This is a genomic window from Providencia sp. PROV061 (assembly GCF_011045655.1).
GTDB classification, from domain to species: domain Bacteria; phylum Pseudomonadota; class Gammaproteobacteria; order Enterobacterales; family Enterobacteriaceae; genus Providencia; species Providencia hangzhouensis.
Map to the genome: position 1 here is coordinate 1,268,774 of NZ_CP042861.1, position 230,686 is coordinate 1,499,459.

Annotated in this window: 206 protein-coding genes, 1 tRNA gene, 1 pseudogene and 1 riboswitch; of the genes and pseudogenes, 122 read left to right on the plus strand and 86 right to left on the minus strand. The window is 40.3% G+C overall.

Going from position 1 to position 230,686, the window contains the following annotated elements:
* The first annotated feature begins 125 nt into the window (after positions 1–125).
* The 4 genes from FVA72_RS05625 to FVA72_RS05640 all read left to right on the plus strand — a co-directional run bounded on the left by FVA72_RS05625 (position 126) and on the right by FVA72_RS05640 (position 4,025).
* On the plus strand, positions 126–1,526 hold the full coding sequence (locus FVA72_RS05625) for an NAD(P)/FAD-dependent oxidoreductase (protein WP_004260367.1): 1,401 nt from the start codon (positions 126–128) through the stop codon (positions 1,524–1,526).
* On the plus strand, positions 1,523–2,752 hold the full coding sequence (locus FVA72_RS05630; protein ID WP_110592245.1) for an NAD(P)/FAD-dependent oxidoreductase: 1,230 nt from the start codon (positions 1,523–1,525) through the stop codon (positions 2,750–2,752). Before FVA72_RS05625 ends, FVA72_RS05630 begins: the two co-directional genes overlap by 4 nt.
* 35 nt (positions 2,753–2,787) lie before the next feature.
* Positions 2,788–3,564, plus strand: coding sequence for a DeoR/GlpR family DNA-binding transcription regulator (locus tag FVA72_RS05635; RefSeq protein ID WP_004260363.1), 777 nt, complete (start codon positions 2,788–2,790; stop codon positions 3,562–3,564).
* Between the two features lie 110 nt (positions 3,565–3,674).
* Positions 3,675–4,025: a DUF1937 family protein gene (locus FVA72_RS05640; RefSeq protein WP_036958284.1), complete on the plus strand. Its 351-nt coding sequence runs from the start codon at positions 3,675–3,677 to the stop codon at positions 4,023–4,025.
* 66 nt (positions 4,026–4,091) lie between these two features.
* On the opposite strand, the gene FVA72_RS05645 is transcribed toward FVA72_RS05640, so the two are convergent.
* The 3 genes from FVA72_RS05645 to FVA72_RS05655 all read right to left on the minus strand — a co-directional run bounded on the left by FVA72_RS05645 (position 4,092) and on the right by FVA72_RS05655 (position 8,255).
* On the minus strand, positions 4,092–4,883 hold the full coding sequence (locus FVA72_RS05645) for an RHS repeat domain-containing protein (protein ID WP_110592244.1): 792 nt from the start codon (positions 4,881–4,883) through the stop codon (positions 4,092–4,094).
* Positions 4,884–4,996: 113 nt separating this feature from the next.
* Positions 4,997–6,745 carry a YbaL family putative K(+) efflux transporter gene (gene ybaL / locus FVA72_RS05650; RefSeq protein WP_094960970.1) on the minus strand — a complete coding sequence of 583 codons (1,749 nt, stop codon included), beginning with the start codon at positions 6,743–6,745 and terminating at the stop codon, positions 4,997–4,999.
* A gap of 286 nt (positions 6,746–7,031) precedes the next feature.
* Positions 7,032–8,255 carry an MFS transporter gene (locus FVA72_RS05655; RefSeq protein ID WP_004260347.1) on the minus strand — a complete coding sequence of 408 codons (1,224 nt, stop codon included), beginning with the start codon at positions 8,253–8,255 and terminating at the stop codon, positions 7,032–7,034.
* A gap of 258 nt (positions 8,256–8,513) precedes the next feature.
* Between FVA72_RS05655 and ushA the strand changes: the two genes are divergently transcribed.
* Entirely contained in the window at positions 8,514–10,178 is a 1,665-nt protein-coding gene (ushA, locus tag FVA72_RS05660) for a bifunctional UDP-sugar hydrolase/5'-nucleotidase UshA (RefSeq protein ID WP_096863262.1), read from the plus strand.
* Positions 10,179–10,275: 97 nt separating this feature from the next.
* On the opposite strand, the gene ybaK is transcribed toward ushA, so the two are convergent.
* The 4 genes from ybaK to copA all read right to left on the minus strand — a co-directional run bounded on the left by ybaK (position 10,276) and on the right by copA (position 15,417).
* On the minus strand, positions 10,276–10,749 hold the full coding sequence (ybaK, locus tag FVA72_RS05665) for a Cys-tRNA(Pro)/Cys-tRNA(Cys) deacylase YbaK (RefSeq protein WP_004260336.1): 474 nt from the start codon (positions 10,747–10,749) through the stop codon (positions 10,276–10,278).
* A gap of 21 nt (positions 10,750–10,770) precedes the next feature.
* Positions 10,771–11,571, minus strand: a complete 801-nt coding sequence (locus tag FVA72_RS05670) for a TraB/GumN family protein (protein ID WP_110592243.1) — start codon at positions 11,569–11,571, stop codon at positions 10,771–10,773.
* Positions 11,572–11,718: 147 nt separating this feature from the next.
* Positions 11,719–12,300: an HdeD family acid-resistance protein gene (locus tag FVA72_RS05675; RefSeq protein WP_004260329.1), complete on the minus strand. Its 582-nt coding sequence runs from the start codon at positions 12,298–12,300 to the stop codon at positions 11,719–11,721.
* 183 nt (positions 12,301–12,483) lie between these two features.
* Positions 12,484–15,417 (minus strand): copper-exporting P-type ATPase CopA, encoded by a 2,934-nt coding sequence (gene copA / locus FVA72_RS05680; protein WP_110592242.1) that lies wholly within the window; start codon positions 15,415–15,417, stop codon positions 12,484–12,486.
* A 119-nt stretch (positions 15,418–15,536) separates the two neighbouring features.
* On the opposite strand from copA, the gene cueR reads away from it, so the two are divergent.
* On the plus strand, positions 15,537–15,947 hold the full coding sequence (gene cueR / locus FVA72_RS05685; RefSeq protein ID WP_096863259.1) for a Cu(I)-responsive transcriptional regulator: 411 nt from the start codon (positions 15,537–15,539) through the stop codon (positions 15,945–15,947).
* On the opposite strand, the gene FVA72_RS05690 is transcribed toward cueR, so the two are convergent.
* From FVA72_RS05690 to tesA, 5 genes are all read right to left on the minus strand, one after another.
* Positions 15,901–16,380 carry an NfeD family protein gene (locus FVA72_RS05690; protein ID WP_110592241.1) on the minus strand — a complete coding sequence of 160 codons (480 nt, stop codon included), beginning with the start codon at positions 16,378–16,380 and terminating at the stop codon, positions 15,901–15,903. The genes cueR and FVA72_RS05690 overlap by 47 nt on opposite strands.
* The gene (locus FVA72_RS05695; RefSeq protein WP_094960977.1) at positions 16,377–17,321 is read right to left on the minus strand and encodes an SPFH domain-containing protein; all 945 of its coding nucleotides are present in this window, start codon (positions 17,319–17,321) and stop codon (positions 16,377–16,379) included. Before FVA72_RS05695 ends, FVA72_RS05690 begins: the two co-directional genes overlap by 4 nt.
* Positions 17,322–17,334: 13 nt before the next feature.
* On the minus strand, positions 17,335–18,192 hold the full coding sequence (locus tag FVA72_RS05700) for a co-chaperone YbbN (protein WP_094960978.1): 858 nt from the start codon (positions 18,190–18,192) through the stop codon (positions 17,335–17,337).
* A 75-nt stretch (positions 18,193–18,267) separates the two neighbouring features.
* Positions 18,268–19,071 carry an SDR family oxidoreductase gene (locus FVA72_RS05705; RefSeq protein WP_004260306.1) on the minus strand — a complete coding sequence of 268 codons (804 nt, stop codon included), beginning with the start codon at positions 19,069–19,071 and terminating at the stop codon, positions 18,268–18,270.
* A 78-nt stretch (positions 19,072–19,149) separates the two neighbouring features.
* Positions 19,150–19,791, minus strand: a complete 642-nt coding sequence (gene tesA / locus FVA72_RS05710; RefSeq protein WP_036958279.1) for a multifunctional acyl-CoA thioesterase I/protease I/lysophospholipase L1 — start codon at positions 19,789–19,791, stop codon at positions 19,150–19,152.
* On the opposite strand from tesA, the gene ybbA reads away from it, so the two are divergent.
* From ybbA to FVA72_RS05725, 3 genes are all read left to right on the plus strand, one after another.
* Complete coding sequence (ybbA, locus tag FVA72_RS05715) at positions 19,759–20,445, plus strand: putative ABC transporter ATP-binding protein YbbA (RefSeq protein ID WP_004260298.1); 687 nt, start codon at positions 19,759–19,761, stop codon at positions 20,443–20,445. The two genes, tesA and ybbA, sit on opposite strands and share 33 nt — an antisense overlap.
* Complete coding sequence (ybbP, locus tag FVA72_RS05720; protein WP_110592240.1) at positions 20,442–22,889, plus strand: putative ABC transporter permease subunit YbbP; 2,448 nt, start codon at positions 20,442–20,444, stop codon at positions 22,887–22,889. The genes ybbA and ybbP overlap by 4 nt, the downstream gene beginning before the upstream one ends.
* Positions 22,890–23,134: 245 nt before the next feature.
* Entirely contained in the window at positions 23,135–24,505 is a 1,371-nt protein-coding gene (locus FVA72_RS05725; protein WP_004260278.1) for an esterase-like activity of phytase family protein, read from the plus strand.
* Between the two features lie 126 nt (positions 24,506–24,631).
* Here the strand turns inward: FVA72_RS05725 and FVA72_RS05730 are convergent, their stop codons facing one another.
* From FVA72_RS05730 to ppiB, 5 genes are all read right to left on the minus strand, one after another.
* Complete coding sequence (locus FVA72_RS05730; protein WP_094960983.1) at positions 24,632–25,870, minus strand: MFS transporter; 1,239 nt, start codon at positions 25,868–25,870, stop codon at positions 24,632–24,634.
* A gap of 116 nt (positions 25,871–25,986) precedes the next feature.
* Positions 25,987–27,069, minus strand: a complete 1,083-nt coding sequence (gene purK / locus FVA72_RS05735) for a 5-(carboxyamino)imidazole ribonucleotide synthase (RefSeq protein ID WP_004260270.1) — start codon at positions 27,067–27,069, stop codon at positions 25,987–25,989.
* Positions 27,069–27,584 carry a 5-(carboxyamino)imidazole ribonucleotide mutase gene (purE, locus tag FVA72_RS05740; protein WP_094960984.1) on the minus strand — a complete coding sequence of 172 codons (516 nt, stop codon included), beginning with the start codon at positions 27,582–27,584 and terminating at the stop codon, positions 27,069–27,071. The genes purK and purE overlap by 1 nt, the downstream gene beginning before the upstream one ends.
* A gap of 155 nt (positions 27,585–27,739) precedes the next feature.
* Positions 27,740–28,465 (minus strand): UDP-2,3-diacylglucosamine diphosphatase, encoded by a 726-nt coding sequence (gene lpxH, locus FVA72_RS05745; protein ID WP_004260263.1) that lies wholly within the window; start codon positions 28,463–28,465, stop codon positions 27,740–27,742.
* Between the two features lie 10 nt (positions 28,466–28,475).
* Entirely contained in the window at positions 28,476–28,970 is a 495-nt protein-coding gene (ppiB, locus tag FVA72_RS05750; RefSeq protein WP_004260260.1) for a peptidylprolyl isomerase B, read from the minus strand.
* Positions 28,971–29,236: 266 nt separating this feature from the next.
* On the opposite strand from ppiB, the gene cysS reads away from it, so the two are divergent.
* Entirely contained in the window at positions 29,237–30,625 is a 1,389-nt protein-coding gene (gene cysS / locus FVA72_RS05755) for a cysteine--tRNA ligase (protein ID WP_110592239.1), read from the plus strand.
* Positions 30,626–30,814: 189 nt separating this feature from the next.
* Positions 30,815–32,008, plus strand: a complete 1,194-nt coding sequence (locus FVA72_RS05760; RefSeq protein WP_110592238.1) for a protein-tyrosine phosphatase family protein — start codon at positions 30,815–30,817, stop codon at positions 32,006–32,008.
* A gap of 54 nt (positions 32,009–32,062) precedes the next feature.
* On the opposite strand, the gene fruA is transcribed toward FVA72_RS05760, so the two are convergent.
* The 5 genes from fruA to folD form a co-directional block, all read right to left on the minus strand.
* Positions 32,063–33,757 (minus strand): PTS fructose transporter subunit IIBC, encoded by a 1,695-nt coding sequence (fruA, locus tag FVA72_RS05765; RefSeq protein ID WP_110592237.1) that lies wholly within the window; start codon positions 33,755–33,757, stop codon positions 32,063–32,065.
* 11 nt (positions 33,758–33,768) lie between these two features.
* Positions 33,769–34,713: a 1-phosphofructokinase gene (gene fruK / locus FVA72_RS05770; protein ID WP_004260245.1), complete on the minus strand. Its 945-nt coding sequence runs from the start codon at positions 34,711–34,713 to the stop codon at positions 33,769–33,771.
* Entirely contained in the window at positions 34,710–35,870 is a 1,161-nt protein-coding gene (gene fruB / locus FVA72_RS05775) for a fused PTS fructose transporter subunit IIA/HPr protein (protein WP_110592236.1), read from the minus strand. The genes fruK and fruB overlap by 4 nt, the downstream gene beginning before the upstream one ends.
* Before the next feature lie 446 nt (positions 35,871–36,316).
* Entirely contained in the window at positions 36,317–36,529 is a 213-nt protein-coding gene (ybcJ, locus tag FVA72_RS05780; protein WP_094960990.1) for a ribosome-associated protein YbcJ, read from the minus strand.
* 18 nt (positions 36,530–36,547) lie between these two features.
* Entirely contained in the window at positions 36,548–37,405 is an 858-nt protein-coding gene (gene folD, locus FVA72_RS05785; RefSeq protein ID WP_096863250.1) for a bifunctional methylenetetrahydrofolate dehydrogenase/methenyltetrahydrofolate cyclohydrolase FolD, read from the minus strand.
* A gap of 187 nt (positions 37,406–37,592) precedes the next feature.
* Here folD and FVA72_RS05790 point away from each other — a divergent pair.
* The 6 genes from FVA72_RS05790 (at position 37,593) to FVA72_RS05815 (ending at position 41,823) form a co-directional block, all read left to right on the plus strand.
* Positions 37,593–37,669: transfer RNA gene (locus tag FVA72_RS05790), tRNA-Arg, on the plus strand.
* Positions 37,670–37,834: 165 nt separating this feature from the next.
* Positions 37,835–39,046, plus strand: coding sequence for a tyrosine-type recombinase/integrase (locus tag FVA72_RS05795; RefSeq protein ID WP_110592235.1), 1,212 nt, complete (start codon positions 37,835–37,837; stop codon positions 39,044–39,046).
* A 214-nt stretch (positions 39,047–39,260) separates the two neighbouring features.
* Positions 39,261–39,986, plus strand: coding sequence for a hypothetical protein (locus FVA72_RS05800; protein ID WP_110592234.1), 726 nt, complete (start codon positions 39,261–39,263; stop codon positions 39,984–39,986).
* A gap of 120 nt (positions 39,987–40,106) precedes the next feature.
* The gene (locus tag FVA72_RS05805; protein WP_110592233.1) at positions 40,107–40,325 is read left to right on the plus strand and encodes a helix-turn-helix transcriptional regulator; all 219 of its coding nucleotides are present in this window, start codon (positions 40,107–40,109) and stop codon (positions 40,323–40,325) included.
* Complete coding sequence (locus FVA72_RS05810; RefSeq protein WP_110592232.1) at positions 40,325–40,717, plus strand: hypothetical protein; 393 nt, start codon at positions 40,325–40,327, stop codon at positions 40,715–40,717. The genes FVA72_RS05805 and FVA72_RS05810 overlap by 1 nt, the downstream gene beginning before the upstream one ends.
* Before the next feature lie 311 nt (positions 40,718–41,028).
* Positions 41,029–41,823 (plus strand): antA/AntB antirepressor family protein, encoded by a 795-nt coding sequence (locus FVA72_RS05815; protein ID WP_110592230.1) that lies wholly within the window; start codon positions 41,029–41,031, stop codon positions 41,821–41,823.
* A 100-nt stretch (positions 41,824–41,923) separates the two neighbouring features.
* On the opposite strand, the gene FVA72_RS05820 is transcribed toward FVA72_RS05815, so the two are convergent.
* Entirely contained in the window at positions 41,924–42,115 is a 192-nt protein-coding gene (locus FVA72_RS05820; RefSeq protein ID WP_110592229.1) for a hypothetical protein, read from the minus strand.
* Here FVA72_RS05820 and FVA72_RS21965 point away from each other — a divergent pair.
* From FVA72_RS21965 to FVA72_RS05870, 10 genes are all read left to right on the plus strand, one after another.
* On the plus strand, positions 42,114–42,461 hold the full coding sequence (locus tag FVA72_RS21965) for a host cell division inhibitor Icd-like protein (protein ID WP_137018915.1): 348 nt from the start codon (positions 42,114–42,116) through the stop codon (positions 42,459–42,461). The two genes, FVA72_RS05820 and FVA72_RS21965, sit on opposite strands and share 2 nt — an antisense overlap.
* Positions 42,454–42,648 carry a hypothetical protein gene (locus FVA72_RS05830; protein WP_110592227.1) on the plus strand — a complete coding sequence of 65 codons (195 nt, stop codon included), beginning with the start codon at positions 42,454–42,456 and terminating at the stop codon, positions 42,646–42,648. Before FVA72_RS21965 ends, FVA72_RS05830 begins: the two co-directional genes overlap by 8 nt.
* The gene (locus FVA72_RS05835) at positions 42,641–42,847 is read left to right on the plus strand and encodes a hypothetical protein (RefSeq protein ID WP_110592226.1); all 207 of its coding nucleotides are present in this window, start codon (positions 42,641–42,643) and stop codon (positions 42,845–42,847) included. Before FVA72_RS05830 ends, FVA72_RS05835 begins: the two co-directional genes overlap by 8 nt.
* Positions 42,840–43,037 (plus strand): hypothetical protein, encoded by a 198-nt coding sequence (locus tag FVA72_RS05840; protein ID WP_110592225.1) that lies wholly within the window; start codon positions 42,840–42,842, stop codon positions 43,035–43,037. The genes FVA72_RS05835 and FVA72_RS05840 overlap by 8 nt, the downstream gene beginning before the upstream one ends.
* Complete coding sequence (locus tag FVA72_RS05845; protein WP_110592224.1) at positions 43,025–43,333, plus strand: hypothetical protein; 309 nt, start codon at positions 43,025–43,027, stop codon at positions 43,331–43,333. The genes FVA72_RS05840 and FVA72_RS05845 overlap by 13 nt, the downstream gene beginning before the upstream one ends.
* On the plus strand, positions 43,333–43,875 hold the full coding sequence (locus FVA72_RS05850; RefSeq protein WP_110592223.1) for a hypothetical protein: 543 nt from the start codon (positions 43,333–43,335) through the stop codon (positions 43,873–43,875). The genes FVA72_RS05845 and FVA72_RS05850 overlap by 1 nt, the downstream gene beginning before the upstream one ends.
* 95 nt (positions 43,876–43,970) lie before the next feature.
* Positions 43,971–46,688 (plus strand): DUF927 domain-containing protein, encoded by a 2,718-nt coding sequence (locus FVA72_RS05855; RefSeq protein WP_110592222.1) that lies wholly within the window; start codon positions 43,971–43,973, stop codon positions 46,686–46,688.
* A gap of 465 nt (positions 46,689–47,153) precedes the next feature.
* Positions 47,154–47,825, plus strand: coding sequence for a hypothetical protein (locus FVA72_RS05860; protein WP_110592221.1), 672 nt, complete (start codon positions 47,154–47,156; stop codon positions 47,823–47,825).
* A 1,043-nt stretch (positions 47,826–48,868) separates the two neighbouring features.
* Complete coding sequence (locus tag FVA72_RS21970; RefSeq protein ID WP_110592220.1) at positions 48,869–49,075, plus strand: hypothetical protein; 207 nt, start codon at positions 48,869–48,871, stop codon at positions 49,073–49,075.
* A gap of 93 nt (positions 49,076–49,168) precedes the next feature.
* Entirely contained in the window at positions 49,169–49,990 is an 822-nt protein-coding gene (locus tag FVA72_RS05870) for a GIY-YIG nuclease family protein (protein ID WP_110592219.1), read from the plus strand.
* 370 nt (positions 49,991–50,360) lie between these two features.
* On the opposite strand, the pseudogene FVA72_RS05875 reads toward FVA72_RS05870, so the two are convergent.
* Positions 50,361–50,638, minus strand: a pseudogene (locus tag FVA72_RS05875) (site-specific integrase); the annotation flags it as partial.
* A 379-nt stretch (positions 50,639–51,017) separates the two neighbouring features.
* Here FVA72_RS05875 and FVA72_RS05880 point away from each other — a divergent pair.
* Positions 51,018–51,356: a hypothetical protein gene (locus FVA72_RS05880; protein WP_004262443.1), complete on the plus strand. Its 339-nt coding sequence runs from the start codon at positions 51,018–51,020 to the stop codon at positions 51,354–51,356.
* A 212-nt stretch (positions 51,357–51,568) separates the two neighbouring features.
* Here the strand turns inward: FVA72_RS05880 and FVA72_RS05885 are convergent, their stop codons facing one another.
* On the minus strand, positions 51,569–52,057 hold the full coding sequence (locus FVA72_RS05885; RefSeq protein ID WP_004262441.1) for an isochorismatase family protein: 489 nt from the start codon (positions 52,055–52,057) through the stop codon (positions 51,569–51,571).
* A 319-nt stretch (positions 52,058–52,376) separates the two neighbouring features.
* Entirely contained in the window at positions 52,377–52,655 is a 279-nt protein-coding gene (locus FVA72_RS05890; RefSeq protein WP_110592218.1) for a nitrogen fixation protein NifS, read from the minus strand.
* 435 nt (positions 52,656–53,090) lie between these two features.
* Between FVA72_RS05890 and FVA72_RS05895 the strand changes: the two genes are divergently transcribed.
* The 4 genes from FVA72_RS05895 (at position 53,091) to arsC (ending at position 56,306) form a co-directional block, all read left to right on the plus strand.
* A complete protein-coding gene (locus FVA72_RS05895) occupies positions 53,091–53,621 on the plus strand; it encodes a GNAT family N-acetyltransferase (RefSeq protein WP_096863249.1) in 531 nt (176 codons plus the stop codon).
* A gap of 485 nt (positions 53,622–54,106) precedes the next feature.
* The gene (locus FVA72_RS05900) at positions 54,107–54,439 is read left to right on the plus strand and encodes a metalloregulator ArsR/SmtB family transcription factor (protein ID WP_004262433.1); all 333 of its coding nucleotides are present in this window, start codon (positions 54,107–54,109) and stop codon (positions 54,437–54,439) included.
* 129 nt (positions 54,440–54,568) lie between these two features.
* The gene (locus tag FVA72_RS05905; RefSeq protein WP_110592217.1) at positions 54,569–55,858 is read left to right on the plus strand and encodes an arsenic transporter; all 1,290 of its coding nucleotides are present in this window, start codon (positions 54,569–54,571) and stop codon (positions 55,856–55,858) included.
* A gap of 10 nt (positions 55,859–55,868) precedes the next feature.
* Positions 55,869–56,306 carry a glutaredoxin-dependent arsenate reductase gene (arsC, locus tag FVA72_RS05910; RefSeq protein WP_110592216.1) on the plus strand — a complete coding sequence of 146 codons (438 nt, stop codon included), beginning with the start codon at positions 55,869–55,871 and terminating at the stop codon, positions 56,304–56,306.
* Positions 56,307–56,443: 137 nt separating this feature from the next.
* On the opposite strand, the gene FVA72_RS05915 is transcribed toward arsC, so the two are convergent.
* A complete protein-coding gene (locus FVA72_RS05915; protein ID WP_110592215.1) occupies positions 56,444–60,061 on the minus strand; it encodes a response regulator in 3,618 nt (1,205 codons plus the stop codon).
* Positions 60,062–60,068: 7 nt separating this feature from the next.
* Complete coding sequence (locus FVA72_RS05920; RefSeq protein ID WP_004262426.1) at positions 60,069–60,695, minus strand: response regulator; 627 nt, start codon at positions 60,693–60,695, stop codon at positions 60,069–60,071.
* A 578-nt stretch (positions 60,696–61,273) separates the two neighbouring features.
* On the opposite strand from FVA72_RS05920, the gene FVA72_RS05925 reads away from it, so the two are divergent.
* From FVA72_RS05925 to FVA72_RS05970, 10 genes are all read left to right on the plus strand, one after another.
* Positions 61,274–61,792, plus strand: coding sequence for a fimbrial protein (locus FVA72_RS05925; protein ID WP_094961292.1), 519 nt, complete (start codon positions 61,274–61,276; stop codon positions 61,790–61,792).
* A gap of 59 nt (positions 61,793–61,851) precedes the next feature.
* Complete coding sequence (locus FVA72_RS05930) at positions 61,852–62,556, plus strand: fimbrial biogenesis chaperone (RefSeq protein WP_137018917.1); 705 nt, start codon at positions 61,852–61,854, stop codon at positions 62,554–62,556.
* Positions 62,557–62,657: 101 nt separating this feature from the next.
* Entirely contained in the window at positions 62,658–65,237 is a 2,580-nt protein-coding gene (locus FVA72_RS05935; protein WP_110592213.1) for a fimbria/pilus outer membrane usher protein, read from the plus strand.
* Positions 65,238–65,250: 13 nt separating this feature from the next.
* Positions 65,251–66,363 carry a fimbrial protein gene (locus FVA72_RS05940; protein ID WP_110592212.1) on the plus strand — a complete coding sequence of 371 codons (1,113 nt, stop codon included), beginning with the start codon at positions 65,251–65,253 and terminating at the stop codon, positions 66,361–66,363.
* A 20-nt stretch (positions 66,364–66,383) separates the two neighbouring features.
* Entirely contained in the window at positions 66,384–66,947 is a 564-nt protein-coding gene (locus FVA72_RS05945; protein WP_165119663.1) for a fimbrial protein, read from the plus strand.
* A 58-nt stretch (positions 66,948–67,005) separates the two neighbouring features.
* On the plus strand, positions 67,006–67,548 hold the full coding sequence (locus tag FVA72_RS05950; protein ID WP_110592210.1) for a fimbrial protein: 543 nt from the start codon (positions 67,006–67,008) through the stop codon (positions 67,546–67,548).
* 211 nt (positions 67,549–67,759) lie between these two features.
* Positions 67,760–68,290 (plus strand): fimbrial protein, encoded by a 531-nt coding sequence (locus FVA72_RS05955; RefSeq protein WP_110592209.1) that lies wholly within the window; start codon positions 67,760–67,762, stop codon positions 68,288–68,290.
* A gap of 30 nt (positions 68,291–68,320) precedes the next feature.
* Entirely contained in the window at positions 68,321–68,851 is a 531-nt protein-coding gene (locus FVA72_RS05960; RefSeq protein ID WP_110592208.1) for a fimbrial protein, read from the plus strand.
* Positions 68,852–69,066: 215 nt separating this feature from the next.
* A complete protein-coding gene (locus tag FVA72_RS05965; RefSeq protein WP_110592207.1) occupies positions 69,067–69,315 on the plus strand; it encodes a helix-turn-helix domain-containing protein in 249 nt (82 codons plus the stop codon).
* Between the two features lie 389 nt (positions 69,316–69,704).
* On the plus strand, positions 69,705–70,682 hold the full coding sequence (locus FVA72_RS05970) for a LysR substrate-binding domain-containing protein (RefSeq protein WP_004262401.1): 978 nt from the start codon (positions 69,705–69,707) through the stop codon (positions 70,680–70,682).
* Between the two features lie 106 nt (positions 70,683–70,788).
* On the opposite strand, the gene FVA72_RS05975 is transcribed toward FVA72_RS05970, so the two are convergent.
* From FVA72_RS05975 to FVA72_RS05990, 4 genes are all read right to left on the minus strand, one after another.
* Entirely contained in the window at positions 70,789–71,967 is a 1,179-nt protein-coding gene (locus FVA72_RS05975; protein WP_110592206.1) for a M20 metallopeptidase family protein, read from the minus strand.
* 580 nt (positions 71,968–72,547) lie between these two features.
* Entirely contained in the window at positions 72,548–73,873 is a 1,326-nt protein-coding gene (locus tag FVA72_RS05980; protein WP_110592205.1) for an amidohydrolase, read from the minus strand.
* An 18-nt stretch (positions 73,874–73,891) separates the two neighbouring features.
* Positions 73,892–74,368 carry a hypothetical protein gene (locus FVA72_RS05985; RefSeq protein WP_094961301.1) on the minus strand — a complete coding sequence of 159 codons (477 nt, stop codon included), beginning with the start codon at positions 74,366–74,368 and terminating at the stop codon, positions 73,892–73,894.
* 12 nt (positions 74,369–74,380) lie between these two features.
* Entirely contained in the window at positions 74,381–75,169 is a 789-nt protein-coding gene (locus FVA72_RS05990) for a DUF3100 domain-containing protein (RefSeq protein ID WP_036958500.1), read from the minus strand.
* A gap of 810 nt (positions 75,170–75,979) precedes the next feature.
* Between FVA72_RS05990 and FVA72_RS05995 the strand changes: the two genes are divergently transcribed.
* A complete protein-coding gene (locus FVA72_RS05995; protein ID WP_004262388.1) occupies positions 75,980–76,426 on the plus strand; it encodes a GNAT family N-acetyltransferase in 447 nt (148 codons plus the stop codon).
* 77 nt (positions 76,427–76,503) lie between these two features.
* On the opposite strand, the gene FVA72_RS06000 is transcribed toward FVA72_RS05995, so the two are convergent.
* The 3 genes from FVA72_RS06000 to FVA72_RS06010 all read right to left on the minus strand — a co-directional run bounded on the left by FVA72_RS06000 (position 76,504) and on the right by FVA72_RS06010 (position 81,772).
* Complete coding sequence (locus FVA72_RS06000; protein ID WP_110592204.1) at positions 76,504–79,467, minus strand: TonB-dependent receptor plug domain-containing protein; 2,964 nt, start codon at positions 79,465–79,467, stop codon at positions 76,504–76,506.
* A gap of 24 nt (positions 79,468–79,491) precedes the next feature.
* On the minus strand, positions 79,492–80,946 hold the full coding sequence (locus tag FVA72_RS06005) for a porin family protein (protein ID WP_036958532.1): 1,455 nt from the start codon (positions 80,944–80,946) through the stop codon (positions 79,492–79,494).
* Between the two features lie 79 nt (positions 80,947–81,025).
* On the minus strand, positions 81,026–81,772 hold the full coding sequence (locus tag FVA72_RS06010; RefSeq protein ID WP_004262381.1) for a Slam-dependent surface lipoprotein: 747 nt from the start codon (positions 81,770–81,772) through the stop codon (positions 81,026–81,028).
* Positions 81,773–82,254: 482 nt separating this feature from the next.
* Between FVA72_RS06010 and FVA72_RS06015 the strand changes: the two genes are divergently transcribed.
* Positions 82,255–82,878 carry an SDR family oxidoreductase gene (locus FVA72_RS06015; protein ID WP_036958498.1) on the plus strand — a complete coding sequence of 208 codons (624 nt, stop codon included), beginning with the start codon at positions 82,255–82,257 and terminating at the stop codon, positions 82,876–82,878.
* 140 nt (positions 82,879–83,018) lie between these two features.
* Positions 83,019–83,225: a hypothetical protein gene (locus FVA72_RS21635; protein WP_227528911.1), complete on the plus strand. Its 207-nt coding sequence runs from the start codon at positions 83,019–83,021 to the stop codon at positions 83,223–83,225.
* Between the two features lie 99 nt (positions 83,226–83,324).
* On the opposite strand, the gene torD is transcribed toward FVA72_RS21635, so the two are convergent.
* Genes torD through torC form a run of 3 tightly spaced genes read right to left on the minus strand, consistent with a single transcriptional unit; the run spans position 83,325 to position 87,650 of the window.
* A complete protein-coding gene (gene torD, locus FVA72_RS06025) occupies positions 83,325–83,939 on the minus strand; it encodes a molecular chaperone TorD (protein ID WP_004262368.1) in 615 nt (204 codons plus the stop codon).
* A complete protein-coding gene (gene torA / locus FVA72_RS06030; RefSeq protein ID WP_110592202.1) occupies positions 83,936–86,482 on the minus strand; it encodes a trimethylamine-N-oxide reductase TorA in 2,547 nt (848 codons plus the stop codon). Before torA ends, torD begins: the two co-directional genes overlap by 4 nt.
* Complete coding sequence (torC, locus tag FVA72_RS06035; RefSeq protein ID WP_110592201.1) at positions 86,472–87,650, minus strand: pentaheme c-type cytochrome TorC; 1,179 nt, start codon at positions 87,648–87,650, stop codon at positions 86,472–86,474. The genes torA and torC overlap by 11 nt, the downstream gene beginning before the upstream one ends.
* Positions 87,651–87,786: 136 nt before the next feature.
* On the opposite strand from torC, the gene torR reads away from it, so the two are divergent.
* Positions 87,787–88,488 carry a two-component system response regulator TorR gene (torR, locus tag FVA72_RS06040; RefSeq protein WP_004262356.1) on the plus strand — a complete coding sequence of 234 codons (702 nt, stop codon included), beginning with the start codon at positions 87,787–87,789 and terminating at the stop codon, positions 88,486–88,488.
* On the opposite strand, the gene torT is transcribed toward torR, so the two are convergent.
* Positions 88,461–89,492: a TMAO reductase system periplasmic protein TorT gene (gene torT, locus FVA72_RS06045; RefSeq protein ID WP_110592200.1), complete on the minus strand. Its 1,032-nt coding sequence runs from the start codon at positions 89,490–89,492 to the stop codon at positions 88,461–88,463. The two genes, torR and torT, sit on opposite strands and share 28 nt — an antisense overlap.
* Positions 89,493–89,576: 84 nt before the next feature.
* Between torT and torS the strand changes: the two genes are divergently transcribed.
* Positions 89,577–92,330, plus strand: a complete 2,754-nt coding sequence (gene torS, locus FVA72_RS06050) for a TMAO reductase system sensor histidine kinase/response regulator TorS (RefSeq protein WP_110592199.1) — start codon at positions 89,577–89,579, stop codon at positions 92,328–92,330.
* Between the two features lie 51 nt (positions 92,331–92,381).
* On the opposite strand, the gene cfa is transcribed toward torS, so the two are convergent.
* From cfa to FVA72_RS06070, 4 genes are all read right to left on the minus strand, one after another.
* Positions 92,382–93,545 (minus strand): cyclopropane fatty acyl phospholipid synthase, encoded by a 1,164-nt coding sequence (cfa, locus tag FVA72_RS06055; RefSeq protein WP_110592198.1) that lies wholly within the window; start codon positions 93,543–93,545, stop codon positions 92,382–92,384.
* Between the two features lie 471 nt (positions 93,546–94,016).
* Positions 94,017–95,309, minus strand: a complete 1,293-nt coding sequence (locus tag FVA72_RS06060; protein ID WP_110592197.1) for a cytosine deaminase — start codon at positions 95,307–95,309, stop codon at positions 94,017–94,019.
* Complete coding sequence (codB, locus tag FVA72_RS06065) at positions 95,302–96,549, minus strand: cytosine permease (RefSeq protein ID WP_004262339.1); 1,248 nt, start codon at positions 96,547–96,549, stop codon at positions 95,302–95,304. Before codB ends, FVA72_RS06060 begins: the two co-directional genes overlap by 8 nt.
* 161 nt (positions 96,550–96,710) lie before the next feature.
* Positions 96,711–97,595: a LysR family transcriptional regulator gene (locus FVA72_RS06070; RefSeq protein ID WP_110592196.1), complete on the minus strand. Its 885-nt coding sequence runs from the start codon at positions 97,593–97,595 to the stop codon at positions 96,711–96,713.
* A gap of 101 nt (positions 97,596–97,696) precedes the next feature.
* On the opposite strand from FVA72_RS06070, the gene FVA72_RS06075 reads away from it, so the two are divergent.
* Positions 97,697–98,140 (plus strand): PACE efflux transporter, encoded by a 444-nt coding sequence (locus FVA72_RS06075; protein WP_004262335.1) that lies wholly within the window; start codon positions 97,697–97,699, stop codon positions 98,138–98,140.
* Between the two features lie 69 nt (positions 98,141–98,209).
* Here the strand turns inward: FVA72_RS06075 and dbpA are convergent, their stop codons facing one another.
* The 3 genes from dbpA to FVA72_RS06090 form a co-directional block, all read right to left on the minus strand.
* The gene (gene dbpA / locus FVA72_RS06080; RefSeq protein WP_110592195.1) at positions 98,210–99,583 is read right to left on the minus strand and encodes an ATP-dependent RNA helicase DbpA; all 1,374 of its coding nucleotides are present in this window, start codon (positions 99,581–99,583) and stop codon (positions 98,210–98,212) included.
* A gap of 216 nt (positions 99,584–99,799) precedes the next feature.
* On the minus strand, positions 99,800–101,239 hold the full coding sequence (locus FVA72_RS06085; protein ID WP_243154739.1) for a YfcC family protein: 1,440 nt from the start codon (positions 101,237–101,239) through the stop codon (positions 99,800–99,802).
* A gap of 23 nt (positions 101,240–101,262) precedes the next feature.
* Positions 101,263–102,393, minus strand: a complete 1,131-nt coding sequence (locus tag FVA72_RS06090) for a M20 family metallopeptidase (RefSeq protein WP_110592194.1) — start codon at positions 102,391–102,393, stop codon at positions 101,263–101,265.
* Positions 102,394–103,620: 1,227 nt separating this feature from the next.
* Here FVA72_RS06090 and FVA72_RS06095 point away from each other — a divergent pair.
* From FVA72_RS06095 to FVA72_RS06105, 3 genes are all read left to right on the plus strand, one after another.
* Positions 103,621–104,766, plus strand: coding sequence for a trans-sulfuration enzyme family protein (locus FVA72_RS06095; protein WP_110592193.1), 1,146 nt, complete (start codon positions 103,621–103,623; stop codon positions 104,764–104,766).
* A 40-nt stretch (positions 104,767–104,806) separates the two neighbouring features.
* Positions 104,807–106,231, plus strand: a complete 1,425-nt coding sequence (locus tag FVA72_RS06100; RefSeq protein WP_110592192.1) for a Na+/H+ antiporter NhaC family protein — start codon at positions 104,807–104,809, stop codon at positions 106,229–106,231.
* Between the two features lie 210 nt (positions 106,232–106,441).
* Entirely contained in the window at positions 106,442–107,584 is a 1,143-nt protein-coding gene (locus tag FVA72_RS06105; protein ID WP_110592191.1) for a trans-sulfuration enzyme family protein, read from the plus strand.
* Between the two features lie 144 nt (positions 107,585–107,728).
* Here FVA72_RS06105 and dmsD read toward each other — a convergent pair whose 3' ends face one another.
* The 6 genes from dmsD to FVA72_RS06135 form a co-directional block, all read right to left on the minus strand.
* Positions 107,729–108,346 (minus strand): Tat proofreading chaperone DmsD, encoded by a 618-nt coding sequence (gene dmsD / locus FVA72_RS06110; protein ID WP_243154740.1) that lies wholly within the window; start codon positions 108,344–108,346, stop codon positions 107,729–107,731.
* A gap of 122 nt (positions 108,347–108,468) precedes the next feature.
* Positions 108,469–109,326 (minus strand): DmsC/YnfH family molybdoenzyme membrane anchor subunit, encoded by an 858-nt coding sequence (locus FVA72_RS06115; RefSeq protein ID WP_137018919.1) that lies wholly within the window; start codon positions 109,324–109,326, stop codon positions 108,469–108,471.
* Position 109,327: 1 nt separating this feature from the next.
* Positions 109,328–109,945: a DMSO/selenate family reductase complex B subunit gene (locus FVA72_RS06120; protein WP_096863216.1), complete on the minus strand. Its 618-nt coding sequence runs from the start codon at positions 109,943–109,945 to the stop codon at positions 109,328–109,330.
* Between the two features lie 10 nt (positions 109,946–109,955).
* Positions 109,956–112,382: a selenate/tellurate reductase subunit YnfF gene (gene ynfF / locus FVA72_RS06125; protein ID WP_175427113.1), complete on the minus strand. Its 2,427-nt coding sequence runs from the start codon at positions 112,380–112,382 to the stop codon at positions 109,956–109,958.
* 476 nt (positions 112,383–112,858) lie between these two features.
* The gene (locus tag FVA72_RS06130; protein ID WP_110592187.1) at positions 112,859–113,605 is read right to left on the minus strand and encodes an energy transducer TonB; all 747 of its coding nucleotides are present in this window, start codon (positions 113,603–113,605) and stop codon (positions 112,859–112,861) included.
* 399 nt (positions 113,606–114,004) lie between these two features.
* On the minus strand, positions 114,005–114,475 hold the full coding sequence (locus FVA72_RS06135) for a multidrug/biocide efflux PACE transporter (RefSeq protein ID WP_110592186.1): 471 nt from the start codon (positions 114,473–114,475) through the stop codon (positions 114,005–114,007).
* A gap of 109 nt (positions 114,476–114,584) precedes the next feature.
* Between FVA72_RS06135 and FVA72_RS06140 the strand changes: the two genes are divergently transcribed.
* Together FVA72_RS06140 and FVA72_RS06145 are read left to right on the plus strand one after the other, a co-directional pair.
* Positions 114,585–115,439: a LysR family transcriptional regulator gene (locus FVA72_RS06140; RefSeq protein ID WP_110592185.1), complete on the plus strand. Its 855-nt coding sequence runs from the start codon at positions 114,585–114,587 to the stop codon at positions 115,437–115,439.
* A gap of 185 nt (positions 115,440–115,624) precedes the next feature.
* Positions 115,625–116,104, plus strand: coding sequence for a DUF4822 domain-containing protein (locus FVA72_RS06145; RefSeq protein WP_004262272.1), 480 nt, complete (start codon positions 115,625–115,627; stop codon positions 116,102–116,104).
* A gap of 68 nt (positions 116,105–116,172) precedes the next feature.
* Here the strand turns inward: FVA72_RS06145 and yegD are convergent, their stop codons facing one another.
* The 8 genes from yegD to nrfA form a co-directional block, all read right to left on the minus strand.
* A complete protein-coding gene (yegD, locus tag FVA72_RS06150) occupies positions 116,173–117,525 on the minus strand; it encodes a molecular chaperone (RefSeq protein ID WP_004262271.1) in 1,353 nt (450 codons plus the stop codon).
* Positions 117,526–117,847: 322 nt separating this feature from the next.
* Positions 117,848–118,246: a hypothetical protein gene (locus FVA72_RS06155; RefSeq protein WP_004262270.1), complete on the minus strand. Its 399-nt coding sequence runs from the start codon at positions 118,244–118,246 to the stop codon at positions 117,848–117,850.
* A gap of 329 nt (positions 118,247–118,575) precedes the next feature.
* Positions 118,576–119,622 (minus strand): heme lyase NrfEFG subunit NrfF, encoded by a 1,047-nt coding sequence (nrfF, locus tag FVA72_RS06160; RefSeq protein WP_004262269.1) that lies wholly within the window; start codon positions 119,620–119,622, stop codon positions 118,576–118,578.
* Positions 119,615–121,489: a heme lyase CcmF/NrfE family subunit gene (locus tag FVA72_RS06165; RefSeq protein WP_110592183.1), complete on the minus strand. Its 1,875-nt coding sequence runs from the start codon at positions 121,487–121,489 to the stop codon at positions 119,615–119,617. The genes nrfF and FVA72_RS06165 overlap by 8 nt, the downstream gene beginning before the upstream one ends.
* Before the next feature lie 24 nt (positions 121,490–121,513).
* Positions 121,514–122,470: a cytochrome c nitrite reductase subunit NrfD gene (gene nrfD, locus FVA72_RS06170; protein WP_110592182.1), complete on the minus strand. Its 957-nt coding sequence runs from the start codon at positions 122,468–122,470 to the stop codon at positions 121,514–121,516.
* The gene (gene nrfC, locus FVA72_RS06175) at positions 122,467–123,138 is read right to left on the minus strand and encodes a cytochrome c nitrite reductase Fe-S protein (RefSeq protein WP_094961333.1); all 672 of its coding nucleotides are present in this window, start codon (positions 123,136–123,138) and stop codon (positions 122,467–122,469) included. Before nrfC ends, nrfD begins: the two co-directional genes overlap by 4 nt.
* Positions 123,135–123,704 (minus strand): cytochrome c nitrite reductase pentaheme subunit, encoded by a 570-nt coding sequence (nrfB, locus tag FVA72_RS06180; RefSeq protein WP_004262246.1) that lies wholly within the window; start codon positions 123,702–123,704, stop codon positions 123,135–123,137. The genes nrfC and nrfB overlap by 4 nt, the downstream gene beginning before the upstream one ends.
* A 47-nt stretch (positions 123,705–123,751) precedes the next feature.
* Positions 123,752–125,185 (minus strand): ammonia-forming nitrite reductase cytochrome c552 subunit, encoded by a 1,434-nt coding sequence (gene nrfA, locus FVA72_RS06185; RefSeq protein WP_004262239.1) that lies wholly within the window; start codon positions 125,183–125,185, stop codon positions 123,752–123,754.
* 806 nt (positions 125,186–125,991) lie between these two features.
* Between nrfA and napF the strand changes: the two genes are divergently transcribed.
* The 16 genes from napF (at position 125,992) to FVA72_RS06265 (ending at position 140,840) form a co-directional block, all read left to right on the plus strand.
* Complete coding sequence (gene napF, locus FVA72_RS06190) at positions 125,992–126,483, plus strand: ferredoxin-type protein NapF (protein WP_004262238.1); 492 nt, start codon at positions 125,992–125,994, stop codon at positions 126,481–126,483.
* On the plus strand, positions 126,473–126,751 hold the full coding sequence (gene napD / locus FVA72_RS06195; RefSeq protein ID WP_172974353.1) for a chaperone NapD: 279 nt from the start codon (positions 126,473–126,475) through the stop codon (positions 126,749–126,751). The genes napF and napD overlap by 11 nt, the downstream gene beginning before the upstream one ends.
* Positions 126,732–129,218: a nitrate reductase catalytic subunit NapA gene (napA, locus tag FVA72_RS06200; RefSeq protein WP_036958481.1), complete on the plus strand. Its 2,487-nt coding sequence runs from the start codon at positions 126,732–126,734 to the stop codon at positions 129,216–129,218. Before napD ends, napA begins: the two co-directional genes overlap by 20 nt.
* Positions 129,219–129,224: 6 nt before the next feature.
* On the plus strand, positions 129,225–129,935 hold the full coding sequence (napG, locus tag FVA72_RS06205) for a ferredoxin-type protein NapG (protein ID WP_004262231.1): 711 nt from the start codon (positions 129,225–129,227) through the stop codon (positions 129,933–129,935).
* Entirely contained in the window at positions 129,922–130,785 is an 864-nt protein-coding gene (napH, locus tag FVA72_RS06210; protein ID WP_004262229.1) for a quinol dehydrogenase ferredoxin subunit NapH, read from the plus strand. The genes napG and napH overlap by 14 nt, the downstream gene beginning before the upstream one ends.
* Positions 130,782–131,231, plus strand: coding sequence for a nitrate reductase cytochrome c-type subunit (gene napB, locus FVA72_RS06215; protein ID WP_094961335.1), 450 nt, complete (start codon positions 130,782–130,784; stop codon positions 131,229–131,231). The genes napH and napB overlap by 4 nt, the downstream gene beginning before the upstream one ends.
* A gap of 9 nt (positions 131,232–131,240) precedes the next feature.
* Positions 131,241–131,879 carry a cytochrome c-type protein NapC gene (napC, locus tag FVA72_RS06220; protein WP_094961336.1) on the plus strand — a complete coding sequence of 213 codons (639 nt, stop codon included), beginning with the start codon at positions 131,241–131,243 and terminating at the stop codon, positions 131,877–131,879.
* Between the two features lie 197 nt (positions 131,880–132,076).
* A complete protein-coding gene (locus tag FVA72_RS06225) occupies positions 132,077–132,817 on the plus strand; it encodes a heme ABC transporter permease (protein WP_004262222.1) in 741 nt (246 codons plus the stop codon).
* Complete coding sequence (gene ccmD, locus FVA72_RS06230) at positions 132,814–133,026, plus strand: heme exporter protein CcmD (RefSeq protein ID WP_004262214.1); 213 nt, start codon at positions 132,814–132,816, stop codon at positions 133,024–133,026. The genes FVA72_RS06225 and ccmD overlap by 4 nt, the downstream gene beginning before the upstream one ends.
* Positions 133,023–133,514 (plus strand): cytochrome c maturation protein CcmE, encoded by a 492-nt coding sequence (ccmE, locus tag FVA72_RS06235; protein ID WP_036958480.1) that lies wholly within the window; start codon positions 133,023–133,025, stop codon positions 133,512–133,514. The genes ccmD and ccmE overlap by 4 nt, the downstream gene beginning before the upstream one ends.
* Positions 133,511–135,442 carry a heme lyase CcmF/NrfE family subunit gene (locus tag FVA72_RS06240; RefSeq protein WP_094961337.1) on the plus strand — a complete coding sequence of 644 codons (1,932 nt, stop codon included), beginning with the start codon at positions 133,511–133,513 and terminating at the stop codon, positions 135,440–135,442. Before ccmE ends, FVA72_RS06240 begins: the two co-directional genes overlap by 4 nt.
* Positions 135,439–135,996, plus strand: a complete 558-nt coding sequence (dsbE, locus tag FVA72_RS06245; protein ID WP_004262204.1) for a thiol:disulfide interchange protein DsbE — start codon at positions 135,439–135,441, stop codon at positions 135,994–135,996. Before FVA72_RS06240 ends, dsbE begins: the two co-directional genes overlap by 4 nt.
* A complete protein-coding gene (locus tag FVA72_RS06250) occupies positions 135,993–137,063 on the plus strand; it encodes a cytochrome c-type biogenesis protein CcmH (protein ID WP_094961338.1) in 1,071 nt (356 codons plus the stop codon). Before dsbE ends, FVA72_RS06250 begins: the two co-directional genes overlap by 4 nt.
* A 154-nt stretch (positions 137,064–137,217) precedes the next feature.
* Positions 137,218–137,961, plus strand: coding sequence for a hypothetical protein (locus FVA72_RS06255; RefSeq protein ID WP_110592180.1), 744 nt, complete (start codon positions 137,218–137,220; stop codon positions 137,959–137,961).
* Positions 137,962–138,198: 237 nt separating this feature from the next.
* Positions 138,199–138,624 carry a DUF2946 domain-containing protein gene (locus tag FVA72_RS06260; protein ID WP_110592179.1) on the plus strand — a complete coding sequence of 142 codons (426 nt, stop codon included), beginning with the start codon at positions 138,199–138,201 and terminating at the stop codon, positions 138,622–138,624.
* 182 nt (positions 138,625–138,806) lie between these two features.
* Complete coding sequence (locus FVA72_RS06265) at positions 138,807–140,840, plus strand: TonB-dependent copper receptor (RefSeq protein ID WP_110592178.1); 2,034 nt, start codon at positions 138,807–138,809, stop codon at positions 140,838–140,840.
* 49 nt (positions 140,841–140,889) lie between these two features.
* Here FVA72_RS06265 and FVA72_RS06270 read toward each other — a convergent pair whose 3' ends face one another.
* On the minus strand, positions 140,890–141,774 hold the full coding sequence (locus tag FVA72_RS06270) for a helix-turn-helix domain-containing protein (RefSeq protein WP_137018922.1): 885 nt from the start codon (positions 141,772–141,774) through the stop codon (positions 140,890–140,892).
* Positions 141,775–142,672: 898 nt separating this feature from the next.
* On the opposite strand from FVA72_RS06270, the gene FVA72_RS06275 reads away from it, so the two are divergent.
* Complete coding sequence (locus tag FVA72_RS06275) at positions 142,673–142,927, plus strand: helix-turn-helix domain-containing protein (RefSeq protein WP_004262164.1); 255 nt, start codon at positions 142,673–142,675, stop codon at positions 142,925–142,927.
* A gap of 110 nt (positions 142,928–143,037) precedes the next feature.
* Here FVA72_RS06275 and FVA72_RS06280 read toward each other — a convergent pair whose 3' ends face one another.
* Together FVA72_RS06280 and FVA72_RS06285 are read right to left on the minus strand one after the other, a co-directional pair.
* On the minus strand, positions 143,038–144,033 hold the full coding sequence (locus tag FVA72_RS06280) for a hypothetical protein (protein WP_243154741.1): 996 nt from the start codon (positions 144,031–144,033) through the stop codon (positions 143,038–143,040).
* 234 nt (positions 144,034–144,267) lie between these two features.
* Complete coding sequence (locus FVA72_RS06285) at positions 144,268–145,104, minus strand: MurR/RpiR family transcriptional regulator (protein WP_036958475.1); 837 nt, start codon at positions 145,102–145,104, stop codon at positions 144,268–144,270.
* Positions 145,105–145,497: 393 nt separating this feature from the next.
* On the opposite strand from FVA72_RS06285, the gene FVA72_RS06290 reads away from it, so the two are divergent.
* The 9 genes from FVA72_RS06290 to iolB all read left to right on the plus strand — a co-directional run bounded on the left by FVA72_RS06290 (position 145,498) and on the right by iolB (position 158,085).
* Complete coding sequence (locus FVA72_RS06290) at positions 145,498–147,009, plus strand: CoA-acylating methylmalonate-semialdehyde dehydrogenase (RefSeq protein WP_004262148.1); 1,512 nt, start codon at positions 145,498–145,500, stop codon at positions 147,007–147,009.
* Between the two features lie 12 nt (positions 147,010–147,021).
* Complete coding sequence (gene iolD / locus FVA72_RS06295; protein WP_175427114.1) at positions 147,022–148,959, plus strand: 3D-(3,5/4)-trihydroxycyclohexane-1,2-dione acylhydrolase (decyclizing); 1,938 nt, start codon at positions 147,022–147,024, stop codon at positions 148,957–148,959.
* Positions 148,960–149,539: 580 nt separating this feature from the next.
* Complete coding sequence (gene iolG / locus FVA72_RS06300) at positions 149,540–150,526, plus strand: inositol 2-dehydrogenase (protein WP_004262138.1); 987 nt, start codon at positions 149,540–149,542, stop codon at positions 150,524–150,526.
* A 393-nt stretch (positions 150,527–150,919) separates the two neighbouring features.
* Positions 150,920–152,326 (plus strand): sugar porter family MFS transporter, encoded by a 1,407-nt coding sequence (locus tag FVA72_RS06305; RefSeq protein ID WP_004913304.1) that lies wholly within the window; start codon positions 150,920–150,922, stop codon positions 152,324–152,326.
* A 54-nt stretch (positions 152,327–152,380) separates the two neighbouring features.
* Positions 152,381–152,809, plus strand: coding sequence for a PTS sugar transporter subunit IIA (locus tag FVA72_RS06310; protein WP_004262128.1), 429 nt, complete (start codon positions 152,381–152,383; stop codon positions 152,807–152,809).
* A 314-nt stretch (positions 152,810–153,123) separates the two neighbouring features.
* The gene (locus tag FVA72_RS06315; RefSeq protein ID WP_110592176.1) at positions 153,124–154,257 is read left to right on the plus strand and encodes a Gfo/Idh/MocA family protein; all 1,134 of its coding nucleotides are present in this window, start codon (positions 153,124–153,126) and stop codon (positions 154,255–154,257) included.
* A gap of 25 nt (positions 154,258–154,282) precedes the next feature.
* The gene (locus tag FVA72_RS06320; protein ID WP_110592175.1) at positions 154,283–156,187 is read left to right on the plus strand and encodes a bifunctional 5-dehydro-2-deoxygluconokinase/5-dehydro-2-deoxyphosphogluconate aldolase; all 1,905 of its coding nucleotides are present in this window, start codon (positions 154,283–154,285) and stop codon (positions 156,185–156,187) included.
* A gap of 30 nt (positions 156,188–156,217) precedes the next feature.
* A complete protein-coding gene (gene iolE / locus FVA72_RS06325; RefSeq protein ID WP_004262122.1) occupies positions 156,218–157,111 on the plus strand; it encodes a myo-inosose-2 dehydratase in 894 nt (297 codons plus the stop codon).
* A 143-nt stretch (positions 157,112–157,254) separates the two neighbouring features.
* Entirely contained in the window at positions 157,255–158,085 is an 831-nt protein-coding gene (gene iolB, locus FVA72_RS06330; RefSeq protein WP_110592174.1) for a 5-deoxy-glucuronate isomerase, read from the plus strand.
* Positions 158,086–158,164: 79 nt separating this feature from the next.
* Here the strand turns inward: iolB and FVA72_RS06335 are convergent, their stop codons facing one another.
* Together FVA72_RS06335 and FVA72_RS06340 are read right to left on the minus strand one after the other, a co-directional pair.
* The gene (locus FVA72_RS06335) at positions 158,165–158,806 is read right to left on the minus strand and encodes an NAD(P)-dependent oxidoreductase (RefSeq protein WP_110592173.1); all 642 of its coding nucleotides are present in this window, start codon (positions 158,804–158,806) and stop codon (positions 158,165–158,167) included.
* A gap of 139 nt (positions 158,807–158,945) precedes the next feature.
* Positions 158,946–159,914: an FUSC family protein gene (locus FVA72_RS06340; protein WP_110592172.1), complete on the minus strand. Its 969-nt coding sequence runs from the start codon at positions 159,912–159,914 to the stop codon at positions 158,946–158,948.
* Between the two features lie 210 nt (positions 159,915–160,124).
* On the opposite strand from FVA72_RS06340, the gene FVA72_RS06345 reads away from it, so the two are divergent.
* A complete protein-coding gene (locus FVA72_RS06345) occupies positions 160,125–160,745 on the plus strand; it encodes a malonate decarboxylase holo-ACP synthase (RefSeq protein WP_110592171.1) in 621 nt (206 codons plus the stop codon).
* Positions 160,746–160,887: 142 nt separating this feature from the next.
* Here FVA72_RS06345 and FVA72_RS06350 read toward each other — a convergent pair whose 3' ends face one another.
* Entirely contained in the window at positions 160,888–161,517 is a 630-nt protein-coding gene (locus FVA72_RS06350; RefSeq protein ID WP_004262116.1) for a glutathione S-transferase family protein, read from the minus strand.
* Between the two features lie 381 nt (positions 161,518–161,898).
* Between FVA72_RS06350 and FVA72_RS06355 the strand changes: the two genes are divergently transcribed.
* The 5 genes from FVA72_RS06355 (at position 161,899) to tehB (ending at position 166,403) form a co-directional block, all read left to right on the plus strand.
* Complete coding sequence (locus FVA72_RS06355; RefSeq protein ID WP_094961347.1) at positions 161,899–162,456, plus strand: cytochrome b; 558 nt, start codon at positions 161,899–161,901, stop codon at positions 162,454–162,456.
* A gap of 13 nt (positions 162,457–162,469) precedes the next feature.
* Positions 162,470–163,048, plus strand: a complete 579-nt coding sequence (locus tag FVA72_RS06360; RefSeq protein WP_004262112.1) for a YceI family protein — start codon at positions 162,470–162,472, stop codon at positions 163,046–163,048.
* Positions 163,049–163,366: 318 nt separating this feature from the next.
* Complete coding sequence (locus FVA72_RS06365) at positions 163,367–164,140, plus strand: hypothetical protein (RefSeq protein ID WP_036958473.1); 774 nt, start codon at positions 163,367–163,369, stop codon at positions 164,138–164,140.
* Positions 164,141–164,314: 174 nt separating this feature from the next.
* Positions 164,315–165,394 (plus strand): linear amide C-N hydrolase, encoded by a 1,080-nt coding sequence (locus FVA72_RS06370; RefSeq protein ID WP_004262105.1) that lies wholly within the window; start codon positions 164,315–164,317, stop codon positions 165,392–165,394.
* Positions 165,395–165,515: 121 nt separating this feature from the next.
* Entirely contained in the window at positions 165,516–166,403 is an 888-nt protein-coding gene (gene tehB / locus FVA72_RS06375) for an SAM-dependent methyltransferase TehB (RefSeq protein ID WP_004262097.1), read from the plus strand.
* Positions 166,404–166,634: 231 nt separating this feature from the next.
* On the opposite strand, the gene clcA is transcribed toward tehB, so the two are convergent.
* Positions 166,635–168,032, minus strand: coding sequence for a H(+)/Cl(-) exchange transporter ClcA (clcA, locus tag FVA72_RS06380; RefSeq protein ID WP_110592170.1), 1,398 nt, complete (start codon positions 168,030–168,032; stop codon positions 166,635–166,637).
* A gap of 303 nt (positions 168,033–168,335) precedes the next feature.
* On the opposite strand from clcA, the gene hcp reads away from it, so the two are divergent.
* Together hcp and hcr are read left to right on the plus strand one after the other, a co-directional pair.
* Positions 168,336–169,988, plus strand: coding sequence for a hydroxylamine reductase (gene hcp, locus FVA72_RS06385; RefSeq protein ID WP_004262094.1), 1,653 nt, complete (start codon positions 168,336–168,338; stop codon positions 169,986–169,988).
* Positions 169,989–170,063: 75 nt separating this feature from the next.
* On the plus strand, positions 170,064–171,068 hold the full coding sequence (hcr, locus tag FVA72_RS06390; protein ID WP_036958472.1) for an NADH oxidoreductase: 1,005 nt from the start codon (positions 170,064–170,066) through the stop codon (positions 171,066–171,068).
* Between the two features lie 103 nt (positions 171,069–171,171).
* Here the strand turns inward: hcr and FVA72_RS06395 are convergent, their stop codons facing one another.
* Positions 171,172–171,408 carry a HEAT repeat domain-containing protein gene (locus tag FVA72_RS06395; protein ID WP_047756882.1) on the minus strand — a complete coding sequence of 79 codons (237 nt, stop codon included), beginning with the start codon at positions 171,406–171,408 and terminating at the stop codon, positions 171,172–171,174.
* Positions 171,409–171,994: 586 nt separating this feature from the next.
* Positions 171,995–172,166: riboswitch (M-box (ykoK) riboswitch) on the plus strand.
* 73 nt (positions 172,167–172,239) lie between these two features.
* On the opposite strand from FVA72_RS06395, the gene FVA72_RS06400 reads away from it, so the two are divergent.
* Positions 172,240–173,310: a magnesium transporter gene (locus tag FVA72_RS06400; RefSeq protein WP_004262087.1), complete on the plus strand. Its 1,071-nt coding sequence runs from the start codon at positions 172,240–172,242 to the stop codon at positions 173,308–173,310.
* 32 nt (positions 173,311–173,342) lie between these two features.
* Here the strand turns inward: FVA72_RS06400 and FVA72_RS06405 are convergent, their stop codons facing one another.
* A complete protein-coding gene (locus FVA72_RS06405) occupies positions 173,343–173,876 on the minus strand; it encodes a SprT family zinc-dependent metalloprotease (RefSeq protein ID WP_096863314.1) in 534 nt (177 codons plus the stop codon).
* Between the two features lie 106 nt (positions 173,877–173,982).
* Here FVA72_RS06405 and FVA72_RS06410 point away from each other — a divergent pair, with 106 nt between their 5' ends.
* Genes FVA72_RS06410 through FVA72_RS06420 form a run of 3 tightly spaced genes read left to right on the plus strand, consistent with a single transcriptional unit; the run spans position 173,983 to position 175,163 of the window.
* Positions 173,983–174,309, plus strand: coding sequence for an ArsR/SmtB family transcription factor (locus FVA72_RS06410; protein WP_004262083.1), 327 nt, complete (start codon positions 173,983–173,985; stop codon positions 174,307–174,309).
* A 1-nt stretch (position 174,310) separates the two neighbouring features.
* The gene (locus FVA72_RS06415) at positions 174,311–174,748 is read left to right on the plus strand and encodes a YeeE/YedE family protein (RefSeq protein WP_004262082.1); all 438 of its coding nucleotides are present in this window, start codon (positions 174,311–174,313) and stop codon (positions 174,746–174,748) included.
* Positions 174,749–174,752: 4 nt separating this feature from the next.
* Complete coding sequence (locus tag FVA72_RS06420; protein ID WP_004262080.1) at positions 174,753–175,163, plus strand: DUF6691 family protein; 411 nt, start codon at positions 174,753–174,755, stop codon at positions 175,161–175,163.
* 70 nt (positions 175,164–175,233) lie between these two features.
* On the opposite strand, the gene metK is transcribed toward FVA72_RS06420, so the two are convergent.
* A complete protein-coding gene (gene metK / locus FVA72_RS06425; protein WP_004262078.1) occupies positions 175,234–176,385 on the minus strand; it encodes a methionine adenosyltransferase in 1,152 nt (383 codons plus the stop codon).
* Positions 176,386–176,790: 405 nt separating this feature from the next.
* Between metK and FVA72_RS06430 the strand changes: the two genes are divergently transcribed.
* From FVA72_RS06430 to FVA72_RS06445, 4 genes are all read left to right on the plus strand, one after another.
* Positions 176,791–176,934: a hypothetical protein gene (locus FVA72_RS06430; protein ID WP_164455279.1), complete on the plus strand. Its 144-nt coding sequence runs from the start codon at positions 176,791–176,793 to the stop codon at positions 176,932–176,934.
* Between the two features lie 170 nt (positions 176,935–177,104).
* A complete protein-coding gene (gene speA, locus FVA72_RS06435; RefSeq protein ID WP_004262076.1) occupies positions 177,105–179,009 on the plus strand; it encodes a biosynthetic arginine decarboxylase in 1,905 nt (634 codons plus the stop codon).
* Between the two features lie 459 nt (positions 179,010–179,468).
* Positions 179,469–180,389, plus strand: a complete 921-nt coding sequence (gene speB, locus FVA72_RS06440; protein WP_110592169.1) for an agmatinase — start codon at positions 179,469–179,471, stop codon at positions 180,387–180,389.
* A gap of 336 nt (positions 180,390–180,725) precedes the next feature.
* Positions 180,726–181,505, plus strand: coding sequence for an acetoin reductase (locus FVA72_RS06445; protein ID WP_110592168.1), 780 nt, complete (start codon positions 180,726–180,728; stop codon positions 181,503–181,505).
* A 63-nt stretch (positions 181,506–181,568) separates the two neighbouring features.
* Here FVA72_RS06445 and FVA72_RS06450 read toward each other — a convergent pair whose 3' ends face one another.
* Entirely contained in the window at positions 181,569–182,444 is an 876-nt protein-coding gene (locus tag FVA72_RS06450; RefSeq protein WP_004262070.1) for an alpha/beta fold hydrolase, read from the minus strand.
* Between the two features lie 164 nt (positions 182,445–182,608).
* On the opposite strand from FVA72_RS06450, the gene FVA72_RS06455 reads away from it, so the two are divergent.
* On the plus strand, positions 182,609–182,857 hold the full coding sequence (locus FVA72_RS06455; RefSeq protein ID WP_004262067.1) for a hypothetical protein: 249 nt from the start codon (positions 182,609–182,611) through the stop codon (positions 182,855–182,857).
* On the opposite strand, the gene FVA72_RS06460 is transcribed toward FVA72_RS06455, so the two are convergent.
* The 7 genes from FVA72_RS06460 to leuA form a co-directional block, all read right to left on the minus strand.
* Positions 182,854–183,585: a TerC family protein gene (locus FVA72_RS06460; RefSeq protein WP_004262066.1), complete on the minus strand. Its 732-nt coding sequence runs from the start codon at positions 183,583–183,585 to the stop codon at positions 182,854–182,856. The genes FVA72_RS06455 and FVA72_RS06460 overlap by 4 nt on opposite strands.
* Before the next feature lie 76 nt (positions 183,586–183,661).
* Entirely contained in the window at positions 183,662–184,345 is a 684-nt protein-coding gene (gene mutH, locus FVA72_RS06465) for a DNA mismatch repair endonuclease MutH (protein WP_036958529.1), read from the minus strand.
* Between the two features lie 566 nt (positions 184,346–184,911).
* Complete coding sequence (gene sgrR, locus FVA72_RS06470) at positions 184,912–186,588, minus strand: HTH-type transcriptional regulator SgrR (protein WP_110592167.1); 1,677 nt, start codon at positions 186,586–186,588, stop codon at positions 184,912–184,914.
* A 480-nt stretch (positions 186,589–187,068) separates the two neighbouring features.
* Complete coding sequence (gene leuD / locus FVA72_RS06475; protein ID WP_071585891.1) at positions 187,069–187,674, minus strand: 3-isopropylmalate dehydratase small subunit; 606 nt, start codon at positions 187,672–187,674, stop codon at positions 187,069–187,071.
* A 7-nt stretch (positions 187,675–187,681) separates the two neighbouring features.
* On the minus strand, positions 187,682–189,085 hold the full coding sequence (gene leuC, locus FVA72_RS06480; RefSeq protein WP_004913219.1) for a 3-isopropylmalate dehydratase large subunit: 1,404 nt from the start codon (positions 189,083–189,085) through the stop codon (positions 187,682–187,684).
* 1 nt (position 189,086) lies between these two features.
* Complete coding sequence (gene leuB, locus FVA72_RS06485; RefSeq protein WP_110592166.1) at positions 189,087–190,175, minus strand: 3-isopropylmalate dehydrogenase; 1,089 nt, start codon at positions 190,173–190,175, stop codon at positions 189,087–189,089.
* 2 nt (positions 190,176–190,177) lie between these two features.
* Positions 190,178–191,755 (minus strand): 2-isopropylmalate synthase, encoded by a 1,578-nt coding sequence (gene leuA / locus FVA72_RS06490; protein WP_004262054.1) that lies wholly within the window; start codon positions 191,753–191,755, stop codon positions 190,178–190,180.
* Positions 191,756–192,647: 892 nt separating this feature from the next.
* On the opposite strand from leuA, the gene leuO reads away from it, so the two are divergent.
* From leuO to lpxC, 21 genes are all read left to right on the plus strand, one after another.
* Positions 192,648–193,616, plus strand: coding sequence for a transcriptional regulator LeuO (gene leuO, locus FVA72_RS06500; protein WP_110592165.1), 969 nt, complete (start codon positions 192,648–192,650; stop codon positions 193,614–193,616).
* Between the two features lie 373 nt (positions 193,617–193,989).
* Positions 193,990–195,801: an AMP-dependent synthetase/ligase gene (locus FVA72_RS06505; protein WP_110592164.1), complete on the plus strand. Its 1,812-nt coding sequence runs from the start codon at positions 193,990–193,992 to the stop codon at positions 195,799–195,801.
* A 371-nt stretch (positions 195,802–196,172) separates the two neighbouring features.
* A complete protein-coding gene (gene ilvI / locus FVA72_RS06510; protein WP_110592163.1) occupies positions 196,173–197,900 on the plus strand; it encodes an acetolactate synthase 3 large subunit in 1,728 nt (575 codons plus the stop codon).
* 2 nt (positions 197,901–197,902) lie between these two features.
* Positions 197,903–198,394: an acetolactate synthase small subunit gene (gene ilvN / locus FVA72_RS06515; RefSeq protein ID WP_004262045.1), complete on the plus strand. Its 492-nt coding sequence runs from the start codon at positions 197,903–197,905 to the stop codon at positions 198,392–198,394.
* Between the two features lie 84 nt (positions 198,395–198,478).
* Positions 198,479–199,489 (plus strand): catabolite repressor/activator, encoded by a 1,011-nt coding sequence (gene cra, locus FVA72_RS06520; RefSeq protein ID WP_094961381.1) that lies wholly within the window; start codon positions 198,479–198,481, stop codon positions 199,487–199,489.
* Between the two features lie 697 nt (positions 199,490–200,186).
* A complete protein-coding gene (gene mraZ / locus FVA72_RS06525; RefSeq protein ID WP_004262043.1) occupies positions 200,187–200,645 on the plus strand; it encodes a division/cell wall cluster transcriptional repressor MraZ in 459 nt (152 codons plus the stop codon).
* A gap of 2 nt (positions 200,646–200,647) precedes the next feature.
* On the plus strand, positions 200,648–201,601 hold the full coding sequence (rsmH, locus tag FVA72_RS06530; protein WP_110592162.1) for a 16S rRNA (cytosine(1402)-N(4))-methyltransferase RsmH: 954 nt from the start codon (positions 200,648–200,650) through the stop codon (positions 201,599–201,601).
* Entirely contained in the window at positions 201,601–201,921 is a 321-nt protein-coding gene (gene ftsL, locus FVA72_RS06535) for a cell division protein FtsL (protein WP_004262041.1), read from the plus strand. The genes rsmH and ftsL overlap by 1 nt, the downstream gene beginning before the upstream one ends.
* Positions 201,922–201,932: 11 nt before the next feature.
* On the plus strand, positions 201,933–203,699 hold the full coding sequence (gene ftsI / locus FVA72_RS06540) for a peptidoglycan glycosyltransferase FtsI (protein ID WP_137018924.1): 1,767 nt from the start codon (positions 201,933–201,935) through the stop codon (positions 203,697–203,699).
* Positions 203,686–205,173, plus strand: coding sequence for a UDP-N-acetylmuramoyl-L-alanyl-D-glutamate--2,6-diaminopimelate ligase (gene murE, locus FVA72_RS06545; RefSeq protein WP_110592161.1), 1,488 nt, complete (start codon positions 203,686–203,688; stop codon positions 205,171–205,173). The genes ftsI and murE overlap by 14 nt, the downstream gene beginning before the upstream one ends.
* Positions 205,170–206,534 (plus strand): UDP-N-acetylmuramoyl-tripeptide--D-alanyl-D-alanine ligase, encoded by a 1,365-nt coding sequence (murF, locus tag FVA72_RS06550; RefSeq protein WP_110592160.1) that lies wholly within the window; start codon positions 205,170–205,172, stop codon positions 206,532–206,534. Before murE ends, murF begins: the two co-directional genes overlap by 4 nt.
* Positions 206,528–207,610 carry a phospho-N-acetylmuramoyl-pentapeptide-transferase gene (gene mraY, locus FVA72_RS06555; protein ID WP_004262035.1) on the plus strand — a complete coding sequence of 361 codons (1,083 nt, stop codon included), beginning with the start codon at positions 206,528–206,530 and terminating at the stop codon, positions 207,608–207,610. The genes murF and mraY overlap by 7 nt, the downstream gene beginning before the upstream one ends.
* 1 nt (position 207,611) lies before the next feature.
* On the plus strand, positions 207,612–208,922 hold the full coding sequence (gene murD / locus FVA72_RS06560) for a UDP-N-acetylmuramoyl-L-alanine--D-glutamate ligase (RefSeq protein ID WP_110592159.1): 1,311 nt from the start codon (positions 207,612–207,614) through the stop codon (positions 208,920–208,922).
* The gene (gene ftsW, locus FVA72_RS06565) at positions 208,922–210,115 is read left to right on the plus strand and encodes a cell division protein FtsW (protein WP_004262031.1); all 1,194 of its coding nucleotides are present in this window, start codon (positions 208,922–208,924) and stop codon (positions 210,113–210,115) included. Before murD ends, ftsW begins: the two co-directional genes overlap by 1 nt.
* On the plus strand, positions 210,112–211,185 hold the full coding sequence (gene murG / locus FVA72_RS06570; protein WP_004262030.1) for an undecaprenyldiphospho-muramoylpentapeptide beta-N-acetylglucosaminyltransferase: 1,074 nt from the start codon (positions 210,112–210,114) through the stop codon (positions 211,183–211,185). The genes ftsW and murG overlap by 4 nt, the downstream gene beginning before the upstream one ends.
* A gap of 46 nt (positions 211,186–211,231) precedes the next feature.
* Complete coding sequence (gene murC, locus FVA72_RS06575; protein WP_094961366.1) at positions 211,232–212,695, plus strand: UDP-N-acetylmuramate--L-alanine ligase; 1,464 nt, start codon at positions 211,232–211,234, stop codon at positions 212,693–212,695.
* A gap of 2 nt (positions 212,696–212,697) precedes the next feature.
* Positions 212,698–213,618: a D-alanine--D-alanine ligase gene (locus FVA72_RS06580; RefSeq protein ID WP_110592158.1), complete on the plus strand. Its 921-nt coding sequence runs from the start codon at positions 212,698–212,700 to the stop codon at positions 213,616–213,618.
* Position 213,619: 1 nt separating this feature from the next.
* Positions 213,620–214,429 (plus strand): cell division protein FtsQ, encoded by an 810-nt coding sequence (gene ftsQ / locus FVA72_RS06585; protein WP_110592157.1) that lies wholly within the window; start codon positions 213,620–213,622, stop codon positions 214,427–214,429.
* A gap of 35 nt (positions 214,430–214,464) precedes the next feature.
* A complete protein-coding gene (gene ftsA, locus FVA72_RS06590; protein ID WP_137018927.1) occupies positions 214,465–215,721 on the plus strand; it encodes a cell division protein FtsA in 1,257 nt (418 codons plus the stop codon).
* Positions 215,722–215,781: 60 nt separating this feature from the next.
* Positions 215,782–216,939, plus strand: coding sequence for a cell division protein FtsZ (gene ftsZ, locus FVA72_RS06595; protein ID WP_004262022.1), 1,158 nt, complete (start codon positions 215,782–215,784; stop codon positions 216,937–216,939).
* A gap of 99 nt (positions 216,940–217,038) precedes the next feature.
* A complete protein-coding gene (lpxC, locus tag FVA72_RS06600; protein WP_004262020.1) occupies positions 217,039–217,956 on the plus strand; it encodes a UDP-3-O-acyl-N-acetylglucosamine deacetylase in 918 nt (305 codons plus the stop codon).
* Positions 217,957–217,994: 38 nt separating this feature from the next.
* Here the strand turns inward: lpxC and FVA72_RS06605 are convergent, their stop codons facing one another.
* Positions 217,995–218,516, minus strand: a complete 522-nt coding sequence (locus FVA72_RS06605; protein WP_004262017.1) for a DUF721 domain-containing protein — start codon at positions 218,514–218,516, stop codon at positions 217,995–217,997.
* 75 nt (positions 218,517–218,591) lie between these two features.
* On the opposite strand from FVA72_RS06605, the gene secM reads away from it, so the two are divergent.
* From secM to mutT, 3 genes are all read left to right on the plus strand, one after another.
* The gene (gene secM, locus FVA72_RS06610; protein ID WP_110592611.1) at positions 218,592–219,122 is read left to right on the plus strand and encodes a secA translation cis-regulator SecM; all 531 of its coding nucleotides are present in this window, start codon (positions 218,592–218,594) and stop codon (positions 219,120–219,122) included.
* A 96-nt stretch (positions 219,123–219,218) separates the two neighbouring features.
* The gene (secA, locus tag FVA72_RS06615; RefSeq protein WP_004262013.1) at positions 219,219–221,930 is read left to right on the plus strand and encodes a preprotein translocase subunit SecA; all 2,712 of its coding nucleotides are present in this window, start codon (positions 219,219–219,221) and stop codon (positions 221,928–221,930) included.
* 61 nt (positions 221,931–221,991) lie between these two features.
* The gene (mutT, locus tag FVA72_RS06620; protein ID WP_110592156.1) at positions 221,992–222,405 is read left to right on the plus strand and encodes an 8-oxo-dGTP diphosphatase MutT; all 414 of its coding nucleotides are present in this window, start codon (positions 221,992–221,994) and stop codon (positions 222,403–222,405) included.
* 69 nt (positions 222,406–222,474) lie between these two features.
* Here the strand turns inward: mutT and yacG are convergent, their stop codons facing one another.
* The 7 genes from yacG to ampD form a co-directional block, all read right to left on the minus strand.
* Positions 222,475–222,672: a DNA gyrase inhibitor YacG gene (gene yacG / locus FVA72_RS06625; protein WP_004262008.1), complete on the minus strand. Its 198-nt coding sequence runs from the start codon at positions 222,670–222,672 to the stop codon at positions 222,475–222,477.
* A gap of 16 nt (positions 222,673–222,688) precedes the next feature.
* Positions 222,689–223,447, minus strand: coding sequence for a cell division protein ZapD (gene zapD, locus FVA72_RS06630; RefSeq protein ID WP_110592155.1), 759 nt, complete (start codon positions 223,445–223,447; stop codon positions 222,689–222,691).
* Between the two features lie 8 nt (positions 223,448–223,455).
* Positions 223,456–224,061, minus strand: a complete 606-nt coding sequence (gene coaE / locus FVA72_RS06635; protein ID WP_094961370.1) for a dephospho-CoA kinase — start codon at positions 224,059–224,061, stop codon at positions 223,456–223,458.
* Between the two features lie 150 nt (positions 224,062–224,211).
* Complete coding sequence (locus FVA72_RS06640) at positions 224,212–225,399, minus strand: type II secretion system F family protein (protein ID WP_110592154.1); 1,188 nt, start codon at positions 225,397–225,399, stop codon at positions 224,212–224,214.
* 1 nt (position 225,400) lies between these two features.
* Positions 225,401–226,801, minus strand: a complete 1,401-nt coding sequence (locus tag FVA72_RS06645) for an ATPase, T2SS/T4P/T4SS family (protein WP_110592153.1) — start codon at positions 226,799–226,801, stop codon at positions 225,401–225,403.
* Positions 226,802–226,815: 14 nt separating this feature from the next.
* Positions 226,816–227,241 (minus strand): prepilin peptidase-dependent pilin, encoded by a 426-nt coding sequence (gene ppdD / locus FVA72_RS06650; protein ID WP_036958460.1) that lies wholly within the window; start codon positions 227,239–227,241, stop codon positions 226,816–226,818.
* Positions 227,242–227,507: 266 nt separating this feature from the next.
* Positions 227,508–228,053: a 1,6-anhydro-N-acetylmuramyl-L-alanine amidase AmpD gene (gene ampD / locus FVA72_RS06655; protein ID WP_036958527.1), complete on the minus strand. Its 546-nt coding sequence runs from the start codon at positions 228,051–228,053 to the stop codon at positions 227,508–227,510.
* A 105-nt stretch (positions 228,054–228,158) separates the two neighbouring features.
* Between ampD and nadC the strand changes: the two genes are divergently transcribed.
* Both nadC and pdhR read left to right on the plus strand, forming a co-directional pair.
* Entirely contained in the window at positions 228,159–229,061 is a 903-nt protein-coding gene (gene nadC, locus FVA72_RS06660; RefSeq protein WP_094961373.1) for a carboxylating nicotinate-nucleotide diphosphorylase, read from the plus strand.
* A 739-nt stretch (positions 229,062–229,800) separates the two neighbouring features.
* On the plus strand, positions 229,801–230,571 hold the full coding sequence (gene pdhR, locus FVA72_RS06665; RefSeq protein ID WP_004261987.1) for a pyruvate dehydrogenase complex transcriptional repressor PdhR: 771 nt from the start codon (positions 229,801–229,803) through the stop codon (positions 230,569–230,571).
* The last annotated feature ends 115 nt before the right edge of the window (positions 230,572–230,686 follow it).

Sequence of the window (230,686 nt, forward strand, 5' to 3'; positions counted from 1 at the left end):
ATCACAATAAAGTAACAATGTGAGTAATTTTTTGGTTGCTGTTGTGCTTTGTGTTGTTTTAATTATTGTGATTGTGGGAATTATGTGGTTTTATGTGTGCAAGTTTTAAGTTAAGGATCTCAGCCATGGATATTAATAATAAAAAAATTTGGGATGTCATTGTCATCGGCGGTGGTGTCATTGGCTGTGCTGTGACACGTAAATTCACACTGATGGGTGCCAACACGTTGTTACTTGAACGTGGAGGTGACATCCTTTCGGGAGCAAGTAAGGCAAATAGTGCGCTATTACACACAGGTTTTGACGCCACACCAGGGAGTCTAGAACTTGAGTGCATGCAAGAGGGGTATCGTGAATTCATTGAAATCAGAGAAAAAATGAATTTACCTCTTCTTGAAACAGGGGCATTAGTGGTTGCATGGAATGATGAGCAGCTCAGTAAATTGCCCGCGATAGTAGAGCAAGCACACACTAACAATGTATTAGATGTGGCAATTATTGATAAAGAAGAACTCTATCGCAGAGAACCTCATCTAGCACCGGGAGCACTCGCGGCTGTTTCTGTGCCAGGTGAAGCGGTTATTGACCCATGGAGTACACCACTTTCGTATTTAACCCAAGCGGTGAAACATGGGGCTGAATACCGTTTTCATTGTGAGGTAAGCGGTGGAGCACTCAATGATGGAATATGGCGATTAACCACATCAAAAGGTGAGTTTTCTGCCCGTTTAGTCATTAATTGTGCGGGAATTAATGGCGACATTGTTGAATCAATTTGCCACCCATCACCGTTCCAAATAAAGCCACGTAAAGGGCAGTTTCTCGTCTATGATAAAGCCGCAGCGGCGGATATCAATGCAATTATCCTACCTGTACCGACCGCTATCACAAAAGGCGTATTGTTATCAAAAACTATCTTCGGCAACCTTTTGCTTGGTCCAACAGCGGAAGAACAAGATGACCGCTGGAAAGCTGAGGTAAAACAGGAAGTCCTTGAGGACTTAATTGCCCAAGGTTCACGTATGCTACCTTCATTGCATAATTACAGTGTGACCGCAACCTATGCGGGGTTACGTCCTGCTACAGAAGAAAAATATTACCGCATTAATGATTACCCTGAAAAGCAGTGGATATGTGCGGGGGGAATTCGTTCAACAGGCTTAACTTCAGCTTTAGGGGTGGCTAGCTATCTTGGTAAATTGTATCAAGAAAACTTCACACCACTTTTTGAATTGTCACCGCCAGAAGCGCTAATTTGGCCAACCATGCCAATGATTTCTGAATATCACCAACGGGATTACCAATGCAAAAGCAATGGCGGTATTGTTTGCCATTGTGAATTAGTAACTCAGCGGGAGATTGAAGCCGCATTTGATTCGGATATTCCTCCTGAGTGTTTAGGCGCTTTACGCCGCAGAACACGAGTGATGATGGGGCGCTGTAATGGGTTTTATTGTAGTAGTCAGGTGGCTGAAATCATTAATGGTCGCTTTGACCACACACTGGCAGTGGAGGCCGTAAAATGAGTTTAAATTATGATGTGATTATCATTGGCTCTGGCCCTACTGGTGTTGCGGCAGCGCAGGCGTTACGCCATCGTGGTGTTCAAAATATCGCTATTATTGAACGTGAAGCACAGGCGGGAGGTGTTCCGCGTCACTGCCAGCACCCTACATTTGGCATATTAGCCTTTAAACGGCCGATGAAAGGCAATCAATTTGCAGAAAAAATTGTCAATCAACTGGGAAACACGCCAATTTTCACCCGTAGTACCGTGACTGCGTTACAACCTAATGGAAAATTAACCGTTTCAACGCCAGAAGGCCTTGTTGAAATGCAAGCTAAACGAGTATTGATAGCGACGGGGGTAAGAGAGACACCTCGACACCCGCGCTTAGTTTCAGGTTTGCGCCCTCAAGGGGTATTAACAGCCGGGGCATTACAGCAATTTGTTTATTTAAACGGTAAGAAGCCTTGCCGTAATCCAGTGATTGTAGGCAGTGAATTAGTGAGTTTTTCTGCGCTATGGACACTAAAAAACGCCGGTGTTAAAGCCCAAGCGATGATTGAAAGTGGCGAGCGGATTTTAGCGTTTAAACCCGCGACGTTATTTGCCAAAGTGATGGGAACCCCCATTCATCTAAACAGTAAAATTACTGAAATTGGTGGCTTAGATCGTGTGGAATATGTGGTTGTTGAAACTAACGGTAAAAGCCACAAAATTATGTGTGATTCGGTCATTTTTACGGGGCAATTTGTCGGTGAAAACACGTTAATCCGTAAAAGCCATTTGGAGTTTGATGCGGCGACAGGAAAACCGGTAACAGACCAATATGGGCGTTGTTCAGATGCCAGTTACTATGCTGCTGGTAATATGTTGCATCCAGCCGATATGGGCGACCAATGCTATCAAGAAGGATTGGTGACAGGAGAGCGGATTGCTGACGATTTATTAGCGAATCATCATCAGCAGCAATTAAAAGTGGCCCAATGTATTCCTGTGCAGTATGACCCGAAAATTTGTTTTAGTGTTCCAGCATGTATAGATATTGATGATTTATCGGTGCGACAGATTGATTTTAATATCAAAGTTACACAACCAGTAAGCGGAACCATCCGTGTTATGGCAGGGAATACTCTGTTATATGAAAAACGGCATCGCTGCTTACCAACCCGACGTATTTTACTGAAAAACATTGATTTAACAAAAATACAACGGGGAGCTACTGAAATTAGCATCACTGTTGTATAGTGCTGGAAAGTTAAATGGTTAAGAAGGATTAAACTATGTGTGAGGGACGTTCCTCAAAAGTACGTCATCAAACCATCATTGAGTTACTTTCTACTCAAGGGCAGGTTTACGTACAGGAGCTTGCTAAACATTTTAATGTTGCGCAAGAAACTATCCGTCGTGACCTTAGTAAACTTGAAACACAAAAGTTACTAAAAAAAGTCCATGGTGGAGCCGTAAACATTCAGTCAAAATTTGAACGTAATTTTACGGAAAGAGCCCAAGCCGCGGTTGATGAGAAAAAAGCGATTGCAGCGAAAGCCGCGGAGCTGATTAAACCCGGAGACACATTGTTTATCGATTTTGGCACGACGACCTTTGAATTTAGCCAAAGAATCAAGTTGATTGATAATTTAACGGTTATTACGAATTCGCCTTTATTGGCAAATACGTTACAAGAAAACGTAACTATCGAAACAATTTTGATTGGTGGGCAATTTAACGCCGCACAAAACGCATGCTTAGGTGCTATTGCGCTAAAAAATATTGCTGAGTTTTTTGCAGATTACGCAGTGATTGGGGCAGGGGCGATACATGCATTGCATGGTGTGATGGATCAGCACGTCGATGAAGCCGCAATTGCGCAAAAGATGATGGAAAACAGCGATAAATTAATGGTGTTAGCGGATGGCACAAAGGCTAATAAGCATGCGATTAATTTTGTGACGAGTTGGGACAATATTGATTATTTGGTGACAACCAGCAAAGAATTTAAATTACCTGAAAATAAAAAACATCCTAAAACGAAAATTATTGTTGCGGATGTTGAATAAGCTTTAATTTTTATCATTTAATTATAAACACTCCCTATGAAATATATTTAATTATTTCTCATAGGGTTACTTTACCCAAAATTTGATTAACGCCAATACTAGGAATGATTATGAGCCTCTATTTTATTGCTTGCCCTTATTCAGACCCCGATAGCAGTGTCGTAGAAATGCGCTTTGCTGAATGTACTAAATTTGCAGCAGAACTTGCGCTTAAAGGTATCGCTACTTATAGCCAAATCACGATGACCCATCCAATTAACCAATACTTGGCCTCACAGGGGCAAAAAGTCGCATGGTCTTCTATTGATATGGAATTTCTAAAGCGCTGTGATGGTTTAATTGTGCTGACATTGCCAGGCTGGGAAAAGAGCGGTGGTGTTGCAGCGGAAATTCAGTTTTTTAAAGACCAAGGGTTGCCGGTTTGGACAGGGGATGAGTTCAAAGTACAAATGGCAGAATAACGCTTATTTATAGTTTCTTGATGATCCATGACGTTTTATCGTCATGGATTTTTCATGGAATACAAATTAATAGTACTGGTACTGGTATTTAAACGTCTCAATTAAAGGGGTTGGCTGGCTACTATGTGAATTGGTTACTGTTTCAGTTAAGCAATTACCATATTTATCAGTTTCGAGACATTCAATGGTGGTAGTTATTTCATCAGTATCAATTTTAATTGCCCGTGTTTCTTTCTGAAAAAAGCCATCAGAGTCATAAGTAAATTGGCGAGTATCACGCCCTGAATTGCCATGAATAGCGGCTAACCTACCTTGGTCATCATAGGAATATTGGTAAAACACCTCTGTCCCTTCAAAAAAACCTTTTGTCGAATCTATTTTGTCATTTTTATACTTAGCTGTGACAGTATAGGCTTTGCCTGCTTGGTCTTGAGTTCTGATTTCTGATATTTTGCCTGATGGGTCTTGTTCAAAAGTGAACTTGCTTTCCATATTCTGCACGGGTTGGTCGAATGAAATCAGGTTCACCATTGTATAAACTGGTTTTTTCTGGATTGTTCTTTTCAGTGATGAGAAGAGCTCTCCATTTAAAAACCATTTTGATTCACTTTGATAGCTTTCCAGTTCACCACAAGGTAAAAATATCATTTCAATTGTTTTAGTGTCTAACGATGAGCCTTTAGGAACCGAGTTATAGTTTATAGATTTAATTGTTTTGACAGGGCCATAAACGATTTTTTGTATCATCAAATGCAAGTTGTCACGATGCATATTCCGTTGTTCATCACTACAGTTTTCAGCTGCATAAGCAGATGAAGCAAGCAAGGTTAATAGGGGAAATAAGAACGTTTTTTTCATTCGGTAAGTTCCTAGGTGATTTATATTTACGGAATACTACCTAATAGATGAGTAAAAAGTTTGCGTAAAAAAGCCGTAACCCAAAGGCTACGGCTTTAAAGATAGGGCGGTGTTTAGTGGCTAGGTTTTAGATATTCATCTAAGTTTTTGCCTTCAACTTTTTTATTGTCATTATCAATAAAATCATCGATTGAACAACCGAACTCTTCCACATCATTGCACATGAGAGTCGCCATGGATTTAGCAATCTCATGTTCACCAATAATGATATGGTCTGCTCCACGTTCTTTGATAAAGCTGACTTCATCATCATAATGGGCACGAACAATCACAGTGACATCTGGGTTCATTTCTTTTGCGGTTGCGACAATTTCACCAGCTTCATAACCATTAGGGATTGTTAAAAGCAATGTTTTGGCACATTCAATACGCGCAAGGCTAATGATATCTTTATTTGCGCCATTACCTAAAATTGCACTAAAGCCATTTTCAGCAAGTTCTTCAAACCGAGCGCGGGTATCTTCAACAACAACAACCGGAATTTCCCTTCTACGCAGTTTGTCTGCAAGCATACCACCTACTCGACCATAACCGACAATGATTGCGTGGCCGCAGATATCGACAGGAACTTGGGTTTCTTCTTCCAGAGTCTCTTCCAGCAGTTGTTCTTCGATTGTCTCGGTTTTCTCAAGGTACTTATCTAATAAGCTAAATAACACAGGATTTAGCATAATCGAGACAATTGCACCTGCTAACACTAGGTTTTGTGCATCTTTATCCATGACGCCTAGGGTTAAACCCATACCGGCTAAGATAAAGGCAAACTCACCAATTTGTGCAAGACTAACAGAAATGGTTAATGCAGTTCGTCGTGAATGACCAAACATCCTAACAAGTACTAAGGCGGCTGCGGATTTACCAATAATGATAATGGCGAGAACGGCTAAAATCCCTAGCGGTTGCTCAATTAATACCACTGGGTCGAACAGCATCCCAACTGAGACAAAGAACAGGACGGCAAAGGCATCGCGTAATGGCAGCGTGTCTTGTGCAGCACGGTGGCTGAGCTCAGACTCATTTAATACCATCCCTGCGAAGAACGCACCGAGGGCAAATGAGGCATCGAAAATAGCCACAGCGGCATAGGCAATACCCAATGCAAGTGCTAGTACGGCAAGAGTAAACAGTTCACGAGAACCTGTTGATGCGGTACGTGATAAAATCCATGGGATAACTTTACGCCCCACGACAATCATAATAAATATGAATAGAACAACTTTACCTATTGTCCATGCAAGGCCTAACGTGAGTTCACTGAAGCTAGCGTCATCGGTGTTCATGATAGCCGCAGCAGCAGGCAGAAGAACAAGTGTTAAGACCATGGCGAGGTCTTCAACAATCAGCCAGCCTATAGCAATTTGCCCACGCTGACTTTCAATCAGTTGGCGTTCTTCTAAAGCACGTAGTAATACGACGGTACTGGCGGTTGATAAACACAGGCCGAATACAACACCTGTAAATATTCCCCAGCCAAATAACATGGACAGGCCAAGACCCAGTAAGGTTGCCACTGCGATTTGTGCAATGGCTCCAGGAATGGCGATAGCTTTAACAGCAAGTAAATCTTTTAATGAAAAATGTAGGCCTACCCCAAACATCAGTAAGATAACACCGATTTCAGCAAGTTCAGGCGCCAATGCTGCATCAGCAACAAAGCCGGGGGTAAATGGGCCTGCGAGAACACCGGCCGCAAGATAGCCAACTAAAGGGGAAATTTTTAATCGCTGCGCGATCATACCTAACAAATATGCAAGGGCGAGACCACCAACAATGGTTGTGATTAAGGGCGTTGAATGCTCCATTTAGTCTCCTCTGGTGAATATAAAAATAGAAAGGTGGGTACATGCCGTTGACTTTTAAAATGAGGCCTTCATTTTAAAATGCAAATTGCATGTTTTTATATTCTAACTTTTTTTGAGATAAATTTCCTTAAAAAAATGAAATGTTTTTAAAAAAAAGACAGGTTAAAGGAGCTAAATCGTTACAAGCTGTGTGTTTGTGAGATTTTTATCTGAAATTAATCTGAATTATGGAAGGAAAGACCCATACTTATTTTTAGGTAAGTATGGGTAAAATAAGAAAATAAATCTATTTTTTGCCAATATTTGGCAGCAATACTGTAAAAATCCCAAGTAAGGGTAAGAAAGCACAATAATGATAAACTTGTTCAATACTGGTCTGGTCTGCGATATGGCCTAAAACGGCAGCGCCAACGCCCCCCATGCCGAATGCTAACCCAAAGAACAACCCTGATACCATGCCGGTTTTACCAGGGATCAGCTCTTGTGCGTAGACTAAAATAGCCGAAAATGCAGAGGCTAAAATCATACCAATAATTACGGTAAGCACCCCAGTCCAATAAAGAGATGCATAGGGTAAAATTAAGGTAAATGGCGCAACTCCAAGGATTGAGAACCAAATAACGTATTTACGTCCTATTTTGTCACCTATTGGCCCACCAATCATAGTACCTGCGGCAACGGCAAATAAGAAAACAAACAAATGAATCTGAGCATTTTGTACAGAAACACCGAACTTATCGATCAAATAAAAGGTGTAATAGCTACTGATACTTGCCAAATAGAAATATTTTGAAAAAATCAGAATTAACAGTACTGCCAAAGAGCCAATAATTGTTTTTCGTGGTAGGACTTTAACATTCCCTGCACTGATCGGCTTTTTACTTGCTGCGCGGTGTTGTTGTTTGTACCAGCTACTGACTTGCAACAAGATAACAATTGCAAGCAGAGCAGCGAGCGAGAACCAGCCAATATTGCCTTTTCCGTAGGGTTCAATAATTAGTGCTGCAAGTAGTGGCCCAAGGGAGGCGCCCAAGTTGCCTCCGACTTGGAAAAATGATTGTGCCAGACCATGACGACCCCCTGAAGCCATACGAGCAACACGAGAAGATTCAGGATGGAAGACAGAAGAACCAGTTCCAACCAATGCTGCTGCAAGTAATATGGTCGGGAAGGTTTCTGCCATCGCTAACAAGATTAACCCCGTTAGCGTGAAGCTCATTCCTATTGGCAAGGAATAAGGTTGTGGATGTTTGTCCGTATAGTAGCCAATAATCGGTTGCAACAGTGATGCGGTAATCTGATAAGTAAGGGTAATCATCCCGATTTGGGCAAAACTCAATGAGAAATCAGATTGTAATAAAGGATAAATGGCTAAGATCAGTGACTGGATCATGTCATTGAGTAAATGAGAAACACTGATCGCAGTTAGGATACTAAAGACCGTTTTCCCTGTTTTATTTAATGGCTTTGACGGGCTTGGGTTGTTGGGGGTTGTGGTTTGCTCACTCATGTCATTATCAACTTTTTGTGTTACATAATTGTTATTAATATAACTGAAATACAATTTATTTAAATGAATAAATAAATCACGTGAATAACTAGTGCTCGTTAATTATTTGATGGCGATCTCATTTTTATGAAACGAATTTCTTATTCTGCAATAGGTATCAAATCCTGCTCATATTTTTATGCTATAAGACAGCAGGTAGTGACAAACTATAATCTAATATGACTGTATAAAAATTCCTATACCAGCAGGGAGAAATGTATGAAGTTTGCATTTAAGGCATGCGCATTAACGGTATCGTTAGCGTTAATACCCGCAACTATGGCAAATGCGTGGGAAAAAGACAAAACATACAATATTACCATTTTGCATACCAATGACCATCATGGCCACTTTTGGCACAACGACCACGGTGAATATGGTTTAGCAGCGCAAAAAACGGTAGTTGATGAAATTCGTGACGAAGTTGCTAAGCAAGGTGGCAGTGTTTTACTGCTCTCTGGTGGCGATATTAATACCGGTGTACCAGAGTCTGATTTACAAGATGCAGAACCTGATTTTAAAGGAATGAACTTAGTCGGTTACGATGCAATGGCATTAGGAAACCACGAGTTTGATAACCCACTTGAAACGCTGCGTCAGCAAGAAAAATGGGCAACTTTTCCGTTTTTATCCGCCAATATTTATCAAACCAGTACAGGTAAACGCCTTTTCAAACCTTACCAAATCTTTGATAAACAAGGTGTAAAAATTGCGGTTATGGGTTTAACCACTGATGACACCGTGCGTATTGGTAACCCTGCCAACTTCCCTGATGTCGAATTCCGTGTGCCTGCGGACGAAGCCAAAAAAGTGGTTGAAGAGCTCCGTGCGACAGAAAAACCAGACATTATCATCGCCGCAACCCATATGGGGCATTATGATGATGGCAACCATGGTTCGAATGCCCCAGGCGATGTAGAAATGGCACGCAGTTTACCTGCTGGTTATTTAGATATGATAGTGGGTGGTCACTCACAAGACCCTGTTTGTATGTCTCAAGAAAAGAAAAACTACAAACAGGAAGACTATGTACCCGGTACACCGTGTGCGCCAGATAACCAAAATGGAACTTGGATTGTGCAAGCCCATGAATGGGGTAAATATGTTGGCCGTGCGGATTTTGAATTTAAAAACGGTAAGTTTACCCTGAAGCACTACCAGTTAATCCCAATTAACTTGAAGAAAAAAGTCACAAAAGAAGATGGGACTAGCGAGCGAGTTTACTATACGCAAGAAATTGCTCATAACCCTGACATGATGAAATTACTGACACCTTATCAAGAAAAAGGTGACAAGCAATTGAGTGTTAAAGTGGGCTCTGTTGAAGGTAAACTTGAAGGTGATCGCAGTAAAGTGCGTTTTGTGCAAACCAATATGGGGCATCTTCTGTTAGCTGCACAAAAAGAACGCGCAGGGGCTGATTTCGCGATTATGAGCGGTGGCGGTGTTCGTGATTCCATTGAAAGTGGCGATATCACTTATAAAGATGTGCTTAAGGTTCAACCGTTTGCCAATGAGTTAGTTTATGTGGACTTCAAAGGTGATGAGGTTATCCCATACCTGACTGCGGTTGCGAATATGAAACCAGATGCAGGCGCGTATGGTCAGTTCTACAATGTGAATTTAACCCTGAATAAAGATGGCACGATTAGTGATGTCAAAATTGATGGGAAGCCTGTTGACCCGGCCAAAACGTATCGTATGGCAACGTTGAATTTTAATGCAATTGGTGGGGACGGTTACCCGAAAATTGACAACCACCCTAATTACGTTAATACCGGCTTTGTCGATGCGGAAGTGCTCAAAGGGTATATTGAAAAACACTCCCCGCTGAAAGCGGCAGACTATGAGCCAAAAGGTGAAATTATTTATAATAATAAATAATTAAATCATTATTACCTTGAAAGCCTCACTTTATTTCACAGTGGGGCTTTTTAGTTTAATACTATCCAATAATCCTCAATGCCATCAAAGTGTAATGCTATTTTCGTATTTCAGCGAAGGTTGCATTCAGCACTTTGGCGAGATCGGTAGGAGCAAGTTCAATATCTAGCCCACGTTTCCCACCTGAAACAAACATAGTGGCATATTGCTGAGCTTGGTCGTCAATTACTGTTGGTAAGCGTTTTTTTTGACCTAATGGGCTAATTCCCCCAAGCAAATATCCCGTTGTTTTTTGAGCGATTTGTGGGTCCGCCATTTCAACTTTTTTGACCTTAAACACTTTGGCAACCTGTTTTAAATCTAATTGCCCTGAAACAGGTGTTACGGCCACGGCTAACGTTTTTTGATCGCCATTGAGTGCGACTAACAAGGTTTTAAACACTTGCTTGGCATCTAACCCAAGTTTTTGTACTGCTTCATCACCAAAGTTACTTTCATTTGGGTCGTGGTCATAAGGATGTAAAGTGAAGGAAATTTTTTGTTTTTCGAGTAATTTAACGGCTGGGGTCATTTTGAGCCTTCTATTTATGACTTAGTTTCGCAAATATTCTACCAGACTATTTTCACCAAACAGGTGCAACGCACCAACGGCAACCACATAGTTACCATCAGGAAGTGACCTAAGTTGTTCGCTCCAATTCGCGTTTCGTTGCTTCATCAATACTTGGTAAATATCTTCGCTAAAGGTATTGGGTAAAGCGGTACGATTATTGGGTTGGTAGTCTAGCCACCAGCCTATCATCGTTTGTAGCGAGCGCGCGTTTTCACGCCAGTGTTTCAATGAGTCTTGTAATAACGCTAACCCATTATTAGGCAAAGAAAGCAGCAATTCAACTTGAGAGGCGGTTCCTTCTAGTTCAATAATTGGTTTGAGTTGTGATTGCGCATTACGGATAAGTTGGTAGTCAATACCGTAGTGGCCTCTAAGCCCGAGTTCTTGGGCTTGGGTTGCTTGCAAAATCAGGGCGATTTGCCATGAGGGTAAGGCATCAAAGCGTTCGGGGGATTGGCGGAGCTCTAAGCAATATTGTTGAAAAAGGTGATATTCATCAAGAGTGAGTCGTTGTTCGACAGGGAGAAGTTCGGTGGTATCGCTAGGAAATGGGGAGTGAGTTTCAGTGATATCCGCCTCAACGATCAAGGCATCTGCGAGATTAAGTTTATCTAATAATGTGGCAGACAAAGGAAACATATTTTCTGTTCCCATATGGATGCTACCCACAACGTGCAATTTAAGATTTTTTGATAGCCGAATATCAATGGCAGGGTAAGGGTAAGCCGGAGCGGTTTGCGTATGAAGCCAATTTTTTAAATTTTCGAACAGTTTACCCACGATTTCGTCCCTGTGTTATCTCTCATTTTATTAGGTTAAACAATCTAGCCGCAATTTGCGAATACTCATCGCGAATTGCGCATTTTTTAGCAGGTTGATGACATCGTGGAGGTGAAAAAATGCCCCTGTTAAAGGGGCATGGTAGGGTTAATTATTTTTACTGATACCTTTAAATACACTGAGTAACGTGAACAAACTAAAGGAACTAAACACCATTTCGATACCAATTAGGGTTGTCAGTAAGGTAATTGATGTAATTGGGCCATTACCGATAAGCAAATAGGCAATAAAGAAATCTAACAGCCCAATGATGATTTGTAACCAGCCACCCGCTGAGCTAATTTGTTGGAAGCCGACATACAGCCGAATGACCCCACCCACGATAAATAAAGCCGCCACTAAAATAGCCAAAGCTACCAAACTTTGTAACGGGTCTTTAATAAACGAGTAGCCGACAATGATATAGATAAGGCCAATAACAAAACCAAATAACCGAGACCAACCGGTATAGATCACGGTACTTAGAATGCTTACAATCGCGCCAACGCCCCCAATAATCAGGAGCACCCCAAGTACGGTACTAACGGCAATGCCTGAAATCATTGGGTTGATAATGCAAAAAATTCCACCAGCCAACAGTAAAATGGATAAGATCACCAAAAAGGTACGTTGCTTTTTAAACTCTTCGCCTGCAAGTTTGGCGAGTTTTTCACGATCAATATTAAGCATTTTGTACTCCAAATATTAAGTAACTAACTATTTATAAGTATAGGCTTAGCTTGATATTAATGACATAAAAAATAATGCGATTTTTACTTAGTAAGAAAATGAAGTATTGTGGTGACAAGGTTTCGATATGAACAGCATTCATCATTAAAAAGGGAGGAACTCATGTTCCTCCCTTTTTGGGTATTATTTCTCAGGTTTAAAGCGTAATAAGCGGTTTGCGTTACTGACCACGGTAATGGATGATAAAGCCATTGCTGCGCCTGCAACGACAGGGTTAAGTAAAGTCCCGGTAATTGGGTATAAAATACCCGCGGCAATTGGGATACCTAAGGTATTGTAAACAAAGGCCCCAAATAAGTTTTGCTTCATATTACGCAGTGTTCCTTTCGAAATAGACACTGCATCGGCTACACCATGTAAGCTTTGGCGCATCAGGGTAATCGATGCCGTTTCAATAGCGATATCACTGCCGCCGCCCATCGCAATACCTACATCAGCTCGGGCTAGAGCAGGGGCATCATTGATACCATCACCCACCATCGCAACTTTGTGGCCTTTAGCTTGTAAGGCTTCAATCGCGGCGGATTTACCGTCTGGCATGACGCCTGCTATTACCTCATCAATACCCGCTTCTTTGGCTATCGCATTGGCAGTTACTGGGTTATCCCCGGTTAACATGACTAATCGGAAACCTTGTTTATGTAACCGCGCCAGTGCGCTTATGCTATCTTCACGCAATGGGTCACGGATAGATAACAGCGCGGCAACTTTACCATCAACAGCCAGTAAAACAGGCGTTACGCCTTGAGTGGCTTGCTGGTGTAATGTTTCTTCAACGTCACGGGTATCAACATTATTTTGCGCTAACAGTTTTTGGTTACCTAACAAAATAGTTTGGCCGTTAATTATTGCACTAATACCTAACCCAGCTAAGGTTCTAAACTGCTCATTAGCGGGTAGTGTTAAGCCTTTTGCGCGATTTAAAACAGCGCGGGCAAGTGGGTGATTAGAGCCATTTTCCAATGAAGCGGCAAATTGTAAGGCGGTGTCTTGTTCGAACCCATTAAACACGTGGATATCCGTAACTTGAGGCATGCCTTCAGTCAATGTGCCTGTTTTATCAAAGACAATGGTATCTAACTCACTGGCTTGCTGTAATGCATCCGCATCCCGTACTAACACGCCAAACTCAGCCGCTCGGCCCACGCCAGAAATAATCGACATTGGTGTTGCAAGGCCAAGCGCACAAGGGCACGCAATAATTAACACGGTTGTGGTGATAACGAGTGCGTAAGTAATCTGTGGTGCAGGCCCAACAAAGTACCAAATTGCACCTGAAATTAAGGCGATAGCTACTACAATCGGCACAAAGACGGCAGAAATACGGTCAGCAAGCTGGCCAATTTGTGGTTTACTACTTTGTGCTTGGCGAACAAGGTGAATAATTCGAGCTAAAGTCGTTTGGCTACCGACAGCCGCGGCACGAAATAGCACGGTACCATCCTGTACCACAGTACCTGCATGGACTTGATCCCCTTTGCTTTTTTGCTGTGGGATTGGCTCACCCGTTAGCATGGCTTCGTCTAACCAAACCTCGCCTTCGATAATTTCACCATCAACAGGGACACGGTCACCAGTTGCTAAGCGTAAAACCATCCCTTTTTTGACTTGCTCCAGTGGCATATCCACTTCGCCTTGCTCTGTGACAACACGGGCAGTTGGCGGTGTTAGGTCTAGCAAGCGTTCAAGGGCTTTTGATGAACGTTGGCGAGCTCGCTGTTCTAGGGCATGACCAAGGTTAATAAGACCGATGATCATAGCACTGGCTTCATAATAAAGGTGGCGAGCTTGGTCTGGGAATAACTCAGGCCAAATATTCACCACAATCGAATAAAGCCAAGCCGCTCCTGTTCCTAACGCAACTAAGGTATCCATAGTGGCGCTGCCATTTTTCAGGCTTTGCCATGCATTACGATAAAAGTGCCCCCCTGCAAATACCATTACCGCAAGGGTTAATGCACCAATGGTGAGCCAAATGGTATGGTTTTGCTCAGTCAGCACCATGTTATCGCCCATCATCCCCCATACCATCACAGGGATACCAAGGGCAAGAGCTAATGCAGATTGCCAGCGGAAGCGGCGCATATTGGCTTGCGCGACTTCTTGTTGGCGCTCACGGCGTTTGGCTTCATCTTGAATGATCTCCGCGCCATAGCCTGCTTTGACAACCGCGTCGATTAAATCATTTGGTTCAGCAGTTCCGGTGACTAAAGCACTGCGCTCAGCTAAGTTGACTCGTGCATTTTCAACGCCCGGTACACTATTTAAGGCTTTCTGGACTTTGTTGACACAACTGGCACAGGTCATGCCATCGAGCAGTAACTGTATGCTGTCATCCATTGGGCTAATTTCAGGCTGTTCACCTAAATCAGACTCTTGTGCCGGGATCTCACAGATTGCCGCTGAATCAGCTTCCGGCTGTTCAGTTGTGGTACTCAGCGGCTCAGTTTTTGGGTGAGATTCATTCTCAGTGGCTTGGTAGCCAGCGGCTTGAACCGCAGCAATTAAGGCGTCTACGGAGGCCGTACCACGAACAACAGCGGTTTGGGTATCGACAGTTGCGCTTTCAACACCATCAACCGCTTCTAGCGCCTGCTGTGTTTTAGCGGCACATTTCATGCAAGTTAGACCCGAAAGGGCTAAAGTGATCGCTTTTGTTTGAGCCAGTTCTGCATTGTAGCCAGCTTGTTGAACGGCAGCGATTAACGTTTGCGCATCCGCAGTGCCATATACCTTGGCGCTAGTCGTATCGACAACAGCAGTGGCGACACCGTCAACCTCTTCGAGTGCTTTTTGTGTTTTACCCGCACATTTCATACAATTGAGGCCAGAAAGTTGTAATTCGATATCTGGGGTTGTAGCCACTTCAGCTTCATAACCTGCGTCAACGATGGTTTTAATTAAATCAGCCACATTGGCATCACTTTCCATCACGGCATAATCGATAGTGACTTTTAAGTTAGTGACATCACCGCGCCCTTCGAGCGCTTTAGTGACTGAGCCGACACAGTGCATGCAGCTTAGCCCCTGTAATTTTAAAATAATCATGTTACTCATTTTGCAGCCTCCAAAACCCGTTCGATGTATTGGGTCTATAACTTTATCTACAATTAGGTCTATAATTCGACAATGAACAAAGGTTACACCTTCCAGCAAGGTTAAGGTCAAGAGGAATTATGAATATTAGTGAAATTGCCAAAAAAACGGGCCTAACTGCAAAAGCTATTCGTTTTTATGAAGACAAAGGGCTAATTACACCGCCTGAAAGAGGGGAAAATAGCTACCGTTATTATCAGGAGCGTCATTTAAACGAACTCGTATTGCTTAAACAGGCAAAAGATGTGGGTTTTACCTTGGATGAATGTGGCGAGCTATTAGGTTTATTTCGTGATCCAACCAGACATAGTGCTGATGTAAAGACGACAACGATAGCTAAGATAAATGAAATAGAGCAGACAATTGTTAAATTGTCTGCCATTAGAGATACATTACAAGAGCTCGTGGACGTATGCCCTGGGGATGATGGTGCAGATTGCCCAATTATTGACCACTTGGCACGTGGGTGTTGTCATCATGCGAAGGCTTAACCTGCAAGGTGATGCCGTCTACTGCGATGACCACCACTTCTGTATTGGCACTTAATGGCGTGTCGCTATAGACACGCCAACTGCCATCTGCAAGGCGTACACGGCTAAATCCTTCTTCAGTATCTGACAACAAACGGCTTTTAACACCGATGAGTTGATGGCTAATTTGGTTGACGTTATCTGCCTTATTTTTTTGCTTATTCCTCAACCAGTTGCGCCATAACACAGCAGAGACAACGGTAAAAATGGCAAATAAAATCCCTTGCCACTCCCAACCGATAAATGGCAGTGCCCAAGCGATAACCCCAACAAGCACCGCAGCAATACCCGACCATAAAAGATAGCCTGCGGTACCAAGAAGTTCACCAATCAGCAATAGCCCACCAAGGCACAGCCAAAACCATGCGGGTTGAGCACTGATAAGCTCTATCATTCTTTTACCTGCTTTTTCATGGCACTGGTTTTCTTGCTTTCGCCGATTAGCTCAGTAATCCCACCAATTGCGCCCATTAAATTACTGGCTTCTAATGGCATCATGATGACTTTGCTGTTTTCGGCAGAACCAATACTGGTCAGTGCATCGGTGTATTTTTGCGCCACAAAGTAATTAATAGCCTGCATATCACCAGCGGCGATAGCTTCAGATACCATTCGTGTCGCTTTTGCTTCCGCTTCCGCGGCTCTTTCACGCGCTTCGGCTTGTAAAAATGCCGACTGGCGTTCCCCTTCGGCTTTGAGAATTTGTGACTGTTTTTCACCTTCAGCTTTTAAAATTGCCGCTTGGCGGATCCCCTCGGCCTCAAGAATATCGGCACGTTTAGTACGTTCAGCCTTCATCTGCGCATTCATCGCACTAATCAATTCTTTTGGTGGCTTCACATCACGAATTTCGATACGGGTAATTTTGACCCCCCAAGGGTTGGTTGCTTCATCCACCACGTGCAACAAGCGGCTATTAATGGAATCACGTTGTGACAACATTTCGTCTAGTTCCATGGAACCTAATACGGTACGAATATTTGTCATGGTTAAATTCAATACCGAAAGCTCAAGGTTGCTAACCTCATAGGCTGCACGTACTGGGTCAACGACTTGGATAAAGCAGACAGCATCAATAGTGACGTTGGCATTATCGCGAGAAATAACTTCTTGAGATGGGATATCAAGGACTTGTTCCATCATATTGATGCGACGGCCAATTTTGTCCATAAATGGGACAATAATATGTAAGCCGGGTTGCAACGTACGGGTATAGCGACCGAAGCGCTCAACGGTCCATTGAAAGCCTTGCGGTACTGTTTTAACACAGGTAAAAACAATAACGACAGCGACAAAAATGATAATCGGTATTGCACCAAAGGCGAACAAGTCCATATTTAACCCTTAATTAGTAAAGTAATGAATATACTTGGCGACGGTATTTACTGGCAATTGCATCACCGGTTCCCATTGCCGACATAATATCCATCATGGTTTTTCTTACTGCGCCGTCACCCGCACCCAAGTCGGTACGTAAAAAGCCGAATAACATTTCCAGCGCTTCTTCGTTGCGGTTCACCTCATGCAGTTTTAGGGCTAATTGAACCGCTAACGTTGTATTTTGTGGATCTTGATTGAATTCATCTTGTAATTGCTGAATTTCAGGGGTGTCCGCAGCTTGCTTCAATAATTCAATTTGTGCGATTAAACCTTGGTAACGACTGTCTTTATCCTGTAATGGGACAGCTTCTAAAGTAGCTTGTGCGTCATCAACGAGATTTAAACCGATTTGTGTTTCTGCCAATAATAACGTGATGTCGCTATTTTTGGGGTTCAACTGATGCGCTTCTTTTAACAATGGCAGCGCTTCTTGTGTTTTACCTTCTGCAATTAATTCAGCAGCTTGTGCTGCTTTCATTTCTTCTGGGCTTGGCAGCACACGAGATAAAATTTCCAACACCACCTCTTCTGGTTGTGGTCCTTCAAAGCCATCAACAGGGCGGCCATTTTGTAATACATACACAGTAGGGATCGCTTTTAAGCCAAACTGGCTTGCGATCATTTGTTCTTCATCACAATTAACTTTAGCTAAAATAAATGACCCTGCGTAGTCGTTGGCAATTTTTTCCAACATGGTACCGAAATCTTGGCAATGAGGGCTACGCGGTGACCAAAAGTAAAACATGACAGGTAAGTTCATTGATTGTTCAATGACTTGGTGTAGGTTGGTTTCGTTAATATCAATTATCTGAGCGTTAGCAAACATAAGAAGTCTCTTTTGAATTTGTTATCAATAGAATTTGTGAGCAATAGTAATAAAATGGGGCTGATTTTGCTTTTTTCAAGCTTTTTTCCCCTGATTTGCCAGTATTTTATCCATTATTTTGTCAGGTAAAATACGTTTTAAGATACGCACTGCGACGGTTAATAACGTGACAGAATAGCGTACTTTTGGGCGCGAGCTTTCTAACGCATGGATCAGTTTTTCTACCACATGTTCTGGTGTTAAGGTGAAACGTGAAGCAATACCTGGGTTTTTAACGGGTTTATCTTTTTGTGTTTGTTCAACATTTTGAGTAAAAGCCGTATGAATCGGGCCCGGTTCAATCAAGCTCACTTTCACCCCTGTTCCTGCCAATTCTAAGCGTAGTGCATCGGACCATGCTTCCAGTGCGTATTTGCTGGCAGCATAAGCGCCACGTCCGGGAGTTGAAATAACGCCCATCACTGAACTAGTCTGGATAATTCGCCCTTCATGGTGCGCTAGCATTGCAGGTAATAGCAAAAAAGTTAACTGATGAACACCAAAAAAGTTAGTGGAAAACTGGGCTTCAAGTTGTTCGCGGCTGACGCTATTTAATGGGCCATACACCCCAAAACCAGCGTTGTTGAATAATCCGAAAAGGCGGTGATTACAGAGTGTTAACACCGTTTGAGCCGCGGTTTCTATGCTATCCTTATTATCGAGGTCAAGGGAGACAGTGTCATAACCTAGCTCTTTTAGGCGTAAAATATCGCTTTCTTTACGGCAGGCAACAATAACATGGTAGCCACGCTGCCGAAGTGTCTGTGCAGCACAAAAGCCAATACCGCTTGATGCTCCTGTGACCAGGACTGATTTTTTGTTTCGTGCCGATGTTTGCATAACTTTACCTTGGTTTCATGCAACTGAATCTATTTCGGGTATAAAAGAGCGTTTTAGTACCCTTGTTTAACGTCTGTTTTATTTGCTAGACGGTAAAATATGTTCGAAAAGCTGTTTTTCCATAAAATCAGCAATGGATGGCTGGGCTTCAACGGTAGGGTGAATACCATCTTGTTGTATCCATTCAGGCTTAGTTATCACGGTTTCCATATAAAACGGCAGTAATGGGATTTGATTACTTTGCGCCAATTTCGGATAGACTTTTTCGAAACTTGTCGTATAACGTTTTCCATAGTTAGGTGGAATGCGAATTTGCATTAAGAGCGGTTTCGCACCGGATTGCACGATTTGATCGATAATTTGCTGTAAATTAGCTTCGAGTTGTTCAACTGGGAGACCTTGTAAGCCATCATTTGCACCTAATTCGATCAATACCCAGTTAGGTTTGTTTTGTTCGAGTAAAACGGAAAGGCGTTCTAACCCCTGTGCAGAGGTATTCCCACTAATACTACCGTTAACAATAGCAACGGGTGGGGAAAGTTTCTGCCAACGTTCGGCAAGCAAGGAGGCCCAAGCCTGCTCAGCCGGTAAACGGTAGCCTGCACTTAGGCTATCACCTAAGATTAATAGCTTAGTTGACGCAAGTGCGTGCCCACTTGCAGTCAGTAACAGGAGAAATACCAATATATGTCGGCGAATAATATTCTTGAAGTTCATCATCTCATTAAACGTGTTGGTCAAGGTGAACATGAACTGACTATATTGCAAGGTGTTGAGCTAATTGTCGAGTCCGGGCAAACAATTGCTTTAATTGGGGAGTCAGGTTCGGGGAAATCAACCTTGCTAGGGATTATTGCGGGGTTGGATGACGGTTCCAGTGGAACGGTTAATTTATTAGGTCAAGACCTCACTAAAATGGACGAAGAGCAGCGGGCACGCTTACGGGCACAAAGTGTCGGTTTTGTGTTCCAATCCTTTATGTTGATCCCAACCTTAAATGCCATTGAAAATGTACAACTTCCTTCTTTGTTACGTGGCGAATCTGAGTCTGAAAGTTATCAACACGCGGCGAGTTTACTGACGGATTTAGGCTTAAAAGATCGCCTAAAACATATGCCACCACAGTTGTCAGGGGGTGAGCAACAGCGTGTTGCACTTGCTCGTGCCTTTAATGGCCGCCCACAGATTTTATTTGCTGATGAACCAACGGGAAATCTCGATCGCCACACAGGGGATAAAATTGCAGATTTACTGTTTGATATGAATAAACAGCACGGGACGACCCTTATTTTAGTGACTCACGATAACGAGCTGGCTGCGCGCTGCCAACGCCGTTTGCGCTTGGTCGATGGGCAGTTGAGGGAAGAAGCATGATTTGGCGTTGGTTTTGGCGTGAATGGAAAACCCCCTCGTTACTGATTGTTTGGCTTGCACTCACCCTTGCTGTTGCTTGTGTACTGGCTTTAGGGCGAATTAGCGATCGCATTGAAAATAGCATGAGTTACCAAAGCCGTGAGCTATTAGCGGGTGACTTAGTTTTACGATCTTCTCATCCAAGCGACCCAGCATGGTTACAAGAGGCCCAAAAAGAGGGTTTAACGTTAAGCCAACAAATATCATTTTCTACTATGGCTTATGCGACAGAAGATGAAGACGCTCGGCCACAACTGGTGTTAGTGAAAGCAGCGGATAAGGCATATCCATTATATGGCGAGCTCATCACAGAACCGGCTGGGTTAATCCCGACAAAAGGGGAGATACTAGTCGCACCACGGTTATTAGAATTATTGAACCTCAATGTAGGGGATAACATTGATATCGGAGATGCGACGCTAAAAGTTTCGGGTAAACTAATTCAAGAGCCTGACAGCGGTTTTAACCCGTTCCAGATTGCCCCAAGAGTATTGATAGCAATTGAAGATGCACCATTAACGGGAGCAATTCAATTAGGTAGCCGGTTAACTTATCGCGACATGTTTGCCGGCGATCGCCAGCTTATTGATGCATTTCAACAAAAATATGAGCAAGATCTGCGAAATGATCAACGTTGGTATACATTAAGCGAAGATAACGGCGCAGTAGGGAAAACGTTTCAACGTGCTCAACAATTTTTATTGTTGTCAGTTTTATTAACCCTGCTGCTAGCCATTGCTGCGGTCGTGGTTTCAATGACGCATTATTGCCGCAGCCGTCATCAACTAATCGCAGTATTAAAAACTCTAGGCGCAGGGCGTAGCGCATTACGTCAGTGGATTATTGGGCAGTGGTTAGTGATTTTAACCGCTGCGGCTTTACTCGGCTCATTATTAGGTTTGGCTTTTGAAGGCATTTTAATGCAAATCTTAGGGGCTATGTTGCCGAAGGAATTGCCGCCTGCGAGTTTGATGCCTTGGGTTTGGGCGATTGGTACATTATTTATTATTGCGATTATTGTTGGCAGCCGTCCCTATTACCAGCTGATGGCAACTCAGCCTTCTAGAGTATTACGTGAAGATGCCAAATCACCCGTTTGGCCGCTATATTACTATCTGCCGATTGTTATTTTAATTGTGGTTGGCGGCTTATTTGTGTTTGCTGGCGTTAACCCTCTGCTGTGGTCAATTTTGGCGGGTATTGTCGTGGTTGCCGTTCTACTTGCGCTGATTGGTTGGGTAGGCTTATGGGGGCTACGCCATATTAAGTTCCGTCAATTAAGCTTGCGTTTATCTGTTAGCCGTCTATTGCGCCAGCCGTTGCAAACCATCACACAAATGAGTGCTTTTTCGTTGTCATTTATGTTATTGGCGCTGCTGATTTTAGTGCGTGGTGATTTGCTTGACCGTTGGCAGCAGCAATTACCCGCAGATAGCCCGAATTATTTCTTGATTAATATGAACCAGTCACAGCTTGAGCCTGTTACCAAGCTATTAGCTGAGTTTGACGTGAAACCCACAGAGTTCAACCCTGTGGTGTTAGCGCGTTTAACCGATATTAATGACCAGTCAGCGATTGAGTGGGCGGATCAACGTGATCCAAATAATAATACGGTACGACGTGAATTGAGCTTAACTTGGCAATCTGATTTAGCGCCAGCCAATGTGGTTGATGAAGGGACATGGCCACCGAAAGCGGGAGAAGTCTCAATTGAACAAACGGTCGTTAAAGAACTCGGGTTGAAATTAGGCGATAAACTTACATTTAGCGCAGGGGCTCAGGTCTTTAGTGCAACAGTCAGTAGTATTCGTACGGTTGATTGGGAAAGCCTGCGACCGAACTTCTATTTTATTTTCTCTGAAGAAAGTCTGTCTCAAATGCCGGCTACTTGGCTGAGCAGCTTCCACTATGAAGGTGATGGGCAGCTATTAACGCAACTTAGCCGCCATTATCCAACCATTAATGTGCTCGATACTGGTGCAATTATCACCCAAATTCAGCAAATTCTTCAGCAAGTGAGCCAAGCCTTAGAAGTGATGGTGGTATTGGTTATTTTCTGTGGCTTGTTACTGCTGTTGGCACAAATTCAAGTGGGAATGAGCCAGCGAGAGCGGGAGCTTGTGGTATACCGAACGTTAGGCGCCAGCAAAAAGTTAATGCGTAGAACATTATGGAGCGAATTTGCATTACTTGGCTTAATGGCAGGGCTTGCGGCGGCATTTGGGGCAGAAATTGCATTATGGTTGTTGCAAAGTAAAGTGTTTGACTTCCCTTGGCAGCCAGAATGGCGTATGTGGGTATTATTGCCTTTGTGCGCGGCAATTCTATTGTCTATTTGTGGTAGTTGGTTAGGACTGCGTTTATTAGGGACGGGGAGTCAGCACCGTCGTTTACCTAATAGTTAAATGCTCGTCATACTTCGAGTTGCATGGTCATTGACTGCGCTTAGATAGGTTGATCTACATGCAACTCGAGTTATTTAGAATATGGTGGTATTAGGGAAATACCTTAATACCACTATTTATTGAATATTCTAAAAACAACCTGTTTTTCAGTAAAATAACTGTCTCCAATCCTTCATAAAAGCTTCATTCATCGACGTTATGATTCCGCCATCAATTATTGATAGCCTTAAAATGGAAACATAACAATGCAGAATAACCATTCGATTAAACGTAAACTGGGCTCGTTATCTTTATTGGCTGGTTTAATTTCATTTAGCATCACCGGGTTTGCACAACAAGAAGTGCCAGCAACGTTAGCGGGTCACTCCATTCTTCCTGTTAATTCAACGGTTTCTTCCCCCGAAGGTGCACCTTCAGACATGCAAGTGAGCGGTAAATTTACCACTGGCGTTCGTGTTGATAGTTTGGGGAAAGTGGAAGGTAAATCCGCAGATCGCCCAACAGGAATGTACATTCCAATCAAAGGCCAGCCACGTCAAGGGCACTCGGGTATTAAACGTATGGCGGATGGCACTTACTGGGTTTTAACTGATAATGGATTCGGCAACAAAGCCAATTCTCCTGATTCGATGTTGTATGTCACTCAATATGATATTGATTTTCAATCAGGTAATACAACGCCATTAAAAACGGTTTTCTTCCATGACCCCGATAAAATTATCCCTTTTCATATTACGAATGAGAGCACAAAAGAACGCTATTTAACAGGCAGTGATTTTGACCCTGAAAGTTTTCAATTTGCGGGTGGTGCTCTATGGGTTGGCGATGAGTTTGGCCCTTACCTAATCAAAATGGATTTGGATGGCAAAGTATTAGCTTTATTTGAGACACAAGTAGATGGAAAGAAAGTCGTTTCTCCTGATCACTACCAAATCACAACACCGGGTAAACCCGCAGATAAAGTGAATTTCCAAGTCAACCGTTCAAAAGGTTTTGAAGGTATGGCGTCATCGCCAGACGGTTCTAAGCTCTACCCAATGCTAGAAGGGGCGATTTGGCTTGATGACAAACAAGATTATGAACATGTTGATGGCAAACGCGCAGCACGTATTCTTGAGTTTGATGTGAAAAAACAAAATTGGACAGGCAGAAGCTGGTTGTATGTCTTTGAAGACAATCAGAATGCCATTGGTGACTTTAACTTAATTGATGATACCCACGGCCTAATCATTGAGCGTGATAATGGTGAAGGTACAGCAGATAAAGCCTGCACGGCGGGAAGCAGTAATACTGAAAATTGCTTTAGTAATTTAGCTAAATTCAAGCGTGTTTATCGTATTGAATTTTCAGATAACAATATAGGTAAACCAGTAGATAAGCAGGCTTATATTGATTTAATGAATATCAAAGACCCGAACAATATGGCAAGAAAACCGCTTAATGACGGAGTGTTTACTTTCCCATTCTTCACTATTGAAAACGTGGATGTGGTTGATAGTGAACACATTATTGTTGGTAATGATAATAATTATCCGTTTTCATCTAGCCGTGAGCCAAATAAAGCGGATGATAATGAGTTTATCTTATTAAACGTCCCTGAGTTGTTAAAACCGTAATTGATTTTGCGCCACCATTTAATTTTTTCGGTGGCGCAAATAAGCAGTATGTTTTGATCCAATATCTGGTCTTAAGCTTGTTTTCCCTTTGGTTTTAATTTTCCCGAGCTAATCACTCGGGATTTTTTATTTGTGATTGAGAGCAGGGGGCTTCATCATCAAAGTAAGGAATAAAATAACCACAACGGGAGCCGCGATAACCAAAAAAGCAGGGGTGAAACTTCCTGTGAAATCTTTTATTGCACCCGCAATAAAAGGCGCTAAGCAGGCAACCGTTGAAATTAAATTTACGACAGAGAATAGTTCTAAGTATGGGCCTCGGCCGAAATAATTTGACAGTAAAACACTGGATGCCAAAAAGGTCATGCCGTAGCCAATACCAACGCATAACACAAATAAAATAAGCCAAAGCCATGAGGTGGCAATACTGAGGAAAATGACACCTAATACCATGATAATTAGGCTACCGATTAATAGTTTCTTCGGTTCTAACCATTCGCCTGCGGCTCCACCAATAAACCTTGAGAATGCATTCACAAATGCCATTGTGCTTAATAACGAAACCGCCACTGTCATGCCAAAGCCGCGCTCTTCAATATGGGCGACAGCAAAACTGTTAACGGTGATACCACACCATAAAAACGAGGTATAAGTTGCAGCAATCAAGTAGAACTGCCATGTACGTAGTGCTCTGCCGACCGTCCATACTTCTGCAGTGCGATAAATAGGTTTACTTGCGTCACTAACTTGTTTTTGCATCACCTTTTTTGCGTGCTCTTGCTCTTTTTTACCTTCTCGTAGCATAAAAATTGTGATTAACGTGACAATGCTAAGATAAACGGCACATAGAACCCAATGCATACGCCATGAGCCTAATTGGTTTGATGCGTAAAAGTAAATCCAAGGGCCTGCAACACCCCCCAAGCCCCCGATGGTGAAATATAACCCAAAGGCAAGGGATTGTTTTTCAAATAGCCGCGAAAGTACATAAGTCCCCGGAACCGTGGCGAGTAAGGTGAAACCAATACCAATCAATGCAGTACCTAAAAAATAGGTGCTGATGGCTTGTGTGGAATAAAGGCTATAAAAGCCAGCAACAAAGACACTGGTGCCTAGCAATAAAGTGGCTCGTACACCCACTTTGCGGATTAACAGAGACGGGAGAAAACTCGCTAGCCCGCAAGTTAAACCCAGTAGCGTAAAACCAAAACCAGCCTCACTCCAGCTCCATTTGAGCTCACTAATCATCTCAGGTAAAACCACGCCAAGAGAGGTAAAGGTTGTCGCGGTGGCTAAAAAATAAACCAGCCCTAACAGAATAAGAATGCACCACTGATAAAACGGACTAAAAGTCTGCGAGGACATATTGACTCCAGTAATGCCGCACACCTTAAATCAGGATATTTGTTTTCTGGATGACGGCGAAAATAGCATAATGCCCGAAAATAGTTTCGGGCATCGAATCGGGCTATTTTCCCTATTTATTGATGAGAGTACCAGTCTAATTTTGCATTTGCCCACTCAATGCCACTTTTGTACTCATTTGGCAAAAGTGGGATCAAAGCCGCCAGTGTGGCAGATAATTGGTGGCAGTCACGATGGGAAAGGTTTAAATGACCCACTTTTCGGGCAGGGCGTACCTCTTTTTCATACCAGTGAAGGTGAACGAGGGGTAAGCTCAGCCAGTCTATATTTACATCAGTGCCGATTAAATTGACCATCACGGCAGGGCTATATACCTCTGGAGATGGCATTGGCAGGTTTAAAATAGCACGTAAATGTAACTCAAACTGGCTAATGGATGCGCCATTTTGTGTCCAATGGCCGCTATTATGTACTCGAGGAGCAATTTCGTTAATCAGCAAGTTATTGCCCACGACAAAGCATTCCATTGCCATCACACCGATATAACCAAGTTCATCCATCACTGCGCTGAGCATGGCTTGAGCTTGTTCTTGCTGCGGATTAGTTGACTTAGGGAAGGCCACACTGGTACGCAAAATGCCTTCTTGGTGTAAATTATGGGTGATCGGGTAAAAAACGGATTCCCCCGCTGCATTTCGGGCACCAATGACAGACACTTCCGCGTCAAAAGGGATACCTTGTTCAACGATGCATTCACCATAAATTTCAGCAGGCAGGTCTTTTTCATCACCAGGGCGAACACGCCATTGACCTCGCCCGTCATAGCCACCAGTTCTGCGTTTTACAATGAGAAACTCACCGAGTGTGGCAAACAGCTCAGGCCATTGTTCAGGGGATTCTAATAATGCCCAAGGTGCAGTAGAAAGTTGTAAGCTATCAAATAAGCTTTTTTGTGGAAACCTATCAGCTAAACGTGGAAAAATATCACGGTTAATAAAGGCATTATGGCGAGCTAATTCTTTTGTTAGCGGGGTTTCTGGCCAACGTTCAATTTCAGCGGTGATGACGCTTTGCTGATAAGGAACCGCTTCAGGTTCTGCATCAAGCCCTACAGGAAAAACAGCAATGCCTAATGGCTCACCCGCTTGACGCAGCATGCGGCCGAGTTGGCCATTACCAAGCACACAAACGGGTTTCATTATGCTTCCCTCGGGTCTGGGTTGTTTAGCACATCATTGGTTTGGGCTTCTCGCCACGCTGAGAGGCGGTTGAAAATAGCAGTATCACTTATTGCTAATACTTGAGCGGCTAAAAGTGCTGCATTTGCGGCACCTGCTTTGCCGATGGCTAGTGTGCCTACAGGGATACCTTTAGGCATTTGCACGATAGAATATAGGCTGTCAACACCACTTAATGCAGCGCTTTGTACAGGAACACCAAAAACAGGGACTAATGTTTTAGCGGCGATCATTCCTGGTAAGTGAGCAGCACCTCCAGCACCTGCAATAATCACATCAAACCCATTTTTTTTCGCATTTTCAGCAAAGGAAAATAATTTATCCGGGGTGCGATGTGCAGAGACGATTTCGACGTGAAAAGGGATTTGGAGTTCAGTTAATACATCAGCTGCGTGCTGCATTGTCGTCCAATCACTTTTCGAACCCATAACAATGGCGATTTTTGCCGCAGATTGAGCAGGAACTTGGGCAGTCATTTGGTGCTTTCCTGTATTGAAAAAAACATCACCCTGAGGTGGGAAATTGAATTGTCTCGATCATATCATGGTAAAGCAGCAAGGAAAACGTTTGCGTGATTAATAAGTGAGCAAACAGTTGTGGCGATATATTAAAAATGGTTCGTTAGGCAAAATTACTCGAAAGGAAAGAAAATCAGTTCAATACCTTGCTCGTTTATTACAAAGGCGGAACCTTCATAGTGCCAAGCACCTAATACACCCCGATAATGCAACTTGCCTCCAATATTTACTTCATGAATAGCAGGGCGGTGAGTATGACCATGGATCATCCATTGCGCTTGGTGCCTTTGTAATGCATCAATAACGGCTTGTGAATTGACGTCCATAATCGACTCGGCTTTCATGCTGCTTGCATACTGGCTATTTTGGCGCATTTTTTGCGCGATACGGCGACGCACAAAAAGAGGGAGTAACAAAAACAGCCGTTGAACCCAAGGGGTATGAACTTTTTTACGGTAATTTTGATAGGCAGCATCGTCAATACATAATGTATCACCATGCAGAATTAAAATGCGCTTGCCGTAAAGTTCGAGCAATGTTTCCTGCGGGAGAATGGTCATGCCACACTGTTTCGCATAGCGTTGACCGATTAAAAAATCCCGATTTCCATGAATGAAATAGCAGGGAATTCCACGGTCAGTGAGTTGTTTGAGTTCGTTGGCAACTTGTTGATGTAGCGGATTGTTATCATCATCGCCCACCCAATAATTAAAAAAATCACCGAGAATATATAGGCTTTCGGCATGGATGGCTTGCTGTTGAATAAAATTAATAAAACCGGCGGTGATCGCCGGTTCATCTTCACTCAAATGCAAATCTGCAATGATGTAAGTGGACATGCGTTCAGGTTTACTCGCTGACAGTCACTTTTTCAATGATGACGTCTTCGCGTGGAACGTCTTGGTGGAACCCGCTGCGGCCAGTTGAAACACCTTTGATTTTGTCAACAACATCCATGCCTTCAACGACTTCAGCAAATACACAGTAGCCCCAGCCATCTGGACGCTCTGAACGGAAGTTCAAGAAGTCGTTGTCAACAACGTTGATAAAGAATTGTGCTGTTGCTGAATGAGGGTCGTTAGTACGAGCCATTGCCAAAGTACCACGGGTATTTTTTAAACCGTTGTTTGCTTCGTTTTTAATAGGCGCTTTAGTGTTTTTTTGTTCCATTCCTGGCTCAAAACCACCGCCTTGGATCATGAAACCATTAATAACACGATGGAAAATGGTATTATTGTAAAAACCTTCACGGCAGTAAGTTAAAAAGTTTTCGACTGTAACGGGTGCTTTATCGTCAAACGTTTTGATAACAATGTCACCGTGATTGGTATGAAATGTAACCATAATAGCTATCCTGAATAATTGTTTTTTGTGCGCTAACTTGCGAAAGCGTTGAGATCAGCACGTTTATATCACAGATAAAACCTGACTTGAAGCGGAAGGAAGCGTAGTCGACCGTTTATAGCATAATAGATGTGTATTAAACCTAATCAATAAACTGAAAAGGAAGCGGGTAAACCCTTGCATTCTTAAGGTGATCGGGGTTCAATAACATGATATTTTATCGGTAGAAATCGATAATCATTTTTCAAATAAATGGAAAAGTTCAGATGCTACAAATTTTTAATACACTAAGTCGTCAAAAAGAAGAGTTTAAGCCCATCCACGCAGGGAAGATTGGGATGTATGTGTGTGGCATCACTATCTACGACTTGTGTCATATCGGCCACGGCCGTACATTTGTGGCATTTGATGCAATTAGCCGCTATTTACGTTATTTGGGTTACGACTTAAATTATGTACGCAACGTCACCGATATTGACGATAAAATCATCAAACGTGCAGCAGAAAATAATGAAAGCGTCGAAGCGCTAACAACGCGTATGTTGGCTGAAATGCACAAAGATTTTGATGCCTTAAATATTTTACGCCCTGATAGCGAACCACGAGCAACGCGTCATATTGGTGAAATTATTGAATTAACCCAAAGCTTGATAGAGCGTGGTCATGCTTATGTCGCTGCGAATGGCGATGTGATGTTTGAAGTTAAAACCGACCCAAATTATGGTCTGTTATCTCGCCAAGATTTAGAGCAGTTGCAAGCAGGTGCTCGCGTCGAGGTCGCTGATGTAAAACGTAATCCAATGGATTTCGTCTTGTGGAAAATGTCTAAAGAAGGCGAACCAAGTTGGGAATCCCCATGGGGTTTAGGCCGCCCAGGCTGGCACATTGAATGTTCGGCAATGAACAGCAAAACGTTAGGCAACCATTTTGATATTCACGGTGGCGGCTCTGATTTAATGTTCCCACACCATGAAAATGAAATTGCTCAGTCTACCTGTGCTCATGATGGCCCTTACGTGAACTACTGGATGCACTCCGGTATGGTTATGGTAGACAGAGAGAAAATGTCTAAATCTCTCAATAACTTCTTTACTATTCGTGACGTACTTGAGTATTACGATGCAGAAACAGTGCGTTATTTTCTGTTATCAGGCCATTACCGCAGCCAATTAAACTACACAGAAGAAAATTTGAAGCAGGCACGTTCAGCACTTGAGCGTATGTACACTGCATTACGTGGTACAGATAAGTCAGCCGTACCTGCTGGTGGTGATGAATTTAAAGCACGTTTCATTGAAGCGATGAATGATGACTTTAATACACCTGAAGCCTATTCGGTATTATTTGATATGGTTCGTGAAGTTAACCGCCTGAAATCAGAAGATATGTCAGCAGCAAATGGTATGGCTGCACAATTGCGTGAGTTAGCAAGCGTGCTGGGTTTACTAGAACAAGACCCAGAAGTCTTTTTAAAAGGCGGCGCACAAACTGAAGATGATGCGGAAGTGGCAAAAATCGAGGCATTAATTCAACAACGCCTAGATGCGCGGCAAAATAAAGATTGGGCGCAAGCGGATGCGGCTCGTGATGAACTTACTGCCATGGGGATTGTGCTTGAAGATAGCGCGCAAGGAACTATTTGGCGCCGTAAGTAAGTTTTACATTTAAAAATTAGCCCGTTAACAGTACTTAGCGCTGCCAGCACTAGGTAATGTTAGCGGGTTTTTTATTGGTGTTAGCTAAATTTGAAAGAACTCTCATAATGGGTCAGAAATAATCGGGTTACGTAATATGTAATTTAAACCGATTGATTAGACTGTTAATTGCTAACTAAGGAAAAACAAATGGAATCAAGCCGCAAGGACAATAATACACCACCAGCCGCCCCAATCCGAACAACGAGTCTTGAGCAAGTCGCTAATACTGAATGTAAATCTGCAAGGGCTAGAATATCGGATAGTATGAGTCACATTAAAAATACCACCGTACCTAAGCCTCAGAATACGCCATCTATCAGAGCGCGCATTATTAATACGATTATTTCTATTTGTGATCGGATTACTGGGATTTTCTCGAGGCAAATAGTCAGCATACAACAAGATGGAACTATAGCCCCCCGTTATGCTTTTAATTCTAGAACGGTTGATTCAAACCCAGCGGTTGAATTGGGTGCTGCTGCTTCAATACTAGCTACTCAATCAGTAAAAGATATTAATGAATTCAATAAACTAGAAGCATATACAAAGCTGCTAAATATATGCTCTTGCGACAAAGAGGAAGTTGTTGACGCTCGTTTTTCTGATATTAAAACGGCTAAAGAAACGCAAGTTTGTATCACGAATAGTGAAGGTATTCAGATTGGCTTACCGGCAAATAGGGTAAAAGTTGGTGATGATAATTTATTTATTCGGTCACAATACCCTAAAAATATAGAGAATCATTTACAGATGTTATATGAGAATAGAACCCCTATGCTATGTATTCTATCGTCTAATTCTGATATACGTGATTTAAAGTTACCGCCATATTTTCGGATGAATGGTACGTATGGCAGGATGGAAGTTAAGACAAAAGAAATTCAGCCGGGTGATGGTAAGCCAAGTAAAATTGGTAGTTTAAATGTAAAACACTACAGTATGAGGCTGACCTATGATAAGAAACCCATTAATATTCCAGTTGTTCATGTTGACAATTGGATTGACAGAACAAGCGCAGGTACGGAAGAATTAAAAGAATTAGCTAAGTATATGGCAGCTGGGATTGAGGAAAAAAGGCAATTTTATGAATTTGCTGGTAGCCGAGCGATCAATGATAAAGATAAATTGTTACCAGTCATTCACTGTGTCGCTGGTGTTGGTCGAACAGGGCAAGTTGCAGCAGCAATGCAGTTAATTAAACCTAATAATGAACTGAGCGTACCGGAGATTATTATGGATATGCGTAAAACGGGTTGCGGCAAGATGGTTCAAAAAAAGGAACAATTTAACGAATTGCTTAAACTTGAAACATTATTAAATGCTGAAAAATTAGCACAATAAAAGTTATTGAAATACCCCCCAATTAAGGGGGGAATGAAACTTAAATTGGTGTGATTAAGCGATACTCGCCATTTCTTGTTGAGCTTCTTTGGGCGTTGCTTTTTTGACAATGGCATAAAACACACCAGAGACTACCGTACCAGCCACTATCGCGAATAAATACATTAATACATGATTAATAGCCCCGGGTATTAACAGCACAAATAAACCGCCGTGAGGTGCCATTAGCTGAATACCAAAGTACATGGATAGCGCCCCTGTTATTGCGCCACCAATAATGCAAGTAGGAAGAACACGAATCGGATCTTTGGCGGCAAATGGGATTGCACCTTCTGAAATAAAACATAAACCGAGAACAAAAGAGGCTTTACCCGCTTCGCGTTCTGCAGGTACAAACTTATGTCGTGCTAGTAGTGTTGCAACGCCCATTGCCAGCGGTGGCACCATTCCCGCCGCCATAATTGCCGCCATTGGTGCATAGGTTTGTGAACTTAATAGACCGACACCAAAGGCATATGCCGCTTTATTGACAGGGCCTCCCATATCCGTACACATCATCGCCCCTAGAATTGCGCCTAAGATCACTGCATTAGTGGTCCCCATGGTATTTAGCCAGTTAGTTAGCCAATCCATTAACCACGCTACAGGGTGACCAATAACATAGATCATGGCTAAACCCGTAAATAAAGTGGAAATGAGTGGCACGATTAAAATTGGTTTTAACGCTTCCATAGTTTGTGGCAATTTTAATCGGGTGCTAATAAAGTGAGCACTATAACCGGCAAGGAAGCCAGAAATGATCCCGCCTAAGAAACCGGCGCCTAAAGTGGTTGCAAGTACCCCACCGACTAAACCTGGAGTTAAACCTGTTCTGTCGGCAATGGAATAGGCGATATAACCGGATAATACGGGGACCATTAAGGCAAGGGCAGTTTGCCCGCCAATGAGGCTAAGCGCCCAAGCCAGTGATCCTTCTATATTGGATGCATCTAAGCCAAATGCAAATGAAAGCGCAGTACATAATCCCCCAGCGACAACCATGGGGAGCATATATGATACCCCGGTAAGTAAGTGCTTATACACTCCACGTTTTTCTGTCGATCTACTCGCTTGCGATGATGTTTTTCCGCTTTGTGGCGTGAATATATTCGCTTCTTTTACTGCTCTATCCATTTCTTGTGCTGTTTTCTTCAATGCGGCACTGGTGGAGGTGCGGTACATGGGTTTCCCCGCAAATTTATCCACATTGACTTCGATATCAGCTGCGACAATGACTAAGTCAGCTTGTGCAATTTCTTCTGGCGTAATTTCATTCCCAACCCCGACAGAACCACGGGTTTCAACTTTGATATTCCAGCCGCGTTTTTTGGCTTCAGCTTCAAGTGCTTCTGCGGACATATAAGTGTGTGCAACCCCTGTAGGGCAAGCTGTAACGGCTAATACAGAGTACGATTTCGTGTGTTGTGGCTCACTGATGTGTTGCTCACAAAGTGCGGCTTCATTAATTGCTGATGTTAGGAATTCAGCAGGTTGCCTAACAGCGATATCGGGGTGACCGAAATAGATTTTTTTATCTGCACAATTAAAATTTTCAGGTAACTCGGTATCAAAACAAATCACAACATCTGCATCAGTAAGTTGTTCAGTGAAGGTGATATTTTGTGAGGCAGATACATTCTTTAAAGCATCGATGGCTAGCCAGCAAATAGCAGGGCCGTGCTGGTGGCTTGGAGCGATTAATATTTTCATGTTTTTTATCCTCATTCAGCCGTAAACGGTTGTAAGTCAACCTTTGTCATCATATGTGCAAGTTGCGCTCGGTCAGTGATACCGACATTGGGTTGAGAGACTGCGAGCGCGGAGATAGCGGTAGCTAAGCGTAGTGTGTGCTCACTTGTTTGCCTCATCATTAACCCATAAATTAATCCACCAACCATTGAATCCCCTGCGCCAACGGTACTAATAACGTCACATTCAGGTGGTTTAGCAAACCAAGCACCTGATGAATTGACCCACATAGCGCCTTTTTCGCCTAAAGAAACTACTACATGCGCAATACCTTGTTGGCGAAGCTGATTCGCAGCATCAACGATATCTTGATGAGTTGGGAGCGGTTTGCCTGCCCAAATTTCAAGTTCACGATGATTAGGTTTTACTAACCAAGGAGAAGCTTTGAGCCCAGCGACAAAGGCTTCGCGGCTACTATCAAAAATGACACACATGCACTGTTCTCTAAGGCGTAACATCCATTGTGTAAAGTCTTTTAAATCAACGCCTTGAGGTAAGCTCCCACTGACGCAAATCATATCAAACTGACCTGCCCAGCTAAGTGAGTCGGTGACGAAACGTTGCCAGTCCGCTTTAGTGACACTGAAGCCTGAGAAGTTAAAATCGGTAACTTCGCCTGTGTGCTCTGTCAGTTTCACATTGATACGGGTGCGCCCTTCAACAACTTGAAAGCGGTTAGCAATTCCTGTTTCGCTGAAAGCTTTTTGGAAACCATCTTGGTTTTCTTTGCCCAAAAAACCACCAACAGTGACATCAATTCCTAAATTTTTAAGTACTTTGGCCACATTTATGCCTTTTCCAGCGGCATGAAGCCCAGCCGTTTTGACTAAATTCACATCACCTCGATGAATATCGGGCAAAAGCCCAACCAAATCATAGGCGGGGTTTAAAGTGATAGTGGCGACTCTTCTGCTCATGCGATTTCTTCTCCAAGACCTGAATTAATTGCCTCACCGATGGTAACGATGGCTTCTTGTGCATCTATGCCTTCTGCGTGAATTCGTAAACGGTGCCCACATTTAGCGCCTAAACTAACAATTTTCATTAAGCTACGGCCATTTACGGGAGTTGCAGTACCATCAAGATTACTGACGGTAATCGTGCTTTCGAATTGCTTAATGGTGGTAACTAACTGGGTGCTAGGGCGCGTATGTAACCCATGTGGATTAAGAATGGTGAAGTCCTGAGTGATTCCAGATGTACTCGTATCCGATGATTCGTTTTCTGCGTGTGAGTTTTCACTGCGCAATAAACCAATTAGGCTGTTAACGTTACCATCATCGGAAATTAGATTTACTTCTTTATTTTTCAATAACTCATTAATTTTTATTAAAAAAGACTCTATTTGATAGTTGGCATAGGAAAGGGTGATTAGGGCGTTGACCGGGTTATCTTGAAAGTTAAATGGATTTTTTACGGTCGCTATTGCAATTGCATTCTGAATATTTCCAATAGGGCTATCACTTAACCAAATACCTTGACCTAAATATGAAGGTGTTTGAGTGAGAACTTGGGTAATGAAGTCGGTGCTAACAGCTTGGGCGTTTTGTAGGTTAATAATATTCTGTATTTTTAATGTGTTTATATTATCAACACTGGCATTAACGGTGACCATAGAGTCATCAAGTTTCACCGGTTGAGTTTGGCGTTCACCCATTAGAAGTTGTTTTAAGGCTTCGGGAGTGTTTGCTTTGGCCATTGCATCCGCTGTGTGTTCATCACTGATTATATGGGTTAATTGACGAAGTAATTCGAGATGTTCGTTTGATTGAGCGGCAATGCCAATAACAATATAAGCAGTTTGGTTATCACCCCAATCAATACCATCAGGGAATTGGAAAACAGCAAAACCTGTTTTCAACACTTGGTCTCGTGTCTCTGTTGTCCCGTGTGGGATAGCGATGCCATTTCCCAAAAAGGTAGGAGCTTGGGTTTCTCGGTTAAGCATCCCTTGCGCATAACCGCTTTTTGCATAGCCAGCATTTTCTAATGCCTTAGCGACTTGTTCTATTGCATTTTTTTTATCAGATGCAGCAGCTGCAAGGTGGATATCACTTATTGGTAAGTTAAACATAATTTCTCCTGATTATTATTCATAGACGGATCAGCCAGAAGACTTGCAAGCGGACCTGATTATTTGTTAATCATGTTATCGTTAACAAGATTAGCTGAATCGTTTAGTCTTGTCTATGCAGTTAAGATGTGAAATACAAAAAATGAGATCTAAGTTAAATTTTTTTAAGGGGTGATTTTCGCATTTTTTATCTGTTTTAAGTTAAAGCTGAAGTGGTTGCTGAAGGTTTTTATTTATATAAAACAATAAATTAGATTTTCAATATATTTGATTGCTTAAATGCTTAATACAGTAAAAATGATTTAAAGAAAAAATTCTTCTAGAACTTCAAAATGGCTTTGTCAGTCTTGTAATAAATCAGAATATTTTGAATCAAAGGGAGGGGGAGTGCATTGTTGATTCTAGAAAGGAGGTAAGCTGAAATTTTTCAGCTTACCTAATTGTATCTATTCTACAACTTTGATTTTTTCGCTGCCCATTGAAACGATTTTACCCGCTACAATTTTACAGCGCTTGCGTGTTTCGACCACGCCATCAACTTCAACTAAGCCATCTGCAATCATGGCTTTTGCCATTGCTCCGCTTTCAGCCCAGCCTTCAATTTTTAGCAAATCACACAGTTCGACGTGTGGATGGCCATCTAAATTGAATATATCCATGATAACTCCAAAATTACATTAAATATCGTGGTACTCTTCACATGCCTGAAGGGTATTTTGAATTAAAGTTGCAACAGTCATTGGGCCAACACCACCAGGAACAGGGGTTATCCAAGCGGCGTTTTTCGCGGCTTCGTCAAAATCGACATCCCCCGTGACTTTGCCGCTCTCTAAACGATTAATACCGACATCGACCACAATCGCTCCAGGTTTAATCCATTCACCAGGAATAAAATTGGGTTTCCCCACAGCGACGACAACTAAATCAGCATGGCGAACATGGTGTTCTAAATCTTTGGTAAAGCGATGCGTTACTGTTGTGGTGCAACCTGCTAGCAGAAGCTCTAGGCTCATTGGACGACCAACAATGTTGGATGCGCCAATAATGACGGCGTTTAAACCATAAGTGTTGATACCGCAACGCTCAAGTAGAGTAACAATCCCTTTGGGAGTGCATGGACGAAGGCGTGGTGCACGTTGGCACAAGCGACCAACATTATAGGGATGAAAACCATCAACGTCTTTGTCTGGATGAATGCGCTCAATGACTTTGACATTATCAATACCCGCAGGTAATGGTAATTGAACTAAAATTCCATCAATTTCAGCATCTTGGTTTAAATCATCAATTAGCTTGAGTAATTCAGCTTCTGTCGTTGTATCTGGTAAATCATAAGAACGTGAAATAAAACCGACTTCTTCACAAGCGCGGCGTTTGCTGCCGACATAGATTTGTGAAGCTGGGTTAGCGCCGACTAAAATAACGGCAAGACCGGGAGCACGTTTTCCCTGTTCTAAACGTAATTGTACTTTTTGGGCAACTTCCTGCCTAATTGTCTGCGCAATCGTTTTCCCATCAATAATTTTTGCTAACATCTGTAACTTAATCCATATATGAGACACGGTAATGGCTCTATTTTGTCAGAAGTTAGCGCCCTTGTCAGTTCAAACTGTTACATAAAATGAGCATATAGTTATTTTAGTAGCGAAAAGCCATTGACTCAGCGCTCAGCAACCGTATAATTCAACGCCATCAGCCAGATAGGCTGCCTGCATTATCAATGCGCCCTTAGCTCAGTTGGATAGAGCAACGGCCTTCTAAGCCGTAGGTCACAGGTTCGAATCCTGTAGGGCGTACCATTCTCAAGTATTTCAACGTCTACAACAGTCTATAAAACCCTTATAAAATCAGTGTTCACAAGAATCTATAGTATTCCAAGGTCTAGTCACGTCTATTGAAATCTACATATATGTGGGGGCATAATTGGGGGTATTACCCCGTTCAATGAAAATTGGTGCCCCCAAATGAAGCTAACAGCCAGACAAGTAGACACTTCCAAGCCCAAAGAGAAAGCGTATAAACTTTCTGACGGTGGGGGCATGTATTTAGAAATTGCGCCGAATGGCTCTAAGTATTGGCGCATGAAATATAGATATGCCGGTAAAGAGAAAAGGCTGGCTTTAGGTGTATATCCATCAATATCACTCGCACAAGCTAGGGCGAAAAGAGAAGAAGCCAAGCGCATATTGGCGTTAGGTGATGATCCATCGTTGGTAAAGAAAGCCGAAAAGCGAGAAAAAGAGTCTCAGGTAAATAATAGCTTTGAGAAAATCACACTTGAATGGCATGACTATAAAAAGCCGAATTGGTCGCAAGGCTACGCTGATGACTTATTAGAAGCCTTCCAGAAAGATATCTTCCCTTATATTGGTAAAGCTAGCATTACGGAAATTAAGCCGCTAGATATGCTAGAGGTGCTTAGAAAATTAGAAAAGCGTGGTGTGTTGGATAAGCTAAAGAAGATAAGACAGGCATGTAACCAAGTATTCCGTTATGCAATTGTGACGGGGCGGGCAGAGTATAATCCTGCATCAGAATTAGCTGGCGCACTGTCTACACCAAAAGCAAAACACTTTCCCCATTTAAACGTTAATGAGTTACCTGAGTTTTTACAGGCACTATCTGTATGTAGTGGAAGTAAGATCACTCAGATTGCGACAAAGCTATTAATGATAACAGGTGTTCGTACTATTGAGCTTAGGGCTGCTGAATGGCTAGAAATTGATTTTGATAAAGCTATTTGGGAAATTCCAAAAGAGCGTATGAAAATGCGTCGTCCTCACATGGTGCCACTCTCTACACAGGCGTTAGAATTATTCAGAGAAATACAAACTTTAACAGGGCGCTTTAAGTATATCTTTCATGGCAGGAATGATGCTTCTAAGCCAATGAGTGAAGCGGCAATAAATCAGGTCATAAAGCGTATTGGTTATGATGGCAGAGCCACAGGTCACGGATTCAGGCACACAATGAGTACCATCCTACACGAACAAGGCTATAACACGGCATGGATTGAGACACAGCTAGCACACGTTGATAAGAACTCTATTCGTGGAACGTATAACCATGCTCAGTACATTGATGGCCGTAGAGAAATGCTTCAATGGTACGCTGATTATATGGGAGCATTAGAGAACGGGGATAATGTTGTTCACGGTAACTTCAAGCGTGCTTAATCCACCTGCAGCCACATACATAACCAGACAATAAAAGTTCTGGTTTTTTTGTACCTAAAAATAATCACAACTGGACAAATAGACAGTGATTATAGACTGTAGTAGACTTGTGTAGACTATAAAGAATAAAGCTATGCCTAGGCTGATCCCCGAAAACTAGTACACCTCTACTAGCTGGCATAGCTCCTATCAAAAGAGGGCGTGAGGTGGCGTTTTGACTGCTAAAAAAGTAATTCCTTTTGAGTATTGTCCTTTGGAAAGAGCCGCAAAATTTTTTAATTGTGAAATTGATGATTTTTTTCACTGGTGGGAAACAGGGAAAATAGATCTATGTTTTAATTTTAATCAGTTGGATTCAGTAAAACTCCTTTCAATTGATGGGGATACTATTGAATATTCCTATGGAAAAACAGCTTACGAAGAATCTCAATCATCTAAATATCATATTAATGATGAAGAGTTTGCCGGTTTTTTATCTGATAATGTGAAAAAAAATGATAGGAGTGGAGCTTGGGATATTATTGGAGAAGCATGGGGATTATGGAAGCCTGCCCCGGTTGTGCTAGAACGCATTAAAGAAGGCTATGAGTTTAAAACTGGTTTTTGGGTACAGGCTTATGGTGTGGAATATGATCTAAGATTATTTATTGATGGTGAAGTTAAAGCCAATAGGGAATCGATTGTAATACCTAAGGTTGAATTAGAAAAAATTCAGTTGATTTTAACTGGCCAATTTGAAGATGAAGATCTACATGATAATCAAGAGCTGTTATTAGTTATCGCTTCAATGCTTAAATCAGTAGTATCCCCTAATGCTAAAAAATGGTCTCAAGGTGACATAGCAATAAGAATGAGTGAATTAGGAATAAAAGGGTTAAAAGAACGAAAAATTAATGATATTTTCGCTAAAGCAAATAAATTATATAAATCAATAAATTAATTTTGCACGGGAAACTATTTTTTTGCGTGCAATGCTTTTAGTCTAAGAATTATTTCTAATACCCCTGTAATCAATAAACGTCTACCAAGGCGTATTAAGAACTAGATAACAGGGGGCAATATGCCAGCAGTAACAATTTCAAAAGAAAACCTCATCCGCTTACCAGAAGTTCAGCGTCGAACTGGTTATGGTAAAGCGTGGATATACAGACTCATCAATGCAGGAAAATTCCCTCAATCGGTAAAAATTGGTACTCGTTCTATCGCTTTCATAGAATCAGAAGTAGATGAGTGGGTAGCAAGTAAAATAGCTGAGTCACGTTCTGGCGAGGTGGCTTAATGGAAAAGAAAAACCACCCGTCACAGGTGGCTTCTCAGGATAACGCGACAGCATCTATTCTATCAAAGAACCCACCAAAGAAAAATAAAGCATGGATTTGTTTTTTATATTCAGACCAGGGGATCACTGAAAATGATATTTTACGACAGTGCCAGTTATCCTCTGGCCGTAATTATTTAACTGAGCTTGAACGATTACTCAATATTAAATTAGAACGTACAGACGAACCGAACCCAGATGGAATAGGATCGCATTATCGTTACCGTATTCGTAACCAGAAAGATGCAAAGAGGATTATTGATCTTATCAATAGTCGAGCTTGTGCTGGTGGGTATAACGGTATTTCTATCCATCAATCAGATTTGATTTTATCGCTTTATCCAACCGAATAATTAGGAAATAGCAAGATGAAAAATAAAATGACCGTAATAGGTCAGGGCTTCTCTAACCCTAAAATCAGGGAAGAAAGTATTCTAAATGTTATTTCTAACCTTATTTATCCTATTGATATAAAGGTAAAATATGGCTCTTTTGAAAATGACTATTTAAGTTTAAAAGGACTATCACAGTATCTCTGCAAATTCACGCAAAATAATGTTTTTTATATTTATGTACGGTTTTGCGAGTATTTGCAGACAAATTTAGTCAAGCTACCCATGTTGTCGCGACAGCTCTTAATTAACTAAATAAAAGGGCAAAACTTATGAAAAATAAAAATATGACCATAGCTGGTCAGGGTTTCACTCAACCTGAAAACGAGCTAATGAACACATTTGATTATTTAATTCCTGTTATTAATAACTGTATTAATGGGAAAGAAATTCAATCAGTGAGTAGCCGGAAATTACATTTATTTTTAAAAGTTGGTCGTGACTATACGAGCTGGATTAAAGGACGAATTAAACAATATGGCTTTATTGAGAATATCGATTATATCGTTGTGGAAAATTTGAGCTCACCAAAACGGGGGAGCACAAAATTTAGGCAGCAATTCGAGCATGACTATATTGTTAGCCTAAGCATGGGAAAAGAGCTGTCTATGGTTGAACGTAATGACCAGGGCAAATTAGCACGCCAATATTTTATCGAATGTGAGGAGCGACTACGCAGAGCTGCGCCAGAAGAACATAAAGCCGCTATGCAAAACTGGCGCAAAAATCGTGTTGCTGCATGTGAAGATCATAAAAATATGGCCGAGGCGATGAAAGGCTATATTGAGCGCACAGGCGACAGCCAAAAAGGTTTTGCGTATAGCAATGAGTCCCGCTTTATCAATAAATTGGTACTTGGTATCAATCCTACTCAATGGGCTAAAAGCAGAGGTATTAAGTCTAAAGAAATCAGAGATAACATGAGTGCGGATCAATTGAAATTACTCGCTTATTTAGAAGCTCGTAATTGTGCTTTCCTTGATATAGATACGCCCTCAGTACAAAGAAAGGCTCAATTGACTGAACTGGCACAGCGTTGGTTAGCTCAACGTTTGGAGGCGAACTAATGAACGCCTACCAAGCAAATAATTTCTTACCGAGGGATGGTGGGCTTACTGAGTTTTCGGACTCCATAAAAAAGGGTTGCTATTTAGCGACTCAATTTAATCAGTTCTTTGGCTCAATCCCTAAGCGTTCAAGCTCATTACGGCCAAGCGTTTTAAGCCAGTTTCCTAGGCTCATTCCGGCATCTGATGCTGCGGATTCAAATTGTGCTTTGAGTTCTGGTGTGATTCTAATTTGGAAAGTAGGAGATAACCCTTTTCCTTTCTCAGTTTTGTCTCTTTTTGGCGTTGACATGTACGTACATAATCTCTTAGTATGTGGTTTGTTATGTACGTACATTAACATGAAGTATGTGCAAAATAAAACGCCCTTGAATGATATTACCAGTATCACTCAAGGGCTAACCACCAGCGATACCAAAACTATCGAGGTAGCTATGCAAGATCATATCACACCCTTAACTGGGCGGAATAGTCACACCCAAAATATTGTCTTTATATGGCGTTTTGCCGAGTGTCAGCAAAATAAAGCCACCTATCATTTAGTTATTGCTCATACCGAAAATGAAGCACGTTCTATGCTTCCTGACCTTTCATTGGTATTCACCGCCCGTATTCGCGTAGGGGTGACTCATGCTTAAAACTTTCCATCTTACAGGCTATACAACAAGTAAGGGCGGCTCAGTCGTTGGCTTCAACCTTAATATTCAGGCGATTGATGCGAAACAGGCTCATGCAGTGTTATTGAGTGCTTTTGCCGAGATAGGTTGTTCTCTCACTCATATTATAAAAGTCAATGAAACTGATAAAGGGGCTAGCCATGCTTAATTCAACCCAAATTAATCAAAATGCGGAAAAAGCCTTTCAAATCGAGATTATTGCTTCCCTGATCAAAGATTCTGATTTTGACCTCGAAATGAGCGAAACAGTCGCTATTTTCGCACTGATCAAAAGACTGGCGGGTGAAATTGGCGGAGCGTTATTTAGTTGTGTGAATGAAAATGTTAACGAGGTACCTCATGAGTAAACCACTGCCGTTAGATGCTGCTGCCTACAAAGCACAGCAAGCCAGTTCTTTATATAGTGTGATTTTAGAACAGGCGGATACAGAGTGCTCCAGTGAGTTATTAGACCTGATTTCAATTGCTTGTGATTTAAACGGTGAAATCTGGCAAGCGTTAAAAAGTCATGTGGAGGCGGGATCATGTGCGCAATAGATAATTTTCGAGACTCACTAAAAGCTCAAAATTTTTATAGTAAAACAACTGAGGAACTCCAGAGTATTAGTACGACTCAACGAGAAGCGGTAGATGCGTTATTAGGCGGGTTATCCGCTACGGCTAATTTGGCGTTTTTTGCAACAGATCACGAGGACTATAAAGAAAACGGTGATGCAAATAACGATTTAAAGAAATTGAGTTATTGCATGATGTTTACCGCTGAAATCTTGCATTGCCTTTTGCATAACTCTGAGCATGCTGAATTAGCACTGCGTCAACGGGGTAAATCATAATGAACTATAAAACGGTTGTTAATGGCAGTTATAGCCATGTATTTACACAAATAACACAGAATAAGCCCCTTGAAATAACACAAGTTTCACTGGCCAGTATTCCCAATCGAATTGATTTAGGTGAGTGGGATGCGTTACCTGAGTTAGGTTTGTTGCTCCTTAATGACTATTGGAATAGTGATAGAGATGGTCATACCCCGCCTGATTTAATTAAAACGTTTCGCTGGACGGTGGCAACGGTTTTTGTTGTTTACTGTACCCGTAAGAACGGAAACGCAATCTATACCTACCAAGGGCGTGAACTACCTTTATCGTTTGAGCGTGTTAGACGAGTACTTAAAGCGTGTGTTGATAAACCACTTTATCAACAATACCAGAACACAATCGCAGATGATCTCATTATTACTACTTATCGCAATATGTTGGATGACAGCAGTATTTTGGCCTTATCAGCGGATGGTCATGAAATAATGAATAGGCTTTATAGCCAGATCGTTAGCAAAGCTGGTTCTAAAAAATCTACATCGGCTTATTGGTGTTGAGGCTGCAATGAAAAAAACAACTCAATATTTAAAACGTCATTTAGTCGTTAATTTGCATTATGTGACATGTCACGCTGAATTATGGAGTGTTTGTTATGCGACATATTGATGTGATCCGTGACGTGAAGCTAAAAGCGAACGGGCAATGGCAAAACATATTATCTAACCTTGGAGCAGAGGTGCCCCTAAATACGCACACCGCTTGCCCTCATTGTGGGGGTAAAGACCGGTTTAGATTTGATAACAAAGACGGTAACGGTACGTTTATTTGTAATCTGTGCGGTTCTGGTGATGGATTAGATCTCGTTCAACGTGTGTTAGGTGTCAGTGTAACCGAAGCAGCAAAAGAGGTCGCTGGCATGATTGGTATTGATACCCGTTCAGATAATCCACCAGCTTACCGTAGCCATGAGGTAAAAGCGCAACAGGTCGCACTGAGGGCGCAGCAAGCAGAAAAACAAGCTAATGAACAGATAGAGAAGCATAAACGCTTTATTGAACGGTATAACCGTGCTATTGGCAATGTTCAGCTTGGGGAGTCTAACTATCTCAAGGCTAAGGGGCTACATGGTTTTGAAATGGATTTATTACTGGATGGCTCACTGATTATTCCGCTGGTGGATGCTCGAGGCAAAATTACAGGCGCACAGACCATTAAACCTAATGGTGAGAAACGGTTATTAGCCGATAGCATTAAATCAGGGAGTTACTACCAAATTAATGAGCCTGTAGCCGTTACTACGGTGATTATTGCTGAGGGGCTAGCAACCGCAATAACTTGTCATTTAATTCAGCCGGAAGCACTGACAGTGGCAGCCATAGACGCAGGTAATTTAATTCATGTTGCTAAGGCTATGAGAAGTCAATTCCCAACGGCCAATATTATTATTGCAGCGGATAATGACTCACAAAATGACATTAACACAGGAAAAGTTAAAGCGGAGGCAGCAGCGCAAAAAGTGAATGGTCATGTTTCCATTCCCCCTTGTGATGGTGATTGGAATGACTACCTACAATCTAATGGCGAGGAAGCCACAGTAAGCATTTTCAACGCAGGAATATACCAACCAGAGGGGATAGTTGACGTATCAGATAGCGAGGTTATATCGACTGTACCGGCTAAAAATGACCCGATGAAGATCCGTATCGAATCACGAGAAGATGGTGTATTTCTTGTTACCCCAAAAGCAGATAAAGAAACAGGGGAAATCATTCATCATGAACAATGGTTATCTAACCAGATCAAACGTATTACGAAAGGGGTTAATGATTTAGACCAGGAGTATTTAATTATTGAATGGGGTAAGTCTAATATTCAAGCGATCCCCATGGGGGATATTGGCGAGCGTGAGGGTTGGCGCTCTCTGAAAAATGCAGGGTTATTAGTCACCACCAAATCAGGGCTAAGGCAGTCTTTATCTGATTGGTTATTGCGTCAACCGTTTAAAGAGAATTGGAGTATTACCGCTAAATCAGGCTGGTATAAAGGAGCATATATCATGCCTGATGGTTCAGTAATTGGAGAGCCAGAACAGCCAATATTATTTAATGGCCAAAGCGCAGCCGTTACAGCTTACAAAACAAGTGGAACATTGGATAGCTGGCGGAATGATGTTGCACGATTGGCGAACAAAAACAGCTTTGTGATGTTTGCTATTGGGGCAGCATTAGCCGCACCGATGACCAGTATTACACAAGCGGATAGCTTTGGTATTCATCTTTACGCCCAATCCACAGCAGGGAAAAGCACCACCGCAGATATGGCCGTGAGTTTGTACGGTGACCCTGATTTACAGCGTTTAACGTGGTATGGCACTGAATACGGCATGACTAACGAAGCGGTAGCGCACAATGACGGGCTTTTATATCTTGATGAAGTTGGTCAAGGGGCTGACCCTAAACACGTCTATAAATCGGCGTACACGCTATTTAATGGCAAAGGTAAGATCCAAGGCGCAAAAGAGGGCGGTAATCGACAGGTTCAGAGCTGGCGAACGGTCGCCATTAGTACCGGCGAAAAAGACATTGAAACCTTTTTATTAAATTCTGGGGTAAAAGTGAATGCTGGCCAACTAGTGCGGTTACTCAATATTCCAATAGAGCGAGCTACTGAGTTACATGAGTGTGAAACAGGGAAAGAGCACGCTGACTTAATTAAGGTGAATTGTCGTGCTAACTACGGCACGGCAGGGCGCTATTGGATTGAGTACTTATCAAAACACAAAGAAGACGCGAAAGAAGCCTACCGAGCCGCACAGCAACGCTGGGGCAAATTAATTCCCAGTAGTTATGGGGAACAGGTACACCGTGCCAGTGATCGCTTTTCTGCTATAGAGTCAGCGTTATTAATGGGGCGAGTGATTACCGGTTGGGATGAGCAGGATTGTAGGGACGCAGTTCAAGCCGTGTTTAATGTCTGGTTGGCTGAATTTGGTACCGGCAATAAAGAAATTGAGCAGATCACAGAACAGGCTTTAGCGTTCTTAAATACCTATGGAATAAGCCGGTATGCCCCACTACCTTATGACGAACGTGATTTACCTATTCGTGATTTAGCCGGTTATCGAGAACGCAAAGGCAGTCATGATGATGCGCCAATTCTTTTTTATACATTACCGAATGTATTTAGGGCTGAGGTTGCTAAAGGGTTCAATGCCGAAACGTTCGCAGAAGTGTTAGCCACTATGGGAATACTGAAAAAGCCAGCCAAAGGGAAACGCCTACAAGGAAAAACGCCTCGCCTTAAGCATCTAGGGGGAACTCAGCAACGAGCCTACATCATGATGCTAGTTCAGGATGATGATGACGATTGATCGCTTGTTAGAACGATAAATAGTAGTGGTCTCAGTGGTCTCAATAAAGGATATATTTATTAGTAGTATGATATTAAAGAGTTTATTTTTAAATATTGAGACCACTCTGAGACCACTCAAGCCATTTTTGAGACCACTTGAGGCGTTTTTGAGACCACAGAATAAATTGACAGTTTATCTTGCTGGTAGGAATAAAGAACCTGAGACCACTAATATTTAAAAGTGAGACCACTAAAAATAATTCATTTAATCATTATTTATCAAATAGATATGGATTTCATCTGGTTGTAATTTGGAAATTGAGACCACTCTAAATCGGCCAGTGGTCTCAGTAAAAATAATTTAACTGTATAAATACAATTAGTTACGGGAATTGAGACCACTGAGACCACTGAGACCACCACTTTTGTGTATTTATATAAAAATTTTTTCGTGTGTTATTGGAAATCTGACAAGGGGCATAAAATGGAAGAAAAAAGCAGACTGGATAAGGTATTAGGTTGGTTAATGTGGGTTATGTTTGTACTTGGTGGAATTGCCTTACTTGGTTATTCCCACGATGTGGGAGCTATTACTTTTTTTGTTTTAGGTGGCTGGTTTCGGATATTGCAAGAAAGAGGTCTTTTAGTCCGTATTACAACTCACAAAATTTTTATCTGGTTTTTAGGTATATTATTTTCCTGTAGCTATTTTATTGCAGAAAAGTATTTAAATTCTCAATTTCAAATTGAAAGGGAGTATTTGAGTAACTCGCCATGGATAGGAGCTATATTTTTTAGTGTTTTATTAATATTTCTGACATTAGAAATCGTTGTAATAGTATTTTTTCTTTTATCTTTAATTAATAGTAAGTTAGAAATCAAATTTAAAGAAGAAAAGAAACAAGACGTTGGAAGTATTTTATTCACGTTAGTTTGTGCTTTATTTGGAGTAATTCCTTTAATAATAGGCATGTCAGTAATACAGAATAAGGTGTTTATGGTGAGTTTAAGGATTGATTCTTATACAGTCTCAGACTGCGGTTTAGTACAGCCTAGCGTGTCTTATTTAAGGAAAAATGACAGGCAGTGCTATAAGTTTGAACCTTGGTTTGGATTCAGTCAGCCTGTAGTAATTGAAAGTAAAAAAGGCAGTTAGTGTGAATTTTTTGTTCTCTTTCTTTCTGTTATAGGGTTAACCCTTTAAAGAGTCACTGGTACCTTAAAAAATCTATAAACCATTTTGCGCACGCATGTATCGGAATGTATCGGTATTCTGAGCACGAGCGGGAATTAGTGCGCAAAATGCGAATCACGCTAAAGGGAGGTATATCAAGGCTTCACGATGCTTTATGCGCAATTTTAGTGTATAGAAATGTCGAGGCGATAAGCTAATAAACTGCGAACTGCGCAGAGTGCGAATGCTCTCAAAGTCAGTTACGGCAAGGGTTAGAGTGATTCGTGCGCAATTTTGGATGTATAGAAATGCTAAGGTCAACTGCGCATTACCATGATAAACCACGCTTAAAATTGCGCATTGCTCAGAGTGCGAACCTTAATGAAATTCAGTTATAACAATTAGTTACAAGGATATTCTTGTATTTTGATATATAGATTTATTGAGGTGGATTGCGCATCGTGCGCAAAAAGACTGCGCATTGCGAACCAGTCTGCGCAGAGTGCGAACTTCTTAAAAGTCATCTAATACAATGCATTATCATAAATTGTGCGCAGTAACTTGCGCATTACAATGCTAAGATTTGCTAAGGTTTTTTTTAATGTGCGCAAAAAATTGCGCATGATCCCCAAGTTTTACGGGGGTAAATAATATTTTATGTACTGGATAAATCACCATAATAATAAAACAACATCCACTAGCTACGACTAATCGTGTGAAAAAGAAATCTAAAGCGCGGAGTATTTCTATTATTTACGGTGTGGTGATCAAAGCACCAATACAAGGCTAAATAGCTAGAGGTAAAACTATGGTCACAATGACGATTCATCAGGCTGAGAGTGACAAGCATAGTCCGTACCCACTAAAGATAGCGTTATTCGATATTAACGTGCCGGAGCTTATGACCTGCCAGAAAGGAAACAAAGTCACAGTAATATGAGGCTATGAATGGTTTAATGGTTATCAGTTAACAGGAGCGTAGATAGTTAATTATTAAGCTTGTATTGGTCACTTTAGGAGCAGATATGTTTCAAACTGGAGAGCTTAGAGGGAGCATTAAATCCCCTATAGTAAGAAAATCGGCGCGATTTCAGATATGGGAAAGGCTAGATAAAGGCGAGTCATTAGAAAGCATTAAAAAAAATCCCCCACTGATGAAAAATGGAGCAGCTACAAAAGACAGCAATATAGATATAGAGCATTATCAATGGGGCGCTTGGTCTAGATTATAGAGCAATACTAGATATTGCGTTTTATAAATATTAACAAATTGCTTTCTCGTACAATTAAGTCGCTAATTTTTTAGCTAGGCATAAGGATATAATATGCAATTATTTCAGTATGTAAAACTGCTATACCCTGAATTTGAAGTAAGTAAAACAAAGGTTCATTTGGCTAGATGGAATGGTGAAGATAACCCTCTAGATCAATATAGAGAATCTAAGTTTGATGAATGGCAGTCATACCAAGCGAGAAAAAATTTTGAACGTAAATTTGTTATATCCCTTATACAAGCGGGACGCTCAGGAAGGTGGCTTTTTGCTGGTTTGTATATTAGCGATGGATGTAATTCATATGAAAAGAATGGAAAAACAAAGTATAAATATAATTTGGTTAAAGTCAGCTCTACAAGTGAGTATGAAGGGCGCCTATATGTTCATTCGGCATACAAAGCAAGAAACTCTTATCCTGAAGCAAAAACATTATCAGATGATTTAACCATACATGAGATAACACCGCTAAAAATAGGATTCAAGAAATTTCAAAGTTATAAGACAATCGACCTATCGCGAAGCGAACTAGGTAAGATAATTGAAAATGACTTAAGTTCATGGAAATTAGCTTTAAAGTCTGTGAAAGGAATTTATGTTTTAACTGATACAAAAACAGGGCGCCTATATATTGGTAAAGCTGACGGACAAAGTGGGATTTGGGGGCGTTGGTGTCAATATTATGAAAATGGCCATGGCGGAAATAAAGGAATGAAGGAGGTGTTTAATGTTACCAACGAAAAAAGACTCAATGATATAAGATTCGCAATACTTGAAGTACTTGATATTAATTCAAGTGAAAAAGATGTACTTGAAAGAGAATCTTATTGGAAAAAAATATTAGCATCACGAATTACTGGTTATAACTTGAATTAGACTGCATGGAATGTCGACTTTACTTCCAGATAGCTAAACTGTCCCAACAGATTAAAAAGTTTAGTGGCCCCTTAAAAAAATTTTCGGTTGCTAGGATTCCATTTGAAACGGAGTCGTGAAAGACACGGGTAGGGTTATTTATGGTTGGTATTTCGTTATCTGCAATAAAATTTCCATTGATGATATTTTTGCAACGCTGGTAGCTTTGGGAAAATTGAAGCCTGAACCTTTTAATTTTTGAGTCACAAAATAAAAAGGGGGCATAATTGGGGGCATGATACAAAATTGAATGGAATTAAAATGTTTATAATCAATGTGGTATGGCTTTATATTGAATCCTGTAGGACCATTAATTTTCAATCAATTACTATCATTTAAAATTCTCCACTTTTGCTAACTGGGACGTATTTGGGACGCAAGTACCGAAAATCGTGTCTATTTGCTTCGCATGTTCAGTTAAATGATTAGGTGCTAAATGAGCATATCTTCTCACCATATCAACCGATTTCCAGCCGCCCATCTTTTGTAGAACTGAAAGCGGGACGCCAGACTGAATCAACCAATTCGCCCATGTATGCCGCAGATCATGAAATCTGAAATCTTCAATTCCAGCTTTTTTAATCCTGCATACCAAGCGTTATTATCATCAACTTGCTAGGGGTATTGCTGGTTATTGCCTGAAATCTGTATCTATCCTAGTATTTGTTTTCTATACAACTGGAGGGGGATATACGTAATTGGCTTGGGTACTTAATATATTTCTCTATTATATTCGCTATAGCAAAATGCACTATGACTATAACTCCAAATGCCAACATTCCAGGATGATGTTTTATCAATGAAAAATGGAGATTTTCAATGAAACCATGGAATCCTTGGGTTGGGATGACGGTGTTAGCCATAATCATATTTCTAATAACGCATTGCACTTTGACTATGTTCCCAGGCTATGTGCCTCCAACTAATTAACTTTAATTTGCACTTCCGCTAAGCTAACATGACTGAAACTAATTGACGGGATGGTGAGATGAAAGGATACATAGTTGCTAGCTTGTTAATGATTGCCTGCTCTGGTTTTTATGCACATTCTAGTAATGGTATTGACCCATTAGTAGCAGATGGAAAAAGGTCTAATTATGGTGATTGGGATTTTCTTTATGCTGAAAAAATGAACTATGATTTATGTAAGCTATCAGTAGAGGCTATTTATACATCTGGCGCAATCGATCATAAATTGACATCAATAACTCATTTTGAAAACGCGCACACATTAATAACACAGACACCAAAACATGTAGTTAGGATTGATTGCAACGGACATGGTGGAAATATAATGATATTGACCGCTGATTATATTGTTCAATAGTTAATCTAGCATTAAGAGACTCTGAAATTAGTGGCTCGTCACTGGCTGGCAATACTCTAATAATGCCCATGAGATAAAAGTAACCACAATGCAGATAAGTATTGCGATACCTGCAGGACAATTTGGTCCTCTGAATAAATATCAATAAGTTACAGCAAAGAAAATAGAAAGAAAGCTACGAGTACGTAGCTTTGGTGAGTATTTATAGTAATTTAAATAACATTCGTTATTCTAGATAAGCCCCTCAGTGCTACAGCATGAATTACAGGTGAGACGCTTGTACAGCAGTTACCTAATACTGATAATTTATATTTTTTTGCTTGTTCAGAAATAGCAGTAAATAGGACGCAATTTTGAGTCATCATCCCGCATAATTCGATATGGTTAATATTATGGGTTATAAGCAAGTCATTGAGATTTGTTTCATCAAAGGAATTACCATGCTTTTTAGTCACAATCAAATGGCCTGGAGATAAGCTAGTGAGTTTAGAGATAAGTTCACAACCATCTGTTGTTTCATCAAAAAAAACGGCTCCTTGTGGTGATAAGTGTTGAATAAAAATCACAATATCACCAGTTCTTTCATACTCTGAAATTTTATTGGATATATGCTCCAAAGTAGTATCAATATTCCATAAGGGAAACCGACCATCAGAAAGATAGTCATTTTGTGCGTCAATGACAATTAATGCCTTGTCCATAATGCCTCATTAATTTTAGTTAAGTTCTATTTGAATATGAAATAGGACGATAGAAATTACAATAATTTTTGAGTGTTAAATATCAATTATAATCGGCAAGATTACAGCAAGGGTTAAGCCAATAACGGTGAGGTTACGCTAAGGTTTAAAGAGATCACAGTGATCGTTAGTAATAAAAACAATGTGTTGCTGCCTATTGCCATTGGTCACTGAAACGATGACCAATTATCATTATTCTGGTTTTGTGACAAATTAAGCATTATCAATAGATTATATCTACATGCGGTATAATCCCGCATGTGGTCTACTGCAAACTATCTTATTGTGTTTTATCTATTTCATTAATTCTCTTTAAAGCACGAGAGATTACGTTATTAGCGTATTCCATTGAGCTAAGGTAGATAATATTATTTTTATCAAATCCCGTTCTGTTAAATTGAAACCTTAGACCTGGAGTGTAAATGAGCAGTTTTGCATTTTGAGAAATTAATTTTTCTATGTCTGACTCTGTATTATCAGGGTAAACTTCCCAATCTAAGTTAATTTTGTTTATCTTATTTTGTAGGGCTGAAACATAGTTATCAACTGTATAACCCATGGGAACGCTGTTCTTCCAAGTGTAGGGCTTCGGCTATAGATTAAATAAATTTTATTCTTTTCCATTTTGCTCCCTAAGATAAACCCCATATATGAAAATGATTATTATACTCATTAATGTAGGTGTCAATTTTATTGTTACCGTCACTTGTTTAGTTTTAGTTACTTAGATATAGCTACGAGCTTATGACCTGTCAGAAAGAAAACAATGTAATCGCTACAGGCACTATGGATGGTTTAATGGTTATCAGCTAACAGGAGCGCGGATAGCTACCTACCTTTAACTGACCCTCTTTAAGATGACCAGATCATTTGCTCCGAAGTTACCGAGGCAATTTCAAATATATCTATAAAATTTTAGTTACTTGTGTGCTCAATTAATTCATAGTTAATCTACTAACTTGTTGTGCAATGACACACTTATTGAGGCGCAAATATGATTATACGTTGCTATAGTGGCAAAATAAGCGATAACAAAATAGATGAGCTGACCAATTTATTGTATAGATGCGTCCTTGGTGGGGCTAGTGTTGGGTATACTGACGCAAAAGCTCAAATAGAGGATATGAGAAATTATTGGGTTGGTGTTAATCACTCTTTATCAACAAGTAATTTTAAGCTGATCTCAGTAGAGGTAGACAATAAAATTGTTGGTGTCGTTGGGCTTGAGCTATGTATAAAACCAAATGGTAAACATCGAGGGGAAATTTGTAAGTTATTGGTGTTACCTGATTACAGGCGCAAAGGGCTAGCAAGGAGACTAATGCTAGCGGCTGAGCAAATAGCATGGGAAACAGGATTGGCACTTTTAACATTAGATACAAATACTAAAGGAATAACTGTTAGCTTATATAGTTCTCTAGGATGGCAGGTTAGCGGTGAAATCCCTGAGTTTGCTCAATCAGTTAATGGTGACCTTGAATCAACTACCATCATGTTCAAGCTAAAGCCTGAAAATGAAGTTTAAATAAGATTGGTTAATCACTGCCGTCATTTGAAATCGCACTAGTGTTAATTTTACGGTTCCGTTTGAAACGGAGTTGTGGAAAACACGAGTAGGGGGGCTGGTTGGAGTTTCATTATCTGCAATAAAAGCTTTAACTGATGATGTTTTTGCAATGTTGGTGGTTTTGGGAAAATAGAAGCTTAAACCTCTTAATTTTTGAGTCATAAAATAAAAAGGGGGCATAATACGAAATTTAATGAATTTAAAGTATTTATAATCAATTGGTTATGGTTTTATATTGAATCTTGTAGGCCTTTAACCCTTCTTCGTTCAACTGACGTCTAGCTATATCAGTTTCTTAAATGTATTGATTATCATGGAAACGCGACTGTTCATCATGCGCCAGTCAGTTAGTGCAAAAAATCAAAATAGTTCATAAATAATATATGCGATTTGACGTATGTATTATTTATGTGTAATTTAAAGAAAAGATTGAAGAGGTACACATGGAACCATTACAACTGTTTAAAATTTTAGGTGACCAAACAAGGCTCGATATCGTGCTGCTTTTGAAAGCAGCTGGTGAACTGTGTGTGTGTGATATTTATACGGCTTTAAATCTATCGCAACCAAAGACATCTCGGCACTTAGCAATGCTAAGAGAGTCAGGTCTTCTGTTAGATTCAAAGCATGGCAAATGGGTTCACTATCGCTTATCTCCGGCATTACTACCATGGGTAAAAAGCATTATTGATGTCACCTATGCTACAGAGAAAAATAGAGTGTCAGGCTTACTTCAAAGTTTGAATGCAAAAGAGATAAATAATCATTGCTCTTAGTGATTTTTTAACCAAACAAATATGAAAATTCGTATATGTTTATTCAATAAGTATTAAATACATATAGTCGATAAGGCTTATTTTAGAGGAGTAAAAGGTGCACGAAAGCACCTTTTAAATGAGGTTGTTATGTTTATTGCCGCATTCATTTTTATTTTAACGATCACCTTTGTTATTTGGCAGCCCAAAGGACTGGGTATTGGCTGGAGTGCTACAGTCGGGGCTGTATTGGCACTGATCTTTGGTGTGATCAGTTTTCAAGATATCCCGATAGTTTGGAATATTGTGTGGAATGCCACTGCGACATTTGTTGCAGTAATTATTATTAGCCTACTTTTAGATGAAAGTGGTTTCTTCGAATGGGCGGCATTACATGTTGCTAAGTGGGGCGGGGGTAAAGGAAGATTACTATTCAGCTATATCGTGCTACTTGGTGCAACGGTGGCGGCTTTATTTGCCAACGATGGTGCAGCATTGATATTAACGCCCATTGTGATTGCGATGTTATTGGCACTTGGTTTCAACAAAGGTACGACATTGGCATTTGTTATGGCTGCTGGGTTTATCGCAGACACAGCGAGTTTGCCGCTGATTGTTTCGAACCTCGTGAATATCGTTTCTGCGGACTTCTTTAATATTGGATTTACGGAATATGCATCAATTATGGTGCCAGTGGATATTGCAGCAATTATCGCAACGCTCGTGACGTTGCATTGGTTTTTCCGTAAAGATATTCCTAAGCAATATGATGCCACTAAATTGAGTGCACCTGCTTTAGCTATTAAAGACATAACGACGTTTAAAGCAGGTTGGCTTGTATTAGTGTTATTACTTGTTGGTTTTTTTGTCTTAGAGCCTTTAGGTATTCCGATTAGTGCGATTGCCGCTATTGGCGCCTTAATTCTTTGGGTGATTGCGGCCAGAGGCCATACGATTAATACCAAAAAAGTATTACGTGGTGCGCCGTGGCAAATCGTCATTTTTTCCCTAGGTATGTATTTGGTTGTTTATGGTTTAAGAAATGCAGGGCTAACCGATTATCTTTCTGAAACGCTCAATTATCTTGCTGATAAAGGACTATGGGTAGCAACGCTAGGCACTGGATTTATTACGGCATTTTTATCATCCATAATGAATAACATGCCCACGGTATTAATTGGGGCTCTATCCATTGAAGGGAGTGAAGCGACAGGGTTAATTCAACAAGCGATGATTTACGCCAATGTGATTGGTGCAGATTTAGGTCCTAAAATCACCCCAATAGGGAGTTTGGCGACATTGTTATGGCTGCATGTTTTATCACAAAAGAACATGACCATTACATGGGGATATTATTTCAAAGCAGGGATTATCATGACTATCCCTGTACTCATTATCACACTCGTTGCGTTAGTGCTTCGACTTTCACTGTTAAATTAAAGGTAACCCAATGAATGAGATTACCATCTACCATAACCCCAATTGCGGTACTTCGCGCAATACCCTAGCCATGATCCGTAATAGTGGGGTTGAGCCGACGATTATTTATTATCTAGAAACGCCACCAACTAAAGATGTGTTAATAAAACTTATTGCCGATATGAAAATTACGGTAAGGGCATTATTACGAAAAAATGTTGAGCCGTATGAGCAATTAAATTTAGAACAAGATAGCTATACTGATGACCAACTTATTGATTTTATGTTGCAATACCCAATATTGATTAATAGGCCAATTGTCGTCACGCCGTTAGGCGTAAAGTTGTGTCGGCCTTCTGAAGTTGTGTTAGATATTTTTCCTCAACCTCTTACAAGTGATTTTATCAAGGAAGATGGTCAAATAGTGATTAGTAATCACCATGTAAAACACAAAAAAGAATTAGGTTAATTAGTTTAAAATCTAAGAAAGTTGAGTGTTTTATCTATGTAATTAAATAAAACTTGTTCTAGGGAACACAATACAACTAACTATTATTCACGTTAGCTATCGGTTCCCTATTTTCTTGCTAATCATCTCATGGAAATCTAGCGCTGAAGTGGCATAGTGATATATATTTCAATAGCTTGGTTTAAGGTTTTGATTGATCGCATTGTTTGGTTAAATTGTAATATTACTTCATCAGATGTATTACCAGTAAGGAAGTACTCTTCTAGTAATTTACATTCTAATGCGATTTTTTTAGCACCAATAATTTGGCTAGAACCTTCTAAACGATGACAATAATGCGCTAAATTAAGCCAGTCTTGTTTTTCGAATAAGCGTTCTGCTTGTTGTATATCTTCTATATTTTCTTGAAGACTCGTTTGAAGTAATTTATTTAATAACTGTTGGTCATCCTGAGTCAACTGCATTAATGCATCTAAATTAATTAAACTATTTAACATTGGTGGAATGGGCTCTTCTGTATCTTCTTCTATTTGTTGAAGGGTGCAGCGTAATAGCAGGGCTTCAATCTGAGATAGACGTAAAGGTTTAAATAGGCAGTCATCCATACCCGCCTCTATACAGCGTTGGCGTTCTTCTTGCCTTGCATCTGCAGTTAATCCAATAATAATTAGAGTCTGGGGGGATATTTCCCGTAGTTGCCGAGTTAATTCTAACCCATCAATATCAGGCATATTACAATCGGTAATTACGATGTCTATTGCATTTTTCTTCCATAATTCGAGGGCTTGTTTCCCGCTCTTTGCTTCAGTGACATGATGACCAAATCTTGTTAATTGACGTACTAATAGCAGGCGATTTGCAGGATGGTCATCAACGGCAAGTATTCGTAAGCGTTTATTATTTTTTGTGGTCTTATAAAGTGTCGGAAGCGAAACTCTAGTGTTTTTACGATGCTTGACGGGGATATCTATTAAAAATTGAGTGCCATGCCCTAATTGGCTGTATAAGGTAATAGTCCCATTCATCATGGATATAAGTTGCTTACAAATAGCTAAGCCAAGACCTGTTCCTTTATGTTTACTGCTTGATTCAGCTTGGGTATAGGGGGAAAAAATCAATTCTTGTCTGTTCTCTTCAATTCCCATTCCTGTATCAGAAATAATGATCCTTAAAATATTTTCTTCATGGTTTTGGGGGAGATAATTAATGATAACTTCAATAGTTCCTTCTGAAGTAAACTTAATTGCGTTGTTAAGTAGATTGGAAATAACCTGACGTAGTCGAAAAACGTCAATATATATTTCATCAGGATGGATTGCATTAAGATGATAATGTAGAGAAATACCTTTTTGTTTAGCTAATCCTTCAAACAAACGGACAACGGGAGTTGCTAATTCATTACTTTTTACCCACTCAGGAACGAGTTCCAGTTTTCCTGACTCAATTTTTGCCATATCTAAAATATCGCCTATAAGTCCCATCAATGATAATGCGGACTCATACGGTATTTGAATTGATTCTGTTATATCATCTTGCTGATTTTTATTCGTGGCGGCTAATTCTAATAACCCAATAATTGCGCTGATATGGGTACGAATTTCATGGCTCATGATAGCAAGGAAATTGCTTTTTGTTTGGCTTGCATGTTCTGCGCGTTGGCGAGCACTAGAGAGCTCGATAAGGAGCTGTTCATGTTCAGTTATATCTTGCCAACTACATATAAGGCCAGAGATATTGCCTTGATTGTCTCTATATGCGACGGCTTGATGCACTATGACCCTTTCACCCATTCTATTTTTTATTTGATAACGTTTAGGCGGAGAAACTAGCCTATTAGGCTCATCGAAAAGAGAATGCAATTCTTGATAAATTGTCGATAGCGGGTGTTGTTGTGATGTCAATGAAAGTTGTTTTATGTTTTCATTATCAGGGCTGAAAAAACTCTCCCATGCTGAATTACTATTTATTATCGTTCCGCTTTTATCAATGACATAAATAGGAACAGGAGTACCATTATAAAGAGTTTCTAAGAATATAGCCTGTTCTTGTAAGCGTTTTTGTGTATATTTTCTTAATCGAATTTCACGATGTAAATAATAATTCCATATTAAAGAGGTAATAATAAGAATAGTGGCAATGCAAGCTAATGTGTAGAACTCGGTGCGGTATACTGTCCATGTATCCATTTTAACATCTGGTGAGCCTAGCCATTTATTAGTTAATACTGATATATCTCTCGGCGGAATAGATGCAATCGCTTTATCTAATATGCTATATAACTCAGGCTGGTCACGTCCTACGGCAAACGATATATAAGCTGTATCCTCGCTTAATTGTTCGCTGATTTTTAATCGACTACGAAAATATCGGTCAATCATATAGTGAGCGCTGATAAGATTCTCGATGGTACCATCTACTTTTCCTTCATTGACCATTTGCAAAGCAGTATAGGTATCTTTAGCTTCAATTAATTCCACTTGAGGATAGTTCTTTGTTAGCCAGTCGTGAATTGCATTATCAGGGGTAATTGCAAGTTTTGCTGTCTGAGCAATTTTTTTGTGGGCTAATGGCGTGTCTCTAACAATTAAAACAAATGGGGGAAGAACATAAGGACGAGTAAATAGTAATTCTTTATCATTTCTTGAATTTTTTGTAATTGAAGCAATGAAATCCCCTTTATTTTTTTTCAATAAAGCAATCTCATCTTTTTCAGAGCTTGCTTCAATGACTTTAAAATTAATATTTGTTTTGAAATGGATGAGATTAAGTATATCTGCAGAAAGGCCATGAAATTGTTTCTGTGAGTCAAAAAATGTGAAGGGGGCATTTAGTGAATTAATGACGACCTTTAACTCGTTGTGTTGTTTTAGCCAATCTATTTCCTTTTGTGTGAATACCACAGATTGTTTTAGTGCCCATAAATCGGGTTTTGAACTCCAATGATGGAAAATAATATCATGCTGAGCTAATGATATTGAGCTTAAAATGATATCCACAGTACGCTTTAATTGCGCATTTTTAGGATGGAAGAGAAAGACTGGGCCAATATTTTCATTAGAGAAAATCTCAGCAGTGGATAATGTTGTTGCATAGTGGCGTTCAAGTAAAAAATTAGCCACGATCATTCTGCCTAGGAAATAATCATTTTCACCAAATGCGACGGAAGATAACGCATTTTGCGGTAAAGGAAAACGTTCAATTTTAGCATCAGGAAAATATTTTTTGATCCATTCATTGCTTGGATAGCCTTGAACGGTAGCAATACGAGCACCATGAGGTATGAGATGCTTGTTGGACATTGCCGCTTTTCGTGAAATAAGTACAGGATAATCAGGAATATATGGAGCGCTTTTGAGAAAACCATAGCTCTCGTTTCTTTGCCTTTTACCATCATCAGCTAACATATCTATCTTGCCACTGAGCAGGCCCTGTAATGCCATATCTCTATCGGGATAGTAGATGATTTTGAAACGCAAACCTAAGTTACGCATGATGGTCATAATGCTATCTGCAGAAATCCCTTTATAAATTCCTGATTCTAATACTAAATCAAAGGGGGGGTTATTAGGAGCGTAGACACCAATCGCTAATTCTTGTTTTTCTCCTAGCCATCTCCAATCATAATCACTTAATTCAAATTTTGATGGGAGGATTTCAATTTGGCTATAAAGTCTGACTTCATAAGGTTGGAATGCAGAAAATGAGCAAGGAAACAGACCAATAAGCAAGCAAACTATTAGGATTAGGTTACGCATCGATATATTAATCCAAATTATTGCGTTGAATAAAGTCGTATAGCTCTGCAATATTATGAAGATCTAATTTAAGCATTAGTCGTCTTTTATAAGTGCTAACAGTTTTATCGCTGATGCGCATTTGTTGTGCAATGTTAATGCTTTTCATCCCTTTAGCCAGTAAATGTAAGACTTGTAGCTCTTTTGTGGAGAGCTCGGCGATTTTTTGTTTATCATTAAGATGATTACTAGGGGAAGCATCCATTTTATTCAGATTAAGTGGAAAGTAGCCATATCCATTTCTAATCGCATGAATTGCGACATGTAGTTCCGTTAAGTTATTGCGTTTGCTAATAAAACCACTGGCACCGACACTTGCACAGCGACGAATGTAATGGTCATCATCTTTTGCAGATAACACAAGAAGCCCTCCAGTGTAGTTATTTTTACGCAATCGCTGCATGACATCAATCCCATTAAGTGATGGGATATCTATATCTATCATGATTAAGTCGGGAGAGAGAGTTTTGGCAAGTTGGATGGCTTCATGGCCATCAGCGGTTTCCCCTACAATGGTCATGTCATCTTTTTCTAATAGTATTCTTACAGCAAGCCGTGCTACTGGATGGTCATCGACTATCAGTACTGTTTTCATGTTTTTCCCTTTCTGGCTAGTAAATTAAAGCGCGATGAACATAGGTGCAGGTGCCAAATGAAAAATTAATTGTTTTTTTATTAGTTTAATGAGCGTTTGAATTTGCTGCAATGTATATTTTTGTAATATTTATCTGTCATAAATTTAATAATTAACTTACATAAATTGCTTTTTTGTCTTATTACATTTTATGGCTATTCCTCTCAAAATACACCTATGCACTGTGGCTGTGTTCAGATGTCTCTACTGTTTTATGGAAAATACAATAGAGCCTTCAATTCTTAATAATTAGATTAGCCTAAACTAAACCTAGGAGGTGAATGATATAATTTTAATAGATAATGACGATCATGGAAACTAACTTTACGAAACTATGTTTTTCTCTATTTCACTACATAGAGTGTATCTCGCTATTTCTATTTGACAGATTAATAGCATAAGGATTAATAAGTTAATGGATTAAACAGGTACCATAGACATTAATGGGAATTAATGTGGTAGTGACAGCTATAATATATTAATAAATTAAATATTTTAACACTGGGTTATATATTGATTCAGTAAAAAAGGAATTAGAAATGAAAAAGATTATTGCTACTGCTATTTTTGCTGCGCTTTGTGTTGGTCAAGTTGCTAATGCTAAAGACGGTACAGTTAAATTCGTAGGTGATATCGTGACTGCACCATGTGAGGTAGCACAGAACTCTTGGGACCAAACTGTTCAAATGGCTCAAGTTAAAACAGCTACATTCGCAGATGCAGGAGCTAAATCAGCGGATAAGAAATTCCAAATCAGCTTGCTGAATTGTGATGTGGCGCAATTCAAGAATGTAGCTGTTTCATTCGCGGGCCAGGCTAACGGAGATGATGCAACACTTTTAGCACTTGATGGCGGCCAAGGTGCAGCTGAAAACGTTGGTGTGGCAATCTATGACGGTAAAGGTAAAAAATTAGCTTTAGGTACAGCGACTGCTGATACTGCATTACAAGTTGGCTCAAATACTCTTTATTTCTCAGCAGCTTATGTTTCTACTAAGAAAGATGTGAAAGCGGGTTCTGCTAATGCAACAGCAGACTTCAACCTGACATATAAATAATACTGAATTTCCTTCAGGCCACTATGTCGGTGGCCTGCTTTTTGTTCGAAGGGGATGTAATGATTCTTAATAGCCTTTTTATTAATAAGTTAATACTTGTTTTTTTACTCATGTGTTTTAGTTTCTCTATTTATGCTGCTGGTGGTGTCGTTGTCGGTTCCACCCGTGTTGTATTTGATGGCTCAAAGAGAGAAGCTAATCTTAGTTTAAAGAATAACAATGATAAAAGTACTTATTTAATTCAGTCCTGGGTTGAAGATGCATCAGGGAATAATAAGACTCCATTTATTATAACACCGCCACTTTTTAAATTAGACCCGGTTAAAGAAAATATGTTGCGTATTGTGCGTGCTGGTGGAAATTTACCTGAAGATCGCGAATCGGTTTATTATGTCAATGTAAAAGCTATTCCACCCGCTCCAGCTGAAGAAAGTGCTAATACTTTACAACTAGCAATTAAAACTAGAATGAAATTATTCTATAGACCTGCTGGTTTGAAAGGTAACCCAATGGATTCCTATAAGGCTCTGGTATGGAAAAAAGAGGGTGATAGCTTGCGTATAGTTAATAATACGCCTTTTTCTGTAACATTAAGTGAAGTGAAAGTGAATGGTAGTGAAATAGATAAAGTCGACCTTGTCCTGCCAATGAGTAGTACTAGTTATAAACTACCATCAAAAGTAAATATAGGTGCTCAGGTAGTGTTTACAACTATTAATGATTATGGCGGTACTTCTGAATTGCAAAAAGCAATACTTCAATAAACAAGCAAAATATTAAATAGAATAATAACGTTTTAGTGCATTTTATTATTAAATTTTTATGGAAATTTTTGCGCAATATATTTATTAGAGGGAACGAGGGAATGAACAAAACACGATATAGAAAGAATTTTTTGGCCTTCTCTTGCATTACATTGGGAATATTTAGCGCCTATCCTGTTTTAGCCAAAGAATTGTTTAACTCTCAATTTTTAGAAAATATTAATAGTAATAGCGTTGCGGATTTTTCTTTATTATCAAAAGGTGATGTAGACCAATTACCTGGTGAGTATTTGGTTGATATTTATGTTAATGAACAATCAGTAGCGAAACAGAATATAAAATTTAGTACCAGAGAGAATAAAGCAAGCTATTCCTCTGATAGCGTAGCACTTGAGCCTTGTATATCATATGAACAACTACAAGCTTATGGTGTACGTGTTGAAGCCTTTCCACAGTTAGCACAATATGGAAAGGACCCCGTTCAATGCAAGCCATTCTCAGCTTTTGAGAAAATTATCCCTTATGCATCATCTCATTTTGATTTTAATCAGCAGAGATTGTATTTGAGCTTTCCACAAGCATCTTTGACCAATTTAGCAAAGGGAACGATTGACCCGTCAATGTGGGATGAAGGAATCCCTGCTCTACTAACAAATTATAGCTTTACAGGGAGTAACTCGACGAACACAGGCAGTCATATTAGTGATAAGTCAAGTGATAGCTATTTTTTGAGTTTACGTTCTGGGCTTAACGTGGGGGCATGGCGCTTACGTAATTATTCAACATGGAACAGTAGCAATGGTAATAATAGCTGGAGAAATATTAATACCTATCTCCAGCGGTATATTACTCAGTTGAAGTCGCAAATAATTATGGGGGATACCTATACACCTGGCGATATTTTCGACAGTGTACAGATTCGTGGTGCACAAATTGGTACCGATGATGACATGCTAGCAGACAGCCTGAAGGGCTATGCACCTGTGGTACGTGGGATTGCACGTACTAATGCGACGGTGACGATTAAGCAAAACGGATATACCGTTTACCAGAGTTATGTGGCTCCTGGCCCATTTGCTATCACTGATTTGTATCCAACCGCCGCGAGTGGCGACCTTGAAGTAGAAATAAAAGAGTCGGATGGAACAATCCAAAACTTTATTCAACCCTTTGCGAGTGTGCCTGTTTTGCGTCGTCAAGGGCAAATTAAGTACGCATTTTCAGCGGGGCAATATCGTAATGGTCACAGTAGCCAGCGGCCATTTATAACGCAGGGCTCACTTGTTTGGGGGATCCTAAATAGCTTGACCGCTTATGGTGGCCTGCAAGTTGCAGAACGCTACCGTTCTCTGGTGCTAGGGGTTGGTCAGAATATTGGCGATTTTGGTGCATATTCTTTTGATATTACAACAGCTCATAGCGAAGATGTAACACGATATGGTAATGGCTCTACAGGCCAATCTTATCGCTTATTGTATTCTAAATCTTTTGCAAATACGGGAACGGACTTTCGTTTATTAGGGTACCGTTATTCAACAGAAGGGTTTTATACCTTCCAAGAAGCTGTTGAGCGTCGATATCAAGATTGGGATTTTGCAGACGATAGCCGCTATTCTTACCACCGACGCTATCGCCTTGAAGGAACATTAACGCAGCAACTAGGTAAAGATTTAGGGTCTATCTATTTTTCTGCTAACCGACAAGATTTCTGGAAAGGGCAAGGTAAGCAAACTCGATTACAAGTAGGTTATAACAATAACTGGGGCCCTTTAAATTATGGTGTTTCTTATAGTCGAGCGACATATCCAAACCAAAGAGAAACAGACCAAATTTTCAGCTTCAATGGTTCATTTCCACTCTCTGCGTTATTACCTAACACATGGGCGACTTACAATATGGTTAGCCAGCGCCATGGACCCACAACTCACCAAGCGGGGATATCAGGCACATTACTCGATGATAATAACCTCAGTTATAGCGTTCAGGAGAGCTATGGTTCTAAAGGGCAGGGTAACGGTGGTGGAGCCAGTCTTAGCTACCGCGGTGGCTACGGTAATATGAATTTTGGTTATAACTATAGTAAAGATTCTAGGCAGTTAAACTATGGTGTTGAAGGGGGAGTTTTAATTCATGGAGATGGTGTAACACTTTCCCAACCAATTAATGAAACTGCAATATTAGTGAAAGCGGTTGGTGCCAAAAATACCAATATTACAAGTTATACCGGTGTTAAAACAGACTGGCGGGGTTATGCCGTATTACCTTTTGCTCAAGCCTATCGATTTAACCATGTTGAGTTAGATACAAGGACATTAGGCGACAATGTAGAGTTGCAAGAGAGCGCTAAGCGTGTTGTGCCGAGTAAAGGTGCGATTTCCAAGGTTGAATTTATCACGCAAGTTGGTTATCGCGCATTGATCACATTAAAACACAAAAACGGCACAGTGATACCTTTTGGCGCATCCGCACAGCTAGTGCAAAACAATGAAAAAGTAGTGAATAGTTCCATAGTTGGAGAGGGTGGTCAGTTATTTATCAGTGGGTTACCGGAAAGCGGCAAGCTGGAAATTAAATGGGGACGTCAGGCAGCGCAGAGTTGCTTCGTTAATTATCAATTACCTGTGAAACCATCGAGTAAAGATACCGTTGGTATTATCCAGACTCAAGCGGTATGTCAGTAATTGGGAGATTGTAATGAGAAAGTTATTTAATGTTCATATTCCAAAGCGATTGTGGGCTTCTAGTTTGTTGGTTTCTTCTTTTTTGATGGTTTCTGGCAATGTTTTTGCTGCAACACCACATCGTTATGATATATGTGAACCAACAACATCTACTGCTAAATATGATTTTATGCTTTCTGGTGGGATTGATGCTGCATTTAATAAAGCGGGAGTGGAGCTACCATCAAAATTTACTTGGAATGAAGGGAAATCATACCAAATAACTTGTACATGTACCCCTGGACAACGGATTGGTCAGACATACTATTGGGGAAACTATTATGTAACTGGTGGTGCAGCAGTGGGGGGCCATGCACCAGGTTGGCACAGTGTAAATGAGTATATAGACATTAAAGCTTATGTGGCAATTTGGGATCAATCAATTAATGATACAGTTATGCGTGCAGTCCCATTCAATGAAATATCCAATAAGACACCGGAGGGGGTGTGTCCCAATACTGATCTCAATTCTTTTGGCAAAAGTTATATTAAGGAAACGATAACGAGTGGAGGTAAAGGGAAAATAGATGTTTACATCAAGAAACCATTTGTGGGAAGAGTTTCTTATTCTGAACCCTGGTTGTTAACACTTCAGGCGTCATTAGACGTTCAAGTGCCAGGAACGCCAATAGCTATAATCGGAGTTAGCATAGATATTACTGCTCCGCAGTCCTGTGAGATTAATGCGGGCCAGAGTATTTCTATTCCGTTCAATAATGTCCCCCAGCGAGCTTTCGTGACAGCAGGTAAAGGAGGGATGCCCGCTGGTGTGGTTCCGCAATCTAAAACATTAAGCATAAAATGCTCAAATATGGACGCTTATGCAAATTTAGATATGCGCTTTATTGGTACTGCTGACTCAAACCGAACTAATGATGGTTTTAGTACAGATAATAAAGATATTGCTATTGCAATAGAAGGGCCTAATGGTCGCTTAACACCGACTACAGGGAAACTCCCTTTGCAATTAGATAGTAATCAAAATGGTTCGGTAACTATCAAAACTTACCCTTTCAGTAGTACTGGTCTCGCCCCTGCGGTTGGTAAATATTCATCAATTGTAACTGTGCGTTTAGACTTTAGATAATGACAATGGAGATAAATATTATGAGTAAGGCAATGGAGCGTAGTCGTAATTTCCTGTGGTCGGAAATGAAAAAAGTGGGTGTTTTATCATTATTGATTGCAGTCAGTGGTGCAGCACATGCAGCGGATATTACTTTGAACTTTAGTGGAAATGTTGTGGTAACAGGGTGTGATATCTCTGCTAGCAGTAAAACAAAAGCGATTGCTTTCGGTACTGTGGATTTGGCAAAAGCGACAGCAGGTGGGACAGGGTCTTCGGCCTTAAAAGATGTGGATTTTTCTTTAGATTTTACCAATTGCGTGAACCTTAAGAATATCAGCTTAGTGATGGATACAACCAAAGCTGTGACGGGATTTGCTGATTACTATTCTATCGATGAAGGTGCGGGGAAAGCTGGTGGCTTAGCGGTTGGTATTAAGGGAACAGATACAGCAAAAACTGTTCAATCACCAGGAAAAGAGGTTTTGTGGGCAAAAACAGCAGCAACAAATAATATTCCTTTTAAAGCCACATTATATAAAACCGGTGCAGTAACTGCGGGAGCAATTACAGGGCTTGTGAATGTTACTGTGAAATATAATTAGTATTAATTTTCTATTTAAAAATATTACTTCTAATAATATAGAACCAAAGGTTATATAAATGAAAAAAACTTTTGTATTAACGCTAATAAGCGCTATGGCAGGTATCGCTTTAATTTCAGGCGCACAAGCGGCTGATGCAACATTAACATTGAAAGCAACAATAAAATTGGCGGGTTGTGATATTTCAACAGGCACAGGTAAAGACCAATTAGTTGACTTTTCAGATGTTACCGTAGTTAAAAATGCGGTCAAAGGGAGCTCAATAGCTAAAAAAGATTTTAATCTGCAATTTCAAAATTGTGCAGACTTGAAGGGCATTGATGTTTCAATGAAAGGTACTGCTGATACGGATTTAGCCGGTGGAGAACTGTTTGCGATTGATAAAGGTACAAATATGTCCAAAGGCGTTGGTGTTAAAATTATTGCGAAAACAACCGGTGGAGAAAAAGTCCAGAAGCCAGTCGGTGATACGGTTGTTTGGGGAAGTCTTTCAGGGGCTAGCGTGACTTTACCTTATCGTGCTGAACTAGTTAAAACGTTAGATACGATAACCGGGGGGGATGTTCGTTCAGTTGCCGAAGTTAGCGTAGCATATAAATAAAATATTAATAGATTGAATGGTGTTATAGATATTTAAAATAACTGATGGCATTGTCGTTTTATTCTCTTAAAACGACATGAAAATTTAATTTATCTACTTTTACTATAGAAGTGATTAAATAATTTATATGCATATTATAAGGCAATGATTAATTCAAGAACTAGCATCTTTATTCGTTAATTTTGATTTGCGATTATTATTTGGACTGATTATGAAATTATATTCGTATAGGTATTGTTATATTTTTGGCATAGTTTTTTCGCTATGCCCTCTATTTTCATCAGCTAGTGATTTATCGTTAAATTTTACTGGAAATGCAGTTGTTACAGGGTGTGATGTTGAATTTGGAAATAGTGGTAAGAATCAAGAAATCGATTTTAAAACAGTAACAACGACGAAAAGTGGAACTGGTCTTTCTGGCTTGGTCACTCAGCCATTTTCATTAAAATTATCTAGTTGCGTGGGAACAATTAATAAAGTTTCTGTGAGTATGTCTGGTAAGGCTGATACTGGCTTTCCTGAATACTTTGCCATTAATAGTGGCACTGGCAGTGCGCAAGGGTTGGTTTATGGTGTGAACGTAAAAGGGGACAAGAATAAAAAGCAAAAACCCGATGGTACAGTTGTTGAGTGGTCATCGACGGCACAGCCATTAGAATATGAAGCCACTTTGTATAAAACAGGGAATGTTGATGGTGGTCTCGCACAAGCGAGTATTGATATCAGTATTGGGTATCAATAAATAATAGCTATTTAATATGGGAGAGAGAGGATGAACATAAGCCGTTTATTCAGGGGAACTGTTTTAGTTGCAGGTATAAGCTTCTTTTCATCAGGGGCACTGGCTTTGGATGCTTCTGTTCAGATTAAAGGCAAAATAAAATTGATGGGATGCGAGGTTGATACCGGATCAAAAGATCAAACTGTTGATTTTAAAAGGGTCAATGTGCCGGTGAGTTACCCTTCAGGAAGTGTTGTAGCCGAGAAACCATTTACGATTAAACTACAAAATTGTGAATCAACCGCAGTTGCTGATGTTTCGATGAGTGGTACCCCAGATAGTTTTAATGCGGATTATTTTGCATTAGATTCTACGAGCCAGGATTCAGCAAAAGGAATAGCACTGCGTATTAAATCAACAAATGGGGAAGTTCAGAACCCTTCAGGTAAAGTAGTGACATGGCGTTTTAATTCATCAAGTAGTGAACAATTATTAACATATAATGGTGCATTAATTAAGACGAGTGATATCACTAACGGTAAAGTGAATGTAAATGCAGAGTTTAGCGTTAATTATCGTTAATTTTAATATAGAAAAATAATAGTGTGTTAATTAATCTAATAATAATGGTTTAATAACTTTTATTATATGAGTTTATGATTGTTTTTTTATTTGAGAAATATAAGTTTATTGGAAGTTGTAAATCTCGAATACGCTTTTTTATAGCATATCAGGGCGTTAAACTTTAAGGCTACAACACTAAAAATAATAGTGTCGTTATAATTAGGACAGTACGTATGAGCGTATATCACACTGAAATTTCTAATAGTTTTATTGGGCAGCAGGTTCGCAAACGCCGCCTTCTTTTAGGTTGGTCTGCGAGTACATTGGGGAAAAAATCAGGCTTGAGCCAACAACAAATTTCACGCTATGAAAGAGGAACACAGAATTTCACTATTTATCGTTTATGTATATTTGCAAATATACTGGAATGTGACTTAAATTACTTTTTGGGGCATGAAACTGATCTTGGCTACCCATTATAAGTTGAATATTAAATTTAATAGCTTCTTGAGAGAGGAGCTATTAAAAATCAACATATGTAGACATAATCTGTTTATACTTGATGAAAACATCAAAAAAGATGGCAACAAATAAGCTCCTATGCTTATTTATAATATCTGTCTGTTTTATAAAAAAGTATGTTTAGTTTACATATATTGCTATGGTTATAGCAGTATTATGTTTTTTGGGACGAATAGAAACGGTATTATTTGGGGATCTTGTGAAAAATGTAAATGCTAACTCAGCAATGCTAAAAGGATGCTTCTAGCTGGCTGGTTGCTTATGGTATAATAATCGCACAAAAATATTGTGCTACAGCTATACTTTTTAAATCTTATTTTTAATCCATTTTACATTGGATACCCCAGTAATGAACATTAGTCAGCTTAAAAGCTTTGTTGAAGTAGTGAGGAGTGATTTTAATATCACCAATGCGGCTGAAAAATTGTATACCTCTCAGCCAACTGTCAGTAAACAACTTAAAATATTGGAAGATGAGTTAAACGTTTCATTATTCAATCGAAAAAATAATAACTTATTGTCGCTGAGCCCGATTGGTGAAAAAGTTCATCATGTTGCGTGTGATATTCTTGCGCAGTTCGATAAAATTAAAAGTATCGTGTCTCATGAAGACTCGACGATAAAACAGAACCTGCATATTGCAACTACTCACACACAGATCCGCTATAAATTGCCTCAAGTGATTGAGCGTTTTAACACACGCTACCCCAATATTTCTTTGCATTTCCATCAAGGTGCGCCTGCTCAGATTGCAGAGATGGTAAACAATGGCGATGTGGACTTTGCCATTGCGACCGAGTCTATGCACCTTTATGATGATTTATTGGTGATGCCTTGTTACCAATGGTCTCGCAGTATTATTGTTCCACATGACCACCCATTGGCTCAATGTGAGCAGCTTAAGATTGAAGACCTTGCAGGCTACCCACTAATTACTTATGTTTTTGGTTTTACAGGGCATTCAAAGCTCGACCAAGTCTTTTATCAACATAAATTAACGCCAAATGTTGTTTTAACTGCCGTAGATACTGAAATAATTAAATACTACGTAAAACGGGGTGCTGGGGTCGGTATTATTTCAACCGTGGCTTTTGACCCAGAGGAAGATAGCGAAGCATTACGTTGTATTGATATCAGTCACTTAGTAAAACCAAGTTATACACATGTATGTATTAACCGGCACATGCATTTAAAAGATTATATGTATGATTTTATCTCTCATTATGCACCTCACCTTGATTTGAATTATATTCATCAGCCGAATCAATGGGTACCTACAGAACAAAGCGAGCGTGATCAGTTATACCGAGAATTGCCAGAATTGTAACTTATAAGTGAATGACTAAGAAAAAAGCCGAGTAATTGATTGTCCAACTATTGGGGGGCACTTCAATTTACTCGGCTTTAGTATTACTGTGTGTATTATATTTATTCTAACGAGTGGCAATATTAATAAAAATTTGAGCGCCAATCAGTAAACAATCGTCATCAACAAAATAAGGGTTAGCATGTAAGTAATTATTAATCCCTTTTGCTTGATTACCACTTCCTAAGAAGTACATGGCACCGAGTTTATCTTTAGTGGCATTGATCATATAACTGAAGTCTTCACTGCCAGTCATTGGCTTACCATTTGAATCAATCTGCTCAATCGGTAAGAAGGCGGCAGCGGCATCATAAATCACTTTGGCTGCTTGTGGGTGGTTGACAACGGCAGGATATCCGCTGGCTTCCAGTGTTGTTTTAAACCCACCGGCTTCACTACGAGCCACAATTTCATGGAAGCTGGCTTTTAATATTTTGTCCGTTTCTTCATCCATTGAACGGATCGTTCCGCGTGCTTGCACATGATCCGCCAGCGCATTTGGGATGGTTCCGCCGTTAATCATGCCGCAACCAAATACGGCAGGGCTGAAAGGATCAGTTTTTTTGGCAACAATGTAGTCCATATAATCAATGATACGCGTTGTTTCGCGGATAGCATCTAACCCTTTATGAGGGGTTGAGCCGTGGGCAGAAACACCGTGGACATCTAGCGTCCACGCTGAGCCGTATGAAGACATAACCCCAGAATTAAATTTAATATAACCCGTTTCAAATGCAGCATCATTGTGTAGGCCGTAAACTTCGTCGACACCTTCCATACACCCCATTTCTACCATTTTGTTAGCACCTGGCACACGCATATCTTCTTCTGCCATTTGGAAGATAAAGCGGACGTTATGGGTGAGTTCAGAACGGTTTTCACTGAGGTACTTTGCTGCCGTTAAGGCGATGGTCATGTGGGTATCATGTCCACAGTTATGAGCGCAACCTTCATGGACAGAACTGTGCTCATTGCACGTTAAATCAGGCATTTCAAGGCCATCGATATCAGTACGATAGGCAATCAAGAGCTTTGTTGGGTCGACAATCAATTCAGCGGTAAAACCTGTGTAGCCTTCGAATAAACGAATGTTATAGCCAAAGCTTTCCATCAATTCACGGCAATATTGTGAGGTTTTGAATTCTTGCCCAGACAATTCAGGGATCTTATGTAAATCCTGACGTGTTTTTTTGCTAAATGTTTCTAAAGCAAAGAGCTTTTCACTGATATTGTATTTATTGGTCATTACGTTTTATCCCGTATACAAAAGCGTTTTTAATGCTGTTAAAGGGCCCCTGGTGTGAGCATGGAATAATGAACAGCACGCTCATTTAATTTATGTGTATTTTAAAAACTAGATTCAGAAATAGGGTGATTTCTACTTCTACTCGTTATTTTTTATCTATCAATTTATAGGTCAATTTTAGCGTGGATATTAAAAAAGTGAGCGTGACGGAGATCGTGTTTATATCATATCAGTATTGCATGGCTCATGAATAATAAGGATGGTAATTTATTAAAATAATAATAAAAAATCATCATTTCAATTAAAATCCTTTTATATCAATTTGTTATGATTTTATTTTTCAATTTTAATATTAAGGATATTTATATTTTAAAGCGAGCCTGAATAGGGTTTAAGTTAAATTTTTTATTTAAAGTAGGGCGGTGATTGGCATGATTTTAGAAATTTTTTTAAATGAGATGGCGAATGTAAAAAGAAATTAATTAATGCGAAGAAAAAATTTTAAAGGTGGGATAAAAGCTAAAAAAATCATATTCCCCTTATTATAATTAACATAGCAATAAGGGGAATATTTTAATAATTAGTTCTTAAAAGAGCCGATAAATGAGAGGTATTCCTCTTTGCTCATTAATGGGGTGTAATCAGCTAACATCTCATCAGCTTGGGATGCATCATCAAATAACAGGTCAATAATTGCCATTGCCATCATTTGAGCTGGGCGGATATAGGCCATATCATCATCAAAAACAACGTAATCTTTACCATGCAAACCACCACGAATTGCGCCAATCCATGGGTGACTCACTGGCATGATATGTGATAAGTCACCTGTATCCGTGCTTCCCGTCATGTGCCCAGCAACCCAAACATTTTCTTCACCAATCAAGTCATGGGCATTTTGCTGCAACAAATGGTTCAACGTATCGTTGTTATACAGTGGGAGGTAACCCGGTAAATCTTTGACTTCTACCTCTGCACCGACAGACATTGCACCAGCAACCAATGCGCGAGTAATACGCTCATTCGCATCAATCATTGCAGGGACATTTGACGCTCGGACATAACTTTCCATACGGACATCACTTGGGGTGACATTGACCAAATCGCCGCCTTGCGTGATGATTGGATGAAAACGAATATAATCTTTTTCTTGGAAGGTCTCGCGGATCGCATTCACTCCCATAATCCCCATCATTGCGGCATTGAGGGCATTGACACCTAAGTGAGGGGCAGCCGCAGCATGAGATGCTTTCCCTTTGTAATTAATCAACTTGCCAATAAACCCATTGGTGGTGGTCGACATTTCAATAAAACCGGTATCACGTTCTGGTTTGACACTGGTTAAATGAATTTGCATCGCCATATCGATATCATCAAATTCACCAAGAGATATCAGCTCTGGCTTACCGCCGATATAACTAATTTTTCCTTGTTCAATCAGTTTATTACGATAAGCCAGTTCAACATACTCCTCAGCGGGAACGGCGAAAGGAACGACGTCTCCCGCGAGGTATTGCATAGCACCTGACTTAACCAGACCAATAGTCACAGCCATCATATTAGCGATTTGAGCATTGTGCCCGCAGCAATGGGCAGCACCCGTTAAATCATCGGCTTCTGGGTGTTCTGCACAAATAATCGCATCGAGCTCACCAATCACAGCAATACTATGTTTACTCCCTTTTCCACCTTTTAGGCGCGCCTTAACACCTGTTAATGCGAGTTGGTTTCGGTAATTAACGCCTAGCGCAGAAAATGCAGCTTCCACTTTTTTTGCTGTTTTGATTTCTTTGTAGCCTAGCTCAGGCTCTGCCCAAATATCATCTGCTAATTTCTTTATATCCCTTTTATGGGATGCAATTGTCTCGCAGACGATGGCTTTCAATTGGTCTTTGGTCATTGTCATGGTAAATATTTCCTCTTGTTAGATAACGCCGCTCCATGAAAGTGTCACTTGACCAATAAGTGCAGCGAATAAGAATGTTCCCGTAAAGACCGCCAGTGAAACTGGGATGATGCGCCATGAAATAGCTTTAAATTTATCAATATCTTTACCGAGTGAAAGACCGGCAAATGCAAGTACCGTCGTACTAATAACAGCAAGTGATATTTTACCTGTCATTGCGATCATTTCTTTATCGTAAGGGAATAACGGTGAACACAAACCGGCAGCAATTAAAGATACCCAGAAAATTACAGGTAACTTACCTAATGGTGGGATTTGTGCAATTAAGTATGCCACAAATGACATCCCCCCTAATAATGCCATGGCGATAAGTGAGTCACTAAAGACTGTGCCAAAGCTACCGCGGCCATAAATTGAACCGCCGAGTGCATCACCCAGTGAAGTGAAGATGATGACTAACACGATGATTATTGCGATTTCTGCCATCTTTTTCATGATCTTATATCCTTATTCTGTATCTGCTGATGCTGTTGCACGTTTTCTTTTCAACTTGTTGTATAAGAAAGAGGCAAACGGTAAGGAGAAGAAAATATAGATGTACAGACCTAATACTGAAGACATCAAGTTTGCGGAGGATGAAAATGCTTGAATATCCGCAGCGTGTTCAGGATAAAGCTCCAATAATGGTGCGACTGACGCAGCTAGCATCGAGCCACTTCCGACTCCGGCTCCCATTGCTAAAGCGAGAGGGCTCATAATATCGAGTCCAGCGATAACACTGGCGATGATGCCCATCCAAACGGCTCCGTACAATGTTCCGCAAATATACATTGCCATAACACCACGGCCTTCTGGTGAACTTAAACCATATTTGGCTTCAATAATGGCAATATTAGGTTCACGACCGATAGAGTAGGTCGCACCAACAGCTTCACGGCCCATGCCTAACATGATAGCAAGTGGTAAACCAAGTAAAATGGTACCGATAAAGTGACCGATTTCTTGCAATATTAATGCGCCACCGGCTTGAATAATTTTTTCCCAAGATGCACCAACGGAGGTGCTTAATTTTGCGATTAAGATAACTAACGCGACACTCATTATAGAGCTAGCGTGTGCCATGTTTTTTTCGCTGAGAATTTTGAATTTTGGAAAACTGATAATACCACCCATCAACATGGAATAAAGCATTGGAAAAACCATGACTAAACTGATTTTAATTTGCCCTATAGCTTCCGAAAGAAGAATGATAAGTAAGCTAACCAAAAGCAACTTACTATCTTTTAATATACCCATAGTGTTACCTTTCATTGGAAATGTTTTTAAGAGTTATTCGTATATATTTATAATAAAAATGCATCATTTTCGTATTCATACTATCCATGAAACTATTTTCCTGACAATATTCCGAAAGTCTCTTAACCATGCCGAAAAGGCATGGTTAAAATCAATAAATTAAAATAATTAATAAAAATGGAGTCTTTGAATTGTTTTTCGCATTTCAATATTAAAAATATTTTTATTTTTCAGTGCGATACAAAAATTTATTAAATTTTTAACATGTTGTTTCATAAGTGATTTTTATTTTCAGATGCATTAATGCGAAGAGTTATCAAATACCTAATAAATGTGAGGTTGTTCAGGTTTTATGTATTTTTATATGAAAAGGTTTTATTTTTGTTGAGTTTGCATAATGGTGAAAATTGAGGATTCACTGGGTTTTGTTGTTGTATTTTTGGGTTTTAAGTTCTACTTTAATCTGATTTAAATTTAATTATTAGTTTAATAAACCAGTGCGTTTTTTTGTTTTTCTTTCAAAAAAATTTTATAAATTACAATAATATTGTATTTGGCAGTGATATTTGACTTGGATCGCAATTCTGAATATTCATTAATTAGAAAGCAATAAATGAGTCGAAATTTTATTTTAGTCTAAATGCTGATATTAATGTTATCCGTAACATATCAACTGCTATTTGTTTATAGCATCTCAAAAAATACAAAGGCACGAATGGCGCGAACAAAAAAGTATTTATTGTTAATTTATGGTGAGTCATCCTTTTATCACAACGGTATTGTAATCGGTAAATCTAAAGTAAGGTGTTTATGGCCATTACCCTAAAAGATATCACCAAAGACAATTGGGTGGATATCATATGTCTCGAAATAACCAAAGAGCAGGAAGACTTTGTCGCTCTTAACTCAGAGTCAATCGCAGCCTCAAAATTTTTTGATTATTATATTAATCGAGGTATCTATGTTGATGATGAGCCTGTTGGCTTTGTTCAATATTATTCAAACCATGAAAATGGTAGGCCTGAAGAGGTGTTTATTGATCAATTGATGATTGATATAAAACATCAAAGAAAAGGTTTTGGTTCTAGGGCTATTCCGCTAGTTCTCGAGGAAATTAAAAATTTGGGCAAATATAAGTCCGTATCAATTTGCTATGTCGAAGGTAATGACATCATGAAACCTTTTTTTGAACAATTTGGCTTTTCTGTTGTTGAGCAAGATGAATTTGATGAAACTATTATGCGGTTATTTTTCTGATACTAAAGTGATAAATATCCACTCCAACTAAAAGTTAGCAGCGGATATTTATAGAGCGGTAAATCGGCAGTATTTATCTAAAATTGCGCATTTAATCCTAAGCGTAGTGTGCGGCCCGGGGCTGGCATCATACTACGTGTCAGTGGGTCGATATAATAACGATCAGTTAAGTTGGTTACTAAGAATTCGACATTAATATTTTTGTCAATTTGGTAACTTGCATAGGCATCCGCTGTAAAGGTGGGTGTCCAGTGCATTGGGCTGTTGTTCGCCATCGAATAACTTCCCGGGAACTGTTGCATCAGTTTGCGTTCATCTTTATTTTGCACACTACTGGTATAACGTAAACGTGTTCCCACTTCGAGATCTTCATCCATAAAGCGCATGCCTAGGTTGGAGTTAATCGCATATTTAGGCTGTAATTGTGTGCGTAAAAAGCCACCGGGGAAACCTGCTGTTGTACATTGGGAGAGATTATAACGGTTAGTTGGGTCTAAATTAGCGGGCGCGGAGTCATCACAAACCTCATTTTTGAGGCGGTAATCAACACCAATATCCATAAATACCCCACCATTATCGTAGCGAGCTAAGGCTTCAATCCCTGCGGTTTTATGTTCTTTTACTTGAACGAAATTAAGACGCCCATCGCGGTCAAATGCATTTTCAATGACCGTATGGTAATAGCCTATTTTAACATCGGCATGGCGTTCTGCTCCGAGTAAACCTTGTAAATTACGTGAATAACCAAATTCAAAGGTTTTTGCACGTTCGGGTTTAAATGCCATTCTCTCTTTACGAGCTTCACTTTCGCCTGCAAATCCAATGCTACTTTCGAAGATACTCGGTAAGCGTACTGTTTCAATGTAACGTGCATAAACACGGTCGTTATCAGACAACCAAATATTGGCACCAAAAGCGGGGGCCCAGCCATGGCTTTTTTGCTTGCCTGAGAATTTCCATTTTTCTTCTTCAGTAAGTTCACGTTTGATGTCATCTGATGGGTGTGAGTAACTTGAACCATACACATAAACTTCTTTACCGGTTACTGGGTCGACTGCGCGAGCTTGAGAGTCAAAAGTTCCGTTATGGAAAGGGTTCGTTTTGGTGGTATAGCGCCCATCGTTATCTGATTTCCATTCAGTGCGGAAATTAACGTCTAAAACGCCATTTTCTTCTGGGTGCTGAGAGTTTTTTCTCTTGGTGATGAAAACGGTATAGTTCGTATCATCAAGTCCTATTGTTTTGAGTAAGATTTGTTTATTTTGATAGGCACCATTGAAGGGTTGGTAACCATTGGCAACAGCCTTATTATATTCTTCTTGAGTTAAAATTCGGTTGTAATTGATCTGTTTTGCAAGTCGCTCATCAGGGTTTTGAAAACCTTTGGTTCGATTGCGCATTTGCTCTTTTAAGTAATCATCCTCTGTCCAGCCATCAATATATTTTGCACCAGCATCCAATTCCAGCCAACTCGTTGGACGATAGTTAAAGTTAAAGGCAATACTGGTTTCTTGCCGATGTCCTTTACGTGGAAGGGCAATAAACGGGCTAGCCGTCTGCGATGGTGGTACGTCGTTAGAGTCTAATTTTTCTTTGAGCATTGAGCCGCGAATGGTTAAATCGAGATCGGGCGTGAGCGCCATGGTATTGCGTAAATTAAATCCAATACGGTCATTTTCAGAATTGGTTGCTGCGGTATTAATTAAAGTTCCATCAATGTTAGGATCTTTTCCATCACCATAACCATATTCAAACCCCCAATCACGTTCTTTAGGTTCTCGCGGGTAACCGCCAGAGGTGTTGGTATCTCCTACCGAATGCGTCATCCACACATTTGCATTTAGGTCAATCCATTGATTATCTTCGGGTTTCCATTTGTATTCCGCATTATAGGCATTGACCGTAAAGTGAGCTAATGGCCATTGTGGTAATACTTGTTTTCCTTCCAGCTCAGCAAATCCTAAACGTGAAGGCATAATTTCACCATAGGTACTTTCACTCCGGCGAAAGCCAAGGTGTAATGCTTGGTTTTCAGTGAGATATAAATTGGTTTTGACTAAATAGGATTCCAGCTTATTAGAGGTATTAGTCACTTCTTTTCCGGGGCGAAATACATTCGCGGCAAAAGGTAAATAAGGGTCTGGGCCAAGTTGTTGCTGTACTGTTTGTTGTTCATTTAATTGAACAGATTCTTTATAACGGTGAGCGCCATTTTTCCCCGCAAAGTAGTTACCTTGCCGGCGATAAGCATAGGCGGCCATTAAATCAAATTTTTCTTGTCGGGTCCCAACCGCGATCCTTCCTCCGTTATCTTTAAAATTGAAAAATTGAGCATTTCCTCGGGATTTCGGTGTGATGTTAACAACGGGGTCGGAAAGGACAGAGTTCTTATTTTTATAAATCTCAGGGTGATCTCGGTAATCTTCGCCATAACCATAGTGGGGAATACGTTCACGAGTTGAATTACTGCTGGTTTCCAATTTTAAGCTGACACCAAACTTTTCATCCGGTGCAACAACATCATCTATCCCTATGGTTCTGATGGCTATCCCTCCACCGACAGAGGTTTTTATATCGCCAGCGAGAGAACCACTTTTTTCAATCTCAATGCTACTAATGAGGTTTGGGTCCACATAGTTACGGTTATTTGCGCCATTATAACCCCGATAAACGGTGAGTGATTGTTCTGTGCCGTCAACCGTGACAGGAACGCGCTCTTGCCCTTGGATCCCTCGAATATTTGGGTCTAACGCACCACTGTTTCTTGCATCACCGCTATAGACACCAACTGCACTATTTAGCACATCTGCAGTACTGGTGCCTTTATAACGTTCAACAAGGTCTTTTCCTAAATAAATTTTAGAACCTTTGGCATCATATTGGTCATCGTAACCTTGTTGATCCCGTTCTTTGATGGTTTTTGCTGAATCTTGAACGGTAATGGTGCCGAGGTGTTCTTCTTTTTCCCCTAAAGCGGTTATTGGAATCAAAAGAGCAGTAATAATTGCAGTAGTAATAGGTGTTAATTTGTATTTATACATAGTGTTTTCTCTGTGCCATAACGCTTAAAAGCGGGTTTCTAACCCAATAGAAATTTCGTGCTGGTGGTAGGAGTAAATTCCATCCGCGGAACTGCGATTGTCACGAAAGCGGTAACTGGTATAAGGCGTGAATGTGAGCAATGAATAATTTGGAAAGCTGAGTCGCGCAAAATACATAGCTTCTTTATCATGGCGTTTTACATTCAACATTTGGTTGAAGGCCTTGAATTGGCTTTCTCGATAAGTTGCGAGTGCCAGTAAATGAATATCGGGTGTGAGTACGGTATACAAGCCGCCTCGGATGCCTAGCTGGTCATAATCATCACTACGAACTTCAGTCGTGAGACGAGTTGCATCAGCCCCTAAAAAGAGGGAAGTATCTGGGGTAATACCATAGACACCCGTTAGATGTAGGCTACTTCGATTGCCATCAGCACTGTCATACGGTTTTTGGTAATGAAGTTGTTGGTAGTCAGCGGAGGTACTGAGGATAACCCGAGGTGTAAATTGGTAGTCGGCTTCAATTTTGCCGCCCATACCTAAATAACGGCGCTTTTCATTAACCGTTTTTAATTCAATTAATGGGCCAAAGGCGATAGTCGTATTTGCATCATTAAAACGATATAAAGTTGCTAAAGAAGAAGTGTTTTCACTGAATTCAGCATAGTGAGGATAGCGGTCGCCATAAGATGTTCCCTTGATTTGCAGGGAATGGTTGCTCGAGATAGGAATAATTTTACTTAGGCTTGCGTCATAGGTGAGCCCTGGCGATGACTTAGGGTTAGCCATTTTCCAGGTTCCCCCCGGAGTTTCCCAAACTTTATTTTTATCAGGAACTTGGTTGATATTACTGTTGTATTTATAGCCAAAAGAGAGGCTTCCTGTCCAAGCAGTACGGTTTTCTATAGCATCAATAAATTGTTGAATTGTTTGCTTTACACTGGCAGGTAATGCGAGTGTTTCATCGTTGATTAAATTTTGGAATAAAGCCAAAGACTCCTTATTTTGATTATCTTCAAAATAAGCCCGGGCAAGTTCCAATTTAATGCGAAGAAACTTTGGTGAAAGTGCCAGTATTTGTTGGTAGTGGGCAATTGCTTCAGGGTAATGGTTTTGCGCTTTAGCAGTTTCTGCTTTTGCAAATAAAATAAGCAATGGGTCCGCATCAGTTAGTTGCTGGTAGCGAGGCAATAAGCGTTGTACGTCTTGAAATTGCCGATGGTTGATTGCCAGATAAATTGCCTGTCCTAAGTCTTGAGCGTTATTTTTTAGGGTATAGTTTTCCCCATTTAGTTTTATTGATAGGTCATCAGGGAGTAGCAATTGGTCTTTATTGGGGACAACTGCACTTTTATCACGATAATTTTGTTTATCTTTTTGCCATAACAGCTGTTCTCGGTCAGTATCCAAGCTAGCTGGAAATGCAGAGAACGCAACCATAAGCATCATAATGGCAGGGGGTAATAGCAGATATCGCATAGGATTAGCTTCGGTAATAAAAGGCTGTGGCCAACTACCTGTCACGTTTTATGGTTGGCCACTGAGGTTAATTTACGGATTACTGGGAGATATTCCCACGGCTTCCACCAAAGGCCATATCTTTGCTGTGGTCGCTAAATTCAGTTACCCCTGCAATATGTTTAGCTTGGTCGCCAAAGAAGTGCCCATTTGTTGAGCCTGATTCACCATTAAGAGTAGCCGCTCCGGCGAAAGTGGCATTGTTATTTATGGTGGCATTAATATTGGTTGCACCAATATTCCCTGCTAAGGATTTAGTTCCAAAGTTGGCTGTCAGAGTACCTGCGGCTAGGGCACCTCCATTATATTGGCTTATCCCTTTAACAGAGTATTCCGCAGTGCCCGCTGTTGGCATATTGGTGGTGACATCTTTACCAGAGTAGTAAGCCGTGTGTGTTGTGTCACTAGCTTGTCCGGTTGATGACCATTCGCCGAAATAGACTTCTGCATCTGCTACTTTTGCAAAGTTAAATACGCCCATTTTGTCATGTGAACCAGAGCTATTAGGCATAGAGACCACATGTGCTTCATTCCCTGGTTGTTTTGGCGCCATTTTTGTTAACCCAGAGAATGAAATGATTTTTCCACCGTAAACAGATTGCACACCAATACCAGGATCACCCGCAGCACCACCATGTCCACCACCGGTTCCTTCTGTCGCTCCAACACGAATGGAAGGTTCATTGGGATCGAAAGGTTGGCTTTGGCCAGAACCGATTGCTGCAGAAGCACCAAAAGTCATTGTGCAGGTTGCGAGTGCTAGAGCGATAATATTTAACTTTTTCATCGAAATACTCCATTTTTATTAAAGATATTAACGATACTATTGATTAAGAAATTATTATTTCGCATATATATGACGAGAGTTATTAAATCAAATAATAATATAAATGCAAATGATAATTCTTCGCATTAACATTAAAATAATTATGGGTATCAATGGGATAGTGGTATTTAGTTTATTGTTAGTTGTTGATATTACGATTTATTTTTGTAATTAATTTGTTGGTTTATCAATTTTTATGATAATTATTTTTTAATAAAAAAGTTAAACTAGTCACATTTTAATGTGTTTGATTAAAAGAGTTACATAAAAAACATTAAAGTTAGTGTTGTTTACTGTTTCATCATCGGCGCTAGTCAATGGCGGGCTAAATAAATTAAAATAGTAAATGAAAATAAGGCGCATTATCATTAATGGTGTGGTAATTTAGCTTTTACCGATCACTATTAGATTAATATTTACTCAAAATGCTAAGGGATAAAGTAATGGCACCATGGTTAATTTTTGGCGCTGGTGGAAAAGGTGTTGGCCATCAGATTGCTCAGTTGGCAATAGCAGAGAAACATCCTGTCATCGCAGTTGTACGTAATAGGCAATCTGCAGCAGCGTTAGAGGCTGTAGGGGTGCAAGTTTTCATCGGCGATGCTTGTGATAGCGAGGTGGTTAAAGCTGCATGCCATGCCGCAGGAACAAATGCCACAGTTATTTCAACCATGGGAGGTACGCAAGATTATTTAGCTCACCGTACGGTGATTGATTGTGCCGAGCAAGCGGGTATATCTCGCATGGTGTTAGTTACGTCATTAGGCTGTGGAGATTCATGGCCTTATTTATCTGCTCGGTCACGCGCTGCGTTTGGTCAGGCAGTGAGAGAAAAATCCCTTGCGGAATCATGGCTACAAACTAGCTCGTTAGATTATGTGATTATTCGCCCTGGTGGGTTATTACATGGTGAACCAACGGGAAAAGCAGTTCTTCAACAAGAGGTTGAGGTTCATGGTTTAGTGATGCGCGCGGATGTTGCTTCACATGTTTACCAGTTGGCTAAGCAAGGGGAATTGAAAAAACAAATTTATAGCGTGGTACAACCCGGTCTGACACCCTCTTAATAAAACCAAGGATTTTTTTGCATAGTGACAACGACATCATAACTATCCTCAATTATTTGTTTATTGCCTTAGACTCGCATAATTTTGAACAAGTTATTCAAGTTTTAGGGGAACAAACAGAAAAGCATAAGGAGACAATCATGAATATTGCGCAACGATTGCAAGATAAAGGACGACAAGAAGGACGACAAGAAGGACGGCAAGAAGGGCTGCAGGAAGGATTTCAAAAAGGCAAAGAAGAGGCAAATATAACAACGGCACGGAATCTTTTGGAACAAGGAGTTAGTATTGAGATAATAATGAAAAGCACTGGGCTGAGCCGTGAAAAACTTATTTCTTTACAGTAACTCAGGTGTTATGACTAAAATTTAAAAGGGATATTATTTATCAATATCCCTTCATTTAATAATAGCTGAATAATATATAAATTATTTAAATGGCATCTACTAGGTTTGCTTATCCCATTGAACTAATGCTAACGACAGTTGACTCAAAGCGGCATAAAAACCAAACTCATCATATCGTTGGCAATTTTGGCTAAATACTGGCAGCCATTGCAGTAAAAGTGACAAAGTTTTTAGGCGTAATTGTTTCACTTTTTCTTGGTCCAAATGGGCTTCATTTAATGAAAAATGTAAGTGACTTAATAGCTCCAAAAAAATTGAAATATGGTCAGAAGGCTCGTTAAATGCCTCACTGGTTTCCATTCCTGCCTCGGCTAATAGGTACTTAATCTGTTCATTACCATGTTCACTGTTTGGATAAACTGAGGCGTAAGGTAAGGCTGATTGTTTATCTGACATTAAAAATAAACTACAAAAATCTGCGGCTAATTCGAGCTGAGCATCATTTCGCATCATTAGCGCTTTGATTTTTGTTTTAACCTCTTGAATTAGCGAAGTTAAAACAGGTTCCTGCTCGATAGTCGTAAACCAATCCATCATTTCGCTAGATTGAATCTGTGCTAACGTTGCATTATCTAATTCACGTGAGAACAATTGTGCTAGCCATGCATAAACACATGCTATTTGTTCTGGCGACAAAGTGATTTGTTTTGTCATTTGTTCACCTGTGATGCAGGAACATATTCACATTGAGCAACCATTTCAATTGGCCCATCGAATGCATTGACGTTATCCACTTGCCCTGTGTATTTTTCTATCTCCACTAAGGTTGTATGTGCGCTGGTGGCCTGCGCTAATTGAGAGGTTCCAATATCAAGCGTTAATACGTTTGGGTTTCCGTATTTGCACAGGGAATTGATTTCTCCACCCTTAGTCGGGTCATACCAAGCTCCTTCATGGATACGAGCAACGCCTTCTGTATATAAGTCAGAAACTACGGCTCCTGCTAACACTTGCCCGCGGTCGTTGAAAACACGAACAATATCACCATTTTGTATGCCTCTAGCTTTCGCATCTTGAGGGCTAATAAAGACCGGCTCTTTGCCACTCACAGAATAATATTGACGTAATACAGGGGACTCGCACAATTGTGAGTGTAAACGAAAATCGGGATGTGCGGATTGCAAATGTAGTGGCCATTTTTTTGAACCTGGACCACCATGAGAGCGTTCTGCTTTTTCGAACCACATTGGGTGACCTTGGCAATCATCATATTGCATATCAGCAATAGTTTTTGAGTAAATTTCAATTAAACCACTCGGTGTCCCTAAAGGTTCTAAGTCGGGATCTTCCCTAAATGCTTGATGACGAACAAACATTTGTGGATGTTCAAATTCCACATAGCCTTCTTTTTCCCAGAACGTATCGAAGGAGGGTAAATGAATACCACGGCCTTTTCCTTGTTGGCTGCCTTCTTGCCAAATGCGTTTTATCCAACCCATTTCGTCCAAACCTTCAGTAAAGGCTTCTTCACGACCAAAACGGCGGCATAGGTCACGTAAAATATCGAAGTCATTACGTGACTCAAACTGCGGTTCAACGAGTTGTTTCATCGCAATAATTCCACGATTTGAATGGTTACCGTATTGGTCAAGGTCATTACGTTCAAATTGTGTGGTTGCCGGTAATACGATATCGGCAAAACGACAGGTGGATGTCCATTGATTATCAATAGAGACAACCGTTTCTAGTTTGCGCCAACCTTCAATAATACGGTTAATTTGTTGGTGGCGGTGGAATGGGTTGGTTCCGGCAAATACACACATTTTTAGTGGAGGTAATTTAACTGCTTTACCGTTCCAGTTGATTGTTTTTCCGGGTTCTAAAATAGCATCAATAAAACGAGCAATAGGAATGGTGCTGCTGTAGCCTTTGTAGTCATTGTTATCATGAATAGGTGGCACTTTGGTTGAGCCGGAAAAACCACTTAAAATAATTCCCTGGCGGCTTGGGGTTCCTGCTCCATTATAGTGCCAACCGAAACCAAATCCTCCACCCGGTAAGCCAATCTGACCTAACATCGCAGCCAAAACGACAATCATCCAAGACCATTGTTCACCATGTTGCATACGTTGAACACACCAACCTGCGATGATTTGGGTTCTATCTGCTGCCATTTGGCGGGCTAAAGCGCGGATTGTGTCGGCATCAATGCCACAGATTTCAGCCGCCCATTGTGCATCTTTGGGTTGTCCATCTGTTTTTCCCATTAAGTAGGGAACAAATTGCTCGAAACCAACACAATATTCTTTTAAGAAGGTTTTATCATGCAAGTTTTCACTGTAAAGCGTGTGGGCGATGGCTAATTGCAGTGGGACATCCGCTTGCGGGTTAATCGCAATATGCTGAACATTAGTACGCCCAAGGTAATCATGAGTAGAGGTGATTATCGGGTCGATACTGATGACTTTTATCTCGCCACTAGCAGCTTTCTCTTTCAGTTGTTCATAATATTCATAAACGTCATGATCAGGACACCACCAGTTAGCTTGTTGGTTTTTAATCAGGTCAGAGCCCCATAATACGATGGTTTTACTATTTTTAAGGACTAGTGGCCAAGAGGTTTGTTGTTCATAAACCTCCATTGACCCGACAACTCGAGGTAAAATCACTTGTGCAGCACCCGTCGAGTAGTCTCCGCCAGTACTGACACTATTACCGTGCAGCGCAATGGCGCGGGCTAACATACCTGATGCATTGTGGAGCATCCCTGTCGATTGCCAGCCATTTGCAGTAAGTAATCCACTTGGTCCATAAGTTGTTTGAATACGTTCTAATTCTTGATAGAACAAATCAAGGGCCTCATCCCAAGAAACACGTACGAAGCGGTTATCACCTCGTTGTGAGGTGTCACTTAAATGGCGTTTACGTAGCCAGTCAACACGCACCATTGGGTAACGGATACGGGCAGTGCCATGCACATGGTCAGGCAATCCTGCAATCATTTTTGATGGAAATTTATCGTGTTCAAAGGGTTTTGCTTCGATAAAACGGCCATCAACTACGGTAGCGCGAATTGCGCCCCAGTGTGACCCAGTTAGAATGCCTTCTTGTACCACCGCAGTTTGTTCTCCAGCTGTTGCAGCGTTAGCCTTACGTGGTGTTAATAGGGAAGGGCCTAACATACCCGCAACAGTGAGCCCGCCAAGCTGGAACAAAAAGTGTCGACGAGAAGCTTGAAAAGTTGGATTATTTTTCATTCTGTACTCCGTTATCACCGTGTGAAGATCCTGCGGTATCAGATGCATTCATTTGTAAGTATTTCAATAAGGTACGCTCTTCTCGCTTATCTAAACTGGTAAAGCCAATCATACCGTTTAATGTGCCTATCCAACCGTTAGCATCAAAGTGAGCAATATCTGGCGCGCCATGGCATTGATTACAAGAACCGTTATATAAAGAGTCTGCATAAGCCCATATCGGTTTGATATCATTGACCATATCACCTTGCTGCATCCATGCAGTCGCTTGCAGTTTGCTCCATGACGTATCTGTTGCAGCGACGACGGTGCTTTCTAAATTTTTCACATTTTCTTGAACATCACCACGTATCGAAGCTACGAAAATTCGCTTGCCGGGGAATTCAGATAGAACTCGTTGGCGACCATCGGTTTCTGTCCACCCTGTGATTTCAACTTGTAGCCAATCGCCATCACGTTTTAGGACTTTCACCTCTGAGGCAGGAAGTAACGAGCCAGCGGGGTCTTTATCCCCTTTATTGGAATATAAAGGTTTAATATCAAGTGAATAAAGAATGTCAGCATCACTATTTGCTTTCGCCCTTAACTCATCAAATTGCTTACGAAAGCCACCGCTCATATCGGGTAATTGGTGGGCAATCCCTTTATGGCAGTCAATACATGACTGATTTTCTTTCGCAGCGATTTGCATTTGGCGAGCTGCTTCTGGATTTTGTTTAGCGTGATCCATTGAGTCATAATCATGGCAAGAGCGGCAAGTAGCAGAATTATTTTCTTTCATGCGAGCCCACTCGCGTTCCGCAAGTTCGGCACGTTTGGCTTCAAATTTTTCTGGGGTATCTATCGAGTGAGCAATAAATGTTTGATAAATATCATTGCTTGCTTCGAGTTTCCGTTTAATCATGCCTGGAAGGTCGGAGGGAATATGGCAGTCATGGCATTCTGCGCGTACGCCAGATGCATTTTGGAAATGTACAGATTGCTTATATTCTTCGTAAACGGGTTCCATGCTATGGCAACTGACACAAAACTCGGTGGTGCTAGTCACTTTCATCCCAACATGGGGAACAACGATTAACGCAACACCCACTGCAATCCCGACAACGATTAACGTTAGCATTGACCAACGAGCACTTGGTTTTCGCAACGCTCTCCAGAGTTTCCGCATAATAGCCCCTGTAATTATATGGTTTAATACAGGCGATCTTATTGAGTTAATATGAATAGCGGTACTAGTCAGAATGAACAGCTTACGGCAAAATATGAGCAAATATGAACAGATATGAACAGAAGAGAGTATATCAATGACATCACATCATATTGTGGTTGTTGAAGATGAACCCGTTACTCAGGCTCGCTTACAGGCTTACTTTGAGCAAGAAGGGTATCGTGTTTCTGTAACGGGGAATGGCGCGGGGCTACGCGAAATTATGGACCAGCAAGCCGTTGACTTGATTCTGTTGGATATTAATTTACCAGATGAAAACGGGTTAATGTTAACAAGGGCACTACGTGAGCGTTTCACGGTAGGAATTATTTTAGTCACAGGTCGCTGTGACCAAATTGACCGTATTGTGGGTTTAGAAATGGGAGCCGATGACTATGTTACTAAGCCCTTGGAACTCAGGGAATTAGTCGTTCGCGTTAAAAATTTACTTTGGCGAATTGACCTTGCTAAGCCTTCGCAAGCTCAAGTTGTTTCACAAGATAATTGTTATCAGTTTGCTGGCTATTGCCTAAATGTTTCGATGCATACGCTCGAATTTGAGCATCAGGCTATCAAACTCACACGGGCTGAATATGAAATGCTAGTGGCTTTTGTGACGAACCCGCGGGAGATTTTAAGCCGAGAACGTCTTTTACGTATGTTATCTGCCCGACGAGTTGATAACCCTGACTTACGTACCATAGATGTACTTATTCGCCGTTTACGCCATAAAATCAAAGCGGATTTATTAGTGACTCAGCATGGTGAAGGCTATTTTTTAGCCGCCGATGTATATTGATATACGGGCCTAAAGCCTCCTGGAGATAATGAGTTGCGTAAGTGTTCACTATCTGCGTTTTGTTGGGTAAGCACTAAAATCGGCGGGCTTATATTGTTTGGAACCGGCTGCTTTTGTAGTACTTTGATGGCTTGTTCAATCACTAGCTCACCTTGCCAAACCATTTGGTCGCTGGCAGCCATAATAATTCGGCCTCTTTTTAACCCGCGGTAGACTTGGTGAGAAAGGTAAAAAGAGACAATATTCAATGGGTTCGTTAAGTTTCGGCCTTCACCCATTGCGGCCTCAGCAGCAATAGCAGTGCCAACGACGACATCGACATCAGGGTTACGCTCTAACATTTCATGTAATAGATTGCGTTGAACCTCAAGGTCGTTATCCCCTTGCGCCACATCCACAATTTGTACTTGGCTACCTGCAATAGCTTCTCGGAATCCTTGCTCCATTTCATGGCTGCCTCCGGCATTTAATGGGCCAGGCATAAGTAAAACTTTCAATGGCTTACCTTGACTCCATTGGACTAAATAGCGCCCCGGTTGATAACCCATTTGAAACCAAGGTACACCAACGCGGGTTTTAATTGTTTTATCGTGTGTAGCATTGATGACTTCAATGACAGGCGTATTTTCTACCAGTTGGCTAAGGTTTGGAAAAGTTGTGGTGCTACTGCCTAGTAAGATGGCATCTGCTCCCCATTGTTGGCACTGTGTAATTTGCTTTTGTTGGGTTGCTAGTTGGTTATATCCACCGGCTTCTAATACGTTTAGGTTAACGCCATAGTGTTTTGCCGCTTTTTGCATTCCGTAATTAATTGATAACCAATAAGAATCTTTTAGGCTAGGATAAAGCGCACACAACTTCCATGTTTTTGTGGCGGTAACGGGATCATGTGGTTGCTGGTCAAAATGCAGTGTGTCACGCCACTGAATTAGTGAGCTATCGTGCGCCGTTGCTAGGCTCAACAACGAGTGAAATGTGAACAGTAGTAAAATCAATACACGCATGATAGCCTCACAAACCAGAAACCTTTATCCTAAATGCATTCTTGCTGCTAACTCAACCATTTTAATTTTTAGGCTAACCAAACCGTGAATTTATCACTAACTAGACGACTATGGATGGGCTTTGCGTTGATGGCTGCATTGACCTTTATTAGCACCCTTGTGGGATGGTACAACTTACGTTTTGTTAGCCAAGTTGAACAGGCCAACACCGAGGCTCTGATCCCAACCATGAATATGGCAAGGCAACTGAGTGAAGCGAGCGCTTGGGAGCTATTTTCTGCACAAAATCTCACAAATGCAGATAGCGAAAGTATTTGGTTAGCACAAGGACGAATGTTAACGGCACAAAGCCTTAAAATCACTAATTTACTGAAAATATTAAGAGAACAAGGCTTTAATACACAAAATATTGAACAACAAGAAAAAGAAATTGCTCAGTCATTAAGCCAACAGGGTGAATTAGTTGGGCAGCGGTTAAAACTGCGCGCAGAGCAACAACAATTAAGGCAGCATATCATTGCGGCGGCGGGAGATATCGCCCAAAAGGCACATGGTCAGGCAAACAATGCCGCCACCTCAGCGGGAGCAACTCAAGTCAGTATTTACGACCTTATTGAAAGGAAACAAGGGGAACAAGCACAACAAGCCCTTGATCAACTAATTGATATTGACCTTGAATATGCCAGCCAAATGAATGAGCTTCGATTAAGCGCGATGCGTGTACAGCAAATGGTACTTAATTTAGGTTCAAACCAGCCCCACCGCAATATGGCAGAATTAGAAAAACAGTTGAATTCTGCAGTTAAAATCTTACAACGTCGGCAAAAATATATTGAAGACCCTGCAGTGCGAGGCCAAGTAGAAAACGCGTTAAATAGCGTGAAGCGCTATACCGAGTTAATCGCGTTGTACCGGCAAGATAACGACATCACAACACGTTTACAGATTTTATCACAAAATAATATTGACCAATTTGCACGTTTTAGTAGTGAAGTAGCGCAATTAGTTGACATCATTGAGCTTCGTAACCAAACTGCATTGGGACAACTTAAACAAGCCAGTGAACGAGGGCAGAATTGGTTGTTAGCATTGAGTATTGTCTCATTACTCTCACTTATCTTGATCCTTTGGCGAGTGGTTTATCGTTTAGTGACAAAGCCGCTGGCACAGCAAACCCAAGCCCTTCAACGCTTATTAGAGGGCGATATTGACTCTGCATTTCCTGAAACTGCAGGGGTAAAAGAGCTTGATACGATTGGCCGTTTAATGGATGCATTTCGTGAAAGTGTTCATGCCTTAAATAATCAGCGTGAACAGCTAGCAGACGAAGTCAAAGCGAGGACGGCAGAATTGCGCGTGATGGTTGTTGAGCACCGCAAAGCTCGTTCTGAAGCAGAACAAGCCAATCAGGCTAAATCGGCATTTTTAGCGGCAATGAGCCATGAAATTCGCACTCCTCTTTATGGGATTTTGGGGACAGCGCAATTGTTATTAGAAAATAAAGCACTTAGCCAATATCATGATGATTTATATGCGATTACTGACTCAGGTGAATCTTTATTAGCAATTTTGAATGACATTTTGGACTACTCCGCAATTGAAGCAGGGGGACAAAATGTTTCCATCAATGATGAGCCTTTTGAGCCCAAGCCGTTATTAGAAAGTACTTTGTATTTAATGAATGCCAGTAATAAAAATAGTGCTATTCAGTTAGTTGCAGATATTGCGGATGATTTGCCGATTGCTTTACAAGGGGACCCGCTACGGATCCGACAAATTATCACGAATTTACTCAGTAATGCATTGCGCTTTACTCAAAAGGGGCAAATCACTTTGCGTAGTTGCCGTTATGGTAAATATTGGTTTATTGAAGTGGAAGACACAGGGTGTGGCATTGATAGCTCGCGATTTACTGATATTTTTAAGCCATTTGTGCAAGTAGATAGCCAGCGGGGTGGTACAGGACTTGGGCTGACAATTAGTGCAAGTCTAGCGCAAGCGATGGGAGGTGAATTGACGGTTAGTAGCCAGTTGGGGAGCGGGAGCTGCTTTCGTTTAACATTGCCGCTATGTATCACCTCTCATCCAGTGGGTAAATCGGCTGAGCTGCCATTAGACATGCGAGGTGTGAATTTATTACTCATAGAAGACAACCCATTGACTCAAAAAATTAGTGGAGAAATGTTAACCCGTAGTGGGGCTCAGGTAACCGTTGTTGGCTCTGCTGCTGAGGCTTTGGCGACTCTACAAGCTGGTCAACAATTTACGGCGGCATTGGTGGATTTTGGCTTACCTGACATCGATGGTATCACCTTGGCTAAACAAATAGCGAAAACTTACCCTACATTGATTTTGATTGGTTTTAGTGCTCATGTGATTGATGAAACATTGCGCCAACGAACCAGCCAAGTTTTTCGCGGTATCATTCAAAAACCGGTACCAAGAGATATGTTAAATCAATTAATTGTTAAATATATTTCAGGTGGTGAATATACATTGTCTGATTCTGGTGTTCAGGGAGAAGTTATAAATTTACAACAACTTGCCAGTGATGCCGAATTAATGGGATTCCAGAAAATTCGCGAATGGGTGAGTATTTTTAAACAACATTCCTTGCCTTTGCTCGATCAAATTGACATTGCACGAGCAGAAAGTAACGCAGAACAAATAAAGCGCCTTGCTCACCAGTTAAAAAGCAGTTGTGCCAGTTTGGGAATGCAAAATGCAGTACAAAGCTGCGTATTATTAGAACAGCAGCCAATGGCGGATACCCAATTGAAGGATGATATCCAGCAAGGCTTACGGGCTATTGATCAATGGTTGAATAAAATACATTGACTCTTTAACTAGCCCGTAAGGTTAACAAAGATATATATTCAGGACAAAAGCTTAGCGAGCAACCCGTAGGCCCCCGGTCACACCTTGTGGGCTCCAAAGTATTTGCCATAATTGAATATCTCTCGCTCTAAATGCACCTGCACAAGCATTTAAATAATAAGAAAACATGCGTTTGAAGCGAGGCGTATAATTATGTTCGAGCTCTGGCCAAGCCGCTTGAAAACGGGAATACCACGCCATAAGTGTATGGTCATAATCTGCACCAAAATTATGCCAATCCTCCATTACCAGTTTGCCTTCGCTGGTTTCGCCAATATTTTGTACAGACGGTAGGCAGCCGTTTGGGAAAATATACTTGTTAGTCCATGGGTCGACATTTACTTTATTTTGATTAGAACCAATGGTGTGAAGTAAAAACAAGCCATTAGTTTTTAAATTGCGTTGAATAACATCAAAGTAAGTTGCATAGTTTTTAGGCCCGACATGCTCAAACATGCCTACAGAGACAATACGGTCAAATTGGTCGTTGAGATTCCGATAATCGTCTAATTTAATATCGACATCTAAGCCTGCACAGCGAGCTTGAGCATATTTTTGTTGCTCAGCGGAAATAGTGACACCCGTGACAGAAACTCCATAGTTTTTTGCTGCATAGGCAGCTAGCCCTCCCCATCCACAGCCGATATCCAGTAATCGCATACCTGGTTTTAATTGCAGTTTTTCGCAGATTAAATTTAATTTTTGTTCTTGAGCAAGAGGGAGGTTTTCAGGAACCGTTTCTAAACCTTTCCAGTAGCCGCAAGAATATTGCATATAAGGGTCGAGCATCAGGGAAAATAAGTCATTCCCGAGGTCGTAATGTTCTTCTCCAACAATGCGAGCACGTTTTAGGGTTTGTAAATTGCGAACGCGTGCGACAGCAATTTTCAATGTATCACTGAAATTATGAGGTATTTTTTTATCGAGCTTATGGCGTAATACATGTTGGAAAAATATGTCTAAACGTTCGCAATCCCACCAACCATCCATATAGCTTTCACCTAATCCTAATGAGCCTTGTTGTAGTACTCGTTTAAAGAATTGGTGGTTGTGAACTTGAATATCGAAAGGGCGGGAGCCATTAATTTTAATACCAGCTTCACTTAATAATTCAGCAGCAATGCGTTGCCAAGAATCGATAGTATTTTTTTGGTTAACGACTTGTTCAGTACTCATCTGATCTCCAATTTTTTTCAAAGTGGGATTCAGAGAACTTTATTTGTGACGTATTCGCGGTACAGCAAAACAGGAATATTGGCCACCGCTGCATGACAGTCAGTGTATTAGCGTTATTGTTGCTATAAATAAAGCTCAAATCCAGTTTCAGATAACTCTCTAAAAAATATAAAACGTTCGCATTGAATTTCAATAGAAATTGCGCTTAATACTTAGAAATGGCACTTATAACCAAAAAAGGAGTTCTTATAAGACGTTTATTTGCTCACCAAAGCTTTCAAGCTCTGCAATAAGTATTGGATTAAGTCTAGTATATAGGAATGAATTTTGTGTAAGAATTACGTTATTAGTTGCTTTTTATCCGATTAAGATTAGTTCTTCGGGCTGGTTTTATTTAAATTAATGATGAGCTATAAGACAATTGGCTCACCTACTGTTGTAGAGAGCCATTTTGGAATAAAAAATTAATGGTTAGATTTTTGGAGTATATCCATAACGGATTGTTTCCGTTTGTTCTAAATGAATTTGGGTTACCGCAGGTTGGGTATTGGCAATCACCTGACCATCACGAACCGAATAACGTACAGGAACTTGACGGCGTACGGCATCGAAGCCATTTTCTGCAGGTAAAATCAATAAACTAGCTCGCTTCCCTTCACTCACACCATAATCTTGCAAGTTCAACGTACGTGCGCTGTACTCACTAATCAGTTTCAGCCCATCATTGATTTGCTGGTAACCCATTAATTGGCAAACATGTAACCCCATATGCAGGACTTGCAGCATATTAGCTGTACCAAGTGGGTACCAAGGGTCAAAAACATCATCGTGGCCGAAGCAGACATTAATATCTGCGGCTAGCATCTCTTTCACTCGCGTAATCCCACGGCGTTTTGGATAAGTATCAAAGCGGCCTTGTAAGTGAATATTCACTAGCGGGTTAGCCACAAAGTTAATCCCAGACATTTTTAGCAGACGAAATAAACGGGAAGTATAAGCGCCATTGTATGAATGCATCGCAGTAGTATGGCTTGCCGTGACGCGAGAACCCATCCCCTGTGCATGTGCTAGCGCTGCGACAGTTTCCACAAAACGGGATTGCTCATCATCGATTTCATCACAGTGGACATCAATCAAACGGTCATATTTTTGTGCTAAAGCGAACGTTTTATGGAGTGATTCTACACCATACTCACGAGTAAATTCGAAATGTGGAATAGCACCAACGACGTCGGCTCCAAGGCGTAGTGCTTCTTCTAACAAGGCTTCGCCATTTGGATAAGACAAAATACCTTCTTGTGGAAAAGCAACAATTTGCACATCAACCCAAGGCGCGATTTCTTGTTTTACTTCTAACATCGCTTTCAGTGCGGTTAATGTTGGGTCTGACACATCCACATGGGTGCGAACATGTTGAATACCATTGGCAATTTGCCATTTAAGGGTTTGCCACGCGCGGTTTTTAACATCCTCGTGAGTAAGCATCGCTTTGCGCTCCGCCCAACGTTCAATGCCTTCAAAGAGTGTTCCAGACTGGTTCCAGCTTGGTTGCCCAGCGGTTTGAGTAGTATCCAAGTGAATGTGTGGCTCAACGAAGGGCGCGGTCACCAAACCACCTTCACCGTCTAAGCTGTTTGGCAATATTTCGCCTTCAGGTTGTGGAAGGATAGCTTGAATTTTTTGGTTGTCGATATCAATACGCCACAGCCCATCACGCTCGGGTAAACGGATATTATGGATATGTTTGATAGTTTGATTAAGCACGGGTCATCTCCGAATCAGTAGTATGGCGGCGATTTAATAATGGGTTAAGGATAGCGTAACATAATGCACCACCCAGCACGGCATTGACAGGGACAATACCGGGTAACCAGTTACCTGCGATAACCCCAGCGGCAACAGCGATTAATGCACTGATGTTGACATCACGCATTTTACTGCGGTCAAAGGTTTCATAGCGGTGACGGTACATGAGGTAGTCTGCGATGATAATTCCACCAATAGGAGGAATAGCCGCTGATAAGAAAGTTAGCCAGCCGACAAAATTATTATATAACCACAGTGCGCATAACGTTCCTACCAGTCCATTGACAATGGATAAGGTTTTGCTGGATAAGCCGGTGATATTGGCAAACCCCAAGCCTGACGCGTATAGGGCGTTATCATTAGTTGTCCAAATATTTAGACCTAAAACGATAATTGCGGGTAATAGTAAACCTTGAGCAATCATCACATCAGAGATATCTGCCATACCTAATGATGCAGCGCCAGCGGCGCCAAAGATAAACATCAATGAGTTACCAAGGAAAAAGGCAATAATAGCGACAAGTACTGCAATTTTAGGTCTTCGCCCGAAGCGCACAAAATCGGCCGTTAATGTTCCTGCACTCACAAAAGAGCCTACAACCATGGCTAAAGCAAGGTTAAAATCGATGGGTTTTGCGGGTACGACAGCCTGCAATGCACTCATTCCACCCATATCAGTGATAGCAAGGTAAACGGAGTAACTACCGAGTATCGCAATGGCAGGAACAGCAACGATTGACAGAACTGTAAGAGCAGAAATACCAAAAAACACAGTAACGGTCATTAAGACCCCGGAAATACCAATTAACCAGTTGATATCCCAGCCTGTTGCTTTACCAACAGGAATGGCAAACATCGCAACACCGACACCAAACCAGCCAACTTGTGTGCCGCCTAATAGGAAAGAGGGGAGCCATGAGCCTTTAATACCAAAAGAATAACGAGCAAGAAGGTGAGTGGTTAAGCCTGTTTTAGAACCAATAAAACCAAGAAATGCGGTGTAGATACCAAGAAGAAGATTACCGATAAGAACTGCGAGGAAGAAATCATGAAAATCAAGACCGGTACCGAGAGCGCCTCCGGTCCACATACTGGCGGAAAAGAACGTTAAACCTAGCATCACAAAGGTTAATGCTAGTCCGCCTTTCCGCGCTGATATGGGCACGGGGCCATGGCTATAATTTTTATCGTCAGGCACGATTGTCTCCAGTTATTTTTTTCAGGCCAAAAAAATCCGACGCATTCTATAGCCATCAAAACAAAAAGCAAACGTTTTCGTCAATAATTTAAAATAATTAATGTATTCAAGAATAATTTTATTTATGGAATTAAAAGTAGAAATAATAGATAACTTAGGGTTTAAATTGCCTTATTTTTCAGTAATTCAATGCATTCTTGAGCACCACGTTTAAGCACATGACCTTGCAAACATACCGCGTGAATAGGCAGTTTGAAGCCATTTGGGGTATTTTTAAACTCAAGGGGTTTTAGTGAGCCATCGTTCAATTTATCTTTAATTAGTGACAAAGGGAAATTTCCCCATCCCATACCACCCTCGACTAAACCGAGAGCCAAAGAAAAACTATCTGTTTTCCAATAATTACTGGAAACTAGAATGCGTATATCACTCAATTCACGTTGGCGGCTCGCAATAATAATTTGCCGGCTTTCAACAAGGTCTTCGATATAGAGCGATGTTTTATTTTGTAAAGAGGGATGTTTAGCCGAAATGGTGGCAATAATTGATTCTTCGCCAATATAATGAAATTGCTCTTGAGAATTAACATTTAAACCGCCAAAGACAATCGCAAGGTGAATTTGTTGTTCATGTAATAACGGTAGAAGATCATCTTGAGGTGCGGTAATCAGTTCAATATGCAGTAAAGGATAACGCTGGCTTAAAATATGTAGAGCATCAAAGAGTAAATTGGCATTGATACCTGCTGCAATACCAATGGTCAATTTACTTTCGACACCTTGGGTCAACTCTAAAGAAAAAGTATTGAGTTGTGATAAATTAGCCACAATATGCCGTGCATAGGGCGCTAATGAAAGCGCTTTTTCAGTGGGTTTAGGCTCTCTAGTGTGTCTATCAAATAGTTCAAATCCAAGTTCAGCTTCTAGATTCGCCACGGCCATACTGACCGCGGATGGCACGCGTTTCAATGCTCTAGCCGCCGCAGAAAATGAGCCTTTATCTAACACGGTGAGAAAAATCGTTAGGTTGTCACTATTAAATGGCATTATTCACCTTTCAATAAAACTGATAGAAGCTGACTTTTATTATCATTGAATTATATTTATTTTACCACCTTGTTGATAATGATATTTTTGGAGGTGGGAAAATGCAGGGGATTAAACGTAAAATTGTTTTTGTCACAGCTTATGAGGTTATTGGTTGGTTAATTTCAGCGTTGGCATTGGCTTTTCTTTCTGGTAATTCAGCGGAAACAACAGGCCCATTAGCTTTAGTCATAACGACTATTGCAGTGAGCTGGAACTTTATTTTCAATACCGCATTTGAATATTGGGAATCAAAACAAAAATCACGCATTAGAACCTTTAGGCGCCGGTTTGTACACGCCATATTATTTCAATTAACGTTGGTGATTTTTTTAATTCCTTTAATTGCATGGTGGTTATCAATTAGTCTTTTACAGGCGTTAATACTCGACTTCGCCTTAATTATTTTTATCCCAATTTATACTTTCTTTTTTAATTGGGCATTTGATAAGATTTTTGGATTACCTAAATCTGCCTTACCGCAAGAGAATAACGCCACATCATAGAAAAGTAAGAAAATTATCGAGTTTCCTTCCGTACTAACATTGTGCAGAAGGAAACTCGAATCACACATATTATTTTAATAACCTAGCCTTAACGGATTTCCCTTTAATTTTTCCTTGCTGTAAATGCTTCCAAGCTTGTACGGCAACCTCACGTTTGAGTGCGACGTAGGCATGGGTAGGGTGGATCACAATCTTGCCAATATCGGCACCATTGAGGCCAACTTCTCCGGTTAAAGCACCTAAAATATCTCCAGGACGTATTTTGGCTTTTTTACCGCCATCAAGGCATAAGGTCATCATTGTCGCTTCTAACGGAGTGACTCGTAAACCTGTCGGTTCGGTTTGCCAATTAAGCTTCATGTTTAACATTTCTTCTAGAGCATTGGCTCGTTGGGCTTCTTCTGGCGCACATAAACTAATTGCTAAACCACTTTCACCGGCACGTGCAGTTCGGCCGATGCGGTGAACATGCACTTCAGGGTCCCATGATAATTCATAGTTAATCACCATTTCGAGGGCTTTAATATCTAACCCACGGGATGCGACATCCGTAGCCACTAACACGCGGCTACTTCCGTTAGCAAAACGCACAAGAGTTTGGTCACGCTCACGTTGTTCCATGTCACCATGAAGCACTAAGACACTTTGTTTGCTGGCTGTTAAGGCATCATAAACGGCTTGGCAATCTTTCTTAGTATTACAGAAAACGACACAAGAAGCGGGTTGTTCACGGCTTAAGAGCTTTTGTAATAATTCAATTTTTTCGTGACGAGCGACTTCATAAAATTGTTGTTCAACTGCTGGGAGCTCATCAACACTATTGATTTCAATAGTTTGTGGGTTATTTTGAATTTGCTGGCTAATTCGTGCAATTTCTTCTGGCCAAGTGGCTGAAAACAATAATGTTTGTCTATTAATTGGTGCGTAATCAATTATGGTCTCAATATCTGGCATAAAGCCCATATCGAGCATTCTGTCTGCTTCGTCTAAAACTAAAGTTTGCAATGTATCAAGTTGTACTGTTTCACGATTTAAATGATCAAGTAAACGCCCCGGTGTGGCAACAATGATATGTGCTGCATGTGCAAGGGAGTCGCGTTGTACGCTGAAAGGCACACCACCACAGAGTGTCAAAATTTTGATATTAGGGATCGCGCGAGCTAAACGGCGCAATTCATTGGCGACTTGATCTGCCAGTTCACGAGTTGGACATAAAACTAATGACTGAGTTTTAAATAATTTGGCGTCAATATGTTGTAATAAACCCAGACCAAAAGCCGCAGTTTTGCCGCTGCCCGTTTTAGCTTGTGCTCGGACGTCTTTTCCGGCAAGTATAGGGGGAAGAGCGGCAGCTTGGATCTGCGTCATGTTTAGGTAGCCTAACTCTTGCAAGTTAGTGAGTTGTTCCGCAGAAAGCGCATTTAGGTCAGCAAATGAAGTCACAATACAATCTCAAATAGAATAAAAGGCATAATAGCGCTAATAATACTATTCCTACCTTACTCTGTCTGTTTTTAATTCGGATTGTAATTGGTTACTTTATTTTTTGCTTCTAAGGATACTGCTATCGTACTTATTATTTAATTTGTGATGCCATAATTAAAAAAAGCACCACTAAGAAGCGGTGCTGAGAATATTGAATTGTTCAATATTGATGTCTTAGATAGGACCTAAATTTGTCATTACAGCATATATTAGAGCGACAATAGAAATGGCTATCCATGTGAAGACTAACGGCCAAATAAATCTCACCCATTGTGTATAAGGAATTTTTGCCGTTGCAAGTACAGCCATTAAAATTCCAGAGGTTGGGTTAATACAGTTAACAACCCCTTCTCCAAGCAATACAGTTTGCACTGTCGTTTGGCGAGTGATTTCTAATAAATCGCCCATTGGCGTAAAAATAGGTACAAGCACTGCCGCTTCACCAGAACCTGATGAAATAAAGAAGTGCATAATTGCCGCGGTTGCGAACATAGAAAGGGCAGATAAGGTCTTCGGTAAGCCATCCATCATTGAAATAATGGCATTAACGATGGTATCTAAAATCATCCCATCAGATAATACGATAGCAATAGCACGTGCCATACCAACGATAAACGCGCCACCTACCATTCCCGCACAACCTTTTAAGAAGCCTGTTGCAATGGTATTAGGAGACATGCGGTTTAAAATACCCACGCCAACGCCTAAGATGATAAACATAGCCATCATCTCTTTTTCTCCCCAGCCCCACTCAACAGCACCGAAAATAAATCCGACTAAGCAGAATGCGCTATAGGAAAGAGTAATGACATGCAAAGCTGAAATTTTAGAGGTTTGGTGTTCGTCGGTATTAATTTCAATCTCAGGACGAACCATGCCTTTATTACGGCATTTCTTGGTATAAATCGTTAAAAATAGAATACCCGCGATAACAAATGCAATATAAATAGCCATTCTAAAACCGAGGCCGGATAACAACGGGACGTCGGCTAAACCTTGTGATAAACCCACTGTCATTGGTGCCATGATTGAGGCATTAAAGCCCGAATAAGCCGCAACATAGACTAAAGCAGCACCAAATTTGTCGTCCATTCCCACGGATTTAGCGACTAAAAGACCGATAGGAACAAATGCAATAATTGAGTTAACGACAATCCCTGTTGTCCCTAAAATAGAAAAAACGACAAAGAATATACTGATTAGTAAAAAGTCATTAAGTCTTTTACTGCGCGAGATATTATTGAGTACTTTTTTGATGGCCCCGGTTTCCTCAAGAAGATGTAAAGCACCTCCAGTGAAAATAATCAAAAAGATAATAGGAGCAGCTTTGATTAGACCATCAGCTATTGAGGTGAAAATTTGCCCTGGCAAAATACCGTGTTGTTCTGGTAAGCGCGCATAACTACCGGGAATGGTATAAGAACTAGATACTTTTGTTTCTATACCATCTTTTACCATGGTGATGACTTTTGTTTCTGATGCATATTGCCCCGCAGGAACGATCCACGTTGCAATACCCGCCAATACTAAGATGAAAAACAAAAGAACATAAGGGTTTAGACCTTCAGAACGTTTTTTAGGTGGTGTTGTTGTGTTTGTTGACATCGTTGTCATAGAGTTTCCTATTGGATTATTATTTATTGTGTAATGCGTTGCAATACATTGAAAAATAACTGTGTACGCTCTGTGAGTGACGGTATTTCTAAGTATTCTTTATCACTGTGCTGGTATCCACCAATCGGGCCTAACCCATCTACAGTGGCCGTTCCGACACCTGCAGTAAAAGAGGCATCAGAGCCACCACCCGTCGAAACATCAAGTAAATCAATGTTTAGTTGCGCAGCTTCTTCTTTAATGATGTTGATAAGAACGGTGCTTTCATCCGTTTTAGCCATAGGTGGGCGATTAATTCCGCCTGTTAAGGTGAGTTTGATGCCGTCTAATACTGGTGTACTACATACTTCCCTGACTTTTTTATCGATCTCAATACCCTGTTCTTCAGACGAAATACGGACATCGATTTCTGCTCTGGCATTCGGAGCTACAGTATTCACAGAGGTTCCACCAGAAATTAGGCCAACGTTAACGGATAGGCCTTTATCATGAGCAGAGAGTGCGTGTAACATTTGGATTTTATATGATAATTCCTGAATTGCACTAATGCCTGCTTCGGGGGCAATACCTGAATGAGAGGCTTTTCCTTCAATATTTAATACATAAGTTCCAACACCGCGGCGAGCGCTCACTATAGCGCCATTGGCACGAGCAGGCTCCATCACAAGTGCGTAGCGCTTTCCTAATGCACATTGTTCGATGACACCGCGAGATGAAATAGAACCAATTTCTTCATCACAATTGAGGAGGATTTCAATATTTTTGTAGCGAATATCTTGATTATCATAAAGTTGCTTCATGACTTGATATACCATGACATGGCTGCCTTTCATATCAATCACGCCAGGGCCATAAGCTCGATCACCTTCAATACTAAAAGGACGTTCAGCAACGGTGCCTTTAGGAAAAACGGTATCTAAATGCAATAAAATTAATATATCAGCCTTTATTGAAGGGTGATATATTCGATAATTATTGCCGAGTGATTCATTTTCAATGATTTCGACTTCGAACCCCATTTCGCGATATTTTTCACACCAGACAGCAGCATGGTTATCTACACCTTCTTTGTCATAAGAGCCTGATTCGATATTGACTACTTTTTCAAGTAGCTTAAGCATACTGTCTTCATGCGTTAAAAAGTTATTATTCATGGTTGTTTCCTTATATTGTATCTACTACAAAATTAAGTTGTTTTTATTGTGGTAAATTTAATTTTAGGTGATATCAAAACAGGGTGTATATTAAGTTAAATTTATCTGATTCAGATTTTCACTAAATTAAATGCTGCTTTTATTAAAGGTAAAAAAACAAAAGAAAAAGGCAGTGTTAAAATTTGCTAATAATAATTGCGATTTTTTTTGATTCTCACTGTTTGTATTATGGGAAATAAATACCATAAATTTTTATGCTCTAGTGAGTCGTACCACAGTAAAGGATATAAGAAGTACCAATACTTGATAGTTGAATCATAGGCATTTTTTGACTGTATCATAATAAATAATTTGTATACAAGATGATTATTCACTAAAAATATAAACCCATTTAGAGAGTAATTTTATGGGGATATATAAGATGGAATACATTGCTGATATTGTTCGAGCAAGTTTGAGTTTCTAATGAAAAATTCTGTATTAGGCTAAATTGAGATTCTTTAAGAGAGTGTGATTAGAATAATTTATAAAATATATAGTGGTTATGCGTTTTTCTAATAATTTAAATAACGATAGCAATTCATTTTTCATAGCTTGTAATATTTAACTGTGTTTTTTTTAAACAAAAAAGTCAGAGTGATTAAATTAAAAACAACTCAGTCAAATTTAGTCTCTGTACTTTTCTTATAAATAGCCTTTGAGCATATTATTGCTTGATAGCCACTCTTTGACGTATTAATTGTATTTTTATTCATCGACTTTTTCTGTCTTCTAAGCGATATAGCTCATTGCAAGAAATAAGGTGAAAGAGAATAAGTTTCTCTTATATGACTATTATGCAGCATGAAAAGAAGCCAATTAGGCGTAAATACTAAGGTGTATGTTAAATTAACGACAAAATACCTACCAAATAATTACATTACGTGATGAAGAATTTAACTTGCATGGAACATTTGTTGTTTTATTTTAGTGGTTTATGTGGTTTTTACTGGGTAATTGATTGTGAAGAATAAACAAAATAATGATATTGTGACGGCTAGCTCATTTATCAAAACTTAACCAACAGCATGAATTTAAAGGCTATTTATTCTTGAATAGAAAAATTTTCTCTTAATTTGAAAAAAGGCACCAATTTTTAGAAAAAATTTTCTATTTCCCTGTGGCATATTTCTTTTAGCAACAAATATAAAGATATCATTTTTACTTTACTATATTGGGTTTTAGATAATGACTAAGAATATTGCTACAATTTTAATTCATGGTGGAAAGCAGCAAGATACTGTTAATCATGCTATTTTTCCTGCTATTACAACAGCCAGTACTTTCGTTCAACAAAGCTTAACAGAGCATGGTGAATATTGTTATTCACGTTGCAGCAACCCAACACGTTATGTATATGAAACCTTATTAGCTGAAATTGAAGGTGGAAGCTATGCAACAGCGACTGCATCCGGTGTGGCTGCTTCAAGTTTAGTTTTAAATTTATTACCAAAAGATTCACATATTATTGCAATGAAGGGTGTTTATGGAGGAACTTTTCGGTTATTTGAACGAGTTTCAACCATTAATAGCGGTCACCAAATAGACTATGTTGATTTGAATAATCTTGATGAAGTTAAAACAAAAATAAAAGATAACACACGCTTAATTTGGATTGAAAGCCCAACTAATCCATTATTAGAATTAGTTGATATTAATGCTATTTGTTCACTTGCCAAAGAGCATAATATTTTAACTTGCGTTGATAATACATTTGCAACAGCTTGGAACCAAAAACCATTAGAATTAGGTGCCGATTTAGTGATGTTATCGGCAAGTAAATATATTGGCGGCCATTCCGATTTAATTGGTGGTGCGGTGATCACCCAAAGAGAAGACTTAGCCAGCCGCCTTGATTTTCTAAAAACCACCCTCGGAGCAATTGCTTCTCCTTTTGACGCCTACCTTGCTTTACGTGGATTAAAAACATTAGCATTACGTATGGCAGCACAATGCAGTAATGCCGCACAAGTTGCGAAATATTTATCAACACACCCGAAAGTTGAGCAGGTTTATTACCCTGGATTACCTTCGCATCCTCAATATGAATTATGCAAAAAACAAATGCGTACAGGAGGAGCGGTTGTGACGATTAAATTAGCAGGGGATATTGAAGACACCAAAGTCTTTTTATCTAAAGTTAAATATTTTGTTTTAGCGGAATCATTGGGGGGTGTTGAAAGTATGGTGAATCATTCGGCAACCATGTCACACGGGTCGATGACAAAAGAAGAAAGAGAAAGTATCCAAGTATTTGACACCACATTACGTTTATCCGTAGGTATTGAAGATATCACAGACTTATTAAATGATTTAGAAAACGCACTATCTTAATTTATTAAAATCAAAATAAAATATAATAAGAGAGCATCTAATGAATGATTATGGGATTTGGACCATTGTCACGCCAATGGTGACGATACTTTTAGCCATTTTTACACGACAAGTTATATTATCATTATTACTGGGGATATTAGTTGGTTTTACCGTTATATATGATCACAATATATTATTAGGTATAAACGGAACGCTCGATGGCATTATTAATACGTTTGCATCACCGGGAAACACAAAAACAATTCTATTTATGGTAATGATTGGCGGAATTATGCGGCTCGTCGTTGTTACTGGTGGTGTGCGTTCATTGGTTAAATTATTAACAAATAAAACAAAGTTAATTAAAAATAAAAAAGCTGTTCAATTAATGGCGATGATTATTACATCGTTAATTTTTATTGAAAGCTCTATTAACCAATTAATTGCTGGAGCATCAACAAAAACATTAGCGAAGAAATACGGAGTTTCGCCAGAAAAAATGTCCTACATTGTGCAGACTTCCTGTGTATCAGTGTGTTCATCAGCCATGATTAACGGATGGGGAGCGGCAATGATGGGGGTTATTGGCGTACAAATATCTAAAGGTTTAATTACTGGAGAGCCTTTTGAAATTTTAGCTGGCTCTATGGTATTTAATATCATGGCGTGGTTTTCCCTCGCTTCAGTGCTGTTTTATATTTTCTCCAATGTTTCTTGGGGGCCAATGAAAAAGGCGGATTTACACGCAGAGCAGCAGGCTTTAACTTTATTATCCGCGGAAGAAGCTGAGCAGGATGACGAAGATATTATTGAGCACCCTAATTGCCATACTTCTCTTAATTTCTTTATTCCAATTTTATCAACGGTATTAATGGTACCTGTTGCGCTTTATATCACCGGTAATGGCGATTTTAGTAAAGGTAGCGGTTCAACATCGGTATATTGGGGAGTCATGTTTGGAACTTTAGTCTCTTTTGTGTGGTTCTTAGCACGTCGTGTACTTAATATTGAGACTTTCTTTAAAGAATTATATATCGGCTATGCCAGCATGGTAAAAATTAGCTCGGTGATGATCCTCGCTTTTTTAATGGGAACCGTTTCTTCAGATTTAAATACCGGTGCCTATATAGCAGAAATCACCTCGGGTGTTATTTCGCCAGCTTTCTCAATAGGTTTTATCTTCTTAATTAGTGCGGTGATGTCATTAGCAACAGGAACATCGTGGGGAACATTTGCCATTATGATCCCAATTGGTGTGCAATTAGGACTTTCAGTCGGAATGCCTGTTGAATATATGATTGGTGCAGCCATTGCAGGTTCAATTTACGGAGACATGACATCACCAATTTCCAGTGATGCAATTGTGGCTTCTATGGCAACAGATTGTGACCATATTGAGCATATTCGTACCCAAATGCCTTATGCAACAGTCACGGCCGCGTTTGCGCTGATGGTTTATCTGTATTTAGGTTTCACATATTAATAAAGTGAATAAAATAATAAAGATTAGGCAAAATTAGCTGCAATAAATAAAATAGATTTATTTCAAGGAGTAGCACCACTAGCAAAACTAAATAATCATTCAGAATATTTAGGTCGTGATATTTACACTGATGGTGCTCTTGTTATTTTTGCTTATTCTGAAATCAATATAGCAACAATTAAAATAGACTTCTGATAATGCGATTTTATTATGAAAATTAATACCAAGGTTATTCATGGTTACCCCATGACAGATAAATATACCGGAAGTTCTTCTATTCCGTTATATCAATCATCCACATTTTCACAAGCCAATATTGAGGAAAGTTACGACCATATTTATTCGCGTTTTTCCAATCCAACAAGAGATGCATTAAGTGAGGCAATTTGCGCGATTGAAAACGCAAAATTTGCTGAAGTTTTTTCCTCAGGAATGGCAGCAATAAGTGCCGTATTGCTTAATTTTAGTCAGGGCGACCATATTGTTGCCTGCAAAAATATATATGGTGGCTCTTTCCAATTAATGACTGAATTTTTGCCACGCTACGGTATTTCAGTCACATTTGTTGATGCGACTAATCCAATGAATTATCAGCAAGCAATAATGGAAAACACCAAAGCGTTTTATATTGAAACGCCATCTAATCCAACGTTACAAGTGACGGATTTAAAATCTGTTATTGGGATTGCGCAGCAGCATAATATTATTACTATCTGTGACAATACCTTTATGACGCCGTTGTTATCAGATGTTATTTCTCTTGGAATTGATTTTTCTATTAATAGCGCAACTAAATTTATTAATGGCCATAGTGATGTGATCTTGGGGACGGTAGCAACGAATAACCCTGAATATGCGAGGTGGTTACATAAGTCTGCAGTTGCTATTGGCAGTATTGCTGCACCATTTGATAGCTGGCTGACAATGCGAGGTTTAAAATCAATGGCAATGCGGGTTGAACGAGCAAGTGAAAATGCGCAAAAGCTTGCAGAATATCTGAATGAGCATCCAAAAGTACAACACGTTTTTTATCCTGGGTTAGCTTCGCACCCAAATCATATCATTCATATGCAGCAATCTAAAAATGGCGGAATGGTGGTTTCCTTTGATTTGGGTAGCTATGAAAAGGTAAAACGATTTTTAGACGCGGTTCGTATTCCACTCGTTGCAGTCAGTTTAGGGGGAATTGAATCAATTATTTCCTATCCTAAAATGATGTCCCATGCTTGTATCCCTGAAGAAGAGAGACTACTGCAAGGCGTAACGGATGGGTTATTGCGTTTCTCACTGGGCTGTGAAGATATTGATGATTTACTTGCTGACGTCGGTTCTGCTTTATCGCAAATACAGTAATTAGGCGATTATCAACGTATTTTAATTCCTCAGTGGCACTAATCACATCCCAAGAAAGTACCAATAATATATTCAAGCCCTCTAAATAATCAGATTATTTAGAGGGCTTTTACTTCACAAAATAGTTATTTGAACGATATAAAACTAAAGACAAAGCTCTTTATTCGCTGGATTTAATTTAGCGGCTTGTTGGATATGTCTTAAAGTTTCAGTGGCCAATAGTGCGGAAGCTTCATAAAATGCATTTCCGCTTTGCAGTTGCATTTTCTCTAAATAGCGATAGACCCAAGGTAGAAAATGTAATTCTAGCAATTCGCGTAGTAGTTCTGGTTTATTTTCAATCACCCAGGCGGTGAGAAGAAATAATAACCCTACATGATCTTCTGGCTCTTTTTGGTTTAATTCAATATTGATTTGGTTATTACGGAGCCATGCTCTTAACTCAAGTGTCGAAATACCAAAAATAACATTTTCTTTATCAAGATAAACAGAACCCCAAGGTGGTGCTGGTAATGCATAAGGGCCTATAAATAAGCGCTGATAGGCTTCTTGTAATGTTTCTGATTCAGAAAGACTATCTTGAAAGAGTTTATCAATACGTTGGCAATCATAATCCTGAGTAAATGGCCATTCAGCTAACCATTCGCTCGTCGTAAATAAATCAATTAACTTATTTACGCGTGCATCAGAAGGGTCATAATAAAATAATGTCCCTAAAGTTTGCGCGCAAAGCGAAAAATCTGCCAATAATTTTTGTTCCATATTTGTCCACATTGCTATGTTGATGATGACTCTTTGGTGTGATCGTAGCGAAACATGAGATTGTTGTCGATGATAAGAAAGTCATTAACCTTCTTATCATCGTAAAAAACATGAATTAGTCGTTAGCCTGCAACAGCCATACCCACCGTCATATGCAGCCCGTAGAAAATGCCTCTACCAATCAATTCACCAAAAATCACCAATAATACGGCGACTAGTAGCCCAATAATTGAAGGGTTTTTCATTTTAACATGTGGGTAAATCCAGAAAGCTAGTCCCAATGTTAAGCAAACAGTACGCCATCCCATCAGTGAGGCATAATCAGGAACAAGCTCCGATGCTTTTTGTACCGAACTTTGGATAGATCCTAATTCAAATCCTTGTGCCGTTACCAAAATACTGCTCGCAATCACTGCAACAATACTGATTAATGTAAAGAAGCGGACGTTATTGATATCATAGCTAGCTATGCGCAATAAAAATGCGGCAAGAACAGGCCCCGCAATAAAGCTGATTAAGATAAATTGCAAACTACCATAGTGATTAAACCAAGTTGGGACGGTATCAATTTGGTAAACGCGAGATATGGCATAAATAAATATTGCCGCACAAATGATAGTGATGATTAACCAAATATTGCCGACAGACTTGGGCATCTTCTTTAATAATGACAATAGCCAATATATCCCACCTAAGGCAAAGAATATTGAGCCACTGACTATTTCGTTACTGAGCGCTGAATGCCCAACACGTATCATCGAATTAAAGGCACGCATCGGTGAGCCCATATGTAGCATGGAGAGTAAAAAGCCAACTCCCATTAACACCCATAAACCAAACATGCTCATCACTATTTTATGATGCTGTTCTTGCATGGGTTTCATTAACAATACCAGAGCCATGAGAATAAATGCGCCAGCAACACTTTGACCTATAACGGTGAAGAAGATTAACGGATATTCATGTAAGCCTGCGCCCATTTTAAACTTCCTCCGGATTAGCTAAATAACCTGTGGTGTCGCCCACAGGACGGCAATTTGCATTGAGATTTAATACAATATTGGGTTTGGTATAATGTGCTGCTGGTAGCGGTGCTATTTCATTGATTGTTCCGTATTTCTCACGTAACTCTTCAATGGGCCCAAAATCTAATGCACGTAGCGGGCAAGATTCAACACAAATGGGTTTTTTGCCTTCAGCCACTCGTTCATAGCAGCCATCACATTTAGTCATATGCCCTTTGACTGCATCAAACTGTGGTGCACTATAAGGGCATGCCATATGGCAATAACGGCAACCAATACAGACACTTTCGTCAACAACGACAAAGCCATCTTCACGTTTATGCATTGCGCCACTTGGGCAAACTTTAACGCAAGCAGGGTCTTCACAATGGTTGCATGAAATAGAGAGGTAATAAGAAAATACATTTTGATGCCATGCGCCATCTTGCTCTGTCCAGTCGCCGCCTGCATACTCATAAATACGACGAAAATGAACATCAGCGGATAAGTTTTTAAAATCTTTACAGGCGAGTTCACACGTTTTGCAGCCCGTACAACGTTGTGTATCAATATAAAAACCATATTGTTGTGACATACCGGGCTCCTTATAGTTTTGCAATTTCAACTAAGTTAGTATGCTGAGGGTTTCCCTTAGCAAGCGGTGAAGGACGTTGAGTTGTGAGGACATTAATACACCCGCCTTGGTCTACTTTTTTGCCAAACATATCGGCATCTAACCAAGCCCCTTGGCCCATAGCCGTCACCCCAGGCATGATCCGCGGAGTCACTTTAGCTGGAATATGAACTTCACCTCTGTCATTGAAAACTTTGACCATATCACCCTGCTTAATACCACGCGCTTTGGCATCTATTGGGTTAATCCATATTTCTTGGCGGCAGGCTTGTTTTAAGATATCAATGTTGCCATAACTTGAGTGTGTTCTGGCTTTATAATGAAACCCTGTCATTTGTAATGGGTATTTTTTGTTAAGGCTATCGGTATGGCTTTCAAAGCCTTCTGTGTAAATTGGTAACGGATCAATCACATCATCTGGTGCTAATTGCCATGTTTTCGCTATCTCAGCTAGGCTTTCAGAGTAAATTTCTATTTTTCCTGAAGGCGTTTTTAGTGGATTAGCTTGAGGGTTATCTCGGAAGGCTTTAAATCCAATGACATGCTCATCTGGGCATTTGTGCTTGAAAATACCTACGGTTTTCATTTCTTCATAAGTTGGCATATCAGGGTAGCGTTCGCGACTTTTTTCACATAAATATTTAACCCATTCGTGCTGGCTGCGGCCTTCGGTGAATTTCTGTTCGACATCAGGGCCTAAGCGTTTAGCAATTTCCGACAAAATTTCATAGATGGGTTTACGCTCAAATTTAGCGCTAGTCGCTGGTTGGCCTAAGATCATGTAAGACATGTTTCCTGCGGACTCGCTAGGAATAAGGTCTTCTTGCTCGGTAGGCATTAAATCAGGTAATAAAATATCGCAATATTTTGCTGATGCCGTCATGAAATGGTCGATACCAACAATCATTTCGCATTTGCTGTCATCTTGCAAAATTTCATGGGTACGGGCGATATCACTGTGCTGATTTATCAATGTGTTACTGGCATAGCACCATAAGAACTTAATGGGAACATCTAATTTATCTTTCCCTTTTATGCCATCGTGAATGGCGGTCATTTCTGTGCCGCGTTCAATAGCATCAGTCCATGTGAAAACGGAAATTTGTGTTTTGACTGGGTTATCGAGCATTGGGAACCATTCAACACCTGAATCATAGGTGCCTTCACGACAGCCTGAATTTCCGCCACTAATACCAACATTACCTGTGATAATGGCTAACATGGCAATTGCTCGAACGGTTTGTTCACCATTTGAATGACGTTGAGGGCCCCAACCTTGAACAATATAAGCGGGTTTCGCTTGGCCTATTTCACGAGCTAACTTAATGATTTTATCTGCTGGAATACCTGTAATTTTAGCGGCCCACTGTGGTGTTTTAGCTATACCATCAGCACCTTGGCCTAAAATATAGGCCTTATAGTGACCGTTTTGAGGTGCAGAAGCCGGTAAGGTTTTTTCGTCATAGCCAATACAGTATTTATCCACAAACTCTTGGTCAACCATATCCTCAGTGATAATCACATAAGCTAATGCAGCTGCAAGTGCGCCATCAGTACCAGGGCGAATAGGTAACCATTCATCTTCTCTACCAGAAGCTGTGTCATTATAACGAGGGTCAATAACTATCATGCGCGCATTCGAACGCTCACGTGCTTGTTCGACATAATAAGTCACACCTCCACCACTCATACGAGTTTCGGCTGGGTTATTACCAAACATCACAACTAGTTTTGTATTTGCGATATCGTCGGGGCTATTGGCTTCTTGAGAACCATACAGATAATTCATACCCGCACGAATTTGCGCAGTACTATAACTGCCATAGCGGCTCAGGAAGCCACCACATGAATTCATTAAACGGTAGGGAACATTCGAATTGGTGATATTACCGCCATCAACGCCAGTGCCATAGAGAACATGCACCGCTTCATTGCCGTAATTTTGCAAAATATCGCGCAAACTATTACCAACGGTATCTAGGGCCTCTTCCCATGAAATTCGGATAAATTTGCCTTCACCACGTTTACCCACACGTTTCATCGGGTACTTTAATCTATCTGGGTGGTTCATTCTTCTACGGATTGAGCGGCCACGCAGGCAAGCTCTTACTTGATGATTGCCATATTCATCTTTTCCCGTGGTATCAGATTCAACCCAATATACTTCATCGTCACGAACATGGAGACGTAATAGGCAACGGCTACCACAGTTAACGGTACATGAGCTCCAAACGGCTTTTTCTTCAGCGGATGTTGAGTTTTGAGTGTTATCGATTGCTTTTGCATTGAAAGGAAGTGATAAACCGCCTACTGCAGCAAATAAACCGCCTGCAGCGCCAGATTTCACGACATTGCGCCTTGAGATAGGGCTATTTAATAATTTATTTTTTGTATTCATTGATATGAGCCTTTATGACCATATTAAATATAATGTTATTCAAGGGTTATCTTACTCTGACATGTTTAGTTTTTTTTGCGCCATATCAATGAAGTTATATTTGCAAAACTGGTAACTTTTCTATAATAAATAAATTATATTGATAATCAATATCATCTTAATATCATGAATATAAAGAATTTTTTGTTTCCCTTGCTGGAGGTTGAAAATTTAGAAATGTTAATATTTGGTTTTGTAGAGAAAATATTTCTCTAGGTGAGGAGTTTTCGAAAAATAGGGAGAATATTTCTAGCAGTATAGTTGGAAAATAATAATAAATTTCTCTAGAGTCATTAATTGTTCTAAAAAATCAATAAAGATTATCATTATTTTTCGGAATAAAAAGCAAATACGGAATAACTGTCTATTAGATGAATATCTAATACCTAATTAAGACGTAACTTCTTAGTGGGAATAATATTTATTTTCAACTGAGGTTAATTAAATTCAATATTAAGTGTTATAGATTGAGCAAAACCTGCAGGTGGTTTACCTACAGAGCGGCTTTTTTGTACTGCAAGCAAAGCAGCTTGATCTAATAAATCATTTCCTGAGCTACTTGCTAAGCGAATTAAGCTAATTTCCCCGTTTTGGCTTAATTGAAATTGTATTGTTGCAATACCACGGTTTTTCATTTTTTTCGCGCGGCGAGGGTATTGTTTATTTCTCTCAACTTCTTGGCGTAGTTTTTCACGGTAAGCATTAATTAATTGGCTATTAGTATCACTAGTCGCATGTTGGTTTTTGGGGCCTTTTATTCCTGCGGATTGAGACGATACAAGGGCTCCAGCCTTTTGTTGTTGTGCGATTGGCAAATCATTTTTAATTTCTGTATTAGCTGGTTTGTGAGCGTTTTCAGTTCTTTTAGTGAGTTCTTTGGGCTTCGTAGGTTCTTTTGGGGTTTTGATCACCTTTTTTTGTTTTTTAGGCGCAACAATGGTGGCGTGTTCAACTATTGGGCTGGGAGCAATTTTTACCTCATTAGGTGTGTCTATAGGAAGGGGGATCTCTTCAGGTTCTGCAACGTTGACAGCTTGAGTCAATGCGATCGATATAATAGGCGCATCCTGTTGTGCTTGGTTTTTTAAGGATAATGATTGAGCCGTAACATAGGTTAAGTACCCAATAACAAGAACATGAAGTGTTATGGATAGCATAAAAGTGATTAATTTTCGACTCATCATAAAACCTCAATATTCTTTCTCGTTGAACCTAAAGAGGGGAGACCAATACAGGTATTAAGTAGTTATGTTTGAGTTATGACTCATAAGGTAAAATAACGATTCGAATTATATGTTAATAATTATCAATTGCAAATGATAGTTATTATCAACTTTGGTGGGTGCATATTATAATTTGTTAATATTTTGATTTTTAATGAAATATTATTTATAAGTAAAAAGGCTTGGTGAGTAGCCAAGCCTTAATGAGGTTAATTGTGTGATAAATTAGTTAAATATCATTCTCTATTTTATTTTTTGCAAAAAAAGAGGATTATTTCGGCGTGTTTATAGGGGTTTTAATATACAAAGAACACCGTGAAGATAAGCAACACGGTGTTCGAATATTTATTAATAGTAAAATTAAGAGCGTTTAGCTACCGCTTCAGAGATACTTACTGCGTTCTCTCTATTTGCAAACCAACGGACACGTAAAAGGTCATATCCAAGATTAAACGCATAAGTATAAAATAAGAAAAAGACAAAAAAGCCGATTTCAAGTAAGAATGCATCTAAGAATGACATTTGAAGTAAAAACGCCAGCATTGGGACACCCATGATCACAAAGCTTAATTCAAATCCAACAGCATGAAAAACACGCACTTTGGCTGGGCGAGACCCCTTGGATAAAGGCCAATAACGGTCAAAAGCCATGTTATAAAATAAGTTTAATAGCATTGCCAGCGTCGATAAGACAATAGCCACTGTTCCCATTTGGAAAATTGAGCGTCCTAAAAGCCACGCACTGACCGGTGCAGTTATCGCAATTGCGATGACCTCAAATGAAACTGCATGAAAAACTCGCTCAGTTAATGTTTTTGTATACTTGCTCATAACTACCTCAAAGATATAGAAAATTAATTTTTAGGTAAAAATCGGGTGCAATTATTTGCTATTTTTTATATATATACAAAATGGCAGCCATCGAAAAAAGCGATACCTTATGAACTATTCTATAGAAACATTGCGTACCTTTGTGGAAGCGGCATCCTTAAAGTCATTCTCTGCTGCGGCACGTAAATTAAATAAAAGCCAATCAACTGTCAGTACGACAATCAGTGGTTTTGAAGACGATTTGGGGTTTGCGTTATTTGATAGGCAGGGGCGTGAATCAACATTGACTTTTGCAGGTAGAAAAGTTTTGAGCTTAGTTGAGGATATTTTATCAGCAGATGAGCGTCTTCAAGCGCTTAGAGTTGAGTTGCTCCCTGATATTGAGCCTAGGTTAAGTTGTGCTTTTTCAGATACCTATCAGCCACCTCATGCTGAGCATATTGTAACAACATTAGATAGGCAATTTCCGCATCTTGAGTTTGAGTTTTTAATTGCAGAAAATAATGCTGTTATCGAAATGATCCAGAACCAACAAGCCCATGTTGGTATGATGGAGTCCCGTACAGAATATCCTGCGGATATTTCTTTTTCTCGTTTACCTATTCAAGGTGAATTAGGTTTATATGTATTAAATAGTCATCCATTAGCTAAAGAGAAAAAAATAACTTATCAACATTTAACGATGACTCGTCAATTACGGCTAAGCAGTAGCAGCCAAATTATTATTAATAGTGAAAAGAACTGGTTTGCACCTAATTATTTATTATTATTAGAAATGGCAGAACAAGGGGCTGGATGGGCAATATTACCAACATGGTTAGTTAAGCAATTTGGACATAACCGTTTAGTGAGTATTAATTATGATTTATGGCCACGTAAAATTGATGTGGATTTAGTTTGGTCTAAGAATAATCCACCCGGAAAAGCGGGGTACTGGTTGATTAATAAATTGCTTGATAGCTAAAATTAAGAGTATTAATTTTAAAATTCATGAATTTTCGATATATTTTTTATTGTAAAATAGTATTTACTAATTGTAATAAGATATTATCTTGTAAATAAACGTAATATAATTTTCAAAATTGGTTTTATATCGCTAATCTTAACTTAATCAAATTGTTGTTTGAGTTAATTTATTAGAGGATAAAAATGAAAAAATTATTAGTACCTACACTCTTTGCTGTTGTATCTACTATGTCATTTGCTGTTCAAGCAGCTACAACTCCAGCAGCAAGCCAATCACAGAATGCGGAACATAAATTAAATGCTTACGAAGAAATTATGGTAGGCAAAGTTTGGACAACGACAGAAGCTTTAGATCAAGATAAAAAAGAAGTTAATGCAGATGATAAACAAGTCGCTAACTTTTTTGGTTTAGCTGAGTATTATCCAGACGGTACATTTAATATGACCACGTTTGATGGAAAACCTAAAATGAAAGGTGACTGGTCATTTGATGAAAATGGCAAAACTCGCTCATTAACAGCGAAAGATGACGAGGGTAAAGTCTTGTTTACTCGTGTTGTTGAAAATGTCACAGTAACCCCAGAAGAATACACATATCGTATTTATCCAGAGCAAGATAATAAAGATAAGTACTTTGATATTGTTCATAAAGTTAAGAAATAATATTTTGTACCAATAGCGCAGTCTAAATATGAATCTTATTTATTCTGCGCTATTAGTGTTTCTGTCGCTTATTTAAAACAAGTCTCAGCCCAACGCGTTAACCCTGCAGTAACGGAACCAAAATCATCCCCACGTACTATCGGAATATTAGGTAATTCTTGGCTAATAGCTTGGTGTAATATTGGGGAACGAGCACTCCCACCTGTAACGTAAATAGCATCAGGTTTGACCCCGCCTTGGTTGACTGCTTCTTTAACCAATTCAATCATTTTACTTTTTGGTGATTCAATTGATTCCACCATTTGTTCATGGGGAATATTCACTTCTAATTTTTCAGAAATTAATTTAATTTGTGCTAAATAGCTTGAGGCGTCTGATAAAGCAATTTTAGCTTCTTCAGCTTTACGTACTAAGCTATAACCTAATGTTTCATTATAAACTTCTAGTAATCGAGATATTATTTGAGGTTCTTTTGCATCTTGTTTTAAGCGTGTTAACGCTGTCAAATTTTGTCTTGAATAAAACTCTTTTTGTGCTTCAACATTATTGATAGCAATAGGGTTCCAAAATTGAAGGAATGGCATTTTAATGCCTGATAAAGATTGGCTTTCCATCCCAAAAAGCGGCATCAATTGTTTTAATGCAAGGTAAATATCAAGGTCATTTCCACCCACCCGTTGTCCACTATGAGCAAGTAAGGATTGTGTTCTGTCTTGTGCATTTCTATAAGTGGGCCCCATTTGGATTAATGAACAATCCGTTGTTCCACCACCAATATCAACGACTAGGATAATCTGGTCTTTATTTAATGTTGATTCATATTCAAGCCCTGCGGCTACGGGTTCGAATTGAAAAGTAATATGATTAAATCCTGCGCGTTTTGCCGCGCGATAGAGTATTGATTCTGCTTGTTGGTTCGAGAGTTCCCCTCCACGACCATGAAAGTTAATAGGGCGTCCAATCACAGTATCATCAATAATCTGTTGTAAATTATTTTCTGCGGTATTCTTTATATTTTTCATCATGGCGCAGACAAGGTCTTCAAAAAAACTAATTTGAGTCTCATGTAAGCCAGATGCTCCCAAAAATGATTTAGGGGACTTCACATAATATACATCTCTAGGATCACTTAAATATAAATCTAAAGCGGCTTGCCCAAATACGATGTCTTCAGGCATTAAATCGATCCCTTCATCACGGTTAAATGCGATAGATCTTTTTAAAATTTGCTGCCCGATTTCATTCGAGGGGGCGATTTTACAATGGCGAAATAAATGCTCAGAGACTGATTCTCTTGTCGGTGCGCATAAGGTTGATGGGATATAAACGTTATCGCCTTCTAATGGTAATAATGTGGGGATCCCGTTCTTCATGACCGCAACAGCGCAGTTAGATGTACCGTAATCAAAACCGATAAACATTTCGCCTCCAAGAGTAACTATTTTGAAAAAAGGCTGAGACTTTATATCAAGCAGGGATGAATTACTATTGAAAAATAATTCTATATGAGGGATAGCTCAAAAGGAGATAGTCTGAATTGATCGCATTTTGCCTAGATGCTCTGTTAGTACAGAGTCTCCACGATAAAATGTAATCATCATTAAAGGATTGATTTACGGAATGACAGATATCTAAAGAGAATATAGTTTTTTATGTAATATTTAATTTGAGCCCTTTGATATATTAATGAAATCTTAAAGGGCTCGGAAATATCTTATTTAAACAGTTGAGTTTTATATTTACTTAATTATTACAATACTTATTCCAAATAACATTAAAGTCATTATCAGGAAATTCTTTATCATCTCTATCGATTAATGGAATGGAAACAACATTACGACCATCATTATGAAGATAAGTTTTGACCACAAAACGTTTAAATGAATATGAATTTTGGCTAGTAAAAATAAGTACTTCACCGCATACATAGCCTAGCATACCATGGTCTAAGGTTTCTCTTATCTCATGATATTTAACATTTTTATACTCGGCTGTTTTGGGAAATGCTAAAAAATCTTCAACCGCTTTTTGAGATTTTTCTACAATGTCTAAATCAGGTGTATAGTTACTTACAACGCCTCCTATAAAGGACGCGCCTGCAATTAGGCCAATAACTAAAAATGAAAATATTTTATTTTTCATAGTGTTTATTTCTTATGTTATTATTTTTGAACCTCCCAATGAATGCCATAATATAAAAGTAAATAAAATTTATCACCATAAGCTAAATTTTAATTGATAATTTCACTTACGGAGATATACTTGGATTACATTTGGGATAATTTACTGTTGCCAATCTAACATAAGATTATTTGAAGTAATATAGGGGGGACACAATGGTAATCAATAAGAAACGAAAAATTACACATTTAAATAAATAGACATTCATAAAAGAATATTTTATCACTACTGTGATAATTTAGTATGTATTAATCCCTAGCGTAATAAAATTAATAATAAAGATAAGATTATTATTTTTTATTCTTCATTATTTTTGCCATATGAATAGCTTCAATGAGCTGAGAGCGATTAATACGAGAACTATTACTATCTAATAACTTTTGCCAAATATCAATCGCTTGCTCATAATTTGCATTCATAAAGGCATCAGAAGCAACTAGCATTAATGCGGTAACCTCTTGATTGTCAAGGCTTAATGCTTTATTGATTACCGCTCTGATATCTTCGGTTAGCTGTTGACCTGCTTGGTAATATAAAACGGTTGCAATAGCAGAGTATATTTGAGCATTTTCGCCGCCATATTTTAGTGCTCTTTGATAAGCAATCAACGCATTATCATAACTGTTTTGATAAAGATAATATTCACCCAGTATAGCCCAAAGTTCACTATTTTTAGGCGATTGACGAATATCATTTTGTAAGCGTAATAAATCCTTTTGTTCTTGCTGCAATGGTGTGAATGAGAGCAGTGGATCGGATATACGTTGATATTCCTGATAAGCTAATTCAAATCGAGGTGAGAAGAAGTAACCAATAACAACCAACACAATTAATATGGCAAGTAATTTATTAAAATGCCATTGCAGGATAGTCGAGGGTGTTGTTATATCTGGGGGTAATAATTGCTCGGATATTTGTCGATGGCTAAAATTGTTCTCTATAAGTTGCTGTTTTTGTGACCGAGTAAATTTGAAAATGAAATAAAAAATGCCAATCAGAGCAATAGCAGGCAATCCCCAAAGCAGGGCAGTTCCAATCGTTAGCGGTGGGTTATACAGCACGAAATCACCATATCGTTCGGTCATATAGTGCATGATTTGCGCTTTATCTTTTCCTTCTGCAACCATTTTAAAAACTTGGTGGCGCATACTTACTGCTGTGGGGGCATTGGATTCGAGTAAATTTTGGTTTTGGCATTGCGGGCAACGTAGCTGTGAGGCGATCTGCAAAGAATACTCTTGTTCTTCAATGGAATTAAATTCCCACACATCAACGATTTGAGCATTGGATATAAAAGAGAAAAATAGGAAAAATAGTGCTAATAGGATTCTAAGCATTTTTTATTCTCCCTTTTACCCAGCTTATTAATAGGCCAAAACACATCACAAATGCACCGCCCCAAATCCATTGAATGCCATCTTGCACGTAAAGGCGTATCGCGTAGCTATTTGTTCCGGTTTTCTCACCTAATACCGCATACCAATTGCGTAACCATCCCCAATATATACCAGGTTCAATCATTAATTGCTGGCGAGCGGTATAAAGGCGGCGCTCGGTGATTAACTGGTGTAATGGCTGGCCAGCTTTGCTAATTTGTATAATAGCCTTTTCGGTCGTGTAATTAGATTTAGCTTCAAGTTGCAGTTCGTTGAATTGGAATTGATAACCGGCGAGTGAAATAGATTGCCCAACAGAAAGATTAACACTCGTTTCGTGGTGGCTACCAATTGACAAGGCAATACCAGTAGCAAAAATTACAACTCCTGTATGAGCGATAAGGGAAGGGAAATGTTGCCGAATAGCATCGATAGGACGTAGCCAAAAGATAAGCAAAATTGCAAATAAAAAACCACAAGAAATGGCGATAATAAGCCCTTTAGACCAAAGAGATAAGCTTAATAACACACTGAGAAGTATAATTAAAAGAATACGCCATTGGGGTTTAATGCGAGTTTTGCTAAGAGGATAAATGGCACTTACAGCCATTATGATTAGCATTAAAATACCAAATGGTAATAACGCTTGGTTAAAATAAGGCGCCCCAACCGATATTTTCCCCCAACCAAATAACGTATAAATCATTGGGTAAAGCGTGCCCGTCAGGACAATAAATAATACAGTAGAAAATAGGATTAAAGTGAGTAATAAGTAAAGCTGACGGCGATTAATATTAGTTGGTAAATTATCGATATTTTTAGCTTTCCAACCATATATACATAAAGCCCCGAAACTCAGAAAACTGAACAATAAAAAGAGGGGAGCAGCCCTAACGTTATCCAAAGCAAACGCATGGACAGACATTAAAATCCCTGAGCGTACAATTAATGTGCCTAATAAAGATAAAATAAACGTAAGAATTGCCAGCAATATAGACCAGTGGCGATAGTGCCCAGTTTTGCGTGAGACTGTTAAGCTATGAAATAGGGCAGTTGCACTTAGCCATGGCAATAATGACGCATTTTCAACAGGGTCCCAAAACCACCAACCACCCCAACCAAGTTCACTGTATGCCCACCATGACCCAAGAGTGATACCCAAAGTGAGTATGCACCAACTAGGAACGACAAAGCGCCAACAGAGCCCGGCGATAGTTTGGTTAAATTGCCCGCAAAGTGTAGATGCAAGCGCTAAGGCGGTTACGACCATTAACCCGCTATAGCCTAAATAAAGTAGAGGGGGATGTAATATTAATCCCCAATGTTGCAGCATTGGGTTGAGATCTCTCCCTTCAATAGCGGGAGGAAAAATGCGAACAAAGGGGTCAGAATAAAATACGATAAACAGTAATAATGCCGCACTGATAATGGCAAGAAGCGTTAGTGTGAGAGGAAACACGAGATGAGTTTGCTGGCGATAACGCCATGCAAATAGACAACTCCAAGCTGAGATAAACAGCAGCCAAAGAAATATTGACCCTTCATGGCCTCCCCATACTGCCGCAATTTTAATATATAGCGGCGATAGCCGATGGCTATGTTGCGCCACATATACGACCGAAAAGTCACTTTGAATAAAACTGATAGTTAAACAAATATAAGCAACGAGCAAGAAAAGAAATTGTAAGTAGGTCCAAAGAATATTCCGAGGCATTTGCCTCGGAATATGGCGGAAGAAACCAATAACTCCGAATGATACTTGAAAACAGGCAATACACAGTGCCAATGCAAGGCAGAGAAAGCCAATTTCTGGGAGTATGAGTTCCAATGATTACCCTTATTATTTAGTGAGTTATGCGACGGTCAACTGCCCTGCGTATAACACAAAGAAGCGTAAGCAGAAGACACCCAGTAAGCTTGCACCACTGATAATCAATACTCTTGCTGCGCCTTGTCCTTTATCCATCCATTTCTTGAATAGAAGTGGAATAATAAAACCAAACCCGACAACACCAATCCAAAACCACCAAGTCCAGAAACCACCGCCTAATGCAGCAATTAATGAACGGATTTTCCCATCGTCTCCTAAAGCTAACCCGACAAAAAAGGCCGCTAATAGGAATATCTCCAACCAAATAACAAAGCTTTCGATACGGTGCAAAAATGCGGTTTCGCCGTTATGAATATTTTTGCGGTAGCGCAATGCGATTGCTATGAGTGATACCGCAATACCTGAAGATATTCCTGAAAATAGGAATAAAGCTGGTAATAATGGGTTGTTTAAGAATGGATAAGATTTTAATGCTGAAAGTAAAAAACCGGTATAAGCCCCAAGCAAAATGGCCAATACGAGCATCACAATATCCAGAAAACGCATTGCACGGTTTAGCAGGGTTAATACTCTTGGGATGATAGTAAATTTGGGCAGCCATTTTTGCTGTAAAACAATGAGTTCTTTTTCATAGATTTTAGCTAGCCAAATAACAAGCACTGCCATATACACTTGGAATAACATCACACCCATCGACATAACTGAGGTCGGGCTGTAATGAAACATTAATTTCCAGAACGTCCATGGACGCGTCAAATGAAGAATTAAGATCAATAACCCAAAGATGATCGTCGTCGGAGCTAAAATCAGTGTTGTGCGCATTAGAGTGCTATCACTGCCAGCCGAAGTGGGATAATACTGGCGCATAAGTACCGCAAGTACCACAAGCCCAGCCGAAATACCAATTAAGAATAAGTAAACCGCAATGGGCCAGTCCCACACTAAGGATTCAAAATGGAAAGCAGAAGCTGTTGTCATTGGCTAACCTCCCCATATTTGAACGGAACCCGATACATTTTGGGGTGAGTACCGAGTGCAATTTTGAATCGATAAGTCGGTTTTTCTTTTAGCATCAACGAAATATCGCTCTTAGGGTCATCTAAATTACCAAAGGTTAATGCTTTGGTTGGGCAAGATTCGACGCAAGCCGGCTGCTTGCCCTTTTTTAGATTCGTTTTACGGCAGAAATCACATTTATCCGCGGTTTTATTGATGGGGTGAATAAACCTGACGCGATAAGGGCAGGCAGCAATACAGTATTGGCAGCCGACACATAAGTCAGGGTTGACATCAACAATCCCTGTCGTTTTATCAATAAAAGAGGCACCAGTAGGGCAAACATCGACACAAGGTGCACTTTCACAATGTTGACAGGAGTGGCGAAAAAAACGGTATTTAACATCAGGAAACTGGCCAATAGGCTCACTACGGATGATAGTTAACCGCGAAACACCTTCTGGGACTTGGTTAACCTCTCGGCATGCATCCATACACGCCGTACAGCCGATGCACAGATTTTCATCGTGCACCATGCCGTAGCGAACGCCATCTATTTTCATGGTGTTAGCTAGCGTATGGCTAGCAACTCCTCCTACCGCCGCCAGTGCTCCTGAGTAGATAATGAATTGACGACGAGAACAACTCATGGCTGCTCCTTACGCAATTTCACCGCTGCTGGGTTGAAATCAGGGTTATTGCGTTGATCTGAGTGGCAGTCGACACATATTTTTACTTTGCCCTTATCAGTCAGCACCTTCATCGTATCTTGTTTCGGATGAAGGTCATGGCAACTCGCGCAGGCTACTTTGGTGACGTGAACATCATGAGGCCAGAACGCTTTTTGCAGCTGCTCCGGTAAGTGACATGATAGACAGACACTGTTTTGTTGCTCAACGGTATACATTGGGTTGTTAAAGCGCATGACATCTTTGACGCCTTCACGGTGATCAGGCCCTGGGTTACCGTGGCAGTTGGTACAAGTCACGGGTAAATTATTGTTAGGGTTAACCACTTCTGCGTGAGTGCCATGCATGCCTTCTTGGTCAGGTTTATGGCAGTCTAAGCAGGCTTTGTCAGCGCTGCGTTGCTGCGTGACAACCCAACGGCCTTCTGCATTTTCTTGGGCCATTTGTGGGGTTGCGGATGCGGCTGTTGCCCATAATAAGCCTGTTGCCAGCACCCCAGCAGTTAATAACGAACGTAGTACGCTCATATTCACTCCATTGGTTGTATTGCCCCATTATTTGGGGCAAATCATGGTTATTTGGCTAATAGGTCATTTTTACGAGCTTGGTCATCCCATTGCGGAACCACAGTTTTTAAGAACTCTTGTTTTTCCGCATTGATTTTTTGCATATCTAAACCAATGGCTTGTTGCGCTTTTTCCTTGGTTGAAATATCTGGAATGGCAATTTCATGGGTGATGCCTTTTGAGCCTAACAGGCGAGCGAGCTTGGTTCGTGCATCTGCCGCTTTATCCATCGAACCACCTAACATACGCAGGCCTTCATCCGGTGCGTGCATATGAATACCGTGGGAGGCGATAGCTAAATCCCAACGCCATTGTGCATGACGAATATCAGTCAAAATTGGCTTCATTTCATCTTCTGTTGCGCCTGCATCCCATGCAGCTTTTGCTTCAAAGTGAGCACGAACTAATTGATCTTCCGCTTTGATTTTCATCTCTTGGATAGCGACTTTACGTTCAGCAACCACATCTTGCAGTTGTTGTTTGCTTTGGGTATGGCAAGTGCTACAAGTTTGTTCGAAATTATCGAATGGATTACCAATTTTATGGCTGGTGTACAGTTCGCCTTTTTCGTTTTGCAGTTTTGGCATATGGCAGTCAATACAGGTCACGTTATTTTTGCCATGAATACCCGCACTCCAAGTTTCATATTCAGGGTGTTGGGCTTTTAGCATAGGCGCTTTCGACAATGAGTTGGTCCAGTCAGAGAAACCAATGTTGTCGTAGTAGACTTCCATATCTTCGACTTTGGTACCGTTATCCCATGGGAATTTCACTGATTTTTTATCGCCAGAGAAATAGTATTCCACGTGACATTGTCCACACACCATGGATTGCTGATCGAACCGACTGGCTTTATCAAACGGTTTGCCAATCGCTTCCATTGCACGCTCTGCATAAGGGCGTGAAAGCGTTAGCTCTGGTTTACCTTTTGCAAAATCCGCAGAGTCTGTTTTATGACAATCTGCACAGCCTAAGACATTAACCACTTCGGGGCCACCTTTTGCCCACTTACCTTCGAAATAGCCATCTTCGCCATGTTCTTGGATTAGCCTCGCCACATCGGGGCTTTTACAGCTCCAACATGCCATCGGAAGTGGACCATCTTGGGCGTCTTTAGGAGCACCGGTTCGTAAGGTTTCACGGACGTCGATGACCGCATAGGCGTGACCACGAGGTTTGTTGTAGTCGCGTGAGAATGGGTATCCAGCCCACAGTACGACTAAGCGAGGGTCTTCCGCTAATGCATCTTCACGGTTTGATTGCTCGGATGTTGCTCGCCAAGAGTGGTACTGGTCAGGGTGAGCGGCTTCGAAAGTTTCATTTCGAGCATTGATGGTAGATGTACTATCTTTAGTAGGAGTTTGAGCATGAACAGAGGTAAAGAGAAATATTCCTGCAACCAGACTCAATAAGCATAGTGCATTATTTCTTATGTTTGCCATAAAAAGGGCCTCGAGTAATTTTAGCCAGTCATCCCTTCATTTTTCGAGTTGTGTTTGTATTGTGACCTATGACTCGAACTATTTTGGGTATCTTTTTGTTATTTAGGTTTGATAGTAAGCGCACAGATACTACCAAGACATTGCCAATTTATATGTGTAACAAAAAACCACACTAAAAATATTGTTTTTGATCAAAAGTTAATTTGTAATAAGGAAATAGAATGTGAAGAAATAATAAAAAATAGGTATTATTGAAATTGATATAGTTATTTTTCAATAGTTTTAAATTGTTAGTTTCAATAATTAATTAGTAATGATTCTTATTCTGATGCTTAGCGTTATCCAATTCTATTTTATTGATTTTAAAATAATTTTTTTATGTTTAATATTTAATGGTTGTTTTTAAAATAAAGTTAGAAATGAAATTTGTTTAATATCAAAAAAAACACAGATATTTTTTTTCTAAATGACATTGTGCATACTACTTTAGTGGTAGTTTTTGGTTGGTGTTATAATTTAAAAAATTAAAACTTGAGTTTAAATTAATAACTCATATTAAAAAAATGTTAACAAATAATTAAAAAGGCCTGTTTGTTTATCATTTTGATGCTATTTTTAGCTAATGGCGAGTAAATAACGTAAATGTTGTCATTTCTAGTCGTATACGGGGAATTACCTCTTTTACCCACTTGGTAGTATGTATTTTTATAACCTCTATCGTTAATATTTCTCATAAATACACATATAAAAAATGCGGTTTATCAATACGTTTTAGTTTTTTTGTTGGCAATGTAAAGGAAAAAAACATGGTTGATCTCACCCGTCGGGGAGTATTAACTGGTGCGTGGCGTAGTGCAGCCCCAGTGGTTCGGCCGCCATGGAGTGGTAGTGAAACGCAATTTATTGAATTGTGTACCCGTTGCAATGCCTGCGTTGAGAGTTGCGAAACGGCAATTATCCAACCGGGAGCAGGGGGCTACCCTGTTGTTGATTTTAAGCGTGGTGAATGTACATTTTGCTATGCATGTGCAACAGCATGTCCAGAACCTATTTTCCTTCCAAAACATTCCCAACCTTGGGATATCTCAATTTCGATTGGCCAAAATTGTCTTGCTTATCTTTCGATTGAATGTCGACGTTGCCAAGACAGTTGTGAGCCTGAAGTCATCTCTTTTCGTCCGTCAATGGCCGGTATATACCAGCCAAAAGTAGAAACACCAGGTTGTACAGGCTGTGGTGCTTGTGTCGCAGGTTGCCCAGTTTCAGCCATTACCGTGGAGCATGAACATGCACAGTAACTATCAAGTGTGCAGTTTAATAGTACAAGTAAAAAGTGAACGACTGTCTACTGTGGCCGAAGAAATTAATCAACTTTCTAATTGTGAGGTGGCGTTAAGCGCCCCAGACAACGGAAAACTGATTGTGGTTGTTGAAGGGCAAGGTAGTAGAACGTTGTTAGATACTATTGATTTAGTACGCGATATTGACGGCGTACTAGATGTTTCGCTGGTTTACCACCAGCAGGAAGAGCAAGGTGAGGAAGATTATGAAACTCAGTCGTCGTAGCTTTATGAAAGCCAATGCGATAGCGGCCGCTGCTGCGGCGGCAGGTATTGGCGCACCAAGCATTGCGAAAGCAGTGGTTGGCCAACAAGAAAGTATTAAATGGGACAAAGCCCCTTGCCGTTTTTGTGGTACAGGCTGTGGGGTATTGGTGGGAACTCAAAATGGTCGCATCGTGGCCAGCCAAGGTGACCCAGAAGCGCCTGTAAACCGTGGTCTAAACTGTATCAAAGGGTATTTCTTACCTAAAATCATGTACGGAAAAGACCGTTTAACGCAGCCAATGTTGCGTATGAAAGACGGTGAATATGACAAAAATGGGGAGTTCACACCGATCACGTGGGAACAAGCCTTTGATGTTATGGAAGAAAAAGTCAAAACCACATTAAAAGAAAAAGGCCCTGAAGGGATCGGTATGTTCGGTTCGGGTCAGTGGACAGTTTGGGAAGGCTATGCAGCATCAAAACTGTTCAAAGGTGGATTCCGTTCTAATAACTTAGACCCTAATGCACGCCACTGTATGGCTTCTGCGGTAGTGGGCTTCATGCGTACTTTCGGTATGGATGAGCCAATGGGTTGTTATGATGACATTGAGCATGCTGACGCGTTTGTCCTTTGGGGCTCAAACATGGCAGAAATGCACCCAATCTTGTGGTCTCGTATCACCAACCGCCGTCTGTCTAACCCTGACGTGCGTGTTGCCGTGTTATCGACTTTTAAACACCGTAGCTTTGAATTAGCGGATAACGGTATCGTTTTTACACCACAATCTGACTTAGTGATCCTGAACTATATTGCGAATTATATTATTCAAAATAATGCAGTTAATCAGGAATTCCTTGATAAACACGTGAATTTACGTCGTGGTGCAACAGATATCGGTTATGGATTACGCCCAACTCATCCACTCGAACAAAAAGCGAAAAATGCAGGTTCTGATGCATCTGAGCCAATGACGTGGGATGAATATAAAGCCTTTGTTGCGGAATATACTTTAGACAAAACTGTAGAAATGACAGGGGTTCCAAAAGATCAGTTAGAAGAACTCGCTAAACTTTACGCAGACCCTAAAACTAAAGTGGTTTCTTATTGGACCATGGGCTTTAACCAGCACACTCGCGGTGTTTGGGCAAATAACTTAGTGTATAACCTGCACTTACTGACAGGGAAAATTTCTCAACCTGGCTGTGGGCCGTTCTCATTAACCGGTCAGCCATCAGCGTGTGGTACCGCTCGTGAAGTTGGTACGTTCTCACACCGTTTACCAGCGGACATGGTGGTTACTAATGAAAAACACCGTGAGAAAGTGGAAGGTGTGTGGGGGTTGCCTGCTGGGACGATCCCTGAAAAAGTCGGTTTACACGCTGTTGCCCAAGACCGCGCTTTAAAAGACGGTAAATTGAATTTTTACTGGGTAATGTGTAACAACAATATGCAAGCGGGCCCGAATATCAACCAAGAGCGTATGCCAGGTTGGCGTGACCCTCGCAACTTTATTGTGGTTTCTGACCCCTATCCAACAGTTAGTGCGTTAGCTGCTGACTTGATTTTACCAACAGCAATGTGGGTAGAAAAAGAAGGCGCTTACGGTAATGCGGAACGTCGTACTCAGTTTTGGCGTCAGCAAGTTAAAGCACCAGGCGAAGCGAAATCTGACTTAATGCAGATGGTGTTGTTCTCTAAACGCTTTACAACGGATGAAGTGTGGCCTGAAGAGTTATTAGCGAAAAAGCCTGAATTACGCGGTAAAACGCTGTATGACGTGTTATTCGCTAACCAAGCGGTAACGAAGTTCCCTGTGAGTGAGTTAGCCGAAGACCAACTTAACGATGAATCACGTGAATTAGGCTTCTACTTACAAAAAGGGCTGTTCGAAGAATACGCTGGCTTTGGTCGCGGTCATGGTCATGACTTGGCTGATTTTGATGACTACCACAAAGCGCGCGGTATCCGTTGGCCAGTGGTTGATGGCAAAGAAACGCAGTGGCGTTATAGCGAAGGAAATGACCCTTACGTTAAGGCTGGCGCGGGTTATCAATTCTACGGTAAACCTGATGGTAAAGCGGTCATTTTTGCACTGCCATTTGAACCTGCTGCGGAATCGCCAGATAAAGAATATGACTTATGGTTATCAACAGGCCGTGTATTAGAACATTGGCATACCGGTAGTATGACACGCCGTGTTCCTGAACTACACCGTGCTTTCCCTGAATCTCTTGTGTTTATACATCCAATCGATGCGAAAGAGAGAGGTTTACGCCGTGGTGATAAAGTCAAAGTAGTTTCACGCCGTGGTGATGTGACCACGATTGTTGAAACTCGTGGCCGTAATAGACCACCAAAAGGCTTAGTTTACATGGCGTTCTTCGATGCTGCGCAGCTAGTGAATAACTTAACACTGGATGCAACCGATCCGCTTTCAAAAGAAACGGATTACAAAAAATGTGCCGTTAAACTGGAAAAGGTGTAATTGCTCATGCCCCAGAAAGCTAAGTCTCAACAGGCTAAGTCCCAGAACAGTCGTCGTCGCTTTTTACGCGATGTCGCCCGCACTGCGGGTGGGTTGGCGGCTGTTGGTGTGGTGCTGGGGCTTCAGCAACAAACTTCCCGTGCGAGTGGTGTTAAGCTTCGCCCGCCGGGAGCTCTTGATGAAAAAGCATTTGCCAGTGCATGTGTCCGTTGTGGGCAATGCGTTCAAGCCTGTCCGTATGACATGTTGAAATTAGCGACATTGGCATCAGGCTTGGCTTCAGGAACGCCGTACTTCATCGCTCGAGAAAACCCGTGTGAAATGTGTGAGGATATTCCTTGCGCCAAAGTTTGCCCAAGTGGTGCATTGGATAAAGACATTGAGTCAATTAATGATGCACGCATGGGGTTAGCCGTTTTACTCGATCAGGAAAACTGCCTGAACTTTCAAGGGCTAAGGTGTGATGTATGTTACCGCGTATGTCCGCTGATAGATGAAGCCATCACATTGGAACTTGAACAAAACCACCGAACAGGTAAGCACGCGCGCTTCTTACCCACAGTCAATAGCAACTACTGCACGGGATGCGGTAAATGTGAACAGGCTTGTGTATTGGAAGAGGCGGCTATCAAGGTATTACCAAGGTCGTTAGCAAAAGGTGAGTTAGGACACCATTACCGCTTTGGTTGGCTGGAGGGTAACAATGGCGAATCGTAAACGTGATGCCGGACGTGAAGCTCAGGCAAAAAAAGGTTGGTGGCAGAGCCACAAGTGGTTGGTATTTAGACGTATAAGCCAATTGCTGGTGTTAGCGATGTTCTTGAGTGGGCCATGGTTTGGGGTGTGGATTTTACATGGTAACTACAGCAGTAGCTTATTGTTAGATACCGTACCTTTGACTGACCCATTAATCACCTTAGAGAGCTTAGCAAGTGGTTACTTACCGGGGATCTCAGCATTAGTTGGGGCTGCTATCGTATTCGGGGTTTATGCACTGTTGGGTAAGCGTATTTTCTGCAGTTGGGTTTGTCCTGTAAACCCAGTGACGGATGCCGCGGCGTGGTTAAGACGTAAGTTTGATTTTAACCAGTCCGCAACGATACCACGCAATATTCGTTATGTATTGCTGGTGGTTATCCTGATCGGTTCTGCTATTACAGGAACCTTACTTTGGGAATGGCTTAATCCAGTTTCATTAATGGGGCGCAGTTTAATTTTTGGTTTTGGCAGCGGTGCATTGGTTTTAGTTGCACTGTTTTTATTCGATTTATTAGTTGTGGAACATGGTTGGTGCGGTCACCTTTGCCCATTAGGTGCGCTATATGGCGTGGCAGGGTGTAAGGGCGCACTAGTTGTTACAGCGGAAAATAAAGAAAACTGTAGCCGTTGTATGGACTGTTTCCACATTTGTCCGGAGCCGCAAGTTCTGCGTGCACCGGTCCTAGATAAACAAGCTCCAGCACAGATATCAGATAAAGATTGTATCACTTGCGGTCGTTGCATTGATGTTTGTTCTGAGGATGTTTTTAAAATAACACTAAGATGGAGTTCGGGAGCAAAATCATGAAAAATCCTGTCCTGAAAAAGACGCTCAGCCGTTGGGTGGCTGGAATGGCCTTTGTTGTAAGCAGTCTTGTTTGGGCTGCTAATGGTGTAGACCTGACCCAATCACCAGAAGTATCCGGTACGTCAGAAGGAAGCATTCATATTCCGAAAGAGCAAGAAAGAATGGCATTAAACTATGTGAATCAACCGCCAATGATCCCACATAGTGTTGAAGGTTATCAAATTACCACTAATACTAATCGTTGTTTGCAATGCCATGGTGTGGAAAATTATCGCACCACAGGGGCACCAAGAGTTAGCCCAACGCACTTTATGGATGCAACAGGCAAAGTTCTTGGCGAAGTCGCACCAAACCGCTACTTCTGTCTACAGTGCCACGTGCCACAATCAGACACGGCACCGATTGTTGATAACACATTTACCCCATCCAAAGGTTTTGGGAAATAAGGGGGAATTATGTCAAATAACAATGATAAGCAAATAAATGATGACAAGCCGAAGAAAAAGGGCTTGTTTGGGTTACTCGGCCGAGTATGGCGGTGGTGGCGTAGGCCAAGCCGTTTAGCATTAGGAACCTTATTGCTGATTGGTTTTGTGAGTGGTGTTATCTTCTGGGGCGGCTTCAATACGGGTATGGAAATGGCCAATACGGAAGAGTTCTGTATTAGTTGCCATGAAATGCGTGAGAATGTCTATGAAGAATATATGGATACTATTCACTATACTAACCGTAGTGGTGTTCGCGCAACTTGCCCAGATTGTCACGTACCGCATGAGTTTGGCCCAAAAATGGTGCGTAAAATTCAAGCGAGTAAGGAGCTATACGGGAAAATTTTTGGCATCATCGACACACCTCAAAAATTTGAAGACCATCGGTTAGCGATGGCGCAAAGTGAGTGGCGACGGATGAAAAATAACGACTCACAAGAGTGTCGTAACTGCCACAATTTTGAGTATATGGATTTCACGGCACAAAAAGGGGTTGCAGCTAAAATGCATGACCAAGCCATCACGGATGGTAAAACTTGCATTGACTGTCACAAAGGAATTGCCCATAAGTTGCCGGACATGCGTGAAGTTGAACCTGGCTTTTAATTTAAGGTAATCATTTTATGATGAGTTATACCGATAAATTATAAGTAATGATCAATAAATAGGCTGGTTATGCGTTTGAGTATGATCAGCCTAAGTTATATTTGTGTTAAATCAATATATTTGCTTTTTTAATGTGTATTGTATGATTCTGTCACGCAGCATTTACTAACAATATAATAAATCAGGGTAATTAAACTATGTGGAAAAAGCTTCATCAACTTGCCATCCCAGTTAACCTTTACCGGTTATGTGGGCGTCTAATACCGTGGTTTATTATATTGAGTGTAATTTGTTTAGCGGTGGGGTGGATTTGGGGATTTGGCTTTGCGCCAACCGATAAAGTCCAAAGCCAAAGTTATCGTATTATGTATATCCATGTTCCTGCCGCGATGTGGTCGATGGGCATTTATGCCACAATGGCAATTACTGCTTTTGTTGGTCTTGTCTGGCAAATGAAAGTCTCTGAATTGGCGATAGCGGCAATGGCACCGATAGGGGCGGTATTTACTTTTATTGCCTTGGTGACAGGTGCGACATGGGGTAAACCAATGTGGGGTGCATGGTGGGTATGGGATGCACGTTTAACCTCTGAACTAATTCTATTTTTTCTGTATGTGGGGATTATTGCTTTATGGCATGCTTTTGATGACCGCCGTACAGCAGGAAAGGCCGCTGCGATTTTAGTATTAATTGGTGTGATTAACTTACCTATCATTCATTATTCAGTTGAATGGTGGCAAACTTTGCATCAACCTTCGACGCGTATGCAAGAAAGTATCAACCCAGCTATGCGTACGCCACTACGTTTAGCTATCCTTGGTTACCTATTTCTCTTTATCTCATTAACGTTAATTCGTTTACGTAGTCAATTATTGTTGTTAGAACGTAACCGTCCATGGGTATTAGATATTGTGAATAAAAAAGGACGTCAATCATGACTAGCGCATTTGCATCTTGGAGTGAATTTTGGGCGATGGGCGGCTATGGTTTTTATGTATGGCTGGCGGTTGCGCTGACATTAATACCTATTTTGTTACTCTGTTTGCATACATACATACAAAGAAAAATGATAATAAATGCAATTATTCAACAGCAAGCTCGTGAAGTAAGACAAAAAGCAGCAAGAGCGCGTAGGGAGGGAGTGTGAATATTCGTCGTCGTAACCGACTTTGGTTGATCTGTTCCATATTGGTTGGCGTGGGGTTAACCCTCGCATTGATTCTCTACGCATTGCGCTCAAGTATTGACTTGTTTTATACCCCCGGTGAAATCATCTATGGTAAGCGGGAAACTCAGCAAATCCCTGAAGTTGGGCAACGTTTGCGCGTTGGCGGCATGGTGATGCCCGGTAGTGTAGTACGTGACTCTGACCCTGTCTCTAATGCCGTCAATATCACTTTCACTGTTTATGATGCCGAAGGTGAAGTAGACGTAAGTTATCATGGAATTTTGCCTGACTTATTCAAAGAAGGGCAAGGTGTCGTTGTTCAAGGGGAGTTACAGGAGAATAATCATATTTTAGCGAAAGAAGTGCTTGCTAAACATGATGAAAACTATACGCCACCAGAGGTTGAAAAGGCGATGCAAGAAAACCACCGCAGGCCAGCTGCTGCCTATAAGGACAATGCATCATGATCCCTGAAATTGGTAGCGTTTTACTGTGCTTGGCATTAGGTCTTGCCGTTTTGCTGTCTTTTTACCCGCTATGGGGGGTGGCACGCAATGATGCACGCTTAATGGCATCATCACGTCCATTGGCATGGTTACTTTTTCTCTGTGTAACAGGGGCATTCCTAGTATTAGTGAATGCCTTTGTTGTTAATGATTTCTCAGTCACGTATGTTGCCAATAACTCTAATACGCAATTACCTATTTGGTATCGTGTTGCGGCGACATGGGGAGCTCACGAAGGCTCATTATTACTATGGGTATTATTAATGAGCGGCTGGACATTTGCGGTGGCAATTTGCAGTTACCGTATGCCTCTCGACATTGTTGCCCGTGTTTTAGCTGTTATGGGGATGGTAAGCGTTGGTTTTTTGCTGTTTATCATCTTTACTTCAAACCCATTTTCGCGCACGCTGCCCGCCTTTCCGATTGAAGGGCGTGACCTCAACCCATTACTACAAGACCCAGGGCTGATTTTCCACCCACCATTGTTATACATGGGCTATGTCGGCTTCTCTGTGGCATTTGCTTTTGCGATTGCGGCATTGTTAAGTGGCCGGTTAGACAGCTCTTTCACACGTTTTGCTCGCCCTTGGACGATGGCAGCCTGGTTCTTTTTAACGTTAGGGATCATGTTAGGTTCCGCATGGGCTTATTATGAATTAGGCTGGGGGGGCTGGTGGTTCTGGGACCCGGTAGAGAATGCCTCCTTTATGCCATGGTTAGTGGGAACGGCATTGATCCACTCACTTTCCGTTACTGAACAGCGAGCCACTTTTAAAGCATGGTCACTATTATTGTCGATTTTTGCTTTCTCATTGTGTTTACTCGGGACTTTCTTAGTTCGCTCAGGGGTACTGGTTTCGGTACACGCCTTTGCCTCAGACCCATCTCGAGGGTTATTTATCTTAGCCTTCATGGTGATAGTGATTGGCGGCTCTTTACTGGTGTTTGCACTGCGTGGGCACAAGGTACGCTCAAGGGTTAACAATGCCTTATGGTCGCGTGAATCCATGTTATTGGGTAATAACGTTATCCTAACAGCAGCGATGCTAGTTGTGTTACTCGGTACATTGCTACCGTTAGTCCATAAACAAATTGGCCTGGGTACGATTTCCATTGGTGAACCGTTCTTTAATACCATGTTTATCGCGTTGATGGTGCCATTTGCCTTGTTACTAGGAATTGGGCCACTTGTGCGTTGGGGACGTGACCGCCCTGCGGCTATCAAAAAGTTATTAATCATTGCAACGGTATTAACCGTTATTCTTTCTTTTGCCCTACCATTACTGATGGAAGATAGGGTAGAAGCGTTGACGGTTGTCGGCTTAATGATGGCGTGCTGGATAGCAATTCTTGCCTTCGCAGAAATGCGAGTCCGCATCAGTAAGAAAATCAAGCTCACGCCAAGTTACTGGGGAATGGTACTGGCGCATTTAGGTTTGGCGGTAACCATCGTCGGTATTGCCTTTAGCCAAAATTACAGTATTGAGCGTGATGTGAAAATGAAGCCGGGTGATAGCATTTCAATTCGTGCTTATACCTTTGTATTTAATGGCGTACGAGAGGCTGATGGCCCTAACTACCAAGGTGTCATTGGCAGTATTTCAGTGAAAGAGAAAGACAAAGTCATCGGTGTTTTAATGCCAGAAAAACGTTTTTATAGCGTTAGCCGAGCTGTTATGACCGAAGCGGCGATTGATGGTGGTTTTACTCGCGATTTATATGCTGCATTGGGTGAGGAAGTCGCTAAAGATACGTGGACTATGCGTTTGTATTATAAACCATTTGTTCGTTGGATCTGGTCTGGTGGCGTATTAATGGCTATTGGTGCGTTATTTTGCTTGTTTGACCCACGTTATCGTCGCCGTAAATTACAAGGGGAAACAGCATGAACCGCAAAGTCTTCTTAATTCCTTTTATTATTTTTGCAGGAATCGCTGCGGTCCTGTTATGGCAATTGATGCGTAATGCAGAAGGGGATGATCCTCGTTTATTAGAATCCGCTTTAATTGGTAAGCCAGTGCCCGTTTTTCGCCTTGAATCGCTAGAAAACCCCGGTCAGCACTACGAATCCGATGTATTAACACAAGGGCAACCTATCTTGTTGAATGTTTGGGCAACATGGTGCCCTACATGCCGTGCAGAACATCAATATTTGAATAAGTTGTCTGCACAGGGTGTTCGTGTGGTTGGGTTGAACTATAAAGATAAACGGGATAAAGCCATTGTGTGGTTGCGTGAGTTAGGCAACCCTTATGCCTTAAGCTTATTTGATGGTGAAGGTATGTTAGGCCTTGATTTAGGGGTATATGGTGCACCTGAAACGTTCTTAATTGATGGTAATGGTGTGATCCGTTATCGTCACGCAGGGGCAATGGACGAGCGCGTCTGGGAAAAAGAATTTAAACCCCTTTGGGAGCGCTATAATCAGGAGGCGAACCAATGAGGTATTTATTGGGTTTATTGATGTTAGCGTTAAGTGCAACGGTGACATATGCATCGACAGAAGTCTTTACTTTCGATAATGAACAGCAAGAGCAGCAATTTCGTAAATTAACCGAAGAGCTACGTTGCCCTAAATGCCAGAACAACAGCATTGCGGATTCTAATTCAATGATTGCACTGGACTTGCGCCAAAAAGTGTATGAGTTAATGAAAGAAGGCAAAAACCGTGATGAAATCGTTGATTACATGGTTGCACGTTATGGTTACTTCGTCACTTATAACCCACCACTGACGCCGCTAACGATTGTACTGTGGGGGTTACCGTTTGTTGCGATAGCGGTAGGCGGCTGGATCATCTTTGCCCGTTCTAAAAAACGCGTTAGATTAAAACAGGTTGAGCAGGGCGATGAGGAAGCATTACCTGAGGCCTCTCGCACTAGCAACTGGGTTTATTTACCCGGGTTTATCATTGCATTAGGTGTTGCGGGGGGGGCTTATTATCAGGTAGGTAGCTACGAGAAAGTGGCAGATTGGAATAATGCCTATCAACAAGCTCCCGCTTTGTTAGACAGAGCGCTAGACCCGTCTGAGCCACCACTCAATAATGCGGAAATGGAACACCTCGCTTTAGGTCTACGTACTCGCCTCCAGGAAGACCCGCAAAATGTAGAAGCGTGGGAAATGCTAGGCCGTATTGGTATGGTGTTGGGGAATGCGACTATGGCAACCGATGCCTATGGCCGTGCTTATCGCCTAGCCCCTAAAAATGAAAATGTAGTGATGGGATATGCGGAGGTTTTGACGCGCTCTTCTGACCCAGAAGATAACCGTCAAGGTGCAGAGCTACTTAAAAAGCTGATTGCTGAAGACCGTACCAATGTGAAAGCATTAAGCATTTTTGCATTCAATGCATTTGAGCAAGAGCGTTATGCAGAGGCCATCTCGGCTTGGCAAATGATGTTAAAACTACTGCCTGAGAATGACCAACGTCGTCCTATTATCGAGCGTAGTGTTGAACAGGCTCTGATGATGGTACACGAAAAGAAAGGGCAGCCTTCCGATAAGTAAGTTTTTTCACTGATAGTGTTATACTGGTGTTCGCCTGTATAACACTCCCTTTCATATTACAATCCACGATTTTGATTACTTCGGTTTGTTAAAGATAGCTGATATCAATTCTTTTAATATAGTTTGAGTTTATAACTAGATAAAAGGAAGCAATATGTCAACTCAAATAATGCATAATTCTCATCTAACGAATATCCCTCATCCAATCATTTCAAATTTGAATCGACTCACATTAGATAAGGAAGTTAAAGCTGAGCTTGTGAATCAGCAGCAAAAATTAGGTCGATTTGTTGATAATATTAAACAAAAAAAACAGATTGACCTGACAGGGTCAAAAATTCCCATTCGGCTACCTACGTTAAGGCATGCCTATTCAGAACCTTCAAAGATTCATCAAAAAAATATATCAGGGGCATTGGTATTAAATCGTTCGAATTCGGAACCAAGCAATCTAGATCGCGTCCACAGAACGCCAGTTAAAAAGGGTGTGTTAGCGAGAACTCAACCAAATTACCAAATAAATCAGACACCAAGAAGTCTACAATATATTCAAAAAGCAAAAGACGACAAAATTGCTGCATATCAATCACTATCCGATACGACTAAAAGTTTTCTCAGAGAAAAACTCAGCTATAAAATTTTGGTAACCTTCAAAAAAGGGCTAGATGGTAAGGAAACAAAACAATTCATGGTCGCCTATGAAGAGTTCAGACAAGGCGTCAGCGATAAAGAAAAGGAGGAATATCAACAGAACAAATTGAGCGGTTTTACACCGGATAACCGATTTCAATTTACCAAAACGGTTTGGATTGAATTGGATAAACTCATATTAATTCCAACTAAAGAAGAGATAACTAAAATAGTGGCTAACACAAAATGGTCTCATCTAAATCGTTAGGTTTAGATGGTTTATATGTAAATAATTAACTTATTATTTGCTTTAATTTCAGTCTATTGTCGTAAGGATAGATATTCAATCAATAGATTGATTTTTATTGGTAATTGTTTGTTTTTTAGTTCATTACATGTAGAGGTAGGCCCTGCTTAACATTAATGGTGAAAATTGATAACATCCCTCCTCTAAATAAGATACAATTTCGCGCTATAAAATTCGTACTGAGATAACGGAAAAACGTTGCACCTGCGCCCTTTTATCAAACAGCTATCCGCTTATCTTGCTTTGCTTGCCATTGTTATGCTGTTTATTGCTCCACTGGTTTCTAAATCCATGGTGCATATGAACACTTGTGCAAATATACAAAGTGAGATGTCGGACCAATCGATGCATTCGCATCATAGTATGCCAATGCCTGAAAATTGTGACGTTTCTACACCAATGAATCATATGTTAATGACGGGGATGGGGCAGTCTCCGATGGAAGACATTGCATGTGGTTACTGTCAGTTATTGGTCCACTTTCCATTTCTTATCTTATTTATTGCTGCGGTTATTCGACAACTCGCCACGCTGACTCTATTTGTTCCTTTTGAGCGCTACGTTCACATTTGGTTATTTAGACCATGGTCATTACATCTCGCTAGAGCCCCGCCTATTTACTGATGTCTTAGCATGATAAATCTTACAAATTAATTTAATTGCTATTTTTGCCTTTATTGTGCAAAGCGTTTTCGTTCATCTTGAATTTCTTTGATTTTTAAGAGGTTCACCCACGGGTGCTGAAAATGCATTTGCAAGCTAAGAGGCGAAAGCAGCGTACCTATATTCTAAGAAACAGGTAAAAAATGAACACATACGTTTTTAAAGTGGCTCCTATTGCAACGCTGGTTATTAGTGCGATTTTTACAGCACCTACAGTCGCTAAAACTGAAATTAACCAAAGCCCAATCTCAAATAGCTCAGTGATGATTGTTACTGCGCCAGTCGATTCACCATTGACTATTACGACATCCCCTAAAACACCAAGGCAGCCCGTCCCTGCGAGTGATGGTTCTGATTACCTTAAAACGATCCCAGGCTTTTCACAGATACGTAACGGTGGAACTAACGGAGATCCGGTTTTTCGTGGCATGTTTGGGTCTCGTTTGCGTATTTTAACCAATGATAGTGAAATGTTGGGTGCATGCCCTTCTCGTATGGATGCACCGACTTCTTATATTTCACCGGAAAACTTTGATGTATTAAATATGATTAAAGGGCCACAAACTGTTTTATGGGGGCCTGGGAATTCAGCAGGAACAATCCGGTTTGAGCGCGAAAAACCGCTATTTACTGAAGCAGGTATTAAAGGCAACGCAAGTGCCTTAACGGCATCTAATGAGCGCTGGGATGGTAATGCTGATATTAGCTTAGGTAATGAAACGGGTTATGTTCGTGTTATTGGTAATAAATCACGTTCAAATGATTATAAAGATGGCAATGGTGATAAGGTTCCCTCTAAATGGGATAAGTGGAACGCTGATATTGCTATCGGCTGGACGCCAGATGAATATACATTATTAGAATTAACCGCTGGTAAAGGCGACGGCGAAGCTCGTTATGCAGGGAGGGGAATGGATGGCTCTCAGTTTAAACGTGAAAGCTTAGGCTTACGCTTTGAAAAGAGTAATATCGGTGATGTTTTAGATAAAGTTGAAGCAAATGTTTACTACAATTACGCCGATCATATTATGGATAATTACTCGCTTCGTACTCCATCAGGCGGTGGAATGGGGGGCGGGCATATGGGGCATAGAGGCCACGGTATGATGAATATGCCAATGAAAATGCGAGTTGACCGTGAAACCATGGGCGGCCGTACCATGGGAACATGGTTATGGAAAGACTATGAACTGCGTGCAGGGGCTGACATGCAGACCAATAAACATCGTAAAAACAATAATAATAGCTGGAAAAAAGATGCACAATTCCAAGATTATGGTGTTTTTAGTGAGCTAACTTGGCATGCGACTGAGCAAGGTAAAGTTGTTAGCGGGGCTCGTTTAGATCGTGTGATAGTTGAAAATAGTACAGGCGTAGGCTCTTCAGGGCGTAATACGGTGATGCCAGCGGGCTTTGCGCGTTATGAGCATTCTTTATCTGGTACACCTGTTATGGTATATGCTGGTGTCGGCTATACAGAACGTTTTCCTGATTATTGGGAGTTGTTTTCGCCTAAACTCGGACCAGATGGTAGCAATAATGTGTTTGATAAGCTAAAAACAGAAAAAACGACTCAGTTAGATATTGGTGCTAAATATAGCCATGAAGACACCAATGCATGGGTTTCTGCGTATGTGGGACGTGTTGATGATTTTATTCTCTTCCGTTATAGCGCGACAAACCCGCGAATGAGCCAAGTTGAAAATGTTGACGCATTAATTATGGGCGGAGAGCTCGGTATAGCACAGAAACTCAGTGATGAATGGAAAGCCGATGCAAGTCTTGCTTACTCTTGGGGAGAAAATCGTACAGATGGCAAAGCGTTACCGCAAATGCCACCATTGGAAAGCCGATTTGGCTTATCGTGGGAAAAAGGTGATTGGACTACGACAGGTTTAGTACGCGTTGTTAGCCGTCAAAATCGTGTTGCGATTAATGATGGTAATGTGGTGGGGAAAGATTTTAGCAAGAGTGCAGGTTTCACAATATTTTCATTAAATACAGCGTATAAAATTAATGAAAATATGAAATTAAGCGCAGGCGTTGATAACCTTTTTGATAAAACCTATAGCGAGCACCTTAATTTAGCTGGAAATAGCGGTTTTGGTTATTCATCCAATGTACCAGTGAATGAACCAGGGAGAAATTTCTGGGCAAAAATTAATGTGAGTTTTTAATTGTTAGGCTAGCATCCCATACAGTATTCGTATGGGGTGCTGCTAGTCGTTAAATAATAACAGGAATATAGTAATTTAGCTCTTGGATGAAATTGCGTGAATCATTAATGAATGCTTCATAAGTGGGTTTGGATTTTAGGACATATTGCTCTATATCAGGCCCTTTACCACGGACGATATCCATTTCAGCAAGTACCTTCCCATAAGCAGTATAAATAATATCATTGTAATCTATACCATGAAGGCTACTGGTGATCTTGATTTCTAAATAATTTCCTGCGGGTAACTGTAAGTTGGTTGTTTGCGGAAGTGCAATATCAACATCTTGTTCATCTAGAGCCGTGGTATATAGGAAATGGCCTTCTGCATTAGTACTTTGATCAACACCGTGAATGGCGTATAAATGCTGTGTGACATAATGGTTTTTATTGAAGAAATCCATCCAATAGTGTCGGCGTAGCTCATCCGTTTTTAGGTTCCACTCATTAATATCTTTAGTGTAACGATGTTTAGTTCCGAGTAAATTGATAGCTGGCAATTGAGTCAATTTAACTTGAACACTGAGCTCTTTATTCTCTCGTAGAGGTAAGCAAAACCCTTCAATTTTCCAACCCTGTCGTTTTCTGTATTCAGAAGGGGTCAGATTAAATTGTTTTTTAAACGCACGGCAAAAAGTTTGTTGTGAGTCAAAACGGTACCTCAGAGAAATATCCATTATGCTGTCATTTGTTAGCCGTAGTGCGACAGCAGAACAAGAAAGGCGCCTTGCTCGGATATAGGAACCAAGTGCGAGCCCTGTTTGGTTCTTAAACAGGCGCTGAAAGTGCCATTTGGTGTATCCTGATTTATCGGCAACAGTATCTAGGGATAGGCGAGATTCTAAATTTTGTTCTATCCAGAGAATGATTTCCCTGATAACAATTTCTTGTAGCATGATTATCCTTTCAGGTCTCTTTTACTTACCAACAAAATAGCAAGCCATATAATATAGCAATGTTATGAATTGTAAGTACTCATGGGTGCTCGTAATAGGATACCATGCTAACTGACAATTTTATTAAAAAGATGTGAAGTTAAGTAAGTATTGGGCGGTGGAAACATAGGTAGATTGCTTGAGTACACCTATCTAGCGTTTACATAATTTGTCTAATTTTTACGTATTGTGGTATAGACTGAAGGTAATGAACATGGCATAAATGCAGTGGAGTGAATTTTTTTACCGAAAATAGCCAGGTGTGATAATTAATTTTAGATATTCAGAATAAGAGCAGGTTAATGTAAGGCACTAATATGAAAAGGTGATTTAGCTTTATAGACTAATATGAAAATTTTTATATTTAATACCTAAATTTAATGTTGTTATTCGACTAATAAATAAAAAAAAGCGCCTTTTTTTATGATTGAAAAAAAATTTCTTTATTATAATTATGTTCTGGAAACTTATTGATACGCATGAATACAAATTGTCACGAATTTCTTAAGGTTATAACATTAAATCAGTCAAGATAATTTTATTAAATTGAAAATGTAAGTTAGAATTTTGGTTAAATTGAAAATGTAATTTTGAAGTCGTTGGCTTATTACAGTGTAGTTTTCTATACCTATTAGGTTATAAAAATAACGTGATCAGAATCACAGTTAAAAAGAAAGCGATATAGCCATACATATCAGTATTTTATATGGTTGTTGATTTTTTAATTCATTAATGGATTGTCTTTAAATGACTTGTTTAGTTAGAGTTTTATTATTATAAGTCAATTTATAAATTTATGGTTGGTGATAGTTTACGCACCGGTTAATAATATTCATTTTAATATTTAATAGAGGTTATTATGGGGAAGGAAAACATTGCTAAAATGCTAGGGATAAAAATCCGAAAACAACGAGAAAACCATAAGATATCGATAGAACGAATGGCGAGTTTAATTGGTGTAACAGAAGAAGAAATGAGTCGATTTGAGACTGGAGAAAGTTGTATTGATGTCGATTCACTATTTCAATTTGCTTATCTTTTTAATGTTGATCCCGCTTCTTTTTTATATGGCGTTGTCAATGTGAATAGTGGTACATGTAGTTCAATACACTGATTATAAGTAATTTTAGAATGTAACATTAAGCGGTATAGTATTGTTATATCATTCGTGAGCATAATAATATTAACTGTTACTATCAGAATTATCTTTATATTTCGTAATAATCAAATATATCCATAAGTATTTAGCTGTTTTATTACTATAGCTGTTAGTTTATTGGCGCGACTCCATTGATTAATTTTGGCTAGTTTTGTGTTGCTACCGAGTCTTAAAACAAATTGGTCGAGTTGCTCTACAATAAAATTATTTTGATTAATCTCTTGATATGTTTCATTAAAAGAGAGTTTTTCCTTTATCTCATATCGGTTATTACATTGTTTTAATGACAGTTTGTCTAAAATCTTCCCCGTATTGAAAAAGATTTCAAATGAAACCAATAAACCGTTTTCTTGGCGTAAATTAATCATCAATACATCGCCATCGGTTCTTTTAGTAAAGGGATGTGAGTATTGAATAGCGGGGGATGAAAGGACAAAATCAGGCATCAAGGATAACAATAATTCTATGTTTTTTGTGATGGTGTTTCGTAGTATATTGAATGGTAATTGATTTTCAGTTTCTATTATTCGGTGCGCTGTGATACGCAATAACCCTGTTTCGGTACCACGTTTAGACATTAAAGACGCTTTTATTTGATTGAACTGGTTATCAAAGCTAAGAGGTTGGTTATAATCAATCAATACATCATGGCGCATTGCTTGTTTTAATACCTCCTTCAATTCGCTTTCACTAAAGTTGGGGATATCATTCAATAGGATATCTTTTCCGGCAGATACCGCAGTCTGAATTGCAAATCTTAGTAACTCATCACTGCAAGTGGATGTCATTATAATGCAGTCAACGCCATCATTATTGATCAACTCTTCTATCTTTTTCTTTTGACACATAAAGTAAGTCATAGAAGGTAGATATGGAGACAAATGGCAAATTGACTTTAGCTCACTATGATGAGTGCAGCATTTTATCGCATTTATATAAAGTTGGTTATAAGGTGCAGTGCCGATTAAACCAATACCAGAGCGATTAAGTGACGTGACAGAATGCTGCTCTTCAAGTAAACGAAGGTGGCCGAGTAAATAAAGAAAGTGTGTATTTAACATGCTTAGCCCTTATTCTTGGTTTTATCTAACACGAGATATAATCCCAACATAGCAGGGTGAAATAATAATTTCATTTCATTGTCTTTTTAGAATTTGTATTTTCTGATGAGACTCACAAATTAAAGAAAAAAATGAAACTTAATTAGTTTTTAATAATGACGTCTACGTTAATTAGAGAAAGGACTGGAAGAGGCTCTGAATTAATGGAGGTGTTTAATTACAGAGCCATATATCTTAGACTAAGCTGCTGCCCTGACGGTAGGCTAATGCAACGGTCAGTGATTGTGCTAAACATAAGGTGGCTGATTGCGAACGAAATGCATCTACTTGGGCTTCTTTGATAACAAAACAAACATCGCTAAAACTTGCCAAAGGGCTAATTTGGCTGTCAGTAATAACGATTTGCTGCGCACCTGCTTGGGCCGCCTTCTCACTTACCATGACAGTTTCCGAAGCGTAAGGCGTGAAACTGATTGAAATAACGACGTCATTTTCACTGATCCTGCTGATCTGTTCCTTGAACATTCCGCCAAGCCCATCAATAAGTACTGGGCGACATTCCAAATGGCTAAGAGCGTAACTTAAATACGTTGCAACGCTGAATGAGCGACGCAAACCGATAATATAGATATTTTGTGCATTTGCTAATAACGATACGGCTTTTTCGATATCTTCAGCAGGAGTTCTGGCTGCCATTTGTTGTAAAGCTTGGGCGTTAGAATGAGCGAACTCCTTCAAAATTTGGGAAGGGTCATCTCCCAGTTCTTGGGAGCCGTCCATTTCACGAAACATGCGGGCTCTATCTGTGTAGCTGGCCGTTTCTTCAACGAGGTTCATACGAAACAATTGTTTCATTTCATTAAACCCACTGAAATTAAACGCATTTGCAAAGCGGATTAGAGTCGAAGGCGGAACCTTAGCCTCTTTCGCAATGACGGCAACTGTATCAAATGCGACACTATTCGTATTATCTAACACATAGCGTGCTACTTGCTGTAGCCGTTTACTTAATTCGTCATACCTTGAGCGAACTTGCTCTTGAAACTCATTTAAATTTGATGCACTTGACATATAACCTCCAGAATTTGGCTCTAATTGTAGTTGTTTTACGGCGTTAGTCGAATCTTTTTGAAACACTTAGTTCATATTTAAAAATTTTCTTTTTTTAGGATCTTAAAATAATTTGAATTTGGGATAATAAATTGAACAGCTTACATCAATTTGTTCTCTTATTTTCTTGATGGAAAGAAAGCCATGTTTAGCCCAATACAAAGGAAAAATAGCCAATAAATAAGTGATGGACATAAGTTTAAAATAGGTGTTTTTTAGCCGCGATTAAAAATTTCATAAAAACTTTGTCTAGATCACATAAATTGAATGTTATTTCAAATTTAGTTGTAAATGAAACAAATATTTCATATACATTGAGTAACAAGGTAACTCTGTCAGCTAAAGAGAGGCAACATGGAACAGATTCATAATTTCATTGGTGGTGAGATAGTATCCAGCAAAAGTGGGCGTTTTGCACCGGTATTCAACCCAGCAACGGGTGAGCAAATTGCTCAGGTTGTACTTAGCAGTGCCGATGAAACAAAAAAAGCAATTGAGATTGCGAATAAAGCATTCCCTAAATGGTCAAAACTTTCCCCTTTGAAACGTTCCCGGATCTTATTCAAATTTAAAGCATTGCTGGAAGAGAATATGGATGAACTGGCTCGTTTAATTTCAAGAGAACATGGTAAAGTTTTTTCTGATGCGGTAGGTGAATTAACTCGTGGTTTGGAAGTCGTTGAATTTGCATGTGGTATCCCTCACTTACAAAAAGGTGAGCACTCAGCCAATGTTGCTACCGGTGTTGATAGCCACTCATTAATGCAACCTCTGGGGGTATGTGCGGGAATTACACCATTTAATTTCCCAGCAATGGTACCGATGTGGATGTTCCCAGTGGCTATTGCAACAGGCAATACCTTTGTTTTAAAACCATCAGAAAAAGACCCTTCTTTAGCATTAGGATTAGCTAAATTATTAAAAGAAGCAGGTTTACCTGATGGCGTATTTAACGTTGTTCAAGGGGACAAAGAATCTGTCGATGTGCTCTTAACCGCGCCAGAAGTCCAAGCCGTTAGTTTTGTTGGTTCAACACCTATTGCTGAATATATTTACACGACGGCATCTGCTCATGGCAAACGCTGTCAAGCACTCGGTGGTGCAAAAAACCATTGTATTTTAATGCCGGATGCGGACATGGGGCAGGCGGCTAATGCCATTATGGGCGCGGCATTTGGTGCAGCGGGCGAACGTTGTATGGCATTATCTGTAGTCTTAGCCGTCGGTGATGAAACAGCAGATGCGCTCATTGCTAACCTGAAAGGTCAAATTGCTAAAATGTCCGTCGGGCCAGGTATTACGCAAGGCAAAGAAAATGATATGGGTCCCGTCATTTCAGCACAGCACAAAGCTAAAATCTGTGACTATATTACTAGCGGTGAAAAACAAGGTGCGACGTTATTAGTTGATGGCCGTGATTTTAAAGTGAAAGGCTTCGAAAATGGTTATTTTGTAGGACCAACATTATTTGATAATGTCACTCCTGAGATGGACATTTATAAAGAAGAAATTTTTGGGCCTGTCTTAGCCGTAGTGCGTGTTCCAGACTTCGAAACGGGTTTGAAACTAATTAACCAACATGAATATGGAAATGGAACGGCTATTTTCACCCGTGATGGTGAAACGGCTCGTGAATTCCAAGAAAATGTCCAAGCTGGAATGGTTGGGATCAACATACCGATTCCAGTACCGATGGCATTCCACAGTTTTGGTGGTTGGAAACGTTCTATTTTTGGTCCATTAAATGTACATGGAAATGATGGTGTTCGCTTCTATACTCGCATGAAAACAGTCACTAGCCGTTGGCCTGCAAGTGTTCGCTTAGAACACCATGAAAGTAGTTTCACAATGCCTACCATGGAATAAATGGAGACCCGTATGAATAAGCAGAAAATGACGACAGCTCAAGCGTTGGTTAAATTTCTAAACCAACAATATGTTGATGTTGATGGTGAGCAGTATCCGTTTATTCAGGGAGTATTTACGATTTTTGGCCATGGTAACGTTGTGGGTTTAGGTCAGGCGCTCGAAGAGGCGCCTGGGCATCTACGTGTTTATCAAGGTTGCAACGAGCAAGGCATGGCACATATTGCGACAGGCTTTGCCAAACAAAAAAAACGTAAACAAATTTTTGCGGTTACGTCCTCTGTTGGCCCAGGTGCTGCGAATATGATCACAGCTGCCGCAACAGCTACGGCGAATCGCATCCCACTGTTATTACTACCTGGCGATACTTTTGCAACACGTCAGCCAGATCCCGTTTTGCAGCAAGTTGAACAGTATGGCGACGGAACAATAAGCACGAATGATTGTTTTCGACCTGTCTCACGCTATTGGGATAGGATTTCACGGCCTGAACAGCTAATGGCAGCCATGGTTAATGCAATGCGGGTGTTAACGGATCCTGCGGATACTGGCGCGGTAACCATTTGCCTACCTCAAGATGTTCAAGGCGAGGCGTGGGATTACCCCGATTATTTTTTCCAAAAACGCATCCATCGTATTGAACGTAGACCACCGACAACGGTGAGTATCGAAGAAGCCGTTCATCTGATCCGCAGTAAGAAAAAACCATTACTCATCTGTGGTGGTGGGGTACGTTATTCCGAAGCTCACGAGGCATTTTTACAGTTTGCTGAAGATTACCGTATTCCATTTGGCGAAACCCAAGCGGGTAAAAGTGCCGTCGTTGCTAGTCATCCCTTGAATATGGGTGGAATTGGCACTACAGGTGGGTTAGCCGCAAACTTGTTAGCTAAAGAGGCTGATTTAGTTATTGGTGTTGGCACCCGCTTTACGGATTTTACCACCGCATCTAAATCTTTATTTAGTCATCCAAATGTAACCTTCTTAAATATCAATGTTGCGGAATTCGATGCAAGTAAGTTAGATGCTTTGAAAGTGGTTGCAGATGCCAAAGAAGCACTTCAAGCACTGGATATAAAGCTGAAAGATTCTCACTATGAAGCTCAGTGGGGGGATGAAATTCAGCAGTCTAAACAACAGTGGAAAAATGAGCTGGAGCGCTTGTTTAGTATACAGTATCGGCCATTAGATTTTGTCCCTGAAATTGCAGGCCATCTTGATGATAAACTTGAAGAATACCGTAAAACGCTAGGTACAGAACTGGCACAAACACGGGTGCTAGGCTTGATGCAGCAATACATGGAAGACGATGCCATTATTGTGGGGGCAGCAGGTTCATTACCGGGAGATTTACAACGTATTTGGCTACCAAAACAGCGAGATACTTATCATCTTGAATATGGTTATTCATGCATGGGGTACGAAATTGCCGCCGCTGTTGGTGCTAAAATTGCAGCGCCGAAACAACCAGTTTATGCGATGGTCGGAGATGGTTCTTATTTAATGCTACACAGTGAATTACAAACCGCGATTCAAGAGAACATTAAGATCACCATCTTATTGTTTGATAACGCGGGATTTGGTTGTATTAATAACCTGCAGATGAGCCAAGGTATGGGAAGTTTTGGTACAGAGAACCGACATCGAAACCCACAGACGGGGTTGATGGATGGGCCGTTAGTGAAGGTCGATTTTGCTAAAAACGCAGAAAGCTATGGCTGTAAAAGTTATCGGGTACATGATGAGGAACAATTGATTGCCGCACTGAAAGACGCGAAGTCCCATTCGGGCTGTGTATTGATTGATATTAAAGTACTTCCGAAAACAATGACCGATGGTTATGAAGCTTGGTGGCGCACAGGCACGGCACAAGTTTCTAAAAAGCCTCAAATAGTTGCTTCCGCTGAAAAAATTAAACAGATGGTTGAAAATAAAGTTCGTCTTTATTAATCAATGTGTTGGGTTAGTGCTTTGTATTATCGTAATAACTCGACGGTGTTTTTACCGTCGAGGAATGTTCTTCGTTTTCTTAATGAGTCAGATGTAATTAAGTAGGGTAGTTACTGGAAATTTAGCAAGGATTGCTTTGGTGTTAATTTACATAGTGGTTACCACTTGTGGCTCTATATTCGTCATACTTCAAGTTGTATGGGGAATGCTCTGCGCTACCCGCCCACGCAACTCGAATCATTTGGATTATATACCCAGCTTAGGCTGGGTTTTTTTATGGATTTAATAGTTTAAAAATAATTTAATTGAAATGTATATTTTATTTTGAGACGAAGGAAGAGAAAAAAAAGAAGTTATGGATAACTAATGTGCCAGCAAACACAGACTTTATTGTTAAATGCTGTTCGCTTACATTGTCAATTTGTGATCTGAATAACACTAAAAATACACTTTAATATAACATTTGTTATCTAGAGCCCAAAAATATAATTTTCAAAAAATTATAAATTGAAATGAACGTTTTATTTGGTATATTCCGTAATATCCAAATAGTGGATTTAAGGTATCAAGGAGCATTTGAATGTTCAATATAGCACTATTCGGCGCAGGACGTATCGGACAGGTTCATGCTGTTAATATTGCCGGCCATAAAGAAACCAAACTTTACTCTGTCATCGACCCTTACCAACCCAATGCGGTTGCCTTGGCTGAAAAATACCAAGCCAAAGTTCAGACAACAGAAGAAGCAATGCAAGACCCTAATATACAGGGTGTTTTAATCGCTTCAGCCACAGATACTCACGCTGATCTAATCGAACTAGCAGCCAAACATAAAAAAGTGATTTTCTGTGAAAAACCTGTTCACCTCGACCTTGAGCGTGTGAAGCAGTGTTTAAAAAGCGTAAAAGAACATAACGTTCCACTGTTTATTGGTTTTAACCGTCGCTATGATCCTCAATTTCGCCACTTGAAAAATTTATTCCAACAAGGCGCGATTGGTAAAGCAGAATCTTTAATTATCACATCTCGTGACCCGTCACCACCACCTGCAGAATATGTTAAAGTCTCCGGTGGTATGTTCAGAGATATGACTATTCATGACTTTGATATGGCGCGCTTTATGATTGGCGAGGAGCCTTGCTCTGTCTACGCACAAGGCAGTAATGTTGTTGACCCTGCGATCGGCCAAGCCGGTGATATTGATACCGCGTTTATTATCTTAAAATTCCCATCAGGCGCAATGGCGACCATCTCTAACAGCCGTCGTTCAGGTTATGGCTATGACCAACGCATTGAATTACATGGTGAAAAAGGATTATTAACGGCTGGTAATATTAAAGAGAATAGTGTTGCGCTGTTAAGTGAAGTTGGGTGCTTATCGGCCAAGCCAGAGTATTTCTTCTTACAACGTTACCACGAAGCATACCAAGCAGAGTGGCAGCATTTTGTTGATATCTTAGCAGGCCGTGCGGAATCTGAAACGACAGGGACCGATGGTGAATTGGCTTTATATCTTGCAGATAAAGCACTGGAGTCACTCAAAACAGGTAAAGAAGTTAAATTGTAATTAATGCGGTAATACTATTTAACTTGATTATAGACTTGCGGTTAAAAATTAATTTTTGGCCGCAATAGTAAATATATTCATTTATTAATGAGTATATAAAATACTGATATTACATTTTATTTAATACTCTTTAGGCTTTCAATATTCCGAGATTAATTGAGGCTTTTTATAATCTTACTTTCTTTAATTTAACTGATGTATTCATCGTTTTAAATTTGCGAAATCTATTTTCAAAGAGTTTATCGATCAGGCCTAAAGCTAGCAAAGTAGCGATTCAAACCAGAGTGCCAGAAACTTATTTCATTATTTAATATTTAACATTAAACATTTATTTAAATATTGAAAAATTGTTTTTTTGGTAAGACATAATGATTCAAATAATAAGGTAATAATATGTCATTAATCATGAATCTCAATCAACAACAGAGAAAAAGGTTGCACCAAATAACCTTGGTTGCAACCTTTGGTGGATTACTATTTGGTTATGATACTGGTGTCATTAACGGTGCATTTTCATCACTGAAAGAAAACATGGGCTTAACGCCAACCACGGAAGGGCTGGTAATGAGTGTCCTATTAGTGGGCGCAGCATTAGGTAGTGTTTGTGGTGGACGTGTAGCAGACTTTGTCGGGCGCCGTACTTATTTGCTTTACCTCTCATTTCTGTTTTTATTTGGGGCATTTTTATCTGCGGCAGCCCCAAATATTGAAGTTCTTCTTATTGCTCGGTTTATATTGGGCTTTGCGGTGGGTGGTGCCTCTGTGACGGCACCGACATTTATTTCTGAAGTGGCTCCGACTGAAATGCGGGGGAAACTCACTGGGTTAAATGAAGTTGCTATTGTTATCGGGCAGCTAGCTGCATTTGCTATTAATGCGATTATCGGTTCAATTTGGGGCCATCTTCCTGATGTTTGGCGTTATATGCTGTTAGTACAAGCCGTGCCAGCGTTGTGTTTGCTATTTGGTATGTGGAAAGCGCCTGAAAGCCCACGTTGGTTAATGAGTAAAAACCGTCGTGAAGAAGCCTTGAAAATACTGAAGCAAATTCGTCCTGAAAAACGTGCAATTCAAGAATATGAAGATATCGTGACGTTATTAGATGTTGAAGCTGCGGAAGCTAAACGTCATCCGAATGCCAATAAACAAAATTTAGCGTTAATTTTTAATACACCTTGGATTTTTAAATTGGTTTTAATTGGGATGGTGTGGGCGGCATTACAGCAAACAACTGGGGTTAACGTTATTATGTATTATGGCACAGAAATTCTCAAAACAGCGGGTTTTTCTGAGCAAACATCTTTAGTTTTCAACGTATTAAATGGTGTTTTTTCTGTTGGTGGTATGGTGATAGGGGTGTTATTCCTTGTTGACCGATTTAAACGTAAGACACTGATTGTTGGTGGTTTTGCGCTAATGGCATCGTTACACTTATTAATTGCAGCTACAGACTACTTTTTAACCGGGGATGTTAAAGCAACATTAATTTGGTTACTTGGCGCGGTGTTTGTTGGGGTTATGCAAGGAACGATGGGCTTTTTAACGTGGGTGGTACTTGCTGAGCTATTCCCACTTAAAATTCGCGGGTTATCCATGGGGATCTCGGTCTTCTTTATGTGGATTATGAATGCGATTGTGAGTTATTTATTCCCTGTATTACAAGCAGAACTTGGTTTAGGTCCGGTATTCTTAATTTTTGCGGTAATAAACTACTTAGCTATCGTTTTTGTCGTGAAGTTATTGCCAGAAACATCAAACAAATCATTAGAGCAATTAGAAGAAGAGCTCTCATCAATGTAATTATTACTTATTGGTGGTGTGAATATACCTAATTAACTTAATCGAGGGTTGGATATGATAGAACAACTAACCACAAGTAATTTGCATTTAGGTTGTCAGGCAAGAAATAAAGCTGAAGTACTCAAAATGGTTGGTACGGAATTTAAAAATAAAGGTTATGTTGATAGGGATTGTGTACATTTCTTAACGGAAAGGGAGCAACAGATATCAACATTCTTGGGGAATGGCATCACGTTGCCACATCTACCTAAGTCCGCCAATGATATTATCTTGCATACCGGTGTTGAAATTTTTCAATTTCCTGACGGTGTTATTTGGGACAGAACCAATGTGATGTTTATTGCCATAGGCGTGATTGCAAAATCAAGGGAACATATTGATGTACTTAGGGAAATTGCGTTGATTTTTAGTGACGAATTTATTGCCAATGCACTGTCTCTGACCTCAAGTAAAGAAGAGTTTTTAAGTATTCTTCATCGTTAATTTTTAGTTCTGAAGAGAGTATGGGATCTTGCCAGATCCCATACTCAATAAATTTCATTTTTAGTTATTCTATTTCATTTTATTCCATCTCATCACGACTCTATTATTTTTCCTTTCTTTAAATTTAATATTTATTTTCTTATAAATTAATTAATTACACTAAAAATTAACGTTAGATCACATAATGAAATTAATGTTTCTAATAATATTGAAAATGAAACGAATGTTCCGTATAACATCATTATTGAAATAAAATCTGGAACGAATATTGGGCCAGCTATTGCACTACAAGAAATGAGCGAGAGGTAGAACAGATGAAAGAGATCCGTATCGGGATGATAGGTACTGGCTATATAGGACGAGCTCATGCCATTGCTTATGCACAAGCACCAACCGTTTTTCCATTGCAGGGGAAATTGGTTCGCGAAATGATTGCAGAAATTACCGCTGAGCTAGCACAAACCCGAGCTCAGGAAATGGGTTTTAATCGTGCAACGGATGACTGGCGCAAATTAGTTGCAGATCCAAATATTGATGTAGTGGATATTTGCTCGCCTAATTTCCTGCACAAAGAAATGGCAATGGAGGCAATTAAGCATGGTAAACATGTTTATTGTGAAAAACCATTAGCACTCAATTCTGAAGATGCCAAAGAAATGGTCGAAGCGGCTAAACAAGCCGGCGTCTTAACGTTAGTGGGTTTTAACTATATGAAAAACCCAACTTCGCAGCTAGCCAAAGAAATCATTGCAAATGGCGAAATCGGGGAAGTTATCCATTTTTATGGCACTCATAATGAAGATTATATGGCTGAGCCTAGCGCCCCAATTCACTGGCATTGCTTTAAAGAAAAGGCAGGGTTAGGTGCTTTGGGGGACTTGTCTGCACACATTATCAATATGGCGCAATTCCTAGTAGGGGATATTGAAACCGTCTGTGGTGATATGGAAATTGTGATTAAACAGCGCCCTGAAAAAACGGGTTCAACCGTTATGGTTACGGTTGAAAATGAAGACCAAGCGCATGCCATGGTACGTTTTGCTGGTGGCGCAATGGGCGTCATTGAAACTTCACGAATCGCAGCTGGCCGTAAAATGGGGCTAACCTATGTGGTGACCGGCACCAAAGGAACGTTGTCTTTCACTCAAGAAAGAATGGCAGAGCTAAAGCTCTATCGCCATGATGAACCTAGCAACCGCCAAGGTTTTAAAACAATTTTTGTTGGACCAGAACACCCGGATTATGCACCATTTTGTAATGCTGCAGGTCATGGTATTGGCTTCAATGACCAAAAAACAGTTGAAGTGCGTGATTTAATTGATGGCGTTGCAACAGGGCAGCCAATGTGGCCTGATTTTGAAGAAGGCTGGAAAGTATCACGAATATTAGACGCGATAGCACGTTCATATGACGAACAACGCTGGGTTAACGTTAAAGAAATCAATTAATTCTGTTGTAGTTAAGGGGTAATTAATGGATAAGCAGAAGAAGTTAGATGTTATCTGTATGGGCCGTATTGCCGTTGACCTGTACGGACAACAGATAGGTTCTCGTTTAGAAGATGTGAGCTCGTTTGCCAAATATTTAGGCGGCTCTTCAGGAAACGTTGCATTCGGCACTGCAATACAAGGATTGAAATCATCAATGCTTGCCCGTGTGGGGGATGAACACATGGGGCGCTTTTTACGTGAGGAGTTACAGCGTGTAGGCTGTGATACTAGCCATCTTATTACAGACAAAGACAGATTAACGGCATTAGTTATCTTAGGGATTAAAGATCAGGATACTTTCCCATTAATTTTCTATCGTGATAACTGCGCAGATATGGCGATTACGCCAGACGATTTCTCTGAAGAATATATTGCATCTGCACGCTGCTTGGCAATTACAGGAACGCATTTATCTAACCCGAAAACTCGCGCGGCAGTACTAAAAGCGTTGGAATATGCTAAACGTAATAATGTCAAAACAGCCATTGATATTGATTATCGCCCGGTCTTATGGGGACTGACCTCTTTGGGTGATGGTGAAACGCGTTTTATTGCTTCCGATAGTGTCACGCAACAACTGCAAGACGTATTATCGATGTTCGATTTGATTGTCGGTACAGAAGAAGAATTTCATATTGCAGGCGGGACGACGGATACCGTACAAGCACTTAAGAACATTCGCCAATTAACGGATGCGGAACTGGTGTGTAAACGCGGCTCTCTTGGCTGCTCGGTATTTAGTGGTGAGATCCCAGAAACGTTGGACGAAGGGATCACCGTTCATGGTGTGAGAGTTGAAGTTCTCAACGTATTAGGTGCCGGTGATGCATTTATGTCTGGCCTACTTCGCGGTTATCTAAACGGCGATGGTTGGGAAAAAGCCTGCGCTTATGCGAATGCTTGTGGGGCTCTAGTGGTTTCGCGCCATGGCTGTGCGCCTGCAATGCCAACAAAAATCGAGTTGGATAATTACCTTGAGCGTGCAGCTGCAGTTCCACGCCCAGATCTTGACCCGATGCTTAACCATTTGCACCGTGTGACTTCACGTAGCACACAATGGAATGAACTTTGTGTTATGGCATTTGACCACCGCATTCAATTTGTTGATATGGCACGCCTCGCAGGGGTTGATATCTCTTGCATTCCAACCCTGAAAAAATTGATTTACCGCGCTAGTAGTGAAGTGGCCGAAGAGGCAAATCTGCAGGGGAAAGCAGGGTTACTCTGTGATAGTACATTTGGCCAAGACGTATTGAATGATGTAACCGGCCGTGGTTGGTGGATAGGCCGCCCAATTGAGCTACCTGCGTCAAGACCATTATGCTTAGAGCATGGGAATATTGGCTCTCAGCTGATTAGCTGGCCAAAAGAGCATATTGTCAAATGTTTGGTATTTTTTCACCCAGAAGACAACCATCCACTGCGCTTAGAGCAAGAAAAAACGGTTCAAGAAGTGTATAGCGCTTGCTGCCAATCAGGGCATGAATTGTTGCTCGAGGTGATATTGCCCGCAGATATGGAACGCAACGATGAGCTGTATTTACGCGCAATCAAACGCTTCTATAACTTAGGTATAAAACCAGATTGGTGGAAATTACCACCACTACAAGCGCAAAACTGGGATGCAGTTGATCAATTAATTCAAGAACGTGACCCTTATTGCCGCGGTGTCGTGCTCTTAGGACTTGACGCACCACAAGCTGAGCTACAAGCAGGCTTCAACGCAGCCGCTGGGAAATCAATCGTCAAAGGATTTGCTGTTGGCCGCACTTTATTTGGTAAGCCTTCGTTGGAGTGGATGAAAGGTGAAATCAATGACGATGAGCTGGTGCAGAAAATCAAAACCAATTACTTAAACCTGATAGCCTTATGGCGTCAGCGTAAATAATATTACTTTTACCTACACAGGAGCTTCATCATGGCAATCCAACTTGGTATCAACCCGTTGACATGGACGAATGATGATTTACCCACTTTAGGGGCAGAAACGTCTCTAGAAACATGTTTAACTGAAGGTCGTCAAGCGGGTTTCGCTGGTTTTGAGCTAGGTAATAAATTTCCACGTAAAGCGGAAATCTTAGGGCCGATCTTAAAGCAGCATGACTTACAATTGGTTTCAGGCTGGTATTCGGGAGAATTATTATCTCGCAGTGTGGAAGAAGAAATTGAAGCGGTACAAGAGCACTTAGCATTGCTACGTGATTTAGGCGCTAAAGTGATGGTTTTCGCGGAAGTGACTCACTGTATTCATGGCGATCAAAACAAACCTGTTCATATGCGCCCATTGTTCCCAGCTGATCAATGGGAAGAATACGGTAAAAAATTGACCGAATTCGCAAAATATACTTTATCTCAAGGGGTTAAGATTGCCTATCATCATCATATGGGGACAGTGATCGAGTCCGCAGAAGATGTGGATAATTTAATGAAACATACAGGGGATGAGGTCGGTTTATTACTGGATACAGGGCATTTAACCTTTGCCGGTGCAGACCCAGTTGAAGTGGCAAAACGCTGGGCAAAACGTATCAATCATGTGCATTGCAAAGATGTCCGTGCAGATGTTCTAAAAGATGTTAAAAACCGTAAAACCAGTTTCTTAAATGCAGTATTAGCAGGGGTGTTCACGGTACCCGGTGATGGGTGCGTTAACTATCCAGAAGTGTTTAAAGTATTGAAAAATAGCCAATATGAAAATGGCTGGTTAGTGGTCGAAGCAGAGCAAGACCCTGCGATTGCACATCCATTGACTTATGCCACATTGGGTTACAACAATTTGTCTAAATTTGCTAAGGATGCGGGCTTAATCTAAATCGTCGTCGTCATATTTCAGTCTGTGGCATTGTTAGCTTTGTTTGCTGACTCTAGCCACAAACTGAACTGTTTAATTGATGAAACGGTTAGTAACTGAAAAGAATTACATATCTAGAACCTAAAAAGTGTCAGAGGAAAGTTATGTCAAAATTATTGTCGAAATACCATGCTCCAGATGCACATAAGCGAACTCAGCATATCACTCCGAAAATCGCTAACTGGGGATATGTTCACTTTGATGTTTATGAATTAAAACAAGGCGAGTCTGTCTCCTTGCCTGCCTCTGAAAATGAAATGTGCTTAGTACTGGTGGCGGGTAAAGCGACAATTAAAACACCGAATCAAGCGTTTGAAAATATTGGCGATCGTATGGATCCTTTCGAGCGTAAAAAGCCGTATGCGGTGTATGTTACAGCGCAAGAGTTTGCTGAGGTCATGGCGGATACCGACCTTGAATTGGCAGTTTGCAGGGCAAAAGGAAAAGGAACTTACCCAACTCGTTTAATTGGCCCTGATGATATTGGTGCGGAACAACGTGGCCATGGTTATAACAAACGCTATGTGCATAATATTTTGCCAGATGATAAAGCCGCTGATAGCTTATTAGTCGTGGAGGTCTTTACAGATGAAGGCTGTACTAGCTCTTATCCAAGCCATAAACATGATACCGATAATGAACCCAATGAAACTTATCTAGAAGAAACCTATTATCATCGTTTAAATCCTTCCCAAGGTTTCTGTATGCAGCGCGTTTACACGGATGATCGCGAGTTAGATGAATGTATGGCGGTGTATAACAAAGATGTCGTTATGGTACCAAAAGGGTATCACCCAATGGCGACAGTGGCTGGTTATGATAACTATTACCTTAATGTGATGGCAGGGCCAACCCGTAAGTGGTTATTTACATGGGAAAAAGACCATAACTGGGTGAATAGTGAAATCTATGCAGCGAAACATAGTGAAAAGTAAGTTAAAGCAGAAATATGTGAATTAAGTTCTGTTATCTATCTTTGCCGGTAAATATTTACCGGCTTTTTTTCGATTAAACTTAATATGCTGCAGTAAATTGTTGGCGAATGAACTGCCTATTATTTACCTCATCAAGTATAGCTACCGCAAAATCTTCAACTGATATTTTCGCAGGAACGTTGCCATTCATCAGCAATTGTTCGCCTCCAAGACGGAAGGTTTCTGTTCTTTCTCCTTCCTCGAGTATTGCGGCTGGGGAAATGTAGGTCCAATCCAATGAATCAATGGATTGTAATTGGTTCTTAAATTCCCTCATTGCTTGAGCGCCTGGTTTTATTTCGGCAGGAAAATCGGGGGAATCAATTAAATCAATACCTGAAGCAATTTTTAGGCTTCCTGCACCACCGACCACAATAAATCGTTTTACCATCGATTTTTGTACTGCTTGTAAAATGGCCTGGTTTCCTGCCACGGTATCTTGATACAAATTCGGATTTTGCCAGCCACCATTAAACGCGCTGATGATGACATCCTGTCCTTTAAGCCGAGAGGTTAACCATGGGATATCTGTAATATCACCAGCGGCGGTGATTAAAAGAGCGTGCTGAAATAATTGATTACTATGACGAGAAATAGCCGTCACTTGGTGGTGCCGAAGCAACGCTTCAGCGACTAATGCTCTGCCGACAAAACCCGTTGCGCCAATAATCGATATTTTCATCTTCAGTTCCTCTTTGCTTGAGTGCCTCACTCAAGAATAATGATACTGATAGGGCTAGGCTTTAGGACTAAGACTTGTTTTCCCAATGTGTTCTTTTTGAGTATAGAACAAACGTTCTTATTGGGGAATATGCTTAATTTTATTTCGTTTCTCTAAATAACTTTAAAATAATACTCGTCATAATGGCGATGGTTCCTCCTAAGGCGGTTTCAAGAACGCGGTCAAACAATAATTCATAGGTTGGGTGACGCCAATATATAACGAGCTCAAGAATGGACAAAATTAAGCTTGTCACGACAAACGTCATAAACGTATATCCGTAATGAAAGCTCATCGGCATTAAAAAGGCGAACACCACGACTGCAATTAAACCGATATACGGCATAAAGGGTAAATTGAATAAAAAATACAATAATAAGACAGAAATAAGACTGCCTAAGACCCTCTGCAAAGTAATTTTAACGATACTTTGTGATTTTGGATGCAATACAAAAACGAAGGTCAGTAATGTCCAATAAAAGTGCCCTAGATCTATACTGCGAGGAATAGCGAGCGCGAGTAATAGCCCCAAAGCATAAATCATTGAGCGTGGGATAATATTTTTTCTCAACGTAAACAAATTTTGTTCAACTAAAGCGCTCGTTATTACACTATGGCGTGTCATTTTATGGCTAAGGACATAATACGTAATTAACGTTACTCCACTACCAATAATAAACCCTAACGCTAAGCTTTTGGATATATCAGGTAAAATGGTACCAATTGTCGACATGATAATCATAAATTTCATGGTTAAATCCATAGCAGGATCTGTGCCATACAATTGGTAGTAAATGAACGAAAAAATGGCGAGATAAATATAATATGCGGTACCAAGGCGTAACGTATCACCGATAAAAATAGCGACTAAAATCATCAATAAACAACAAGCGGTATAGGCATAATTCTTATATTCTTTTGCTGCATTGAATAAATTAAAGGAATACAGCGTTGAGAATGTTGCCCACATCGCAGCTTGTGCATCTAAGATCACAAAAGCGGTTGCGGCGCTAAAAAACATACAACTGGTAAAAATAATTCCATCGTGGATAGCAGGAAACGTTCTCATAATCCGATGCTCACAAATAGAGGCTTAACCTATTAATTAATAACGTAATTAAATAATATACGGTATAAAATTTCAAGGTGAGAACTCAGTATTTATGACAAGTTACCATTAAATGGCATGTGTTGAATTGTTGGTTGCGATATTCTGTTTTTATGTGACAAAAAAGGCATAATAGGGGAGAGCAGTTGTAGCAATCATAAAGGTAATAAAATGCAAATAATCAATCCTCATGATTTTGTTTGGGTCGGCAGCAATAATGATGTCGCGATAGAATCGCTTCCTGAATGGGTCGGCTCACAGTGGAACAGTAAGTTACCGTTGACGGTATACCGAAATAAAGCGGATGAGAATAAACTGACTGTTGCAATTAGAGGAATTAAGCCACACCAACGCGTTACAACACAAATTGAAAAATCTGCAATTACGCACATTATGAATGTGGAATCCTTGGTGGCGAATTCGGTGGAACTACAACGTTCAATGTTTATCGCTTTACCACCGGTGCAGGTTTTATGGATCATTTCACAGACTAAATGGCCTTGGCAATGGGGAGTAACAGGGAGTTGTGCTTACACTTTAGCGACAGATATCCAAAGTATGTTGTCAGACTGCGACCTTGATGTGGTCATTCGCTGTCCACATCGTCAAGAAAAAGAAGATTTTGCTGAGTTTGCAATTAAGGCGAACACTCCTTATTGCCCAATTGATATTCATATCGAAACCCCTAAAGGTGGGTTTTCATTAGCTGAGTGGTTTAAAAATGAAAAGGTTACATTACACACACCACTTGGCGATATTATGACCGCAGACCCGTGGAATGAAAAATTATAGCCCACTGTTTGTCTGTTAAATAACCTAATGTAGCTTGAATGACCGACAAATTGGTTAAATATTAATTTTGATGTTCGAGCAGGTGATTTTTTACTAATCAAATAAAGCTGGAGGCATATAATGCCTCCCGATTAGCCTATTTTTAGTGTTCAATATAGGGTTCTTGTAAACCTGCTTCATGCCATTCTTTCATTGCGGGTAAAACTAAAATTCGGTCAACCCATTGTTTGGCAGCTGGGTTTACAGGTAAGTGATAACTGCGAATTCGGAAGGCAACTGGTGCAAAAAAAGCATCTACAGCCGTAAATTCACTACCTGCAAGCCAAGGGCCACCAAATTGGTTTAACCCATCCTGCCATAATTTCTGCAATCGATTTAAGTCGGTTTGTAATTCAATTGAAATATTGTTAAGTGGTGAATTATGAGTACCATCCATTGGACATTGCTGGCGTAATGCACTAAAACCCGAGTGCATTTCTGCGCTTGCACTACGAGCCCATGCTCTGGCTTTTCGCTCTTTTGGCCAGACTTGAGGGTAGTCTTCTGCAACATATTCACAGATGGCTAATGAATCCCATATTGTTTGGTTTTCATCGATTAAACAAGGGACTAAGCCTGTAGGTGAAAAACGACTGAATTTTTCATGGCTGCTTTTGCCGTTTTCAAATAAACACAAATTTTCTTCAAACGGGATCTGTAATACCTTTAGTAAAACCCAGGGACGTAGTGACCATGAAGAGTAGTTTTTATTTGCTATCCAAAGTTTATACATAGTATTTAACCTATCAATCAGTTTGCAATGTTAAAAGAAAGAATACCAATGTATGGGGAAAAAGGCAGACCTACAAATGTTATTTTATGAATAACAGCTTATATCTATTAGGAATAAGCTAGATTTAATTGAAATTAATAAATAAATGAACTAAGTATTTAGTTACGACCATTTACAAAACTGGAAGAATCTTTATTCAACTTTTATAATTAAAACTAGACAAAATCAAATAGTAATCTATTTTTCATTATGTTGATCGTATTTGAATGTCTTCAACAAAATATTTGTTTAACTTTGGGATAGGAATAAAATTAATTTCACCTTATGATTATTACGGCTTAGTTAATAAAATATTACCTTCTTCTCTAAATGGTTTTTATCATGCAATGGAAAAATAATGCAAGTCGTTATGGGCATATCTCTTTGCTCATACATTGGCTAGTCGCAATTGTCGTATATGGAATGTTCGCTTTAGGTTTATGGATGGTGACACTAGGCTATTATGATAGTTGGTATCATCAAGCTCCTGAGATACATAAAAGTATAGGAATATTATTATTTATTGTTATGGCATTTCGGGTGATTTGGCGATTTATTTCACCGCCACCGAAGCCATTAGCAAGCTACAGTAAATTAACGAAAGCTAGCTCTATTATTGTTCAAATTCTGATTTATATTATTTTGTTCAGTATTTTGATCAGTGGTTATTTAATCTCAACCGCTGATGGACAGCCTATCAGTGTATTTGATTGGTTTGAGGTTCCTGCACTATTTACTGGTGCTGCAACACAAGCAGATACAGCAGGTGAAGTTCATTTATATTTAGCTTGGGCAGTGGTTCTATTATCAGTGTTGCATGCTTTTGCAGCTTTTAAACATCACTTTTTTGATCGTGATATTACATTAAAAAGAATGTTGGGTTTTAACCCCGATAAGTAACGTGGAGATAATTATGTTGAAGAAAACGGTTCTTGGTCTGGCTACTGGCGCACTTTTTTTAACGGCAGGTTCAGCATTAGCAGAAACTTACCAATTTGATAAGCAAGGCCAACACGCGTTTATTGAATTTCGTATTCAGCATTTAGGTTATAGCTGGGTATATGGTAGTTTTAAAGACTTTGATGGGTCTTTCACTTATGATGCAAAAGACCCATCAAAAGATAAAGTCGAAGTAACTATTAAGACAGGCAGCATTGACACTAACCACGCAGAGCGTGATAAACATTTACGCAGTGGTGATTTCTTAAATGCAGCAAAATTCCCTGAAGCAAAATTCGTTTCAACAGAAGTGAAGAAAGACGGTGAAACATACAAAATCACAGGTGATTTCACATTAAATGGTGTTACTAAGCCGATTACATTAGATGCTAAATTAATGGGCGAAGGTAAAGATCCTTGGGGTGGATACCGTGCAGGTTTTGAAGCTGAAGGTAATATTAAGCTGAAAGAATTTAACATCAAATCTGATTTGGGCCCTAAATCTCAAGAAGCACAACTGTTGATTTCAGTTGAAGGTGTTCAAGTTAAATAAGATTTTTATCATAATAAACCTTCAAGCTTTCAAGTCTTGAAGGTTTTTTTATATCTAGCGTTTTCTAAATTGTTTATTTATGGCAAATTCTCCCGTCTTAGCCTCGCATTTTCCCTTATTCCTATAGCTTGACGACTTTGATACAAGCTAAAATAAACATTATCACTTTTTATAGGTCAATTCGTGGCATTAATAATCTAGGTCCGTGATGACTATTGTTTTTAGATGCCATGACATTATATGCGATGGGTTCTACAGTATATAAGTAGCTTGAAAGTGTTTGTGGGAACCGTTTTACCAAGAAAAGGCAGGGTAACTTTGAATACAAATAACTCACGTAAAACCGCATTAATTGTTAGCATTATTTTTATTGCATTCGCATTCGGTTTTTATTGGTTAAGTAAAGATAATAATGTGTTATCTACAGAAAATAATAGTGCAATTCATTCAGAGGCACTTGCCCAAGTTGAAAAAGAGCTGCCGATTATCGCGACGGTGAAGAAAATAAGCCCTGAAACCTATCAAAGTTTTGAGCATCTAATCACGCAATACGACCCAGCTAATGAAGATTTACGTCGTCAACTGTTTGATCAGGTTGTTGGCAATGTCATGAAGCTGGTGCTAGAACGTATGGAATATGCTTCTGATGATTCCGTAATTAATTTTACTAGCAGAGTGAATGATTACCTGAAAATCTTATTAGAAGAAGACCCAACAGGAAAAACGTGTTTTTATTCATTGTTTCCGCACTTAAGAGAAACAGCGGAAATTATTCCACCACAAAAAAGCCAAGCTGTTTTGTTGAAACAAATCCAAGCGACCAATGAGCTCTTAATTTCAAGTGAAGCTGGTGTAAAACAGGCGTTGATGTCCCCAAAAGAGTATTCTGAGGAATTAACACAGCTTGCTAGTGGGCTTTCTGCAAAGTATGGTGAAGATACCGCAATCCTTGGAAATTTAGAAGCAGGGAAGAAATCACCTGCATTAGCGTGCCGTATTTCTATTAGTTTCTATAATGAAATATTATCTATGCCTGATAATCAGAAAAAAGCTGCATTACTACGTTCTTTATTTTCATCAGTAAATAATTAATTCTTTCCAGCAAAATGGCACTGGTTAATATGGGTGCCATTTTGTGTCATTATTTATTATATTTCATTGTGTTAATCGCACTTTTTTTAATACATTATTCTTTGAGCATAAATAGTTCGTATTTATGTAGTATGCTTATTATGTAAATTTATTTTTAACTATTTTGGAGATGGCATGCAATTTATTAAGAAAAGTATCGTAGCACTTGCCGCAACTGCTGCGATATCAATGCCGATTACAGTTAGCCAAGCTTGTACTCGAGTTGTTTATTTAGGTGAAAATGAACAAATAATGACCGGAAGAACAATGGATTGGAAATACGATATTGGTACCAATCTATGGATCTTTCCTCGAGGGATGGAGCGTGATGGCATTGCAGGGCCTAACTCTTTAAAATGGAAATCAAAATACGGCAGCGTGATAGCCTCGGGTTATGATATTTCAACAACGGACGGAGTGAACGAGGAAGGTCTGGTTGCCAATTTACTGTGGCTCGCGGAATCAAAATATCCTCAAATAGATAATAAGCAACCTGCGTTGTCGATATCTTTATGGGCGCAATATGTTCTAGATAACTATGCGACAGTGGAAGAAGCCGTTGCTGAGCTAGAAAAGAATCCACTCGTAGTCGCAACAGATAATGTGCCAGGACAAGATAGGTTAGCGACTTTACATTTATCATTATCAGATGCGAGTGGTGATAGCGCGATTATTGAATATATCGATGGTAAGCAGGTAATTCATCACAGTCGCAAGTATCAAGTTATGACTAACTCGCCGACTTATGAGAAGCAATTAGCAATGCAGGAATATTGGCAAGGAATTGGCGGCACTGTAATGTTACCGGGGACTAACCGCTCCGCTGATAGATTTGCTCGCGCGCAGTTTTATATTAATGCAATTCCTCAGAAAACAACGCCTAATAAAGCGGTCGCCAGTGTTTTCAGTGTCGTACGTAATGTGTCTGTCCCTTACGGATTGACGTCTGAAAATTCGCCTGAAATATCGTCAACACGTTGGCGGACATTAGTTGACCATAAACGTCAGCTCTACTTTTTCGAGTCAGCATTAACTCCAAATATTTTTTGGACTGATTTGGCAAAAATTGACTTTTCAGCGGAAACTGGAAAAGTGAAAAAGCTGGATCTCGGTGAAGAGCAGAGCCATATCTATTCAGGGGATGCGACCAACAGTTATGTAGTTACAAAACCTTTTGAATTCTTAGGGTTAAGTGCGGAACAGTTAGGTTATTAACTGAGCCCATGAAGCATTTCAGCCCTCTTGGTCTATAGGGGGTTGATATGAATCAAGCCCGCGATAATTAATTTATGAATGTTTTGCAGATAGCAAACGAACGGTATAAGATGTATTTAAAATGCAACTTATTGGTGATGATATGAATGATCTCGTGTGTTACAAAACTATGCCAGTTTGGAATAAAGCTTCTTTGCCGTTAATGTTCCAAGAGCGCCATAATACAAAAGAGGATACATACGCACAGTTGAAAGTGCTAAAAGGCTCTTTAGATTTTATCATTTTTAATGAAGACGGCAGCGAGCAACACTTTACCTTTGATATTCATAACCAGCCGCCTATTATTGAACCTCAAGTTTGGCATCGTATTTCTGCTTGTAGTGATGACATGGAATGCCAACTGGCATTTTTATGCAAACCAGAACTGAAATTTTATAAAGAGCATGGGTTAACGACTCCACATTCAGAAGTGCGCTATTTGTGTGAGAATCACCTGAGTAAGCCATGTAAAACATTAGATTTAGGTTCGGGAAGAGGGCGTAATAGTTTTTATCTTGCCTTGCAGGGGTATGACGTGACCTCGGTAGATATCAACCCTCAGCATATCCAAGCAATTGACTTCGTTAAAAAACAAGCTGGGGTAGAGAATATTCATACGGCTGTTTATGATATTAATAGTCACCAAATACAAGAGAACTACGAACTTATTATTTCCACTGTCGTGCTAATGTTCTTGCAGCGAGAAAAAATCGCCAATGTTATTACTAATATGCAAGAACATACCCTGCCAGGGGGAGTTAACGTTATTGTGTGTGCCGTTGAAACGCCAGATGCACCGCTGGATTTAGTGCCATTTAAATGCTTCTTAAAACCAGGGGAGCTAGAAGGGTATTATAAAGATTGGGATATTTTAAAATATAACGAAAACCCTGGTCATTTACACCGCACTGATTCACAAGGTAATCGTATTAAATTAAATTTTGCAACACTCATTGCAAGGAAGAAGTAAGTAAGAAATTAGCATAGGTTATCTTAATAAAAGAGTTGCCGCTGTCGGCAACTGAGGTTGTTGACAAAGCGGGATAAAAGCGTGGTTTTTCCCGCTTTGTGTTATCAGCCGAAAATCAATAAATTGATTTTCCTAGTTTATTTTCAAAACCTATTCGACTTGCCGCCAAACATAATATGTTTGTCAGCAGTCTGAGTTGCCGCTGTCGGCAACTCTTTTTGCTTCTACTATTTAAGGTTTGTCAGTGACAGGCGGAGCGGTTTCTTTTTCGCTACGGGCTAAAGTTTTTTCCAGCAATACAGAATATAGCGGTTTGCCACCTAAAAATTGGGCCATCATTGTGGCGCCAATGCAGGTAATAATCATCGGTAAGATTAACTGGTAGTTATTTGTCATTTCTAAAACTAAGACTATCCCAGTTAATGGGGCTCTGACGGTTGCGGCAAATAAAGCTCCCATGCCTGCAATAGCGAAAGTCCCCACTTCAATTTGGTAATTAGGGAATATTTCGAGGGCGGCGTAGCCGAAAACACCACCAAATAATGTCCCAAGGGCGAGTAAAGGAGAGAAAATACCACCTGGAGCCCCAGAGCTAAAGCTAATCGTCGAAGTTAAAAACCGCAAAGCAAAGAATATGAATAACAAAGTGATGGTAAATTGGCCTGCTACCATCTGGTGGATCACGGAATATCCACCACCTACAATTTCAGGCAGGTAAACGCCAATTGCACCACAAGCACCACCAATTAACCCGCCCATCAATACAAAGCGAGAAATTTTATTTTGGTAAAATGCTAAAAATTTACTTTGTAGGTACAATAAAAAACCATTAAAACAGATACCGATAACACCAAACATTAATCCTAAAATTAAATAAAGCCATAAAGTATTCATAGGTGCAGAAGAAAATTGGCCGATATTTAATACAATAGCTTCTCCATTGATTAGCCGATAGACAATGGTGGAGGTAACAACACCGATAAATACCGCTTTAATTGAAATTAAACTGTATTTAAATTGCGGACGCATTTCTTCAATAATAAACAAGATGCCAGCTAAAGGGGCATTAAATGCTGTAGATAAACCTGCCGCCGCACCAGAGGCAAGCAAGGTGTGGCGTGACTCATTATCTTTTAAACGAAATAAATCATAAAACATTTGGCTAAGGTTCGCACCAAGTTGCACGGTTGGTCCTTCACGGCCTAATACCATACCTGAGCCCAATGTTCCTAATCCACCAATAAACTTAACTGGGATGACTCTCCACCATCTTACGGGGCGTAAATCCTGTAATGCACCTTCAATTTCAGGGATCCCAGACCCACCAGATTCAGGAGAGAACCGTTTAACAAGGTAATAGCCTAACATGGCAAGAAGTGCCGAGATAAAAAACATCCCAACAACCATCAGCCATTTTGGGGCAACCCATTCACTCACCGATTGCACGCGATAGTTGTTAATCCAAGTTGTTCCTAATTCAAATAGTGAACCGATAAGACCGACCGCCGCACCAATGAGTGCCGCAAGTAGTAAGATTTTTACAGGTGTTTTATCTGATTCTTTTAGCCGTTTAAAAATCCGCAATCGGGTTTTTATCATAGATTTACTAGCTGAATTTACCTGGCTCATCTTTATTGGATTCTCTTTATACGATGGAATAACAAACACTTATAGGTAAGTATAACAAGAGTTATCGTAAGAGCGTTATCAGGATATAAATAAAATGCAAAATAGTGCATTTAAGCAAGAAAAGTGAAAACAAAACCAACAGCACGAATAGCATACTTTCATTACTGTGAATAGTTCTCATTTGCAATGAATATTAATATAGATCAATAAACCATTAGATAATGAATAATTCCACTTTTTTATTCTAATAAAGAGCGTAGTCTTAATGTTGTATTTTAAATGCAACTTTAAGAGGCGAACAACATGTACTGTGTGCAATGTGAACAAACAATTAGAACTCCAGCTGGTAATGGCTGTGCATACGCGCAGGGTATGTGCGGTAAAACAGCAGAAACTTCTGACCTACAAGATTTATTAGTTGCTGTATTGCAAAGCTTATCTGCAAGTGCAGTCACTGCCCGCTCACTGGGTATTATTGACCATGATATTGATAGTTTTGCTCCGCGCGCATTTTTCTCTACTTTAACCAACGTCAATTTTGATTCAGAGCGTATTATCGGTTACGCCCGTGAAGCTATTTATTTACGTGATAAATTAATAAAACATTGCCAATCCGTGAATAGTGTAGTGGCTTTCAATCATCCATTAATTAGTTTGCAATTAAATGGTACTGACATTCCAACCTTACAGGCACAAGCGGCTCAATTTTCATTAGATATTGATAAAGCTGAAGTCGGCGAAGACATTCACGGTTTACGTATGTTATGCCTATATGGCTTAAAAGGGGCGGCAGCCTATATGGAACACGCCCATGTTTTAGGTCAGTATGATAATGAGGTTTATGGCCAATATCATGAAATTATGGCTTGGCTGGGAACATTGCCATCGGATATGAATGAACTGCTTGATAATGCCATGGCAATTGGTCTGATGAATTTCAAGATCATGGAAATTTTGGATGCAGGTGAAACGAGCGAATTTGGTCACCCAACTCCAACGGAAGTCAACGTTCGTCCAGTCGCAGGGAAATGTATTTTAATTTCAGGTCATGACCTGAAAGACTTAAAAATGTTGTTAGAACAAACTGAAGGTACGGGTATCAATGTTTATACCCACGGCGAAATGCTGCCAGCACATGGTTACCCAGAACTGAAAAAATACCCTCATTTAGTCGGTAACTATGGTAGCGGTTGGCAAAATCAGCAAGTGGAATTTGCAAAATTCCCTGGGTCTATCTTGATGACCTCTAACTGTATTATTGACCCTGATGTTGGGGATTATAAAGACCGTATCTGGACGCGTAGTATTGTGGGTTGGCCGGGTGCAAAACATTTAGTGGGTGATGATTTTTCTGCAATGATTGCTCAAGCTCAGTCACTTGCCGGTTTCCCGTATACTGAAATCGAGCACAAAATTACGGTTGGTTTCGGTCGTCAAACACTGTTAGGTGCGGCAGACGCGGTGATCGATTTAGTTTCACAGAAAAAACTACGTCACGTATTCCTTGTTGGTGGTTGTGATGGTAGCCGTGGCGAACGTAGCTATTATACGGATTTTGCACGTAGTGTACCTGAAGATTGCTTAATCCTTACACTCGCATGTGGTAAGTATCGTTTTAATAAATTAGATTTTGGCACATTAGAAGGGCTACCACGCTTACTGGATGTGGGCCAATGTAACGATGCATATTCTGCCATTATGCTTGCGGTGAATCTATCAGAGAAACTTGGTTGTGGTATTAATGACTTGCCATTGAGTCTGATTCTGTCTTGGTTTGAGCAAAAAGCGATTGTCATCCTTTTAACATTATTAGCGTTGGGTGTGAAAAATATTTACACCGGCCCAACAGCACCTGGTTTCTTAACTGAAAACTTATTAAATGTGCTAAATGAGAAGTTTGGCATGCGTAGTATTACGACAGTTGAGCAAGATCTGGCAGAAATTTTACCTGCATGATCAATAAACCGATAGAAAAAGCTTAAAAACGATGTGAAAGATGGGGGCTGCGACCCCCTTTAAAGGAGTAGCGCGATGACCATGCCAAGCAGTTTATGTCCAAATAGAATGCAAGTTCATTCTATTATTCAAGAAACATCAGATGTCTGGACAATCAACCTTATCAATCATGATTTTTATACATATTCACCTGGTCAATATGCTTTGGTCAGCATTAAAAATAGTGATGATGTCATGCGTGCTTATACTCTTTCATCATCACCGGGGCAAAGTCGTTTTATTTCCATTACTGTCAGGCGGTTAGACGATGGTGAAGGGTCAAATTGGTTAACACGTTCGGTTAAAGAAGGCGACTATCTTTGGCTTTCTGAAGCGCAAGGGGAATTCACCTGCGCTAATCTAAAAAACACTGAGTATTTGATGTTAGCTGCTGGATGTGGTGTGACACCAATTATGTCAATGACACGTTGGCTGATGGTGAACCGCCCGAGCTCCCATGTAAAAGTACTATTCAATGTTCGCGATGATAAACAAGTTATTTTTGCCGAGGAATGGCAAAAACTCGTCCGCTTATATCCAGAACGGTTGCAATTGTGTGTTATGGCAGAAACACCAGATAATGGCGATATTGCACAAGGACGTTTAACTGAAGAGAAATTGAAAGCGTTAGTACCAGATATTGATTCACGAATTGTGATGACGTGTGGGCCTGTGCCTTATATGAAAAATGCACAGCAATTTGCTGCTAATTTAGGCGTCCCTGCTGAACATTTTTTTATGGAGCGTTTTTCAACTGAACCAGAGGTTGTTGATAGTGAAGATATTCTTACATTAAAAATCCGTCAACGATTGGTCGACTTTAAAGTCCCTGTAGGTACTTCTTTATTATCTGCACTGGAGCAAAATAAACAGCCCGTTATTGCAGCTTGCCGAGCAGGGGTTTGTGGAAGCTGTAAAACAAAAGTGTTATCAGGTAAATACACAACAACAAGCACAATGACATTAACTGAAGCAGAAATAGCTGAGGGCTATGTTTTAGCTTGTAGTTGCCAATTACAGGGTGACACTGAAATAGCGTAAAATTATATAACATGTGCAAACTGTCTCATTAGAGTATTAATGGGACAGTATTATTTAAAATAAATCATAGTAATTATTTACAATACTCAAAATGAGAGTGCAATTAATGTTTCGGTAGTGAGCTATTTAAAAAATAAATAGATAATTTACTTAATGTATTAATCGCTGATACAGCAACCTCTTTGTTTGGGTCCTGACATAAGTCTATGATTCGTATGATGGCATCATTATATTCAATCGTTGCTTTGAAATCACCTAAAGCAGAAATGGCAGCAATTTTGATTTCATCGTTTACGCGAAATGTTAGTTTCGTTAACATTCCAACAATTACTTTATCCATAATAAAACTTTCACTGTTATATAAAATAAAAAATATTCTAAGATAATTCTTGTAATATTTAATACTAAATTGATATCTGCAATTAAATATTAACAATTTAAAAGAATGCTTTTTAATGATAATTTCGAATTAAATAATTCCTTAAGTGTATTTTCTTACTTCATTATTTGTTTGTTGGCTTATTTTTAATATAAAAAACCAACTAATGACTGATATTAGTGATTACTTGTACTCTAATAAAGCGTTTTAATTATATTAAATTGGGCTTACTCCTTTATATTGTTTTTTTTGTATTGTACGGTAAATAGAGAATTAAGTTTTGATTAATTATCGGTAAGGTTTACTAAATAATATTACAAATGATACTTTGATTTCTCAAAGGGTTGGTTATTGATAAGTAAATAAATATATTTACTTCAATTCTAATATTCATTCTTATTATTAGTTACATTTTGTTACTTTATAAAGATATATTTAATATAAACTTAAACAGAACCTAAACAATAAGTTTTCCATGCGTAAAAAAACGTAGATATAGGGTGGCAATTAATTCACCAATGGGTATAATTCGCGCCGCATCCAAAGTGCAGTATCTCGTTAGGCGAGGCTCCTATACAAACATAGGTTACTGATCTGACGACGTCGAGAGACGCCCAAGATTAGGACAGGATATATCGACCGAAGGTATATCCCCATGTAACTTCCTGCTAAGTCAGGATACGTTGTATAGTGCTAAAACCGAGACGAAGAGATAGCTTTCGCATTCTCTCATCTGGTTTCGCCCCTATGTGAGTACTGTTTGAGTAACCAACAGTAATAGGGACTAAAAAAATGACATTCACTACCCAGAACAAAGCGGGAGCAGTTGCTATTGCTCAATCCGCAATGAAAGGCGCACGCCTCAAAGACAATAACACACAGCCAGCAAAAGTTGATGATGCAACAGTCAGCGCTTATATGAGTCAATCATATTTGCCAGTATCTGTCGCAGACTCAATAGCTTGCGTGAAAAAAAATCTTATTGAACATCTTGATGGCGAGCAAATCCCAACCTATTTATTTGTTGTCGACAATGACAATTATTTAAATGGCATTCTTTCAGTTAAATCATTATTAGCTTCACCTGAAAATTTATTAGTGTCTGATATCATGCGACACAATTATTTTTCTGTTGCCCCAGAACAATCACGTCATGATGTTTATGATCTGATTAATCATAGCGGTTTAGATATGATACCTGTGGTGCAATTTGGCAAATTAATGGGTGTTTTGCGTCCGCAAGATATCGCCGAATTGATTGAAGATGAGAATACACTCGATGCGCAGCTACAAGGCGCTACTACCCCATTAGATGAGCCCTACTTAACGACAAGCCCTGTAACTTTATGGCGTAAACGTGTCGTTTGGTTGTTGATGCTATTTGTGGCCGAAGCGTATACAGGAACTGTATTAAAAGCATTTGAAGAACAGCTCGAAGCCGCAATTTCGTTAGCGTTTTTCATTCCGCTGTTGATTGGTACAGGCGGTAATAGTGGAACACAAATTACATCAACATTAGTCCGTGCAATGGCATTGGGAGAGGTGAGTTTACGTAACCTTGGTACCGTACTGAAGAAAGAGGTTTCTACCTCATTTTTAGTGGCGGTGACCATCGGTGGTGCGGCATTAATTCGTGCATGGATTTTAGGTGTTGGCCACGAAGTGACTATTGTGGTTAGCTTAACCATCGTTGCCATTACAATGTGGAGTGCGATTGTTTCTTCAATCATTCCAATGGTATTGAAGAAAATGAAAGTGGACCCTGCGGTTGTTTCTGCCCCGTTCATTGCAACTTTCATTGATGGTACAGGCTTAATTATCTACTTTGAAATCGCAAAATTAGTGATGACGGAGTTTGCTTAAGCGCACATCTCAAACTTGATGCGGCAGAAAGTCTAATTTTCTGCCGCAGCGACAGAAATCCCTTCTTGTTTCAATACTTCTCCACATTTTCGACATAAATATTGGTTTTCACCACGTAGTACTTTGTTGTGGCGGCGTATGGTTAATTCATGGGACACTTCACAGGCACAACGGTAGAGAAATGTTTTACTTTTTACTGTTGTAACCACAAAGTTATGTGTACGTTTCGCCGTGACTTCCAGTACGTGTTGCATCATCCATTTCCATTCTTTGCCATGAGGTGCGATACCTTTGCGGCCAAATACATGAAAAACCAACAAATGCGCTAATTCATGAGGCACAACCTCATCAATAAATTGCTCTGTATTTTCGATAAGTAAACTGGGGTTAAGGCGAATTTCCCATTCTTTTAAGTAAGCACTACCCGCAGTTGTCCCCCGTTGTTTGTAATTAACCGTTGGCTCTGAAAATGATTGTTCGAGTTTGTGTTCTGCAAGTGCGAGTTTTTCTCGCAATGTGCGCATGACTTGTTGCTGTAAAAAGAGTGGAACACGGATTGTTTTCATGGGGTAAAGGATACGTGAAGGTAATGGACATAAACAAGCAATAATTGACAAATATTATATCAAAACATATATTGTATTTTTATATAATATTAATTAGAAATAACATATGCCCAATAATACCTCTGAACAGCAACTGTTAGCGATGAAGCAGGCCGCATCAGAAACGGCTTCATTATTGAAAACACTAGGGAATCCAGATCGCTTAATTTTATTATGCCAATTAACACAGGGTGAAGCCTGCGTTAGTGAGTTAGAAGAGCAGTTAGGAATATTACAACCGACACTCTCTCAACAATTAACAGTATTGCGTAATGAAGGCTTAGTGATGACGCGTCGAGAAGGAAAGCGCATTTACTATGCGATAGCAGATGAAAAATTATTTACGTTGCTCAATACGTTATATCAGCTTTATTGCCCTGTGAAGGAGAAATGAAATGACAATAGATTGGGCTAATTTTACGCCACTTTCTGCCGCGATTGGCGGTGTGTTGATTGGCTTAGCCGCAGCAATTTTATTAGTGTTTAACGGTCGTATTGCAGGTATCAGCGGTATTTTAGGCGGTTTATTGAAACCAACTAAGGGGGATACTGCATGGAAATTGGCATTTATTATTGGTTTGATGAGCGCCCCAACGTTGTTTACTTGGTTGGCGTATACACCAGAAGTTAACATTGCGACCAGCACACCTATTTTAGTATTAGCTGGGTTATTTGTCGGTTTTGGCTCACGACTGGGAAGTGGCTGTACTAGCGGTCATGGGATCTGCGGCATGGCAAGGTTATCCCGTCGTTCAATTGTTGCAGTATTAGTCTTTATGATTGTTGCTTTTGCGACAGTCGCACTAGCCAACCATTATGGGATAGGGAGATAAAGCAATGCCTATTCTTATCGCATTAATTTCAGGGATACTGTTTGGTTTAGGATTGGTGATTGCCGGGATGGGAAATCCAGCAAAAATTTTGGCATTTTTAGATATTACGGGAACGTGGGATCCTTCTTTATTAATTACGATGGCAGTTGGAATGGTAATCAGTGGTATTGCTTTCTTAGGGGTTAAAAAACGCTCTGTTAGTGTACTTAATTGCCCATTGCAAATTCCTACCAATCAAACGATAGATAAAAAACTAGTCACCGGAAGTGTGTTATTTGGTGTGGGGTGGGGGTTAGCAGGGATCTGCCCAGGACCTGCATTATTGTTAACAGGAATGGGATTGACACAAGGGATAATATTTACATTAGCAATGGTTGCGGGGATGGCTATCTTCCAGTTTACGCAAAAAAATTAATCGCTCATTGTGAGCAATAAAAAACCCATCATTTGATGGGTTTTTGTATGTGACTTATTGACTAAAGAGATTACAGGCCTGCAGCGGCACGCAATGCTTCAGCTTTGTCAGTTTTTTCCCAAGGGAACTGAGAACGACCAAAATGGCCATATGAAGCAGTTTGTTGGTAAATCGGGTGTAATAAATCAAGCATTTTGATTAAGCCGTAAGGGCGTAAATCAAAGAATTCACGAACTAATTGAATCAATAATGACTCATCAACTTTACCTGTTCCAAAGGTTTCTACCATAATCGATGTCGGTTCTGCCACGCCGATAGCGTAAGAAACTTGGATTTCACAACGGTCTGCAAGGCCCGCGGCGACAATGTTTTTTGCCACGTAACGTGCTGCATAGGCTGCTGAACGGTCAACTTTTGACGGGTCTTTACCAGAGAATGCCCCACCACCATGGCGAGCCATACCGCCGTAAGTATCTACAATAATTTTACGGCCTGTTAAACCACAGTCCCCCATAGGACCACCGATAACAAAGCGACCCGTTGGGTTAATAAAGTATTTTGTATCTTTTGATAACCATTCTGCCGGTAGGACTGGCTTGATGATTTCTTCCATCACGGCTTCATGCAGGTCTTTTTGTTGAATATCTTCAGAATGCTGAGTCGATAAAACAACAGCGTCAATACCGACAATTTTATTATTGTCGTATTGGAAAGTAACCTGACTTTTTGCATCTGGGCGTAACCATGGCAATGTGCCATTTTTACGAACATCTGCTTGGCGTTGAACTAAGCGGTGTGCATAAGTAATAGGAGCAGGCATTAATACATCAGTTTCGTTGGTTGCATAACCAAACATTAGGCCTTGGTCACCGGCACCTTGTTCTGATGGGTCAACACGATCAACACCTTGATTGATATCGGGCGACTGTTTACCAATCGCACTTAAAACAGCACATGAATTGGCATCGAAGCCCATTTCGGAACTGGTGTAGCCAATTTCGCGAACAGTTTTGCGCGTGATTTCTTCAATATCAACCCAAGCACTGGTGGTGATTTCTCCCCCGACCATTACCATACCTGTTTTGACGTAGGTTTCGCAGGCAACGCGAGCTTTCGGGTCTTGTTCCAGAATAGCATCAAGTACTGCGTCAGAGATTTGATCAGCAATTTTATCTGGATGCCCTTCTGATACAGACTCAGAAGTAAAGAGATGTGTAGCCATGAGATTAATACCTTAAGAATTCGCAAATTTATAATTGGATGTTTTAACATCTAGACGGCTATTTTAGTCCCATACAGTAAAAATTTCTACCTGTATTTATATAAAAAACGAATAGAGACATAAAACAACCATTGGTAAAGTTTTATCGCAATTTAGTCATTTTGGTTTTGCTTTTTGAGCGCAATAGATGTATAAACTGCGACCGTAACGGATGGTTGTTATTTCCCGTTATATACCAGCAGAATAATATAAAATTTCTGCTATCTATCAGGAATGTTTATAAGCTTTTGAATTTCAATAAAAAATAAGGTGATATAGCTTAAATCAACAGGTCAAACTGCCAAAATAGTGCTACCACATTGAAATTTTAAAGGGGTAAACAGTTATATTGGGGGTTAATGGGTAATGATCCATAATCTACTGAATAACAGTATCCAACCGTCATATGCGGATCGCCGCGTGACTTTGGCATTTACTTTCCTGTCATTCTTTACTTCATCACGAAGTTACCGTCACATCTTTAATACACCTTCGGGGCTGAGTCATTAATCTGTCAGCTTAAGGTCGTATATTGTCACTGTTTAGAAGTTCTAAGCACTTTTTATTAAAATCTGAGTATTGCCGTTTCCCCGACATAACTGCCTTGCAGTGTTATGTCTTCACTGACATGCATCAGGAAGGAGAACGCGTCACTCACCCCTCCATAAAAGGAGTTTATTATGAATGATAATATCGCTCGCAAAATGCGTCAGACGTACAACATCGCGTATTGGGGTGGTGGTTACTATCAGGTGAATGAGCGCGGAAATGTCTGTGTTTGCCCGAACCCTGAGAACCCTGACACCTTTGTTGATTTAGCTGACCTCGTTAATCAGGTTAAAGAAGAGCAGGAGCATTTACGCTTGCCTGCACTGTTTTGTTTCCCGCAAATCTTGCAGCACCGTTTACGTTCAATAAACGCAGCATTTAGACGTGCACGTGAGTCTTATGGCTATAAAGGCGATTATTTCCTGGTTTATCCAATAAAAGTTAACCAGCAACGCCGAGTCATTGAATCACTGGTTAATTCTGGGGAACCGTTAGGGCTTGAAGCGGGTTCAAAAGCTGAATTAATGGCCGTTTTAGCGAACGCAGGTAAAACACAAACCGTTATCGTCTGTAATGGATATAAAGACCGTGAATATATCCGATTAGCATTAATTGGGGAAAAATTGGGTCACAAGGTTTACCTTGTTATCGAAAAAATGTCTGAGATTGAGATGGTATTGGCAGAAGCGGAAAGCTTAAATGTCACGCCACGCTTAGGGGTTCGTGCCCGTTTGGCTTCCCAAGGCTCAGGTAAATGGCAGGCAAGTGGCGGTGAAAAATCTAAATTTGGTTTGGCTGCAACTCAAGTACTGCAATTAGTGGAAATTTTACGCAATGCTAATCGCCTAGATAGCCTGCAGTTGCTTCATTTCCATTTAGGCTCCCAGATGGCTAATATTCGTGATATCGCAACCGGTGTCCGTGAATCAGCCCGTTTTTATGTTGAATTGCATCGCCTAGGAGTCAACATTCAGTGCTTTGATGTGGGTGGTGGCCTAGGTGTTGACTATGAAGGTACTCGCTCTCAATCCGATTGCTCAGTCAACTATGGCTTAAATGAATATGCCAACAATGTCATTTGGGCGATTGGGGATGCGTGTGAAGAGTTTGATTTACCACATCCAACGGTAATTACGGAATCAGGCCGTGCGTTGACAGCGCACCATACGGTGTTAGTGTCCAATGTGATTGGGGTTGAACGTAATGAATTTACCAAAACAACACCGCCTCATGAAGATGCGCCACGTTCATTAATTTCTTTATGGGAAACGTGGGAGTCAATGCAGCACCAAGGTAATAGCCGTTCATTACGCGAATGGTTGCATGATAGCCAGTTCGACTTACAAGAAGCGCACACTCAATATGCTCATGGTGTGTTAGATTTGACCCAACGTGCATGGGCAGAAGAGTTATACCTAAATATTTGCCGCCGCATTCAACAGGATTTAGATCCAAGCAATCGTGCTCATCGTCCGATAATCGACGAACTTCAAGAGCGCATGGCTGATAAGTTTTATGTGAATTTTTCCTTATTCCAATCGCTACCAGACTCTTGGGGAATTGACCAAGTGTTCCCAGTATTACCGATTGAAGGGTTAGATAAACCATTAGACCGTCGTGCAGTACTGTTAGATATCACCTGTGACTCAGACGGTATTATTGACCATTACGTTGATGGTGATGGCGTTGAAACCACAATGCCAATGCCTGCATATGACCCAGAAAACCCACCAATGATAGGTTTCTTTATGATTGGGGCATACCAAGAAATTTTAGGTAATATGCATAATCTGTTTGGTGATACCGCAGCAATAGATGTCTGGGTTGATAGCCAAGGTAATCTGCGTTACTTGCAAAGTGAAGAGGGCGATTCTGTGGCAGATATGCTGCAATACGTCAAATTAGTCCCAGAAGTCCTATTAGAAAGTTTCACAGAGCAAGTAAAAGGGACAGGCTTGAGTGAGCAACTGCAAAAAGATTTTGTAGAAGAATTCGAAAATGGCCTATATGGGTATACTTATTTAGAAGACGAGTAAATGCTCAATGCGCGTTATATTTCGCACCGTCGCGTTGTTGGCTGCATTTGCCAACCCTAGTCACATACTTGTGTATGCTCCTAGGGATTGGCTCATTTTGCCGCCTAGCGACAGCACGAACTATTTAGCGCATTAATATATGAGGCTAATGCATTCAATGTTCGTTATGTTTCAAGTGGTGGTGTAGCAACGCTCGGCTATTTGGGGCACATACTTGTGTATGCTCCTAGGGATTGGCTCATTTTGCCGCCTAGCCACAACATGAACTATTTAGCGCATAAATGCGTCATAGGGCGCTATATGTTTCATAGAGCATTAAGGTAGTGAACAGATAATAACTTTGTGCAAATAACATGATTTGTTTATTATTTATACTGCGCGAAGTTGATTTAGGTAAAACGATTCGAATCGAATATTAAAAGGGCTTGCTAACGGGCAGGCCTATTTTGAGGAACAGAAATGATTAATAGTACTTTAGGCAATCAAGTTGATAATTCACTGGTTTCTAACGCATTTGGTTTCTTACGTTTCCCGCTGAATTTTCAGCCTTATAGTTCAGATGCAGAGTGGGTGATCACCGGTGTACCCTTCGATATGGCAACTTCAGGTCGTGCAGGTAGTCGTCATGGGCCAGCCGCAATTCGCCAAGTTTCCACAAATCTTGCATGGGAAAGCCACCGCTGGCCTTGGAATTTCAAGTTAACAGACCGTTTGAATGTTGCTGACTGTGGTGATGTGGTATTTGCTTTTGGTGATGCACAAGATATGAGTGACAAGCTGCAAGCACACACTGAAAAACTACTTGAATCAGGTAAACGTTGCTTGACCTTTGGTGGTGACCATTTCGTTACACTGCCATTGCTGCGAGCTCATGCGAAACACTTTGGTAAAATGGCCTTAGTTCATTTCGATGCACACACGGACACCTATGGCAATGGTAGCAAATTTGACCACGGAACCATGTTCTATCATGCACCAAAAGAAGGTCTGATCGACCCAAATCATTCAGTACAAATTGGTATTCGTACCGAACATGACAGCGACAATGGCTTTACTGTATTGGATGCAGGTCAGGTGAATGATCGTAGTGTGGATGATATGGTTGCGCAAATCAAAGAGATTGTTGGCGACCTACCTGTTTACTTGACTTTCGATATTGACTGCCTTGATCCAGCGTTTGCGCCGGGGACAGGAACCCCTGTTATTGGTGGTTTAACGTCAGATCGTGCATTGAAATTATTGCGTGGAATACAGTCTTTAAACATCGTGGGTATGGATTTAGTCGAAGTGGCTCCGGCTTATGACCAATCTGAAATCACGGCACTCGCCGCAGCGTCTATTGCATTAGAAATGCTGTATATCCAAGCTGCTAAAAAATAAGTTATTTATATTTTACTGTATCAAGAAGCCACCGATTGGTGGCTTTTTTATATCCACAATTTATCTATGTGATTATTAATTATACTGAAAATGAAGGAATCGCACTTTTTGTTTATTGATTTGAGAATGATTTTTATTAACAATAATCTTGTAATTTACGTCTATATGCTTTTTTCTACGGTAAAAAAAATATATTCACCATGTTAATAGTGTAATATTTTTTATAAATATTAAATGTTAGAGTAAAATCATTGCTTTGTAACTTGTTGTTATTGTTGCTAACTTAATATTAAAGGTGAACTAGTCAATTTGGCTATTACTCAGTAGGAGATAAGTATGGCGTTAAATAATAAAGTTATTTTAGTTACTGGTGCAGCTCAAGGGATTGGCCGTGGTATCGCATTACGTTTAGCGAAAGAAGGGGCTGATATCGCACTGGTAGATTTGAAAAAAGACAAGCTCCAAGATGTTGCCAAAGAAATTGAAGCTTTAGGCCGTAAAGTAACAACATTTGCCGCAGATATCAGTCAACGTGACCAAGTTTTTGCTGCGGTGGCTCATGCAGAAGCTGAGTTAGGTGGTTTTGATGTAATGATTAATAACGCAGGGATTGCACAAGTTAAGCCAATCGCTGATGTTCGCCAAGAAGATATGGATTTAATCTTCAAAATCAACGTAGATGGAACCATGTGGGGAATTCAAGCCGCCAGTGAAAAATTCCAAGAACGTAAACAAAAAGGAAAAATCATCAACGCCTCCTCTATTGCAGGACATGATGGTTTTGCGATGTTAGGAGTTTACTCCGCTACAAAATTTGCGGTACGTGCATTAACTCAAGCGGCTGCAAAAGAGTATGCAAGTTCAGGTATAACTGTGAATGCTTATTGCCCAGGTATTGTTGGAACAGATATGTGGGTAGAGATTGATGAGCGCTTCTCTGAAATCACCGGTACGCCAAAAGGTGAAACCTATAAAAAATATGTCGAAGGTATCGCATTAGGTCGTGCGCAAACGCCAGATGATGTGGCTGGTTTGGTTACATTCTTAGCGAGCGATGATTCTGACTATATTACTGGTCAATCTATTTTGACTGATGGCGGGATTGTGTACCGTTAATTCACTTATGTGAATCTAGGATGTAAATAATAGCCGCGATGAATAACTCATCGCGGTTTTTGCTTATGTAGCGTGCTGCTGAATATCGGCTAAAATAGCTTCTGCTTGTGTCCAAAGTAGGGAGCCTCCCTCATCACTTAATAAATGATGTTGGCAATTGGGAAAACGGCTGGCTAATATTTTGCCAAAATCAGGGGAATGAACTGTGCTCATATCGAGTTCGCCATACCATAAAGAGACTGGCACGCGGGTCGTTTCAGGGGTGAATTCCCATTTCTGTAATGCAATTAATAAGTCTTGAACATAACCTTGGTTGCCTTGGGCGAAAGCACGTCGCATGCAATGGCTATATGCCTCAAGGAAATGTTCTTCATTATAGAGTTGCTGGTCTATTTCTGCGCTGCAATTAAGAATAAATGCTAATAACCACTCACCAGTGACATTTTTTAATAACCAATCAGACAGCGCTTTAGGGGTGTTAAGGGCTTGTTCTTGCATGTTCACAACATCAGCACTGAGTACCGCACGAGTTGCAGGGTATTCAAATTGGTCTTGTCCTGACACGATAGACAGTGAAATAGGTTGGCAATAGTGGGCGACGGCCATGGCAAAAACGGCGCCTTGAGAAAAACCGACAACTGAAAATTGAGTAATAGATTGTTCATCTAGTAGGGCTTGAACATCCATAGCAAAGCTTTTCAATGATTTTTCAGGGTGAAATGTTGACTCACCAAGACCCGCGCGTTCAGGAACAATTAAACGAATATTTAGTTTTTCCAGTAAATCCAAACCAAACCCTAATGAACCACTCATTCCCGCTCCAGTACAAAAAATAACAGGAAAACCTGTTTTAGGGCCTGATTCGAACCAGCAAAATAGACGGCTATCAGGTAATTTCATCGTGTGTTGATTCAGGTTGGTTAGTGGAACGTTATACATGGTGAATTCCTAACACAGAGCAGGTACAGATTGGGTGATAAGATAGGTCAGTTAATAATTATTAAAACTGGCATTGTTATAGTTACAATTTTAAAGTATTAAATAGGTAAAATGCAAAATATTAGCGTAATAAACATCAATTCATTAACAAAGAGAAGAGTAAAATGGCATTTTCCGAATCAGAAAAGCAGATTTTGTTGGCCGTTAAAGGTGTCGGTCCCATGGTGATTAGCCGCTTAGAACAAATGGGTTTTAGCTCACTCGCACAACTGAGTGAAGCATCTTACGATGAAATTTTAATTTCTGGTGCTGCATTGACAGGTTCAAGTTGCTGGAAAAATAGCCCGCAAGCAAAAAAAGCGGTAGAGGGGGCTATTTTAGCGGCTAAACAGGCGGTTAGGTCACCATCTTAATTAGTTTGATTTCTGGTTTTCCATTTTTTGCTGCGCAAGATATTAAGGACTTGTACTGCCATGGAAAAGAACATCGCAAAGTAGATATAGCCTTTTGATACGTGAACTTGAACACTTTCAAGTAGTAAAGTGAAACCAACTAGAATCAAAAACGATAAGGCTAAGATTTTTACGGAGGGGTAGCGCTCAACAAAGTCGCCAATGGGTTTGGCCGCAAGCATCATAATGAGTACAGCGATGACTACCGCTGCCATCATGATAAATAAGTGGTCTGATAGCCCCACTGCGGTGATCACGGAATCTAAACTGAAGATAATGTCTAATAAAGCAATTTGCACGATAGCGCCCCAAAATGAGCTCACTTTTTTATTTGCTAGATTATTTTCACTTTCCCCTTCAATCGTATCAAAAATTTCTTGGCTTGCTTTCCAAATAAGGAAGATCCCACCTGCGCATAATATGAGATCGCGAGCGGATACCACATGGTCTGCGACAGTGAAAAGCGGCGTGGTAAGGCGTGATAACCAAGCAATCGAAGCCAATAACGCAAGGCGCATCACCATTGCCGCAATAAGGCCTGTCCGTCTGGCACTATTTTGCTGGTGGCTTGGAAGCTTGCTCACCACAATACTGAGGAAAATAATATTATCGATGCCTAGGACAATTTCTAATATGGTTAGTGTGGCGAGTGCCATCCAAGCATTGGGGTCCAGTATCCATTCAAACATCTTAGTACCTTCTAATTAACAAATTAAACAGTGATAATAATTTATCGTCTGCTTTGGTACAGGCGATGGTTAGCGACTAACTTAGATTAAAATGCCGCGCTAACAGGGGCGCGGTAAAATCTTTTTTGAGATAAAAACCACGAGGTAGCGTCATAATCGGTTGACCGAACTCACCAATCGCTTCCGTTAGTGCCTTATTGTTTGCGGCCTTAGGGCGGATCTGTAATACCTGCCCATGGCGTGCAGTGATACTTTCCACTTTGCCTAATACAATGAGGTCCATTAGCTCTTCCCAATCTTGTCTTAGTAACTGTTCTTCAAAGGGAGATGGGCTCCAGATTAACGGGTTTGCGACTCTGCGTTGTGAGAGTGGAATTTGCCTTTCCCCTTCGATAGGAAACCATAAAATGCGGGATAGTTTGCGGCGAACATGGCTATTTTCCCATGTTAAGCCACTATTCCCCGTTAATGGCGCTACAGAAACAAAGGTCGTTTCGAGTGGAGCACCATAACGGTCAATAGGAATGGTTTTTAATTCAATCCCAATATGAGCGAAATCTTGCTCTGCCTTGCTTCCCGCACTCGCACCTAAATAATATTCCAATAGCATACCAACCCAGCCTTTATCTCGTTTGAGGTCAGGAGGGATAGGGATAGCAGCATGTTGGGCGAGCTCACCAAGCGTATAGCCAGCAAGGGCTTGCGCTCGACCCATTAAGGTTGCTTCGTTATCAGGTGGCGGTGGCGCAATAAATGGCATCATGGTTTGAATATTAATGTATAAAAAGTAGCCAGTGAAAATACATAGAACTGAAGAAGTATAACACTTTTTCTTTGATGTTTTTAACTATTTGATATATAGGGATATAATGTTATTTATTCATCCAGGTCATAAATTATAACAGAGGTTATTCAAGTTCATCCCAAGATAATCACAGGATCATGCACTAGGTTATCCACAGGATTTCTGGATAACTGTGAAAAATAGAGATTACTGTGTGTATTTACAGCCTTGACTAAACGGTTTTTATGACGAATATCACAAAATATGAGTAAGTTGAGCACATATCTTGTGGATAAATACAACGTTGTTTGATCTTTGCTCAGTTAAAGTCTTAAGTATTTTAGCTAGAAAAATAGCCAGTGGATAAAACGCTTTTTTGTTATTTACTTCTTTGATTTATCAATGATTATTTGACTATTCTTTTTTTTGATAAAAAAGTGGCTTGGGGATATACCCTGATTACCATGAGGTTGTTCACATGGATATCCACAGAAAAAGTGAATAACATCCTTATTATTCATTTTATCTGTTTATAACTATCATTATTTTGCTAGGTTATCCTCAGAGGGTTTAAACCATGCAGATTTAAAATCAAACCAGCCAAAGGTATTCATCCGTACGCCGCGCATGGTTTTTTGGCCTTGTAGTTCAAGCCAATGATGAAAAATAGGGTGGAAAATTTGCGAGTCAATTAAGCTTTCACACCAGGCTTCTACATCTAATTGGTTATTACGCCATAGATTAAGTTCATCGCGGAGAGTGTTATTAAGGCATTCGCTCAGTAATGGCATTTCGTACAAGGTAGCAAAGATAGAAAATTCAAGAGGTTTAAAAAAGTTAGCTGTTGCTAACCAAATATCACTTTGCCCATTGCCATTAAACCAATCATCATAATCAATGATATTAATCTTGAGCTCCACGCCTTGTGTCTGTAACACGCGTTTCATAATTTGGCTAATCGCATAGAACTCATGGTGGTTGCGATAAAAAGTAACAGTCAGCTCAGTCAAATCTTCAGGCTTAGGGAACAAGGTTAGCATTTTACTATGATGCCAATGGAGTAATAAGCCATAAGCTGGCGCCCAATGGCGCTGATAAAACGGTTCACAATGGGCAAGTAGGTTGACGGGTGTTAAAAAGCTACATAACCATTTACGGACATCTTCACGCTGAGCAACCGGTGAGCGCTGATCCATTAAGAGGAAATAGCAGCCTTCTTCCATGCGGCTTTCAAGTGAATCATTATGGTGCTTGTCACCATCCATTTTTAATGTTGTACAAACCATTTGTTCTGAAAGTTCAGGAACCACCCAAATGGTCACTTCATCTAGCAGTGCACGATAGCCAAAATAGCGGTCGAAAGCCGTGATAGTCAGCTTTTGTGGCAAGTTTTTTTCTACTTGATAGGGGCCAGTGCCGATAGGACAACGGCTAAAGTTTTCGAGGCTCTCCCACTCTTTCGGTAAAATAGCCGCATGATGACTGCCTAATAACCAAGGTAGCTGTTTATCAGGCTCACTTAACGTGATATCAATAACATAAGGTTGCGGTGAGCTGACGGATTGTATATGTGAAAATAGCGGCCAACAGGTTTTTAAGCGTAAAAGGGAATAGATAATATCGTCGGCAGCCATTTCTCTCCCATGGTGGAAATAAATAGCAGGGCGTAAATAGAAACGCCATTGGGTATCACTGATGGGTTGCCAATGGTGGGCAAGGCTATCTTCCACTTCCCCTTTTTCCTCATTTATATGGGTAAGGCCATTAAATATTTGACTCATCAAGTGAATTTCTGAGCGGCGCATGGGGGCGCCAGGAAGAAGTGTCGGGAAATCTCGATAATAAATAATCCGTAATAAATTCTTACCTTGTCGATAGCTGCGTTCCAGTTCAGACAATACCATTTGGCGAATGGTTTCCTTATCACCCACTAGGGCGACAAGTTTTTCAATACTTTCTTCTTTGAGTAGTTGTTCAGCCTGTGCCTGTTGTAGCTCTAAGCCATTAACATGAAAAATAAGGGCCGAGCGTTTTCCTCGACCAGACTCAGCCTGCCAACTGAGCCAACCTTGTGACTGCATATTATTAAGTAGCGTCCGAACATGACGGCGAGAGCAAAACAGCGTATCAGCGATATCTTGCAGAGTTGTTTCACTGTCTTGGCCCTGAAAGTGTTGCCAGAGACGAATGAACTGGGTTTGTAATCGTGAATTAGACATAAAAGAGGAACTCCGGCAAAAAATACATCAATTTTAATTTCCTAAAATCTCACGATAATAGAAGGCAGTAAGTAGCTCGTTTGGTCTGCATGTTGCAGGCCGACTCCCCCATTTAGAGTAATGGTGTTTATCACCGAGCCGGTTTTTACCGGCTTTTTTTTATTTTTTCGTCATATTTCGCACTGTCGCGTTGTTGGTTTCGTTCAGCTACTTGGGTCACATACTTATGTATGCTCCCCAAGATATCTTCTCTCACCGCCTAGCTACAGTGCGAACTATTTAGAAAAAATCGTTCAGTTAAAGGCAAAAATCTTATTTTGTTATTAATTATACAGGAAGATATTAACGGGGAAGTGATTTTGGATTGTAAATTTTTAATGATGGATGAATTCCGCATTTTTGGTGCGAAGTAGGCGGTTTAGTTGGATAATTAGAGCTAAAAGAGGAACTACGCCCACCAAAGTAGGCGTAGAAAAGGATTTACTGCATAAAGGATGGAATCTTGCTTTCAAAATCGGTGATCTGGTCGACATGCTGCAACGTCAAACCAATACTATCCAAGCCATTCATCATGCAGTGGCGGCGGAAGCTATCAATTTCAAAATGATAGGTTTTATCACCAGCAGTCACGGTTTGAGCTTCTAAGTCTACCGTAAACTGGCAACCTTCATGGCTATTAACATAGTTAAACAGCTCATCCACTTCAGCTTCACTTAATTTGATTGGTAATAATTGGTTGTTGAACGAGTTACCATAAAAAATATCAGCAAAGCTTGGAGCGATAACCACTTGAATACCAAAGTCAGTTAATGCCCAAGGTGCGTGCTCACGGGATGAACCGCAACCAAAGTTTTCGCGAGCTAATAAAATACTTGCCCCTTTAAAAACTGGCTTATTTAAGACGAAATCAGGGTTAGGTTGTTGCCCGTTCTCATCTAAAAAGCGCCAGTCATTAAACAAGTGTTGCCCAAAACCTGTGCGAGTCACTTTTTGCAAAAACTGTTTAGGGATAATGGCATCAGTATCCACATTGGCTGCATCTAAAGGAGCGACAATCCCGACGTGTGTAATAAACTTTTCCATCATTTTCTCCTTAGATTTGAATATCACGTACATCAGCAAAATGGCCATTAATCGCTGCGGCAGCTGCCATTGCTGGGCTAACCAAGTGAGTACGACCTGCGCGACCTTGGCGGCCTTCAAAGTTACGGTTACTGGTTGATGCACAGCGTTCGCCAGGGTTTAAGCGGTCATTATTCATCGCTAAACACATAGAGCAACCCGGTAAACGCCATTCAAAACCCGCTTCAATGAAAATTTTATCTAAACCTTCTTGCTCAGCTTGGGCCTTAACAGGGCCAGATCCCGGAACAACAATAGCTTGTACGCCATTAGCCACTTTTTTACCTTTTGCAATTGCAGCAGCGGCACGTAAATCTTCAATACGTGAATTCGTACATGAACCAATAAATACTTTGTCAATTTTGACATCAGATAATTTAATGCCAGACTCTAACCCCATGTAAGCTAATGCTTTTTCAGCGGAAGCTCGTTCAACAGGGTCTGCAAATGACTCAGGAGCAGGGATCGGCTGATTGATGGCAATCACCTGCCCAGGGTTGGTTCCCCAAGTGACTTGTGGCGCGATGCTACTTGCTTGAATAGTGATGACTTTATCAAATTGTGCATCATCATCCGTTTTTAATGTTTTCCAATAAGCAACCGCATCGTCCCATTGTTGGCCTTTAGGTGCAAATTGGCGACCTTTCATATAGGCAAAAGTGGTTTCATCCGGTGCGATAATTCCCGCTTTCGCGCCTAATTCAATTGCCATGTTGCATACCGTCATGCGGCCTTCCATGCTTAAGTTTTCGATAGCTTCACCACAAAACTCAACAATATAGCCAGTACCGCCTGCGCTGCCCGTTGTACCGATAATCGCTAAAACGATATCTTTTGCGGTAATACCTGCTGGAGCTTTGCCTACGACTTCAATTTTCATTGTTTTAGCGCGTGCTTGTTTCAGCGTTTGAGTCGCCATCACGTGCTCAACCTCAGATGTTCCGATACCAAAGGCTAATGAGCCAAATGCACCGTGTGTTGCGGTGTGGGAGTCTCCACATACAATGGTCATACCGGGTAAAGTAATACCTTGCTCAGGCCCCATCACATGGACAATACCTTGGTATGGGTGATTCAAATCATATAAAGTTACGCCAAACTCTTTACAGTTTTTCATCAACTCTTGCATTTGAATACGAGCCATATCGCCACACGCATTAATATCTTTGGTTTGCGTTGATACGTTGTGATCCATTGTGGCAAAAGTTTTACTTGGTTGATGTAAAGGACGTTTCTTAGTTCTCAAACCATCAAACGCTTGAGGTGATGTCACTTCATGTACCAAATGGCGATCGATATAAATCAAAGGGATTTCATTTTCGACCTCACGGACAACGTGGGCATCATACAATTTTTGATATAAAGTCTTGGCCATGTTAAACCCCTTCTACAATATAACGAGCAATAATATCGCCCATTTCACTGGTACTTATTGACTGACCTGCACCTGCTAAGTCTGATGTTCTAAAACCTTCTTCTAAGGCCTTATTGACCGCACGCTCGATTGCATCTGCTGCATCGGCTTGGTCTAAGCTAAATCTTAGCAACATGGAAGCAGATAAAATTTGTGCAATTGGGTTGGCAATATTTTTCCCAGCAATATCTGGAGCAGAGCCTCCCGCAGGTTCATACAAACCAAATCCAACTTCATTTAAGCTCGCAGAAGGTAACATGCCCATGGAACCGGTGATCATCGCACATTCATCAGAAATGATATCGCCGAACAAGTTAGAACATAACACCACATCAAACTGTGATGGGGCTTTGATCATTTGCATGGCTGCGTTATCGATATACATATGGCTGACTTCAACATCTGGATATTCTTTTGCGATTTGATTGACCACTTCACGCCATAAGACCGAGCTTTGTAACACGTTTGCTTTGTCGATTGATGTGACTTTGTTATTACGTTTGCGGGCTGATTCAAAAGCAATACGTGCGATACGCTCGATTTCATAGCGGTGATAAACTTCAGTATCAAATGCGTATTCTTCTTGGCCTTCACCTTTGCGGCCTTTTGGTTGACCGAAGTAAATCCCACCTGTTAATTCACGCACACAAAGAATATCAAAGCCTTGAGCTGCGATGTCTGCACGTAATGGGCAGAATGCTTCTAATGCTTGATATAAGCGAGCAGGGCGTAAATTACTGAATAATTTAAAATGCTTACGTAAAGGCAATAATGCACCGCGTTCAGGCTGGCTATCGGGTGGCAAGTGTTCCCATTTCGGCCCACCGACAGAACCAAATAAGACAGCGTCAGCTTCCTCACAACCTTTTACTGTGGCCTGTGGTAATGGCTCACCGTGCTTGTCGATTGCCGCACCGCCAACATCATATTCAGTGGTGTCGATTGTTATTGCAAAACGTTTGCTGATAGCAGCTAAAACCTTGTGAGCTTGCGCCATCACTTCTGGACCGATGCCATCTCCCGGTAATACGGCAATTTTATAACTAGACATTGTTAAACAGCTTCCTTTGTGTTTGATTGTGATTCTTGATTTATTTTTTGTTTTTCTTTTTCAACTTGCTCTGAGCGCCAAATGCTATTCAACACATGCACCATAGCTTTCGCTGAAGATTCAACGATATCTGTCGCTAACCCCATCCCGTGGAACTTACGGTTATGGCATTCAACCACGATATCCACTTGGCCTAATGCATTTTCACCGTGGCCTTTAGCTGACAACTGATAAGAGACTAACTTCATAGGGAATTGTGTAATGTTGCTGATAGCTTGGTAAATCGCATCAACGGGGCCATTACCGGTTGCAGCTTCAGATTTCACTTCATCACCACACTGCATTTTGACCGTTGCTGTCGCAACAATACTAGAGCCTGATTGCGTACTGAAATAGTCCATGACGAAGTGGTCAGTTTCATCTTGTTGTTTAGTAAAGAAAGCCAAGGCTTCTAAGTCATAGTCAAACACTTGACCTTTTTTATCGGCTAAATTCAAAAATGCAGTATATAATTCATCCAACTTGAAGTCTTTACCTTCGTGATACCCCATTTCCTCCATACGGTGCTTAACAGCGGCACGGCCTGAGCGTGAGGTTAAATTCAGTTGTTGTTCTTTTAAGCCAATGGACTCAGGCGTCATGATTTCATAGGTTTCGCGGTTTTTCAGTACGCCATCTTGGTGAATTCCTGATGAGTGAGCAAATGCGTTGCTGCCGACAACCGCTTTATTCGCTGGGATTGGTGTATTACATAATTGGCTAACTAATTGGCTGGTCCGGTAAATTTCTTTGTGATTAATATTGGTATGCACATTTAACATTTGCTCGCGCAATTTAATTGCCATAATCACTTCTTCTAATGCCGTGTTGCCAGCGCGTTCACCTAAGCCATTAATTGTCCCTTCTACTTGGCGGGCACCGGCTTGCACGGCACTGATTGAGTTAGCAACCGACATCCCTAAATCATCATGGCAATGAACAGAAATAACGGCTTTATCGATATTTGGCACACGGTTATACAAATCAGTGATAATTCCGCCAAATTGGTAAGGCGTTGTATAACCAACAGTATCTGGGATATTAATGGTGGTGGCACCCGCATTTATAGCTGTTTCAACAATGCGGCACAAATTGTCAGGGTCAGTACGGCCGGCGTCTTCACAGGAGAATTCAACGTCGTCGGTATAGCGTCTAGCGCGCTTGATGGAATTGATTGCCATATCCATTACGCCATCAAAGGATTTATTTAATTTTTTCTCCATATGCAAGTTGGAGGTGGCTAAGAAAATATGAATACGAAAGGCTTCAGCGACCTTTAATGACTCGGCTGCAACATCAATATCATTTTCAATACAACGTGCTAATGCACAAATTCGGCTATTTTTGATTTCTCTGGCAATGGTTTGAACGGACTCGAAGTCACCTGGTGAAGAGACTGGGAAACCGGCTTCAATGATATCAACGCCTAAACGTTCTAACGCAAAGGCGATTTGTAATTTTTCTTTGACTGATAAACTAGCCTGTAATGCCTGCTCACCGTCGCGTAAGGTGGTATCAAAGATAATGACTTGGTTGCTCATATTGTGTTCCTCATATCGAATTTTGTTTTTACTGAGTGTTATGTTCTTCCAAAGCCGCAGGCATAAAAAAACCCGCGGTTGCGCGGGTTCTTAATGTTTGTGGACAGTTTGTTTCTATTTTTCGTCCATAAGCATACCGCGCAAATTTAATGCGAGTAGTAGTAGGCTTAGTAGGCGAATAGAAAATGTCATTGCAACCGTCTCTCTTGAGTATCTTAATTAAACTGTATTTATTGATACGTTATCTTAAAGTTAATGTCAATCATAGATTTTTAGCATATTTTTACCAATCATGAATTATGGCTTTTAGTTGGTGGTTGTTGCTATTTTTTTGGTGTAACTCTTCTGTTTTGTCTGGATTTTTATGTAATTATAAGGGTAAAATTCTTCAATCAGGCATTGTCTAAGTATTGATTGGGTTTAATGTGTTGAATTTTATGATGTTTTTCTGTTTTCCTATGAGTTGAAGTTCAACGCAAGGAATGAATCACCTACACCAATGCTTTTTAATTAAGTTAATTATCTAATAAATGAGTATTTAAAAAATAATCTGATAATGAGGATATTTATTGATTCTAAATACGATTTATTATGATTTCTTGCAAAAATTGCTTTATTATTTTTACGGTGAGTGATTGCAAGTCTAATTAGTAGTTATCACTCATTATTTTGATGAATATTTACGTTTTATGATGATATTTATACTGCAAGTTTAATTAATAGGTTAAGTAATATAAACGTCGTTTTAATAAATGCAGGGAAAGCGAAATAGCTTATTATCTATAAGTTGTTTTAAGAATAATATTTAATGAATTTATATATTCGTCGGTTTCTTTAGATGAATGACTCTTTTCGTTAATGAAAAATGATAAATATATTAGTGGAGTAAAAAATGACTGATTTTGATACAATTTCAACAGCTAAAAAAGATAGTAGCGATATTCATTTACGTAATGTTGATCTTAACCTATTAACGGTTTTTGACGTGGTTATGCAGATGCAAAATGTGACAAAAGCTGCGCAAGTTCTAGGGATGTCTCAGCCTGCAGTAAGTAATGCGGTTTCACGTTTAAAATCAATGTTTAATGACGAGTTATTTGTGCGGTATGGGCGTGGTATTCAGCCGACATCGCGTGCTAAACAATTATTTGGGCCTATTAGGCAAGCATTACAATTAGTTCATAATGAATTACCTAGCGCAGGTTTTAACCCACAAAACAGTGATCGGGTATTTAATTTATCTATCTGTTCACCGTTAGATATTCGCCTAGCTGCTATTATTGTCGAAAAATTTAAGGTAGTTTCGCCTAATATTAATATAATCATTCATTCTTTTATGGGTGATAAAATTGCTCATCAATTAAAATACCAAGAAATGGATTTCTTCCTTGGCTATAATCAATTAGAAAAGACGGAATTTCAACATCAGGTTTTATTTGACGATGAATTAGTATTAGTGGTGGCAAATCATCATCCACGTATTGGTAATTCAATTTCTGAAACTGAACTAAATAATGAACGCCACGCTATTATGTCAATGGATAACATGGGGTCATTTAGTAAACCTTATTATAATAATACTGAGTTATCGCATACGGTTAGTTATCAAGGGACTGACTTAAATAGTGTATTGAGTATTGTTGCTCAAACTGATCTCGTGGCTATTGTGCCAAAATGGTTAGTTAATCATCACGTTGGGCAACTTAAATTACGTACGTTAACGTTACCTTGGCTTAAGGATACACTGCCTTGTTACTTAACTTGGCATGAATCAACGGTTAGGGATAAAGGCCATCAATGGATGAAGTCTCAATTCAATCAATTGATTGAGGAACTCTCTGAACAGCCTGTTGCGGCATAATACGCCTATTTAAAATATTAGAGGTTGCAGGCTATCTCGAACTGATGAGAAAGAAATAGCTCATTTTGTTAAGGGACAATAACAAATGAAATTGTCCCTTAAGGCCAACAACCTCTATATTTCTGCAAACGTGCTTATAACAAAATATACATGCCAACAAGCTGATTAACTCATTATCGTAGGTGCTATGGTGAGTTTTGTAGCAGACATAACATTTGCAAAAAATTTACATATAAATGCTTTTCACGCATCTCTTTAGTCGATACACTGCGAATATTCAGCTAACACTTGTAAGCTGAAATAATAAGAATGGTTAAGTGCTTGTGAATGTGCCGAGTAGCTTATATCGATAATGACTTATAGGGAATAAACTTTGATTACTGAAAATCTATATCCATACCACTTGGTTAATCGCTTACGTAGCAGGGTTACTGCACAAGAATCAGCGAACCGGATAGCTTTCAGTCAATGGGATAACGGGCAACGTAGCTCATTAACGTGGGGGGAGGTTGGCGATCGCACTTCAGCAATTTCTCGACACCTCTTAGCATTAAACGTTATCGCACAAGAAAATATTGGGTTATTTGCCCACAACAGTATGAATTGGTCATTAGTGGATTTTGCCGCGTTACAAATTAGGGCGGTCACGGTGCCACTTTATGCGACTAGCAGTGTCGAGCAAGCTGCGTATATTATTAACGACGCAAATATTAAAGTGTTATTTGTTGGGGAAGAGGCGCAATATCAAGTTGCATGCCAATTACCCGCTCTTTGCCCTCAATTAATCACGATTGTTGTGATGAATGACAATGTTAAGTTGGCTGATATTTCAATCAACACCATGCATTTATCCACGTTTATGGCGCAATCACAAACCGCATACCAAGCAGAACTGGATGAACGCATCGCTGCGCATAATCTCAGTGATTTATTTACCATCATCTATACATCAGGTACTACCGGAGAACCCAAAGGCGTTATGTTGGATTACTACAACATGGCTGCGCAGCTGTATCTCCATGACGAACGATTACAACTCACCGCTGATGATGTTTCTTTAAGTTTTTTACCACTTTCACATGTTTTTGAACGTGCGTGGAGCTTTTACGTTATGCACGTTGGAGCACTAAACGTTTATTTAACGGATACCAATCAGGTTCGGGAAGCATTAGCTGAGGTAAAACCGACAGTAATGTGTGCGGTTCCACGTTTTTATGAAAAAGTTTATTCAGCAATACACAGTAAAGTGGCAAAAGCACCTTTAGTACGTAGGGCACTATTTCGCTGTGCATTATCCCTTGGCAGAAGCCGAGTGAAAGCCTTAGCAAAAGGCCGCAAACCCTCTTTTATTAACCGCGCTATTTTCCCGATGGTCGACAAACTGGTCCTCAATAAAATTCGTGAAGGGTTAGGGGGGCGAATTCGGTTCATGCCAGCTGCAGGTGCCCGTCTTGATGACGATGTGATTGCATTTTTCCTTTCTGCAGGGGTAAACATTAAATACGGCTATGGTATGTCAGAAACCTGTGCCACGGTATCTTGCTGGGAAGAAGGGAAATACCCATTAGGCTCGATTGGTACACCACTATCTTCTGTTTCAGTACGTATTGGTAAAGACGATGAAATACAAGTAAAAGGGCCGGTGGTTATGAAAGGCTATTACAACCGCCCGATTGAAACCTTAGATACATTTACAGCGGATGGCTGGTTAAAAACAGGTGATGCAGGGAAAATTGACGAACAAGGTAATTTATATATTACAGATAGACTAAAAGATTTAATGAAAACGTCTAATGGAAAATATATTGCACCGCAGATGATTGAAGGCGTATTAGGGCAAGACAAGTTTATTGAACACATCGCAGTCATTGCCGATGCTCGTAAGTTTGTTTCAGCGCTTATTGTGCCTTGCTATGACAGCTTAGAAGAATATGCCCATTCAATAAACCTGAAATATCGAGATCGTTTAGAACTCTTAAAAGACTCGAATATTGTGGCATTATTCGAAAGTCGCTTAAAAGATTTACAAAAGAATATCGAAAATTTCCATCAAGTTAAGCGTTTTACATTGCTACCAACCACATTTTCAATGGAAAAAGGTGAATTAACGCCGACTTTAAAGCTACGTCGTAAAATCATTTCTGAGCGCTATCAATTAGAAATTGAATCGATGTACAAAGAATAATTTACCATTTAATTATCTGGCTTACCTGTATTATGGGTAAGTCAGGTCTTGTTTTTGTTCTGTTTTTATTTATTCATTCAAATAATAGCTCAATATTAAAAATTGTAACGGTTCCAACTAATTAAAGTTGCACTGTTTTTTCATTCATGCCAGTCATTTTTCCTTCTATTATTTTCATACGTAGTCAATTTATCTATCAAATTCCCATGTTCAAGATGATGTGAAAGTTTCGTGAACCTTGCACTGAAATGGTGTTTGCTTCGTTTCAGCCGGAGAGATATGTTAATAGTACGAATTTCACTATTTAAATGATAAAAATAAAGAGGTAGAGCATACCTCTTCACTTGCAAATAATGTCTGGGGGCAAACTCATGGAGATGTTGTCGGGAGCGGAAATGGTCGTCAAATCGTTGATTGACCAAGGAGTAAAGCACGTGTTTGGTTATCCAGGCGGTGCCGTATTGGATATTTATGATGCACTTCATACTGTTGGCGGGGTAGAACACATATTAGTGCGTCATGAACAGGCTGCGGTGCATATGGCTGATGGTTATGCACGTTCAACAGGAGATGTTGGGGTCGTGTTAGTGACATCGGGGCCAGGGGCAACGAATGCGATTACGGGTATTGCGACATCTTATATGGATTCAGTACCGATGGTGGTGTTATCGGGGCAGGTTGCCAGTTCGCTAATTGGTAATGATGCGTTTCAAGAATGCGACATGGTTGGGATTTCAAGGCCAATAGTAAAGCACAGTTTTTTAATTAAAAGCGCAGAAGAAATTCCTGAAACCATCAAGAAAGCTTTTTATATTGCGGCAAGTGGGCGTCCTGGGCCTGTAGTCATTGATTTCCCTAAAGACACCGTTAACCCTGCCTTGAAGTTTGCTTATCGTTATCCAGAAAATGTTTCTTTACGTTCTTATAACCCAACGCTGCAAGGCCACAAAGGTCAAATCAAAAAAGCGTTAACTAAATTAGTTTCGGCAAAAAAACCGGTTTTTTATATTGGCGGGGGAGCGATTAACGCGAATTGCTCTGCTGAACTTATTGAGTTGGCAGAAAAACTACAATTACCAGTAGTATCAACCTTAATGGGGTTAGGAGCTTTCCCAGAAACTCACAAGCAGTCTGTCGGGATGCTTGGAATGCATGGAACCTATGAAGCTAATAAGGTTATGCATAACTCAGATGTGATTTTTGCTGTTGGTGTTCGTTTTGATGATAGAACAACGAACAACTTAGAAAAATACTGCCCAAATGCGACTGTTATCCAAATTGATGTTGATCCAACGTCTATCTCAAAAACGGTTAATGCGGACATCCCAATCGTGGGTGATGCGAAACTTACATTAAAGCAAATGTTAGGTCAGTTAGACCAGGCTTCAGCAAAACAAGATAACCAAGCGCTCACTGCATGGTGGAAAGAAATTGAACAGTGGCGTAGTAAACAATGTTTACGTTACGAAACCAGCCCAACAAAAGTTAAGCCACAACAAGCTATTGAAATGATTTACCGTTTAACGAAAGGTGAAGCGTATGTGACATCTGACGTCGGGCAGCACCAAATGTTTGCCGCATTATATTATCCCTTTGATAAACCTCGTCATTGGATAAATTCTGGAGGTCTTGGCACGATGGGCTTTGGTTTACCTGCTGCATTAGGGGTGAAATTAGCGCATCCAAAATCGACAGTTGTTTGTGTGACCGGGGACGGCAGTATCCAAATGAACATTCAGGAGCTTTCAACAGCCCTGCAATATGGTTTACCGGTTTTAGTACTCAACTTAAACAATGGTTTCTTAGGCATGGTAAAACAATGGCAAGATATGATTTATCAAGGCCGCCATTCGCAATCCTACATGCAATCATTGCCTGATTTCATCAAGTTAGCGCAAGCTTATGGCCACGTTGGTATTTCGATAACAACACCTGATGAGCTGGAAGAAAAACTAAAACAAGCCCTTGTTGAAGTAAATGAAAATCAGCGATTAGTCTTCGTTGACGTAAATATTGATGAAACTGAGCACGTTTATCCAATGCAGATCCGTGGCGGCGCAATGGATGAAATGTGGTTGAGCAAAACAGAGAGGACCTGATCATGCGTCGTATTTTATCCGTTTTATTAGAAAATGAATCAGGTGCTTTGTCCCGTGTCATAGGTCTGTTCTCTCAGCGTGGTTATAATATTGAAAGTTTGACCGTGGCGCCAACGGACGATCCAACATTGTCACGTATGACTATCCAAACTAAAGGGGATGCAAAAGTTCTTGAGCAAATTGAGAAACAATTGCATAAATTGGTTGATGTGCTGCGTGTCAGTGAGCTGACGGCGTCAGCACATATTGAACGTGAAATCATGTTAGTGAAGCTACAGGCCTCTGGATATGGGCGTGATGAAGTGAAGCGCTGTGCGGATATTTTCCGTGGACAAATTGTTGATGTAACCCCAACGCTTTATACCGTTCAGCTAGCGGGAACAAGCGAAAAACTGGATGCTTTTATCGAATCAGTGCGTGGTGTTGCTGAAATTGTTGAAGTTGTACGCTCAGGGATCGTCGGAGTTTCACGCGGTGATAAAATTATGCGATGAAAAATTTATCTTCCGAAGGTAGAATAATCGCGTTTAAGGCCCCGAATGATTCGGGGCTATTCCCAAAATTGTAAAGAGGTTAACGTGAAACTGGATGAGATAGCCCGTCTAGCGGGTGTTTCCCGCACAACGGCTAGTTATGTGATCAACGGCAAGGCCAAGCAGTATCGAGTCAGCGATAAAACTGTAGAAAAAGTGATGGCAGTCGTCAGAGAGCACAATTACCATCCAAATGCAGTTGCTGCGGGGCTACGAGCAGGGCGTACCCGTTCTATAGGGTTAGTGATCCCAGACTTGGAAAATACCAGCTATACCCGTATAGCAAATTACCTTGAAAGGCAGGCGCGTCAACGTGGTTATCAACTACTAATAGCATGCTCAGAAGACCAACCTGACAATGAAATTCGTTGTGTTGAGCACCTTTTGCAACGACAAGTTGACGCCATTATTGTTTCGACAGCTTTACCGCCGGAACACCCGTTTTATCAGCGTTGGGCGAACCGTTCTTTACCGATTATCGCACTTGATAGAGCCCTTGAAAAAGAGCATTTTATTAGTGTCGTTGGTGATGACCAAGAAGATGCTTTCATGATTTCAGCAGAATTACGTAAGTTTAATGCTGAATCCGTATTGTATTTGGGGGCGTTACCTGAGCTGTCTGTCAGCTATTTACGCGAGCAAGGTTTCCGTAAAGCATGGCATGAAGACCCGCGCAAGATTGATTATCTGTATGCAAATAGCTATGAACGCGATTCAGCAGCAGAGGTTTTTGCACATTGGCTTGATAGCGGTAACGAGATGCCTGACGCGTTATTTACAACATCATTTTCCTTACTACAAGGTGTATTAGATGTTGCGTTGAAACGTAGTGGTCGTTTACCTGAGCACATGGTCATTGCCACATTTGGTGATAATGAGTTATTAGATTTTCTCGAGTGCCCAGTGCTTTCCCTTGCACAACGCCATAGGGATATCGCTGAACGTATTTTAGAATTAGTACTTGCCAGCCTTGATGAAAAGCAAAAACCAGAACCTGGTATTACTCGTATTCGCCGTGATTTATGCCGTCGTGGAAGTTTAGGTCGTAAGCAGTAGTAAAATAGACTTAACTTTAATCGAACAGTGAATATTTACACGATAATGAGTGATGTTGGTCACAATAATGAGTAATATAACGGCCCCTATCTTGTAGGGGCTTTTTTTTATAAGCTAAAAGTAGGTAAATATTTAACTTTAGGATTTATCTTAAGATATTTATTGCTGATTTTAAAATGAAAGCTAAATCGGATGATTAAATTAATATAAATTTATTGTAGATGTATTACTGATTTGTGCGATAAATATTTAAAATTAAATACTGTTTATTAAAACAGTTATTTATTATGTTGATATTTAATGATTTTATTTTTCTTTCGGGGTGTTTTTACCATTATTAGATATTAATGATTATTTGGGGACTCAATAAAAGTAAATAACCGGTACAAGATATACTGATTAAAAATGAGACTTAAGTTGAATTTATAATGATTTGTATGATTTTGCAGCAATCTAGAGTGATCTCGCTTATTTAAGTTGCACTTTATAAAATATATTAATTATATCAACTTGTTATTTCGCATTTTCTTTCCAAGTCATATTTTACCTACCCTTATTTTTTCTGAATTGTTCTGTAAATAAAGCTAAAGCTGAGTGCGACTGGCTTGACAACGTTTTCATACCATTCGTAAACTTTATATGTGGTGAATTGTGGGGTAAAGTGGGTGGCTTGGAAATAAAAGGGGTTTAATCGGGTATGTTTCGTGGGGCAACACTGGTTAATCTCGACAGCAAAGGGCGTCTAACCGTGCCGACTCGTTATCGAGGAATGCTGAACGAGGAATCGAAAGGGCAAATGGTTTGTACCATTGACCTTCACCAGCCATGTCTGCTGCTTTATACCTTACCTGAGTGGGAGATTATCGAAGAAAAGCTTTCTCGGTTATCGACGATGAACCCTGCTGAACGACGCGTGCAACGGCTGTTATTGGGCCATGCAAGTGAATGCCAAATGGACAACGCGGGGCGTCTTTTGTTAGCCAGTACATTGCGTCAACACGCAGGGCTAACCAAAGAGGTCATGTTGGTTGGCCAGATTAATAAATTTGAACTTTGGGATGAACAAACTTGGTATCAGCAAGTGGAAGATGATATTGCCGCTGAGCGCCTTACCAATGAACCACTTTCAGCCCGCTTACAGGATTTGTCACTTTAATAATGACGCAACAGCAATTTAAACACGTAACAGTATTACTGGATGAAGCCGTTAATGGCTTAAACATTAAACCTAACGGTATCTACATTGATGGCACATTTGGTCGTGGTGGTCATTCAAGGTTGATATTAAGTCAGCTTGGCGAAAATGGTCGTTTAATCGCCATAGACCGTGACCCAGAGGCAATAAAAGCGGCTCAAACTATTGATGACCCTCGTTTTATGATTAAACATGGCCCATTTTCTGCGATTGCAGAGTATGTCGAAGAAGAAGGGTTAGTCGGGCAAATTGATGGCGTACTGCTGGATTTAGGCGTTTCTTCACCCCAGTTAGATGACGCTGAACGCGGATTTTCCTTTATGCGTGACGGGCCGTTAGATATGAGGATGGACCCAACCAAAGGGCAATCTGCACAGCAATGGTTGATGGACGCAGAAGCGGATGACATAGCTTGGGTTTTAAAAACTTTTGGTGAAGAGCGTTTTGCGAAACGAATTGCGAGAGCGATTGTTGAGCGTAATCATAACCCGGAAGAAGAACCGTTAACACGCACACGGCATCTTGCTGAATTAATTGCAAAAGTTAGCCCAATGAAAGACCGACATAAGCACCCAGCGACGCGTAGCTTCCAAGCCATTCGAATTTATATCAACAGTGAATTGGAAGAAATAGAAAAAGCGTTAGAAGGCGCAATGAACGTTTTAGCACCACAAGGGCGTTTATCAGTTATCAGTTTCCATTCGTTGGAAGACAGGTTAGTAAAACGGTTTATTCGCAAAAATAGTAAAGGTCCATCGGTGCCAGCAGGTATTCCTCTTACTGAAGCGCAGATTAAAGAATTAGGTGCAGCGCAGTTACGTGACCTAGGTAAGATGAAACCTTCGGAAAACGAAATTAATGAAAATCCACGCGCACGTAGTTCCGTGTTGCGGTTTGCTGAGAAGGCGGCGGAATAATGGTTCCAGAAAGGCACAGCCTAGCTCGCGTCATTGGGCGTGATTTATTTCGTTATGGCATCGTTCCTTTGATTTTATTAGTGGCAATTATTATCAGTGCTGTTTTTGTGGTAACGACGGCACATGAAACGCGTTTACTAACGGCCGCAAAAGATAAGTTGTATGAAGAAAAAGACTTGTTAGATATCGAATGGCGTAATTTGATCCTTGAAGAAAACGCCCTTGCGAGCCATAGCCGAATAGAACGTTTATCGGTTGAAAAATTACAGATGGTGCAAGTTGAACCATCACAAGAAAAAATTATTGTTTCTAAGCAATAAAAAGGTTCCTAATGAAAGCACCAAAAACAGCGAAAAATAAGAAACAAGAAGAAAGTACCAGCTTTGTCCGCTGGCGCTTTATTTTGCTGTGCGGATGCATTGTCTTAGCGTTAGCAGGGTTGTTAACGCGGGTGGCTTATCTGCAAATTATTGCGCCAGAGAAACTGGTGAAAGAAGGCGATATGCGCTCTTTACGAGTGCAAGAAGTTGCGACATCACGAGGTATGATTAGCGACCGAGAAGGGCGGCAACTTGCCGTGAGTGTGCCAGTCAATGCGATCTGGGCAGACCCCAAAGAGGTATTTGAAAAAGGGGGAATAAGCAATGACGAACACTGGAAAGCACTGGCAGACGCACTTGAAATTCCATTAGAACAAATTACGAGCAAAATATCGGCCAATCCAAGAGGCCGTTTTGTGTATTTAGCGCGCCAAGTTAACCCATCTATTGGTGATTACGTTAAAAAATTAAAAATACCGGGTATTTACTTACGCAAAGAATCTCGTCGTTATTACCCATCAGGCCCAGTTACCGCTCACTTGTTGGGGGTAACAAACATTGATGGTGAAGGGATTGAAGGCGTCGAAAAAAGCTTTGACCGTTGGTTAAAAGGTGCGCCGGGTGAACGTACAGTCCGTAAAGACCGTAATGGGCGAGTGATTGAAACCATTTCGTCTATTGACAGCCAAGCTGCGCATAATCTGACATTAAGCATTGATGAACGTATTCAATCCATTGTTTACCGTGAATTAACACGTGGCGTGCAGGAAAATAAAGCGGAATCGGGTGTGGCAATTTTAGTTGATGTTCATACCGGTGAAATTTTAGCAATGGCGAATAGCCCATCCTATAACCCAAATAACTTAACGGGTACATCAATGGATGCGATGCGTAACCGCGCCATTACGGATATTTTTGAGCTGGGCTCAACAGTAAAACCTATGGTGGTAATGAGTGCGCTACATAACAAAATTATTAAAGAAAACTCAGTAATTAATACTTATCCGTATCGTATTAGTGGTCATGAGATCAAGGACGTAGCACGATACGCTGAGCTAACTATTACTGGGATTTTACAGAAGTCGAGTAACGTAGGTGTTTCAAAACTTGCGTTAGCGATGCCTGCCACTGAGCTGGTGGATGTGTATAGCCGCTTTGGGTTTGGCAAGCCGACTAATCTGGGGTTAGTCGGGGAAAGTAGTGGCATCTTTCCAAGTAAAAAAACACGGTGGTCTGATTTAGAAAGGGCCACCTTTTCTTTTGGCTACGGGCAAATGGTAACACCGTTACAGTTAGCGCGAGCCTATGCAACGATAGGGAGTTTCGGTATTTACCGGCCTCTATCAATCACTAAAGTTGACCCTCCCGTGCCAGGGACGCGTGTTTTTCCTGAGCCAATTATGCGTACTGTGGTGCATATGATGGAGAGTGTAGCTCTACCCGGCGGCGGGGGAGCTCGAGCAGCCATTAAAGGCTATCGCATTGCCATTAAAACCGGTACAGCAAAAAAAGTGGGCCCTGAAGGGCGCTATGTTAATAAATATTTAGCTTATGCCGCAGGTGTTGCGCCTGCGAGTAATCCACGCTATGCGTTAGTTGTGCTTATCAATGAGCCAAGTGCAGGTAAATACTATGGTGGTGCGGTTTCTGCCCCCGTATTTGGCTCAATCATGGGTGGGGTCTTGCGGTTGATGAATGTTGAACCCGATGCATTGCAACCAAACGAACAAAATGAAATCGTAAATAGTCAAAAAGAGGTTAAAAGTGGCAGATCGTAATCTTTGTGACCTACTCTCACCCTTTGGTGTGAGCACAACTCCAATCTCACTGCGTGAGATGACGCTAGACAGTCGAAAGGCTGCCGCGGGCGATCTGTTTATTGCAATAAAAGGTCATCAATCGGATGGGCGACACTATATTCCTCAAGCGATTGCTCAAGGGGTTTCCGCTGTAATAGCAGAGGCGGAAGGTGAAGCCGTTGAAGGCGAAATTCGTTTCGTTCATGGCGTACCTGTTATTTATTTGAATGACCTGAATAACCGTTTATCTGCACTGGCCGGTGAGTTTTACCACCAACCTTCTGCAAAAATGAAACTCGTTGGTGTGACGGGGACTAACGGTAAAACCACCACCACACAATTAATTGCTCAGTGGGCTCAAGGGCTAGGGGAAACTAGCGCAGTAATGGGAACCGTGGGTAATGGCCTATTAGGCCATGTGTCACCAAGCGAAAATACCACGGGCTCTGCGGTAGATATTCAACTTGAATTGACCCAGTTATTGAACCAAAAAGCAACATTAACAGCGATGGAAGTTTCTTCCCATGGATTAGTACAAGGCCGTGTCGCAGACTTACAGTTTGATGCCGCTGTGTTCACTAATTTAAGCCGTGATCACCTTGATTATCACGGCGATATGGAAAGCTATGAAGCCGCGAAATGGCTATTGTTTTCCACACATAATACAAAATCGCAAATTATCAATGCGGATGATGCGATTGGTTTGAAGTGGCTGCAGCGTTTACCACAAGCGTGCGCGGTGACCATGGAAAACAAAATTCCTCAAGATTGGCAAGGCCCATGGTTAAAAGCAACGGAAGTTGAATACCACGACAAAGGCGCCACTATCCATTTTGATTCCTCATGGGGAAATGGTGACTTTGAAAGCCCATTGATGGGAGCATTTAATGTCAGCAACTTATTAGTGGCAATGGCAACTTTGCTGATGATGGATTATCCGTTAAACAAACTGCTGGCTGCTACATCTTCATTGTCACCAGTTTGCGGCCGTATGGAAGTGTTTAGTGCACCGAATAAACCGACAGTTGTTGTTGATTATGCGCATACTCCTGATGCCTTAGAAAAAGCCTTAGCGGCAGCACGCTTACATTGCAAAGGGCAATTATGGTGTGTATTTGGTTGCGGTGGTGACCGTGACAAAGGTAAGCGCCCTCTGATGGGAGCCGCAGCAGAAGAATATGCAGATAAAATCGTGATCACAGATGACAACCCGCGCAGCGAAGACCCTATCGACATTATTAATGACATCATGGCTGGACTATTAGATTCCAGCCGTGCCTTGGCCATTCCAGGTCGTCCAGAAGCAGTGACAAACACCATTTTGCAGGCATCTCCTGATGATGTGATTGTGATTGCAGGCAAAGGTCATGAAGATTATCAAATTATTGGTCAGCGCAAGCTAGATTACTCCGACCGTTTAACGGTGGCACGTTTGTTGGGGGTAATCGCATGATCTCTTTAACACTCGTTCAGCTGGCACAGATTACCCAAGGGCAGATTGAGTCTGCTCCAGATACCAATGTTTTGATTAGCTCTGTTAGTACCGATAGCCGCAAAATTGCTGAAAATTGCCTATTTATTGCCTTAAAAGGTGAACGCTTCGACGCCCATGATTTCGCACAACAAGTGGTGGTTACGGGAGCTAAAGCGTTACTTGTTGAGCGCAAGCTGAATGTAGATTGCCCACAAGTTATCGTGAAAGACTCGCGTATTGCGATGGGCCAATTGGCTGCATGGGTTCGTCAGCAGAGCAGAGCTCGAATCGTTGGCTTGACGGGCTCTTCGGGCAAAACATCTGTTAAAGAAATGACCGCATCCATTTTATCTGAGCGCGGTAAAACCTTATATACCGCCGGTAATTTAAACAACGATATTGGTGTGCCTTTGACACTATTTCGTTTAACAAATGATGATGAATTCGCTGTGATAGAAATGGGTGCTAATCACCCAAATGAAATCGCCTACACAACCAATATTGTTAAACCAGAAGCGGCGTTAGTTAACAATTTATTTGCTGCGCACTTAGCGGGCTTTGGTTCACCGGAAGGGGTTGCGACAGCCAAAGGTGAAATTTATCAAGGTGTTCCAGAAGAAGGAACCGCAATTGTTAACCTTGATAGCTACAGTGAAAAATGGCAGTTTCAGCCACGCCAAACTGTTTGGTATTACTCGCTAACTTCACAAGCAAAAGCGGATTTCTATCCTTCTGATATTCAAGTGAAACAGCTAACAACAGATTTTGTGTTACATACCCCTGTTGGTAGTGTCGATATCACCTTGCCATTACCAGGGCGGCATAACATTGCTAATGTGTTAGCGGCAAGTGCATTGGCGATTTCTGTCGGCGCTAGCCTAGAAGATATCAAAAACGGCATAGCAAAAACGCAAGCGGTACCTGGGCGTTTATACCCTGTGCGCTTGAGTGAACACAAAGTGGTATTAGATGACACTTATAACGCCAATGATGGCTCAATGATCGCAGCAATTCAGGTCCTCGAAAAAATGCCGGGTTACCGCATCTTAGTGGTAGGGGATATGGGGGAACTGGGTGATTATGCCGAAGATTGCCACCAACGTGTAGGTGTTGCCGCTAAGCAGGCGGGTTTAGATAAGGTATTCAGTGTTGGTCAGTTAAGTGAGTTGATCAGCCAATTTAGTGAGTGTGGTGAGCACTTCACAGTGAAAGCAGATTTATTAACCCGACTAATTCCGCTAGCGCAGCAGAAGGACGTTGTTTCTATTTTAGTTAAAGGTTCACGCAGCTCCGCGATGGAAGATGTTGTGAATGCATTGAAGGAGTGCTTCGAATGTTAGTCTGGCTTGCCGAAATGTTAGTCCACAAGTTTTCTGTTCTGAACGTCTTTTCTTATTTGACGTTCAGGGCCATTGTCGGTTTGCTGACGGCACTCGCCATTGCTCTATGGATGGGGCCTCATTTAATTGCTTACCTGCAGAAAATGCAAATTGGTCAAGTCGTTCGTAACGAAGGCCCTGAGTCTCACTTTAGTAAGCGTGGGACCCCAACCATGGGCGGGTTATTGATTCTATTTTCAATTACCGTTTCAACGTTGTTATGGGCTCGCTTAGACAACCCTTACGTTTGGTGTGTACTACTCGTGCTAGTCGGGTATGGCATTGTCGGTTTTGTTGACGACTACCGGAAAGTGGTTCGTAAAGACACTCGTGGCTTAATCGCGCGTTGGAAATATTTCTGGCAATCCGTGATTGCGTTAATTGTTGCCTTTTCCATGTACGCGATTGGTAAAGATACCCCAGCAACTCAGTTAGTTGTACCATTTTTTAAAGACGTAATGCCACAACTGGGCATGCTGTATATTTTGCTGACCTATTTTGTGATTGTTGGAACCAGTAACGCAGTAAACCTAACCGATGGCTTGGATGGCTTAGCTATCATGCCAACGGTATTTGTTGCCGCAGGTTTTGCATTAGTGGCATGGGCAACAGGTAACGTCAACTTTGCCAGTTACTTACATATTCCATTTTTACCCCATGCAGGTGAACTGGTGATTGTCTGTACTGCCATTGTGGGGGCAGGGTTAGGCTTCTTATGGTTTAACACATACCCAGCGCAAGTATTTATGGGCGATGTCGGCTCATTGGCGCTTGGCGGTGCACTAGGGACTATTGCGGTATTACTGCGCCAAGAGTTTTTATTAGTGATTATGGGCGGTGTGTTCGTCGTTGAGACACTGTCAGTTATTTTACAAGTCGGTTCATTTAAATTGCGTGGACAACGTATTTTCCGTATGGCACCAATTCACCACCATTATGAATTGAAGGGTTGGCCAGAACCACGTGTTATCGTGCGTTTCTGGATTATCTCGTTAATGCTAGTCCTGATTGGGCTGGCAACCTTGAAGGTGCGTTAAGATGGTTGATTATCAGGGTAAGAACGTCGTTATTATTGGGCTGGGGATCACCGGCCTATCTTGCGTTCACTTTTTCCTTGAGCGCGGCGTGGTGCCTCGCGTTATGGATACCCGTGCAGCACCGCCTGGTGTAGATAAACTCCCAGAAAATGTAGAGTGCCATAGTGGTAGTTTGAATAATAGCTGGTTACAGGCCGCCGATTTAATTGTTGCTAGTCCAGGAATTGCGTTAGCGACCCCTCAATTACAGCAGGCTGCAGAAAATGGCATCGAAATTGTGGGTGATATCGAATTATTTTGCCGTGAAGCAGATGCACCGATTGTCGCGATTACAGGTTCAAATGGTAAAAGCACTGTCACGTCATTGGTTGGCGAAATGGCTAAATCAGCGGGTATTTCAGTTGGTGTAGGTGGCAACATTGGTACGCCAGCACTTTCATTACTCAATGCAGGGCATAATCTGTACGTTTTAGAACTTTCCAGCTTCCAATTAGAAACCACTTCAAGTTTAGAAGCGACCGCCGCGACAGTCTTAAATATTAGTGAAGATCATATGGATAGATATCCATTAGGTCTAGAACAGTACCGTGAAGCGAAATTAAAAATTTATCACAATGCTCAAAACTGCATTGTTAACGTACAAGATATACTGACCTTACCCGCTAATCATACTTTGGATGAATGCATTAGCTTTGGCTTAAATAGTGGTGATTATTTCTTTGATACCCAAAAACGGGTGTTAGTGGCTCAAGGAAAAGAGCTATTAGATGTCAATGAAATGCACTTAACCGGCCAACACAATTACCTTAATGCGTTAGCCGCGTTAGCATTGGCGGATGCAGTGGATATTCCTCGTCCAGCTTGCCTTCAAGTATTGAAAGAATATACGGGGTTAGCACATCGTTTCGAATTAGTGTTATTCAATAACGGTGTTCGCTGGATTAATGACTCTAAAGCCACAAATGTTGGAAGTACAGAAGCGGCGTTAAATGGGTTACACGTGGATGGCAATATCTATTTATTATTAGGTGGGGATGGCAAGTCAGCCGATTTTTCACCATTAAAACAATATATTGCTGCGGATAACTACCGCTTATATTGCTTTGGTCGTGATGGGAAAGCATTAGCTGATATGGCACCTGAAAAATCAGTATTGACTGAGACTATGGAACAAAGCTTACGCCAAATTGCGCCACAATTAAAAGCGGGGGACATGGTGCTGTTATCCCCTGCATGTGCCAGTTTGGATCAGTTTAAAAGTTTTGAGCAGCGTGGAACTGTCTTTGCTCAATTAGCCCAGGAGTTAGGTTAATGACGATACCGGGTGCGATGCGTTTAAAAAATTGGGTCATTGGTGAAAAAAATGGCGTGATTTCAGGCTCAACGCTTTACGACCGTACATTAGTGTGGTTGGCATTCGGTTTAGCCGCAGTGGGTTTTATCATGGTTACATCCGCTTCCATGCCAGTTGGCCAACGCTTAACAGAAGACCCGTTCTATTTCGCTAAGCGTGATGTGGTGTATATCGTTATCGCATTTATTTTAGCGTTGGGTGTCATGCGTATCCCGATGGCAGTTTGGGAAAAGTACAATTTCATTTTGTTGATGGTTTCACTTGGCATGCTAGTGGTGGTGCTGGTTGCAGGAAGTTCAGTTAACGGGGCATCACGCTGGATAGACATCGGTTTGGTAAAAATTCAACCAGCAGAAATTTCGAAATTTACGTTGTTTTGCTATGTGTCCAGTTACTTGGTGCGTAAATCCGATGAAGTCAGAACCCGTTTTCTTGGCTTTATTAAACCGATGTGTATTTTGATTGTTATGGCGTCATTGCTTTTATTACAGCCTGACTTAGGGACCGTTATCGTATTAGTGGTTACCACTCTGGGATTGTTATTTTTAGCGGGCGCAAGGTTAGCGCCGTTTATTATTGGTATTGCCGCTTGCGCAGTGGGGGTATTGGCTTTGATTTGGTTCGAGCCGTACCGCTTACGTCGTGTCACATCGTTTTTGAACCCGTGGGATGACCCGTTTGGCAGTGGTTATCAGCTAACCCAATCTTTAATGGCTTTTGGTCGTGGTGAAGTGTTTGGGCAAGGGCTTGGTAATTCAGTACAAAAATTAGAGTATTTGCCAGAAGCACACACAGACTTTATTTTCTCGGTTTTAGCTGAGGAACTCGGGTACTTTGGCGTGGTATTGGTTCTGTTGATGGTCTTTATGTTGGCATTTAGAGCAATGATGATTGGCCGTCGCGCATTGATGTCAAACCAATTATTCGGTGGTTATTTAGCTTGTTCAATTGGTATTTGGTTTACCTTCCAAGCCTTAGTTAACGTTGGGGCTGCATCCGGTATGTTACCGACAAAAGGGTTAACATTGCCATTAATTAGTTATGGTGGTTCGAGTTTACTGGTAATGGCTGCTGCCATTGCGATATTACTGAGAATTGATTTTGAAACACGCCTTGAAAAAGCGCAGGCGTTTGTAAGGAGCACTAAATGAGTCAGGCAAAGAAATTACTCGTCATGGCAGGTGGAACTGGAGGACATGTTTTTCCAGGTTTAGCCGTGGCACATTATTTGCAGGCTCAAGGGTGGGAAATCCGTTGGTTAGGCACGGCTGACCGAATGGAAGCAACATTAGTGCCTAAACACGGTATCGATATTGAATTTATTCAAATTTCTGGCCTCAGGGGTAAAGGCATTGCCGCCCAACTGGGGGCGCCATGGCGTATTTATAAAGCGATTCGCCAAGCAAAAACAATTATCAAGCGTTATCAGCCAGATGCTGTATTAGGCATGGGAGGCTATGTTTCGGGGCCCGGTGGTATTGCGGCATGGCAATGTGGTGTACCCGTTGTGCTTCATGAACAAAATGGTATTGCAGGGTTAACGAATAAATGGCTATCTCGAATTGCAAAAAGAGTATTACAAGCCTTTCCGGGGGCATTTCCTGACGCACCAGTTGTAGGGAATCCAGTACGGGAAGATGTTTTGGCTCTACCTGCACCACAGGAACGTTTAGCAGGCCGAGAAGGCGCTATACGCGTATTAGTTGTCGGTGGTAGCCAAGGGGCACGGATTTTAAATCAAGTGATGCCTCTGGTTGCTGAAAAAGTAGGCAAACAGTTAAATATCTGGCATCAAGCGGGAAAAGGCAGTAAGGAATCGACAGAAGCATTGTATAATGAGCACATGCAAGTTTCAGTCAATTCTGAGTATAAAGTTACTGAATTTATTGATGATATGGCGCAAGCTTACGCATGGGCAGATATTGTTGTTTGTCGGTCTGGCGCACTAACCGTAAGTGAAATTGCAGCCGCAGGTTTACCGGCTATTTTTGTTCCTTTTCAACATAAAGACCGTCAACAGTATTGGAACGCATTACCGCTAGAAAAAGCGGGGGCGGCTAAAATTTTAGAACAGTCACAATTTACCGCAGATGCTGTGGCGAGCTTATTAGGGCAATGGGACAGAAACGAATTACTCTCAATGGCTGAAAAAGCACATAGTTGTGCAATTACTGATGCAACAGAGCGAGTTGCTGCCGTGATTTGTGAAGTGGCTAAATAATATTAGTCATAATTGATACCGAATTAATTAGAAGCGAAGAAATATAGTGAATACACAACAATTAGCGAAATTAAGAACATCAGTGCCAGAAATGAGAAGAGTCAGGCACATCCATTTTGTCGGCATCGGCGGTGCTGGCATGGGTGGTATCGCTGAAGTGTTGGCAAATGAAGGCTATGAAATTAGTGGTTCAGATTTAGCACCGAATGCAGTGACTCAACAACTAACTGCATTAGGGGCAACGATTTACTTTAATCACCGTCCAGAGAACGTTGAAAATGCCAGTGTTGTCGTCGTATCAACAGCGATCTCAAGTGAGAACCCAGAAATTCAAGCCGCCAAAGAATTGCGTATTCCTGTTATTCGTCGTGCAGAAATGTTAGCGGAATTAATGCGTTATCGTCATGGTATTGCCGTTGCAGGTACCCACGGGAAAACCACTACGACAGCAATGATTTCTGGGATTTATGCACAAGCAGGCCTTGACCCCACATTTGTGAATGGGGGATTGGTTAAATCAGCAGGAACGCATGCACGTTTAGGTAGTAGCCGCTACTTGATCGCAGAAGCCGATGAAAGCGATGCTTCATTCTTGCATTTGCAACCGTTAGTTGCAGTTGTGACCAATATCGAAGCAGACCATATGGATACTTACCAAGGTGACTTCGATAATTTAACGAATACGTTCATTAATTTCTTACACAATTTGCCATTTTACGGGCGCGCAGTGATGTGTATTGATGATCCAGTCATTCGTTCGTTGCTACCCAAAATTGGTCGCTATATCACCACTTATGGTTTTAGTGAAGACGCTGATGTGCGTATCACGCAATATGAGCAAAAAGGAAATCAAGGCTTTTTCACTATTGCCCGTGAAAATATGCCAGAACTGACGGTGGTTCTAAATGCACCAGGGCGTCACAATGCTCTCAATGCGACAGCTGCAGTCGCGGTCGCCACAGAAGAAGGTATTGACGATTTACATATTTTATCTGCACTAGTTGAATTTCAAGGAACAGGGCGTCGCTTTGATTTCCTAGGGAATTTCCCTCTGCGAAATGTGAATGGCAAAGACGGTGAAGTGATGCTAGTGGATGACTATGGTCATCACCCAACCGAAGTGGATGCAACGATTAAAGCCGCGAGAGCAGGCTGGCCAGATAAGCGTATTGTTATGGTATTCCAACCGCATCGCTATACTCGTACTCGTGACTTATACGATGATTTTGTTAACGTTTTGGGGCAGGTTGATGTGCTGCTAATGTTAGACGTATATTCAGCGGGCGAAAAGCATGTACCAGGTGCGGATAGCCGCTCATTGTGCCGCTCAATTCGTGGTCGTGGTCAGATTGATCCTATTTATGTTGCAGATATTGAACAAATTCCACATATTTTAGCTCAAACTCTTGATGAAAATGATTTAATTTTGGTTCAAGGCGCAGGAAATATTGGTAAAATAGCCAAAAGCCTAGCAGAAGCAAAATTACAGCCACCGATGATTGAGGAATAAAAATGATAGAGAAAGTTGCGGTTCTATTAGGAGGCTCATCTGCTGAACGTGAAGTTTCACTTCAGTCAGGAAATGCTGTGCTGGCAGGGCTACGCCAAGCAGGTATTGATGCTCATCCTATCGACCCTCAAGATTTCCCTGTAGAAACATTGAAAGATGCAGGTTTCAACAAAGTTTTTATTGCGTTACATGGCCGCGGTGGTGAAGACGGTACATTACAAGGGCTGTTAGAAACACTAAATCTGCCTTATACCGGCAGTGGTGTTATGGCTTCAGCGCTTAGCATGGATAAGTTGAGAACAAAACAATTATGGCAAGGTGCAGGATTAAGTGTATCGCCGTATGTTTACTTAACAAAACAGCAGTATAAGCAGGCTTCTTATGAGCAAATTGTCGCTAAAGTGCAATTTCTCGGATTACCGCTTATCGTGAAGCCAAGCCTTGAAGGCTCCAGTGTTGGTATGAGTAAAGTTGATAACTTAGAGGCATTGCCTGCTGCACTGGATCTTGCGTTTCAATTTGATGAAACGTTGTTAATTGAAAAATGGCTGAGTGGTCCTGAGTTCACGGTCGCGGTGTTAGGAGACAACACTCTACCGCCAATTCGTATTCAACCACCAGGTATTTTTTATGACTACGAAGCGAAATATTTATCTGATGAAACTCAATATTTTTGCCCAAGTGGTTTAGATGAACAGCTTGAGTCAGAACTCGCAGACTTAGCGCTGAAAGCTTACCAAGTTGTTGGTTGTGAAGGCTGGGGGCGAGTTGATGTAATGCAAGACAGCGATGGCCAATTTTATCTGTTGGAAGTTAATACATCGCCAGGTATGACAAGCCATAGCCTAGTGCCAATGGCTGCTCGTCAGGCAGGTATGAGTTTTTCACAGTTAGTTGTGCAAATTTTGAGATTGGCTCGTTGATATGTCACAAGCAGCACTAAATGTTAGGCATCATAATCAAAAGAACGATGAGGATCCTCGTTCTGGAGGACCTAGTAATGGTGCATTTTTAGGTGGGTTATTTTTCTTCCTATTTGTGGTTGGCACTATCATCTGGAGTGGTTGGATGGTAATGACTTGGATGAAAGATGCGGATCGACTGCCGATGTCCAAGTTAGTGTTAACGGGTGAGCGCCATTACACCAAAAATGATGATGTTAGAAAGGCTATTTTAGCGCTAGGGCAGCCGGGGACGTTTATGACCGTCGATGTCAACGCTATCCAGAAGCAAATAAGCATGATGCCATGGGTACGCCAAGTGACTGTGCGTAAACAATGGCCAGATGAATTGAAAATTCATATTGTTGAATACCGCCCATTCGCTAGGTGGAACGACCAAAACATGGTGGATGAACAAGGTCGGGTATTTAACTTACCGGTTAGTGAAAATGGTAAAGGCGATTATGTGTTGCTTTATGGGCCACAAGGTAGCCAAAAAGAGGTTCTTAAAGAGTTCACAGTCTTTAAGAACACATTAGCTGCACATAATCTAAAGCTAAAATCGCTATCGATGACAGCCAGACATGCATGGCAAATTATTTTAGACAACGATGTTAGAATCGAACTGGGTAAGAAAGATGTGTCAGAGCGGTTAAATAGGTTCCTTGAACTGTATCCGCTTTTGCAGCAAACAACGGATAAACGCGTTGACTATGTTGACTTACGTTATTCCAGTGGTGCTGCGGTGGGCTGGGCGCCACTGTTGGTTGATGCTCCACCGGAGTTACAATAAAGACGATGACTAATAACAAAAATTAGGCAGAAAAAATGATTAAAGCAACGGACAGAAAATTAGTGGTAGGCCTTGAAATTGGAACTTCCAAGGTGTCAGCCCTTGTTGGCGAAATTCTGCCCGATGGTATGGTTAATATTATTGGGGTGGGAAGTTGTCCATCTCGTGGAATGGACAAAGGTGGCGTAAACGACCTTGAATCAGTGGTAAAATGTGTACAAAGAGCCATTGACCAGGCAGAACTCATGGCCGACTGCCAAATTTCATCAGTTTACCTTGCACTATCGGGTAAGCACGTCAGTTGCCAAAATGAGATTGGTATGGTGCCAGTTTCAGAAGAAGAAGTGACGCAAGAAGATGTTGACAGTGTTGTGCATACAGCAAAATCGGTACGTGTTCGCGATGAGCACAGAATTTTGCACGTGATACCGCAAGAATTTGCAATAGATTACCAAGAAGGGATTAAAAATCCGGTTGGTTTATCCGGTGTACGTATGCAAGCCAAAGTCCATTTGATCACCTGCCATAACGATATAGCAAAAAATATTGTTAAAGCCGTTGAACGCTGTGGGTTAAAAGTTGACCAGCTTATTTTTGCCGGTCTCGCTGCAAGTTATAGCGTTTTAACGGAAGATGAGCGTGAATTAGGTGTATGTGTCGTTGATATCGGTGGCGGCACTATGGATATGGCGGTTTACACTGGCGGGGCTTTGCGCCATACAAAAGTCATCCCGTATGCAGGCAATGTGGTGACAAGCGACATCGCTTATGCGTTTGGAACACCACCCAGTGATGCAGAAGCCATTAAAGTGCGTCATGGGTGTGCAGTCGGTTCTATCGTGAGTAAAGACGAGACCGTGGAAGTACCAAGTGTTGGTGGGCGACCACCAAGAAGTCTACAGCGTCAAACCTTAGCAGAAGTGATAGAGCCAAGGTATACTGAGCTGTTAAACTTAGTAAATGAAGAAATTTTAAATTTACAGGAACAGTTACGCCAACAAGGTGTCAAACACCATTTGGCAGCTGGTATCGTGTTGACTGGTGGGGCCGCACAAATTGATGGTTTAGTCGAATGTGCGCAAAAAGTGTTCCATACGCAAGTGCGAATTGGTACACCGCTCAACATCACAGGGTTAACGGATTATGCGCAGGAGCCATATTATTCAACAGCAGTAGGGCTTCTGCATTACGGTAAAGAAAGCCATTTAGGCGATGATACCGAAGTAGAAAAACGTGCATCAGTTAGTGGATGGTTTAGTAAAATCACCAGTTGGCTGAGAAAAGAATTTTAATTTTGATAAAGAAGCATATTATTAGCTTCAAAAGTAGTAAGCACAAAACGGAGAGACATTATGTTTGAACCAATGGAGCTAACCAACGATGCGGTGATTAAAGTCATCGGCGTTGGCGGCGGCGGCGGTAACGCCGTTGAACACATGGTGCGTGAACGTATTGAAGGCGTTGAATTCTTCGCTGTCAATACAGATGCACAAGCGCTGCGTAAAACCGCAGTTGGACAAACTATCCAGATCGGTACCGGTATTACCAAAGGTCTGGGTGCAGGTGCAAACCCTGAAGTTGGCCGTAATGCCGCTGAAGAAGACCGTGAGGCGCTGCGTAATGCTTTAGATGGCGCGGATATGGTCTTTATCGCAGCAGGTATGGGTGGCGGTACAGGCACTGGTGCAGCTCCGGTCGTTGCCGAGGTTGCCAAAGAATTGGGTATTCTGACAGTTGCTGTCGTGACTAAGCCTTTCAATTTCGAAGGTAAAAAGCGCATGGCATTTGCAGAGGCTGGTATCACTGAGTTGTCAAAACATGTTGACTCATTGATCACTATCCCAAATGATAAATTATTAAAAGTACTTGGTCGTGGTATCTCATTACTGGATGCTTTTGGTGCGGCAAATGACGTACTAAAAGGTGCAGTACAAGGTATCGCTGAACTGATTACACGCCCAGGTTTAATGAACGTAGACTTTGCTGACGTACGTACTGTGATGTCAGAAATGGGCTACGCAATGATGGGGTCAGGTGTTGCTCGTGGTGAAGATAGGGCAGAAGAAGCGGCAGAAATGGCTATTTCTAGTCCACTTCTTGAAGATATCGACCTGTCTGGTGCACGTGGTGTATTAGTTAACATCACAGCTGGTTTCGACCTGCGTTTAGATGAGTTTGAAACGGTGGGTAACACTATTCGTGCCTTCGCATCTGATAATGCAACTGTGGTAATCGGTACATCTCTTGACCCAGAAATGCACGAAGAACTGCGTGTTACAGTTGTTGCTACAGGTATTGGTATGGACAAACGTCCAGAAATTACTTTAGTTAGCAATAAAATGTCTCAGCAGGCGTCAATGGAACAGCGCTATCAGCAAATGCAAAATAGCATGTCTTCATTAACAGAAGAGAAACCAGCGGCTAAAGCGGTCAATGACCAAAATACGCAAACAAATAAAGAACCAGATTATCTTGATATTCCTGCGTTCTTGCGTAAACAGGCCGATTAATTTTATTTATATTGGTTTCTCCGCTTTTTGTGCTAAAATTTCCTACTGATTATCTTGTATGATGATCAGTAGGACTTATAACATTGCGAGAAAAATACGATGATCAAACAACGGACACTAAAACGTATTATTACAGCGACTGGTGTTGGTTTACATACCGGCAAGAAAGTTACGCTTACATTACGTCCAGCGCCGGCCAATACCGGGGTCATCTACCGTCGTACTGACCTTAATCCACCGGTTGATTTTCCGGCAGATGCGAAATCAGTTCGTGACACCATGTTATGTACTTGCTTAGTCAATGAAGATAATGTGCGTATTTCGACTGTTGAGCATTTGAATGCTGCCTTAGCAGGGTTAGGTATCGATAACATTGTTATTGAAGTCAATGCGCCTGAAATCCCTATTATGGATGGCAGTGCCGCACCATTTGTATTCTTACTGCTTGATGGCGGTATTGAAGAATTAAATTGTGCAAAGAAATTTTTACGTATAAAAGAAACAGTACGTGTTGAAGATGGTGATAAATGGGCTGAAATGCGACCTTATAATGGGTTTAGCCTTGATTTCACAATCGATTTTCAGCATCCAGCGATTGATAGTAGCACACAACGCTACTCACTTGATTTCTCAGCGGAATCATTTGTAAATCAAATAAGCCGTGCGCGTACTTTTGGCTTTATGCGTGATATTGAATATCTGCAATCAAAAGGCTTATGCTTAGGCGGTAGTTTCGACTGCGCCATCGTTGTTGATGACTATAAAGTTCTTAACGAAGATGGCTTACGTTTTGAAGATGAATTCGTTCGTCACAAAATGTTGGATGCAATTGGTGATTTATTCATGTGTGGGCACAATATTATTGGCGCATTCACGGCGTTTAAATCAGGCCATGCATTGAATAACAAGCTATTACAAGCAGTTTTAGCGAAAGAATCAGCTTGGGATCTCGTCACATTTGAAGACGAAGCTCAATTGCCTGTCGCATTCAAAGCACCTTCAACGGTGTTTGCATAAAATTTGATTATGCAGCTATCTTCGAGAACTGATCGAATTTAGCCTTTTCTGTTGGTTGCGCTAGTACTCTCTCCGGCTAGCGCAGCCAGCCGCTCAAACCTTTCTTTTAATCCTTTCGGGCTATTTTCGGCTAATTTCAAAAGCGCTTGTGCAGTTTGTGGACTTATCTGACGTTCGTTCATTTTTTGACTTATTGAGACTGTTTGCTTAGTTAGTGAACTATTTTGTCTCGATTTTCGCATAAGATCGGGATTGATTCTGATGTCGATAGAGGATAAAGATGGTAGAATGGACGTTCTTAATGCAGAAAGAAGATTGATTTTTTCGTAATTAAGTCGGGTCATCCAACTGGCGTTTGCCACTTCAATGACCATAACATTATTACGATAGTTTGCAACACGGCACATGGGTTTGATTTCAGCCGGCAGTAATCCTTTTACAGCACGATTCAGTTTGATAATCGCTTTTGCATTACGCTGAATAGTTTGTAAAGTGTTTGATGATGTTGCCAATGAGCCTTCAAGAACATCAAAAAGTGCTTGTGGATGACTATCTCTCATTTTTAGCTCCAGCTGAGAATGAAACAACGAATTGCAAATAATAATTTTGTCACTTATTCATTATATAAGAGTTTGATGGGCATTTTAAATTTTTGGCGACAACTTGGTAGAAAATACTTTTGGTCCCACCTGCTATTAGGTGTGGTTGCCACAGGTGTCGGCTTGCCTACAATTTTAAATGCGTTATCAGATTCTCAACATACACAGGTTAACTCTTCTCCAGTTAATCGCCAAAGCCAAGCTGTTAATGCTTTTGACAATTTATTTGCTCAACAGAATTCCCAACGCTCTTCGTCATCATCGTCATCTTATTCAGTAAATTACTGGCAGCAACATGCGGTAAGAAACGTTATTCGGCAGCTAACTTTTGCTTTTTCGGCGACAGAAGACGATGATGTGAACACGGCAGCAGAAGAGACTGAACAGCTTATTGTCCCACAGTTGATGTTAGATACGCTGTATGCCATGTTAGCACAGCGTTCACTTCAGTGGGATGAAAGTGTTATTCAATTTAGTCATTATAACTATCCCCATATTATTGCCTATCAACCTGCAATTTGGATTGCTCAAGTACACGGCATTCGTGCCGGCCCGTTAACAGTTTAATCTTCATTCATGGTAAAACAGCTCATCGCTGTGCTGTTTTACGCCATAAAATTTATAAAAATTTAAAGTAATTAATTGATTATTAGAGATTAAAATATGTTAACAAAGATTTTGACCAAAGTTTTTGGTAGCCGTAATGACCGTACGTTGCGCCGTTTACGTAAAGAAGTTGAAAAAATTAACCGTCTTGAACCCGATTTCGAAAAGTTATCTGATGATGAGTTAAAAGCAAAAACGGTGGAATTTCGTGAGCGTTTAACGAAAGGTGAAAGTTTAGAAAGTATCATTCCTGAGGCATTTGCAACTGTTCGTGAAGCAAGTAAACGTGTATTTGGTATGCGCCACTTTGATGTACAGCTTATCGGTGGAATGGTACTAAACGAACGCTGTATCGCAGAGATGCGTACAGGGGAAGGTAAAACTTTAACAGCAACATTACCTGCTTATATCAACGCATTAAGTGGTAAAGGGGTTCACGTAGTTACGGTGAATGATTACTTAGCCAAACGTGATGCTGAAAATAACCGTCCATTATTTGAATTCTTAGGCTTAACTGTGGGTATCAACCTGCCAGGTATGGCCCCGCCTGCAAAACGTGAAGCATATGCGGCAGATATTACTTACGGTACTAATAATGAATTTGGTTTCGACTACCTACGTGACAACATGGCGTTTAGCCCTGAAGAGCGTGTTCAGCGTAAATTGCATTATGCTTTGGTGGATGAGGTTGACTCCATTCTTATCGATGAAGCGCGTACACCACTGATTATTTCAGGTCCTGCAGAAGACAGTTCTGAACTGTACCAAAAAGTTGATAAACTTATTCCATATCTTCAACGTCAAGAGAAAGAAGATTCAGATACTTTCCAAGGGGAAGGCCATTTTTCTGTCGATGAAAAATCGCGTCAAGTGACTATAACTGAACGTGGACTGGTGTTAATCGAAGAGCTTCTAGCAAAAGAAGGTTTAATGGATGAAGGAGAGTCTTTATATTCACCTTCTAACATCATGTTAATGCACCATGTGATGGCGGGCTTACGTGCTCATGCGCTATTTACCTTAGACGTTGATTATATTGTAAAAGACGGTCAAATTGTTATTGTTGATGAACACACTGGCCGTACAATGGAAGGGCGTCGTTGGTCTGACGGCTTACACCAAGCAGTAGAAGCGAAAGAAGGCGTTGAAATTCAAAACGAAAACCAAACCTTGGCTTCAATTACTTTCCAGAACTATTTCCGTTTATATGAAAAGCTTGCAGGTATGACAGGTACTGCGGATACCGAAGCTTTTGAGTTTAGCTCAATTTATAAACTCGATACAATTGTTATCCCAACTAACCGCCCAATGGTGCGTAAAGATTTACCTGACCTCGTTTATATGAACGAAGCTGATAAGTTTGCAGCAATTATTGAAGATATTCGTGAAAGAACTGCCAATGGGCAACCCGTTCTTGTTGGTACAATTTCAATCGAAAAATCCGAATTGATTTCGAATGCGTTGAAAAAAGCTAAAATTGCTCATAATGTTTTGAATGCAAAATTCCATGCAATGGAAGCTGACATCATTGCGAATGCGGGTCAAGCTGGAGCTGTAACGATCGCAACTAATATGGCCGGTCGTGGTACTGACATCATGCTAGGTGGTAGCTGGCAAACTGAGGTTGCTGCATTAGAAGAGCCAACTCAAGAGCAAATTGATGAAATCAAAGCAAACTGGAAAGTTCGCCATGACGCTGTTTTAGCAGCAGGTGGTTTACATATTATTGGTACAGAACGTCATGAGTCACGTCGTATCGATAACCAGTTACGTGGTCGTGCCGGTCGTCAAGGGGATGCGGGTTCATCTCGTTTTTACTTATCAATGGAAGATGCGCTGATGCGTATTTTTGCTTCAGACCGCGTTACTGGCATGATGAAAAAGTTAGGTATGAAGCCGGGTGAAGCGATTGAACACCCATGGGTGACCAAGGCTATTGCTAATGCGCAACGTAAAGTTGAAAGCCGTAACTTTGATATCCGTAAACAATTACTTGAATATGATGATGTTGCAAGTGACCAACGTCGTGCGATTTATACTCAGCGTAATGAACTACTGGATGGCGGTGATATTAAAGAAACGGTTGATAGCATTCGTGAAGATGTATTAACCACAACGATGGATGCCTATATTCCACCTCAATCACTTGAAGAAATGTGGGATATCGAAGGACTACATCAGCGTTTAGTCAATGATTTTGACCTCGATTTACCAATCAAAGAGTGGTTAGATAAAGAGCCAGAGTTACACGAAGAAACATTACGTGAACGTATTATGGCAAAAGCGATTGAAGTTTATGATCGTAAAGAAGAAATTGTTGGCGCGGAAGCGATGCGTAATTTCGAAAAAGGTGTCATGTTGCAAACATTAGACACGTTATGGAAAGAGCACTTAGCGTCAATGGATTACTTACGTCAAGGTATTCATTTGCGTGGTTATGCGCAAAAAGATCCTAAGCAAGAATACAAACGTGAATCTTTCAGTATGTTTGCTAACATGCTTGAAGCATTGAAATATGAAGTGATTAGTACTTTATCTAAGGTACAAGTTCGTTTACCTGAAGAGGTTGAAGCATTAGAACAACAGCGTCGTGAAGAAGCTGAGCGTTTAGCGAAGAGGCAACAATTAAGCCATGAAGCGGGCGCTGAATCTTTAATGACTGAAACCGAAGCTAAAATTGCAACCCAAGGTCACAAAATTGGCCGTAATGACCCTTGTCCTTGTGGTTCGGGTAAAAAATACAAGCAATGCCATGGCCGTTTAAATTAATTTACTATTAACTCATTAATATAAAAAAGGCGGGGTAACCCGCCTTTTTGACGAAAAAATTATGGAAAAAAAACATTTGCATATCGCGGCTGGGATTATTCGTAACCCCGAGCAAAAAATTTTTATTACTAAACGACCAGAAGGCACGCATATGGCTGGTTTTTGGGAATTTCCCGGTGGGAAACTTGAAGTTAATGAATCACCTGAAGCCGCTTTAATTCGCGAACTTGAAGAAGAAGTTGGAGTTGTAGTGACTAAGAACGAGTTATTTCATCGGGTTGACCATGAGTTTGATGACCGTTTCATTACACTCTATTTTTTTATGGTATCTTCATGGGAAAATGAACCGTATGGTAGAGAAGGGCAGGATTCGCGTTGGGTTTCTCAGCATGAGCTTAAAGCTGAAGAATTTCCCCCAGCAAACCGTATCATTGTTGATTTATTAACACAGAGAAGTGATCAACATAATAGCTGATAATGATATTAAGTGGAAAATACACAATAATATATTTTCCACTTAATTTACGATGTCACGACTTATACATTATTTATCTGGTTGTTCACTCCAGTCATCGCTGTCAGAAATATCCCCTTGACTCGCAATTCGTTTTTCTTCACTAGCCCATTCACCAAGGTCAATAAGTTGACAACGCTTACTACAAAATGGCCGGAACGGGCTATTTTCATTCCAAACAACTATTTTTTTACATGTAGGGCAATTAACTTCAATGATTTCACTCATAAAAATATTTCTCTAGCTAGCAACAGGATAACTCAAAATTAATAATATCGGGGAGTATACCATTCTCACTGTCGATATGTAGAAAACGTAGTGCGAATCGTGTTTTGTGGCCAGAGATTTGTGGGTATACCAAGTGTTCTGCAGTTAACTTGATGCGTAGTAGTTCTTTACCTTCTACGTTGTCTTGATAAAAACCATTATGAGACTCTTTTTGTTCAAAGATTCCATTTTGCCGAATTAGTGTTAGAACAGTTTGCAATGCATCATTGAGTGGGTCGAGGCTTTGCAACCAGCCACTAATGACCTTGTCTCGTTCATTTTGTGGAATATTTAACCAAAGTTGTAAAGTCGGTAGGTCGAAACTACAACAGCCACCAGGAATACTCAAACGTTGGCGTACCATACTAATAATTTTATCTGTACGTAGATGGTGGCCAAAGCGTGCTGCGGACATTAAATGGGATGTTGTTTCTGATAATTGCTTTAGTAATGTAGATATTAATTGGTTATCAGCGTTAGGAGCTTCTGCCCAATTAGATAGCCGAGTTCGTTGTTTTTCTAGTTCTTTTATAAGCTCAGAACGAACTTCTCCTCTATCTAGGATTTCAATTAATTCTGAAACTGAGCGAAAAAAAGCAATACCAGTAGAGTAGGAGGTAATATTACTTAACTCATAAATTTGAGATAAAAGTGTTTCAAGGCGCAACCACGAACGAATTTTTTCATTCATTGGATATTCATAAGTAATCAAATTTGTTGTAATTAATTCGCCCATTTTAATTCCTATTTTTTTATTTTTGCTAGTGTTAAGTACTGGTTATGAAGAATTGCTACCTTGTCAGAGAGATCCGTGCCATGAGTATGGTTTGTTATTATATCGTTGGCATGATTAAGTCGTTTTTCACGACTAACTTGTGCATTAAGTATATTAGTTACTTGTTCTAAACTGGTCTTATCTCTTTTTAGGGTTCGTTGAATTTGTTCTTCGACAGTAACATCAACAACTAATACCCTATCAGCCAAATGATGAATATTATTTTCAATTAATAAAGGGACTACCCATAATACATAAGGGTAATCTATTTGTTGAAATTGTTTTTGCGTTTCTTGTTGAATCAATGGATGAAGTAGAGCATTCAGCCACTTTTTTTCATCGGGCTTAGAAAAAATAATGTCTCGTAAGCGTTGCCTATCTAGGCACCCGTTGGGAAGAATAATATCTTCACCGAAGTGATATCTAATGCTTTCAAGGGCTGGGCTGTTAGGCTCAACAACCTGTCGTGCAATCACATCGGCATCAACTAGGGGGACTCCAAGTTTAGCAAACTCGTTTGCAACTGTTGTTTTACCACTTCCAATACCACCTGTTAAAGCAACTATATAAGGCATATGATTATTCATTTACTCGTTGAAAAAAAATAGATTACACTGAAATAAATCATTTGTCTTCATCCAAAGTAATATACTGTGAATAGTTTAAAAAAATATTATATAAAGTTGTTAGGATAAAATGTAATATTCATATCCACATGAAATTATTTATAGTTCAGTTATAACATTACCTAAATTAAATATCGGTAGATACATTGCTAACATGATCACTCCTACTAGGATGGCAATTAAAAGGAGTAAAATAGGTTCAATATTTTTTAGATTTTTTTCAGTAATAAAAATATATTGCTCTGAATAATATTTGAATAAATACTTTGAAAAGTAGTGTATTTTTCCAGATTCTTCTGCAATAGACATTAGCTGTACAGATAAATCAGGAAAGAACTTGGTTTTCTTCATAGCATGGGACAGTAACTCTCCTTTATGTACCGATATATGCACGTGTTCACAGTCTTTTTTATATTGATGGTTATTGATAGTTTGAATTGTGCATTTTAAACATTCGGATAATGATAACCCTACGTTAATTGTTGAGTGCATCGTTAAAAAATACAAGCTTAAGTTATGGAGTTGTAATGATTTTTTGAATATCGGTAGGTGAATTATTGTGTTTTTTAATAAAGATAATGTTTTTTCTTTGAATTTAAATACGAGAGGGAGAGAAAGTAAAAGAAAAGAAAATAAGTAAATTAAGTACTCTCTTAGAAAGCTTGAAATAAAGGTTATGATTTTTGTAACGAGAGGTAATTCGTGTTTGGTATTTTGATAGATGTTTTCAAATTGAGGAACTACATAGACCATCATAATGATTAATAACATTATTGAAAATGAAGAAAGAATTATTGGGTATCGTATCGATTTACTGATGAGTAAAGATACTTTATTATTATGTTCCAATATTAAATTGATTGTACTAAAACTTTGTTCGTATTGCCCTGTTTTCTCGGCAATGGTAATAATGCTTATTATAGTATCATTAAATATTGTTGGGTGCTTCTTCAAATACTGTGAAAACTTCTCTCCTTTTTCTATATGAACTATCGAGTTTTCAATAATATCAATCCAAAAAGGAAGTTGGCAGTTGGTATGTAATATTTTTAAGCATTGTACGAGATTAATACCTGATGATGATAATAAAGATAACTGATGGAAGAAATGAATTCTATAATTAATATTCTTTTTGTCCAATGAAAATAATGTTTTTAACTTTATTTGTACAGGAATTAAATTTCTTTCAGATATGTTGATGAATGCATGTTTTTTGCTTTTTGCTATTAACGTGCTGCATGTTAATTGATTGTTAAAATCAATGGCGATATATGAATAAATAAACATGTTAATTTACTCCATTTCCGATGATAGAATAGATTTCTTGGAGAGTTGTCTCACTCATTTCAACGAGCTCTATTCCTGCATTAAAAAGGTTAACAAAATTACTTTGATTTTCTAATGTATTTTTTGCCAGTATTTCGCTAATATTGCTTTGATCTATATATTCATAAACAGCGGTTCTTCCCATAAAACCAGAAAAACATAGCTCACACCCCTTTGAGGACCATTCATTAATTACACAGTTATTGTGTAATTTAGTTTTCTTAGGTGTTTTTTCTTTGCAGTGAGGGCAAAGTTTTCTTACTAATCTTTGTGCAATAACCATTTTCAAACATGATTTAAGTTGACTATTTTCTACTCCTAATTGGTTCATTCTCTCTATTGCACTGAATGTACAATTGGTATGCAATGTCGACAAAACTAGATGGCCAGTTTGCGCTGCTCGAGTCGCGATCTTAGCTGTTTCTTCATCACGAATCTCACCGATCATAATGACATCAGGGTCTTGTCGCAGTAGCGCCCTTAAAATAGAAGAAAAATTAAGTTTATATTTTTCATTGACTTGAGTTTGGTTGATTCCTTGTAATGGAATTTCAATTGGGTCTTCAATGGTTGTTATATTTCTTGAGGATTGATTTAAATATTCTAAGTAGCTATAAAGAGTTACTGTTTTACCGCTTCCTGTCGGCCCTGTGACTAAAATTAATCCTTGTGGACGATTTAAATACTCTTTTAATAACTCTAGAAGGGAAGAGCACATCCCTATGTGCTCTAAAGAATATTTTAATTGTGTATTTAAAATACGTAAGACCAATTTTTCACCATGAATTGTCGGAATACTAGAAAGACGGATGCTATAGTTTTGTCCATCAAAGTACCAACTCATTTGGCCATCTTGTGGAAATCTTTTCTCCGCGATATTCATTTTTGCCAATATTTTTATACGAGCAATAATTTCACTATTAATTTCGTAAGGTGGAGAAGGAATAAAATATAACTTTCCATCGACACGTAATCGAATTTTTAACCCTTGCTTAGTCGGCTCAAGGTGTATATCTGATGAGCGTTTATGAACCGCTGTTTTTAATAGCTCCTCAACAAAACTAATCGCAGGAGATGAAGTGCGTAATAGTTCGGGTTCTGGAGATTGATAACTACTTTCTTCCTCCTTTATTTCATGTATTGTATTATTAAAATAATGGTCTATTTTTTCTTTTGGCCAAATATCATAGCATACAGGGACACTAGCAATAAATTTTAATGTGGCGATCAAGTTGTCATCTGGTTTTTTAACAACAGCTATAGATAACCGTTTTTGATTATAATCGATGATTATAATGTAATTTCTATCACATATACTCTTAAGTTCTTTATAAATAAACTGCTCGTTTTTAGTCATGTTCATATAAATACTTCCAGTTAAAACACAAAGGTTTTATTACATAATGACTTCAATTTGGCATTATCTTTGTTTTCGCAAACAACTGTCCAATTAAAGGGGTTGCCTATGCTAGGAAGGGTTGGTGTTAATGTGACTTTTAAGCCCGATAATGATTTGTCAGTAGAAAATGTAATAACCCCAGATTTGACTTCTATTTTACTAATGTATTTTCCAGTTATATTGGTAGGGATATCATCATTGCCTCCATTACATTGTGATAAACTCCCTCGATTAAAGCTACATATTTCAACACTGTTTTTATATGGGATAACAGTCTGGAGTACATCAGTAATTGCTGCTTTTTGCATATAGCTTTGATAGCCAGGGATAGCAATAGCACTTAGAATTGATATAATTGCAATTACTACCATAATTTCAATGAGTGAAAATCCTTGTTGATTCATAAATAAAACCTCCGTTGTTAAGTGAGGTTTCATCATAATTATATTTTTAAGTTAAAATTAGAGTTTAAAAAAGGTAGTGCGAAACGATTTGTGATTTTTTATTGAAATGTACGTGGGGTTTCATTTTTCTTCGAGCAGCTTCGCAAAAAAAATAATAAAGAAAAATAGAGGCTGGAGTTCAGTTATAAATTAAGAGAAGATAAGTTCATATATTTTTCATTAGCGGGTAAATTGAATAAAGATATTATCCGCTAATAATTATAAAGTTAATAATTGTTTAATTTATTCTTATAATATCCCCAATCAAAAAATGGGCCAGGATCCGTTTTACGACCAGGAGCTATATTACTATGACCAGTAATATTATTTTTAATTAGTGGGTATTCAAGTATAAGTAAATTAGTTAAATAAGTAAGGGATTGATATTGTTCTTCTGTAAATGGTTCAAAATCAGTGCCTTCTAGCTCAATACCAATAGAAAAGTCGTTACATTTTTCTTGGCCTTGGTAGGAAGACTGCCCAGCGTGCCAAGCCCGTAAATGAAAGGGGACATATTGAATGATTGCACCATCACGGCGTATTAGGCAATGAGCTGAAACTCGAAGATGTCTGATTTCATTAAAAAATGGGTGTTCATCAGGGTTTAAAGTCCCTGTAAATAATTGGTTTATATAAGGGCCACCAAATTGTCCTGGAGGAAGGCTGATATTATGAATAACTAGAAGAGAAGGTATGGTATTAGAGGGGCGCTCATCATGATGTGGAGAAGGGATATGAGTCACATTATTTAGCCAACCATTGTGTATTTTCATATCGTTATCCATAGTATTCTCTTTTCTTTTTTGTTAACACTCGTTATCTGCGAACGAAAAGATTAGCATAGATGAAACAAAGCGAGTGCATATTTTGGAGTTAAAATGACTATACGGCGATATGATGAACAACAAAGACGTAAAATGCTTCTTGAGCGGTTACAGGTCGACATTCCTTTTATGGTCAGTGTTGCTTTGAAAGAAGATTTAGGTCAATCTGTTGATTATAAAAAAGATATTACTGGTCAGCTGTTAAATGTAGGTACACAAGCGAGTGCTCGAATTATTACTCGTGAACATGGCGTTTTCTGTGGGAAACAATGGTTAGATGAAGTTTTTCTTCAACTTGGTGGGCAAGTCAACATTGATTGGAAAGTTCAAGATGGTGAAACCGTTACCCCTAACCAAGTTCTCTGTGAGATGCATGGCCCATCACAAATTTTATTAACAGGTGAACGCACCTCTTTGAATTTCATTCAAACGCTTTCTTCTGTTTCAAGTATAACTGCCGAATATGTAAAACAAATCACAGGTACAAGAGCGAAGTTACTTGATACCCGTAAAACTATCCCTGGTTTAAGAACCGCTTTAAAATATGCGGTATTGATGGGGGGAGGGTTTAATCATCGTCTAGGTTTATCTGATGCTTACTTAATAAAAGAAAACCATATTATATCCGCAGGTTCAGTCGAGCGAGCTGTTGAATTAGCGCGTAGCGCCCATCCGGATGTCCCAATTGAAATTGAAGTAGAAAGCTTAGATGAGCTATTACGAGCTTTAAAAGCGAATGCTGATATCATTATGTTGGATAATTTTACTCCAGTTATGATGAAAGAAGCGGTAGTGTTAACGGCAGGAAAAGCGGCACTTGAAGTTTCTGGCGATGTCACATTAGAAACGATAAAAGAGTTCGCAGAAACAGGGGTTGATTTTATTTCTGTTGGGGCGCTAACCAAACATATTAAAGCCATGGATTTGTCTATGCGTTTTATTGATAAGAATAGGTAAGTGATCCGGTTAATACACTCAGGGTGCCTTAACTGGGCTCATTAATCTTAGTGTTATTGATGAGACCTATATATTAGTCACCTATTTACGTTAATGCGTTAAATAGGTGACTAACATCTGACTCACTCGTTACCAAATTGTATTTTGGCATTGATTTAACTATTTAATGGGTTACAACGAAATATTTTGTAGCTCCTAGCTAATCGAATCTCGAAGCCTTATCGCATTTTCCGTGCCACCTATAAATTGAAACATTACAGTGCTATTTTATTTTCGACATCAATTTTATTCTAAAATAATAGATAGGCTTGAGTGTAATTTAATCAATAAAATTTGAGTTAAATTTAAAACCACTTGCAATTTTAACATTTCATTAATGTTGTTGTGTTCCAAACGAGTAAAGACTGCAATTAATGAGTTAATTTGATTTTAAATGCACTTATTTTAAATTTAAATTCATTATATTGGTTGCTTTAACGGTTCAGTTTTTGCATTTTAGCATAAAAAATCGTTTTTAATGTTAAAATATGTCATGTCAAATTGCATATTAAGTTATCAATTCATGCTAAATTTTAAAAAAAATTGTTAATATTTGCAGGATTTTATGATTTAGCGCAAGGTCTTTATGGACAGATAGTGAATACTTTGTTACTTTATTAACCCATAAATAAATTGGTATTACCAATTAACACTGGGTAATACGTAATCAATAATTACTCACTCATGAATATGGCAGATTATGACTTACGGTAAAATTCGCCAACCAAAGTTATCAGATGTAATAGAGCAGCGTCTCGAACATCTTATTTTCGAAGGGACATTACGCCCTGGCGAAAAGCTGCCTCCTGAGCGCGAACTTGCAAAACAGTTTGACGTATCTCGACCATCAGTGCGTGAAGCAATTCAAACATTAGAGGCGAAAGGCCTTTTATCTCGCCGCCAAGGTGGCGGAACATTCGTGCAAAAGAAAATGTGGCAAAGCTTTAGTGACCCTTTAGCTCAGCTACTTGAAGGCAATCCAGAATCTCAATTCGATCTTCTTGAAACTCGTCATGCCCTTGAAGGTATTGCTGCGTATTACGCGGCACTCCGTGGTACAGATGAAGATCTCGAACGGATTCGACAAAGCTATGAATTAATTAAGACAGCGCAAGAAAATGGCGGATTAGAAGCAGAGTCAGATGCAGTATTACAATATCAATTAATTGTCACTGAAGCTGCTCATAACGTCGTTTTGCTACATCTATTGCGTTGTATGATCCCGATGTTAGAACAAAATATTCGTCAGAACTTTGAGTTCTTATATACCCGTAAAGAAATGTATAAAGCAGTTAGTGAACATCGAGCACAAATTTTTGCCGCTATAATGGCAAGAGAACCAGAAAAAGCACGTGAAGCTTCTCATCGCCATTTAGCCTTTATCGAAGATTTACTGTTGGATATTAGCCGAGAGCAAACTCGCAGAGAACGTTCTTTACGTCGGTTACAGCAACATCCTGATTTGAATTGATAATATAGATCCTGACTGCTGCGTCTATATTATTGTGAATACTCTAATTGAGAGTTAAAGCGGCAACTACATCAGGGCCTATCTTCCCGCTGTTTTATAGCGACTGCGAAAATAG

Excerpts from the sequence above, each read along its gene's own strand:
- FVA72_RS05625 (WP_004260367.1), top strand. The coding sequence starts at position 126 with ATGGATATTAATAATAAAAAAATTTGGGATGTCATTGTCATCGGCGGT.
- FVA72_RS05630 (WP_110592245.1), top strand. The coding sequence starts at position 1,523 with ATGAGTTTAAATTATGATGTGATTATCATTGGCTCTGGCCCTACTGGT.
- FVA72_RS05635 (WP_004260363.1), top strand. The coding sequence starts at position 2,788 with ATGTGTGAGGGACGTTCCTCAAAAGTACGTCATCAAACCATCATTGAG.
- FVA72_RS05640 (WP_036958284.1), top strand. The coding sequence starts at position 3,675 with ATGAGCCTCTATTTTATTGCTTGCCCTTATTCAGACCCCGATAGCAGT.
- FVA72_RS05645 (WP_110592244.1), bottom strand. The coding sequence starts at position 4,883 with ATGAAAAAAACGTTCTTATTTCCCCTATTAACCTTGCTTGCTTCATCT.
- ybaL (WP_094960970.1), bottom strand. The coding sequence starts at position 6,745 with ATGGAGCATTCAACGCCCTTAATCACAACCATTGTTGGTGGTCTCGCC.
- FVA72_RS05655 (WP_004260347.1), bottom strand. The coding sequence starts at position 8,255 with ATGAGTGAGCAAACCACAACCCCCAACAACCCAAGCCCGTCAAAGCCA.
- ushA (WP_096863262.1), top strand. The coding sequence starts at position 8,514 with ATGAAGTTTGCATTTAAGGCATGCGCATTAACGGTATCGTTAGCGTTA.
- ybaK (WP_004260336.1), bottom strand. The coding sequence starts at position 10,749 with ATGACCCCAGCCGTTAAATTACTCGAAAAACAAAAAATTTCCTTCACT.
- FVA72_RS05675 (WP_004260329.1), bottom strand. The coding sequence starts at position 12,300 with ATGCTTAATATTGATCGTGAAAAACTCGCCAAACTTGCAGGCGAAGAG.
- copA (WP_110592242.1), bottom strand. The coding sequence starts at position 15,417 with ATGAGTAACATGATTATTTTAAAATTACAGGGGCTAAGCTGCATGCAC.
- cueR (WP_096863259.1), top strand. The coding sequence starts at position 15,537 with ATGAATATTAGTGAAATTGCCAAAAAAACGGGCCTAACTGCAAAAGCT.
- FVA72_RS05690 (WP_110592241.1), bottom strand. The coding sequence starts at position 16,380 with ATGATAGAGCTTATCAGTGCTCAACCCGCATGGTTTTGGCTGTGCCTT.
- FVA72_RS05695 (WP_094960977.1), bottom strand. The coding sequence starts at position 17,321 with ATGGACTTGTTCGCCTTTGGTGCAATACCGATTATCATTTTTGTCGCT.
- FVA72_RS05700 (WP_094960978.1), bottom strand. The coding sequence starts at position 18,192 with ATGTTTGCTAACGCTCAGATAATTGATATTAACGAAACCAACCTACAC.
- FVA72_RS05705 (WP_004260306.1), bottom strand. The coding sequence starts at position 19,071 with ATGCAAACATCGGCACGAAACAAAAAATCAGTCCTGGTCACAGGAGCA.
- ybbA (WP_004260298.1), top strand. The coding sequence starts at position 19,759 with ATGTCGGCGAATAATATTCTTGAAGTTCATCATCTCATTAAACGTGTT.
- tesA (WP_036958279.1), bottom strand. The coding sequence starts at position 19,791 with ATGATGAACTTCAAGAATATTATTCGCCGACATATATTGGTATTTCTC.
- ybbP (WP_110592240.1), top strand. The coding sequence starts at position 20,442 with ATGATTTGGCGTTGGTTTTGGCGTGAATGGAAAACCCCCTCGTTACTG.
- FVA72_RS05725 (WP_004260278.1), top strand. The coding sequence starts at position 23,135 with ATGCAGAATAACCATTCGATTAAACGTAAACTGGGCTCGTTATCTTTA.
- FVA72_RS05730 (WP_094960983.1), bottom strand. The coding sequence starts at position 25,870 with ATGTCCTCGCAGACTTTTAGTCCGTTTTATCAGTGGTGCATTCTTATT.
- purK (WP_004260270.1), bottom strand. The coding sequence starts at position 27,069 with ATGAAACCCGTTTGTGTGCTTGGTAATGGCCAACTCGGCCGCATGCTG.
- purE (WP_094960984.1), bottom strand. The coding sequence starts at position 27,584 with ATGACTGCCCAAGTTCCTGCTCAATCTGCGGCAAAAATCGCCATTGTT.
- lpxH (WP_004260263.1), bottom strand. The coding sequence starts at position 28,465 with ATGTCCACTTACATCATTGCAGATTTGCATTTGAGTGAAGATGAACCG.
- ppiB (WP_004260260.1), bottom strand. The coding sequence starts at position 28,970 with ATGGTTACATTTCATACCAATCACGGTGACATTGTTATCAAAACGTTT.
- cysS (WP_110592239.1), top strand. The coding sequence starts at position 29,237 with ATGCTACAAATTTTTAATACACTAAGTCGTCAAAAAGAAGAGTTTAAG.
- FVA72_RS05760 (WP_110592238.1), top strand. The coding sequence starts at position 30,815 with ATGGAATCAAGCCGCAAGGACAATAATACACCACCAGCCGCCCCAATC.
- fruA (WP_110592237.1), bottom strand. The coding sequence starts at position 33,757 with ATGAAAATATTAATCGCTCCAAGCCACCAGCACGGCCCTGCTATTTGC.
- fruK (WP_004260245.1), bottom strand. The coding sequence starts at position 34,713 with ATGAGCAGAAGAGTCGCCACTATCACTTTAAACCCCGCCTATGATTTG.
- fruB (WP_110592236.1), bottom strand. The coding sequence starts at position 35,870 with ATGTTTAACTTACCAATAAGTGATATCCACCTTGCAGCTGCTGCATCT.
- ybcJ (WP_094960990.1), bottom strand. The coding sequence starts at position 36,529 with ATGGATATATTCAATTTAGATGGCCATCCACACGTCGAACTGTGTGAT.
- folD (WP_096863250.1), bottom strand. The coding sequence starts at position 37,405 with ATGTTAGCAAAAATTATTGATGGGAAAACGATTGCGCAGACAATTAGG.
- FVA72_RS05795 (WP_110592235.1), top strand. The coding sequence starts at position 37,835 with ATGAAGCTAACAGCCAGACAAGTAGACACTTCCAAGCCCAAAGAGAAA.
- FVA72_RS05805 (WP_110592233.1), top strand. The coding sequence starts at position 40,107 with ATGCCAGCAGTAACAATTTCAAAAGAAAACCTCATCCGCTTACCAGAA.
- FVA72_RS05810 (WP_110592232.1), top strand. The coding sequence starts at position 40,325 with ATGGAAAAGAAAAACCACCCGTCACAGGTGGCTTCTCAGGATAACGCG.
- FVA72_RS05815 (WP_110592230.1), top strand. The coding sequence starts at position 41,029 with ATGAAAAATAAAAATATGACCATAGCTGGTCAGGGTTTCACTCAACCT.
- FVA72_RS21965 (WP_137018915.1), top strand. The coding sequence starts at position 42,114 with ATGTACGTACATAATCTCTTAGTATGTGGTTTGTTATGTACGTACATT.
- FVA72_RS05820 (WP_110592229.1), bottom strand. The coding sequence starts at position 42,115 with ATGTCAACGCCAAAAAGAGACAAAACTGAGAAAGGAAAAGGGTTATCT.
- FVA72_RS05830 (WP_110592227.1), top strand. The coding sequence starts at position 42,454 with ATGCTTAAAACTTTCCATCTTACAGGCTATACAACAAGTAAGGGCGGC.
- FVA72_RS05835 (WP_110592226.1), top strand. The coding sequence starts at position 42,641 with ATGCTTAATTCAACCCAAATTAATCAAAATGCGGAAAAAGCCTTTCAA.
- FVA72_RS05840 (WP_110592225.1), top strand. The coding sequence starts at position 42,840 with ATGAGTAAACCACTGCCGTTAGATGCTGCTGCCTACAAAGCACAGCAA.
- FVA72_RS05845 (WP_110592224.1), top strand. The coding sequence starts at position 43,025 with ATGTGCGCAATAGATAATTTTCGAGACTCACTAAAAGCTCAAAATTTT.
- FVA72_RS05850 (WP_110592223.1), top strand. The coding sequence starts at position 43,333 with ATGAACTATAAAACGGTTGTTAATGGCAGTTATAGCCATGTATTTACA.
- FVA72_RS05855 (WP_110592222.1), top strand. The coding sequence starts at position 43,971 with ATGCGACATATTGATGTGATCCGTGACGTGAAGCTAAAAGCGAACGGG.
- FVA72_RS05860 (WP_110592221.1), top strand. The coding sequence starts at position 47,154 with ATGGAAGAAAAAAGCAGACTGGATAAGGTATTAGGTTGGTTAATGTGG.
- FVA72_RS21970 (WP_110592220.1), top strand. The coding sequence starts at position 48,869 with ATGTTTCAAACTGGAGAGCTTAGAGGGAGCATTAAATCCCCTATAGTA.
- FVA72_RS05870 (WP_110592219.1), top strand. The coding sequence starts at position 49,169 with ATGCAATTATTTCAGTATGTAAAACTGCTATACCCTGAATTTGAAGTA.
- FVA72_RS05880 (WP_004262443.1), top strand. The coding sequence starts at position 51,018 with ATGAAAGGATACATAGTTGCTAGCTTGTTAATGATTGCCTGCTCTGGT.
- FVA72_RS05885 (WP_004262441.1), bottom strand. The coding sequence starts at position 52,057 with ATGGACAAGGCATTAATTGTCATTGACGCACAAAATGACTATCTTTCT.
- FVA72_RS05890 (WP_110592218.1), bottom strand. The coding sequence starts at position 52,655 with ATGGGTTATACAGTTGATAACTATGTTTCAGCCCTACAAAATAAGATA.
- FVA72_RS05895 (WP_096863249.1), top strand. The coding sequence starts at position 53,091 with ATGATTATACGTTGCTATAGTGGCAAAATAAGCGATAACAAAATAGAT.
- FVA72_RS05900 (WP_004262433.1), top strand. The coding sequence starts at position 54,107 with ATGGAACCATTACAACTGTTTAAAATTTTAGGTGACCAAACAAGGCTC.
- FVA72_RS05905 (WP_110592217.1), top strand. The coding sequence starts at position 54,569 with ATGTTTATTGCCGCATTCATTTTTATTTTAACGATCACCTTTGTTATT.
- arsC (WP_110592216.1), top strand. The coding sequence starts at position 55,869 with ATGAATGAGATTACCATCTACCATAACCCCAATTGCGGTACTTCGCGC.
- FVA72_RS05915 (WP_110592215.1), bottom strand. The coding sequence starts at position 60,061 with ATGCGTAACCTAATCCTAATAGTTTGCTTGCTTATTGGTCTGTTTCCT.
- FVA72_RS05920 (WP_004262426.1), bottom strand. The coding sequence starts at position 60,695 with ATGAAAACAGTACTGATAGTCGATGACCATCCAGTAGCACGGCTTGCT.
- FVA72_RS05925 (WP_094961292.1), top strand. The coding sequence starts at position 61,274 with ATGAAAAAGATTATTGCTACTGCTATTTTTGCTGCGCTTTGTGTTGGT.
- FVA72_RS05930 (WP_137018917.1), top strand. The coding sequence starts at position 61,852 with ATGATTCTTAATAGCCTTTTTATTAATAAGTTAATACTTGTTTTTTTA.
- FVA72_RS05935 (WP_110592213.1), top strand. The coding sequence starts at position 62,658 with ATGAACAAAACACGATATAGAAAGAATTTTTTGGCCTTCTCTTGCATT.
- FVA72_RS05940 (WP_110592212.1), top strand. The coding sequence starts at position 65,251 with ATGAGAAAGTTATTTAATGTTCATATTCCAAAGCGATTGTGGGCTTCT.
- FVA72_RS05945 (WP_165119663.1), top strand. The coding sequence starts at position 66,384 with ATGAGTAAGGCAATGGAGCGTAGTCGTAATTTCCTGTGGTCGGAAATG.
- FVA72_RS05950 (WP_110592210.1), top strand. The coding sequence starts at position 67,006 with ATGAAAAAAACTTTTGTATTAACGCTAATAAGCGCTATGGCAGGTATC.
- FVA72_RS05955 (WP_110592209.1), top strand. The coding sequence starts at position 67,760 with ATGAAATTATATTCGTATAGGTATTGTTATATTTTTGGCATAGTTTTT.
- FVA72_RS05960 (WP_110592208.1), top strand. The coding sequence starts at position 68,321 with ATGAACATAAGCCGTTTATTCAGGGGAACTGTTTTAGTTGCAGGTATA.
- FVA72_RS05965 (WP_110592207.1), top strand. The coding sequence starts at position 69,067 with ATGAGCGTATATCACACTGAAATTTCTAATAGTTTTATTGGGCAGCAG.
- FVA72_RS05970 (WP_004262401.1), top strand. The coding sequence starts at position 69,705 with ATGAACATTAGTCAGCTTAAAAGCTTTGTTGAAGTAGTGAGGAGTGAT.
- FVA72_RS05975 (WP_110592206.1), bottom strand. The coding sequence starts at position 71,967 with ATGACCAATAAATACAATATCAGTGAAAAGCTCTTTGCTTTAGAAACA.
- FVA72_RS05980 (WP_110592205.1), bottom strand. The coding sequence starts at position 73,873 with ATGACAATGACCAAAGACCAATTGAAAGCCATCGTCTGCGAGACAATT.
- FVA72_RS05985 (WP_094961301.1), bottom strand. The coding sequence starts at position 74,368 with ATGAAAAAGATGGCAGAAATCGCAATAATCATCGTGTTAGTCATCATC.
- FVA72_RS05990 (WP_036958500.1), bottom strand. The coding sequence starts at position 75,169 with ATGGGTATATTAAAAGATAGTAAGTTGCTTTTGGTTAGCTTACTTATC.
- FVA72_RS05995 (WP_004262388.1), top strand. The coding sequence starts at position 75,980 with ATGGCCATTACCCTAAAAGATATCACCAAAGACAATTGGGTGGATATC.
- FVA72_RS06000 (WP_110592204.1), bottom strand. The coding sequence starts at position 79,467 with ATGTATAAATACAAATTAACACCTATTACTACTGCAATTATTACTGCT.
- FVA72_RS06005 (WP_036958532.1), bottom strand. The coding sequence starts at position 80,946 with ATGCGATATCTGCTATTACCCCCTGCCATTATGATGCTTATGGTTGCG.
- FVA72_RS06010 (WP_004262381.1), bottom strand. The coding sequence starts at position 81,772 with ATGAAAAAGTTAAATATTATCGCTCTAGCACTCGCAACCTGCACAATG.
- FVA72_RS06015 (WP_036958498.1), top strand. The coding sequence starts at position 82,255 with ATGGCACCATGGTTAATTTTTGGCGCTGGTGGAAAAGGTGTTGGCCAT.
- FVA72_RS21635 (WP_227528911.1), top strand. The coding sequence starts at position 83,019 with ATGAATATTGCGCAACGATTGCAAGATAAAGGACGACAAGAAGGACGA.
- torD (WP_004262368.1), bottom strand. The coding sequence starts at position 83,939 with ATGACAAAACAAATCACTTTGTCGCCAGAACAAATAGCATGTGTTTAT.
- torA (WP_110592202.1), bottom strand. The coding sequence starts at position 86,482 with ATGAAAAATAATCCAACTTTTCAAGCTTCTCGTCGACACTTTTTGTTC.
- torC (WP_110592201.1), bottom strand. The coding sequence starts at position 87,650 with ATGCGGAAACTCTGGAGAGCGTTGCGAAAACCAAGTGCTCGTTGGTCA.
- torR (WP_004262356.1), top strand. The coding sequence starts at position 87,787 with ATGACATCACATCATATTGTGGTTGTTGAAGATGAACCCGTTACTCAG.
- torT (WP_110592200.1), bottom strand. The coding sequence starts at position 89,492 with ATGCGTGTATTGATTTTACTACTGTTCACATTTCACTCGTTGTTGAGC.
- cfa (WP_110592198.1), bottom strand. The coding sequence starts at position 93,545 with ATGAGTACTGAACAAGTCGTTAACCAAAAAAATACTATCGATTCTTGG.
- FVA72_RS06070 (WP_110592196.1), bottom strand. The coding sequence starts at position 97,595 with ATGCCATTTAATAGTGACAACCTAACGATTTTTCTCACCGTGTTAGAT.
- FVA72_RS06075 (WP_004262335.1), top strand. The coding sequence starts at position 97,697 with ATGCAGGGGATTAAACGTAAAATTGTTTTTGTCACAGCTTATGAGGTT.
- FVA72_RS06085 (WP_243154739.1), bottom strand. The coding sequence starts at position 101,239 with ATGACAACGATGTCAACAAACACAACAACACCACCTAAAAAACGTTCT.
- FVA72_RS06090 (WP_110592194.1), bottom strand. The coding sequence starts at position 102,393 with ATGAATAATAACTTTTTAACGCATGAAGACAGTATGCTTAAGCTACTT.
- FVA72_RS06095 (WP_110592193.1), top strand. The coding sequence starts at position 103,621 with ATGACTAAGAATATTGCTACAATTTTAATTCATGGTGGAAAGCAGCAA.
- FVA72_RS06100 (WP_110592192.1), top strand. The coding sequence starts at position 104,807 with ATGAATGATTATGGGATTTGGACCATTGTCACGCCAATGGTGACGATA.
- FVA72_RS06105 (WP_110592191.1), top strand. The coding sequence starts at position 106,442 with ATGAAAATTAATACCAAGGTTATTCATGGTTACCCCATGACAGATAAA.
- dmsD (WP_243154740.1), bottom strand. The coding sequence starts at position 108,346 with ATGGAACAAAAATTATTGGCAGATTTTTCGCTTTGCGCGCAAACTTTA.
- FVA72_RS06115 (WP_137018919.1), bottom strand. The coding sequence starts at position 109,326 with ATGGGCGCAGGCTTACATGAATATCCGTTAATCTTCTTCACCGTTATA.
- FVA72_RS06120 (WP_096863216.1), bottom strand. The coding sequence starts at position 109,945 with ATGTCACAACAATATGGTTTTTATATTGATACACAACGTTGTACGGGC.
- ynfF (WP_175427113.1), bottom strand. The coding sequence starts at position 112,382 with ATGAATACAAAAAATAAATTATTAAATAGCCCTATCTCAAGGCGCAAT.
- FVA72_RS06130 (WP_110592187.1), bottom strand. The coding sequence starts at position 113,605 with ATGATGAGTCGAAAATTAATCACTTTTATGCTATCCATAACACTTCAT.
- FVA72_RS06135 (WP_110592186.1), bottom strand. The coding sequence starts at position 114,475 with ATGAGCAAGTATACAAAAACATTAACTGAGCGAGTTTTTCATGCAGTT.
- FVA72_RS06140 (WP_110592185.1), top strand. The coding sequence starts at position 114,585 with ATGAACTATTCTATAGAAACATTGCGTACCTTTGTGGAAGCGGCATCC.
- FVA72_RS06145 (WP_004262272.1), top strand. The coding sequence starts at position 115,625 with ATGAAAAAATTATTAGTACCTACACTCTTTGCTGTTGTATCTACTATG.
- yegD (WP_004262271.1), bottom strand. The coding sequence starts at position 117,525 with ATGTTTATCGGTTTTGATTACGGTACATCTAACTGCGCTGTTGCGGTC.
- FVA72_RS06155 (WP_004262270.1), bottom strand. The coding sequence starts at position 118,246 with ATGAAAAATAAAATATTTTCATTTTTAGTTATTGGCCTAATTGCAGGC.
- nrfF (WP_004262269.1), bottom strand. The coding sequence starts at position 119,622 with ATGCTTAGAATCCTATTAGCACTATTTTTCCTATTTTTCTCTTTTATA.
- nrfD (WP_110592182.1), bottom strand. The coding sequence starts at position 122,470 with ATGACAACAGCTTCTGCTTTCCATTTTGAATCCTTAGTGTGGGACTGG.
- nrfC (WP_094961333.1), bottom strand. The coding sequence starts at position 123,138 with ATGAGTTGTTCTCGTCGTCAATTCATTATCTACTCAGGAGCACTGGCG.
- nrfB (WP_004262246.1), bottom strand. The coding sequence starts at position 123,704 with ATGAGCGTACTACGTTCGTTATTAACTGCTGGGGTGCTGGCAACAGGC.
- nrfA (WP_004262239.1), bottom strand. The coding sequence starts at position 125,185 with ATGGCAAACATAAGAAATAATGCACTATGCTTATTGAGTCTGGTTGCA.
- napF (WP_004262238.1), top strand. The coding sequence starts at position 125,992 with ATGGTTGATCTCACCCGTCGGGGAGTATTAACTGGTGCGTGGCGTAGT.
- napD (WP_172974353.1), top strand. The coding sequence starts at position 126,473 with ATGCACAGTAACTATCAAGTGTGCAGTTTAATAGTACAAGTAAAAAGT.
- napA (WP_036958481.1), top strand. The coding sequence starts at position 126,732 with ATGAAACTCAGTCGTCGTAGCTTTATGAAAGCCAATGCGATAGCGGCC.
- napG (WP_004262231.1), top strand. The coding sequence starts at position 129,225 with ATGCCCCAGAAAGCTAAGTCTCAACAGGCTAAGTCCCAGAACAGTCGT.
- napH (WP_004262229.1), top strand. The coding sequence starts at position 129,922 with ATGGCGAATCGTAAACGTGATGCCGGACGTGAAGCTCAGGCAAAAAAA.
- napB (WP_094961335.1), top strand. The coding sequence starts at position 130,782 with ATGAAAAATCCTGTCCTGAAAAAGACGCTCAGCCGTTGGGTGGCTGGA.
- napC (WP_094961336.1), top strand. The coding sequence starts at position 131,241 with ATGTCAAATAACAATGATAAGCAAATAAATGATGACAAGCCGAAGAAA.
- FVA72_RS06225 (WP_004262222.1), top strand. The coding sequence starts at position 132,077 with ATGTGGAAAAAGCTTCATCAACTTGCCATCCCAGTTAACCTTTACCGG.
- ccmD (WP_004262214.1), top strand. The coding sequence starts at position 132,814 with ATGACTAGCGCATTTGCATCTTGGAGTGAATTTTGGGCGATGGGCGGC.
- FVA72_RS06240 (WP_094961337.1), top strand. The coding sequence starts at position 133,511 with ATGATCCCTGAAATTGGTAGCGTTTTACTGTGCTTGGCATTAGGTCTT.
- dsbE (WP_004262204.1), top strand. The coding sequence starts at position 135,439 with ATGAACCGCAAAGTCTTCTTAATTCCTTTTATTATTTTTGCAGGAATC.
- FVA72_RS06250 (WP_094961338.1), top strand. The coding sequence starts at position 135,993 with ATGAGGTATTTATTGGGTTTATTGATGTTAGCGTTAAGTGCAACGGTG.
- FVA72_RS06255 (WP_110592180.1), top strand. The coding sequence starts at position 137,218 with ATGTCAACTCAAATAATGCATAATTCTCATCTAACGAATATCCCTCAT.
- FVA72_RS06265 (WP_110592178.1), top strand. The coding sequence starts at position 138,807 with ATGAACACATACGTTTTTAAAGTGGCTCCTATTGCAACGCTGGTTATT.
- FVA72_RS06270 (WP_137018922.1), bottom strand. The coding sequence starts at position 141,774 with ATGCTACAAGAAATTGTTATCAGGGAAATCATTCTCTGGATAGAACAA.
- FVA72_RS06275 (WP_004262164.1), top strand. The coding sequence starts at position 142,673 with ATGGGGAAGGAAAACATTGCTAAAATGCTAGGGATAAAAATCCGAAAA.
- FVA72_RS06280 (WP_243154741.1), bottom strand. The coding sequence starts at position 144,033 with ATGTTAAATACACACTTTCTTTATTTACTCGGCCACCTTCGTTTACTT.
- FVA72_RS06285 (WP_036958475.1), bottom strand. The coding sequence starts at position 145,104 with ATGTCAAGTGCATCAAATTTAAATGAGTTTCAAGAGCAAGTTCGCTCA.
- FVA72_RS06290 (WP_004262148.1), top strand. The coding sequence starts at position 145,498 with ATGGAACAGATTCATAATTTCATTGGTGGTGAGATAGTATCCAGCAAA.
- iolD (WP_175427114.1), top strand. The coding sequence starts at position 147,022 with ATGAATAAGCAGAAAATGACGACAGCTCAAGCGTTGGTTAAATTTCTA.
- iolG (WP_004262138.1), top strand. The coding sequence starts at position 149,540 with ATGTTCAATATAGCACTATTCGGCGCAGGACGTATCGGACAGGTTCAT.
- FVA72_RS06305 (WP_004913304.1), top strand. The coding sequence starts at position 150,920 with ATGTCATTAATCATGAATCTCAATCAACAACAGAGAAAAAGGTTGCAC.
- FVA72_RS06310 (WP_004262128.1), top strand. The coding sequence starts at position 152,381 with ATGATAGAACAACTAACCACAAGTAATTTGCATTTAGGTTGTCAGGCA.
- FVA72_RS06315 (WP_110592176.1), top strand. The coding sequence starts at position 153,124 with ATGAAAGAGATCCGTATCGGGATGATAGGTACTGGCTATATAGGACGA.
- FVA72_RS06320 (WP_110592175.1), top strand. The coding sequence starts at position 154,283 with ATGGATAAGCAGAAGAAGTTAGATGTTATCTGTATGGGCCGTATTGCC.
- iolE (WP_004262122.1), top strand. The coding sequence starts at position 156,218 with ATGGCAATCCAACTTGGTATCAACCCGTTGACATGGACGAATGATGAT.
- iolB (WP_110592174.1), top strand. The coding sequence starts at position 157,255 with ATGTCAAAATTATTGTCGAAATACCATGCTCCAGATGCACATAAGCGA.
- FVA72_RS06335 (WP_110592173.1), bottom strand. The coding sequence starts at position 158,806 with ATGAAAATATCGATTATTGGCGCAACGGGTTTTGTCGGCAGAGCATTA.
- FVA72_RS06340 (WP_110592172.1), bottom strand. The coding sequence starts at position 159,914 with ATGAGAACGTTTCCTGCTATCCACGATGGAATTATTTTTACCAGTTGT.
- FVA72_RS06345 (WP_110592171.1), top strand. The coding sequence starts at position 160,125 with ATGCAAATAATCAATCCTCATGATTTTGTTTGGGTCGGCAGCAATAAT.
- FVA72_RS06350 (WP_004262116.1), bottom strand. The coding sequence starts at position 161,517 with ATGTATAAACTTTGGATAGCAAATAAAAACTACTCTTCATGGTCACTA.
- FVA72_RS06355 (WP_094961347.1), top strand. The coding sequence starts at position 161,899 with ATGCAATGGAAAAATAATGCAAGTCGTTATGGGCATATCTCTTTGCTC.
- FVA72_RS06360 (WP_004262112.1), top strand. The coding sequence starts at position 162,470 with ATGTTGAAGAAAACGGTTCTTGGTCTGGCTACTGGCGCACTTTTTTTA.
- FVA72_RS06370 (WP_004262105.1), top strand. The coding sequence starts at position 164,315 with ATGCAATTTATTAAGAAAAGTATCGTAGCACTTGCCGCAACTGCTGCG.
- tehB (WP_004262097.1), top strand. The coding sequence starts at position 165,516 with ATGCAACTTATTGGTGATGATATGAATGATCTCGTGTGTTACAAAACT.
- clcA (WP_110592170.1), bottom strand. The coding sequence starts at position 168,032 with ATGAGCCAGGTAAATTCAGCTAGTAAATCTATGATAAAAACCCGATTG.
- hcp (WP_004262094.1), top strand. The coding sequence starts at position 168,336 with ATGTACTGTGTGCAATGTGAACAAACAATTAGAACTCCAGCTGGTAAT.
- hcr (WP_036958472.1), top strand. The coding sequence starts at position 170,064 with ATGACCATGCCAAGCAGTTTATGTCCAAATAGAATGCAAGTTCATTCT.
- FVA72_RS06395 (WP_047756882.1), bottom strand. The coding sequence starts at position 171,408 with ATGGATAAAGTAATTGTTGGAATGTTAACGAAACTAACATTTCGCGTA.
- FVA72_RS06400 (WP_004262087.1), top strand. The coding sequence starts at position 172,240 with ATGACATTCACTACCCAGAACAAAGCGGGAGCAGTTGCTATTGCTCAA.
- FVA72_RS06405 (WP_096863314.1), bottom strand. The coding sequence starts at position 173,876 with ATGAAAACAATCCGTGTTCCACTCTTTTTACAGCAACAAGTCATGCGC.
- FVA72_RS06410 (WP_004262083.1), top strand. The coding sequence starts at position 173,983 with ATGCCCAATAATACCTCTGAACAGCAACTGTTAGCGATGAAGCAGGCC.
- FVA72_RS06415 (WP_004262082.1), top strand. The coding sequence starts at position 174,311 with ATGACAATAGATTGGGCTAATTTTACGCCACTTTCTGCCGCGATTGGC.
- FVA72_RS06420 (WP_004262080.1), top strand. The coding sequence starts at position 174,753 with ATGCCTATTCTTATCGCATTAATTTCAGGGATACTGTTTGGTTTAGGA.
- metK (WP_004262078.1), bottom strand. The coding sequence starts at position 176,385 with ATGGCTACACATCTCTTTACTTCTGAGTCTGTATCAGAAGGGCATCCA.
- FVA72_RS06430 (WP_164455279.1), top strand. The coding sequence starts at position 176,791 with ATGATCCATAATCTACTGAATAACAGTATCCAACCGTCATATGCGGAT.
- speA (WP_004262076.1), top strand. The coding sequence starts at position 177,105 with ATGAATGATAATATCGCTCGCAAAATGCGTCAGACGTACAACATCGCG.
- speB (WP_110592169.1), top strand. The coding sequence starts at position 179,469 with ATGATTAATAGTACTTTAGGCAATCAAGTTGATAATTCACTGGTTTCT.
- FVA72_RS06445 (WP_110592168.1), top strand. The coding sequence starts at position 180,726 with ATGGCGTTAAATAATAAAGTTATTTTAGTTACTGGTGCAGCTCAAGGG.
- FVA72_RS06450 (WP_004262070.1), bottom strand. The coding sequence starts at position 182,444 with ATGTATAACGTTCCACTAACCAACCTGAATCAACACACGATGAAATTA.
- FVA72_RS06455 (WP_004262067.1), top strand. The coding sequence starts at position 182,609 with ATGGCATTTTCCGAATCAGAAAAGCAGATTTTGTTGGCCGTTAAAGGT.
- FVA72_RS06460 (WP_004262066.1), bottom strand. The coding sequence starts at position 183,585 with ATGTTTGAATGGATACTGGACCCCAATGCTTGGATGGCACTCGCCACA.
- mutH (WP_036958529.1), bottom strand. The coding sequence starts at position 184,345 with ATGCCATTTATTGCGCCACCGCCACCTGATAACGAAGCAACCTTAATG.
- sgrR (WP_110592167.1), bottom strand. The coding sequence starts at position 186,588 with ATGTCTAATTCACGATTACAAACCCAGTTCATTCGTCTCTGGCAACAC.
- leuD (WP_071585891.1), bottom strand. The coding sequence starts at position 187,674 with ATGATGGAAAAGTTTATTACACACGTCGGGATTGTCGCTCCTTTAGAT.
- leuC (WP_004913219.1), bottom strand. The coding sequence starts at position 189,085 with ATGGCCAAGACTTTATATCAAAAATTGTATGATGCCCACGTTGTCCGT.
- leuB (WP_110592166.1), bottom strand. The coding sequence starts at position 190,175 with ATGTCTAGTTATAAAATTGCCGTATTACCGGGAGATGGCATCGGTCCA.
- leuA (WP_004262054.1), bottom strand. The coding sequence starts at position 191,755 with ATGAGCAACCAAGTCATTATCTTTGATACCACCTTACGCGACGGTGAG.
- leuO (WP_110592165.1), top strand. The coding sequence starts at position 192,648 with ATGACTGATTTTGATACAATTTCAACAGCTAAAAAAGATAGTAGCGAT.
- ilvI (WP_110592163.1), top strand. The coding sequence starts at position 196,173 with ATGGAGATGTTGTCGGGAGCGGAAATGGTCGTCAAATCGTTGATTGAC.
- ilvN (WP_004262045.1), top strand. The coding sequence starts at position 197,903 with ATGCGTCGTATTTTATCCGTTTTATTAGAAAATGAATCAGGTGCTTTG.
- mraZ (WP_004262043.1), top strand. The coding sequence starts at position 200,187 with ATGTTTCGTGGGGCAACACTGGTTAATCTCGACAGCAAAGGGCGTCTA.
- rsmH (WP_110592162.1), top strand. The coding sequence starts at position 200,648 with ATGACGCAACAGCAATTTAAACACGTAACAGTATTACTGGATGAAGCC.
- ftsL (WP_004262041.1), top strand. The coding sequence starts at position 201,601 with ATGGTTCCAGAAAGGCACAGCCTAGCTCGCGTCATTGGGCGTGATTTA.
- ftsI (WP_137018924.1), top strand. The coding sequence starts at position 201,933 with ATGAAAGCACCAAAAACAGCGAAAAATAAGAAACAAGAAGAAAGTACC.
- murF (WP_110592160.1), top strand. The coding sequence starts at position 205,170 with ATGATCTCTTTAACACTCGTTCAGCTGGCACAGATTACCCAAGGGCAG.
- mraY (WP_004262035.1), top strand. The coding sequence starts at position 206,528 with ATGTTAGTCTGGCTTGCCGAAATGTTAGTCCACAAGTTTTCTGTTCTG.
- murD (WP_110592159.1), top strand. The coding sequence starts at position 207,612 with ATGGTTGATTATCAGGGTAAGAACGTCGTTATTATTGGGCTGGGGATC.
- ftsW (WP_004262031.1), top strand. The coding sequence starts at position 208,922 with ATGACGATACCGGGTGCGATGCGTTTAAAAAATTGGGTCATTGGTGAA.
- murG (WP_004262030.1), top strand. The coding sequence starts at position 210,112 with ATGAGTCAGGCAAAGAAATTACTCGTCATGGCAGGTGGAACTGGAGGA.
- FVA72_RS06580 (WP_110592158.1), top strand. The coding sequence starts at position 212,698 with ATGATAGAGAAAGTTGCGGTTCTATTAGGAGGCTCATCTGCTGAACGT.
- ftsQ (WP_110592157.1), top strand. The coding sequence starts at position 213,620 with ATGTCACAAGCAGCACTAAATGTTAGGCATCATAATCAAAAGAACGAT.
- ftsA (WP_137018927.1), top strand. The coding sequence starts at position 214,465 with ATGATTAAAGCAACGGACAGAAAATTAGTGGTAGGCCTTGAAATTGGA.
- ftsZ (WP_004262022.1), top strand. The coding sequence starts at position 215,782 with ATGTTTGAACCAATGGAGCTAACCAACGATGCGGTGATTAAAGTCATC.
- lpxC (WP_004262020.1), top strand. The coding sequence starts at position 217,039 with ATGATCAAACAACGGACACTAAAACGTATTATTACAGCGACTGGTGTT.
- FVA72_RS06605 (WP_004262017.1), bottom strand. The coding sequence starts at position 218,516 with ATGAGAGATAGTCATCCACAAGCACTTTTTGATGTTCTTGAAGGCTCA.
- secM (WP_110592611.1), top strand. The coding sequence starts at position 218,592 with ATGGGCATTTTAAATTTTTGGCGACAACTTGGTAGAAAATACTTTTGG.
- secA (WP_004262013.1), top strand. The coding sequence starts at position 219,219 with ATGTTAACAAAGATTTTGACCAAAGTTTTTGGTAGCCGTAATGACCGT.
- mutT (WP_110592156.1), top strand. The coding sequence starts at position 221,992 with ATGGAAAAAAAACATTTGCATATCGCGGCTGGGATTATTCGTAACCCC.
- yacG (WP_004262008.1), bottom strand. The coding sequence starts at position 222,672 with ATGAGTGAAATCATTGAAGTTAATTGCCCTACATGTAAAAAAATAGTT.
- zapD (WP_110592155.1), bottom strand. The coding sequence starts at position 223,447 with ATGGGCGAATTAATTACAACAAATTTGATTACTTATGAATATCCAATG.
- coaE (WP_094961370.1), bottom strand. The coding sequence starts at position 224,061 with ATGCCTTATATAGTTGCTTTAACAGGTGGTATTGGAAGTGGTAAAACA.
- FVA72_RS06640 (WP_110592154.1), bottom strand. The coding sequence starts at position 225,399 with ATGTTTATTTATTCATATATCGCCATTGATTTTAACAATCAATTAACA.
- FVA72_RS06645 (WP_110592153.1), bottom strand. The coding sequence starts at position 226,801 with ATGAACATGACTAAAAACGAGCAGTTTATTTATAAAGAACTTAAGAGT.
- ppdD (WP_036958460.1), bottom strand. The coding sequence starts at position 227,241 with ATGAATCAACAAGGATTTTCACTCATTGAAATTATGGTAGTAATTGCA.
- ampD (WP_036958527.1), bottom strand. The coding sequence starts at position 228,053 with ATGAAAATACACAATGGTTGGCTAAATAATGTGACTCATATCCCTTCT.
- nadC (WP_094961373.1), top strand. The coding sequence starts at position 228,159 with ATGACTATACGGCGATATGATGAACAACAAAGACGTAAAATGCTTCTT.
- pdhR (WP_004261987.1), top strand. The coding sequence starts at position 229,801 with ATGACTTACGGTAAAATTCGCCAACCAAAGTTATCAGATGTAATAGAG.